The following is a 230,686-nucleotide window of genomic DNA, read 5'->3' as shown; positions in this document are numbered from 1 at the left end:
CTATTACTCCACGGGCTGACCGGCTCTTCGGGTTCGCACTACATCGTGGGCCAGCAGCGCGCACTCGCGGCGCAAGGCTGGGCCAGCGTAGCCCTGAACTGGCGCGGCTGCTCCGGCGAACCCAACTTACTGCCTCGCAGTTACCATTCCGGCGCCAGTGAAGACCTGGCCGCCGCCGTGGCTCACCTGCGGGCCCGTTACCCGCTGGCACCGCTGTATGCCGTGGGCTATTCGTTGGGGGGCAACGTGCTGCTCAAGTACCTGGGCGAAACGGGGACGGGCAGTGAGCTGCAAGGCGCCGTCGCGGTGTCGGTGCCCTTTCGCCTCGACCAGTGCGCCGACCGCATTGGCCTGGGATTTTCCAAGGTGTACCAGGCGCACTTCATGCGTGAGATGGTGGCGTACGTCAAAAACAAGCAGCGCCAGTTTGAGCACGATGCCAAACAGGAAGGTCTGGCCAGACTGGCCGAACTGGGCACGCTCAAGTCCTTGAGCAAAATGCGCACGTTCTGGGAGTTCGACGACCGCGTCACGGCCCCGCTTAACGGATATTTGAATGTCGACGATTACTACCGTCGCGCCTCCAGTCGCTATTTTCTGGGGGCCATTCAAACGCCGACACTGATTATCCAGTCCCAAGACGATCCGTTTGTGTTCAAACACAGTATTCCCGACGCCTGCGAGCTGGCGGTCGACACCGAGCTGGAGCTGCACGCCAAGGGCGGGCATGTCGGTTTCATCGAAGGCTCACTGAGGACGCCCCAGTACTATCTTGAGCGGCGCATTCCACAATGGCTGGCTTCCCTGCGCCGCGGTTCGGCGTGATGGACAGCGAGCAGGTTGAGTCCATCCGGTTTTGGCAAACGCCCCCATTGGCGGGCGTCGAGTTGCTCACCGCTCGCTACATCGAACACCGCTTTGTGCCGCATGTGCATGATGGCTTTGTGATCGGCATGATCATGGCGGGCGCCCAGCGTTATCGCTATCGCGGTGCAGAGCATCTGGCGGCCACGGGCACGCTGGTGTTGATCAACCCCGACGAGGTGCATAACGGTCACAAGGGACATGACGCAGGCTGGCGTTATCGCGCGTTCTACCCGGATAACGCGCAAATGCACCGCTTGCTGGACGAACTGGAACTGCCCGGCGCACACCTGCCCCTGTTCAAGGACACCTTGCTGCAAGACCCTGAACTGTTCAGCGGGTTGTGCCAGTTACATCAATTGCTCGAAGGCCCGGAATCAGCGCTGCAACAACAAACGGTGTGGCGCCAGAGGATGTTTGCCTTGCTCCATCGCCACGCACGATTACCCACGCCCGCCAAACCCGGTGTCGAACACCGCGCGGTGAATCAAGCCAAAGAGTTGTTGCAGACGCGGTTGGCACAGCCGCCGTCGCTGGAAGAACTGGCTGCGGCAGTCAATCTGTCGCCGTTTCACTTTGCGCGAGTGTTTCAACGGGCCACTGGCATGCCGCCGCACACCTGGCTGATGCAACAACGCATCGCTCATGCCAGAGCGTTATTGCAACAAGGGTGTTTGCCCGTGCAGGTCGCCGCCCAGTTGGGTTTTGCCGATCAAAGCCACTTGAGCCGGCAATTCAAGAAGGTCTATGGCGTTGGCCCGGGGGCCTATCGCGCAGCGCGTAACAACGCTCATTTGACGTAGCGATCGCAACGGGCACCCCGCGGCGCCATGCTTAATCGCCCGTAGCAACGCCTCGTTGCGCATCGTTGATCCATTCGCTCCACGACCCCGCGTACAGCTTGCCCAGTGGATAACCCGCCAACGCCAGCGCGAACAGGTTATGGCACGCCGTTACCCCGGAACCGCAATATGCCACCAGTGCATCTGGCGAACGCCCCGCCAGTTTTTCAGCAAAGCGTTGTTTAAGTTGCTCAGCCGGTAGAAAACGCCCCGTGCTGTCGAGGTTTTCGCCAAACGCTGCACACTGCGCGCCCGGAATATGCCCTGAAACAGGATCTATCGGCTCAACGTCACCGCGAAAACGCGGCAGCGCGCGCGCATCGATCAAGGTCAATTGCGGATCACCCAGGCGCGTTTGCAGCTGCTCGGCACTCAGTACCAAGTGTTTATCCGGCGCACCCTCGAAGGTGCCGCGCGGCGTCGTCACGGCATCCAGGCTCAACGAGAAACCGGCCGCATGCCACGCTTTCAAACCGCCATCGAGCATAAACACACCGTCGCGCTTGCCCAGCCAGGCAAGCAACCACCATGCGCGTGCGGCAAACGCACCTGGTCCGTCGTCATACACCACCACGTCGCTGTCTGCATTGACGCCCCACGCCTGCAAGCGCTCAACCCATGCCCGCGCATCGGGCAACGGATGACGGCCCGTCACGCCTTTGACCACCGGGCCGCTCAGGTCCCGTTCCAGGTCTGCATACTGCGCGCCTTCGATATGCCCTTCGCCATAGCTGCAACGGCCATAGTCGGGGTCTTCCAGGGCAAAGCGGCAGTCCAGAATAATCAGGCCGGGTTGCGCCTGACGTTCTTTCAGGGCGTGAGGGCTGATCAGTTGCGCAACGGGCATAGTGAACTCCTGTGAAGGGGTGAAACGCAGTTAGTGATCGTCTAGCGCAAAGTCCAGCGGCACATAATATTCCTGAATCAACTCATCAATGGCATCACGCGCCTGATCGGTCACAAAACCGGCTTCAAGGACCAGCAGTTGATAAACACCCCGTTTGATCGCTTGCTCACTGAGCTGATCACTCGTCTCACGGGTGGTGCACAAAAAGCCGATCCACGAGGTAAGAATGATCCAGGCATTGAGGGTCACCGATTCGATTTGCAGTGGCGTCATGTTGAGAATGCCAGCGTCGACAAACCCTGAATAAATCGCCTGCGCCTGCTTCAAGCATTGCTGTGAAAAATGCCGATATCGGGTGGCCAGCTCGCTGTCGCTGTGCAGCAAATGCTCGATATCGCGGTACAGAAAACGGTAACGCCACATGGCATCGAGCAATTGCTGCAAATAAAAATGCTTATCCGCAACGGTGGGTAAACGCCCTTCGGGAAGGCGCAGAAAACTCAGCACCAGCGCTTCATACTCGTTGAACAACACCGAGATGATCGCCTGCTTGTTGGGGAAGTGGTAATACAGATTGCCCGGAGATATCTCCATATGGGCGGCAATGTGGTTGGTGCTGACAGCGCGCTCGCCCAGCTGGTTAAACAACTCCAGGCTGTTGTTGACTATGCGCTGGCTGGTTTTTATTCGCGTGGCCATAGGCTTGGGCTTTAATTTGAGAACGGACGGCATCTTACGGCCTAACCTCAGTTCGATAAACATCGCGGCGGGCAGGCCCCCTGATTGACAACTTAGAGCATAGGCTCTAGAAACGTCCTTGCTCTCTTAAAAATTACACCTATAAAAATCAGCTCGGAGCGACCCATGTCTGTCGACAGTGCCTACCCCAAAGACGCCTCAGACTTACTGAGTGATCTGCATCTTCTGCTCGACAAACAACGGCAGGCTTACGCTGCACATCCTTACCCACCCCTTGAGCAACGTCAGCAATGGCTAAAAAGCCTGCGCCAGCTGTTAAGTGATGAGCGTGAAGTCTTAATCGACGCCATCAGCCAGGACTTTAGCCATCGCAGCGCCGATGAGACCTTATTTGCCGAACTGATGCCCAGCCTGCATGGCATCGACTACACCCTCAAACACCTCAAACGCTGGATGAAACCCTCTGCCCGCAGCGTAGACCTCATGTTTCAACCTGCCAGCGCCCACGTCATGTATCAACCCTTGGGGGTGATCGGCATCATCGTGCCGTGGAACTACCCACTTTATCTGGCAATGGGCCCATTGATCGGTGCGTTGGCGGCCGGCAATCGGGTGATGCTCAAACTCAGCGAGTTCACCCCGGCCACCGGGCGTCTGCTCAAAGATTTACTGGGGCGCATCTTTCCTGAAGACAGTGTGGCGGTGGTGCTGGGCGAAGCCGATGTCGCCGTTGCGTTCTCCGGGCTGGCGTTTGATCACTTGCTGTTCACCGGCTCCACCCAGGTCGGCAAATTGGTCATGCGTGCCGCCGCTGAACACCTAACCCCAGTGACCCTGGAGCTGGGCGGTAAATCTGCGGCCATCGTGTCGGCCGATGTACCGCTCAAAGACGCAGCACAGCGCATTGCCTGGGGCAAAAGCCTGAACGCCGGGCAGACTTGCATCGCCCCGGACTACGTATTGGTGCCAGAAAACCGCGTTCAAGGGTTTGTCGACGCTTACCGCCAAGTGATGCACAGCTTCTACCCGACGCTGATCGATAACCCGGACTACACCGCCATCATCAACGAGCGCCAACTGGCCCGGCTTGAACATCTCAAAACAGACGCCGTCGCCAAAGGTGCACGCCTGATCCCTCTTTATGAACAGGATCAGGGCCGACGCATGGCCCACTGCCTGGTACTGGATGTCAACGACGACATGCAGGTGATGCAGGAGGAAATTTTTGGCCCCTTGCTGCCCGTCGTGGCATACCGCGACTTGGCGCAGGCGCTGGCCTACATCACTGAGAGGCCGCGACCGCTAGCGCTCTACTATTTTGGTTACAACAAAGCCGAGCAACAGCGCGTGCTGCAAAACTCCCACTCAGGTGGCGTGTGCATCAATGAAACCTTGCTGCATGTGGCCGTTGACGACCTGCCGTTTGGTGGTGTCGGGCCTTCCGGTATGGGCCGTTACCACGGCCATGAAGGGTTTCTGACCTTCAGCCATGCCAAGGGCGTACTGGCCAAGCAGCGCGTGAACAGCTCACTGGCCATTTATCCGCCTTATGGACGAAAGCTGGGGCGTTTGGTTCAGAAGCTGTTCATTCGTTAACGAGGCCCGACCATGCCCGAACCCCGTGTTGAAAACGCGCTGCTCTCACGTCGAGGCGCCCTTAAAGTGGGGCTGTGTGCCAGCGCGCTACTGGCGACAGCCGGGTTGAGCGCCAGCCTCACAGGCTGCTCCGCCCGTGACAACGCCCGCGGCTTTGCGGTACTGCGCAGCAGCGATCTGGCTTTTTTGCGCACGCTGATCCCGGTGATGCTGGCCGCCAGCACTGCCGCGCCGCTCATGCCCAGCGCTGCCGATGCCACGTTGCACACGCTGGACGACAACCTCAACCGCCTGTCACCCGCCTTGCTCACACTCACCCGGCAATTATTCGACGTCGTAGCCATGCCCGTTACGCGCGGTCCGTTGACTGGCGTCTGGGGCCGCTGGGAAACCGCCAGCCCTGAGCAGGTTCGCCACTTTCTTGAGCGCTGGCAAAACAGCAGCCTGAGCCTGCTGCGCATGGGCCACGCCTCCTTGGTGCAACTGGTGATGATGAGTTGGTACGAGCGGCCAGAGTCCTGGGCCCATTGCGGGTATCCGGGACCGCCCACAGTCTGAATACCCCCATAAGAACACGTTCGCGCCTACCGATTTTCAGTGAGCAGACAACCTGCCACTCATAAAAATAAAAAGACAAGGAACACCTTAATGCCCGTACCGGATCTGTTTCGCGAAGGCTTGGCCCGAGGCTGGAAAACCTACAACGGCTCACAACTGGACAGCGACCTGACGCTGCACGCTGATGTGGCCATCATCGGCAGCGGTGCGGGAGGCGGCACCACGGCTGAAATCCTCAGCGCGGCGGGCTTCAAAGTGTTACTCATCGAAGAAGGCCCGCTCAAAACCAGCAGCGACTTCAAAATGCTCGAAGGCGAGGCGTACACCAGCCTGTATCAGGAAGGCGTAGGCCGCATGACCCGGGACGGCGCCATCAGCATCCTGCAAGGCCGGGCCGTGGGTGGCACAACGCTGGTCAACTGGACGTCCAGCTTTCGCACTCCCGCACAAACCCTTGAACACTGGGCACGCGAACATCACGTAGTCGGCCACAGCAGCGAACAAATGGCACCGTGGTTCGAGCAGATGGAACAGCGTTTAGGCGTAGCGCCGTGGCTGATCCCCCCGAATGCCAACAATCAAGTCATCCGCACCGGCTGCGAAAAGCTCGGCTATAGCTGGCATGTAATCGCGCGAAACGTTCGCGGCTGCTGGAACCTGGGCTATTGCGGCATGGGCTGCCCGACCAATGCCAAGCAATCCATGCTGGTGACCACTATCCCTGCGACCCTCGAAAAAGGCGGCGAGCTGCTGTATCTGGCCCGCGCCCAGCGCCTGTTAATCAAGGGCGATCAGGTCACCGGTCTTGAGTGCCAAGGCATGGACCCGCGTTGCGTGACACCCAGTGGCCGCACCATCACCGTCCAGGCGCGGCATTACGTGCTCGCGGGCGGAGGCATCAACACCCCCGGCTTACTCATGCGCTCAGATGCTCCAGACCCGCATAAAACACTGGGCAAACGCACCTTCCTGCATGTGGTCAACTTCTCTGCGGCAACCTTTCCCACGGCTATCAATGCGTTTGAAGGCGCACCGCAGTCGATTTACTCCGATCATTTTCAGTGGAAAGACGGTACCACCGGCTCAATGGGCTACAAACTCGAAGTACCGCCGATCCACCCCGCACTGGCTGCCACGTTGTTCGCCCGCTACGGCGAGAGCAGCGCCGAACACATGGCCCAACTGCCCAATACGCACATGATGTTGGCGCTGATGCGCGACGGTTTTCATCCAGACAGTCGCGGCGGCAACGTCCAATTGCGCAATGACAGCACCCCGGTGCTGGATTACAGCCTCACGCCGTATGTCTGGGAGGGGTTGAAACGCGCTTTCCACAGCATGGCCGAGATTCAGTTTGCGGCGGGTGCCAGCGCCGTCATGCCGCTGCACAGCGATGCGCGCTACGTGAACAACTTGAGTGAAACGCGTGAACTGATAGACAGTTTGAGCCTGGAGTTGTATCGGACACGTCTGGCCAGTGCCCACGTCATGGGTGGTTGCGCTATGGGAGAAAATCCCCACATGGCGGTCACCGACAGCCTTGGGCGTCATCATCAATTGCGCAACGTATCGGTCCACGACGGCTCGCTATTCCCCACCAGCATTGGCGCAAACCCACAATTATCGGTGTACGGGCTGACTGCAAAACTGGCCACGCAGTTGGGCAAGCGTCTTGAAAATCCGTGAAAAAGGACAAATTCGGCGGCGTCTATAGTGCTTTCTTCTGCCAATGGCGACTTGGCCGACCGGGAATGCTGCGATACCATCCGACTCCCCAACGGATTCCCGCCAGGACGACGCGATGAACCGAGTGTTGTACCCAGGTACATTCGACCCTATTACCAAGGGCCATGGCGACCTGGTTGAACGTGCCTCGCGCTTGTTCGACCACGTCATCATTGCTGTTGCGGCCAGCACCAAGAAAAACCCGTTGTTCCCTCTGGAACAGCGCGTTGAGCTGGCACGTGAAGTCACCAAACACCTGCCCAATGTCGAAGTGGTGGGGTTTTCGACCCTGCTTGCGCACTTTGCCAAAGAGCAGAACGCCAATGTGTTTCTGCGTGGCCTGCGTGCGGTGTCTGACTTCGAATACGAGTTCCAGCTGGCGAACATGAATCGCCAACTGGCACCAGACGTCGAGAGCCTGTTTCTCACGCCGTCAGAGCGCTATTCGTTTATATCGTCGACATTGGTCCGTGAAATTGCGGCATTGGGCGGCGATATCAGCAAATTCGTGCACCCGGTGGTCGCAGACGCATTGACCGAACGCTTTCGCAAGAAATGACCGCTGAAGCGGCGCCCGCGTGCACTGCGGGCGCCAATGCGGCACAATTGCCCGCATTCGATTTCAGTTGCCCGGGCCGACCGCCCCGGCAGGAGTACCCATGTCCCTGATCATCACCGACGATTGCATCAATTGCGACGTCTGCGAACCCGAGTGTCCGAACGCCGCCATTTCCCAGGGCGAAGAGATCTACGTCATTGATCCGAACCTGTGCACCCAGTGCGTCGGCCATTACGACGAGCCGCAATGCCAGCAAGTGTGCCCGGTCGACTGCATCCCGCTGGACGAAGCCCACCCGGAAACCGAAGCCCAATTGATGGAAAAATACCGGGCGATAACCGGCAAAGCGTAAGTCGGAAGCCGTTGCCGAAGGAACGAGGCTACGCCAGAGCCGCGTGCCACTTCGGCAACGTCCTTGCGGCCTGATACTTGCGGTTTGCCTGACGCAGGGTCGAACCTGATTTCACGACGGTTTTTTCGTCATTGCGTCTACGACTGGCAGCGCGGGCAAAATACGCTGGAGCGCTGGCCCAGTTTGACCTCGCGCAACTCGCTGCCGCATACCTTGCACTGCTCGTAGGCCCGCCCGTACACGAACAGTTCTTGCTGAAAATAACCGGGCTGACCATCGCCACCGATAAAGTCGCGCAAGGTAGTGCCTCCGCGCTCAATGGCGGCGGCCAAAATCCGTTTGATTTCAATCGCCAGCTTCAAATAGCGCGCCCGCGAGATGCTTTTGGCTTCCCGGCGCGGGTCTATGCCGGCGGCAAACAGCGCTTCGGTGGCGTAGATATTGCCCACACCCACTACCACCGCGTTGTCCATGATGAACGGCTTGACCGCCATCGAACGTTTGCGCGACAGCTGAAACAGCCGGTCGCCATCAAACAGGTCAGTCAGCGGCTCCGGCCCCAATTTGATCAGCAGTTCGTGATTAAGCGCATCGTGGGTCCAAAGCATCGCGCCAAACCGGCGCGGGTCGGTGTAGCGCAAGGCCAGCCCGGACTCCAGTTCGATATCCACATGCTCATGCTTGGCCGCCAGCGACCCGGCCTCAACCAGACGCAAATTGCCCGACATGCCCAAATGGCTGATCAGCGTACCCACTTCGGCGTTGATCAATAAATACTTGGCGCGCCGCTCGACCAATACGATTTTCTGCCCCGACAAACGTACATCCAGGTCTTCGGGGATGGGCCAACGCAGGCGCCGTTCACGCACAATTACCCGGCTGACCCGCTGCCCTTCCAGGTGAGGGGCAATACCGCGGCGGGTGGTTTCAACTTCAGGTAATTCAGGCATGCAAGGCTCCTGCGGGGAAAAACCTAGTGAGCACCCAGCTCGCGGATGCTCTCTTTGAGGTTTTCAAAGTCGTATTCGGACAAACCGATGTAATCGAGCACCAAGTGGCTGATGCTGTTCCACTCGTGGTCTTCGCGCTGATTGCCCAACACCTTGTGCGAGGCGCAAATGTGCTCGGCCATCTTGAGGATCGCCAGCAGGTTTTTCAGTTGGCTGTTGCGCGACGAGTCATCGCTGAAAATTGCCAGCGCATTGTGGTGATTGGCAATGGCGTGGGTCAGGTGTTCCGGCAAGCGCCAGGACTTGGCCGTGTAATAACCGACCACCGCGTGGTTGGTGTTGAAATGGCGGTTTTCGGTGTCAACCACACGGCTGGCCGGGCTGGCATTGGCGTAGGCTTGCTCCAGCACGGCCATGTAGTCAGGGAAGCGCTTGAGCATCAGCGGGATGCCGCAATCGTGAAACAACCCCAGCGCGTAGGCTTCATCGACCGCCTGAGAGCCGGTGCGCTTGGCCAGCGTCATGCTGGTCATGGCCACGTCCTGCGCGGTGTCCCAAAAGCGGTTGAGGGTCACGATGGTTTCATCGCACATCTCGCCCTTGATCGACTGCGCGTTGATCAGGTTGATCACGGTACGGCTGCCCAGCAACGTGACGGCACGCTGAATCGAGGCAATTTTATTGCTCAGACCGTAATGCGGCGAGTTGACGATCTTCATCAAGGCGCCCGATAAACCGGGGTCTTGGGCAATCAGACGGGCGATCACTTCCAGGTCCGGATCGGGCATGTACTGCTCCATCTGCAAATCCACCATGATTTGCGGTTGAGGCGGCACACTGATGCCTTGCAGCGTTTGGCTGATCTGTTCGGATGAAAGCTCTGGGGGCATGACGACACACTCTGGAATAGCCCGCGATTCTAACGGAATTTTCGGCCGGGTTGGGTACGTAATCCGACGCAATGCGGTGAATCAACCAAGCCCCGCGGTTGCGTCTAAGGCTATAATCGCGCCCTTTTCAATACCCGGAGCGACGTCATGTCCCTGCCAAGCCTGCGCCTTAAAGCCAATGCCGATCGACGCCTGCGCGCCGGCCACTTGTGGGTCTACAGCAACGAAATCGATGTAGCCACCACTCCGTTGCACGGTTTTAAGGCTGGCGACCAAGCGGTGCTGGAGACTGCTGGCGGCAAATCGCTGGGCATCGTTGCCATGAGCCCTAACAACCTGATCTGCGCGCGCCTGCTGTCGCGCGACGTGAAAGTGCCCTTAGACAAATCGTTTTTGGTTCACCGCCTGAACGTGGCCTTGTCCTTGCGTGATCGCCTGTTCGACAAGCCTTACTACCGCTTGGTGTTCGGCGATTCCGATCTGCTGCCAGGCCTGGTGGTTGATCGTTTCGGCGACATCCTGGTGGTGCAACTGGCCTCTGCAACCATGGAAATGCACAAAGCTGACGTGATTGCAGCCTTGGTCCAAGTGGTCAAGCCAAGCGGCATTCTGTTCAAGAACGACTCGGCTGCCCGTGATGCCGAAGGCCTTGAGCGTTACGTCGAAACCGTCTTCGGCCTGGTGCCGGAGTGGGTCGCGCTGGAAGAAAACGGCGTCAAGTTCGAAGCACCGGTCATTGCCGGCCAGAAAACCGGCTGGTTCTACGACCACCGCATGAACCGTGCCCGCCTGGCACCGTACGCCAAGGGCAAACGTGTTCTGGACTTGTACAGCTACATCGGCGGCTGGGGCATTCAAGCAGCGGCCTTTGGCGCCAGCGAAGTGATGTGTGTTGACGCGTCCTCGTTCGCGCTGGACGGTGTTGAGCGTAACGCGGCACTGAACGGTTTTGCCGAGCGTGTGACCTGCATGGAAGGCGACGTGTTTGAAGCGCTCAAAGAGCTCAAAGCCAACGAAGAACGTTTCGACGTGATCGTGGCCGACCCTCCGGCGTTCATCAAACGCAAAAAAGACCTGAAAAACGGCGAAGGCGCGTATCGCCGCCTCAACGAGCAAGCCATGCGCCTGCTCACCAAAGACGGCATCCTGTTCAGCGCATCGTGCTCCATGCACCTGCCCGAAGACGACCTGCAAAACATCTTGCTGACCAGCGCCCGCCACTTGGACCGCAACATCCAGTTGCTGGAACGCGGCAGCCAAGGCCCGGATCACCCGGTACACCCGGCGATCCCAGAAACTCGCTACATCAAAAGCATCACCTGCCGTTTGCTGCCCAACAGCTAAGCAGTAGCGTCAACCCGTAGCCGCCAGCGGCTACGGGTTGCGCTTCATGGCTGGGGTTCGCGGTCCAGTTTGGGGTTCAACTCAACCTCGCCAATCTGCAATGACTGGTAGCGCGGCTTCACCACCTTCACCTTCCCTGCCCGAATCTGATCAATCATTTGAAGTGGGTTTTCGCCACCTTCATAGGTGCCCGCACGCTTCCATTCGCCTTGCGCATCGCGCGTAAAAAAGTACAGCCCGTCAGACCAACCTTGCTTGGGCAGTTGCAGTACTTCCACCTGCCCGTCGTTGTCCAGATCCACGGCCCACAGTGCGCAACCCGGCGCCCAGCACGGCTGCCCGCCGACGCCCGGCAGATCAAATTGCTCACTGCCTTCAACCTTGGGGCCGATCCACTCCAGCACCCGCGCATTCGGCGCTCGAACACCACCGCCGGTGTCTGCATCCTTCAGACGTTTGAGCAGCACTTGGCGCTCAGGCTCCGTCAATACCTGCCCTTGCTCCACTTGCGCCAGCAACGCGTCATAGGCCTGTTTGCCGGGAAGTCCCAAGCGATAGCGCAAGGCATCGGCATCAAAGGTTTCGACCGATGACTGGCCACTCAAGACCCGGTTTATCTGGTTTTTGGCGCTGAACTGCAACGGGCTGAACCACGGGGTGTGAATCGCCAATAACACCACCACGCTCAGCAGTGCAATCACCGGGTTGCTGACCCGCAAGCGCCACAACCACTGACGCTGCGGCACCACGGCGGCCCAAGCGGCGGCCACGCTGTGCACCAGCATCACGACCACCAGCAACATCGCCAGTAAACGGGTTGGCGTCAGGCCGTACTGCTCAATTCTTAACCAGCTCGAATACCCGGCCAGCACCACCAGTACCGGCAGGCACAACAGGCACAGGTCGACCATGCGCAGCAGCCACTTCGGATAGCCGCTTTCGTGCTCACCGCCTTGCACCACGCCGTTGAGCAAAAACAGATTGACCGCCACCAGGCACAACATGATCGGCGTCGAATACCCCGTGTCCCAGATCGGGCCTAACCCGGTAAAGGCCAGGGCGAAGGTGAACACGAGGGCAATCAATGCCCCCAGAGGCAGCAAGAAGCGGCATAACGTGAGCAGAATGCCGCGCAACAGGCCAATGACCCGATCGTTGTCGCGGCCCATCTTCACGCCCAGCGCAAACACTACGGCTGAACTGATGTAGATGAACCCGTCCGTGGAGAACAATTGGTTAAGCGCCACAATCCCGAGCATCTTGAACAGGCTGCCCCACAGCAGAATCAAGGCCCAGAACACGCCGTTAAGCAGCAATCCCAGCAACACGATGAACACCGTGTCCCACGCGTGACGGAACAAGTCTTCGTAGCGCGGACAGCGCCCTTCGCGGGTTGGCCAGCTCAAGATGAAGGCCGTACAAATGTAGGCAATCACCACGGCAAAACACGTCCAACTGCCGGTCAGCCAACTGCTGGAGCGCCACTGCTCACCGCCGTCCCAAAACACCCAGGCGCTGATGGCCGACATCACCACCGTCAACGCCATTACCAGCCACAGGGTGCCGCGCTGACGCAGGGCATCGCCCAGTAGCAGCGCATTGATGCCCCCCACCAAAACCGCCGTGACCAGCGCAAACTTGATGCCATGTTCGCTGATACCGCTGGCCAACCAGAGCAGCAGCCCCTGCACCAGGCCAATGCCCAGGCAGGCCTTGATAGAGCGTGTAATGACCATTGTTCAAAATCCCTGTTGTTAAAACACACCGATACTCTAAGCGCTAAGTTGCAGATCGCCTATACGGCCATTTTTGTAAGCGTGCCGGGGGCGCCTCCTACAGCCATCATCTTTAGCAGGATTATTCCTACGAAAAAGCGGGTAATAACTTACATGATTCAACGTTGTCATTTTTTATTGAGCAGCTAGCTTTATCAAAGTCACTTTAAGAATGACACAGCATGAAGTGACTGAACTTAATATCTGAAGTGTCCTATCCCAATGTAAGGAGCATCAAGATGAAAACAATCACTCTGGAAGCTAATAAAATCGCCAACCTGGCTTGTCTCGCTGTGATTCAGCGCTAAAGCCACACGGACGATAATGAAACCGGGGAATGTCGGCACCCCGGTTTCATTACCCTCTCACTTCAGAGTTGTTCATCCATGCATATAAATCCTTACTTGTTTATATTGGCCCGAACACCCCACCACATCGTCTGGAACTTCTTTAACCACACACAATACGAACTCGACGCTCATTACAGTGAACGCTTGACCCAACTTATTTCTTGCCCTGAACTGTTCAATAAACACAATCCGATCGACCAGGCCTTTCTGACAGCCTCGATCATGACTCACGAACCTATCCCCAGCCCTGAATGGGGGTGGGACGACTTGTCGAAGATTTTTCATATCGGCACGAAAAACCTGCCACAAGAGCACGTACCCGAAGATGCCAATGAATGGGCCACACAGTACCTTGCCCACTGTTCGGACGTGCTGAGTACTCCCGCGCCGCCCCCTCATCGGATTGACCCTCATAACGGTCATATGGTTGCCTTGCCCGCGTGTGCCCCTGCCAAGGTCTTGAAAGGCTCTTTGGCCACTGCCCTGCTCAGCCGAAAGACCTCTCGCTCATTCACCGGGCAAAGCCTGTCCCTCAGCCAGCTCAGTACCTTGCTTTACCTTTCACTGGGGTATCTTAACGAGCGCAAGGGCGATACCCATCTGTCCATCCCGCGTGGCATGGAAGCACGCCGCAGCAGCCCTTCAGGGGGTGGACTGAACGCCTGCGAAGGCTACGTTTATGTGCGCAATGTGAAGGGGCTCAAACCCGGCGTTTATGCCTACTCAAGCGAACTGCATGCCCTGAGCCTGGTCAATACGCTGCCCGAGGAACCGCTGGGGCAGCTGCTATGCGGGCAACACTTCATCAACCCGTTACCCGTAGGCCTGTTCATCACCTCGCGCTTCGACAAACTGTGGTGGAAATACGAACACTCACGCGCCTATCGAATGGCCTACGTTGAAGTCGGGCATATTTCTCAAACCTTTCAGCTCGTAGCGACACAACTGGGCCTCGATACCTGGCTGACCGGCGCATTAACCGATGATCGTGTTGAAGCCCTGCTGGGTCTGAAAGACAGCCCGGAGCAACCCTTGTTCTTTGTCGGCTGTGGCCAGGGCGATGGTCAGGTTCAGTGCCCGGAGCTGATGGCACTGATCAAGCACAAGGAAGTCGTCGTGTGAAAGAACATTGCCCCCCCGAGCCTTTTGCCCTGTACCCGCCCTGTACCCTGCCAGACTGGGATACCAAGGCCAGCGTACGCACGGATCGCTCACCCTACACATTGCCTGCCGACCTGGAGCACCAACTGGGCGAGCGCCACTGGTTCGTACCCGACTTCATGCCCTATCTCGACCACCCTGACATCGTATTGGCCGGGCCTTCTGTGGTGCGACGCCTTGAAGCTAATCAACTGGTGTACTTTCTCGACTACACCACGGTTCTGGAACACAAACTGGTTAACCGCTCGGTCGAAACACTGATCCATGACGAACTGGGTGTACCTGTGCCTTGCGCTGTGAAAACTGCCGCCTTGCAGCTGTACACAGACGAGGGTTATCACGCGCTGTTTTCCAATCAAATCGCCGAACAGGTGGCCGAGTTATATGGCATCGACAACCGCTCACGCCCGGCCCGTCGCATCCGCCGCCTGCTGGAGCGGATACAGGCATGCAGCCCGGCTGACGAGGCGATGGTCTGGTTTTTGATCGGTTTTGTATCCGAAACGATCATTGCCAAAGAATTATTGAGCGCGGTTCGCCTGCCCCTGGTTTCTACCGTGCTGCGCATGTTCAAGAGCCACCTGGCCGACGAAGCCCGACACAGCCGTTATTTTTGCGACGTGTTCAGCCATCTGTGGCCATTGTTTGATGACTGTCAGCGCACCCTCGCCGCCACGCAGCTGCTCGCCATCCTCGAGATCTTTTTCGAGAGCGACACTGACTGGCTAAAAGAAAGCCTGGCCAGTGTCGGCCTGCACCCCGACACCCTCGAATACATCACCACACGCTTGCAGCAACCGCACGCACATCAACAGCGTGTACGTTCTGGCGCCAAAGTCACCCTGCAGGCGTTATTCAACGCCGGTTTTTTCAACATCGCGCACAACCGACACCTTTTTCAAAACGCGGGTTATATCGATGCCTGAAGCCCCGGCCAACCGACGCGGCATGGCCATTTTCTTGTTGCTGAGCATGGTGGTGCTGGGAGTATTCCCGCTGGATGTGGTGTTGCCCTCATTCCCGGCTCTGGCTGAGTACTACCAACGCACACCCAGCGATATCGCGTTATCCGTCAGCCTTTTCGCCATCGGCATTTCCATATCGCAACTGCTGATTGGCCCCCTTTCTGACAAATTAGGACGCAAGTCCCTGTTGCTGACTGGCATGGCCATGTCGATTGTCGGAGCAGCGGGCTGCGTGCTCTCTACGCACTACCTGGGATTTTTACTGTTCAGGTGTGTGCAGGCAGTCGGGTGTGGATGTTTTGTGTTGTCTCAAGCCTTGGTTCAAGACCTGTTCACCGGTAAAAAACGGGACTCGTTGCGAATCCTGATGGTCACCGCCAGCGGGCTGGCGATTTCACTGTCACCGTTGGCTGGCACCCTGTTGCAGGAAACATTTGACTGGCCCGGGAGCTTTTGGCTGTTTATTGCACTGGCCTCAGGGGTATGGATCATTGCCTGGCACCAGCTAACCGAGCACCCTGCCCCTGCACAGCCCTCCCAAAGCCTGCTGGGAGCCTACGCCATTGTGTGCCGCAGTCCGATGTTCATCAGCTACTGGCTGATTGCAGCCCTTGCCTTTGCCTGTCACTTCTCATTCATCGTCGTTTCGCCATTGCTGTTTCTTGAGCAACTGCAACTGACCAGCTACCGATACTCGCTGATTTTGCTGCTGTATGGCGCAGCCTATGTGAGCGGCGGGTTAATGGCTCACCTGCTGGCCCGGCGCATCAGTGCAAACAGCCAGATCATCGTAGGCCTGCTGTTAATCCTTGTGGCAGGGGCACTCATGTTGCTCCTGTACCGACTCATGGGCTTAAGCGTGCCAAGTGTGTTGCTGCCCATGATCGTCTGCACTGCAGGCATCACCATTGCCCGACCCATTGCCACTTCGCGGGCGATGGACGTGTTCCCTGAGTGGGCAGGCACTGCATCGTCCGTCGGCAGCGCGCTCATATTCATTTTCGCAGGCACGGTCAGCGCCTTGGTCAATCTGATCCCCGGCAGCCTGCAAATCACGCTGGCAACGGGCTTTGTGTCAATGAGCGTGATTGCATTGGGCTTGATCGCATGCATTTGCCAGCACCAGCGTATACAACCTGCTGCCTGAGTCTTTTACGATTCAGCCCCCTACGTTGGCCCATTCCCTCCGCACGCCAGCCGTGTAGAATCGACGCATTCATCGCCAATCATCCCCGGCGGGTTTATGAGCTCAGGCCCAGGCACGCGGCGATCCCGCAGCGCTCACGGCAGCTTTCGGACACGTAGTCATTTTCTGTGTGGTCCCTCAGTTATTAGAAGCTCACTTCCCTGTTTGTTACCTGATTAGCCGCCCGGAGTTGTTCCATGCCTGACTATCGTTCAAAAACCTCCACCCACGGCCGCAATATGGCCGGTGCCCGCGCTTTGTGGCGCGCCACGGGGATGAAAGATGCCGACTTCAAGAAGCCGATCATCGCCATTGCCAACTCCTTTACCCAGTTCGTACCCGGCCACGTCCACCTCAAAGACATGGGTCAACTGGTTGCCCGCGAGATCGAACGCGCTGGCGGCGTTGCCAAAGAATTCAACACCATCGCCGTCGACGACGGCATCGCCATGGGCCACGACGGCATGCTGTACTCGCTGCCGAGCCGCGAGATCATCGCCGACTCCGTTGAGTACATGGTCAACGCGCACTGCGCCGACGCCATCGTGTGTATTTCCAACTGCGACAAAATCACCCCCGGCATGCTGATGGCTTCGTTGCGCCTCAACATCCCGGTGATTTTCGTCTCGGGCGGGCCAATGGAAGCGGGCAAAACCAAGCTCGCCAGCCACGGCCTCGACCTGGTAGACGCCATGGTCATCGCCGCCGACTCCAGCGCTTCTGACGAGAAGGTTGCCGAGTACGAGCGCAGCGCATGCCCAACCTGCGGTTCGTGCTCCGGCATGTTCACCGCCAACTCGATGAACTGCCTGACCGAAGCCCTGGGCCTCGCCTTGCCGGGCAATGGCTCGGCACTGGCCACCCACAGCGACCGCGAGCAATTGTTCCTGCAAGCGGGGCGCACCATTGTCGACCTGTGCCGTCAGTACTACGTCGAAAACGACGAGTCGGTACTGCCGCGCAACATCGCCAACTTCAAGGCGTTCGAAAACGCCATGACGCTGGACATCGCTATGGGTGGCTCGACCAACACCATCCTGCACTTGCTGGCCGCCGCCCAGGAGGCCGAGATCGATTTCGACCTCAAAGACATCGACCGCCTGTCGCGCCAGGTGCCGCAGCTGTGCAAAGTGGCGCCAAACATCCAGAATTACCACATGGAAGACGTGCACCGCGCAGGCGGCATTTTCTCCATTCTCGGCTCGCTGGCCCGTGGTGGCTTGTTGCACACCGACCTGCCGACCGTACACAGCAAGACAATGGCCGAGGGCATTGCCAAGTGGGACATCACCCAGACTGACGACGAAGCCGTCCACACCTTCTTCCGCGCAGGCCCGGCCGGTATCCCGACACAAACCGCGTTTAGCCAGTCAACCCGTTGGGACACGCTGGACGACGACCGTGAAAACGGCTGCATCCGCAGTGTCGAACATGCGTATTCGCAAGAGGGAGGCCTGGCCGTGCTCTACGGCAACATCGCGCTGGACGGCTGCGTGGTTAAAACCGCTGGCGTTGACGAGTCGATTCATGTGTTTGAGGGCAATGCCAAAATCTTCGAAAGCCAGGACAGCGCCGTGCGCGGCATTTTGGCAGACGAGGTAAAAGCCGGCGATATCGTGATCATTCGTTACGAAGGGCCTAAAGGCGGCCCCGGCATGCAAGAGATGCTCTACCCCACTTCGTACCTCAAATCCAAAGGGCTGGGCAAAGCCTGCGCGCTGCTGACCGATGGCCGTTTCTCGGGCGGTACTTCGGGCCTGTCCATTGGCCACGCTTCGCCAGAAGCGGCCGCCGGTGGCGCGATTGGTTTGGTGCAGGACGGCGACAAAGTGCTGATCGACATTCCCAACCGCTCGATCAACCTGTTGATCAGCGATGAAGAAATGGCCACTCGTCGTGCCGAGCAAGACAAAAAGGGCTGGAAGCCGGTGGAAGTACGCCCGCGCAAAGTCACTACAGCATTGAAGGCGTATGCCTTGCTGGCCACCAGTGCCGACAAAGGCGCGGTGCGTGACAAAGCCTTGCTAGACAAGCTGGTGCCATAAGCCAGGCGGCTCCATTCAAAAATCCCGGCCACGTGCCGGGATTTTTGTATCGCGCAGGTGGATGAGGCTTATACCCAAAACATAGGTAGTCATTCCAGAACGGTATATTTCTAGCTATATCAACCTGTTAGCATTTCCGGTTCGAAATTGTTACAACCCAAGACTGGTACAAGTCGCCCCCGGAGCTTTCATGAATTACCCGCTGATCCTCAATCTGCTGGTGTTCCTCGCGTTGCTGTTCGGCTTGTCGCTGACCCGCCACACCGCGTGGAGCCTGGCGAAAAAAGTCCTGCTGGCGCTGGTTGTCGGTGTGATGTTTGGTCTTGGTTTGCACCTGATCTACGGTGCCGAAAGCCCAACCCTGAAAACCTCTATCGGCTGGTTCGATCTGGTCGGCAGCGGCTATGTGCAACTGCTGCAAATGATCGTGATTCCGCTGGTCTTTGCTTCGATCCTCAGCGCGGTCGCGCGCCTGCACAACGCATCATCGTTGGGCAAGATCAGCTTTCTGACCATCGGCACTCTGCTGTTCACCACCATGATTGCAGCACTGGTCGGCATCGGCCTGACCAACCTGTTCGGCCTCACGGCTGACGGCCTGGTGGCGGGCGCGGCTGAAATGAGCCGCCTGCAAATCATCCAGAGCGACTACGCCGGTAAAGTGGCCGACCTGAATGTGCCGCAGTTGCTGCTGTCATTCATCCCGCAAAACCCGTTTGCTGACTTGGCGCGCGCCAAGCCGACGTCGATCATCAGCGTGGTGATCTTTGCCGCGTTCCTGGGGGTTGCTGCGCTGCAACTGTTCAAGGACGAGCCTGAAAAAGGCAGCAAAGTGCTTAACGCCATCGACACCCTGCAAGCTTGGGTGATGCGTCTGGTGCGTCTGGTGATGAAGCTCACCCCGTACGGCGTGCTGGCCTTGATGACCAAAGTGGTCGCCATGTCCAACCTGCAAGACATCATCAAACTCGGCAGTTTTGTGGTGGTGTCCTACATCGGCCTGGCGCTGATGTTCGTGATTCACGGCGTGATTGTGTCGCTTTCCGGGGTTAACCCGCTGCGTTTCTTCCGCAAAGTATGGCCAGTGCTGACGTTCGCGTTTACTAGCCGTTCGAGCGCCGCCAGCATCCCGTTGAGCATTGAAGCGCAAACCCGTCGCCTGGGGATTCCGTCGTCCATCGCCAGCTTCGCGGCCTCGTTTGGCGCGACCATCGGGCAAAACGGCTGTGCCGGTCTGTACCCGGCGATGCTGGCGGTGATGGTTGCCCCCACCGTGGGCATCAACCCGCTGGACCCGCTGTGGATTGCCACGCTGGTAGCGATTGTGACCCTGAGTTCGGCCGGTGTGGCGGGCGTGGGCGGTGGTGCAACCTTCGCCGCGCTGATCGTCTTGCCAGCGATGGGCTTGCCCGTGTCGCTGGTGGCGTTGCTGATCTCGGTCGAGCCACTGATCGACATGGGCCGCACAGCCTTGAACGTGAGTGGCGCAATGGTTGCCGGTACGGTAACCAGCCAGATCATGAATGAAACCGATAAAGCCATTTTGGCTGAAGACGATCATGGTGAGCTGGCGCACGCGTAAATTCGCGTAGCCCCTTTGGAATGGAACTGCCGCAGGCTGCGAGCTTCAAGATCAAAAGATCGCAGCCTTCGGTAACGCCTACGCAACTGCGCGTAAAGCGTCTACAAAATGTTAGACCCTTTCCCACACCTCAAAGCTGAAACCCGGCTTGCCCTCTTCAGCCGCATGCGGCTCATTCGACACCCGCGTCCATTGCGCCTGATCAAACTCAGGGAACCACGCATCGCCTTGCGGGCTAAGCCCCACACGCGTCAGGTACAACCGGTCGGCATCTGCCAGCCCCTGGGTGTACAACTGCGCGCCGCCAATCAACATCACTTCGCTCACGCCCTGCTCTTTGGCCCACGCCTGTGCGCGCTCCACGGCCGCATCGAGCGAGGCAAACACCTCGGCACCTTCAAGCTGCAAGTCGGTCTGACGACTGACCACCAGGTTCAAGCGCCCCGGTAAAGGGCGGCCCAGCGAATCCCAGGTTTTGCGACCCATAATGATCGGCTTGCCCAGGGTGGTGGCTTTGAAATATTTGAAATCCGCCGGCAAATGCCACGGCATGCTGTTATCGACGCCGATCACGCGGTTTTCACCGAGCGCTGCGATCAGGCTGAGGGGGAGAGTTTTTTTCATGTTGGCGAGGATACCAGAGCGACCCGCGCCCGCAGTACCCCGTGCGACGTAACAGCGGTTATGCTCTTGGCTCACTTGAATGGATTGGCCTGTGACTCAACTTTCCCCTTTGCAACGCCTGTGGCTGACTGAAACCGTGCGCCTGCGCGAAGAACACGCGGGCCCGCTGGATGACCAGGAAGCCAATCGTCGCGCCCGCAGCAGCGGCGGCGACCTGACCCACCGCCTTGAGCATCGGGCCTTGTGGCTGGCTGAACGCGATGGTTTGCTCAGCGCCCTGCACCACTGGCTGCAAGGCGCACGGCTGTCGGTGCTGGTGCTGGCGGTGTTGGCCGTGATCAGTGGCGCAGGGCTGGCCTTTGCCGCGCTGGGCAACGGCCAAACCCCGGTTAATGTGTTCTGGGCGCTGGGCAGCCTGCTGGGCCTCAACTCGATTTTATTGCTCAGTTGGGTGCTTGGCCTGCTGTTGGCCGGTGAGCACGGCGCCAGCCTTGGCCGCGTATGGCTGTGGCTCAGCGACAAGCTCGCCCGCGATGCCAAGGCCGCCCAACTGGCCCCCGCCCTCCTGTTGTTGCTGCAACGGCGCAAGCTCAATCGCTGGGCGCTCGGCGCATTGGTCAACGGGCTGTGGCTGCTGGCAATGCTCAGCGCATTGGTGATGATGCTGCTGCTCATGGCCACCCGCCGCTACGGGTTTATCTGGGAAACCACCCTTCTGGGGGCCGATGCGTTTGTCGCCGCCACACGGGCACTGGGCGCTCTGCCGAACTGGCTGGGGTTCAGCGTGCCCACGGTGGAAATGATCCTCGTCAGCACTGACAGCAGCCTCTACAACAACGAACTGGTACGTCAGTCGTGGGCGATCTGGCTTGTCGGCGCGGTCCTTATTTATGGCGTGATCCCGCGCTTGCTGCTTTACCTTTTCTGCCGCTGGCGCTGGAAGAGCGGGCGCAATGCGCTGCAACTGGACCTCAACTTGCCCGGCTACAGTCAACTGCGCGAAACCTTGATGCCGAGCAGCGAACGCCTTGGCGTCAACGACATCGCGCCCCAGCAACTGCACACGGTACAGGCTGGGAACACAGATCTGCACACCGATGGCGCACTGATCGTGGCCATCGAACTCGACGACCAACACCCGTGGCCGCCCACATTGCCCCCGACGGTGAAAGACGCAGGCATCCTCGACAGCCGCGAATCACGCCAAACCCTGCTGGAGCAAATGACCCGCTTCCCGCCTGCGCGGCTGGCGATTGCCTGTGACCCCAGGCGCTCACCGGATCGCGGCAGCCTGGCGTTAATCGGCGAACTGGCCCGCAGCGCTGCTCAAACACGGGTCTGGCTGCTGCAAGCCCCGCCCGGCCAGGCGCTAGACGCCGACCGCCTGAGCGACTGGCACACCGCGCTCAAGCAACTGGGCCTGCCGTTCGCCACCAGCGCCCCCTTGAACTGGCTGGAGACAGGTCATGACTAAGCCACTGACGCTGGCCGTGGTCGGCCACACCAATGTTGGCAAAACGTCGCTATTGCGCACCCTGACGCGGGATGTGGGTTTCGGTGAAGTGTCCCATCGCCCCAGCACCACGCGGCATGTCGAAGGGGCGCGGCTGTCGGTGGACGGCGAGCCGTTACTGGAGTTGTACGACACGCCGGGGCTGGAAGATGCCATTGCGCTGCTCGACTACCTTGAGCGCCTCGACCGCCCCGGCGAACGCCTGGACGGCCCGGCCCGCGTCGCGCGTTTTCTTGAAGGCAGCGAGGCCCGCCAGCGCTTTGAGCAAGAAGCCAAAGTGTTGCGCCAATTGCTGGCCTCGGACGCGGGGCTGTACGTGATCGATGCCCGCGAACCGGTGCTGGCCAAGTACCGCGACGAACTCAGTGTGCTGGCCAGTTGCGGCAAACCGTTACTGCCAGTCTTGAATTTCGTCAGCAACCCGCAGCAACGCGAACCCGAATGGCGCGACGCACTGGCGCGTCTGGGCTTGCATGCGCTGGTGCGCTTCGACAGCGTGGCCCCGCCCGAAGACGGCGAGCGCCGTTTGTATGAAAGCCTTGCGCTGCTGCTGGAACACTCACGGGACGCGTTGCAGCGCCTGATCACTGACCAGCAGGCTCAACGCGTGGCGCGCAAGCACAGCGCATTGCGCCTGATCGCCGAATTGCTGATTGATTGCGCCGCGTGTCGGCGCAGCGTAGTCAGCGAAAAAAGTGCCGAGCAAGACGCCATCAACCAACTGCGACAGGCCATTCGCCAACGTGAACAACGTTGCGTCGAAGCCTTGCTCAAGCTTTATGGCTTTCGCGCCAGCGACGCAGCGGCCAGCGATTTGCCGCTGCTGGACGGGCGCTGGGGCGATGACCTGTTCAACCCTGAAACCCTCAAGCAACTGGGCGTGCGGGTGGGCGGCGGTATTGCCGCAGGCGCCGCGGCGGGGGCGGGAGTGGACTTGATGGTCGGCGGCCTGACCTTGGGCGCGGCGGCGTTGGCCGGTGCCATTGCCGGTGGCGCCCTGCAAACCGCGCGCAGTTACGGCAGCCGCCTGCTGGGCAAGATCAAAGGCCAACGTGAGCTGACCGTGGACGACAGCGTGTTGCGCTTGCTGGCCTTGCGCCAACGCCAACTGCTGCATGCGCTGAGTGCGCGGGGGCACGCGGCGGTGGACAGTATCAAGGTGGCAACACCGCAAGAGAAAACCTGGCGCGAAGGCAAACTGCCTGAGGCGCTGAACAAAGCCCGCGCACATCCGCAGTGGTCGTCCCTCAACCCGCACCCGAAACTGAGCCAGGCCGAGCGCCAAGCGCAAATCGAAGCGCTGACCGAGCAGATTTGATGCCCTGCGGCCGCTGCTACGCGCTTAGCAGCTTTAACGCTTTGCCCTTGAGCAGACCCATGTCGATCAGCGGCACGTTCATGGCCTTGGCCCGTTCGTCCCACGCCCGCATGCGAAGGCTCAGGGCGCACAGCGGGTCTTGCTCGAACGCGTCAGCCTCAGCGTCACTCATGACCCCGCCCTGATAACCCAGGGTTCGCAAGCTAGCCTCACTCAACAGGGCGTAATAGCCCGGCTGACGCAGTGCGAGGTAGCGCTTGGCCTGTACGTGGTACTCCACCAGTTTGGCGATGCGCTCACTGAAGCCCTTATCGCGCAGATAATTGGCGCCCTGCAACTCGTGACTGATCACGCCGTAACCGCCCATGTTGTCCGCGGTTTCGGCGCAAATATGCCCGATATCGTGAAAGAACGCCGCCAGCACCACTTCATCGTCATACCCTTGCGCCAACGCCAGCTGTGCGGCCTGGGACATGTGCTCGATCTGCGACACCGGTTCGCCGATGTAATCGTCAGCACCATATTGCTGATACAGGCCAAAGACCTCTTCAACCACCAGCTGCGCGTTCCTCATCACAGCTCCTCCAGCATCCGGGCGATGTTGGCCTCGGCCATGGCGGGGCCAACGCTCATCCCCACGCCTGTATGCATCAGCGCTGCATTCAGGCCAGGCGCGACGCTTAACCACGTAAAGGGTTTGGCACCTTTAGCGCCATAGACACCTTGCCAGCGCTCGACCACCTGCACGCGACAACCCAGTGTGTCTTCGCACAGTTGCAGCATCCAGTTGTCGACCTGTTCGCCGTTAAAGGGTGATGGATCGTCGGCGTAATCGTGAGAATCGCCGACGATCAAATCCCCGTACGGCGTAGGGCTGATCAGCAGGTGAATGCCGTGTTCATCCAGATGCGGGCTGTCACGCAGAATTTGTGCGTGCACCGCTGCGGCTTCTGGCAGGTCGGCGAACGCACCGTAATGCACGCAGCTCAAACCCGTGAGCAAGGCGTGTTGCAGGTTTAAATCCACCTCAGGGCGTACGCGCAGCATTTGCAGGCGACAGATTTTCGGGTCGAGCGCCGCTAAGGGTTCGGCCAACAAGGTCTGGTAGTCGTGGCCTGAACAGACAATGACGTGAGCGCCGGTGAAAGTGCCAGCCGTGGTGTGTACCACGCCCGGTTCGACCTCGCGCACCAGCGTCGAGAAATGAAACTCGACGCCCAGCTCGCGGTGCAGAAACTCGATCAATGCCGGGATGGCTTCGCGTGAGTAGACCTGTTGATCGTCCAGCCCGTGCAATGCGGCGCGGTGGTGTTTGAACTGGCCGCCGTACAGATCGCGCAGATCCCCTGCGCGCAGTAACTCGGCGCGATAGCCATAGGCCGGGGCACGATTTTGGCAGAAGGCATCGAGCAGGAGCTCTTCGGCTTCGGTGCGCGCGAACAGGTAAGAGCCGTTGCGCTTGAGTTCGAAGCCCGCCTGTTGTGACCAGTTGGCCCAAATGTCGCGGCTGGCGCGGGCCAGGTCCAGCATTACACCGGGGGGCTGGCCGGTGACCAGCGCCTGGCCAAAGTTGCGCACCGAGGCGCCCAGTGGCGTGGCGGTGCGTTCGAACACCCGGACCTTAAGCCCGCGCCTGGCAGCGGCGTAAGCGTGGGACAGGCCCAAAATACCGGCGCCGACGATGAGAACTGAGTGGGGTGGGGCCATTGCGGATTCCTTGTCTGACATAACCCTTAGGGACTTTACGGCGCCGCTTTCTCAGACTTGCCGTCATAGCGCTTACGCCATTCGGTCAAAATTTGATCGCGGTTCTGCGAAGCCCACACAAAGTCGTTTTTAATCAGCCGCTGCTCGTAATCAGCGGGCAACTCCGTCTGCGGCTTGGCAATCCCCGGCTGGGCCAACACCGCAAAGTTTTCTTTATAAAGCTCCATCGCCTGCGGACTCGCCGAAAAATCCGCCAGTTTTTGCGCTGCTTCTGCATGCGGCGTGCCTTTGATCAGCGCCGTGGCTTCGATCTCCCAGCCCAACCCCTCTTTGGGCAAGATGATGTCCAGTGGCGCACCCTGGCGCTTGAGCTGCACCGCCGGGTATTCAAACGAGATCCCTATCGGGAACTCACCCGCCGCCGCCAATTTGCACGGCTTGGAACCGGAGTGAACGTATTGACCGATGTTCTGGTGCAAGTCGTCCATGAACTGCCAGCCCTGCTTTTCGCCAAAGGTTTGAAGCCACGCACTCACGTCCAGAAACCCCGTGCCGGACGACGCCGGGTTGGGCATTACGATCTTGCCTTTGTACTCAGGCTTGGTCAGGTCTTGCCAGCTTACAGGCTTGGTCAGGCCCTGCTTCTGGGCTTCGATGGTGTTGAAACACAGGGTCGCGGCCCACACGTCCATGCCCACCCACGCCGGGGGGTTGGCGGCATCGCGGTAGTTCGGGCCGATTTTGCTCAAGTCTTTGGGTGCATAGGGCTGCAACATGCCTTGTTGATCAAGGATCGCCAGGCTTGACGCCGCCAGGCCCCACACGGCATCCGCTTGCGGACGGGCTTTTTCGGCCAGCAGTTTGGCGGTGATGATGCCCGTGGAGTCACGCACCCATCTGATTTCGACGTCCGGGTTGGCTTTCTCGAAGGCTTGTTTGTAGGTCTTGAGCTGCTCGGCTTCGAGGGCGGTGTACACCGTCAACTCGGTTTTGGCCGCAAACGCATTGACGCTAAACGCAGTGAGGACAGCAGCAACAAGAGCAAGAGGCTTGAACATGGTGCGTTTCCTTTTGGTTTTAGGGGCACGAATCATGGCGCAGGTGCGTCCTGACGCCAGGCTTGGGAGCGACGCAGCACGCCGCGCGACGCCCAGGCCAACAACAGGGAGACACCCGCCGAGGTGAACAGAATCAAGGTCGACATCGCGGCCGCGCCGCCTACGTTGCCCGCGTCATCCATGTTCAACACTGCCACCGCCGCAAGGAGGGTGTCGGGGCTGTAGAGGAAGATCGCAGCCGACACCGTGGTCATGGCCGACACGAACAGGTAGCGCACGATGTCCAGCAACGCCGGCAGGCAAATCGGCACCGTGACCCGCAGGTAGTGGCGGTACAGCGGCGCCTTGAGCGACAGCGCGGCGGCTTCGAACTCGCTATCGAGCTGGCGCAGGGCCGTGGTGGCGGTCATGTGTGCGGTACTCAAATAATGAGCAATGGTGCACACCACCAGCAGGATCATGCTGCCGTACAGCACATGCAGCGGATTGCCGGGCACATTGAAAAAGAACACGTAGCCCAGCCCCAACACCAGGCCCGGCACAGCCATCGGCACAAAACTGAGCATGCGCAGCGCCAGATTCAGGCCTTTTTGGCCTTTGGTTTTCTCCATCAGATAGGCACCCGTGAAGATCACCGCGCTGCCGATCACCGCCGTGTACAACGCCATCGTCAGGCTATTGCGATAGGCCAGCCAACCGCCGCCCGCCGTATCGTTGAACTGATAGTGATGCAACGACAACGACAGGTTGTATGGCCAGAACTTCACCAGTGAGGCGTACACCGCCATCCCGAATACGAGTAACAGAGCGGCGCATATCAGCATCACGATGGCCAAGTAGCAGCGGTCGCGCCCTTTGCCAGGCACTGGCTTGAACACTTGAGCACGACCGCTCATTGAGTCGCCCTGCTGACGGCGCAGCCACGCATCCACGCCGAAGCTCAACAGCGCAGGCAGCAACAAGACCATGCCAATCAAGGCCCCGCGCCCAAATTGCTGCTGGCCAACCACGGCCTTGTAAGCCTCCAGCGCCAGCACTTGGTAATCGCCGCCTACCACGACGGGCACGCCGAAGTCGGTAATGGTCAGGGTAAACACCAGGCAGAACGCTGCGAACACAGCTTGTTTTGTGCCCGGCCAGGTAATGCTGCGAAAGGCTTTGAACGACCCGGCACCCATGCTCGATGCCGCGTCAAACAGGCGCGCATCGGCCAGCGACAACGCCGACAGCAAAATCATCAGCGCATGCGGAAAGGTGTAGATCGCTTCGCCCAGCACGATGCCCCAGAAGCCATAAATGTTGTCTGACACCAGACCGCGCAACAGGCCCTGATTGCCGAACAGGTACACCAGCGCAATGCCCGGCAGCATCGACGGTGCCATCAGCGGCAACAGCGATAGCCCGCGCCACACGCGCTTGCCGGGAATCATCGTGCGTTGCAGGGCGTAGGCAAACAGGTAAGCCAGCGGGACGACAATGACCGCCACGCTCAGCGACACCTTGAGGCTGTTGCCCAGCAACCAATGGAAGTTGTCACTGCTGACCAGCTCCCGCGCGGCGATCCAACCCCCACCCTGGCCGTCTGCTGCACTGAACCCGCGCCAAAAAATCGCCAGCAACGGCATCAACACCGCGACGCCCAATAGCAACAGCAGCAGCCATTTGCCGCCGACCACGAAAATCTTGTCAGCGCGCTCGGCTCGCGACGTGAGGCCGGTCATTTTGCCGGTGTGTGGCAGCGTCATGTCAGCGGCCATCTCAGGCAAACACCTGCAAGCAGCTCGGCGGCAGGGCGACCACGATGTCCTGATTGCCCAGGCGCGGCAGGTCGTGGCTGCCCACTTCGGCCGTCAAGGCGTGGCCCGGCAGGTGGTTGAGTTCAAAACGCATGCGGCAGCGATTGCCGAGAAACGTGATGTCGCGCACCCGCGCCGGGAACAGGTTTTCCTGATGCTGCAGCGGATTCACGGTGATGGCTTCGGGGCGGCAAAACAGTCGGCCAGACGCCACACCGCTGGCGTCGTCGGCCAAACGCATGTTCAGGCCGCCGACCTGCGCGTGGCTGTCGCTGCTGCGCTGGAACGGCAGCCAATTGCCCTGCCCGACAAACTCGGCCACAAACGGCGTGGCGGGTTTGTTGTAGATGGCCTGCGGGGTTGCGTACTGCTCGACCTTGCCGTGGTTCATCACCGCGATGCGGTCAGCCATGAGCATGGCTTCGTCCTGGTTGTGCGTGACCATCAGCGTGGTGATACCGAGCTGGCGTTGCAGTTGGCGCAACTCCGTACACAAATGCTCGCGAACCCTGGCGTCGAGGGCCGACATCGGCTCATCCAGCAACAACAACGAAGGCGCTGGCGCCAAGGCGCGGGCCAGGGCCACACGTTGCTGTTGGCCGCCCGACAGCTGGCCGGGGAATTTCTTTTCGCTGCCGTTCAGGCCCACCAGTTCGAGCATCTCGCTCACGCGCTTGCGCACCACGTCGCGGTTGCTGCCCGCCAACCCGTAGGCGATGTTGGCTTCGACACTGAGGTTGGGGAATAACGCGTAGGACTGAAACAAAATGCCGTAATCGCGCGCTTGCGGGGCGAGGTCGGACACATCGCGACTGCCCAGATACAACACGCCACTGTCCTGACGCTCAAGGCCTGCGATGCAACGCAGCAGGGTGGTCTTGCCGCAGCCGGACGGCCCGAGCAGACACACCAGTTCACCGGCGGCGACTTCCAGCGACACATCATCCAGCGCGGTGAAAGCGCCGAAGCGTTTGCTCACATTGCGCACCTTCATCGGCACGCCCGGTTGGGACACAGCGGTTGCGTTCGAGCGGTTCATGGATGCACCTCATCAAGCAGATGAGGGTCATCCTAGAGAGGCAATGCGTACACGATGTGGCAGCGAGGCAAAAGTTGCCGATAGTGGTATTGGCGGATTTGGGTGTGATGCACGATCAAAAGCCCCTCGCCCTCGGGAGAGGGGCAAGAAGCAGATTCCCTTAACACCGCAAATCGGCCCCCTCTCCCTCGGGAGAGGGCTGGGGTGAGGGGCAATGTGGCCCCGGTCTTACTTCTGCGTCCCGTCATCATGTTGCAAGTTGGCCTGGGTCAGGTTGCACCCAGCCGGTACGCTGCGGGTCAGCCACACATTGCCGCCGATGGTCGAACCCTGACCAATGGTGATGCGCCCCAAAATCGTCGCCCCGGCATAAATCACTACGTCGTCCTCAACAATCGGATGGCGTGGGTGGCCTTTTTGCAATTGCCCCGACTCGTCCGCCGGGAAGCGTTTGGCGCCCAGGGTCACGGCCTGGTAAATCCTCACGCGCTCGCCAATGATGGCGGTTTCACCAATCACGACGCCCGTCCCGTGGTCGATGAAGAAGCTGCGGCCAATCTGCGCGCCGGGGTGGATGTCGATGCCGGTGGCCGAGTGGGCAATTTCGGCACTGATGCGCGCCAGTAAAGGCAGACCCGCACGGTACAAGTGGTGCGCCAAACGGTGATGAATCACCGCCAGAATCCCCGGATAGCACAGCAGCACTTCGTCCACACTGCGCGCTGCCGGATCGCCGTGATAGGCCGCCAGCACGTCGGTGTCGAGCACGCTGCGCAAGCTCGGCAGGGCCAGGGCAAAATCCTGAATCAATAAAGTGGCCGTGGCATCCACACCGTCATCGAGCTGGCCACTTTGGCGCGCCGCGTAACGCAATTCCAGACGTGCTTGTGCCAGCAGGGCGTTGAGCGCCACGTCCAGCGTGTGGCCGACATAAAAGTCTTCGCTTTCTTCGCGCAGGTCCACCGGGCCAAGACGCATGGGGAACAATGCTCCGCACAGCGCTTCCAGAATATCGGCCATCGCTGCACGCGAGGGCAGTTCACGCCCGCCCAGCTCGCCACTGACACGCCCGTTCTGCGTGCGCCATTGATTACGCGCCGTGCGCAACTGGCTGACGATGGTTTGCAATTGCCAAGGATTGGAACGCTCGCTCACGATGAATACTCCGCACGCTGGCGGCCGGATTAACCGGCCGCGAAATGGCAATGATTTTACGGTATCAAAGGATGTCGGACTCGGACAATTACGCGATCACTGATGACGATGACGCCAAACACGCCAACCCAGCCCGATCAACACCAGCAGCACCAGCGCCGCCAGAATCACCCCGCTCAAGCCGTTATAGCTGAACAGCGGCTTTTCGATGCGCACGTAACCCGGCTCTGCAAACAACTGGCGCAACGCATGATTGGCCTCCTCCAGGCTCACAGCCTGCAAGCGCTTGGCCGGATCGGCAAAGCGGCTTTGGTCGTAGTCACCCAGCGCGCTCCAGTAATAATCGGCCAGCGCACTGTTGCCCTGCACCGCCCACGCCTGCCGCGCAATGGCCGCTTGCTTGAGGCGGGCGAAGCGCTGCGGGTCGAGGCCGTCTTTGAGCAGTTGAGCCTTGAGTTGGGACATGACCTGCTGGGCCTTGGCCACATCGTCGCGTTCAAGGTCGGCATTGAGGCTCAAGAATCCTACCCCGCCAAACACCTCGCGCTCTGACCACGGCCCGTACGACAACCCGTGCTTGAGCCGCAGTTCGCTGTACAGCGCCCACTCCAGGTAGTCGCGCAGCAAGTCCCAGGTTTCGTCGCTTTGGCCCGCAATCACCGGTTCCGGCAACAGCCAGTGCAGCTTGGCCGTGTCACCGACGACGCCGCGCAGCAACACGCGCTCTGCGTCGGCGCGGGCGTCAATGTCGGCCAACGGTTTGTGATCGCTGGGATCGACCGGCTCCAGCGCCCCATAGGTACGCTCCAGATAGGCCGGCAACACGCGGTCGAGTTCGCCGACGATAATCAGCGTCATGTTATTGGGCGCGTACCACGCCTTGCGCACGGTTTCGAGCTGTGCACGGGTGAGGCCCTGAACCTGCGCGCGCTCGGCGCATTTGAGGCCCAGCTCAACCGCCAGTTGATTACTGGCGCTGTGGCCCACGTCCTGCCGATCGAGCCAACGTTGCAAGTGCGAGTAATGGCCGCCGTCTTCGCGCTCAACCACTTGCTTGGCCTCTGCAATGCGTTGTTCGGTGAGCTGGGTTTGCGTCAATAAACTGAGTAACAGGTCGAGCACCTTGCGCTGGTTCTTTGCCGGGGCCTCGATCACAAACGTGGTGTCTGCGTGGCTGGTAAAGGCGTTCCACTCGCCGCCCAGCGCCTGCATGCGCTCTTCAAGCCCGCCCTCGCCTGTATCGTCGGTGCCGCTGAACAACAAATGCTCCAGCAAGTGCGGCAGTTGTTGGTCGGCACAGCTGAAATCGTCCAGCCCGACGCCCACCACCAAACGAATCGACACATGGCCGCTATCACGGGTGGGCTTGAGGATCAGTTGCAGGCCGTTGGGCAGTTGATAGCCCTCAACACTGGAGCGATCAAGGGCAAAACTCTGGGCTGCGCCAAGCAGCAGACAGATGAACAGCAGGCAACGCATAAAAAATCCCTGAATCCCTGTTGGGTGATGAAGCAGTCAGCGCAGGTTAGTCGCTGCTTAAAGACTGACAACAGTGAATCGCGCAACGTTCAAGGCGAGTGTGTGGTGTCGGTGATCTCATCGAGCAGCAATGCGCCGGTTTCAGAGGTTTCGAGCACCACGTAGGCGCTGGCGCAAAACAGCGAGTTGAGGCGTTGCATGTCGGCGATCAGTTCCAGGTGCATGGAGCTGGTTTCAATGCTTTGGGTGATTTTGCGCTGTAAACGGCTGACGTGTGCGTGGGCCAAGCGCCGTTCCTGCGCACGAAAACGGCGTTTTTCACGCAGTAATTGCCGGGCACTTTGCGGGTCACCGGTGAGGAAGACCGTCAGCCCGAGTCGCAGGTTGTCGATCAACTGGCGCTGCAAACCGGTCAATTCTTCAAGCCCGTCTTCAGAGAAGGAGCGGCGTTTGGAGGTCTTCTGTTGCTGCACTTTGCGCAGCATGCGTTCGATAAGGTCACTGGCCAGCTTGAGGTTGATCGCCAGTTCGATGATTTCAGCCCAGCGCCGACTGTCTTGCTCGCCCAAATCTTCGCGGGGCATTTGTGCCAGATACAGTTTGACCGCGCTGTAGAGCACTTCGACGTCATCGGCCAGGGTGCGCATCTCTTGGGTGACGGCGGTTTGCTTACCGCGCAGCACGTCGAGCATGTTCACCAGCATGTTGTCGATCAAGTCGCCAATGCGCAGGGTTTCACGTACCGCGTTGGCCAACGCCAGGCTTGGGGTTTCCAGTGCTGTAAGGTCCAGATGGCGGGGTTTGACTGCGCCGTTGGCCTGCTCGCGCTCGGGCAATAACCAGGCGCACGCCCGCGCCATCAGGCCGACGGTGGGCAGCATCAAGAAACACCGCGCGGTGTTGTAGAGCAGATGAAAGCCAATCACCAGCTCTTGGGCGCTGTAACTGAGGGTGTCCATCCACGCCACCAGCGGGTCAAGCACCGGGATGATCAACAGCAACCCAAACAACTTGTACAGCAGACTGCCCAATGCGACTTGGCGCCCGGCGGCGTTTTGCATGCTGGTGCTGAGAAACGCCAGCACGCCACTGCCGATATTGGCCCCAATTACCAGGCCAATGGCCACCGGCAAGCTGATCACTCCTGCGCCCGCCAGCGTGGCCGTGAGCAGCACGGCGGCCAGGCTGGAGTAGGAAATCATGGCGAACAGGGCGCCGATCAACGCATAGAGCAAGATGTCGCCCGTCAACGAGGCGAAAATCACTTTGACGCCTTGGGCCTGAGTGATGGGGGCGGCGGCTTCGACGATCAGTTGCAGCGCCAGAATGATCAGGCCCAAGCCGATGCCCACCCGGCCCAACTGGCCCGCGCGGGTTTGCTTGCGCGACAGGAAAAAAATCACCCCGAGAAAAATCAGCAGCGGCGACAGCCACGACAGGTCAAAGGTCAGCACCCGCGCCATCAGCGCCGTGCCGACATCCGCCCCGAGCATCGTGGCCAAGGCTGGCGTCAATGCCATCAAGCCCTGGCCAACAAACGAGGTGACCAGCATCGCGGTGGCGTTGCTGCTCTGCACCATGGCCGTGACCACGATCCCGGCGACAAACGCCAGCATGCGTTTGGACACGTTTTGCCCAATCACATGGCGCAGGTTTGAACCGTAGACCCGCAGAATGCCGGTCCGGACAATGTGCGTGCCCCAAATCAGCAAGGTCACGGCGGAAAGCAGATTAAGCAGGGTCAGCATGCAGGCTCCCTGTGCGATGGATGCCCTGGTGGGCTGGATCAAAGGGTTGCGGCCATTTCCTACAGTCGTTTCTTAAGCTGTAGTCGGCAAATAAGCAGAACGCCAGCATCGCATAGCTGGCGCAGCGTTGAAACATTTCTGAAACACTTACCGAAGGTTGCCCCCATTGCGCAGGAGCCGCCGCAAGCTGCGATCGTTGAACCGCTCGCAGCCTTCGGCAATCTCCTACGAATAGTGCGGGTTAGAGCGTGCTGTAGAGCGGGAAGGTGCCCAGCAGTAAGGCTGCCACCAAAATGCACAGGCACACTAAAACGGCCCACTTGAGCGTGAAGCGCTGGTGATCGCCAAACTCGATACCCGCCAAGGCCACCAGCAAGTAGGTCGACGGCACCAACGGGCTGAGCAAATGCACGGGCTGACCGACAATCGAGGCGCGGGCCATTTCGACGGCGGTGATGCCGTAATGGCTGGCAGCTTCGGCCAATACCGGCAACACGCCGTAGTAAAACGCGTCGTTGGACATGAAGAAGGTGAACGGCAAGCTGACCAAGGCGGTGATCACGGCCAGGTACGGCCCCATCGCTGGCGGAATCACGGCCAGGAGGCTTTTGGACATGGCATCAACCATGCCTGTACCCGAGAGGATGCCGGTGAAAATACCCGCGGCGAAAATCAACCCGACCACGGATAACACGCTGCCAGCATGGGCGGCCACGCGGTCTTTTTGCTGTTGCAGGCACGGGTAGTTGACGATCATCGCAATGCTGAACGCGACCATGAACAACACCGGCAAAGGCAGCAGACCAGCGATCAGGGTGATCATCAACGCCAGGGTCAATGCACCGTTGAACCAGATCAGTTTGGGACGGCGGGCATCCGGGAACTGCGAGACGCTGATTTCGCTGTGGTCCACTTCGTCGCCATGCAGGTGCAGTTCACCCAGGCGCGCACGCTCACGCAAGCCATAGCACCAGGCGATGACCAAAATCGCCGCACAGCCTGCGAGCATGGCCGGGATCATCGGTACAAAAATGTCAGAAGGGTCGACATGCAGCGCACTCGCTGCCCGCGCCGTCGGGCCGCCCCACGGCGTCATGTTCATCACGCCACCGGCCAGGATAATCAGCCCCGCCATGATCCGCGGGCTCATGCCGATGCGCTTGTACAGCGGCAGCATCGCGGCCACGCAAATCATGTAGGTGGTAGCGCCATCACCGTCCAGCGACACCACCAGCGCCAGCACAGCGGTGCCGACGCTGATTCTCAACGGGTCGCCTTTTACCAGCTTGAGGATTTTGCGCACCGCCGGGTCGAACAGGCCGGAGTCGATCATCAGCGCGAAATAGAGGATGGCAAACATCAGCATCACCCCGGTCGGGGCCAGCTTGGTAATGCCTTCAAGCATCATCGGCCCGATTTTGGGCGCAAAACCGCCGAAGACGGCGAACAGGATCGGTACCAGGATTAACGCGATCAGCGCAGACAGGCGCTTGGTCATGATCAAGTACATAAACGTAATGACCATGGCAAAGCCAAGGAAGGTCAGCATAAACAATCACCATTCTTATTGTTGTCGAGTGGGCGCTGGCAACGGCTTACACCGCGGCTCTGGCCAGCCGGTCTAATGCCGGGGGTGACGGGATGCTAGTGATGATTCCTTTCATCCCGCTTTCACGAGTAAGTTTTCTGAGCGGTGGCGCTGAAATACCTGAGCGAACGGGCCTAAAGAAAAGAGTCTGACCACTGGTAGCGGATTATTCCTACGCGCTGGCATATGTTTAATCACAGGCTGATTGCAATGCGCCAGCCCTGGTGTGAAGGACTTGCCTGTGAAGGGTTTCAGCTCCATGCGCGAATCACCGCAGCGGCATTCGGCCAAGGCATTGATGTGGCTAGCGGGTGGGGGTTTGCTGCTCACACTCACGGCGCCAGCGGCCTGTGCATTCAGTACACCGCCCGACCCCCATGCTGCGCGGGCCTGCAATGAACGCCCGGCCAAACCCGTCAAACGTCGCGCCTGGGTGCCGGACAACCCCGCGCTGGGGTATGTGCCGGGGCAGAGCCTGATCCGCAACCGCCCGCGCCTGTCGGCACCCATCGTGCCGTGGGTGGCGCAGGGCGAGCGTTATCCCTTCCCGTGGCGAGGTGGACCGTTCCGTCTGACCCAAGGCCCCGGCGGGTCTTACAGCCATCAGGACGTGCGCAGCCGATACGCGATGGACATCGCCATGCCCGAGGGCACGCCCATCATCGCGGCGCGCGCGGGCCGGGTGCTGGATCTGGAGAACAGCCAGAGCGGCGCGTGGCCCAGCCCATCAGGCAATTTTGTGCGGGTGCTGCACAGCGACGCCAGCACCGGGGTGTACCTGCATCTGAGCCGTGGATCGGTGCGGGTGCAGGTGGGGCAACAGGTGAAGCTGGGGAGTGTATTGGGTCTGTCTGGCAACACCGGCCACAGCAACGGGCCGCATCTGCACTTTGTGGTGCAACGCAACTCGGGGCTGGGCTGGGTGTCAATCCCGTTTCAGTTCAACCAACCGCTGCAGGGCCTGCCGAACTTTGCGCTCGGCAGGTAATACCCCCTGACCGGTTACGCGTGGGGGTTAGTCCAGCTTGAGGACTTTGGCCAAGACGATTTTCGGGCCTTTCATCTTTTTGATGATGATGCGCAGACCTTCGACTTCCAGCAGCTCTTCTTCTTCGGGCACCCGTTTGAGGGTGTCGTAGATCAAGCCTGCGACGGTTTCGGCTTCGACGTGGTCCAGGTCAACGCCGAGCAAGCGCTCGATCTTGAACAACGGCGTGTCGCCCCGCACCAGCAGCTTGCCCGGCTGGTACGACAGAATGCCGCGCTCGGCCTTGCGGTGTTCGTCCTGAATGTCGCCCACCAGCACTTCGAGCACGTCTTCCATCGTCAGGTAGCCCACGACCTTGCCGTCAGCTTCTTCGACCAGCGCAAAGTGCGCGCCGCCCTTGCGAAACTGTTCGAGCAACTGCGACAGCGGCATATGGCGCGACACGCGCTCCAGTGGCCGGGTCAACTCTTCGAGGTTGAAGGTTTCGGGCAGGTGATCAAGATCAGCCAGCTCCAGCAACAGGTCCTTGATGTGCAACAGCCCGACGAAGGTGTTGTTTTCGGCATCGTAGACCGGGTAGCGGCTGAACTTGTGGCGGCGGAACAACGCCAGGATTTCTTTGAGTGGCGCCTTGGAATCAAGGGTCACCAGGTCTTCGCGCGAATTGGCCCAGTCGACCACCTCCAGCTCACCCATTTCGACCGCCGACGCCAGCACTCGCATACCTTGATCGCTGGGGTCCTGACCACGGCTGGAGTGCAGGATCAGTTTGAGCTCTTCGCGGCTGTAGGCGTGGTCGTGATGGGCGCCCGGCTCACCTTGGCCGGCAATCCGCAGAATCGCGTTGGCACTGGCGTTGAGCAAATAAATGGCCGGGTACATGGCCCAATAGAAGAGGTACAGCGGCACGGCCGTCCACAGCGACAGGGCCTCGGGTTTACGAATGGCCCAAGACTTGGGCGCCAGCTCGCCGACGACGATGTGCAGGTACGAAATGATGAAGAAGGCGGTAAAGAACGACACGCCCTTGACCACTTCGGCCGATTCAACGCCCAAGGCGCTGAGCAGCGGCTCCAGCAAGTGCGCGAACGCCGGCTCGCCGACCCAGCCCAGGCCCAGCGATGCCAGGGTGATACCCAGTTGGCACGCCGAGAGGTAAGCATCGAGTTGGTTGTGCACGGTGCGCAGGATACGTCCGCGCCAGCCGTTCTGGTCAGCAATGGCCTCGACCCGGGTGGAGCGCAGTTTGACCATGGCAAATTCGGCCGCAACGAAGAAGCCGTTGAGCAAAACCAGGATCAGTGCAAAAAGAATCATGCCGAAATCGGCGAACAGTGTGGCGAGGGTCAAGCCAGGGGAAGGGTCCATGATGGAGTTTTAATGGTTCCGTTGTTTCAAATAGGGAGGGTCAGGTGCCTGAACGACAGGCACATGGCAAGCAATGTAACGACTGACGTGGCCCTTGCCTAGTGGGCTAACGCCGCATGGCTCAGTCGATCGGGTCCACGCTAAGGTTTTTTGTCACCTGAACCGGAGCGAAATGGCAGGTAAACGTACTGCCGTGGCCCAACACGCTGCTGATCTCAAGGCGCGCACGATGGCGCAGCAGCACATGTTTGACGATGGCCAGGCCCAGGCCGGTGCCACCGGTGCTGGCATGGCGGCTGGAGTCAACGCGGTAGAAACGTTCGGTCAGGCGTGGCAAGTGCTTGCTGTCGATTCCGACCCCGGAATCCTGCACGCTCAGGTGCGCACCCAAGGCGTCGGCCCACCAGCGGATCCGAATACTCCCACCGTCCGGGGTGTATTTGACCGCGTTAAACACCAGATTCGAAAACGCACTGCGCAGCTCAGACTCACTGCCTTTTAGCGCTACATCGGCCTGCGCCTCCAGCGTGATGGTCTGGTTGCGCTGACCGGACAACGCCTGTGCGTCGCTTTTGACTGTGCGTAATAAACGCTCGACCTGCACCGGCTGGTTGTCTGACGGGTAATCGGTGGCTTCCAGCTTGGCCAGTAGCAGCAGGTCGTTGAGCAACGTTTGCATGCGCTCGCCCTGTTGCTGCATTTGCGACAGCGGGCGCTTCCAGCGCGGGTTCACGTCGTCGACGTTATCGAGCAGGGTTTCCAGATAGCCACAGATCACTGTCAACGGCGTGCGCAATTCGTGGGAGACGTTGGCGATGAAATCTTTGCGCATTTGTTCGAGCTGATGAATGCGCGTGACATCGCGTACCAGCATCAAGTGCTCATTGTTGCCGTAGCGGGTGATGTAGAGCTGGATACGCAGGTGATCGTTGACCGGCGAAGGGATGTCCAGCGGCTCAGCGTAGCTGTTCTGTTCGAAATATTCCTTGAAGCGCGGGTGACGCACCAGGTTGGTCACGGGCTGTCCGCTGTCCTGTGGCGTCTTGAGGCCCAGCAAGGTCTCTGCGGCGCGGTTCCACCATTCGAGGTTGCCGTCGCTGTCGAGCATCACCACTGCGTCTTTGAGCGCTGCGGTGGACTCTTGCACGCGGTCGATCACAGCTTGCAAGCGCCCGCGTACCCGCTGGTCGCGCCGTTGCAGGTGATAAATGCTGTCGAACACTTCGCCCCACAGGCCATAGCCATCAGGGGGGGCTTCGTCGGGTTGGTGATTGCGTAACCAGTCGTGCAGACGTAACAGCTGTTTGAGCGTCCAGCCCAAGTACAGCGTCACACCTGCTGCCAGGCTCCAGCCGTAATAACCGCTGACCAGGCCGATCAACAGGCAGGCGGTGACCAACAGCAACAAATGACGAATCAGCGTGCTATGCCAGTTTTGATTCACGTCGCGCGGGTCCTTGCTTGGCGTTGAGTCTGAAAGTGCAAATCAGGCTTTGGTCGAAAAACGATAGCCCGTGCCGCGCACGGTTTGTACCAGATTCTCGTACGCCTCGCCGAGCGCTTTGCGTAAACGGCGAATGTGCACATCCACGGTGCGCTCTTCGACATAAACGTTGCCGCCCCATACTTGGTCGAGCAACTGGCCACGGGTGTAAGCGCGTTCCTGGTGGGTCATGAAAAATTGCAGCAGGCGGTATTCAGTGGGGCCCATTTCGGCGGGCGTGCCGTCGATGGTGACGCGATGGCTGATGGGATCGAGCAGCAAGCCGCCGATTTCAATCGGCGACTCGCCATCGGCCGGGCCAGCGCGACGCAACACGGCCTTAAGGCGTGCTACCAGCTCGCGTGGGGAAAACGGCTTGGTGATGTAATCGTCAGCGCCGACTTCCAGGCCCTGGATCTTGTTGTCCTCCTCACCTTTGGCCGTGAGCATGATGATCGGAATATCGCCGGTCATTTCTTCACGCTTGAGGCGTCGGGCCAACTCAATGCCGGAGGTGCCGCCGGGCAGCATCCAGTCGAGCAGGATCAAATCAGGTTTGCGGTCGACGATGATCGCGTGGGCCTGCTGAGCATTCTCTGCTTCGAGGCAGTCGTAGCCCGCCATTTCCAGGGCGACTGCGATCATTTCGCGGATCGGTGCCTCGTCATCAACAATCAGAATGCTCCTGCCAACCATGCCGTAATCCCCATGTCATTTAACTGTCTTGTGGCGCATTAGATAACGGAATTATTGCAGTCGTGTGACAACTTTGGGCAAGCGCCACGTTCGAAGGGCGAGTGAACTACGCTTGTAGGTTCAAATCGTACAACCACCTAGAGGACGATTCCGATGACTCACCGCTCGCTTTCCCTGAAGTCACTGTTTTTAGGCGCTGTATTGGCGCTGCCTGGCCTGGCCTTTGCCGCAGAACCGGCGATGACCCAAAACGGTGTGCTGGTAGATCACCGCGGCATGACGCTTTACACCTTTGCCAAAGATGAGCAAGGCAAATCGAAGTGCAATGACGAATGCGCCAAAAATTGGCCGCCGCTCAAAGCTGAAAGCACGGACAAAGGCGAGGGTCAATGGACCACCCTTATTCGTGATGACCAACAGATGCAGTGGGCCTATAACGGCAAGCCGCTGTACACCTTTGTCATGGACAAGAAAGCCGGGGACAAGACCGGGGACGGCAAAATGGATGGCGCGTGGAAAGTGGCCAAACCCTAACGGACGCAACCCTGTAGCCACTGACCCGTCATGCGAGGCTGCGTCCTGCTGCGCCGCCGTCGTAAAACCATCCAGCCTGGTATTGCAGACACACTGCCTCGTGGAATTTTACGACCGCTTCGCGATTGATCGCAGCCTCGTTCCTCGACAGCGACTACAACGGTGCAAGCCCATCGTTATAGTGGGTTGAGCACGGAAAGCAAAAACGCTAGCCCCGCCCAACGGCCATACATAACTACTGCCTCTGGTGAAACTCTCTCTTTTAATCTGATTGGATCATTGTGCCAATCAGGTCACACGTATGGCTTCCTTACATCATCACACCCCCTCCCTCGCCGCCCTCAACCCCAGAGGGGCCTGCGTGCGTAAGGTGGCTTACCACCGCGTGCGCGCCGAGGAGGCACCGGTTGCCCGAGTCACACGCAGCGTGTTCGGCCACACCGGGTTCTTGCAGGAGCAGTGGGACCCGCGCCTGCACACCTTGCACGCCACGGATGCCGGTATAAAACCCAATTTCAGCCAGCGCTTGAGCCTGTCCGGGCAGGTGCTGCGCAACGACAGTGTCGATGCCGGATGGCGCGTTTCACTGCTGGGCACTGCCGGTCAGCCGGTCAAAAGCTGGGACGCTCGCGGCGGGCTGCAACGCCATGAATACGACCGCATGCTCAGGCAGGTGGCGGTGTTTGAGCAAGCGCAGGATGACCCCTTCGAAGCCTGTATTGAGCACTTGACGTATGCGGGCGCAACCCCCGAATACGCGGCGCTTAACTGTAGCGGCCGACTGTTGCGCCACGATGATCCGGCAGGCAGCGTGCGTTACGAACACTACGGGCTCAATGGCGCCGTCACGCAGCAGTCTCGCCGTTTTGTCAAGGCACACACCGCGCTCAACTGGCCCGCACTCATAACAGCACGCGAGCAGTTGCTGGCGCCGGAGTCGTTCACCAGTTCCTGGCACTACAGCGCGCTGAATGCAGTGCGAGAACAGGTCGACGCCAAAGGCAACCGGCGGTTTTCCGAATACGGTATCGACGGTGAACTGAGCCGGATCACGCTGCAGTTCAGCAGCGGAAAACGCAAGGTGCTGGTGGACAGCAGGGTGTATAACGCGCAGGGCCAAGTGATCTCTGAACGCGCCGGAAACGGTGCTATCACCATGGCCAGCCACCATGAGGCAGACGGCCGTTTACAGCAGATGAAGGTCTATCAGTCGCACAATAGGGGCCGTGTGCTGCAAGACCTGACCTACTCTTATGACCGCACTGGCAATGTGATCAGCATTCAGGACGCCGCCCAACCGACAGCCTGGTTCAGTAACGCCAAAATCGATGCCGTGAGTCAGTATGAGTACGACACGCTGTATCAACTGACCAAGGCCACCGGCCGCGAAAACGTTCAGAACAACCGTAAGGCAACCTTGCCGGGGCTGGTCTTGTTCGGCGCCACGCAAAATACGCCTTGGGGTAATTACACCCGTCATTATCACTACGACGCGGCTGGCAATCTGTTGCAGATGCAGCATGTGCCCTCCACCGGCCAAGGTTATACCCAGCGTATGAACGTGGCAGCTCATAGTAATCACAGCCTGCTGGAGACACCGAACGCGAACCCGGGGCTGGGCCGTGGCTTCGATCAGGGCGGCAATCAGCACACCCTGGCACGAGGCCAAGTGATGAGTTGGAGCTTGCGCAACCAACTGTCGCAAGTAACACAGGTGTTGCGCGAGGACGGTGAGTGCGATGAAGAAACCTACACCTACGATGGCGCCGGTCAACGCGTGCTCAAACGACGGTTGAGCAAGGCCAAAAGCCTGACCCACACCCGCGAAGTCATGTACTTGCCGGGGCTTGAACTGCGTCGCGACCATGCCAGCGAACAGTGGCTCAGCGTGCTCTGCATCGAGACCGGGCGTACCACCGTCAGAGCCCTGCAATGGGAGCAACATCGGCCTGCGCAAACAGCCGACGAACAAGTGCGTTTCAGCCTGTCGGACTTGAGCGGCAGTTGCACCTTGGAACTCGACGAGCAAGCCGCGCTGCTCAACCACGAGGGCTATTACCCCTATGGCGCCACGGCCTGGTGGGCGGCCAAAAGTGCGATTGAGGCCACCTACAATACCCATCGTTACTCGGGTAAGGAACGTGATGCCACGGGCTTGTATTACTACGGTTACCGCTACTACGCGCCGTGGCTAAGGCGCTGGCTGAACCCTGACCCTGGGGGCACTGTTGATGGGCTCAATGGGTATGGGTTTGTGGGCAATGACCCGATTGGTCATGTCGATACGGATGGGCAGATCAAACGGCGAGCGGACGGGAGCCTGATTCCCGAAGCGGCTGGGTCTGAATCTCTGCAACCTACCAATGTGGGTGGGTCAAGGCCGTCATCACCTGCTCGGTCTCTGAGTGATTTTGATACCAGTCTATTCTCTCCCGCTCCTTCTCCCCCCCCCTCGCCAGCGCCGTCTCTGAGCGATTTTGATGAGACGTTGCTACCGACACTCAGTTTGCAAGAACAATACGCAGCAATCGTTGAAACATTAGCTCCCGTTGCTGCAAAACCACAGCCTGGTACGTCCACGCAGGGCACATTCAAAGTGCCTGCTGCGCCAAAAGAGAAGCGCTTTAAGTGCAGTACCCCTGACTGCAATAAAAGCTTTTTCAGCAACCACAACCTGATAATCCACACCCGCGTTCATACGGGGGAGGCCCCTTACGCGTGCGCTGAGCCTGGCTGCACCAAAACCTTTAAGCAGGCAGGTAATCTAAAGAGGCACCAGCGAACTCATACAGGCGAAAAACCTTACGCATGTTCAGAGCCTGGATGCGCAAAAAGCTTTGCGCTGAAGGAACATCTAAGACTGCACCAGCGGACTCATACAGGTGAGAAACCTTACTCATGCCCTGAACCTGGCTGCACAAAAAGCTTTACAGATGGGAGCAACCTAAAGAAGCATCAAAGTATTCATACACAAGCACCACGTTTCTGGTGCAACACTGCGGGTTGTCACAGGACGTTCACCTTGAAGGGCAGTCTGACCCAGCACAAGCGCAAGAGCGGGCATTAGTCAATGAAAGCACTGTGCCCCAGAACAGACCCAGCGCCCATAAAAAACCTCGCCTCCCTGTTACAGGAGGCGAGGTTTTTTATAGCGCGGCCTTAAACGGCGTTAGGCGACTTGGGACGGCGTACATCAGGCTGCTTCCACGACTCTGCCGCCGATTCGTCAATGGCTTGCTGAATAGCCTTTTTACGATGCTCCTCCGCACGACGGCTGAAGAACCACACCATAAAGGTCACCAGCGACACCGCCAGCAAAATCAAGCTGGCCACGGCGTTGATCTCGGGCTTAACCCCCAGACGTACCGCCGAGAACACTTCCATCGGCAAGGTCGTGGAACCCGGCCCGGACACGAAGCTGGCCAGGACCAGGTCATCCAGTGACAAGGCAAACGACATCATGGCGCCCGCCGCCAGCGACGGCGCAATCATGGGGATGGTGATCAGAAAGAACACTTTCCACGGTTTGGCACCCAGATCCATCGCGGCTTCTTCGATCGACAAATCCAGCTCACGCAGGCGCGATGACACCACCACGGCCACATAGGCCGAGCAGAACGTGGTGTGAGCGATCCAGATGGTGACAATGCCCCGCTCTTGCGGCCAACCAATCATTTGCGCCATCGCGACAAACAGCAGCAGCAATGACAGACCGGTGATCACTTCAGGCATGACCAGCGGCGCGGTCACCAGACCGCCAAACAGGGTGCGGCCCTTGAAGTGGCTGATACGCGTCAGCACGAAGGCGGCCAACGTGCCCAGCGCGACCGCTGCAATCGCCGTGTACAAGGCGATTTCCAGCGAGCGCATCACCGAACCCATCAACTGCGTGTTGTCCAGCAAGCCGGTGTACCACTTCAGCGACCAGCCGCCCCATACCGTCACCAGTTTGGAGGCGTTGAACGAGTAGATCACCAGAATCAACATCGGCAGGTAGATGAACAGCAACCCGACGACCAACATGAAGCTCGAAAAACGGACGCGATTCATATCTTGCCCTCCAGCTCTTTAGCCTGGCTGCGGTTGAACAGGATGATGGGCACGATCAGGATCGCCAGCATGACCACGGCAAGCGCAGACGCTACCGGCCAGTCACGGTTGTTGAAGAACTCTTGCCACAACACTTTACCGATCATCAGGGTTTCGGGGCCGCCCAGCAGTTCCGGGATCACGAACTCACCCACCACCGGGATAAACACCAGCATGCAGCCCGCGATAATGCCGTTTTTGGACAGCGGAACGGTGATCTTCCAGAAGCTGTTGATAGTGCTTGAACCCAGGTCAGACGCGGCCTCCAGCAAGCTGTGGTCGTGCTTCACCAGGTTGGCGTACAACGGCAGGATCATGAACGGCAGGTACGAATAGACGATGCCGATGTAGACCGCAATGTTTGTGTTGAGGATCTGCAACGGTTCGCTGATCCAGCCCATCGACATCAAAAAGCCGTTGAGCAGCCCATTGTTGCTGAGGATGCCCATCCACGCGTACACGCGGATCAGGATCGCCGTCCAGGTCGGCATCATGATCAGCAGCACCAGCACGGTCTGCATCTCTTTGCGCGCATTGGCAATGGCGTAGGCCATTGGATAGCCGATCAGCAGGCATAACGCCGTGCTGAAAAAGGCCATCTTCAACGAGCCAAGGTAGGCCGCGATATACAGCTCATCGTCGCCCAACATGGCGTAGTTGCCCAGGTTCAGCAGGATTTGGATCTTTTGGTCGATGTAGCTGTAGATCTCGGTGTACGGCGGGATCGCGACGTCGGCTTCAGCAAAGCTGATTTTCAGGACGATGAAAAACGGCAACATGAAGAACAAAAACAGCCACAGGAATGGAATCCCGATCACCGCATGGCGGCCCTTGGGGGTTATTCGTTGCAGACGGCGTTTAAGTTTTCGCATGTTCATGAGCGCAGTACCACGCCGCTGTCGTCTTCCCACCACACGTAGACTTCGTCGTCCCAGGTAGGACGCGCGCCACGGCGTTCGGCGTTGGCCACAAACGATTGCACCAGTTTGCCGCTCGGCAGCTCGACGTAGAACACCGAGTGGCCGCCCAGGTAGGCGATGTCATGCACCTTGCCGCGCGACCAGTTGTATTCGCAGGTCGGCTTCTCGGTGGTGACGAGCATTTTTTCCGGGCGAATCGCGTACGTGGTGTGCTTGTCTTCAACCGAGGTGCTGACGCCGTGACCGACATAAATGTCGTTCTCCAGCTCCGGGCAGTTGATGCGCGCATAGCCTTCCGCGTCGTCGACCACTTCACCCTCGAACAGGTTGACGTTACCGATGAACTCGCACACCAACCGGCTGACCGGGGTTTCGTAAATATCGATCGGGCTGCCGATTTGCGCGATCCAGCCCAAATGCATGATCGCAATGCGCTGGGCCATGGTCATGGCCTCTTCCTGGTCGTGAGTCACCATGACGCAGGTCACGCCCACGCGCTCGATGATTTCAACCAGTTCGAGCTGCATTTGCGAACGCAGCTTTTTATCCAGCGCGCCCATCGGCTCGTCGAGCAGCAGCAGTTTCGGGCGTTTGGCCAACGAACGGGCCAGGGCCACACGCTGACGTTGACCACCGGACAATTGATGCGGCTTGCGCTTGGCGTACTGGCTCATGTGCACCAGCTTGAGCATTTCGTTCACGCGCGCATCAATCTCGGCGCCGGACATTTTGTCCTGCTTGAGGCCGAACGCGATGTTCTGCGCCACGGTCATGTGCGGAAACAAGGCGTAGGACTGGAACATCATGTTGATCGGCCGTTCGTACGGCGGCATATCAGTGATGTCTACACCGTCGAGGAAAATACGGCCCTCTGTTGGGCGCTCGAAACCGGCGAGCATGCGCAGCAAGGTGGATTTGCCCGATCCCGATCCGCCGAGCAAGGCGAAGATTTCGCCTTTGTTGATTTCCAGGGACACGTCGTCCACCGCAATCGTCTCGTCGAATTTTTTCGTGACCCGGTCGATTTTGACCAGCACCTGTTTAGGTGTCTGGTCGCCCTCGAGGGCTTTCTTATAGGCGCCGGAGGCAACAGCCATTACGAAACTCCCAACAAATTTAGCAGCCCGACTTCAATAGCCAGGCCTTGGATAGGCGGTCGCGGGGGTTATTTACCCGTTTTGACCTTGGTCCACGTGCGCGTCATCAGACGCTGCACTTTCGGGGGTAGTTCGGTGGAAACGTACGTTTTGTCCAGCACCGCCTGGGTTGGGTAAACCGCTTCGTCGGCACGAATGGACGCATCCATCACCTTGTCGGCGGCCGGGTTAGGGTTGGCATAGCCGACATAGTCACTGACCTGAGCGATCACTTCAGGCTTGAGCAAGTAGTTGATGAAGGTGTGAGCTTCTTTGACGTTGCCGGAATCTTTGGGGATCGCCAGCATGTCAAACCACAGGGCGCCGCCTTCCTTGGGCACGATGTAGGCGATGTTGACGCCTTTTTTGGCTTCTTCGGCACGCGCTTTTGCCTGGAACACATCGCCGGAGAAACCAATGGCGACACAGATGTTGCCGTTGGCCAGGTCGGAAATGTACTTGGAGGAATGGAAGTAGGTGACGTATGGACGCACCGACATCAGCACTTCTTCAGCTTTCTTGTAATCCTTGGGGTTGGTGCTGTTGGCATCCAGCCCCAGGTAGTTGAGTACGGTGGGCAGCATTTCATCTGCCGAGTCCAGAAAAGCCACGCCGCAGCTTTGCAGCTTCTTCATGTTTTCGGGCTTGAACACCACGTCCCAGGAGTCGATGGTGTCGACGCCCAGCACTTCTTTGACCTTGTCCACGTTGTAACCAATGCCATTGGTGCCCCACAGGTACGGCACGGCATATTGGTTGCCCGGATCGTTGGCCTGAAGGCGCTTGAGCAGGGCCGGGTCAAGGTTGGAATAATTGGGCAGTTGCGCCAGATCGAGTTTCTGGAACGCGCCCGCTTTGATCTGCTTGCCCAGGAAGTGGTTAGACGGCACAACCACGTCATAACCGGTACGCCCGGCCAGCAGTTTACCTTCCAGCGTTTCGTTGGAATCGAAGACGTCATACACCGGTTTGATGCCCGTGGCCTTTTCAAAATCCACCAGCGTGGTCGGCGCGATGTAGTCCGACCAGTTGTAAATGTGCACGGTAGGTGCTGCTTGTACGCTGACGGCAAGCGTCAAACCAGCGCCGACCAGCAAGGTCCTGCGAAACAAAGATGTAGACACGTGATGGTCCTCAAAATAGTTGGGCCTGAGTTGCCCGCGTCACACGGCAGTAGAACCGCCAAAGACAAAACCGGCGCGCAACTTACCCTCGATAAACGTGCACAGCAAAGTTTTCTGCGATTTATTGCTGTAATGCCCTGATTTAGCGCTGATTTCACCCTAAACCGCAGGCTGCGATCTGTTGAACGTTTATAAAGATCGCAGCCTGTGACCGCTCCTACAGGGTGTCGAGTTACTTACCGGACTTGATTTTGGTCCAGCTACGCGTCAGCAGGCGCAAGGTGGTAGGCGGCAAGTCACTGATCGCATACAGCTTGGCTTTCACTTCGTCGGACGGGTAGATGCTCGGGTCGCCCGAGATGTCTTTATTCACCAGCGGCGTTGCAGCCTTGTTACCGTTGGGGAAGCGCACGCTGTTGGTGATTTCGGCCATCACCTCAGGCTGCATCAGGAAGTTCATGTAGGCGTAGGCGGCCTCAACGTTTTCGGCGTCTTTAGGGATGGCGACCATGTCATAGAAGCTGCCAGCACCTTCTTTCGGGATCACGTACTTGAGCTTGACCTTGTCGCCGGCTTCTTTAGCGCGGGAAATCGACTGTTCCAGGTCGCCCGAGTAGCCCACGGCGACGCAGATGTTGCCGTTGGCCAGGTCGGAGATGTACTTGGAGGAGTGGAAGTAACCCACCGAAGGACGGATTTTCAGGAACAGGTCCTCCGCTGCTTTCAAGTCATCCTTGTTGGTCGAGTTGGTGGGCTTGCCCAAGTAATGCAAGGCAGCCGGGATCATTTCGGTCGGCGAGTCCAGGAAGCTGATGCCACAGCTTTTCAGCTTGGCCGCGTTCTCGGGCTTGAACAGCACGTCCCATGAATCAATGGTGTCGACGCCCAGGGCCGCTTTGACCTTTTCAGGGTTGTAGCCGATGCCAATGGTGCCCCACATGTACGGGAACGCGTGTTTGTTATCCGGATCGCTGGCATCGCCAACGGCCTTGAGCAACGCAGGGTCGAGGTTTTTCCAGAGGGGCAGCTTGGACTTGTCCAGCTCCTGGTAAACCCCGGCCTTGATCTGCTTGGCCAGAAAGTTGTTGGACGGCACGACGATGTCGTAGCCGGACTTGCCCGCCAGCAGCTTGGCCTCGAGGGTCTCGTTGCTGTCGAACACGTCGTACACCACTTTGATACCGGTCTGGTCTTCAAACTTTTTCACGGTATCGGGTGCGATGTAGTCGGACCAGTTGTAGATGTGCAGCACTTTGTCGGCTGCCTGCGCTGCCCCCGCCATCACACCCATCAAAGACAGGGCGAGAAGGGTCTTGCCAGCTTTTTTAAAACCTGATGCCTTCATCTGTAATGCTCCACTTATTCTTTTAAACCACCGATTCAGCGTCCTGAGATCAGGGTGACTAAAGCCGGCGGCTAGTCTGGCAAGTTCCGGGGCAGGCTTTCAAGGGAAGAGCCTTTATTCTTAAGGCTTAGAGCGTAATTACCTACGTAAAAGCGGTAGTTGTCTTACGCTCGGAGCCTTGCAGTTAACCTTGAAGCACTTCCAAGGTCAGATCCAGGCACTTGCGAGCCTTGGTTACCAGCTCATCGATCTCGTCTTTGCTGATCACCAACGGGGGCGAAATGATCATGGTGTCGCCCACGGCGCGCATGATCAGGCCGTTATCAAAGCAGAACTGGCGGCAGATCATGCCAACCCCACGGCCTTCATAACGTTTGCGCGTGGCTTTGTCCTGTACCAGTTCAATGGCACCCAACATGCCAACGCCGCGCACTTCGCCCACCAACGGGTGATCGTTCAGTTCGCGTAAACGCTTTTGCAAATACGGTGCCGTTTCGGCCTGCACTTTTTCGATAATTTTTTCGTCGCGCAGGATGCGGATGTTTTCCAGCGCAACGGCTGCCGCTACGGGGTGACCGGAGTAGGTAAAGCCGTGGTTGAAATCGCCGCCTTCGTTCAGTACCGCCACCACTTCGTCGCGCACGATCAGACCACCCATCGGGATGTAGCCCGAGGTCAGGCCCTTGGCGATGGTCATCATGTCGGGCTTGAGGCCGTAGAAATCGCTACCAAACCACTCACCTGTGCGGCCAAAACCGCAAATCACTTCATCGGCCACGAACAGAATGTCGTACTTGGCCAGAATCTCTTTGATGCGCGGCCAGTAGGTATCAGGTGGCACGATCACGCCGCCTGCGCCCTGAATCGGCTCGGCAATAAAGGCACCGACGTTATCGACGCCGATTTCGAGAATTTTTTCTTCCAGTTGATTGGCCGCCCAGATGCCGAACTCTTCCGGGGACATGTCACCGCCTTCACCGAACCAGTAAGGCTGCGGGATGTGCGTGATGCCCGGGATCGGCAAGTCGCCCTGTTCGTGCATATAGGTCATGCCGCCCAGGCTGGCACCGGCCACGGTCGAACCGTGATAGCCGTTTTTGCGGCTGATGATGGTTTTTTTGTTCGGTTGGCCTTTGATCGCCCAGTAGTGGCGGACCATGCGCAACATGGTGTCGTTGCCTTCGGAGCCGGAGCCGGTAAAGAACACGTGGTTCATGCCTTCAGGCGCAATCTGGGCAATGACTTTTGACAGCTCAAGCACCGGGGGGTGAGCGGTCATGAAAAACAGGTTGTAGTACGGCAATTCGCGCATTTGCTGACTGGCAGCGTCTGCCAGTTCATCGCGCCCGTAACCGATTGCTACACACCACAGGCCGGCCATGCCGTCGAGAATCTTGTGACCTTCGCTGTCCCACAAATACACGCCCTTGGCGTGAGTGATGATGCGCGGGCCAACTTCCTTCAATTGTTTGAAGTCACTGAACGGCGCCAGGTGGTGATCATTACTGAGGTTTTGCCATTCGCGGGTTTGCGGGTTCTTGTTAGTCATACGGCTTCTCCTTTATTCAGTGGGGAGCCGCGCTTCCCAAGCGCGGCTCCGGCGTGTCAGACGGCGAACAGCAGGAATTCCCGCTCCCACGAACTGATGACGCGCTTGAAGTTTTCGTGCTCGGCACGTTTCACCGCGACGTAGCCGGTGATGAACTTGGTGCCCAGGTACTTCTCGACGGTCTTGCTGTTTTCCATACGCTCCAGGGCATCTTCGATGGTCAGCGGCAAGCGCAGGTTGCGGCGTTCGTACCCGCGCCCCACCACCGGTGCACTCGGGTTGATGCCTTCAACCATGCCGATGTAGCCACACAGCAAGCTGGCCGCAATCGCCAGGTACGGGTTGGCGTCGGCGCCCGGCAAGCGGTTCTCGACGCGGCGGTTTTGTGGGCCGGCATCCGGCACACGCAAACCTACCGTACGGTTCTCTTCGCCCCACTCCACGTTTACCGGTGCCGAGGTATCAGGCAAGAAACGACGGAAGGAGTTCACGTTCGGTGCAAACAGCGGCAACAGCTCTGGAATGAACTTCTGCAAGCCGCCGATGTGATTGAGGAACAGCTGGCTCATACTGCCGTCTTCATTAGAAAAGACGTTTTTGCCGGTTTCGATGTCGATGATGCTCTGGTGCAAGTGCATGGCACTGCCAGGCTCGCCGGTCATGGGCTTGGCCATGAAGGTGGCGGCCACGTCGTGCTTGAGTGCGGCTTCGCGCATGGTGCGCTTGAACACCAGAATCTGGTCGGCCAGCGACAGCGCATCGCCGTGACGGAAGTTGATTTCCATCTGCGCGGTGCCGTCTTCGTGGATCAGTGTGTCCAGATCCAGCTCTTGCAGCTCGCACCAGTCGTAGACGTCTTCGAACAGCGGGTCGAATTCGTTGGCAGCTTCTATAGAGAAGGACTGGCGGCCAGTTTCGGGGCGACCGGAACGACCGACAGGCGGCTGCAACGGGTAGTCCGGGTCGTCGCTGCGCTTGGTCAGGTAGAACTCCATCTCTGGCGCCACGATCGGCTGCCAACCGTGGTCGGCATAGAGCTTGAGGACCTTTTTCAGCACGTTGCGCGGCGACAACTCAATCGGGTTGCCCTGTTTGTCGTACGTGTCGTGAATCACCTGAGCCGTAGGCTCAATCGCCCAAGGCACGAGAAATACGGCGTTCTGATCGGGACGGCAGACCATGTCAATGTCGGCCGGATCGAGGAGTTCGTAATAGATGTCGTCTTCGACATAGTCGCCCGTTACGGTTTGCAGCAATACGCTCTCGGGCAGGCGCATGCCTTTTTCGGCAATGAACTTGTTGGTCGGCGAAATCTTCCCGCGAGTAATCCCGGTAAGGTCGGCGATCATGCATTCGACTTCTGTGATCTTGTGGTCTTTCAACCAATCGGTGAGCTGGTCGAGGTTGTTACTCATAAATGCCTCTGGGCTGAGTGTCCTGACTTGAATTAGTCAGGCGTTTACTGACGCATCGGCGTCGCGTTGGGTTGCGCGCCTTCTACAGGCATCGCCAAATGCCTGAAAGATGGCGAGGTAAATCGGGTTAGAGCTTACCTGCCATTCGGGGTGCCACTGAACAGCTAAAGCAAAAGCCTTGCCGCCCTCGACCGAGACGGCCTCTACCAGGCCATCGGGTGCTGTAGCTTCCACCCGTAAACCGGGGGCCAAGCGATCAAGGCCCTGGGTATGGATGGAGTTGACGTCGAACTCGGCAGGCAAGCCCAAGCCCGCCAATACGCCGCCGGGTTGAACGTGCATGGCGTGGCTGGGGGCGTACTGCACATCGACTGGCGCGCTCGGGTCTTCACGGTGCTCGATAAAGCCTTCGACTTCATGCAGTTTCTGGTGAAGCGAGCCGCCGAGGGCTACATTCAACTCCTGAAAGCCACGGCAAATGCCGAGCACGGGAACGCCGGCAGCCAGTGCCGCGCGAATCAGGGGGAGTGTGGTGCGATCACGGTCAGCATCGTGCAGCGTGCCGGCCGCGCTGGCAGGACCGTTATACAAATGAGGTTCGATATTGGAAGGTGACCCGGTAAATAGCAGGCCGTCCAGACCGTCAAGAATATCGGTCGGATCAATCAGCTCCGCTAAAGACGGAACGATCAGAGGCAAGCCTTGGGCTGCCACCGCAACTGCTCGCACGTACTTGTCACCGGTGATGTGATAAGGATGCAAACCGATCTGCTTGGTGCAGGCGGTGACGCCGATTAACGGCAGGCGTGACATGTAACACCCCGGTATTATTGCTGTTATGGGTTTGAATCGAGCTTAGCCTTGTTCATTTTTTTACACAACACTCCCGTAAAAAATACAATACGGCCCGCTCAAGCCTGCGGGCGGCACGCTTTTTTTTTAGGCATCAGACGCTCTAAAAAGCGTCAAAAATGCCCTTTAAGCGCTTTTTTAGGGCAAAAAATAGGCTGCTTGACTTCGGTATGCCGTTCGGGTTGACTGAAACCCGTAGCGCTCAATGATTGATATTTTTAACAACAAAGGTGTTGCATCATGTCGGTACCCCCGCGTGCCGTTCAGCTGAATGAAGCGAACGCGTTCCTTAAGGAACATCCTGAGGTTCTGTACGTTGACCTTCTAATTGCGGATATGAATGGTGTAGTGCGCGGTAAGCGCATTGAACGCACCAGCCTCCACAAGGTTTACGAGAAAGGCATCAACCTGCCAGCCTCTCTATTTGCTCTGGATATCAATGGCTCAACGGTGGAAAGCACCGGTCTGGGTCTGGACATCGGCGACGCAGACCGAATCTGTTATCCAATCCCTGACACCCTGTGCAACGAGCCGTGGCAAAAGCGCCCTACCGCGCAATTGCTGATGACCATGCACGAACTTGAAGGTGAACCTTTCTTCGCCGACCCGCGCGAAGTGCTGCGTCAAGTTGTTACTAAATTTGACGAGCTTGGCCTGACCATCTGCGCCGCTTTCGAACTTGAGTTCTACCTGATCGACCAAGAGAACGTGAACGGTCGCCCGCAACCTCCGCGCTCGCCGATCTCCGGCAAACGCCCGCACTCGACTCAGGTGTACCTGATCGACGACCTCGACGAATACGTCGATTGCCTCCAGGACATTCTGGAAGGTGCGAAAGAGCAAGGCATCCCGGCTGACGCTATCGTTAAAGAAAGTGCCCCGGCGCAGTTCGAAGTGAACCTGCACCACGTTGCCGACCCGATCAAGGCCTGCGACTACGCGGTACTGCTCAAACGCCTGATTAAAAACATCGCCTACGACCATGAGATGGATACCACGTTCATGGCCAAGCCTTACCCAGGCCAGGCGGGCAACGGACTACACGTACATATCTCGATTCTGGACAAAGAAGGCAAAAACATTTTTGCCAGCGAGGATCCCGAGCAGAACGCCGCATTGCGTCACGCGATCGGCGGTGTGCTGGAGACCCTACCGGCGCAGATGGCGTTCCTATGCCCTAACGTCAACTCGTACCGTCGTTTCGGTGCTCAGTTTTATGTGCCGAACTCGCCATGCTGGGGCCTGGATAACCGTACGGTGGCTATCCGCGTACCGACCGGTTCGTCTGATGCTGTGCGCATCGAACATCGGGTAGCCGGTGCCGATGCCAACCCGTATCTGTTGATGGCGTCTGTGTTGGCCGGTATTCACCACGGGCTGACCAACAAGATCGAGCCGGGTGCTCCGGTCGAAGGCAACAGCTACGAGCAGAACGAGCAAAGCCTGCCAAACAACCTGCGCGATGCACTGCGTGAGCTGGATGACAGCGAAGTCATGGCCAAATACATCGACCCTAAATACATCGATATCTTTGTGGCCTGTAAAGAGAGCGAGCTGGAAGAGTTTGAACACTCCATCTCCGACCTCGAATACAACTGGTACTTGCATACCGTGTAAACGATTGCTGCTCTAAAAAAACGCCGCTGGCCTTAAAGCCAGCGGCGTTTTTTTGTGGCTTTTTTCTTTCCTCTTTTACGTCGCTGTCCACAAGAACTCAGGAAAAAACCTACATATAAAAGTACTCCGAGCTCCCAAGATGATCGGCTTATTGAGCCACACGCAGGGTGCTCAGCCATCTTTACCGGACCGCACTTACATGCCTATCGCTAAAAAGCTCCCCTACACAAAACACCATCGCCTCGCGGCGGTCATTTTGTTGATTGGCATGTTTGTTTATCACAGCGCACTGTCTGAGGAGCAACCTTGGCACTTTACGACGCCTGCCAAGGCCGACGATTGCTCGCAGCAGTCCCCCGAAGAGGCGCCGTGCGGGTGTGGAGAGTTGCAGTCACCTATCAACATCAAGCATTCACTGCGCGCTCATCTGCCCGAACTGGTCACGCGATACAGTCCAGGGCCAGCAACGGTTAAGCACATTGGCCACACCCTGGAAGTCAGGACTGAAATGAAGGGACACCTCACATTGGGGGCCAAGTCCTACGATTTTGTGCAGTTGCATTTTCATCTGCCTGGAGTTGACCTCATAAAGGGTCGCAGCTACCCGCTGGTCGCGCATCTGGTGCATAGAAGTTCAACCGGCGAAGTGGCTGTGGTCGCCATCGTCTTCAAAAGAGGCCGGGAAAACGCCAATCTTGCACAGTTACTCGCCGTAATGCCGCGTCATAAGGGCGATGCATTTGTTTTGGGGAAATTCGATATCGCTCAACTGCTTCCACAACAGCGTAAGTACTACGCCTATAAAGAATCAATGTCCGCGCAGCCCGGCATTGAAGGCATTAACTGGCATATTCTCAAGACCCCGATGGAAGTATCGGATGCGCAACTGCACGCCTTCCAATTGATACTCCCTGCGCACAGGCGGCCGGCGCACCCTGCGCGCAACCGCTCGGTTCGGGTCGGTGGCTAACCGACTATCCGGCTCGTACAATGCCTGCTGCCCGCAGGAGACACCCATGACGGCCCCCGTGACTTCACGCGCTACACCTCGCAAGGCCCGCGCACGCAGCCAGGCTCGAATCGACACCATATTGAACGCCGCCCGCACACTGCTGGCGACAGAAGGCGTGGCCAGTCTTTCGATTTACAGCGTGGCTGAGCGCGCAAAAATCCCACCCTCTTCGGTGTATCACTTCTTCAACAGTGTGCCCGCCTTGCTTGAGGCGCTGACCGCAGACATACACGCCGCCTTCCGCGCTTGCCTGCAAGCACCTGTGGCACATCAGCACCTCAACAGCTGGCGAGACCTGGCGCGTCAGGCTGAGCAACGCATGCTAAGGATTTACAACGAGGATGGAGCTGCCAGGCAGCTGATTCTGGCCCAGCACGGCCTGACGGAAGTGACCCAGGCTGACCGTCAACACGATCTGGAGCTGGGCCAGCAATTGCAGGCATTGTTTTCACGCCACTTTGAACTGCCTGCCTTGCCCGATGACGTGGATGTTTTTGCGCTGGCAATGGAGCTGGGCGACCGGGTCTATGCGCGCTCCATTCAGCTTCACGCCAGCATTACCCCACGCATGGCCGAAGAAGGCATGCGGGTTTTCGAGGCTTATCTGGCCCTCTACTTACCGCCCTATTTACCTAAACGAGAAGTGCCTGTGCCGTGCGATCACTGATCGGGCGCGGGCTTTTTGAACACATAAAACAGATTCGGCTCACTGACCACGTAGACCGTGCCTTCATCGTCCATCGCAATGCCTTCGGCTTGCGGGACTGACTTCTTTAAGCCATGCCGACCTTTCTTCAACGACAAAGTACTGATCGGGCGCCCTTCGACGTCCAGTTCAATCAGCAACTTGGACTCATCCGACAACGCCAGTAAATGACCGCTGCGCTCATCGAACTGCAAACTCGACAAGTCACGTACGAATAATCGCGAATCACGCCGTGGATTATTCACCACGTGAGTCGCATACGGCTGTTGCGGGTTAGCTTGAGGAAAGCCGCGTACTTCATAAATCAGCATGGGATCACGTTCCTTGGCGACAAACAGCCGTTTGCCCGCCGAGTCATACGCCAGCCCTTCAAAGCCCTTGTTGCCCGACAGATTGATACCAAGGATCAATTGCTCTGCATCAGCGGCATCCAGGGAATGCGTAGCGTCATCTACATGCACCTTGATCAGTCGCTGCTGGCGCTCGTCGGTGATGACGTAGGTGTCGGGGCCAATGAACTCCACGGCCTCTGCATCACCAAACCCGATCAACGGGATACGGCGCAAAACCTTGCCGTCCAAGGAGAGTTCAATCAGCTCGGCTTTCTGGTTGGTGACTGTAAACAGGGTTTTTCGTAACGGATCGTAGGTGAGAGCAGACACATCATCCTCAAGCCCTTCGATTTTCTGGCCTTGCAGCACAGCACGATACTCACCCAGGTTGATCGCGTTGGGGTCCATAGGCTCCCAGAGTTGGCGGGCATTGAACCAGGTGCGCTCGAACAAGCGGTAATGTTGTGCAGCAAACCCGCCTGCTACAAAAACCACGAGCAGCAGGCTAATGAAAAACACGGTCGAACGGCTGGCACGGCGCATGGGGGCATGACTCACAATCAGATCAGGCCGTGTAGATACCACGGCTGTATGAATTAAACCTTAATCCACAACACCCCCTCTGCGCCTTTAAGAACATTCCTACATTAGCCCAAGCTTATTTGGGTGCCTTCTCGAATCGATAAAACAGGTTCGGCTCACTCACCATGTACAACGTGCCGTGCTCATCAATGGCCACGCCTTCGGCACGAGGAATGGTGTTTTTAAGGCCATTGAAACCGCCCAGCAACGTCATAAAGCTGACTTGTTCGCCCAGTTCATCCAGTTCGAGCAACAGGTGCGAGTCTGCTGAGAGCACCAGGGTGTGGCCGGTGCGAGGATCAATGCTCAATGCCGAGAGGTTGCGCAGATCAAGCTCATCACTGGGCACTTTTTGTTTGTTACCCGTGAGAACCTGACTGCCATCACTCTTCCAGACAAACATGGCAGGTGGACGCTCTTCACCGAGTAATAATTGTTGGCGACGCGGGTCCCAGGCAATGGCTTCGAATGCTTTGTTCTGATCCTTGGAAACACCCAGGTTGTACTTGGGGAAATCGGCAATGTTCAAGCTTTTGGTGTTGGCATCGACCTTCACAATCGTCAATAAATGTTCACGTTCATCAACGATGGCCAACAGCCCGTTCTCCATGACTGTCAGACCTTCCGGGTTACTCCAGCCCACCAGAGGAATTTTGCGTAACACATCACCCTCAAGTGTCAGCTCGACCAGGAAAGGGTTTTTGCCCATGACCGAAAACAATGTTTTGCTGAGTGGGGAATACGCCAGATCGGAGGCTTCGTCCTTCTCCATGCCGGGCAAAGGCTTGGCATCGATGACCGCCGTGTAATCGGGCAGCCAGACGCTTTCGCTCTGCTCGCCGCTGCTTTCAAACCGCTCCAATACCCACAATGCACCCCGATCATCCCAGTGCATGACGGCCGCCACGCCGTAAAGCAATGCTGCCAACAATAAAAGCCAGTAATACCAGCGCAACGAGAAGCGAGAAGGTTGGCGGACAGATGGGGTCAGCAGAGGATCGGTGGCCATTGATGTGCTCTTCCAGAAAATTTTTGCTACGTCTGAGTAACACAAACAGGTTACGCAGGCTGCTCAGGCAAGAGGCATTATGCAGACTGAATGTGAAATTAATGGCAAAAGCGCCACGCGCAGCCCGCAAGACTAGAGGAAACCCGAAAAAAGCCAAATAATGGCACTGAGCCATGTGCCGCCAGCGTATTAAAGATGACAACCAGAACGCTATGCACCGAAAAATATAAATTTAACGTAGGAAACTTTTCCCCTCTACGCGACAACTTCTCTACGCTTACGCCGCCAGAAACTAGGCCACTCTAAATATATTGCACTTTGCACATCGACTTGCACCGCCCACCTATTTAATTATGTGCAGGCATTGAGATAACAAATGTCGACCGGGATAATTATTTTCCGGTTCCACCGCCCGCCCGGTAGGATCTTTCTGAATAATAAGACGACATGCGTATTCACCAACTTCAAACTTGACACTCCTCCATCCAGCCTCTTATCTAATAAAACAGATCGGCCTACGCTCGAACTTACCGGAGCTGCACAAGCACCTGTATTGAGCGGACGGCATCGATCACGCGCACTCAGAGACGAAGGCGCCTAGCTCCTGACTTCCACTAGAGAACCGCCCGCTCTGGTGTGCGCGGCCATTTATTAAATTAATGATTTCGGAGTTCATATGCCTTTCACCTCGCACGCCAATAAACTCGCACCCCCCGCTCTTTATCAAACTAATAAGCCGCTGATTTGTGCCCGGGCCGCCGAGCAGCTATTTATTACCGTACCGCCCTACTTAGATATGGAAGAAGGTGACCTGATCGAATTGTTCTGGGACGGCTGCTATGTAACTTCACGGCAACTTGTGAAGTCTGATATCGGCCAACCCTGCCAGCTAAGAGTGCCCGAAAGTTTTATTCAAAATGGCTCGGCGCGACTCTATTACCGCGTGATGCATATCGGCAGCAGTCCTGCTCTTTCAGCCCAACTCAAGGTGTTGGTTAAACTTGATTGCCCCGGCGGCAAAGCCATCGGCGAAGAAAATCAAGGGCTTGCACCGGTGGGGATTCCAGGCCCCATCCAGCGGTATGGGGTCAATGCCAGCCAAATGAAACGCGGTGTGCCCCTGATCATTGAGCCCTACCCCAACATGGCAATCGACGATGCCATTACCTTGATGTGGGGGGATATACGCATGGACGTGCCCAAATTGCGCCGAGAGGACATCGGCAAGGCCGTCAACGTGTTCGTGCCGCCCGACATCATTCTGGAAGCCGGGGAAGACGCCAAACTGGAAGTCACCTACTGCGTCATTGACCGCGTCGGTAACAACTCACGTTGGGCGCCAGCACGCACGCTCAAGGTGGGTGCTAACAGGCGCTACGTAAACCCGTCGTCCAACGCGTTACTGCGCGTCGCTGAACCCAGGCCCAATTGGCGAGACTAGCCGTAACGGGCTGAAAGAAAGGTCTATTCATATTCCTAAAAGTTAGTTCTTTAAATTTTTATACTCGATTAGGGTATATAGACCGGACCACCGGACTCTCTAGCGTTTATTCGCGCCGCTTACACGGCGCTTCCCTGAGATGCGAGGTAGGTATGGTCAGTAACACAATCACCCTTGTGCGTAACGCCAGGGCATTGAGTGCAGCCAAGGAGCGGTACTGATGTCTAACTTGGCTAATGCACATTTGCAAAGCGACCACGATGTCGCGCCCTTGTTGTTATCAGCGCATGTCCTGCGCAACGACAACGAAGCCCTTCAAGCCGCGCATGCCCTGGCTGCAGTGGCCCGCGAACACGCGGCCAAGCGCGATCAGCAACGCAAGTTGCCCTGGTCACAGCTTGAGGCGTTCACGCAAAGCGGGCTGGGCAGTATTTCTATCCCCCGTGAATTCGGTGGGCCTCAGGTGTCTTACGTCACCTTGGCCGAAGTCTTCGCCATCATTTCGGCCGCTGATCCGGCGTTGGGGCAAATCCCGCAAAACCAGGTGGGCATTCTTAACCTGATCCAGAGCACGGCCACCCACGCCCAAAAAGAGCAATTGTTCAGCAGCGTGCTGCAAGGCTGGCGCATCGGTAATGCCGGGCCTGAGCGCGGCAGTAAAAACACCCTCGACCTCAAAGCCCGCATCACCACGGATGGCGACGAGTTCGTCATTAACGGCCAGAAGTTTTACTCAACCGGTGCACTTTTCGCCCACTGGATTGCCGTCAAAGCGCTGAACGAAGACGGCAAACAAGTGATTGCCTTTGTACGACGCGGCACGCCGGGCTTGCGCGTAGTGGATGACTGGTCAGGTTTTGGCCAACGCACGACCGCCAGCGGCACCGTGTTGCTCAATGATGTGCGCGTAGACGCCGACCTGGTCGTCGACAACTGGCGCATCAACGAAAGCCCCAACATTCAGGGCGCAGTCTCGCAATTGATCCAGGCAGCCATCGACTTGGGTATCGCCCGCGAGGCCATTGCCGACACCCTCAGTTTTGTACGCGAACGCTCACGTCCCTGGATTGATGCCAAGGTGGAGCGCAACAGCGATGACCCTTATGTGATTGCCGACATCGGCAAGCTAAGCATTGAACTGCACGCCGCCCATGCGCTGCTGCGCAAAGCGGGCCGTGTGCTGGATGAAGTCAGCGCAAAGCCGATAGACGCCCAAGCGGCGGCACGCGCTTCGATTGCGGTGGCCGAGGCCAAGGTGCTGAGCACTGAACTGTCGCTATTGGCCAGTGAAAAGCTCTTCGAACTGGCCGGTAGCCGCGCCAGCCTCGCCGAATTCAACCTTGACCGGCACTGGCGCAACGCCCGCGTGCATACCTTGCACGACCCGGTGCGCTGGAAATACCACGCCATCGGTGCGTATCGCCTTAACGGCACCTTGCCTGCCCGGCATTCCTGGATCTGACGCTGGAGAACACCATGTCACTGACATCCAAACAGGTCCCGGTGCTGCACAGCGACGCCGAGGCCCTGAAGGTCGCCCATGAGCTGGCCGCCGTGTTGAAGCGCGACAGCGCACTGCGCGACCGTGAACGGCGCTTGCCGCACGATGAACTCGAACTGTTTTCCCACACCGGACTGTGGGGCATTTCCGTGCCCAAGGCTTACGGTGGCGCCGGGGTTTCCAGCACCACGCTGGCCCAAGTCATTGCGTTGATTTCGGCCGCCGACAGTTCGCTGGGGCAAATCCCGCAAAACCACTTTTATGCCCTCGAAGTGCTGCGGGTAAATGGTCGCCCGCAACAAAAGCAACGCCTGTATGCCCAGGTGCTGGCGGGCGAGCGCTTCGGTAATGCACTGGCTGAACTGGGCACTAAAAATGCTCATGAACGCACCACCCATCTGGCCAAGGCCGAACACGGCTTTCGCATTACCGGTCGCAAGTTCTACGCCACGGGTGCGCTGTATGCGCAACGCATCCCCACGCTGGTGGTGGACGACGACGGCGTGCAGCACTTGGCGTTCGTACCCCGCGACAGCGAGGGCCTGAGCATCATTGATGACTGGAGCGGCTTTGGCCAGCGCACCACAGGTAGCGGTTCAGTGGTGCTGGACAACGTTTTTGTGGCCGCCGAAGACGTGGTGCCTTTCCAGAGTGCATTCGAACGTCCCACCACGGTCGGGCCGCTGGCGCAAATCCTTCATGCCGCCATCGACACCGGTATCGCCCGTGCCGCCTTTGAAGATGCGTTGCACTTTGTGCGCACCAAAACCCGGCCCTGGATCGACGCCACCACCGACATCGCCAGCGAAGACCCCTTGACCCTAAAAAGCTTCGGCCATTTGAGCGTACGCCTGAGCGCCGCCGAAGCCTTGCTGGAACGCGCCGGGGAGTTTCTCGACATTGCCCAGGCCGACCCGAACGCTAGCACCGTCGCGGCAGCCTCCATTGCCGTGGCCGAAGCGCGCGCCATCAGCACTGAAATCTCCCTGGCAGCGGGCAGCACGCTGTTTGAACTGGCGGGCAGTCAGGCCACGCTGGCCGAACATGGCCTGGATCGTCACTGGCGTAACGCCCGGGTGCACACCTTGCATGACCCGGTGCGCTGGAAGTACCACGCGATAGGTAACTACTACCTCAACGATGAAAACCCGCCACTGCGGGGGACCATCTGATGGCCAAAAAGAAAATCCTGCTCAATGCCTTCAACATGAATTGCATTGGCCATATCAACCACGGGTTGTGGACACACCCGCGCGACAACTCCACACAATTCAACACCCTCGAATACTGGACCGAGCTTGCGCAGTTACTGGAGCGCGGGCTGTTTGACGGGCTGTTTATCGCCGACATAGTGGGCGTCTACGACGTGTACCAGAACTCGGTGCAGGTGCCGCTCAAAGAGTCGATCCAACTGCCGGTCAACGACCCGTTGCTGTTGGTTTCAGCCATGGCTGCCGTCACTAAAAACCTCGGTTTTGGCCTGACCGCGAATCTGACTTACGAGCCGCCGTATTTGTTCGCACGCCGCATGTCGACGCTGGACCACCTGAGCCGTGGACGCGTGGGCTGGAACATTGTCACCGGCTACCTCGACAGCGCCGCCAAGGCCATGGGCCTCAAAGAGCAAGTCGAGCACGACCGCCGTTATGACCAGGCCGACGAATACCTGGAGGTGCTCTACAAACTGTGGGAAGGCAGTTGGGAGAACGGCGCCGTGCTTAACGACCCGGCACAACGTATCTACGCCCAGCCCGACAAAGTGCACAAAGTTCAACACGACGGCGAGTTCTATCAGGTGCAGGGCTATCACCTGTGCGAGCCGTCACCGCAGCGCACTCCGGTGCTGTTTCAGGCGGGCAGCTCCGAGCGCGGGCTGGCGTTTGCCGGGCGCCATGCCGAATGCGTGTTTATCAGCGGCCAAACCAAGGCTGCGACCAAAACCCAGGTCGACAAAGTGCGCGCCAGCGCGGTGGCGGCCGGACGCAACCCTGACGACATCAAATTGTTCATGGGCCTTAACGTGATCGTCGCCCCCACCCCCGCTCAGGCGCAGGCCAAACGCGAGGAATACCTGAGCTACGCCAGCGCCGAAGCGGGCGTGGCGCACTTTGCCAGCTCCACCGGCATCGATTTTGCGGACTACGAATTGGACGAACCAATCCAGTACGTGAAAAGCAACGCCATCCAGTCAGCCACCCAAGTGCTGCAAAACAACGACTGGACGCGCCGAAAATTACTCGACCAACACGCACTGGGCGGGCGCTACATGACGGTGGTGGGCTCGCCGGAGCAGGTCGCCGATGAACTGGAGTCATGGATTGAAGAAACCGGGCTGGACGGCTTCAACCTGACTCGCATCGTCACCCCTGAAAGCTACGTCGATTTCATCGACCTGGTGATCCCTGAACTGCAACGCCGGGGTGCGTACAAAACGGCCTATGACAGTGGCAGCTTGCGCCAAAAACTGTTTAGCGAAGGTGAGGCGCATCTGCCTGCACGGCATACCGGCGCCCACTACCGCCATAACGCTTAACCCCCCAGCCGCTGGCGCAGGCTGCGTCAGCGGCTGCGGGTTTTGAATTCTTTGAACGGATAACGGCCATGAACAAAAAATACGCACTGGTACTTGCCCTGGGACTGCTCGGCAGCCTCGCGCATGCAGCCGATAAACCGCTCAAAGTCGGCACCACCGCCGCCTTCGCCATCCCGCTGGAAACGGCGGTGGCCGAGGCCGGGAAACAAGGGCTAAACGTTGAACTGGTGGAGTTCACCGACTGGATCGCACCCAACACCACGCTGGCGGCCGGTGATATCGACGTCAATTACTTCCAGCACATCCCCTTTCTGGAAAATGCCAATGCGGCCGCGGGCAGCGATCTGGTGCCGTTCAAACCGGGAATCATCAATAACATCGGGCTGTACGCCAAAAAATATAAAAGCCTGGATGAGTTGCCGGTCGGCGCCACGGTGGCCATCGCCAATGACCCGATCAACAGCGGACGTGGCCTGCAATTACTGGCCAAGGCCGGTTTGATCACCCTCAAGCCCGGGGTCGGGTACAAGGCCACCGAAGACGACATCATCGCCAACCCGAAAAAAATCAAGATTCTGCAAGTCGAAGCGGTGCAACTGGTTCGGGCCTACGACGATGCCGATCTGGTGCAGGGTTACCCGGCTTACATCCGCTTGGCCAAAACGTTTGATGCAGGCTCTGCGTTGCTGTTCGACGGGCTCGATCACCCCGAATACGTGATTCAATTTGTGATCAAGCCGGACAACAAAGACGACCCGCGCATCGCCAAATTCGTCGACATTTATCAGCACTCGCCGGTCGTCAAAGCGTCGCTGGATAAAACCTACGGCACCTTGTACCAACCGGGTTGGGGAGGCTGATATGAGCGTGGCCATTGCTCGCGTGCAGCTCAACGAGCCGCCCAACGCGACCCAGACCGAGCTGCACCCTGAACTGAGCCGTGCCCATGTGCGTTTCATCGGCGTAGGCAAAACCTATGACGGTCGCCAAGGCCCCGTGGCGGCGCTCAAAGGCATCGACCTGGCGATTCAACATGGCGAAATATTCGGCATTATTGGCCGCAGCGGCGCGGGCAAATCGTCGCTGATCCGCACCATCAACCGTCTGGAGCAACCCAGCAGCGGGCGGGTGCTGATCGACCAGACTGACATCAGCAGCTTCGATGAAAACGCGTTGGTGGGGCTGCGTCGTCAGATCGGCATGATCTTCCAGCACTTCAACCTGATGTCGGCCAAAACCGTGTGGCAAAACGTTGAGCTGCCGCTCAAGGTCGCAGGCGTGCCGAAGCTGCAACGTGAGCAAAAGGTCCGGGAGTTACTGGAGCTGGTCGGTCTGCATGGCAAGCACGGCGCTTACCCGGCGCAGTTGTCAGGCGGGCAGAAACAACGCGTCGGTATCGCCCGCGCGCTGGTGCACAACCCCGCCATATTGCTGTGCGACGAAGCCACGTCTGCGCTCGATCCAGAGACCACGCAATCGATCCTCAGCTTGCTGCGCGAAATCAATCAGCGCCTGGGCCTGACCATCATCCTGATTACCCACGAAATGGCTGTGATTCGCGACCTCTGCCACCGCGTGGTGGTGCTGGAACAAGGGCACATTGTCGAGCAAGGCCCGGTGTGGCAGGTGTTCGGCGACCCGCAGCACGAAGTGAGTAAAACCCTGCTCGCGCCCTTGCAGGACACCGTGCCCCCCGCACTGCAAAGCCGCATCACGGCGCAGCCGCTGTCGGCGCAATCGAGCGTGATTCTGCGCCTGCGCTTCACCGGCCAGCACGCACAAGCGCCAGACCTGGGCGCGTTGTTCAGCGCCCTGGGCGGGCAGGTGCACCTGCTGCACGGCGGGGTCGAACACATACAAGGCCATGCCCTGGGGCAACTGCTGGTCAGCGTAAGCAACAGCTCACTGGGCGCCGAAGCGTTACGCAAACGTGCACAACCGTGGGCACAACAGGTCGAGGTGGTGGGCTATGGGATTTGATCGTTTATGGCAGGGGGTCATCGACACCTTCTTGATGGTCGGCGTGTCATCGTTCATCGCACTGGTACTGGGCATTCCACTGGCCGTGATTTTGGTCACCAGCGACAAGGGCGGCATCTATCAGGCGCCAGCGCTGAACAAAGCACTGGGCGCGTTCGTGAACCTGTTTCGCTCGATCCCGTTTCTGATTTTGATGGTGGCACTCATCCCGTTTACCCGACTGATTGTCGGCACCACTTACGGCGTGTGGGCCGCGGTCGTGCCGCTGACCCTGGCCGCCACACCGTTCTTTGCACGCATCGCCGAAGTCAGCTTGCGCGAAGTGGACCACGGCCTGATCGAGGCGGCCCAGGCGATGGGCTGCAAACGCCATCACATCATCTGGCACGTTCTACTGCCCGAAGCGCTGCCGGGCATCGTGGGCGGTTTTACCATCACCCTGGTGACCATGATCAACTCTTCCGCGATGGCAGGTGCCATCGGCGCGGGCGGATTGGGCGACATCGCCTATCGCTACGGCTACCAGCGCTTCGACACGCAAGTCATGCTCACCGTGATTGTGTTGCTGGTGGTGCTGGTGGCCGTCATCCAGCTGGGCGGTGATCGTTTGGCGCGGGTGCTGAACAAGCGTTGATAGGGCCAAGGCTGCGGTGTCTTTTTAAGTGCGCGAAGGTCAACACCTTCGCCCTCAATGCCCGTGGCTTCGACCTACATGACTCGGCTCACCTTCGGGGGCACTCACCGAGCCGCTGACTTCCAAACGTTGCAAAATCGCACAATGCTCACCTTCAGGCCCTGCACCGCACCGTTGGCGCAAGTCCAGCAGTTGCGTCTGTAACGCCAACAAGCCGTCGATACGCGCCTTGACGTGCTGGATGTGCTCATCAATCAATGCGTTCACGCTTTCGCACTGGTCCTGCGGGCTGTCACGCAGGTTGAGCAGGCTGCGGATTTCTTCGAGGGTCATGTCCAAGCTGCGGCAGTTGCGGATGAATGTCAGCCGTTCCACATGCGCCTGCGTGTACAAACGGTAATTGCCCTCACTGCGCGCCGGCTCTGGCAGCAGCCCTTCACGCTCGTAATAACGGATGGTTTCGACCTGACAGTCGGTCAATTTCGCCAGTTCACCGATTTTCATCGCGCATCTCTCCAAAAGGTCGCTTGACCCTATAGTGGCTACAGGGTCTTTACTTGGCAACAAGCACCTTTTTGGACGCACCCTAATGAGCGATTCCATTCACACCCCGCACACACCCGGCGCTGATCACGATCACGATCATGATCACGGCGCACAGCATGAGCATGCTGCGCATGCCCACAGTTGCTGCTCGGCCGCTCAAGCCCCGAGCGTGATCACACTTGACGTAACCCCTACCGCGGGCGCCCGGTTGAGCCGCTTTCGGATCGAAGCGATGGACTGCCCAACCGAGCAAACCCTGATCCAGAACAAACTGGGCAAGCTGGCGGGCGTGCAGCAGCTGGAATTCAACCTGATCAACCGCGTACTCGGCGTGACCCACGATTTGGCGTCTACCGACCCGATAGTCGCGGCTATCAAGTCCCTTGGCATGCAGGCCGAGCCGTTGGAGTCGGGCAGCGAGACCGCGCCTGCGCCCACCGTGCAAAAGCATTGGTGGCCATTGGCTGTATCCGGTGTGGCCGCGTTGGCGGCCGAAGTGCTGCACTTCACCGATGCCGCGCCGACCTGGGTGATTGCTCTGGTGGCGCTGGTGTCGATTTTCAGTGGCGGCCTTGGCACCTACAAAAAGGGCTGGATCGCCCTGAAAAACCGCAACCTGAACATCAACGCCCTGATGAGCATCGCTGTGACGGGCGCCATCCTCATCGGTCAATGGCCCGAGGCCGCGATGGTGATGTTCCTGTTCACCGTGGCCGAGTTGATCGAAGCCAAATCCCTGGACCGTGCGCGCAACGCCATCGGCGGCCTGATGCAAATGGCCCCGGACAAAGCCACCGTGCAACAGGCGGACGGCAGTTGGCGGGAGCAGGACGTCAAAGACATCGCGCTTGAGGCCATCGTGCGCGTGCGGCCCGGCGAACGCATCGGGCTGGACGGTGAGGTGATCTCGGGCAGTTCAACCATCGATCAGGCGCCGATCACTGGCGAAAGCCTGCCGATTGAAAAAACCGTGGGCGATAAGGTGTTTGCCGGCACCATCAATCAGGCGGGGTCTTTGGAGTATCGCGTCACCGCGGCGGCGAATAACTCGACGCTGGCGCGCATCATCCATGCTGTGGAGCAGGCCCAGGGCGCCCGTGCGCCGACCCAACGGTTCGTCGACAGCTTCGCCAAAATCTACACCCCGGTGGTGTTTGTGCTGGCGTTGGCCGTGGCCGTCATCCCGCCGCTGTTCATGGGCGAGCTGTGGTTTGACTGGATCTACCGCGCCTTGGTGCTGCTGGTCGTGGCGTGCCCGTGTGCGCTGGTGATTTCGACCCCGGTGACGATCGTCAGCGGGCTGGCGGCAGCGGCGCGCAAAGGCATTTTGGTCAAAGGCGGGGTCTACCTCGAAAGCGGCCATAAACTCGATTACCTGGCACTGGATAAAACCGGGACCATTACCCACGGCAAACCGGTGCAAACCGATTACCTGCCGCTCGACCCCCAGCTTGCTGACAGCGCCGCACTGCTGGCGGCCAGCCTGGCTTCGCGCTCCGATCACCCGGTGTCACTGGCGGTGGCCAATGCGGCTGTGGATAAAAAGCGGGTCTTGAGCGCTGTGGATAACTTCACCGCACTGGCCGGTCGCGGCGTGCGCGGTGAAATCGACGGCACGCTCTACCACTTGGGTAACCACCGCCTGGTTGAGGAGCTGGGCCTGTGTTCACCTGAACTGGAAGCCAAACTCTTCGCGCTCGAAGAGCAGGGCAAAAGCGTGATCCTGCTGTGCAACGACGCCCGGCCAATGGCGCTGTTTGCCGTGGCCGACACCGTTAAAGCCTCAAGCCGCGAAGCCATTGCCGAGTTGCATGCGCTGGGGATCAAAACCCTGATGCTGACCGGCGATAACCCGCACACCGCCAAGGCCATCGCGGCCCAAGTGGGTATCGACGAAGCGCAGGGCAACTTGCTGCCTGAGGACAAACTCAAGGCGATAGAAGCGCTCTACGCCCAAGGCCATCATGTCGGCATGGTGGGCGACGGCATTAATGATGCGCCTGCGCTGGCGCGTGCCGAGATCGGGTTTGCAATGGCCGCAGCGGGCACCGATACCGCGATTGAAACCGCCGATGTCGCACTGATGGACGATGATCTGCGCAAAATTCCGGCATTCATCCGCCTGTCACGTCAGACCTCCAGCATCCTCAAACAGAACATTGCCTTGGCATTGGTCATCAAAGGCATCTTCCTTGCGGTAACCTTCCTCGGTTTGGCCACCATGTGGATGGCCGTGTTTGCCGACATGGGCGTGAGCCTGTTGGTGGTGTTCAACGGGTTACGCCTGTTGCGCAAATAGATCAAGAGAGGCCGTTGTGCTGAGTGCCGAGCTGAAAGCGTTTTACCGGGTGGCCCAATTGGGCAGCATTACTCAGGCTGCGAAAAAGCTCGGGCTTAGCCAGCCGACCGTGACCACGCAGGTGCGCCAGCTTGAAAGCCAATACGCGGTGGAGTTGTTCTACCGCGGCGGGCGGCGGTTAACCCTGACCGACGACGGTGTGCGCTTGATGCCGATGGTCAAGGCGCTGTTGCAGCAAGAAGCCGACATCGAGTTCTTTTTGCGTAACAGCGGCCAGGGTGCGGGCGCATTGCGTATCGCGGCCACCGCGCCGTATTACATCCTCGACCTGGTCAAAGCTTTTCGCGAGCGTTTGCCGAACATCGACGTGTCGGTGGACATTGGCAACTCGCAGCAAGTGCTGGAGGCGCTGGAGGAATACCGCGTCGACATCGCAGCGTCCTCACAATTACTTGAAGACCCGCGCCTGATTCGCCGGGTGCTGGGCAGTGATCCGCTGGTGCTGGCCGTGCACCGCAATCACCCGCTGGCCACACTCGATCATGTGCCGCTTACGGCGCTGGCCGGGCATTGCCTGTTGATGCGTGAAGAAGGCTCGACCACCCGCCGACTGACGGAACAATTGCTCGCCACGGCCGGTATTGGATTTGGCCCGCTGCTGGAAATCGGCAGCCGCGAGTCGATTCGTGAGGCCGTGCTGCGCAACATTGGCATCAGCATCATTGCGCGTCAGGAAGTGCCGCACGATCCGCAGTTGCGGGTACTGACGCTGGAGAATGCGCCGGTAATCCACGAGTATCTGTACTGCCTCAAGGAGCGAAAAACGGCACGTTTGCCGGCGGCGTTTCTGGGGCTGGCGCAGGAAATGGCGGGGTGCTGAAAAGCCCCTCAGCCTGACCCTCGCCCAAAGGGAGAGGGTTACGGTGAGAGGCTTTTGATCTAGCGAGCCGTGCGTATACCTTCAGCCAATGCCGCGCACAGACTCAACACCCCGTCCAGGGCCTGTTCAGGCGTCGCTGCATTTTCGATTTTGTCGATCAGGGCCGAACCCACCACCACGCCATCGGCCAAGCGCGCAATGGCTGCGGCCTGTTCCGGGGTGCGAATGCCGAACCCTACGCTGATGGGCAGGTCCGTATGGCGACGCAGACGCTCAATGGCTTCGCGCACTTGATCGGTGGTGGCCGACCCCGCGCCCGTCACACCCGCGACCGACACGTAATACACAAAACCCGAGCTGCCCGTCAGCACTTTGGGCAAGCGTGCATCGTCGGTGGTCGGGGTGGTCAGGCGAATGAAGTCCAGCCCCGCGGCTTGTGCCGGGTCGCACAGCTCGCTGTTGTGCTCGGGCGGCATGTCGACCACGATCATGCCGTCGACACCTGACGCTTTGGCCTCGGCAATGAATTTGGCCACGCCGTAATGGTGGATCGGGTTGAAATAGCCCATTAGCACCAGCGGTGTGTCGCTGTTGCCTTCACGGAACTCGCGCACCATTTGCAGGGTTTTGGCCAGGTTTTGTTTGCCTCCCAGCGCGCGAATGTTGGCCAGCTGGATTGCCGGGCCATCCGCCATCGGGTCAGTGAACGGCATGCCCAGCTCGATCACATCGGCACCCGCTGCGGGCAGGCCCTTGAGGATGGCCAGGGAGGTGGCGTAATCCGGGTCGCCCGCCGTGACAAAGGTCACCAACGCAGCACGGTTTTGTTCTTTGAGTTCAGCAAAGCGGGTGTGCAGGCGGCTCATCAGTGTTTCTCCTGCTGGGACTGTTCGACGTGATGCATCACGGTTTGCATATCTTTGTCGCCTCGGCCCGACAGGTTGACCACCATCAAGTGATCCGCTGGCAGGGTCGGCGCGCGCTTGAACACTTCGGCCAGTGCGTGGGCGCTTTCGAGCGCCGGGATAATGCCTTCAAGACGGCAGCATTTGTGGAAGGCATCGAGTGCTTCGTTGTCGGTCACCGAGGTGTATTCGACGCGGCCGATGTCGTGCAACCACGCGTGTTCAGGGCCAATGCCGGGGTAATCGAGGCCCGCAGAAATCGAATGCGCGTCGATGATCTGACCGTCGTCGTCCTGCAACAGGAAGGTGCGGTTGCCGTGCAGCACGCCCGGTTCGCCGCCATTGAGGCTGGCCGCGTGCTTGCCGGTCTCGATGCCGTAACCGGCCGCTTCGACGCCGATGATTTCAACGCCGGTGTCATCCAGGAACGGGTGGAACAGGCCCATCGCATTGGAACCGCCACCGATGCACGCCACCAGGCTGTCCGGCAGGCGGCCTTCCTGGGCTTGCATCTGCTCGCGGGTTTCCTTGCCGATCACGGCCTGGAAATCACGCACCATCGCAGGATACGGGTGCGGGCCTGCCACTGTACCGATCAGGTAGAAGGTGTTGTCGACGTTGGTCACCCAATCTCGCAGCGCTTCATTCATCGCGTCCTTGAGCGTGCCGGTGCCGGCCACGACCGGGATCACTTCAGCGCCCAGCAGCTTCATGCGGAACACGTTGGCTTGCTGGCGCTCGATGTCCGTGGTGCCCATGTAGATCACGCATTGCAGGCCGAAACGCGCGGCAACGGTGGCGGTGGCTACACCGTGCATGCCCGCGCCAGTCTCGGCGATGATGCGCTTTTTGCCCATGCGCCGCGCCAGCAGGATCTGCCCGATGCAGTTGTTGATTTTGTGCGCGCCGGTATGGTTCAGCTCTTCGCGCTTGAGGTAGATTTTTGCACCGCCGCAGAACTCGGTCAGGCGCTCGGCAAAGTACAGCGGGCTTGGGCGGCCCACGTAGTCGCGCTGAAAGTACGCCAGCTCTTTGATGAATTGGGGGTCGGTTTTGGCCAGCTCGTATTCGCGATCCAGATCGAGGATCAACGGCATCAGGGTTTCGGCCACGTAACGGCCGCCGAATGAGCCGAACAGGCCATTGGCATCCGGGCCGTTACGCAGGTTGGATTGAGTCATGGGACGCTCCAGCTGAAAAGGTACGAAGGTCGATGGACCTGACTTTACCCGCGACAGCCCCGGATGAAAACCGATAAGATCGCCGCAACCTGTCAGGAAAACTCACATATCCCATGAGCCGCGATCTCCCCCCCTTGAACGCCTTGCGCGCCTTTGAGGCCGCTGCCCGCCTGAGCAGCGTCAGCCAGGCGGCCGAGCAATTGAGCGTCACCCACGGCGCCGTCAGTCGGCAGCTAAAAGTCCTTGAAGAGCATCTGGGCGTGAGCTTGTTCGTCAAAGAAGGCCGCGGCCTGAAGCTCACAGAGGCGGGTGTGCGCTTGCGCGATGCCAGCAGCGAAGCGTTTGATCGTTTGCGCAACGTATGCACTGAACTCACGCAAAGCCATATCGACGCGCCGTTTGTTCTGGGGTGCTCAGGGAGTTTGCTGGCACGCTGGTTTATCCCGCGCCTGGGCCGTTTGAATGCAGACCTGCCGGATCTGCGCCTGCACTTGTCGGCGGGCGAAGGTGATCTTGACCCGCGTAAACCCGGGCTGGATGCGTTGCTGGTGTTTGCCGAGCCACCGTGGCCAGCCGATATGCACGTGTACGCGTTGGGCAGCGAACGTATCGGGCCGGTGCTTAGCCCACGCTTGGGCCGTTATCAACAGTTGTGTCACGCCCCGGCCAGCGCCCTGCTGGGCGAGCTTTTATTGCACACCACGTCACGGCCACAGGCATGGCCAAGCTGGGCGCAGCAGCATGGGCTCGACGCGAAAGCGTTGAACTATGGGCAGGGGTTTGAGCACTTGTACTACTTGCTAGAAGCGGCGGTGGCGGGATTGGGTGTGGCGATCGCCCCTGAACCGTTGGTGGCCGAAGACCTCAAGGCAGGGCGCCTAGTTGCGCCGTGGGGCTTTAAGCAAACCCCGGCGCAACTGGCGTTATGGCTGCCCAAGCGCGCCGCAGATGGGCGTGCCCGACAACTGGCGCAGTGGCTCAAGGCTGAGCTTGCGCGTGACGCGGATTAATTACCGCGTTTGCACATCAAAAACGCGGCCAACAGGCCCAGTGCACCGATGGCAACACCGGCAGTGGCATACGGATGCTCTTGAGCGTATTCGCGGGTGGCTATGGCCGTTTCGCGGGTTTTGTCCTTCACTTCCTCGAAGGTTTCGCTGAGCAGGTGACGCGAATGTTTCAGCGCGTTTTCGGCATTGCCTTTCAGGGCCTTGAGGGTCTTTTTAGACTCGTCCGAGGCGTCGTCCTTGAGGCTTTCCAGAGACTTAAGCAGGCTCTCGATCTCAGCTTCCATGCTTTGCAATGAGGCTTTACGTAAAGAATTGCTAGCCATTAGGGCTCTCCTGCATTGATGAGTGACTGTGTGTGTTAAGTCCGACTGCGCCGTTTTCAGAAAGTGCAGTAAACCTGAACTTTTCCTTTCACGGCGCTTCCCAAGTATTGAGCAGATTCGCTGCTAGGCTTTGACCTACGACAAAAGGAGAACGTTATGTCTGACCATCACACCTACAAGAAAATCGAACTGGTAGGCTCGTCCCCGAGCAGCATAGAAGACGCCATCAGTAATGCACTGGCCGAGGCCAACAAAAGCATCAAGCACCTGGAATGGTTCGAAGTGCTCGATACGCGCGGGCATATCAAGGACGGCAAAGTGGCGCACTATCAAGTGACCCTCAAGGTGGGATTCCGGATCGCCAGCAGCTGAGTCACGCCATCCTTTTGAACTTAAAGGCTGGCCGTTTGCCATAAACTCCGCTACACCGTCTGGGTGCGACGCTGTGCAAGCGCGGCGCACCCTATTTGTTTTGAACAGGGGATGTGACGGATGAAGAAGATTTTAGTGGCTGTCAGCTTGATGACGCTGGCAAGTACAGCCTTTGCCGCGAAAGACTGTGGCGAGCTGAAAAACGAAATCGCTGCCGAGCTTGACGCCAAAGGCGTTGCACACTATTCGCTGGAGATCGTCGACAAAGGCGCATCGGCCGACGGCAAAGTGGTCGGCACCTGCGGTGGCAACACCAAAGAGATCGTTTACAAGCGCGGTTAACCCAACGCGTACAAAAAAGCCGACGCTGAGCGTCGGCTTTTTTACACCTGTGAATTTACTTCGACAGGGTTTTAACGCCTTCTGGCGTGCCCAGCAGCAGTAAATCGGCAGGTCGCGCGGCGAACAAGCCGTTGGTGACCACACCGACGATGGCGTTGATTTGACGCTCCAGCTCCACCGGGTTGGTGATTTGCATGTTGAACACATCAATGATGATGTTGCCGTTGTCGGTGATCACACCTTCGCGGTACACCGGATCGCCGCCCAGCTTGACCAGCTCGCGGGCCACGTGACTGCGGGCCATCGGGATCACTTCGACTGGCAGCGGGAAGGCGCCCAGCACCGGCACCAGCTTGCTGGCGTCGGCGATGCAGATAAAGGTTTTGGCGACTGCGGCCACGATTTTCTCGCGGGTCAAGGCTGCACCACCGCCCTTGATCAGGTTGAGGTTTTCGTCGCTTTCGTCGGCGCCGTCTACATAGAACTCCAGGTCGCTGACGGTGTTGAGCTCATACACAGGAATGCCGTGACCCTTGAGGCGGGCGGCGGTGGCTTCGGAACTGGCAACGGCGCCGTCAAACGCGCCCTTGTGCTGGGCCAGTGCGTCGATGAAGCAGTTGGCCGTGGAGCCGGTGCCAACCCCCACGATGCTCTTGTCATCCAGCTTGGGAAGGATGAAATCGACCGCCGCTTGGGCGACGGCCTGTTTGAGTTGATCCTGGGTCATTGCGGGCTCCGGGGCGGGAAGGAAAACAGAAGGCCGGCATTATACGGGCAAGTGCCCGGCTGTGTGGTGCAACCCTTTGCCCTCACCCCAACCCTCTCCCTTTGGGAGAGGGGGCTTTTATAAACCTTCCATTTCGTATGGTCGCCCGTGTAAACGCTGGGGTAGACTCCCGGGTCCCTGCCAACTCGCACAGTGACGCTTTCCGATGCTCGAACAGTACGTTAAGAAGATCCTCACCTCGCGCGTTTATGACGTTGCCGTTGAAACGCCCCTGCAAGCTGCTAACCAGTTGACCGAGCGGTTGGGCAATCAGATTTTGCTGAAACGTGAAGATCTGCAACCGGTGTACTCGTTCAAGATTCGTGGCGCTTACAACAAACTCATGCACCTGACAGATGCCGAGCGCGCCTGTGGCGTGGTCACGGCATCGGCCGGTAACCATGCGCAAGGCCTGGCGCTGGCCGCCAAGGTGTTGGGGGTCAAAGCCGTCATCGTCATGCCTAAAACCACACCCGAGATCAAAATCGAAGGCGTGCGCTCGCGTGGCGGCATTGTGGTGCTGCACGGTGATTCTTTCCCTGAAGCGCTGGCGTATTCGCTGCAACTGGTTGAGCAAAAAGGCTACGTCTACGTTCACCCCTACGATGACCCGCACACCATTGCCGGGCAGGGCACCGTGGCAATGGAAATTCTGCGTCAGCACCCGGCACCACTGGACGCGATTTTTGTGCCCGTCGGGGGTGGCGGACTGATCGCAGGTATTGCGGCGTATGTGAAATACCTGCGCCCGGACATCAAAATCATTGGTGTCGAGCCAGATGACTCCAACTGCCTGCAAGCCGCGATGGCCGCAGGAGAGCGTGTCGTGCTGCCAACCGTGGGGATTTTTGCGGACGGCGTGGCCGTTGGGCAGATCGGCCAGCACACGTTCGACATCTGCAAAGACTACGTCGACGAAGTGATCACCGTCAGCACTGACGAGATCTGCGCAGCGATCAAGGACATCTTCGACGATACCCGCTCAATCACCGAACCTGCTGGGGCGTTGGGCGTGGCGGGGATCAAAAAATACGTCGAACAGCGCGGTGTTCGCGGCCAGACTCTGGTAGCCATCGACTCGGGCGCCAACGTCAACTTCGACCGTTTGCGCCATGTAGCCGAGCGGGCTGAGTTGGGTGAAGGTCGCGAAGCCATCATCGCCGTGACCATTCCTGAAGAAGCGGGCAGCTTCAAAGCGTTCTGCCAGGCGATCGGCAAGCGCCAGATCACCGAATTTAACTACCGCTACCACACCGGCAGCGAAGCGCACATTTTTGTCGGTGTGCAAACGCACCCGGTCAACGATCCGCGCAGTGCCTTGCTGGCGAGCCTTAAAGAGCAAGGCTTCCCGGTGGTCGACCTGACCGACAACGAGCTGGCCAAGTTGCACATTCGGCACATGGTGGGCGGGCACGCGGCCAAGGTCAGTGATGAGTTGTTGTTCCGTTTCGAATTCCCGGAGCGTCCGGGGGCGCTGTTCAACTTCCTCAACAAACTGGGCGGGCGCTGGAACATCTCGATGTTTCATTACCGCAACCACGGCGCTGCCGACGGCCGGGTGATGGCCGGGCTGCAAGTGCCTGCCGATGAGCGTCATTTGGTGCCTGCGGCGTTGGCCGATATCGGTTACCCCTACTGGGATGAAAGTGATAATCCGGCCTATCAGCTGTTTCTTGGCTAAGAGCCGCTACGCTGATTGAACTGCTCAAGGAATCAATGACATGGAAACCTTCACCGCGTTGAAGTTGCTGCATGGCGTGTCGACACTGCTGTTGTTTGTCAGCGCCATCGCTTTGTTGGTGGTGGTGATACGCCGCTGGCGTGCCGGGGACAAAGACCTGTCGGGTGGCGCCGTGCGTCGCCCGTGGGGGTTTGTCTGGGCGCTGATGGGACTTTGCCTGCTGGCCTTGCCGGTGAGTGGCTGGTGGTTGGTGCACCTGGCGGGCTGGCCGCTGAGTCAACTGTGGTTGTTGGCGGGCAGTTGCCTGTATGGGCTGGGCGCGTTGAGCTGGTTATGGCTGGTGGTACGGCTTAACCGCTTGCGCTTGGGCCGGGTGGCCAAACATCCACGCTTTACGCTGGGGCTGGCGATTTTTTGTGCCGTTTGCTTTATCGCCATTGCGGGGTTGATGGGCGCCAAGCCGGTTTAAGGCTTGCCCTCACCCCAGCCCTCTCCCGCAGGAGAGGGCGTTTGATCTGTGGCGTTACGCACATCTGCTTTTGCTTTTAGTCCCCTCTCCCGAAGGGAGAGGGCTAGGGTGAGGGGCTTTTGCTTTTAGGCGCGTAACGAGATGACCGGCCAGCCGCGCTTGAGGGCTTCAGCCCGCAGGTTCTCATCGGGGTCAACCGCCACTGGATGCGTGACTTGCTCCAGCAACGGCAGGTCATTCATCGAGTCACTGTAGAAGTAGCTGTCTTGCAGGCTATAGCCGTTTTCTTGCATCCAGCGATTCAACCGTGTGACTTTGCCTTCGCGAAAGCACGGCACGTCGGTGCTGCGCCCGGTATAGCGGCCGTCGACGATTTCGCATTCGGTGGCGATCAAATGTTCCACGCCCAGTTTTTGTGCAATCGGGGCCGTGACCACGCGGTTGGTGGCGGTGATGATCACCAGCGTGTCGCCAGCTTTGCGGTGTTGGGCCAGCAGGGCCAAGGCCTTCGGCAGCATCAATGGCTCAATGCAGTCGCGCATGAATTCGCGGTGCCATTGATCCAGTTGCGCCATGTCATGGCGGCCAAAAATTTCCATGCTGAAATTCAGGTAGGCGGCATTGTCGAGCTTGCCCGCCAGGTAATCCTGATAGAACGCGTCGTTACGCGCCTTGTACGCGTCGCCGTCCAGAATGCCGCGCTGGCACAGGTAGTCGCCCCACGCGTGGTCACTGTCGCCGCCTAAAAGGGTGTTGTCCAAGTCAAATAAAGCCAGACGCATTGCAATTACCCGCTGAGCTGTCGTTGAAGGCCCACCACAATACGGTCTTTTAATAAGAGTGCACATAAGGCAGGAAGGCGCGTTGCTGCTTTCACAACCTTTGTGGAACAATGCGGCGACATGCGTTTGCGAGGTTGTTGCCGTGATCGACCCCGATGGTTTCCGTCCTAATGTCGGGATTATTCTGACAAATGATGCTGGTCAGGTACTTTGGGCTCGCCGAATCAATCAAGACGCGTGGCAGTTTCCCCAGGGCGGTATCAACCCTGATGAGACGCCGGAAGACGCCTTGTACCGTGAGCTGAACGAAGAAGTTGGCCTTGAACGCGAAGATGTAGAAATTCTTGCCTGTACGCGAGGCTGGTTGCGTTATCGTTTGCCGCAACGTTTGGTCCGTACCCACAGCCAGCCGCTGTGCATCGGCCAAAAACAGAAGTGGTTTTTGCTGCGCCTGATCTCTAACGAGCAGCGGGTGCGGATGGATTTGACCGGTAAACCGGAGTTCGATGGCTGGCGTTGGGTCAGTTATTGGTACCCGTTGGGCCAGGTGGTGACATTCAAGCGCGAGGTCTACCGTCGCGCTCTCAAAGAGCTTGCCCCGCGCCTTTTAACGCGCGCCTGACACGGAGTTCGACCCCGAGCCATGCTCAATACGCTGCGCAAGATCGTCCAGGAAGTTAACTCCGCCAAGGATCTCAAGGCGGCGTTGGGGATTATTGTGTTGCGCGTCAAAGAGGCCATGGGCAGTCAGGTCTGCTCGGTCTATTTGCTTGATCCAGAGACCAACCGTTTCGTGCTGATGGCCACCGAGGGCTTGAACAAGCGCTCGATCGGCAAGGTCAGCATGGCGCCCAACGAAGGCCTGGTCGGCCTGGTGGGCACCCGTGAAGAACCTCTGAACCTCGAAAACGCCGCCGATCACCCGCGCTATCGCTACTTCGCCGAAACCGGGGAAGAACGTTATGCCTCCTTCCTCGGCGCGCCGATCATCCACCACCGCCGTGTGGTGGGTGTACTGGTGATCCAGCAAAAGGAACGCCGCCAGTTCGATGAAGGCGAAGAAGCCTTTCTGGTGACGATGAGCGCGCAACTGGCGGGCGTTATTGCCCACGCCGAAGCCACCGGGTCGATTCGTGGCCTTGGGCGCCAGGGCAAGGGCATTCAGGAAGCCAAGTTTGTCGGGGTTCCGGGGTCGCCCGGTGCTGCGGTCGGCACAGCGGTGGTCATGTTGCCTCCAGCTGACCTCGATGTGGTGCCCGACAAAACCATTACCGACATTCCTGCTGAAATCGCCCTGTTCAAGACCGCCCTTGAAGGCGTGCGCAATGACATGCGCGCCGTGTCGAAAAAACTTGCCACGCAACTGCGCCCGGAAGAACAGGCGCTGTTTGACGTGTACCTGATGATGCTCGATGACGCATCGCTGGGCAGCGAAGTCAAAAATGTGATCAAGACCGGCCAATGGGCACAGGGCGCTCTGCGCCAGGTGGTGACGGATCACGTCAACCGTTTTGAATTGATGGACGACGACTACCTGCGCGAGCGGGCGTCGGATGTGCGTGATCTGGGGCGGCGCCTGCTGGCCTATTTGCAGCATGATCGCAAGCAAACCATGGTCTACCCCGACCACACGATTCTGGTCAGCGAAGAACTGACCGCGACCATGCTCGGCGAAGTGCCTGAGGGCAAGTTGGCCGGTCTGGTCTCGGTATTGGGCTCGGGTAACTCCCACGTAGCGATTCTGGCCCGGGCGATGGGCATCCCGACGGTCATGGGCCTGGTCGACCTGCCGTACTCGAAGGTTGACGGCATTCAGATGATCGTCGACGGCTATCACGGCGAGGTGTACACCAACCCCAGTGATCTGCTGCGCAAGCAATACGCCGAAGTCGTTGAAGAAGAGCGCCAGCTGTCTCAGGGCCTCGACGCCCTGCGCGAGCTGCCGTGCATCACCCCCGACGGGCATCGCATGCCGCTGTGGGTCAACACCGGCTTGCTCGCGGATGTGGCGCGCGCGCAACAGCGCGGCGCAGAAGGCGTGGGTCTGTACCGCACCGAAGTGCCGTTCATGATCAACCAGCGCTTTCCGAGCGAAAAGGAGCAGCTGGCGATTTATCGCGAGCAACTCGCCGCCTTCCATCCGCAACCGGTGACCATGCGCAGCCTGGACATTGGCGGCGACAAGTCACTGTCGTATTTCCCGATCAAAGAAGACAACCCGTTCCTGGGCTGGCGCGGGATTCGCGTCACCCTCGACCACCCCGAAATCTTTCTGGTTCAGGCCCGGGCCATGCTCAAGGCCAGCGAAGGCCTGAACAACCTGCGTATTTTGCTGCCGATGATCTCCGGCACCCACGAACTCGAAGAAGCCCTGCACCTGCTGCACCGTGCCTGGGGCGAAGTGCGCGATGAAGGCACGGACGTACCGATGCCGCCGATTGGCGTGATGATCGAGATTCCGGCAGCGGTGTATCAAACCAAAGAGCTGGCGCGTCAGGTCGACTTCCTGTCCGTAGGTTCCAACGACTTGACCCAGTATTTGCTGGCGGTGGACCGCAACAACCCGCGCGTTGCCGATTTGTACGACTACTTGCACCCCGCCGTACTGCAAGCATTGCAGTCAGTGGTCCGCGACGCCCATGCCGAAGGCAAACCTGCGAGTATCTGCGGCGAAATGGCGGGCGATCCGGCGGCGGCGATCCTGTTGATGGCCATGGGTTTTGACAGCCTGTCGATGAACGCCACCAACCTGCCGAAAGTGAAATGGATGCTGCGTCAGGTCAGCCTGAGCCGCGCCAAGGAACTGCTGGCAGAAGTGATGACCATCGACAACCCGCAGGTCATCCGCAGCACCGTGCAATTGGCGCTGAAAAACATGGGGCTGACCCGCATGATGAACCCGGCGGCGATCAAACCGTATTAAAAGCCCCTCACCCTCACCCTCGGGGAGAGGGTGAGGGTGAGGGTGAGGGCTGATCCAGGCAAACCTCGCCCAAACGCCCACCACCAGGCCCAAAGCTGCGCTCCACCATGACCCTTGAACCGTCAGCTTTGACGATCAATGCCGTGCTGGCGCGCGTTCCATACGTGGCGCTGGCAATAAACACACTCGACAACAAATGCTCTGTGGCCAACCCCACGCCGGTATCAGGCAGCTCACTGACCTGCGCAGTGTCCCGATTCTCAAGCAATTTGAGTAAGGCGTAGGGCTGCGGGTCACTCAACACCTGATGCAGCTCGGCTTTGGCTTTAATCAACTTCGGCCAGGGACTATCAAGGCCTGCGTTAGATAAGCCGTAGACCCCGGCGCTCAAAGGTACTGGCGCCGTTTCATGGGAGTTGAAATGCCACAGTTCATCACGCGTGCCTAACAACAAGTTAAAGCCTGCATAATCCAGCGAACGTTGCCCAACGTCTTTAAAGTAGTCGCCCAATGTTTGGCTTCCGCTCAAAAAAAACTCCACCAATTCGCCCCGCGAACGGCGCGAAGCAGGCTTGTGCGGCTCCCGAATATTGGTCAGCGCCGCAAAACGGCCATCAGCGCCAATCCCCAGCCACGTACCACCCGCCTCGAGATCGCGCCCGGCATACACCTGCGGCGCTTCGGCCCACTGGGCCAGCGGTTGGGTGGGGCGTGCATAAAACTCATCACGGTTGGCCGCTACCACCAGCGGCTGTGCATGGCCGGGGCGCCAGGCAAACACAATCAAGCACATGGGCAGTCCTTAATGTTTTTTTAACCCCACTACTTATAGATTGCCCCGGCGCCTCGCGCCATGTGTGGAGCCTAAGCCGTTGCTCCGTTACCATGCGGATCAAATTGGGGGGGGGCGTCATGGAATTTCTGCTCTATCTGGTGCTGGGAGGCTTCGCAGGGGTTTTGGCCGGGCTGTTTGGGGTCGGTGGCGGGATTATCATCGTCCCGGTGCTGGTGTTCAGTTTCACCTTGCAGGGGTTCAACCCGCAGGTGCTGACTCACCTGGCCGTGGGCACGTCCCTGGCGACGATCATCTTTACCTCGATCAACTCGATCCGTGAACACAACCGCAAAGGCGCGGTGCGCTGGCCGCTGTTTGTGTGGATGGCGCTGGGTATTTTGATCGGCGCGGGCATTGGTGCACTCACAGCCGAAGCAATCGCCGGGCCCCATTTGCAAAAGATCATTGGCGTGTTTGCCTTGGTCATTGCCGCGCAAATGGCCCTGGAGCTTAAACCCAAGGCCAGCCGAACGGTCCCGGGCAAAGTCGGTCTGACCCTGGCCGGTACGGTGATTGGCTGGGCCTCGGCGATTTTCGGGGTGGGCGGTGGCTCCTTGACCGTGCCGTTCCTGAGCTGGCGCAGTGTGCCGATGCAGCAAGCGGTCGCCACTTCGGCGGCGTGCGGGTTGCCGATTGCGTTGGTGGGTGCATTAAGTTTCATGATCATTGGCTGGCACAACCCCGACCTGCCCGCGCATAGTCTGGGGTTTGTGTACTTGCCGGCGTTGCTGGGGGGTTGCCCTGACCAGCATGTTTTTCGCCCGTTTCGGTGCGCGTTTGGCCCATAAGCTTTCGCCGCGTCTGCTGAAACGGCTGTTTGCCGCACTGTTGTTCTGTGTCGGTGTGAGTTTCCTGATCTAACAAGGAGTCGCAATGCTGCCTTACCCGCAGATTGACCCGGTGGCATTGGCCATCGGCCCGCTGAAAATCCATTGGTACGGCTTGATGTACCTGATCGGCATTGGCGCCGCCTGGCTGATCCTGTCGCGCCGCCTCAACCGCTTCGACCCGACCTGGACCAAAGAGAAACTCTCTGACCTGGTGTTTTGGGTGGCGATGGGCGTGATTGTCGGCGGTCGCTTGGGCTACGTGCTGTTCTACGACCTGAGCGCTTACATCGCCAACCCGCTGCTGATTTTTGAAGTATGGAAAGGCGGCATGGCGTTCCACGGCGGGCTGATTGGCGTGATGCTGGCCACCTGGTGGTTTGGCAAGCGCAACAACAAATCGTTCTTCCAGATCATGGACTTCATTGCCCCGGTGGTGCCGATTGGTCTGGGGGCCGGGCGCATCGGTAACTTCATCAATGCCGAGTTGTGGGGCAAGGCCAGCGACGTGCCGTGGGCGATGATTTTCCCCACCGACCCGCAGCAACTGGCGCGTCATCCGTCGCAGCTTTACCAGTTTGCCCTCGAAGGTGTGGCACTCTTCCTGATTCTTTGGCTGTACTCGCGCAAACCGCGCCCGACCATGGCCGTTTCCGGCATGTTCGCCCTGTTCTACGGCATCTTCCGGTTCATCGTTGAGTTCGTCCGCGTGCCGGATGCTCAGCTAGGCTATCTGGCGTTCGGCTGGGTGACGATGGGGCAAATCCTATGCATCCCGATGATTGTCGGGGGTTTGCTGTTGATCTGGTGGGCTTACCACCGCGACTCGGCGACCCAGAAAACAGCGCAATAAATTCGAATCGCAGGGCTGCCCGGCCCTGCATTCAAACGGTAGGAAAACCATGAAGCAATATCTCGACCTCGTTGCCAACGTCATTAAAAACGGCACCCTGCAAGCCAACCGTACCGGCGTGAAGACCATCAGTCTGCCCGGCGCCATGTTGCGCTACGACCTCAAAGAAGGCTTTCCGGCCATCACCACCCGGCGCATGGCGTTCAAATCAGCGATTGGCGAAATGTGCGGGTTCTTGCGTCCGGTCAACAGTGCCGCCGACTTCCGCGCGCTGGGCTGCAAAGTGTGGGACCAGAACGCCAACGAAAACGTCCAATGGCTGGCCAACCCGTTCCGCCAGGGTGAAGACGACCTCGGTGAAATCTACGGCGTGCAATGGCGCAAATGGCCCGCCTACAAACAAGTGGCGCGCAGCAATCAGGACGCCATCGCGTTGTGCCTGAGCCAGGGCTACCGCCAGATCGCAGAAGGCGAGGAAGACGGCCAGGCTTACGTGGTGCTGTACAAGGCCATCGACCAAGTGCGCCAGTGCGTGGACACCATCATCAACGACCCGGGCAGCCGCCGCATTTTGTTCCACGGCTGGAACTGCGCCCAACTCGACGAAATGGCCCTGCCGCCGTGCCACCTGCTGTATCAGTTCCACCCCAATGTCGAGACCAAGGAAATTTCCCTGACCCTCTACATTCGCTCCAACGATCTGGGCCTGGGCACGCCGTTTAACCTGACCGAAGGCGCGGCGCTGCTAAGCCTGATCGGCCGTCTGACCGGTTACACGCCGCGCTGGTTCACCTACTTCATCGGCGACGCCCATGTGTATGAGAACCACCTGGACATGCTCAACGAGCAACTGACCCGCGAGCCGTTCCCGATGCCCAAACTGGTGATCTCGGACCGTGTGCCTGAGTTTGCCAAGACCGGCGTTTATCAGCCCGAATGGCTGGGCTTGATCGAGCCGAGTGACTTCAGCCTCGAAGGGTATGAACACCATGCGCCCATGACGGCGCCAATGGCGGTCTGACTCCCCCCCTGCTACAGCTTTCGCCCCTCCCACACGTAAAAAACCCCGAAAGGCTTACGCCGTTCGGGGTTGTGGATAACCCACGCTTACAACTTGGCGATCGACACCTCGGTGGACTTCACAAACGCGATGACTTCGCTGCCCACCACCAGCTCCAGCTCTTTGACCGAGCGGGTGGTGATGACGGAGGTGACGATACCCGAAGCCGTTTGTACGTCGATTTCAGACAGCACGTCGCCCAGCACGATTTCCTTGATGTGGCCTTTGAACTGGTTACGCACGTTGATGGCTTTAATGGTCATGGTGTCGATTCCTGTCTTGGGAGAGAAAACTGAGGTTATTGCGCCCAACGCAATTGCGTAGGCAACGGTGCAACGGGTTCTGGCTCAGGCGGCAAGCCAGGTAAAGCAAGCACTCGGTTAAGGACTTCGGTTTCCAGCGCCGCCAGCCGATGCGAGCCACGCGCGCGCGGTCTGGGCAGTTCGACGAGGAGGTCCAGCCCCACTTCGCCGTCTTCAATCAGGATCACCCGATCAGCAATGGCCACCGCTTCGCTGACGTCGTGGGTCACCAGCAACACCGTGAAACCATGCTGGCGCCACAAGCGTTCGATCAGTTGCTGCATCTCGATGCGGGTCAGTGCGTCAAGCGCACCCAGCGGCTCGTCCAGCAACAGCAAACGCGGTTGATGAATGAGCGCGCGGGCCAAGGCCACACGCTGTTTTTGCCCGCCCGATAACGCAGCGGGCCACTCGTGGGCGCGCTCGGCCAGGCCGACCTCTTCCAGCGCCTTGAGCGCTTTGCCACGCCAATCGCCTTTAAGCCCCAGGCCCACGTTGTCGATGACTTTTTTCCACGGCAGTAAACGCGCTTCCTGAAACATCAAACGGGTGTCGTCGTGCGCGTCTTGCAGCGGCGCGCTGCCTGCCAGCAATTGACCTGCCGTGGGCTGATCCAGCCCGGCCAGCAGGCGCATCAAGGTGCTTTTGCCACAACCGCTGCGCCCCACGACAGCCACAAATTGACCTGCCGGGATGTGCACGTTGATGTCGCGCAGTACGCGGCGCTCGCCAAAGGACTTTTGCAGGCCGTTGATCGCCAGCGGTATACCCTGACGCAAGCGCGGGGGTTGTTGAGCCGTCATGCTGCACCGCCTTTAACCACTTGATAGGCCGGGTGCCAACGCAACCACACGCGTTCCAGACCCCGGGCCGCGCTGTCGGCCAATTTGCCAAGCACCGCGTACAAAACAATCGCCAGCACCACCACATCGGTCTGCAAAAACTCCCGGGCGTTCATCGCCAGATAGCCAATGCCGGAACTGGCAGAGATGGTTTCAGCCACGATCAACGTCAGCCACATAAAGCCCAGCGCGAACCGCACACCCACCAGAATCGAAGGCAATGCGCCCGGCAAAATCACCTGACGAAACAGACTGAAACCGGACAAGCCATAGCTGCGCGCCATCTCCACCAGCGCCGGATCAACGTTGCGGATGCCGTGATAGGTGTTGAGGTAAATGGGGAACAACGTGCCCAGCGCGACCAAAAAAATCTTCGCCGACTCATCAATCCCGAACCACAGGATCACCAGCGGAATCAGCGCCAGGTGCGGCACGTTGCGGATCATTTGCACCGAGCTGTCTAGCAGGCGTTCGCCCCACTTTGACAGGCCGGTGATAAAGCCCAAGGCCAGGCCAATACTGCCGCCAATGACAAAGCCCAACCCGGCGCGCCAGCCGCTGATGGCGAGGTGCTTCCAGATCTCGCCACTGCGCACCAGCTCAACGCCTGCCGCAATCACGGCACTGGGCGCCGGCAGAATGCGCGTCGACAACCAACCGGCCGACACCGAAAGCTGCCACACCGCCAACAGCAACACGGGCAAGGTCCAGGGCGCCAACGTGTGAGCGAGGTTATTAAGGCGCGAAGCCTTCGTTGTGATCATGGCCGCCTCAGCTCTGCGACGCGGCTTTAGGGAGGATGTCGTTGGCCACCATTTCGCCAAAGGGGCTCACATATCCGGCACTTTTCGGCAGTTCCGGGCGCTCGATATCCAGGTGCGGGAACAACAGCTCCGCCACGCGATAAGACTCTTCCAGGTGCGGGTAGCCGGAGAAGATGAACGTGTCGATGCCCAGGTCGGCATATTCCTGAACCCGTGCCGCGACCGTTGGGCCGTCACCGACCAGCGCCGTGCCCGCGCCGCCGCGCACCAGCCCCACGCCCGCCCATAGGTTGGGGCTGACTTCGAGGTTGTCGCGGCTGCCGCCGTGCAGCGCAGCCATGCGTTGTTGGCCCACCGAATCAAAGCGCGCCAAAGAGGCTTGAGCACGAGCGATGGTGTCATCGTCCAGATGCGATATCAGCTTGTCTGCGGCTTTCCATGCCTCTTCATTGGTCTCGCGCACGATGACGTGCAAACGAATGCCGAAGCGCACCGTGCGCCCGAGCTTGGCGGCTTTGGCGCGCACTTGTTCAATCTTTTCAGCGACCGCGGCCGGTGGCTCGCCCCACGTCAGCACCATTTCAACTTGTTCGGCGGCCAGATCCTGCGCCGCTTGCGACGAACCACCAAAGTACAGCGGCGGACGCGGTTGCTGGATCGGCGGGTACAACAACTTGGCGCCTTTGACGCTGATGTGCTGGCCATCGTAGTCCACGGTTTCGCCTTCGAGTACACGGCGCCAGATGCGGGTGAATTCCACCGACGCCTGGTAACGCTCTTCATGGCTGAGGAACAGACCGTCACCGGCCAACTCTTCCGGGTCACCCCCCGTCACCAGATTGAACAGCGCCCGTCCGCCCGACAAACGATCAAGCGTCGCCGCCTGCCGCGCGGCCACGGTGGGCGAAACGATGCCAGGACGCAAAGCCACCAGAAATTTCAGACGCTGAGTCACCGGAATCAGTGCGGCGGCTACCAGCCAGGAGTCTTCGCAGGAACGGCCGGTGGGGATCAACACCCCGCCAAAGCCCAGCCGATCCGCCGCTTGCGCCACTTGTTGCAGGTAACCGTAATCGACAGCGCGGGCGCCTTCGCTGGTGCCAAGGTAATGGCCATCACCGTGGGTAGGCAGGAACCAGAAAATATTGAGGCTCATGGAGTGGTCTCCTAAATGGGTACGGCAAGCGTTAGAGGGCTTTGGCCACGGCGGCCGGGGGCGTCCAGATCACGTCTTTGACCACCAGTGGCTTGGGGATCAACTTGAGCTGGTAAAAACTGTCAGCGATTTTTTGCTGTGCGTTGATCACCTCCGGGGTCAAGAACTGTGCGCCGTAACCCTGGCGTTTGACGGCTGTAAGGGTGATCTCGGGCGACAACCCCAACAGCGGCGCCACTTGTTGGGTCACCTCTTGAGGGTTGGCTTTGGCCCATTCGCCAATGTTGCGCACTTCATCGACCAAGGTTTCGATCACCTTGGGGTGCTGCTGCGCATACGGCTTGGTCGCCAGATAGAACTGATGGTTGTCTGCAATACCGCTGGCATCACGCAGGGTGCGCGCTTGCAACTGTTGCTCGGCGGCGGCCTGGTACGGGTCCCAAATCACCCACGCATCCACACTGCCGCGTTCGAACGCCGCACGCGCATCCGCGGGAGGCAGAAAGACTGTCTGGATATCGGTGTACTTCAGGCCCGCGTCTTCCAGCGCACGCACCAGCAGGTAATGCACATTGGAGCCTTTGTTCAGTACGACTTTTTTGCCCTTGAGGTCTTTCACCGAGGTGATCGGCGAGTCCTTGGGCACCAGAATCGCTTCGCTGGTGGGCGCCGGTGGCTCGTAGGCAACGTAAAGCAAATCAGCGCCCGCAGCCTGGGCGAACACCGGTGGTGTTTCACCGGTAACGCCGAAGTCGATCGAGCCGACGTTCAAGCCTTCCAGCAGTTGTGGGCCGCCGGGGAACTCAGTCCACTGCACATCGACGCCCTGCTCGGCCAGACGCTTTTCAAGCGTGCCTTTGGCTTTGAGCAGCATCAGCGTGCCGTATTTTTGATAACCGATGCGCAGGGCATCTGCTTGAGCTTCTAACACGACGCCGAAGGACACAGCCGCAGCTAACAGTGCGACCAGACCTCGACGCAAAATGACAGGGCGCATGGCGCTCTCCTTTTGTTGTTCGAGATTCGGGTTGCACCTGCCGAGCCGTTAGCGGGTCAGTAAGGTGGGGAAAGCGTTAAATCAGATACTCCAGCGAGCCGCGACCAGGCGCTCGTTGAGAAGGTTGGGGTCCAGCGGCTTGGGGCGACGGGCCAGCGCGCTGTAAAACTGCTCCAGCGACTCGTTCAAGCGCTGTTCCAAAACCTGCGCCAACTGTGCTTGAGCGCTGCCTTCGCCATAAGCAATCTGGCTGTCATCGGCAAAGATGCCGTGCAGCATTTCTTGGGCCTTGAGCGCCGACAATACGGGTTTAAGTGCGTAATCCACCGCCAGCATGTGGGCGATGCTGCCGCCCGTGGCAATGGGCAACACCACCTTGTGGCTCAGGGCGCGTTCAGGCAGTAAATCGAGGACGGTTTTCAGGGCGCCGCTAAAAGATGCCTTGTACACCGGCGTCGCAATCACCAACCCGTCGGCGTTTTCGATCTGTTGCAGCAGGTCGATGATTTTCGGGCTGTCGAACCGCGCATGCAGCAAATCCTCAGCCGGGAAATCGCGCACCTGGTAACTCACCACTTCGACGCCTTGGCGGTTGAGCCAACCTTTGGCGCGGTCCAGCAACACCCCGCAGCGGGATCGTTGGCTTGGGCTTCCTCCGAGAGTCACAACCAGCATCTAGGCATTTCCTTGCATGAATGTGTGCAAACCGCTGTCAGCGTTTTCGCTTGAGTGGAGAGACCATAACAGGGGATTTTTATATCTATAAATCATATTTATTCATTTATTTATTCCTTAAACGAATAAGAAGGAGTCCGCTTCAATCAGCTCGCTGCGCCTGGATTCGATACCTCATTGAAACAGCGCCGTACCGGCGGTTTACGGGCGCATGTCAGATGCCCATGCACGCAAACAAATAACAGTTATGTACCGCCCAGCTGCGCGTCACGCGACATAGGGTGCAGGTCATTACTCACAAGGAATGCGACATGAGCGAGAAACCAGCGAGCACTTTTTATTCACCTCTCTCTATAAAAGAGCGTTTTCTGACCCATGCGCGTGAGGCGCTTGATCAAGGCATTATCACGTTGGCTGAAAAAGCATGGGTTGAAGCTTGCATAACACCCCGCGAAGACCTGCCCGCTCAGGGTGAGACAAGGGGGTATGCGCACCATATCGGTTTCCGGCATCCCACTACGCCCTCTATTACCTTTAAAGGCGTTTGCCTGCTCTGTGCTGAACCAGAAGACTCAAACCGTTACTACCTCTACTCGCTGGTAGATGGCTTTAGAAAATTTAACCTCTGGGCTGAGGCGGTCGCAGATATTCGCCAACGACTGACTAATGCAGACCCGGCGCTGATGTATTCAACGCCTTTCTCTATGCGGCATCGTTTAACGCAATACATCGACACGCCTCTGGAAAAGAAAGGTATTACAAGCGATGTGTTTGAAAGTATGAGTGAGCTGTTTAACGCACAGATCGACGCCGACCGATTCCTGACGGTGACGCTGTTCTCCCAACTGCCCTCTGCGCGCTCTGCCCTGTTTAAACAACTTCAAGCAGCCGTCCGCACAACCAGGCCATCGACGGATTCACTGGAAACAACCTGCGCAATGACCCCGCTCGTTGCTGAGCACCCGATAGTGAATTGGATATTTGAGTACTACTTGAAAGGCACTATGGTCGACAGTGAAATTGTTGAATACAGGTCCTCGACAACCTGTAACCTGCAAGTCATCAAAAGTCGCAGTGAAATTGAACTCGAACTGATAAGCATGATTGCAAGTACCGCCCGTCATCTGGACGCCGAACTTGCCGCAGAACTCCTTGCGTCCTGGACCACTCTTCAACTGCCCTTTCCCACGTTGCAAACCACACTGGTCTACGAGTTGAGTGACCGGTTTTTGAGCGAGTTGCTTGAGGCGCGACATTCCAACCGCGTGAGTTCAAACATGTTCAACCACCTGTTTGGGGGGCTCTATCTAAACAACGGGGCGCCCATACAGTGTGTCTTACTGCACATTAATCAAACGCTCTTTTCACCCATCGCCTGGGAGGGGTGGTATGGCATCTATATAGGCGACACAAACGGTCAATTCATTGTCATGACGGATAGGGGGCTCGAGTTTTTTGACTCGTGGACGCATTTCGTGCTCACCGTTTTGCCTCGCGTGAAGGCATTACTGTCCCCGCAAAGAGCCTATGGCCCCGACGGCATGGAGCCTTTCTTGGCGCGTTATATGGCTCGCATTGATCGTGCAGCTTTAACGCTAGAGCCGCCGCTTGGGTTCGGCCATACCTTGATTCATGGCAACGTGTTTGCAACCGTCGAAGAACGGCTTTTGCAAAAAATAATCTCTGATGTGAACTTCTTATCCGCCTGGATAAAAAATCTGGACTTTCTACAGAGTTCTTATACCGCCAGAGACTATGCCAGCCTGGTATCCGCGGTGCTGGAGGATGCACTGGATATTCGCGCCTTGGTGAATCCGGCGCTGATACCACGGTTTAATCAGCAGCGCTGGTGCACTCATTTCAGCGTGGGGCAAACCACCACCGTCATCGACGGTGAACTATTAAATTCTCTGAAATCCTCTGTTCAGGAAATTAAAAAAGATTTGCAGGCACTTGATAGACAACTCGACAGTTTCCTGGCCGCCTCGCCCAGTATCGCCTCCTTCATTAAAAAACGGTTCGCTCAACACTGGTCGAGCACCAACAAACGCCCTCTGGATATTGAAAACATCGAGGTGTATGACACCGCGCCGCACACCCCCTCTGCAACACCGTTGACCCTGATTGACAGCCTGTTAGAGCATGTGACGGGACATGCGCCGTTACCGGCCAAGAACGCCCGTGTGCAATATCAAATAAAAAACGAAGCCGGCACGCCTGCCACCCTGCTCGACGACAACGAAAGTGCAGCGATTCATCGGATTTTATTCTCGATGGCGGATGGCTTTAGTGGCGCACTGATCGATTACTTCGCCGAGACGCTGTTGCACGAACAAAACAACCTGCGGCCTGCTCTGCCTGAACAACCCAAGACCGGCATTAAAAAACTGGTCGATTTACGCCTGGAAAACCTATGGGCTGGAGGGCTGTATTTTTATCAATATGAACCCACGCTCTCACCGCACGACGCAAGCTGCATAGAAATGTTCAACTTAGGTCTGCAACTGGATCAGCGCAGGTCGTTTTACCACTTTGTGTCCGATGTGTTTAGCGTCACGCTTTATTCGTCCCAGGCTGGCATCAGCGCCACCCTTGAAGAATGTTTTCTGATTACAGAGCGCGGGGGGATGGACGCGTCGTGTTGCGGGCGCGTTTATTTTTGGTCACCGGCCAAGAAGTTCGAAGTTTTCGCCAGTCTCGCAGACTGCCAGGCAGCCTTGCGCAAACGGCTTTTTGATGACGTAGAGGGCGAAGCATTAATGTCGACCCTGGGCCGTGCTCAACGGGCGACAGTGCTTGCCAAAAGGGCGATGCTGCTGGCCGATAGCAATGGCCTTTTTAGTTTTGAAGTTATCCAGGACAACTTTTTAGAATCCTTATCGCGCAGCAGCACCCAACAACATATACAAGACCTGTCGGCGGTGGTGGACCAAGCCATCGAAATCAATATGCCAAGTGCTGTGTTTCAAGACAGCGTTCTTAATTACAAAGAGCGCATCCGCCACAGTTTCAATATCACGTCCCTCATTCAATACACTGACACGCTACTGTTTGAGGCGGCCCTGCCAAAAGCGTTAAAAGAAGCCCCCTTACAGGACCAGCTTGAATACGCAACGTTGTTGGAGCGTTACCGGGATGTGGTCAAGGACAACAACGATTATTTGCACGATATTCCCGATATCAACGACTTCGCCTACAAGGCACTCAAAACACAACTGAGCGCGGATTACCCGCACGCTGAACTTGACCCTCATGACATTGAGGTGACCATTACCGTCACCACATCACCCGCCTGGACGGCACAAATTGCATCCTTGGGCGGGGCCGTGTCCAGATCGGTGCAACCGCTGTCAGCGTATGCGCTTCGCGGATTTGGACAACTGACAGGACATCTTTCACTCCGCTCGTTAAGCGCGAAACCATTACCGCCTGAACTCGATGCGTCGGCAGTGAAAGACCTGGTCCGACAATTAAACATCGGTACTCAGTACCGAACCTTACTGGCTGAGAAATTACCCCGTGGCAAACCGGACTATGCGGCACGGTTCGGCATGTTCTGCAATCACCTGCCTCTCCAAGTGCTAGAAGCCGCATTCAACAGTAAATTGGCAGGCCAGCTCACAGACGCTGCCTACCGCTGTATTGAACAGGTCATGAATATGCCCGATGGCGGAGCACGGGAATCTGTGAAGGGTCAGCGCATCCAGTTGCGGCGCTTACAGCTGTGCACATCCAGCGACGCGACCCCTGACCCGGTAAAAGGGGTGTATGTGATCAGCCCCCAAGCCCCTGGTGAAGGTCCTTTTGTGGTGTGGGCCACTTACAACCAGGATTTTTCGTTCAAGGAGTATCCCGATGAACAGCACTTTATTTTGGACCTGTGTTCGCGGGCGACACTGCAATCGCTAATTCTGAGCAGGCTCACACCCTACATCCGCAAAAAATATGATAACGGCGGTTTTAAAGAGCCGCACGTCACCTACATCTCTCAAGACTTCTTCAGCTTTGATGTGTATTCAACACCTGCTCCGGTCACGCTCTCAGGCGAGGCCATTGAAGGCAATGCATTTTTGACGTTGTACGACGACAACACTGCTTTGTTGCTGGATATGGCCAAACAGCAGTCCGTCACCACCTCAGAAGCCGACTGGACCTCGTTCAAAACCCTGCTTTCCTTGATCGCTGAAACAGCCCTCATGTTTTTGCCCGGCAAGCTCAGCCTACCCATCACCGTTTGGCAGACACAAGACACATTGAAATCGTCGGTACTCGCGGCTGCCGAAGGGCACTGGGGCGAAGCGCTAACCCGTTTTGTAGCCTCCATGATGATGCTGATAACCGTGCGAAGCGCGCCCGCCCAAAAGCCGCGTGAACATCCAGTAGGAGTGCCCCTTGAACCCCCGGTTGCCCATCAGCCTGTTGGTCACGCTAGCGAGGCTTCATTTCTCAAGACCCGGCAACTGAATGCGCTACAACCCTATATTGATCACCTCGTCTCCCTTCATGAAATGACCCTCAATGAAGAAACCGGCATTTATAGCAACGCGGCCAACGAGACGAGCTACATCGTATTGAGCGGCAATATTTATAAGGTTAAAAAAGACCTTCAACGCTGGCGCATTGATATCGGTGAAGGCCGCACAGGCCCGGCGTTAAAACGTGATAGCCAGAAGCGCTGGGAGTTAGATCCACGTGAGCCTTTATTAGGTGGCGGGCCAATACTGTCCAGGCATGCATCTCCCGCAAGAAACTTTCCTAACGTGGTGACTGAAGCAGAAGGCATGCCACAGATCCGTAGGCTTTATCCTGCCAAAGCCGCTGCGATTGAGGCGGCTCACCAGCAGGCGATTGAATACTTGATCGAGGCAAAAAGAGTACTCAAGCGCCTGTATGAGCCGGGTTCCCCATTCGAGCAGCACCGTCAGTGGCTTGAAGATTTTTTCGGCAGCCCTAGCCTTACACCCCAGCAAATCAAAAAAATTAAAGCCGCCATTGACTCCATTTTAGGCCGCTTGCTAAAGCCCTCAATGAACCCCCTTACCTCCGAGCGCTATGTCGTACTTCGCCACGTACCCGCTAATAACGCTGAGTTGGCCTTCATACTGGCCGACGACACGCGTAAGTACATCTACATTTACGAAGGGTTCTTTCAGACTGTGCAGGATCCTTTCAACACAGGGATCATGCTGGGGTTAAAACGCACCAACCCGCCGTTCGACTTCAATCTGCACTTTCGTGCGACCACGCTTATTCATGAGGTGTCTCATCAAACGGCAAAGACCGTGGACATTGCCTACATGAACGCTAGTTCCCCTTACATCGAATTACTCGAAAACAGCGCTGCGCCATTTCATGACATCCTTGATCAGATTTCGAGTATGCAAGCCACGGCATTGTCCAGGTCGACAACCATTAGTGATCTGTTCATAAGCCATACCTCAACCAACACGCCACCTGCCAGTCTGTCTGCCCGTATCCAAGACCGTATTCTAGCGGAGACGGGCGCCTCGACACTGGATCAGGCGCGCCTGATTTTTTTAGCCGACCCGCAGAGTCGTTTCAATGTCATTCTTAGTAACGCGGATTCCCTCACGCTATTGATCAGTCGATTGGGCGGCAATATTGAGCGCTATCAACCTGTCGTACATCCCTGAACATAGGTTTCACCGGGCAAACACGGTCCCCGTGATTGAACTGGATGCTTACTTCAGTCGATCAATCGCGGTGGCCAGGCACTACTTGTTCGGTTGCGGCGTCAGGCGCAAATAGGGCTTCACGGTGCGATAGCCTTTGGGAAAACGCTGCTTGATCTCGTCTTCGTCTTTGATAGACGGCACGATCACCACATCGTCACCGTCTTGCCAGTTAGCCGGGGTGGCGACCTTGTGGCTGTCGGTCAGTTGCAGCGAATCGATCACGCGCAAAATTTCGTTAAAGTTGCGGCCCGTACTGGCCGGGTAAGTGATGGTCAGGCGAACTTTTTTGTTCGGATCAATCACGAACAATGAGCGCACGGTGAGGGTATCACTGGCGTTGGGGTGGATTAGGTCGTAGAGGTCGCTGACTTTGCGATCGGCATCGGCCAGGATCGGGAAGTTGACCACGGTGTGCTGGGTTTCGTTGATGTCGTCGATCCACTTGTGGTGCGAGTCCACCGGGTCAACGGAGAGTGCGATGGCTTTGACGCCGCGCTTGGCGAATTCATCTTTGAGTTTGGCGGTGAAGCCCAACTCTGTGGTGCACACCGGGGTGAAGTCCGCCGGGTGCGAAAACAACACGCCCCAACTGTCGCCCAGCCACTCATGAAAATGGATATTGCCAGCGCTGGAATCCTGTTCGAAATCGGGGGCGATATCGCCGAGTCTAAGGCTCATGGTGCAGTTCCTTTTTATAAGAGATGGCGAGGCAGTGAGCGTTCACTCTGCCTGCGGCATGACTTAATTAAAAAGAATAAATGACGATTTATTTAGATCTGAAACGAATATTAAAAACTGTTTCATTGGACGCACCAAAGCACCGGGTCCACTCTGGACTCAGGTTTAGGCAAGGGGAGCGGCAGGGAGCTGCGACTATTAATGTGTTGCGAATTGATCGTTCTGGTCTTCGGTAAACACCCTGCCCGGCATTGCGCCGGGCAGGATTTTTCTTACCTTTGCACTACGCCCGCATTACAGCAACGGGATCGAGTAGCTGACGATCAGACGGTTTTCGTCCTGATCGCGCTGGCCGGCAATGTCGTTGCGCCACATGGCGTTTTTCCACATTACACCCAGATTTTTCAACGGACCTTCTTGCACCACGTAGGCCACCGTGATGTCACGTTCCCACTCGGAGGCGCCATTGCTGGTCTGGCCACTTTTGCCAAAGGTGTCGATGTTATCGCCACGCAGGTACACCGCACCGGCCGTCAGGCCCGGTACGCCAACCTTGGCAAAGTCATACGAGTAGCGAGCTTGCCAAGTACGTTCGCCGGCACGGCCGAACTTCTGGATTTGCATGTCAGTGATGGTGTAGTTCGACGAGCCGTCGCCCTGGTTCAACCAAGGGAAGTCGCTGCTGCCGTTGCTCACCTGGTAACCACCACCAAAGGTGTGACCTTCAACGGTGTACAGGAACAAGCCGCTGTACAGGTTGTTATCAACTTTACCTTTACCGTTTTTCAGCACGCTGTTGCTGTAATCGCCGTTGCTGAAGTACGAGGAGTCATAACCGTTTTTGCCGTCATCACGGCTGTTGAAATAACGCAGATCCGTTTTCAACACGCCAGGGCCGATCGACCAGTTGTGTACCAGGCCCAGGAAGTTCTGTTTGTAGAACTTGTCCAGGTTGCCGTAGTAGTACTGAAGCAACAGGTCTTTGGTGACCTTGTAGTCGCCACCGGCGTAGATGAACTTGTTGCTGTTGGCGGTGCGAGCGTTCGCACCCCCAATCGACATCTGTTCGTTGTTGCTGGAGTTACGGCCTTTAACGTGTTCGATCTGACCACCGATCAGGGTCAGGTCCTTGAACTCATTGGAGGTGATTTGGCCACCTTCAAAGGTCTGAGGCAGCAGACGACCATCGTTATAGGAGATAACCGGCAGTTTGGGCATCAGGGTGCCGTAACGCAGTTCGGTCTGGGAAATCTTGGCTTTGGCTGTCAGGCCCAGGCTGGAATATTCATTTACCGCGTCGCCGTTGGACTTGCTCGGGAAAACCGTGCCGCCGTACGAACCAACACCATTAGTACCGCCACCCGAATCCAGACGCACGCCCAACAGCGCGATGGCATCCACACCGAAACCGACCGTGCCTTGGGTGAAGCCCGAGGTGTAGTCCAGTTGGAAGCCCTGGCCCCATTCTTCCTGCTTGTTCTGAGCGCCAGCCGCTTTGGTACCCGAGTCGCGGTTATCGGTGTTGATGTAGAAGTTGCGTAGCTTCAGGGTTGCCTTGCTGTCTTCGATGAAGCCGGCAGCGCCTGCTTGTTGCGCCAACAAACCTACGGCCACAGCCACGGCCAAGGTGGACTTGTTCATTGTCTTGCTCCTTTGCTTTTCTAATTTTTGTAGTTCTTTAACCCGAAATCTGACGTTTCGGTGCTAGAGATGCGCGATTAGCGCCAGACCGTGACTGACAAGTCAATCGTAACCATTCATGTCTACGACCTTTGTCTAGTCATCCGTCATTTGTGCGTAGGGTAATGGCTTTTGGTTAAGCCCAAAAAGGTTTATTTATAAACTTTTCAGACCGAATAGCTATATACAAAGAAACTTCCTACGCTCGGGTGAAGGGATGCTATCGGCCTTTGGTCTAATTTCTAAACAGAATTTTATGAAATTTTTAAGTCCCTAAAGGTATAACGCTGCGCGGAAGATCAGCTGTAGAAAAAAAGCCCGCATCAGTCGTGTTACGCGCGCGGGATTGAGGGATGCAGAACCTCATAAGCTAATGCTTAAAAGTTATTTATTTAGCCTTTCTTAGATCATTTAACCTCGCACTCTGCCGATCTCCGGCCGCCTGTCGAGGAGCTTCATCGTGAAACTGCATTCTCCCCTTCGCCTTCTGGCGGCTTTGTCTCTGGCGATGACCAGCTTCTTCGCACAGGCTGCCAGCGACGTCACCGTGGCTTACCAAACCACCGTAGACCCGGCCAAAGTTGCCCAGGCCGACGGTGCTTATGAGCAGGCCACTCAAGCTGACATTAAATGGAGAAAATTTGATAACGGCGCCGACATCATTGCCGCCATTGCGTCGGGTGACGTGCAAATCGGCTACCTGGGTTCAAGCCCGCTGACCGCGGCCATCACCCGTAAGGTGCCGGTTGAAACCTTTTTGATCGCGACCCAGATCGGCGGCGCTGAAGCCCTGGTCGCCCGCAATGGTTCGGGTATCAACAGCCCACAGGATCTGGTCGGTAAGAAAATCGCCGTACCCTTTGTCTCCACGGGGCACTACAGCCTGCTGGCCGCGCTCAAGCACTGGAACATTGACCCCTCAACCGTGACGATTCTGAACCTGGCACCGCCGGCGATTGTTGCCGCCTGGAAGCGCGGCGATATTGACGCGACGTACGTGTGGGACCCGGCATTGGGTACCGCCAAAGAAAACGGCAAGGTCCTGATCACCTCGGGCGAGCTGAGCAAATTAGGCGCACCGACCTTCGATGCCTGGATCGTGCGCAAAGACTTCGCGGCCAAACACCCGGACATCGTCAAGGCGTTTGCCAAGGTGACCCTGGATGCCTACGCCGACTACCACAAAGACCCGAAAGCCTGGCTGGCCAATCAGAGCAACGTCGACAAACTGGTGAAGCTCTCAGGTGCCAAAGCCGCTGACATCCCTTTATTGCTGCAAGGCAACGTGTACCCGCTGGCCACCGACCAAGCGGTGTTGCTCGGCGCACCCACCACCAAAGCCTTGGCTGATACTGCGGCCTTCCTCAAAGAGCAAGGCAAGGTTGACGCCGTTCTGCCCGATTACGCGCCTTCAGTAAACGCCCGCTTCATTGCCCAATAACTCACGCTGATTCAGGAGTCGCCCGTCATGGCCTTGTTATCACTGGAGCGCATCAGCGCACAGTACCCGGGCGCTGCTGAGCCGGTACTGTCGGATATTTCCGTCAACCTCGGCCCTCAGCAACTGCTGGTTGCACTCGGCCCGTCGGGCAGCGGCAAAACCTCGTTATTGAATTTGATCGCAGGTTTTGTCGAACCCAGTGGTGGACGCATCACCCTTGACGGGGCTGCGGTTCACGGCCCAAGCGCCGAACGTGGCGTGGTGTTTCAGGATGATGTTTTGTTGCCTTGGCAAGATGTGCTGGCCAACGTCGCATTCGGCCTGGAGCTGGCAGGCGTTGCACGCGACCCACGAGAGACACGTGCTCGCGACATGCTGGCCCTGGTGGATTTGTCCGGTTTTGAAAAACGCCGCGTCTGGGAACTGTCGGGCGGGCAAAAACAACGCGTAGGTCTGGCCCGCGCCTTGGCCGCCGACCCTCGGGTATTGCTGATGGACGAGCCTTTTGGCGCGCTCGACGCCTTTACCCGCGAGCAAATGCAAGAGCTGCTCCTGCAAGTGTGCAAGCGCACTGCCAAACCGGTATTTCTGATCACGCATGACATCGAGGAGGCGGTGTTTTTGGCCACCGACCTGATTCTGCTGGCCCCCAACCCCGGCCGTATTGTGGAGCGCCTGACGCTGGATTTCGGCCAGCGTTATAACGCGGGAGAATCGGCACGTTCGATCAAGTCAGACCCACGCTTTATTGAAACCCGCGAGCACGTGCTTGAACGCGTGTTTTCGCAACGCGGCGCCGCTCAGCGGCAGGAGCACGCATGAGCAGTTATGAATTGACAAGCAACCAGGCTCCGGTCGCCGTGCCCCATGCGCCACGCCCGATCAAGCGCAGCCTGAGCACCCGCGGGATCAGTGTGCTGACCCTGATCACTTTGATCACCCTGTGGTGGGCCGTCACCGCCGCGGGTTTGATCGAGCCGCTGTTTTTACCGCCACCTTCGGCCGTGCTGGAAAAAGGCTGGTTGTTGGCGACAAAAGGCTACATGGACTCAACCTTGTGGCAGCACTTGGGTGCGAGCCTGAGCCGCATCGGGCTGGGCCTGGGCTTTGCGATTCTGACGGCCATCCCGGTGGGCATCGCGATTGGCCATAACCGTATTGCCCGGGGCATTTTCGACCCGCTGATCGAGTTCTATCGGCCAATCCCGCCGCTGGCCTATTTGCCATTGATCGTGATCTGGTGCGGCATTGGTGAGCTGTCAAAAGTGCTGCTGATTTACCTGGCGATTTTCGCCCCGATAGCCATTGCCACCGCCACCGGCGTACGCACCGTCGACCCGGCCAAAGTACGCGCTGCGCAATCATTGGGCGCCAGCCGTTGGCAGTTGATTCGCCATGTGATCTTGCCCAGCGCCTTGCCTGACATTTTGACCGGCGTACGCATTGGTTTGGGCGTGGGCTGGTCGACCCTGGTGGCGGCCGAGCTGATCGCTGCGACCAGTGGCTTGGGCTTTATGGTGCAGTCCGCCGCGCAGTTTTTGGTCACCGATGTGGTGGTGCTGGGGATTTTGGTGATAGCCATCATCGCCTTCGCCATGGAAATGGGACTGCGCGCCCTGCAACGCAAGCTGGTGCCGTGGCACGGCCAGGCTCACTAAATTTTTCGAATAAAACACGACGCTGATCAATCGGCGCGCTGATGAAGAGAATAACCATGAGCCTGACCCTTACCCCACTTAGCTCTGCCCTTGGCGCCCAAATAGAAGGCGTTGACCTGACTCAGCCGTTGAGCCTCGAACAGCGTGATGCCATCGAACAAGCGCTGCTCACTCACCAGGTGATCTTCTTCAAGAACCAGTCCATCACCCCGCAACAGCAAGCACGCTTTGCAGCCAATTTCGGCGATTTGCACATTCACCCGATTTACCCCAACGTGCCCGAACAGCCAGAAGTGCTGGTGCTGGACACCGCCGTGACCGATGTACGCGACAACGCGGTCTGGCACACCGACGTTACATTTTTGCCAACGCCAGCCATGGGTGCCGTGCTGAGCGCCAAACAACTGCCTGCGTTCGGCGGTGACACATTGTGGGCCAGTGGCATTGCTGCATTCGAAGGGTTATCAAAACCGCTGCAACGGCTGCTGGATGGGCTGACGGCCACACATGATTTCACCAAATCGTTCCCGCTGGAGCGCTTTGGCTCCACCCCCGAAGACTTCGCCCGTTGGGATCAAACCCGTAAAAACAACCCGCCGCTATCACACCCGGTGATTCGCACGCATCCGGTCAGCGGTCGTAAATCCCTGTTCGTCAACGAAGGTTTTACCACGCGGATCAACGAGCTTTCAGAGGCCGAGAGCGAAGCAATCCTCAAGCTGCTGTTTGCCCACGCCACCCGCCCCGAATACACCATTCGCTGGCGCTGGCAGCAAAACGATGTGGCCTTTTGGGACAACCGCGTCACCCAGCATTACGCTGTGGATGACTACCGTCCGAACCGACGCGTGATGCATCGCGCCACTATTTTGGGCGATGCGCCGTTTTGATCAATAACACCTCAGCATGACTGGCCGTGGTGATGTCGCTCAATGCCAGCTTCTCCCCCGTGGATCGGTTAAAAAGGCCAAATTTTTTCGCTGAGCCTTGGGGACCATCACCTCCTGCAAAATAAAGTGCGTCGCGCTCGGGACATACGCCTGAGTCATCATTTCGGAAAAGCCCGCCGGGTGGAGGGTGAACGTTGATTGCAACGGGTACACCCCTTCAGCTTCATTGACCGGTGATGCCAGCTTCATCGCGCGCGCGCCCTTAATCGTCAGCATCACGGGGTGCAGAGGGCCTGGGCGCCTGTCGTAAGTGCCCATGGCAAATGATTTGGCCACACTCAGCGAGTCACTGACTGACAAGAACTGTTCAGTGCGCAGGGTCTTTCCTTCTCGGGCCTGGGCCGCCAATGCGTTAAGCCCGACATCACTCACTCTGCGCCCACTGTAAGTGGTGGCCTGCCCTGCGGGATTGCCCTTGATCAGTTTATTGAACAGCGTGACCGCTTCTTTTCGGCTGATACTCAATGCATCGCTCATACCCGTTTCCTGAGCATCAAACATGCCCCAGTCCGCCGGTCGCATGCTCTCGTAGGTCGACACGATATTGGGTCCACCCCATACACCCGGGTCAGGGTTAATCACCGGGTTGGTCATCCACCTGGCTGTTTCGTTAAAGTAACTGGAGGACGCCACATACACTTCGGTCAGCCCCGCCATGATATTGGCCGGCCTGGTGGCTTTAATACTCACAGAGGTGTTGTAAACATCTATTTCATCAAAGCTATACCCGGCAGTGCGTACGGCATTGATGATGCTGGCATGCGGGCCTTGAGAGAGGCTGTATCTGTATGCAAAGGTGTCCAGACTTTGGGGGTAGACACCCGGAAAGTGCTCGCGCAAGAAACGGTCAAGCGCCTGAACACGCTCTGGCCTGGTATCAACAGAGGCCCCGTGCAAACCAAAGCTGTCCGTTTGTGAGACCGGGTTATTGGAGACCATCGCGTACTGGTTAAACCCCTCTACATTGCCAATGGGATCCGGACTGATCCAACGCTGCAACCAAGGGGCGTAGTAGCGGAACCCGTAGTAGTACAACCCGCTGGCATCGCGCTCTTTGCCCGCATAACGAATGGTTTTGTAAGAAGCCTCAACCTCACTCCTGGCAGCCCACCACGCGGTCGCACCAAAGGGGTAATAGCTTTCTTGACTGAGTATCTGCGCCTGGTCATTCAACTCCAGCGTACTGCTACCCACAAGATCACAGAGACTGAAGCGTTGCTGCGTATCGCACGAGGCTTGCGCTCGGCAATGTTCCCACTGCAACACCCTCACCTCACAACGCCCGGCCTGAGCGGTGATGACGTTTAATTGTTCGCCGCTGGCAGTATCGTGGCGTATCTCAAGACCCGGCAGATACAGGACCTGTTGGGTGTGGGTCCGATGAGCGGCCAATGTAGTGCGCACTTTTCGCACACGTTGGCCCAAAGCGTCATACCCATACACCTCGTCGTCGTCACGAGCGTTATCTCGGTGTACCAAGGTAACTTTGGCCAGTTGATTGGCAACATTCCAATGCATCGTTTGCCCGGCCTGCAACGCTTGCTGGTTGCCATTCAAATCAAACCCGCTGCCCAGCCCCGGATTAACCGGCATCTGTGCCGGAGCGAGGTTAAGCAACCCATGATTACTGCCTTTGGCCAATTCCAGGGTGCGGCTATAGCCTTGCCCCGAACTCACTTGATGCTGCAAGTGAATCAAGTTGGCGCCCTCGTCATAGCGGTAGTTTTGCGTGTAACGACGCCACACGCTGTCATCCGTTGCGCCAAAGCCCACATATTCAGGTAGCGCGGGACCCGCCCCGTTATGCGCATTTTCTCGGCCCGTGGCACGGATCAGTTGATACAGCGAGTCATACACATACGTGCTATCCGCGCTGATTTGCGTGTTGCTCGACCACTGCACGGGCTGGGCAGTATCCCGGATGCGCGTGACATTACCGACGTGATCGTATTCATAATCCAGCGATTGCAACGGCGCATGCGACTGGCCCGAGCGGTATGCGACCAAACGCTCCAGACGCTCATCGAACGCAGAATAGTGTGTAACCGTCATCACGTTATTGCCCGCGCGCTCCGACTGAACCCGGCCGCTGGCGTTACACACGCGTTGATCGAGCAACACTTGGCGCACGCCGTCTTTGAGGGTCAGAGCACTCTCACGCAACAACCCGTCAATGCCGTAAACGGTGTGCTGGCAATGGCCCTTGGCATCGATTTGCGCCACCACGCCACCCAACGCATCGTATTGCCACGTCGTGGTAAAGCCCTGCGGGTGCAGCGCCTCATCGCGCTCAAGCACTGAGAGCGGCCAGTCCACAGGGTCAAGGCCGCGACGAAATTTGCGCTGCTCGCTCAACAGCGACCCCGTGAGCGCATAGTGTTCGTAGTGCAATGTGCCGCACGCATCATCGTGACGGATCAACCGGCCACAACGGTTAGCAGCCAGATCTTGCGCAGTACTGCCTGCGTAAGCCAACGCCTCGACTTGACGTTCCCGCGCGTCATTGGCGCCTTGCTCAAAGGACGACGTCAGCCTTAACGCTTGATCGAACTCATAACGTTGCCGCCCGCCACGCGAGTCCCAACGGGTGAGCACGTGACCTGCGGCCCCGCGCAAAATCCAGCGGCTACCGGCATCAACACTGCGGGTGAGCAGCGGGTGCCCGGACAGACTGAAATGGCTGCCTTGATTTGAGCGGGTTTGCGGTTCGCGCTGACGTAAGCCGTGTAAGCGCGGGTCCCACTGCTCAAGCAAAAAACCGCTGGCCCCATGCACCTGACAACTCACACGCGCCTGAGCCGGCACTTCAGATGACGTTCGGTGATACGCCACACTGCGAACATTCAAGCCGCGAGGGTCAAAGGCTGTTAAAACCGGCGTGTGATGGTGCAAAGAAGAAGGCATGCTCATGACCTGAGGGGAACAAGGTCAGGCCAGCCTGACGTCCCCGAAGGGTCGTCAGGTGGTAAATAGTTATTGCTTGAAGGGAGAGCTGTAAAAAACCTGCCGCGCTTAACCCTGCTTCATGACCTGCGCCAGCAACTCATAAGAATGAATGCGGTCGGCGTGCTCATAGAGGTCAGAGGTAAAAATCAGTTCATCCGCGCCCGTCTGCTCAACCAGGACGGCCAGTTTGGCCCGGATTTTTTCAGGGCTGCCGACCATCGCCAAGCCGAGGAAGCTCATCACCGCGTCTTTCTCATGGGGCAGCCAGAGGCCGTCCATCGTATCGACAGGCGCACGCTGCACCAGGCTTTGCCCACGCATCAACGCCAGAATGCGCTGATACACAGACGTCGCCAGATACTCTGCCTGCTCATCCGTGTCGGCAGCCACTAACGGTACGCCTAGCATCACGTAGGGTTTATCGAGCACGGCTGAAGGTTTGAAGTGATTGCGGTAAACGCGGATCGCTTCGTGCATCAGGCGTGGAGCGAAATGTGAAGCGAACGCGTAAGGCAAGCCGCGCTCACCCGCCAGTTGCGCACTGAACAGGCTGGAACCAAGCAACCAGACCGGGACATTGGTGCCAGTGCCCGGCATGGCAATCACGCGCTGATCCGGGGCGCGTGGGCCTAGATAACGCATCAGCTCAGCCACATCTTCGGGGAAGTCATCGGCGCTTCCCGACCGTTCCCGACGCAGTGCGCGCGCCGTCATTTGGTCGGAGCCAGGGGCACGCCCCAGCCCAAGGTCAATTCTTCCCGGATAGAGGCTTTCAAGGGTGCCGAATTGTTCAGCAATGACCAACGGCGCATGGTTGGGCAGCATGACACCGCCCGAACCCACACGAATGGTCGAAGTACCTCCCGCCAAATAACCAATCAGCACCGACGTGGCCGAGCTGGCGATACCGTCCATGTTGTGGTGTTCAGCCACCCAAAAACGGTTGTAGCCGAACTGTTCAACGTGCTGCGCCAGATCCAGCGAATTGCGCAGCGCTTGCGCGGGGCTGCCACCTTCACGCACAGGCACCAGGTCAAGGGTCGAGAATTTGATGTCGGACAGGGTTTTCATCAACCAGCTACTCCTAGTGGGACGCAGGCCAAGACGCTCGCCAAAACCTGCCAGTGTTCTTTGCAATATGGGCATATACCCGAGTTTCAATAGCTACCTATGAAATGAGTTACCTAAAAAGACGATTGGTCTGACAGGATGAACTTTGTGCCGCCGACTACCCTCACAACTCTACACAAGGCGTGAAACCTTCACGCCGCTCTTCAGGAGGCACGCATGAGTATTAAAAAGACAGCATCGGCTCATTGGGCAGGCGATCTTAAAACCGGCATCGGCTCCATCTCCACTGAAACCGGCGTATTGCGTGACGCGCCCTATGGCTTCAAGGCCCGATTTGAAGGCGGCAAAGGCACCAACCCGGAGGAACTGATCGGCGCCGCCCATGCCGGCTGTTTCTCGATGGCTTTATCAATGATTCTTGGCGATGCCGGACTCAAAGCCGACACCATCGACACCACGGCCGAAGTCACGCTGGATCAAGTCGATGGGGGGTTTGCCATCACTGCCGTGCACTTGGTGCTCAAAGCCAAAGTGCCGGGTGCCACCCAAGAAAAATTCACCGAATTGACCACCAAGGCTAAAGAAGGCTGCCCGGTATCGAAGGTCCTCAACGCAAAAATCACCCTCGACGCGACCTTGCTGAGCTGATTGGACATGGCGCCATCGGCCCGCCTGCTAGGGTACGGGCCGATGACGACATGGCTTGCGATGCCTTGGATCAGTCATAAATGTTGCCAAATGTGATCGAATGAGCCGCATTGGCGTCAACCTATGACGTTGCATTTTGCTATCAAGGGAGTCTCACCATGAAACGTATTGCTCTGGCTGTCATCTGTAGCGCCTTGGCCACTTCAGTATGGGCAGCACCCAAGCCTTGCGAAGAATTGAAAGCGGAGATCGAGGCCAAGATCCAAGCCAACAATGTGCCCTCTTACACGCTTGAAATCGTGAGCAATGAAGAGGTCCACGATCAGAACATGGTGGTCGGGACATGCGAAAACGGCACCAAAAAAATCATCTACCAAAAGAACGACAATTGATCGCTACGGCAAGCAGTTGACCTGCCGCTCTTGTGCCAACACCTTGCCCTCGGCGCTGTAGAGCCGGGCGTAGGCGTTGAACCCCAAAGAGCGCGCTTGCAAACGGTAGCGCTGGCCAGGCTGGAAATCGGCGTAATTGAGCGTGATGTAGCACAGCCGTTCTTGTGGGTTACTGAACTGGCTCATGCCCCCGATAAACACCTCGTAATCAAAGCGCACCATCAGCTCATGGCTACCCGGTGAAACCTGAAAATAGCGGCCGTCGGTCATGCGTTGATGATCCAGGCGTTCAGCCATCACCAGCTTGCCGGTTTGCGTTTCGAGGTCAACCCACGCCAGGTTCGGGTCCGGCTTGGGCAGTGGCGTACTGACACACGCACTCAGCAGGCAAGCCATCCCCAGCAACAAATACGTGCGCATAGTCATTTTCCATGAGGGATTGAAGTGCCAGCATAGCGCCGATCCGCAATGCTGTGGCGTGCAGCCCTGCTCAGGCGCTAGGCTTGCGGCAGTCTTCTTCTGGATTGTTGTATGACACCACTTGCTCGCCGTGTGCTGACCCTCGTTGCACTGGCCTTACTCAATGGCTGCTCCAGCCTGGGCTACTACTCGCAACTGGCCAGCGGCCAACTGCACGTTTTGCAGGCCCGCGAACCGGCGGCCGCGGTGATCGCCGACCCTCAACGCCCTGCGGCCCTGCGTCAACAACTGGTCAAAGCCCAGGCAGCACGCACCTTTGCCAGTCAACACTTGCACCTGCCAGACAACCCGAGCTATCGCGTGTACGCCGACCTCAAGCGGCCCTATGTGGTGTGGAACGTGTTCGCCACGCCCCCGTTTTCACTCAACCCTGTGACCCATTGCTTCCCGATTGCCGGGTGCGTGGCCTACCGTGGTTATTACTCAGTGGGCGGCGCGCGGGGAGAAGCCGCCCTGCAAAGCCAACAAGGCATGGACGTATTTGTGGGGGGCGTTGAAGCGTACTCAACGCTGGGCTGGTTTGATGACCCCATCCTCAACACCATGCTCAATTGGGGCGATGAGCGCCTTGCCAGCGTGATCTTTCACGAACTGGCGCACCAGCGTTTCTATGTCAAAGACGACACTGAATTCAATGAGTCCTTCGCCACCTTCGTCGAGCAGGAGGGCACCCGCCAATGGCGTGCCCGGCAAGGCTTGCCTTCGCCAGATATGCGCGCAGTGCAGCAACGTGATCAATTCATTGGCCTGGTGCTGCAAACCCGACAACGTTTGCAGCAGCTTTACGAACAGCCATTAACAGCCCCGCAAATGCGCCAACGTAAAGCTGAAGAGTTTGAGCGAATGCGCGAAGCCTACCGTCAGTTACGTGATCAGCAGTGGAGTGGTAACACACGCTTTGACGCGTGGGTCTATGCCCCCATGAATAACGCCAAGTTGCTGCCTTTTGGCCTCTACGATCAATGGGTCCCTGCTTTTGCAGCACTATTCAAAAAAAGCACGAGCGACTGGCCAACGTTCTATACCGAGGTAGAACACCTCGCAAAGCTGCCCGCTGAGCGGCGCAAGGCGGCATTACGCCAGTTATCTAACACCCCCTGAAAAGCCTGCTCACACACTGCGTTCAGATTAAACACACGCCCCTACAAAGCAGGTCGTGATCACGAGCGTATGTGCTTTATCCGCTGACATCTTTGTAACTCGCAAAACGACGCCATTTCAGACACAACCTGTCGGCGGCCGCTTCGCCCCCCGTTTTTTAGCTGTGCCGTACCCCCAAAACCCAGTCGATTCGCGGTAGCACTGTATGACATGTTGCTGAATCTGACTTTTAGTCTGTGCCTCACGGATGGTGGCTATCTCGCCACGCTCAACACAGACAGGAAGTTTGCACGTGAATGACAGCAACCCGCTTTTACAACCCCATAATCTCGTCAACTATGCACACATTAGGCTTGAGCACCTCAAGCCTGCCATCACGCGGATCCTTGACGAAAATCGCAGCGCTGTAGAACTCATCATTTCAAGTCAGGCACAGACGCCTACGTGGAGCGGCTTGGTACTGGCTATGGACGCACTGAGCGCTCGCGTGGATGACGCCTCAAATGTGCTGGTCACCTTGGCCCTAATCCCCCAAACGGATGACTGGCAGGCCATCGCCAGCGAGTGCTGGACCCTCATCAGCGACTGGCACGTTGAAGTGACCCAAAGCCTGGGGCTATTCAAGGCTTACCAGACATTAGCCGCGCAGCGATTATCGCCTGCCGCAAAGACACTACTGGCGAAAAAGATCAACGCGTTTAACGCCGCAGGCCTAAACCTTGCGGACGACCAAAAAACAGCCTTGATAACCCTCAACGAACACATCCAGTCACTTGAACACACGTTCTTCACCAACGTGCAGGTGGCCAGCAGAGCCTGGAGCAAACTGATCTCTGACGAGTCCCTGTTAGCCGGGCTGAGCCAGCCTCTCAAAAATAAACTCGCACTCAAAGCCATAGCGACCGGGCGCGAAGGCTGGTTACTGACGCTGGACGAAGAGGCGATTTACAACGATGTCATGGCGCAGTGTGAAAACCGGGCGCTGCGTCAGGAACTGTTAACGGCTTATAGCTGCCGCGCTTCGGATCATGGCCCCATGGCAGGTCACAACGACAATGGGCCTATCCTTGAGCAACTCTTGGAGCGGCGTCATCACAAAGCTCACCTGTTGGGCTACGACAATTACGCCCAGTTGAGCTTGCAAACAAAGATCGCCACGTCGACTGAACAGGTTATGGGCTTTTTAAAATCAAACAATGCACATAAAAAGCCGCAACTCGCTGCACAGATGCCGTCGCTGAAGGCATTAGCCAGTTCGTTGGGGTATTCGACGCTCCAGGCGTGGGACTACCCTTATGTGGCTCATCGACTAAGCGCGCAACTGTCCGGCATGTCTGACGCCGAACTGCAGGCTTATTTTCCTTTCAACCATGTGCTTGACGGCTTGATCCTGATCGTCCAGCGACTGTTTGACATTCAATTGGTCGCGCAACTCAGCTTCAGTACTTGGCATCACGATGTGATGCTGTTCGAAGTCCGGGATAAACACACCCTGCTTGGGCACATTTATATCGATCCCTTCTTTCGCGAACCCAAGGCAGATGGCTGCTGGACCCAAGCAGCGCGTGACCGCCGTATCGATGCACAGGGCAACGTCATATTGCCCGTGGCCATTTTCCATGGAAACTTCTCGCCTGCCAGTGACACCACACCGTGCTTGTTAAGCCCCTTGCAGCTGCGCATGTTGTTTCATGAATTTGGCCATTGCCTGCAACAGGTTCTGACGCTCAGCGATGTGCGCGAACTGTCGAGCATCCTGCACATGGGTAAAGATGCCAGCGAGTTCGCAGGAAAGATGCTGGAGCAATGGTGCTTGTCACCTGCTTGTCTGCTGTGGATTTCACGTCACTATCAAACAGCCAAAGCCCTTAGCAGTGAGCAGGTTGGACGGCTGCTGGATGCGAGAAAAGTAACCGCGGCCCTGGAGACCGCCACCGAACTGCTCCGCTCGCAGTTTGATTTTGAGGTGCACCTAAGCGTTGGCGACGGACGTACCGTGCAGCAAGTGTTACGCCATGCAAGGACTGAAGCCCTGCCCTTGGGCTGGCCAGAAAACGATCAATTCGCCAATACATTCGATTACATGGTCACAGGCTATGAAGCGGGCTATTACACCTATGAGTGGGCTGAAAGCCTGGCACAGAAAGTGTTCGCCAAGTTCGAGAACGACGGTATTTTCAACCAAAACACAGGGCAAGCCTTCAGAGATGCATTTTTCTCTCCGGGGGACGAGCGCTCGCTCCTTGAGTCCTTTGAGCACTTCATGGGAGCACCCGCCAAGGGGTTCTGATGCAATGTGTCTCCTTGTCAGAAAGCAGGTATTACGCCTTGGTGGGCTTCAACGCGTTCAAAACCACGCACAAAGCAAACGGGCGAGTGCTGCAAGCACCACTGCTCAAAGCAGAACGCAGTTTAGGAATGTCGGCATTCATCATGTAGTTGGCCCCGTCCTTGTAATGCGAGTTGTCACCAAAGCCGCCTTGCGTCATCTCTTTCAGGGCGTCTTCCTTGCTCCAGTCCTGCACCACCACGCGATACATCGCAGACATCAAGCCCGTGCGGTCAGCGCCATGCTTACAGTGCATTAGCACTGGGCCTTGCGCCTGAGCAGTCTGAATAGCGCGCAGGGCCGACAACACATCTTCGTCGTCCACATGGTTCGTGCGATACGGCAACTGCACTTGGTTGACGCCGGGCGTTTTCAACCAGGTGCTATCAGCCTCGGGCAAAAAATTGATCACGGTCGCAATGTGCAGCGTTTCCAGCAGGGGCTGGGCAGTGCTGTCGGGCAATGCGCTGCGGTACAGCGTGGGAGACATTTGATACAGGTTGTACTGCGTGGCAACGGGTTGCGCCCATTGTTGCGGCCGTAGCATCGGACGTTCATCCGCCTGGGCCTGTGGCTGTGCTCCAAGCATCAGGCAGGTCAGGCACAACGCAGGGAAAATCCGTTTTTTCGCCATATCAGTTCGACCGCTTTTATAGGGATCAGGGAAAGTACGACGAGCGTGCGTTAAACCGGATAAAAACTCCGTGAGCCATTTGTCAAAAATTCGTCATGGTGCAAACACTTAAAATCAATTGGCCATGGGTGCGGCAAAATTACGCACGAAACGGTTCATCAAGGCGAATGGCCTGTTAGAATTTGTAACCAATTTTTGCCTGCGTGTTTTTTTTAGGTTGTTTTCGACCCCGTACCGCCTGCCAAAACGAGAAGCTGCCCATGAGCAGCTGTAATCCGTGACTGCCTGATGAGGTGCCTCATGTCTGAGCAAGACAACCCGCGGCGTGAGTTTCTGCGCAAAACCCTGACCCTGATTCCTGTTGTAACGGTGGCCAGCACCAGCCTTGGCGGCTCTGTGCTCATGACCACCTCCAACGCTGACGCACAGACCGCTTCGTCGGCTGAGGGCCGCACGCCGGCGCCCGGCAAAGCCTATGAACCGACATATTTCACCGCTGAAGAATGGGCGTTTGTGAATGCTGCCGTGGCGCGTTTGATCCCGGCCGACGAACAAGGCCCCGGTGCTCTGGAAGCAGGCGTGCCGGAATACATCGACCGCCAAATGAACACACCTTATGCCAGCGGCGCGCTGTGGTTCATGCAAGGCCCGTTCAATGCTGACGCCCCTGCCGAGATGGGCTGGCAGAGCAAACTGGTGCCCAACCAGATTTATCGCCTGGGCATTGCCGCTACGGATGAGCACTGCAAAAAGGTACATGGTTCAGTATTTGCTGGCCTAGACAGCGCTACCCGAGACGAAGTACTCAAACAGCTGGAAGCAGGCGCCCCGCAATTTGAGAGTGTCCCGGCCAAGATGTTCTTTAGCTTTTTGCTGCAAAACACCAAAGAAGGCTTTTTCTGCGACCCGATTCACGGGGGCAACAAAGGCATGGTCGGCTGGACCTTGATCGGCTTTCCCGGCGCGCGCGCTGATTTCATGGACTGGGTTGAACGCAACGAACCATACCCCTTCCCGGCAGTCTCCATTCGCGGCGAGAGGGCTTGAGCATGACCACCGTAATGAAAAAAGTTGATGCAGTTATCGTCGGTTTCGGCTGGACCGGCGCGATCATGGCCAAAGAGCTCACCGAAGCAGGACTGAACGTTGTCGCCCTTGAACGCGGCCCGATGCAGGACACTTACCCGGATGGCAACTACCCGCAAGTAATCGACGAACTCACTTACAGCGTTCGAAAAAAACTCTTTCAAGACGTATCGAAAGAAACTGTCACCATCCGCCACAGCGTGAATGACGTCGCTTTGCCTAATCGCCAGTTGGGTGCCTTCCTCCCCGGCAACGGTGTGGGCGGGGCGGGTTTGCATTGGTCGGGGGTGCACTTTCGTGTTGACCCTATTGAGTTGCGCATGCGCAGCCATTACGAAGAGCGTTACGGCAAACACTTTATCCCCAAGGACATGACCATCCAGGACTTCGGCGTGAGCTATGAAGAGCTGGAGCCGTTCTTCGATTACGCCGAAAAAGTGTTCGGCACCTCGGGTCAGGCATGGACGGTAAACGGTCAATTGGTCGGCGAAGGCAAAGGCGGCAACCCGTATGCGCCGGATCGCTCGCATCATTTCCCGCTGGAGTCGCAGAAAAACACCGTTTCTGCACAGCTGTTTCAGAAGGCCGCCAACGAGGTGGGCTACAAGCCCTACAACCTGCCTTCAGCCAATACTTCCGGGCCGTACACCAACCCCTACGGCGCGCAGATGGGGCCGTGCAACTTCTGCGGTTTTTGCAGTGGCTACGTCTGCTACATGTATTCCAAAGCATCGCCCAACGTAAACATCCTGCCTGCGCTCAAGCAGGTGCCTAATTTCGAACTGCGCCCCAACGCCCACGTGATTCGCGTGAACCTGGACAACACCAAGACCAAAGCCACGGGCGTGACGTACATCGACGCATTGGGCCGCGAAATCGAGCAGCCTGCCGACTTGGTGATTTTGGGTGCGTTCCAGTTCCACAACGTGCGTTTAATGCTGCTCTCCGGGATCGGTAAACCCTACGACCCGATTACCAATGAAGGGGTGGTGGGACGTAACTTTGCCTACCAGAACATGGGCACGATCAAGGCGTACTTCGACAAAGACGTGCACACCAACAACTTCATCGGCGCTGGCGGTAATGGCGTGGCCATCGATGACTTCAACGCCGATAACTTCGATCACGGCCCCCACGGTTTTGTGGGCGGTTCGCCGATGTGGGTCAACCAGGCAGGCAGTCGCCCGATTGCCGGTACGTCCAACCCGCCCGGCACCCCGGCGTGGGGCAGCGCCTGGAAAAAGGCCACAGCCGATTACTACACGCATCAGGTCTCAATGGACGCTCACGGTGCGCATCAGTCTTACCGCGGTAACTACCTTGATCTCGATCCGGTTTACCGCGACGCCTACGGCCAGCCACTGCTGCGCATGACGTTCGACTGGCAAGAAAACGACATCAAAATGAACCGTTTCATGATGGAAAAGATGGGCAAGATCGCCGAAGCGATGAACCCGAAAGCCATCGCCTTGATCGGTAAAAAAGTCGGTGACCATTTCAACACCGCGTCCTACCAGACCACTCACCTCAACGGTGGCGCAATCATGGGCACCGACCCCAAAACCAGTGCCCTGAACCGCTACTTGCAGAGTTGGGATGTGCATAACGTGTTTGTGCCAGGCGCCTCGGCGTTCCCACAAGGTTTGGGCTACAACCCAACAGGCTTGGTGGCTGCGTTGACGTACTGGTCAGCCCGGGCGATTCGTGAGCAGTACCTGAAAAACCCCGGCCCACTGGTTCAGGCATAAGGAGCGATGACCATGAAAACATTTGTTATCGCCATCTTGGCCCTGTTGGGCAGCACTGCGGCAATGGCCGTCCAAGACAGCGCGCATGCACTGATCCAGCAAGGTGAATACCTGGCGCGCGCCGGTGACTGCGTGGCCTGCCACACCGCAAAGGGGGGCAAACCATTCGCCGGAGGCCTGGCGATGGAAACCCCGATTGGCCTTATTTACTCGACTAACATCACACCCGATAAAAGCGGTATCGGCGATTACAGCTTTGAAGACTTCGACAAAGCCGTGCGTCATGGCATCGCTAAAAACGGCAGCACGTTGTACCCGGCGATGCCTTATCCGTCCTACGCGCGGGTCAATCAGGCTGACATGCAAGCGCTGTATGCCTACTTCATGAGCGGTGTTAAACCCGTCGCGCAAGAGAATCAGGCCGTGGATATTCCGTGGCCGATGAGCATGCGCTGGCCGCTGGCCATGTGGCGCTGGATGTTTGCGCCTGCGGTTGAAGATTTCACACCCGTGGCCCAACAAGACCCTGTGGTCAGCCGCGGTGCGTATCTGGTGGAGGGCCTTGGCCACTGCGGCGCATGCCACACGCCACGCGCACTGACTATGCAGGAAAAAGCCCTGAGCGCTACCGATGGCAGCACCTTCCTGTCAGGCAGTGCGCCCCTGGAAGGCTGGATCGCGAAGAACCTGCGCGGCGATCATAAAGATGGGCTGGGCAGTTGGAACGAAGCGCAACTGGTGCAGTTCCTGAAAACCGGTCGCAGTGATCGCAGTGCAGTTTTCGGTGGCATGAGTGACGTGATCGTGCACAGCATGCAGTACATGTCTGAAGCTGACTTGACCGCTATCGCACGCTACTTGAAGTCATTGCCTGCTGTTGACTCGGCTGACAAGCCGCATCAGTACGATCCGGCCGTGGCAGATGCCTTGTGGAACGGTGACGACAGCAAACGCGGCGCAGCGGTGTATATCGATAACTGTGCGGCGTGCCATCGCACTGACGGCAACGGCTACACCCGTGTATTCCCGGCCTTGGCCGGCAATCCTGTGTTGCAGTCTGATGACCCGACCTCCTTGATTCATATCGTGCTCAAGGGCGGAACATTACCGGCAACGCACACGGCGCCTTCGACCTTCACCATGCCGGCTTTTGACTGGCGTTTGTCAGATCAGGAAGTGGCGGATGTGGTGAATTTCATTCGCACCAGTTGGGGCAACCAGGCGGGTGAAGTCAAGGCAACGGATGTGAAGGGTTTACGTTCGGACAAGTGAGGCGCAAACCCTGACCCCTTCGCTACCCGCTGACTGCTTAGACCAACCCTCCATTCGCTCGCAGCACTTGCCCGTTGACCCAGTCAGCGGCAGTGCTGACCAGAAATGAGACGATGCGGGCGATGTCTTGCGGCTGGCCCAAACGCTCCAGCGGCGGCATTTTAGCGAATGCCTGGATTTGCTCCTCGGTCTTGCCCTGCAAGAACAGCTGCGTGGCCACTGGTCCCGGTGCTATGGCGTTGACCGTGATCTGCCGTCCGCGCAGCTCTTTGGCAAACACCTGGGTCAGTGATTCGACGGCGGCCTTGCTCGCGATGTACACCGCATAACCCGGCAGGTTCATACCCACGGTGCTGCTCGAAAAATTCACAATGCGTCCCCCGCTGTTCAGCCGCGTAGCCGCCTCACGCAGGGTATTAAACGTGCCTTTGGTGTTGATATTGAAAGTCTGGTCGTACAGCTCGTCGCTGTGTTGTGCCAACGGCATCACGGTGAGCATGCCCGCGTTGTTGATCAGCACATCCACCTTGCCCAGTTGCTGCTCGGTTTCAGTGAACAGGCGCGCCACGTCAGCGGCGTTGGCGACGTCTGCCTGCACGGCCATCGCTTTATGCCCGGCCTGGCGCAATTCAACCACCAGCGCAGAAGCTTCGCGGGCGCTGCTGACGTAGTTGATGGCGACGGCAAACCCTTCGCTGGCCAGTTGCCTGGCAATGACGGCACCGATGCCGCGCGAGGCGCCGGTGATGATGGCAACGCGCGTGGGTGTAGTGGTCATGGCAACACTCAGAGTGGAAAAGGTGTGCTGCTAGATTCACAGATCGGTCAGCGCGGATAAAGCCTCATAAATTGATACCAGTATTCTGAAATTCTAAACAATCCAGCGGTGTAGCCGTGCTTGCTCGCGACAAATCCTCGCAAGCAAGCAGGCGCGGGCACAGATTATTTAGCCACCGGGCTTGGCTCCTTCGATTCTTTGATTTTGTACCAGGCCACATACAGCGCAGGCAGGAACAGCAACGTCAGCAAGGTTGCCGATATGATGCCGCCGATCATGGCGTAGGCCATCGGCCCCCAAAATACTTCGCGAGCGATAGGGATCATGCCCAGACTGGCAGCGGCTGCCGTGAGCAAGATCGGCCTGCGACGGTGCTCGGTGGCCTGTACCACGGCATGCCAAGGGTCGTAGCCATCGCGTTCGAACTGATCGATTTGGGTGACTAGGATCACCGAGTTACGAATGATGATGCCCACCAGCGCCAGGATTCCCAGGATGGCCACAAAGCCCATCGGCGTGCCGGTTGGCACCAGCGCCAACACCACGCCGATCAGGCCCAGCGGCGCCACACTGGCCACCAAAAACATCTTCTGCACGCTCTGCAACTGAATCATCAAGAAGGTCGCCATCAAAAACAGCATCAACGGCACCACTCTGGCGATCGGGCCTTGCGCCTTGGCGCTTTCCTCAACCGTGCCGCCGGTTTGCAGCGTATATCCGTGCGGCAAGTTGGCCGCGAACTTCTCGATCTCGGGTTTGAGATCCGCGACCAGATCGGTGGGTTGCAGGCTGCCGCGCACCGAAGCCTTGAGTGTCAGGGTCGGAATGCGGTCACGGCTCCAGATCAACGGTTGCTCCAGTTCGTAGCGTACGGACGCAAAAGCCAACAACGGGATGGATGTCCCGCTCGGGGTGGTGATTTGCAGGTTGAGCAAGGTTTCAGGGCTGCCGCGTTCGCTGCCCACCGCCCGGCCCACGATGTTGATCAGGTAGATGTTGTCTTTGACCTGGCTGACGGCTGCCCCCGTGACAATGCTGTTCATCACATGAGCCACATCTTCGGACGACAAACCGTATTGGCGTGCTTTGTCTTGCGCGATATCGATGCGCAACACTTTGCCCGGTTCGTTCCAGTTGAAGTTTATTTCACCGACATTTGGATTGGCGTCCAGCACCGTGGCCAGATCAATCGCCTGCTTGCGCACTTGGTCAATGTTGGGGCCGCTGACGCGGTATTGCAGCGGCTGCCCCACCGGAGGCCCCAGCTCAAGGGTATGCACGAATGTGCCCACACCGACAAAGTCATCACGCAGGCGTTTGTTCAAGCGCTCCATCAAGGCATCGCGATTTTCCAGGCCGGTGCTGACGATGACCAACTGTGCAAAGAACGGGTTTTGCAGTTGTTGGTCCAGCGGCAAGTAAAAGCGAATGGCCCCTTCGCCGATGTAACTGCTCCAACGCACGATGTCCGGGTCGCCCTTGAGGGTTTGCTCGAACCGTTGGGTGACTTTTAAGGTCTCCTCGATGGATGCGTTTTGTGGCAGGTTCAAATCCACCAGAATTTCGGGGCGATCCGAGGACGGAAAAAACTGGTTTTGCACCAGTCCCAAGCCAAACACCGAGAGCACGAACATCAGTACCGTGGCACCAATGGTCATCCAGCGATGACGCATGCACCACAGTAAACCGGTGTCGAAGGCATGGGCCAGTCGCCCCGGTTTTTCTGGTTTGGGTTTGACCTTGGTGCTCAGGATATGCACGCCCAGCACCGGCGCAAACAGCACGGCCACCACCCACGACACCAGCATCGCCACGGCAATCACTGCGAACAGGGTGAAGGTGTACTCCCCCGCCGAGCTGTTGTTGAGGCCGATGGGCACGAAGCCTGCAACGGTCACCAGGGTGCCGGTGAGCATGGGGAAGGCCGTGGAATGATAAGCAAATGTCGCTGCCTCCTCTTTGCTTTCGCCCATTTCAAGTCGTGTGATCATGACCTCCACCGTGATCATGGCGTCATCCACCAATAACCCGAGCGCGATGATCAGCGCACCCAGCGACACGCGCTGCATGGCGATGCCAGCAAACTCCATGAACACAAACACCAGCGCCAGCACCAGCGGGATCGAGATGGCGACGACCAGTCCCGCACGCAAGCCGAGGCTGATAAAGCTCACCCCCAGCACGATGATGACCGCTTCAAACAGTGCGCTGGTGAAGCCGCCCACGGCCACTTCAACCACCTGAGCCTGATCGGACACCATGTGCACATCCACGCCCACCGGCAGCTCGGCGGTGAGTTCGTCGATGCGTTGATGCAGTTGTTTGCCGAAGGCTTGAATGTTGCCGCCATCGTTCATGGCAATCGCCAGGCCGATAGCCGGTTTACCGTTGTAATGGAACATGGGTGAGGCAGGGTCGACGTAGCCGCGAGTAATTTCGGCAACATCTGCCAGTCGATAAAAACGGTCATTGACCCGCAGGTTGACGGCCTCAAGGTCTTCGGTGGTTTGGAACTGGCCCGAGGTGCGCACCGACATGCGCTCCGGCCCCGCTTCGATCACCCCCGCCGGGGTGACGGCGTTTTGCGCTTGCAGGCTTTCGAGCACGTGTTGCTGGTCAAGGCCCAAGGCGGCCAGTTTGCGGGTGGAGAAATTCAGATAGAACGTTTCGTCCTGCTCACCAATGGTCGTCACCTTGCCGCGATTGGGCACGTCACGAACGCCGGTGCGCACGTGTTCCACGTAATCGCGCAATTGGCGCATGGTAAAGCCGTCGCCGGTGAAGGCATAGATTGTGCCGTACACGTCTCCGAATTCATCGTCGAATCCCGGGCCTTGAATGCCCTGAGGGAAATCGCCACGAATGTCATCGATCTTCTTGCGAACCTGATACCAGATCTGCGGGATGGCCTTGGCGTTTGTGGTGTCCTTGAGGAACACGAACACCGTGGACTCGCCTGGGCGGGTGTAGCTTTGCACGTAGTCGAGCGAGTCGAGCTCTTCGAGTTTTTTCTCGATGCGGTCGGTGACCTGAAGCCGGGTTTCATCGACCGTGGCACCCGGCCAACGCGTCTGGATCACCATGGTTTTGATCGCGAAACTCGGGTCTTCGGCACGCCCCAGGTTCATGTACGAAAAAATCCCGGCGAGCACAGACACAAACATCAAATACCAGACAAACGACTGATGCTTCAGGGCCCACTCAGACAGGTTGAACTTCCCATTCATTGCGAGCTTTCCTTATCGAGTCTGACTTTCTGCCCGGGGGTGAGGCTGTTCACGCCGGCAATGACGACTTTGTCGCCTGGTTTGAGACCACCGGTCAGCAGTGCATTCTGGGTATCGCGACTGAGCACGGTCACATCCTGCGGGCTGACGCTTTGCGTCTGCGTGTCAATGACCCACACGCGGGTTTTGCCATCGACGTCCTGTAACGCGGTGACGGGCAACTCGAAGTGCTCGACAATCGGGGTGCTCACGGTCACGCTCACGGAGCTGCCCAAACGAAACGCGGGAGGGGTTTGGTCCAGTGTCAGCCGTGTACGACGGGTACGGGTGGCACTGTCGGCTTGCGGGGCGATTTCACGCACGTGAGCAGTGGTTTTGACATTGGGATCAAGCTGCCCCGCGACCTGAAATTCAATGCCTTTGGGCAGCGCCTCGGCCAAAGGACCGGGAAGATCGATCACCGCTTCCTTGATTTCGGGCCGCGCCAGAGTCACCACCTCTTCGCCGATGCTGACCACTTGGCCTGCTTCGGCTTTCCAGTCGGTAATGACCGCGTCATGGTCGGCGCGCAGGTTGCAGTAACTGAGTTGGTCTTGCGCCTGATTCACCGCAGCGACGGCCTGCTGCATCGAGGCAGCAGTGGTTTTGAGGTCAGCCTGAGCGGTGTCCAGTTGTGCTTGCGCGCCGACACCCCGGTCGAACAGTTCTTGCTGGCGGCGGGCGTTAGCCTGTGCGTTGATCAACTGTGCCTGCACTTTGGCCAAGTCGCCTTGGGCTGCGCGCAATTGGTTTTGCTGATCGGTCGGGTCCAGATTAGCCAGGATGTCCCCCTGTTTAACCACTGCGCCCACGTCGTAGAAGCGGCGCACGATGCGCCCCGGTACGCGGAAGCCCAAGGTGCTCTCGTAGCGGGCTTCGATATTGCCGGCAAAACGCCCAAGGTGCTCTGACCGTTCGGGCTGCACTACAACGTATAAGGCGGGGCGTACCGCTTGGGGGGGGAGATCTTCAGAGCAGCCGACCAGCAGTGCGGCAGCGAACGGCACTATCCACAAACACTTCATAGTTGGGCGCCCCCCTCAGGCGTGGGGGCAATTTCGACCCGCATGCCGGGGTTTAGCAGTTGCCCGCCTGCGACCACCACGTTCTCTCCGTCCTTGAGGCCTTCACTGATGATCACGCTACCGGTCAGATAACGCCCGACCTTGACCCGCTTCAGGTGCACGCTGTTTTTGTCGTCAACCAGCCAGACGGCAGGCTCACTGACGTCTTTGGTCAGTGCCGACCAGGGCAGTTCGATGCTGCGGCTGGCGGCCGGTGTGAGGTTAACGCTCACGATAGCGCCCAGATCCATGCCCTTGGGCAGCGCCTCCAGTTGCACTTTGATTTGCAGTGTGCCGCTTTGCGCTGCCACCGTTGGGGTGATTTCGCGGATCTTGCCGTTGACCTTGATGTGCGGATCACTCAGCAGCGTGACCTGCACCGTCGGGTCTTTGGGGGGGTCGATAAACAATGACTCGTAGACGTTAAACACCGCATCTCGAGCACCGTCGCGGGCCAAGGTAAAAATCGGCATGGTGGCCTGCACCACTTGCCCGACTTCGGCCTGGCGTGCAGTGATAACGCCCGACGCTTCGGCTTCAAGGTTGCTGTAACTCAGTTGTTCACGGGCATTGGCCAATTGCGCTTGCGCGGCCGCTAACGCGCTGTGTGCGCTACGCTGCGCAGCATTGGCCGCGTCGTATTCGCTTTGGCTGGTATAGCCTTTAGGCAGTAACTTTTGCTGGCGAATAAACGCGGCACGGGTTTGTACAACTTGCGCCTGCTGGGCATTGACGCTGGCCTGAGCGGTAGCAACCTGGATTTTCAAGTCTTTGGGGTCCAGACGCGCCAACACTTGATTGGCTTGAATGTGATCACCCACATCCACCGAGCGCTCGATGATTTTGCCGCCGACGCGAAATGAAAGTTGGGTTTCGACCCGCGCCTGAATGTCTCCGCTGAGCTGAATAGGCGGAGCAAACTCGCGTGTGCTGACTTGCTGCACATACACCCGTGGCGACAAAGGCTCTTGGGGGGCCTCTTTGCCGCACGCGGTGAGTAGCACCAACAGGCTCATGCCCAATACAACCTGACTTCGTGGACCAGCCATGCAGGCTCCTTTGCGTGATGCTGATTTAGCTGACGATACGACTGACAGCGTAGAACAGGGTTCAGTGTCTGTCGGGCTCTGCATACGAAACATCTGTAGTGATTGCCGAAGGCTGCGATATAAACACACAGCAGCCTGAGGCTGCGACTGGGTGCATAATTTCCGCATGTTTCCAAGAGGTCACAGATGCTAACAACCCTGGCGGTGGCCAACTACCGCTCCATTAAGCAGTTGGTAGTGCCTTTGGCCAGACTGAACCTGATCACCGGCCCCAATGGCAGTGGCAAATCCAATCTTTATCGTGCCCTGCGCTTGTTGGCCGAAACCGCCCAGGGCGGTGTGGTCAATGCCCTGGCCCGTGAAGGCGGCCTTACGTCGACATTCTGGGCAGGCCCCGAGGTGACCTCTCGGCGCATGAAGCAAGGCGAAGTGCACATCGAGGGCAACGTACGCAAGGAAACCTTTCGCCTGCGTCTGGGGTTTTCAGCCGTTGACTTCAGCTACGCGATCGTTATGGGCCTGCCGATCCCTGAGGGTTCAGCATTCACCCTAGACCCTCAAATCAAGCATGAAAGCATTTGGGCAGGTCCTTGTTACCGTCTCGCCAGCGAGCTGGTTGAGCGTAAAGGGCCCATGATCCGTGCTCGCGACGGTCGCAACTGGCAGGTACTGGCGCAACACACGCCGATGTTCGACAGTCTGTTCGATCAGGTTGGCAATTTGCACGCATCGCCCGAAGTCTTGCAATTGCGCGAGTCTATTCGGGGCTGGCGTTTTTACGATCACTTTCGCACCGACCCCGACGCGCCCGTGCGTCAACCGCAACTGGGCACACGCACACCGGTACTGCATCACGATGGCCGTGACCTGGCGGCAGCGCTGCAAACCATCCTTGAAATCGGCAAGGCCGAGGCCCTGCATGCGGCTATCAGCGACGCCTTTCCCGGCGCCAAACTGGCAATAGACAGCGAGTTTGGCGGGCATTTTTATATCGAGTTTTATCAGGAAGGGCTGCTGCGCCCGTTGTCAGCCGCCGAGCTGTCAGACGGCACCTTGCGCTATCTGTTACTCGTGGCTGCCCTGCTCACCCCGCGTCCGCCGACCATGATGGTGCTCAACGAACCCGAAACCAGCCTGCACCCTGACCTGCTGCCCGCGCTGGCGCGGCTGATTATCAATGCTTCGCAGCACACTCAGGTATGGGTTGTGTCCCATGCCCGCCGCCTGATCGCAGCGTTGCAGCAAGACCCGGAATGCAATTGCATCGTGCTGGAAAAAAACCTCGGCCAGACCGAAGTCGTCGGCCAACGCCTGCTGGATCAACCCGCGTGGTATTGGCCAGACAAATAAAAACGCCGACGCAGTGCAAGCCGTCGGCGTTTTCAGTGAAGCTGCGCGGGTTTAGAACGCTGGCAGCACAGCACCTTTGTATTTTTGAGCAATGAACGCTTTCACTTCAGGGCTGGTCAGGGCTTTGGCCAGTTTCTGGATGGCGTCGCTGTCTTTGTTGTCTGGGCGTGCAACCAGGAAGTTCACGTAGGGCGAGTCAGCGCCTTCAATGATCAACGCGTCGGTGGCCGGGTTCAGGCCCGCCTCCAGCGCGTAGTTGGTGTTGATCATGTCCAAATCAACCTGATCCAGAACACGAGGCAGCATGGCGGACTCAAGCTCCTTGAATTTGAAGTTGTGCGGGTTTTTAGCGATGTCCTTGGGTGTGGCGACAGCGTTTTTCGGGTCTTTCAACTCGATCAGGCCGGCCTTTTGCAGCAGGATCAACGCACGGCCGCTGTTGCTGCCCTCGTTCGGGATCGCAATGGTGGCGCCGTCTTTGAGTTCGCTCAAAGATTTAACTTTCTTCGAATAACCACCGAACGGTTCAACATGAACGCCGACCACGGTCACCAGATCAGTGCCTTTACCTTCATTGAAGCTTTTGAGGTACGGCAGGGTCTGGAAGTAGTTGGCGTCCAGGCGCTTTTGATCGACTTGCACGTTGGGCTGCACGTAGTCAGTGAAGACCTTGATTTCCAGATCCACGCCTTCTTTGGCGAGGGTCGGTTTGATCAGTTCAAGGATTTCAGCGTGGGGAACCGGGGTCGCGGCGACCACCAGTTTCTCGTTAGCCTGTGCCAGGCCTGCCGTCAAAGCAGCCGCCAGTGCGGTAAACAACAGAACCTTTTTCATGCAATGCCCCTAGTGCGAGTGACCGTTCGGATGACGGTTTTTATGGGAAGACGCTGCGGACAATACCGAGATTCTTTATTCCCGAACAATAATATTTATTCAGCTTCTTATTCCATTTTGTTCACTTGCAAGTCGCCACTCTTCAAAGCAGGTCTTTAAGCGCTGCCAGTTCCTGCGCCGTCGCCCCTTTGATAAACAAGGCGATCTGGCTCAGTGCATCCGGCAGATTCAAGTGCTCGGGTTCAATCTCCTCCCCCGTACTCACCAACAACGCAAAATGGATCACGTTCTCCAGCTCGCGGGTGTTGCCCGGCCAGCTGTGGCGCTCCAGTACCCGTTGGGCGCGCTCGCTGATAAACGGCACGGCGAGGTTCAGTCGCTGGCTGTAGATGCCCAAAAAGTATTCAGCCAACGACAAAATATCCCCCGGCCGCTCGCGCAACGCGGGCAAGTCCAGTCGCCCTTCGCTTAAATAGTGATACAGCCGTTCGTGGAACTTGCCCGCTGCCACAGCCTGCGCCAGATCGATGCTGGTGGCCGCGACTAAGCGCACATCCACCGGACTCGGTTGATGCGCGCCCACGCGGGTAACTTCATGGGTTTCCAGCGCGGCCAATAACTTGGTCTGAATGGCCAGTGGCAAGTCCCCGATTTCATCCAGGTACAAGGTGCCGCCATTGGCCGATCCGAACCACCCGGCGCGGCTGCTGGCCGAGCTGCTGTGGGCGCCGGCAGCGTATCCAAACAACTCGGCGTCGGCATACGTCGGGCTGATCGCCCCGCAGTTGACCGATACAAACAAGCCGGTGCGGTCGCTGGCGCGGTGAATGTGACGGGCGAGCAACTCTTTGCCGCTGCCGGTTTCGCCACGGATCAGCACGGGCAGCGCACGCGGCGCCAACAGCTCCAGATCGTTACGCAGTTGGCGTGAACGCGGGTCGACAAACACCAGCGCCTTGGCGCGAATGCTGAGCGGGCTTTTTTCAGCGTCGGGAAAGGTCAGCAGCGGCTGACCAAAGGTTTCATTCAGGCTCATGGCAGGCTCCCGCCCGCCGCCGAAGGGTGGGCGCGGGCGTTACAAATAATTCACGCGCGTCGCAGGGCGTCGTGCTCGATGCGGGTTTGCAGGCGATACAGGAAGGCGAAGCCTTGCTCCCAGCGCTGATGCCCGGACTTGACGTTGATGTGGCCAGCACCGCTGATAATTCCGACTTCGGCGCCCCAGTTGCGAGCAAATTCCAACGCCCGCGGGGCGCTGACAGCGGCGTCGTTGTCGGAACTGACAATCTGGCTCGGGAACGGCAAAACGCTCGTCGGGATGGGTGCAAAGTTGCGCAGGGCAGGCGCGCAGGCAGGCCGTTCGACATCGGCCGGGGCCACCAAAAGCGCGCCGCGTACCTGGCTTAACAGGCTGGCGGGCGCGCGTTCGGCCCAATGAGCCACGGTGATGCACCCCAGGCTGTGTGCGATCACAATCACCGGCGTGCTGTCGGCCGCAATGGCTTCGGCCAGCGCCGCAATCCAGTCTTCGCGCCGTGGCGTCAACCAGTTGGCCTGCTCCACACGGGCACCGTTGGGCAGGCTGTTCTGCCAGTGGGTTTGCCAATGATCGTCGGCAGAACCTTGCCAGCCCGGCACTATCAAATAGCGAATCGACTCGTTGCCCATGGGTGTGCGCCTCCTGCTTTGTGTGCGTTACCGGGCCAGTATAGGGAGGGTTTTTAGATTCGCTAAGGAATAAGAAGCTATTTATTAATAACCAAAAAGTCAGTAAAGCCCGCCTCTGCTGGAACGGACCCCACCTGATGTCGGGGATTGGGATAAAAATCTGCGGGCGACATTACAGCCCGCAGCACCTGTGTAACTTCAAGCGGCGTAGCGCAATTTACAGCGCAAATGGCAACTGGATGCTGACCTTTTGGTGAGCGGCCAACCGTTGTTCAAACTCGCCAGGGTCATGAATCAGCACGTCTTGGCCGGCAAAGGCGTGTGCGGCGATCAAGCGCGATAGCCAGAAGCGCACACAGGCGACGCGCAACAAGGTGGGCCACAGCTCGGCCTCGCTGGCCGTAAATGGGCGCAAGGCCGCATAAGCACCCAGCAAGGCGCGGGCACGTGGGGCGTCGATGTTGCCTGCGTCGTCCGCGCACCAATCATTCAGGGCAATGGCCACGTCGTACAGCATCGGGCCTGAGCAGGCGTTGTAAAAGTCGATCAGCCCGGTCAGGTGTGTCCCTTCAAACATGGCGTTATCGCGAAACAGATCACCGTGCAAATTAGCCCGTGGCAGCGCCAAAATGTGCGCTTTGCGCGCGGTCATTTCGTCGAGCGCTTTTTGCAGCAGGTCGGCGGATTCGGGGGCCAGGTCCGCTTTCAGCGCAGGGCCTTCGGCCAGCATCCAGTCCAGTCCACGGTCGGTTCGGCGCTCCAGCACTTTGTCACGGGTCGCTAAATGCAGATGCCCGAGCAATTCACCCACTTGCGTGCAGTGCTGAGCGTTGGCGAGGCGAATGTGCTTGCCCGCCAGACGTGGTTGCAGCAGCGCGGGCTTGCCTTTCAATTCGCGCAGGGCCTGCCCGTCTTGGGTGCGCAGCGCATAGGGCACGGGTAAATCCGCGTCGTGCAGCACATCCAGCAGTTCAATAAAGAACGGCATTTCATTGATAGGGCCACGTTCAACCAGAGTCAGGACGTATTCGCCCTTCTCCAGGCTAATGAAATAGTTGGTGTTTTCGCTACCCGCGGCGATCCCCTGAAAATCCAGCAGACGGCCAAGCCCATAAGGTGCAAGAAAGGTTTCCAGCTCGGGACGAGCCAGTTGCGTGAAAACAGACATGGTTTAAAACTGCCAGTACGGGCGCCGCAGGCGTGCGGCGCCGATTAAAGTTAAGACGCTACTTCCATTCGAAGATTTTCCACGAAGGAATCAGCATATCCGGCTGGTCGGAGCGGATGAAATTGGCATCAGTACCATCAGCACGCACTAAAAAGTACGGCGGCGCTCCTTTTGGGGTGACCTTGATGGCATATAGGAAACCGTTTTGACGGTACTCCTGAATGGTTTTATCGCCTTCCGTGCGAATGGTGACCTCTGGCTCCGCGCCGGGTGCGTCATCGGCCGCAAAGGTTACCAGCGGAATGGCTGCAATCAAGCCGGTGAGCAACAGGCGATTAAGTGTGCGCATGATAACCTTGTCCCTTTGTCGTCATTGGTCCGGACATTCTAGCGCCGGACTCGCCGAAAAGGTTGATCCTGCTCATGAGCCAAGCCCCCCTCGTCCTGGTGGACGGTTCTTCATATCTGTATCGCGCTTTCCACGCGCTGCCACCGCTGACCACGTCCAAGGGCCTGCCGACAGGTGCCGTGAAGGGCGTGCTGAATATGCTGAAAAGCCTGCGCAAGCAGTATCCGGACAGCCCCTTTGCGGTCGTTTTCGATGCCAAGGGCGGTACATTTCGTGATGACATGTACGCCGAATACAAAGCTAATCGTCCCAGCATGCCCGATGACATGCGCGTGCAGATCGAGCCTTTGCATGCCAGCGTGATCGCGCTGGGCTTCCCGTTGCTGTGCGTTGAGGGGGTTGAGGCCGACGATGTGATCGGTACGCTGGCGCGCAGCAGCGCCGCAGCCGACCGCCCGGTGGTGATCTCGACCGGCGACAAGGACATGGCGCAACTGGTCGATGGCCACATCACGCTGGTTAACACCATGACTGGCAGTGTGCTGGACATTGAAGGCGTCAAAGAGAAGTTCGGCGTTTCGCCGGAGCAGATCATTGATTACCTCGCACTGATGGGCGACTCGTCCGACAACATCCCTGGCGTGCCGGGCATTGGGCCGAAGACAGCATCTGGCTTGCTGGTAGGTGTAGGCGGCGGCCTGGTGGACTTGTACGAGAAGCTCGATATCGTGCCGACGTTACCGATTCGCGGCGCTAAAAATTTGCCGGCCAAACTCGAAGAACACCGAGAAATGGCATTTTTGTCGTATCAATTGGCCACGATCAAAATTGATGTGCCACTGGATATCGGCCTTGACGACCTGCACCTCAAGGCCCCGGATTGTGAAAAGCTGATTGAGCTGTACACCGAACTGGAATTCAAAAGCTGGATTGCCGACGTCGAGCGTGAAGCCAAGCGTGCCGGGCAGGTGATTACGCAAGAAGCGCCGGTGGTGGTGGCTGAAGCTCAATCACAGTACGAAACCCTCCTCGATCAGGCCCGTTTCGATGTGTGGCTGAAGAAGTTGCAGGCCGCCAAGCTGATCGCCTTTGACACCGAGACCACCGGGCTGGACGCTCAGCAAGCACAACTGGTAGGCATATCGTTCGCAGTCAAACCGGGCGAGGCAGCCTACATTCCGCTGACGCATTCCTACATGGGCGTGCCCGAGCAGTTGGACCGGGACACGGTGTTGCTCGCGCTCAAGCCCCTGCTTGAAGACCCAAACAAAGCCAAAGTCGGCCAGCACGCCAAATTCGATATCAACATCCTGGCCAACTGCGCCATCGGTGGCGATCAGGCGTGCGGGATCATGGTGCAAGGCGTTGCCTTCGACACGATGCTTGAATCCTACGTACTCGATTCCACCGCCACGCGCCATGATATGGACAGCTTGGCGCTCAAGTACTTGGGTCACACCACCACCAGTTTTCAGGACATCGCGGGTAAAGGTGCCAAACAACTGACCTTCGACCAGATTTCGTTGGAGCAGGCTGGCCCCTACGCAGCCGAAGACGCGGACGTGACGCTGCGCTTGCACAACACGCTGCACGAAAAACTGGCCGCCATCCCCACGTTGAACAGCGTACTGACGGACATTGAAATGCCGCTGGTGCCTGTGTTGGCGCGCATTGAGCGCCAAGGCGCGCTGGTCGACGCCAAGCTGCTGGGCGTGCAGAGCGTTGAACTGGGCGACAAAATGGTCGCGCTTGAGCGTGAGGCATTTGAGATTGCAGGCGAAGAATTCAACCTCAGCTCGCCTAAGCAATTGGGCGTGATCCTGTACGAAAAGCTGGGTTTGCCGATTATCAGCAAAACCGCAAAAGGTCAGCCGTCCACCGCCGAGGCCGTGCTCGCGGAGCTGGCCGAGCAAGACTTCCCGCTGCCTAAAGTGCTGATGCAGTACCGCTCGATGAGCAAGCTGAAAAGCACCTACACCGATCGCCTGCCAGAGCAAATCAACCCGCGCACAGGCCGGATTCACACGTCCTATCACCAAGCAGTCACGGCGACCGGGCGCTTGTCGTCCAGCGATCCTAACCTGCAAAACATCCCGATTCGCACGGCGGAAGGGCGTCGGATTCGTCAGGCGTTCGTGGCCCCTAAAGGCTACAAGCTGTTAGCAGCGGACTATTCGCAAATTGAACTGCGGATCATGGCCCACCTGGCCAAGGACGAAGGTTTACTGCATGCCTTCCGTAATAACCTTGACGTGCACAGCGCCACGGCTGCCGAAGTCTTCGGTGTTGAATTGGCTGACGTCACGACCGATCAGCGGCGCAGTGCCAAGGCGATCAACTTCGGCCTGATTTACGGCATGAGCGCGTTTGGCTTGGCCAAGCAGATTGGTGTCGACCGCAAACAGTCGCAGGCGTACATCGACCGCTATTTCGCACGTTATCCCGGCGTATTGGACTACATGGAGCGCACGCGGACTCAAGCGGCCGAGCAAGGTTACGTCGAGACCATTTTTGGTCGTCGCCTGTACTTGCCAGAAATCAACGCGAAAAACCCTGCGCTGCGCAAAGGTGCTGAACGCACAGCGATCAACGCGCCGATGCAAGGCACGGCAGCAGACATCATCAAGAAAGCCATGGTGTCTGTGGATAACTGGTTGAGCGCCTCTGATCTCGATGCACGCGTCATCTTGCAGGTACACGATGAATTGGTGCTGGAGGTGCGCGAAGACCTGGTGGACCAGGTACGCGACGAAGTGCGCAAGCACATGAGCGAAGCGGCCCAGCTCGACGTGCCACTGGTGGTTGAAGTGGGCGTGGGCAACAACTGGGATCAAGCGCACTAACAGTGCGAAAAGCCTGCGACCAATAGTCGCAGGCAATATGCCATTAGTTGTAAAGGGTATGGGCTTAGATCAAATCGTTTTTAGGCGTTTTGAACTAAATCTGCCTTCACCACTCAGATCTACTGAATGGGTGGTGAAGCCCTTCAATGCTCCTAATGTTGTGTTAAGTGTTGGCAGAATTCTGAACCCCGCCCTAGCGGTTCAGTACTTGAACCCCGAACTTCCCCCTCCCCATACGAAGTCCGGGGTTTTTTTTGCCTGCGATTTGTTATTCGCCGGTCTCTTCTTCGCCTTTATTAGGCAATTCCATCCATTTGGCGAGCACGGTGTACGCCTCTTCCAGGCCCATGCGCTTAGGGGTGGAGAACAACTGGATGGTGACGCTGTCGCCCCACTTCTTGCGAATTTCTGCCTGAATTTTGAGCAGGGTATTTTTCGCAGCGCCGTACGTCAGTTTGTCGGCTTTGGTCATCAAAATATGCATCGGCATGCCGCTGGAGACGGTCCAGTCGAGCATCAACTTGTCAAAATCGGTCAATGGATGACGAATATCCATCATCAAAATGACGCCTTTGAGGCTTTCCCGGCTGCCGAAATACGCTTCAAGGTGACGCTGCCAGTGCATTTTTAGCGGGATAGGCACTTTGGCGTAGCCGTAACCCGGCAAGTCGACCAGACGACGATCTTCATCGAGCTGGAAGAAGTTGAGCAGTTGAGTACGGCCCGGCGTTTTTGAGGTTCGCGCCAGGCTGGCGTGGGTCAACGTGTTCAGGGCGCTGGATTTACCGGCGTTGGAACGCCCGGCAAAGGCGACTTCAAAGCCCTCGTCGTCAGGGCATTGATCGACTTTGGCAGCGCTGAGCATGAAGGTAGCCTGTTGGCACAGGCCGAGGATGGGGTTCTTGAGTTGCATGGGATTTCCGATGTGAGCGGCGTCAGGAATGGACGCGGCGAGCGTGTCGTTTCCGTTTCAGTGGCGCCAGTATATAATGCCGCAGATTTTGTGTGCGCTTTGTCCCAGCGTAGGATGAAGTACACGGGAGCGATAGACCTAGGTTGCGCATTAGAACGCAGCAAGCTCCCAACCCTGAAAAGGTCGTTTTATGACGAAATGGCTGCTAGCTGCCGGTATCTTGATGCCGTGAATAGCGCTCAGGCTACACAGGATCCGGAAGCCGTGTACAACCGCGTTTGTATTGCCTGCCATACTGGCCAGTTGCCAACCGAGCCGAAACCGGTCGTCGCAAAGCCTGGAGCCAGCTAGAGAGCAGGGTATGGAAGCGCTGGTGCGACACGTGCCCCAGGGTTTCAAGGCGATGCCGCCGCGTGGTGTGTGCATGGACTGCAGTGTCGAGGTTTACCGATTGATCATCGTGCGATGAATGAGTAAACCCGGCCCATAACTCTTTAACCCTTAGCCGTAGTTGGATTAGCTGATGAACAAATTACTCGTGAGTCTGCTGTTGACCTTGGGCGTCACCGGTGTTGCCCAGGCCGCAGGCACTGCTCTTGTGGGCGATGCTGCTGCCGGTCAGGCAAAAACCGTTGTGTGTGGCGCTTGTCACGGTCCAGACGGCAATAGCATGGCGCCAAACTTCCCAAAACTGGCCGGGCAAGGTGATAAATACCTGCTCAAGCAGTTGCACGAAATCAAAGACGGCAAGCGTCAGGTCCTGGAAATGACCGGCCTGCTGACCAACCTGAGCGATCAGGATCTGGCTGACATCGCGGCCTACTACTCCAGCCAGAAAAACAGCGTGGGTGCAGCTGACCCGGCACTGGTCGAGCGCGGCCAGGCGTTGTTCCGTGGTGGGGACGTCGAGAAAGGTCTGCCTTCTTGCACCGGCTGCCATTCGCCCGATGGTCAAGGCAATGCACCTGCCGGTTTCCCGCATCTGGGTGGCCAGCACGCCAGCTACATCGAGAAACAACTGACAGACTTCCGCGAAGGCGACCGTACCAACGACGGCGACGCGATGACCATGCGCACCATCGCGGCCAAGCTGAGCAACAAGGACATCAAAGCACTGGCCCAATACATCCAAGGCCTGCACTAAGGCAAAAACGGTCGGTACCGCCAGGGCTTGACGCTTTTGGCAACGTTAACGATCGTTTAATCCTTGCATGTGATGTTAAAAGGGCAGCTTTGGCTGCCCTTTTTTATGGCATCTGCCGTTACACTACCGAACTCAAGCCAGCACGGACCTGTCTGAATACAGGTCACGTGACTGCGACCTTATTTGCCCAGGAGTAAAGCATGCGTAATCTGATCCTCAGCGCCGCTCTCGTCAGTGCCAGCCTGTTTGGCATGTCAGCTCAAGCCGCCGATGTGCCGCTTGTAGCAGGTGAAACGTACGTTGAGTTGAGCAACCCCGTTCCGGTTGCCGAGCCTGGCAAAATCGAAGTCGTTGAGCTGTTTTGGTATGGCTGCCCGCACTGCTATTCGTTTGAGCCGGTGATCAATCCGTGGGCGGAAAAACTCCCTGCTGACGTGCATTTCGTGCGCATTCCGGCCATGTTCGGTGGTCCGTGGGACGCTCACGGTCAGATGTTCCTGACCCTTGAAGCGATGGGCGTTGAGAACAAGGTTCACTCAGCTGTGTTCAACGCCATCCAGAAGGATCGCAAGCCGCTGACAAAACCTGAAGAGATGGCTGAGTTCCTCGCCACTCAAGGCGTGGACAAAGACAAATTCTTGGCAACTTTTGACTCATTCGCCATCAAGGGCCAAATCGTAAAAGCTAAAGAGCTTGCCAAGAAATACGAAGTTTCTGGCGTTCCAACCATGATCGTCGACGGCAAATATCGCTTCGACCTCGGCACTGCCGGTAGCCCGGAGCAAGCCTTGAACGTGGCCGACCAGTTGATCGCCAAAGAGCGTGCAGCCAAGGCGGCGAAGTAAGCGGCGCCCTCCCCCGTGCGGCGCTGGAAAAGCGAGCGAATTGTTGGCCTGCATGAACCGCAGGTTAACGAAGATCATCTGGCGGCAAGCGGGCTGTCGGATGATCGACGTTTGCGTTTGCTCAGCTTCAATATCCAGGTCGGTAACAGCACCCAGAGTTACCGCCACTACCTGACCCGCAGCTGGCAGCACGTGCTGCCACACAAAGGGCGGACCGGTAATCTGGACAAAATTGGCGACTTGTTGAGCGACTTCGATCTGGTCGCTCTGCAAGAAGCAGACGGTGGCAGCCACCGATCCGGCTACATCAACCAGGTTAAATACCTGGCCCAACAGGGCGAATTCCCTTACTGGTATCAGCAACTCAATCGCAATCTGGGTCGCCTGGCCCAGCACAGCAATGGTGTGCTCAGCCGTTTTCGGCCTACCGCGATTGAGGATCATCCCCTGCCCGGCCCCGCTGGTCGTGGCGCTATTCTGGTACGTTTTGGCGAAGGTGCCGACGCGCTGGTCGTGGTCATGATGCATCTGGCGTTGGGTGCCAAGACCCGAACCCTGCAACTGGCCTACGTACGCGAGCTGATTGGTGGTTATCAGCACCAAGTATTGATGGGCGACATGAACACCCATGCCAGTGATCTGTTACAAACATCCCCTTTGCGGGATTTGGGTTTGCTGGCGCCACAAATGCAAGCCACCTTCCCCAGTTGGCGCCCGCAACGTTGCCTTGATCATATTTTGCTCAGCCCCAGCCTTACCCTTGAACGGGTGCAAGTGCTGGATCAGCCCATTTCAGACCATTTGCCGGTCGCGGTTGAAATCCGTTTGCCGGGCTCTATTGGTGGAGATTCACTGCCAGTGTTGAGTCCTTCCGCCAGTGAGCCCCTTGCATGACCGCCGACGACGCAAAACGCTGGAAAGAGAAGTACCTCAAAAGTATCGAGCAACAAGAAAAACTAGAGCGTCGCTGGAATGCCCGCCTCGACTTACTGCGTCGCGGCCTGGTGCGCAGCACCTTGGCGGCCGAGGGCTCTGACCGCACAGTCGACCAATGCATGAAAGAAATGCGCGAGGCCGTGCGCACAGACGAAATGGACGCGGCATTGGCGGCATTGATGCCGCGCCTGGAAAAAGCCGTGCTCGACTCCGAACAGCGCCGCGAAACCCGGGTTGAGCAAGTCAGTACCGCGCTCAGTACCTTGGTGACTCAGCTGCAAGCGCTACCGTTACCGCGTGAAGTCAGCAAACCGCTTAAGACATTCGCCAAGCAGCTCGACAGTCGCGTCACCCAGGCGCGTGAAATACCGCTGCTACTGGGCGAACTGAGCCAATTACAGGGCCAGGCACTAGCACCGCAACTGCACAACGCAGAACCCGCCAAACCGGGCTTGTTGCAGCGTCTGTTTGGCAGCGGCGAAGCCGATAAAGCCGTTCCAGAGCCTGTCACAGTGCAAACCCCGCAAGCTGCGGCAGCCGTCGTCGTGCCAGTGGCGAACCACGAGCCTGTCGATGAGGCGACTCCGGCTCAAGCCGCTGCTATTGAGGTTGCTCAAGACACGGCCCCTCAACCGGTGGTGACGCCGCCTGTTGTTGAAGTGCAAGTGCCACACAACCTCCCCTTGTCGCACGTTGACGACGACATCAAATCGCCCCCACCCCTGGAACCACCCTCACCGGTGCAGCCAGTTGAAGTGCAGGAGGTGGTGGATGCTGTTGACGAGGGGGCGGGAGGCGCGCTGGAGTCAGTGGTCGCGTTGGCGCAAGCGCATATCAGCCAAACTCAAGCACCAGAAGACAGCCGTGCTGACCTTGATCAGCTTGAGCCACTTGAGCCCCTTGAAGAAGACCCGATTTACGCGCTGCCAAGCACGCCAGAGCCATCCTACAGCTCGGTAGCGACCCACATCGAATCCACATTGCTGGGGCTGTTGAACGACCTTTCGTTGCCCGAACACCATCGACCGCAAGTCGAAGCCATGCGCAGCCGTCTTGAAAAAGGGCTTAACTGGTACGAATTGCTACCTATCCTCGATGATCTTGCCGTGCTGATGCTGGCCATCACTGACAGCGGCCAACATGAGTTCGAGGCTTACCTCAAGCAACTCAACGAGCGCCTGGAGTCGTTCCAGGGCAACCTCCAGGCCGCCAGTGAAGGCCATGCAGAAGGCCGAACGGCGGCCGATGACTTGCACACCCAAATGCGCGAGCACGTCGACGACCTGCAAAGCAGTGTGCAAGAAGCCTGCGACCTCAGCAGCCTCAAGCACATCCTTGAAAGCCGTCTGGAAGGCCTGTTGGGCACAATGGACCAGCACCAGCAACAACGCGATGCACGCGAGCAAGAAGTCGCGGCGCACCTGCAAGGGCTGGCCGAGCGTGTGGCGCACATGGAGCAGGAGGCCCAGGGCTACCGTGAACACCTTGAAGAGCAGCGCCAAAAAGCCCTGATCGACCCGCTTACCGGCTTGCCCAATCGTGCGGCCTGGGGCGAGCGTTTGGCCCATGAGGTTGAACAGTGGCAACTTCACGGCAACCTGCTGCTGGTGGCCATGCTCGACCTGGATCACTTCAAGCGCATCAATGATGGCTATGGCCATTTAGCAGGCGATAAAGTGTTGAAGATCATCGCCACGCAACTGCGCAAACGCCTGCGTCCCACCGACTTTATTGCTCGCTTTGGCGGTGAAGAGTTTGTCTTGCTGATACCCAATACCTCGATGGCCGTAGGCTTGCAGTTGGTCGAGAAACTGCGCGCGGCGATTCAAGCGTGCCCATTCCACTTCAAAGGTGAGCCGGTCACCGTTACGGTGTCTATCGGTCTGGCAGCGTTCAAGCCGGGTGATCGCAGTGATCAAGTGCTAAAACGCGCGGATGAAGCGCTTTATCGTGCCAAAGCCGCCGGACGTAACACCATTCAACAGGGCTAAAACCTAGCCGTGCGTTATGCTGTGCCCTGTCTGCCCTCACGCCACTGTCTAAACTATGAAATTATTTGCTTTGATGTTGTCTGCACTGCTCCTGGCCGGTTGCGCCAGCGGACCGCGCATGGACACCCGCCATCCTTCGGTCAACCATGACAGCCGTGTGCAATTTATTGTGCTGCATTACACCTCGACGTCTCTTGAGCACTCACTTGAGCTGCTGACCCACGGTCCCGTCAGCAGCCATTACCTGATTGGTGACACGCCGCCGACGCTGTACAAACTGGTGGATGAAAACCAGCGCGCCTGGCATGCGGGCGAAAGCCAATGGAAGGGCCGTACCTGGTTGAACTCAAGCTCCATCGGGATCGAAATCGTCAACAAGGGTTTCCGTGATACGCCCCAGGGTCGGGTTTGGTATCCGTACACCGAAGGTCAAATTCAAGCCTTGATCGTCTTGCTCAAAGACATCTCCACGCGCTACAAAATTGACCCGCATAACATCATTGGTCACAGCGATATTGCTCCGCTGCGCAAACTTGATCCGGGACCGCTGTTCCCGTGGCAACGACTGGCACAAGCCGGTTTTGGCGTTTGGCCAAATGCGCAAGCCGTCGCCCGCGAGCAAGCGCTGTATGCCAATCAATTGCCGAGCATCACCTGGTTTCAACAACAGTTAGCGTTACTGGGTTACGAAACCCCGCAAACCGGTGAGCTTGACGTCGCTACACGGCACGTACTGGCTGCGTTTCAAATGCATTTTCGCCCCACCCGTTTCGACGGCACCCCGGATGCCGAAAGTGCAGCTATTTTGAAGGTGTTAAACACCGCCAAATAACAGCAGTGAAAGCCCCAGCCACCGTCAGCACGTTATCAGGAGCAAGGATTGGTGCCAGGACGCAGAACGCCGCGCACATTTATCAAGCGTATACGTAACCGGCTGTATCGCCCTTGGTCGCTGGCGATTGTCGCTACGTTACTCAGCGCCAGCGTTTTACTGGCGCTGAGCGTCCCCGTCGTCATGCATCAAGTGCACCAGCGTGAACGCGAACGGATGAGCGTGGAGGGCGAGCGTTTGCTTGAACGGCTCGAACAGTTGTTCACCCAGCTTCGCAGAGGGCTGGACGACTTGAACAAGCAGCCGCTGCGCGAATGCAGCCCGTTGATGACCTCGCAGCTGCAAAAGACCAGCTTCAAGTACCGCTTCATTTATGAAGCCATCTTCTATGACGGCACCCAGGTCTGCTCCAACTGGCCTGCGAACCTCAGCCTGACGCCTTCGCCGGGCCGTGAGCCCGATATCAAGGGGCCGGTCTATCGCTATTGGCTGAACACCGCTGAACAACCCGACGACAACCTGGCCGGTTTGATGCTGGGCCGTGGCGACTTCGAGGTGACGACATCTCGCGGGCACTTGAGCGATGCGGTCGATCTGCCGCCCGGCGGGAGCTTGCTGGTGGTGGTCGATGATGACCAGCGGGCGCTGCCGGTATTGGGGCAGGCACAGGATTGGCCGCCCAGCCCCGGTTGGCCGCCGAGCGATGGAGAGGTGGTCGTCACTGACTATCGCGTGCTCTATCGCTTGCCCACCGACAATTCAGATTACCAATTGGTGTTGAGCATGCCGCGTGCCGACACCTCGCAGTACCTGTCGCAGCTGGGGTGGATGTTGCCAGGCATTCTATTGATTGCCCTGTGCCTGGGCGCGCTGGCCTTGCATGTGGCACGACAGCGTCAATCCTTGGGTGGGGAGTTGCAGGGCGCTCTGCGCCGGGGCGAATTCACGGTGCATTATCAGCCCATTGTTGACCTCAACACGCGCCAGTGCGTGGGCGCAGAAGCGCTGATTCGCTGGCGGCATGCGGATGGCACGATGACCAGCCCCGAGCTGTTTATTCCCGTGGCCGAAAGCACCGGGCAGATCCGACAGCTGACTGATTTCGTCCTGCAACGCACACTGGAACAACTCGGCCCGCTGTTAAGGGCCAACCCGCACTTGTATGTGTCCATCAACCTGTCAGCGTGCGACGTGATGGTCCCGCGCATCGGCAAGGTGGTGGCGCGCTTGCTGGCCCTGCATGACGTGGCACCCCGACAGATCGCGTTTGAAGTCACTGAGCGCGGCATGGTTGATGTAGAAATCGCAAAGCTCAAGCTTCAGGCCCTGCGAGACGAAGGGCACCGGATTCTCATTGATGACTTTGGCACCGGTTACAGCAGCCTGGCTTACCTGCAAACCTTGCCGGTGGACTGCCTGAAAATCGACAAGGCGTTTATTGATGCGCTGGGTTATGACGCCGCCAGCAGCGGGGTGGCGCCGCACATTATCCGCATGGCGCATGCGCTGAACCTGACGGTGATTGCCGAAGGGATTGAGCACGAGTACCAGGCAGAACTGCTGCGCAGTGAAGGCGTGAGTTATGGCCAAGGCTGGCTGTTCGACAAACCGTTGAACGCTCACCAATTTCGCGAGCGCATCACCGGCGGGCGCCGACAAGGCCCGCGCCGCGCAGAAGACCAGGTGTGAACCTCGCCTATAACGGCAGCGCCATATAAAACTGCGTCCCCTGAGCAGGGCGCGAGTACACGCCGATGCGTCCGCCGTGCAACTGCACAATTTCCTTGCACAAGGCCAGACCAAGCCCTGCGCCGCCCTTTTTGCGTCCTACTTGCACGAAGGGTTCGAAGATTCGCCCTTGCTGGCTGTACGCGATGCCTTCGCCATTGTCCTCGACACTGATGATCACGCGTTCGCCATGACGCCGGGCCTGCAAGCGAATTTGCCCACCAATGGCAGTGTGTCGCAGGGCGTTATCCATCAAGTTATCCAGAACGCGTTCAAGCTGGCCCTGATCGGCATTCAAGCGCGGTAATGGCGGTTGCAGGTCAATCAGGATCTCGACATCTTTTGCCACCGCCCGATCAGCGAAGCGTGCGCGCGCCTGTTCGAGCATTTCTTGCAGGTCGCAAGGTGCCAACGTCAGTTTTTGCATGCCGTTCTGGTAGCGAGAGAAATTCAGCAGGTCGTTGATCAACTGCATCAGCCGCTGCATCTCTTCGTTGACCGTGTTGAGCAAGTCGGTCTCGCGCGATTGAGGGTCAAAGCGCGCCCGCTCCATAAATAGCCCGAATGCCATGTGCATACCGGTGACCGGCGTACGCAGCTCGTGAGAGGCGCGCAACACAAACTCACTGCGCACGCGCTCAAATGCGCGCTGTTCGGTCACGTCATGCAGCACCATGACCGCACCCAGAATCGGCCCCTTGGGCTGACTCACCGGGGTCAGGCTGTACGTCAGCAAGCGCGTTTCGCCTTCGATATCAACGCTCAGGTCCTCGGGCAAACGCTCCAGACTCCCACCGCACAATACAGTCAGCAATTGTTGATCGAGTTCGGGCCGTTGCAAGGCCTCACCCAATGACTGCCCCAAACGCGCTTCGTCCCAGCCCAACTGGCGCTGTGCCACCGGGTTCAAGTGTTCGAGGCGACCTTGTTGATCAATCATCAGCAAGCCGTCATCAATACTGTCGAGCACGGCCTGCAAGCGTTGCTGACCCGCGAGCAACTCGTCCACGTTGGTTGCCTGATGCTGGCGCAACGCTTCGGCCATAATGCCGAAACGCCGCGTCAGCAGGTTCATTTCGGTGGCCGAGGAGAGCGGCAACACCACTTCAAAGTTACCTTTGCCAATGTTGTCCGCCGCTTTGGCCAGCGCCTCGATGGGGGCGCCAAAACGTCGGGCAATACCATGTGCCGTGATAAAGCCAATGATCAATACCGCGACACCCACCAGGCCCAATACCGTCGCAATCAACATTGCCCGGTCGCGCGCCTGGGCTTGTGCGTGGTTGATGCTTTCCAGCGCTTTACGATGCTCGTCAATCAGCCCGTTACGCAACGCATTGAAACGTGTGGTGAGGTCGTCGTCGTTGCTGAGGTTGATGCCCTCGTGATGCGACTGGTTAAACGCCTCTAAAAAGCTCAGGTAGTCGGCCCGCGCCCGAACAAAACCGCTGGGCAAATGGTTTTTTTGTTCATGCGCAATGCCTTCATCGAGCAACTTCATGTACTGCTCTGACGAGGCTTTGAGCGCCACCGTATCAGGCTCGTTGTGCAGCATCAGAATCAGTTGGTCACCCAACGTCTGGCGCAGTTTCAAACCCAGATCAAGGGTGATGAAGTTGTTGCGGATCAAGGCTTCCTGGGTTTTAGCCATTTGCAGCACGCCGAATACGCCGAGCACCAATCCCATGAGCGCGACCGTGATCAGCGCTGAGATGCTCAGAAACAGGCGTGTTCGCAGCTTGATAGCGAGTTTCATCGCGGCCTGCTCACAAGTTGTACTGCTTGCGTTTGCGATACAGCGTGGACGCATCAATGCCCAAGGTTTTGGCCGCTTGGTCGAGGGTTTCACTGGTGGCCAACACGGCGCCGATGTGTGCCTTCTCCAACTGGTCGAGACTTAACGCTGCACCAATGCGCGGGGCGTTCGGAATGGTTTGCTCGGCCATGCCCAAGTGGCTCACCTCAACCACTTCTTGCGGGCAAATAATGCTCGCGCGCTCCACCACGTTGCGCAGTTCACGAATGTTGCCCGGCCAACGGTAGTTCGCCAGCGCCAAGCGGGCTTCTTCGCTGAAGCCGCGGGCAGGGCGTGCATACTCTTTTACGAAACGTGCAAGAAAGCGGTCCGCCAGCGTGAGGATGTCTTCGCTGCGCTCACGCAACGGTGGCAAGTGCAAAGTGATGACGTTCAGGCGGTAGAGCAAGTCTTCACGGAAGCGGCCATCGCGCACCATGTCTTCAAGGTTGAGGTTGGTGGCCGCCAGAATGCGCACATCGGCGCGGCGCGTCACGGGGTCGCCAACGCGTTCGTATTCTTTATCCTGAATAAATCGCAGCAGCTTTGGCTGCAAAGCCAGCGGGAAATCACCGATTTCGTCGAGGAACAACGTACCGCCATCGGCCTGGTTGACCCGGCCCAGGGTACTTTCACTGGCCCCGGTGAACGCACCTTTGGTGTGACCGAACAGCTCGCTTTCCATCAGCTCGGCGGTTAAAGACGGGCAGTTAATCGTCACACAGGACTTTTTCGCCCGTTTGCTCCAACCATGAATTGCCCGGGCGAGCTCACCCTTACCGGTGCCGGATTCACCCAGAATCAGGATGTTGGCATCCGTGCCAGCCACTTGGCGGGCTGTTTCCAGTACCACCATCATCGCCGGACTATGAGAATCAAGGCCGTCCTTGGGCTTACGCACTTCGCCCTCAAGGGCCTCGAGGCGAGCGGACAGTTGGCGCACTTCCAGTTGCTTGGCCGTGGCCAGTCGCAGTTGATCCGGGCTGCACGGTTTGACCAGATAATCGGCGGCGCCTGCCTGAATCGCGTCCACTGCCGTGTCGACCGCAGAGTGGGCGGTCACAATCACCACACGCATCCACGGCGCTTGAATACGCATTTGGGCCAACACATCCAGGCCGTTGTCTTCGCCCAGGCGCAGGTCCAAAAAGCACACATCGAATACTTGGCGCTGCAACAGGGCATCGGCTTGAGCGGCACTGTTAGCGGTGGCGACGGTGTAACCCTCGTCTTCGAGGCAATAGCGGAATGTACGCAGGATGGCGGACTCATCGTCGACCAGCAGAATGCGGCCTTGGTGCTCTTTGGCAGACTCCATTTCCTACGTTCCTTAATGAGTGATGTTGGTTAGTGTCGGAATAATCGGGCAAGTTGCATGATTTTTCACGATTCATTAAGAGGCTAGCAGGGTAGCCACTTGCCTGCATGCTGTAACTGTCTGATTTAACACTATTTAGAGCCGATTTGACTCGACGTTTGCCGGACAAAACAGTTCTGTTTTTTGCCCCCTCTATAAAAGAACGGATAGGGTCCTTGGCCAATCGTGCAGAACGCCCGACGCTTGAAGAGTCCATCGTGCAGGATGCGTGCACAGCTGCACTCACATTTACTACAAGTGTTTGATTTATATAACTTTTATTAAGACTCAAGACTTGGCATGCCGCCTGCAATAACTCATGCAACCCAGTCATTCAGCGCTACCGGGCTGAAGGCAAATCCAACATTGACCACCGAGTGGCAGGAGTCTGAGCATGAATCGTCAAGGTTTCCCCCGCATTCGCCTTACTTCGCTGCACCTTCAACAAGGTCTGTTCGCCAGCCTCGCGTTGTTGGTGACATTGATCGGTGGTCAGCAACTTGTGCGTTTTGAACAGGCACCGCAGCCGGTTCAGGCCGTATTGCATCAAGCCGCCCCGCAAACACACTTCAGTGCGATCAGCTCAAACCATCAGGCGACCAACGGCTATGCGCTAGCGGCTGCCGATGACACGCAAATCGCATCTTCAGACGTGCCGCAGGAACGTTGGGTGTTTTAAGTGTTCACAACCTTGAGGCCCTTGCAGGGCGTTAAGACGCAGCAGCGGCATCACCACGCTTTCCCACAGTAATAAGGAGAATCACCATGTTGAGTTGGGCAATTACCTTCCTGATTATCGCCATCATCGCAGCCGTTCTGGGCTTTGGTGGTATCGCGGGCACCGCCACCGGTATCGCCAAGATTCTCTTTGTCGTCTTCCTGGTGATGTTCGTCGTGTCGTTCATCTTTGGCCGCCGTGGTCGAGGGTAACCATGTTTAGCCGATCCTTTAAGGCAATGACTGCTGCCCTGTTGATGGGCGGCAGTGCTATGGCGCTGGCCGCCAATGATGGCCAGTCGCGTGCCAACGAACTGTTAAACGATGCTGCTTATCGTGATACCTGGCAAAAAGTGGTCAAAAAAGAAGATCGCTTGCCTGAATGGGTGATGAACCTGTCGGGCAGTGCCGAACAGATGAACGCAGTCAACGAAGACGGCGATCAGTATTTAGTCGGGCCTTTGTGCGAAACCGCTCAGACCTGTTTGAACAAACGCCTGATCGTTGCCGTCAGTCTGGACAAGAAGCACGCCTATGCCATGTTGGTCGAAGTCCCGGCAGGTTTGCCGGCCGACAAGTCACCAACACGTCATGCCGATTACCGATTCTTGGGCCAACCTGATGTCGGGATACAAGCGCTGCTTAAAGAACAATTGAAGAAAGACCCTAACTGGTACTGATCATTTGGGCAGTTTCTTCAGCTGTTAAACACCAAAAAACCAAGGCATTGCCTTGGTTTTTTTGGGTCTAAAAAAATGTTTTTTTAGTCGTAAAACCTTATCACTGCTCATTTTTTTAAAAACAAATGTGGCTCGGATGGCCCTTGAGAACGTCGACCATCTATCGACTAATAGCAAAATGATTTCTTCTCTCTATTCGATTTATGTTGTCGGATATTTCTGAGTGCTGGGCGTGATTTACGCCGTCCCGCCTGCGGCAAAAAGACCTTGAAACAGCCGGTCTGCGGCGCTTATGTCGTCTATTCTGTGACTTTGATACCCCGTGAATTTGAGCTCTTGTCGGACAATATCCATGCCGATTCGGCATAGGGTAGGCGTTTACGGCATTAGACGGCTTCCTCTTGCATGGGAATAGTTGCGCCTTTTTTCGCCTGCCAAAGAGCCTCTCTGGCTCGATTTGGGCGACCTTCTACGGGGGCAGAGGTTGTAGAATTCAGCGCTTCAAAGCGCTCTAGTCTGAGCCTCTTCCCGAGTCCACTTGAAGTAAGGGTAATGACATGAAGAAGGCAAAACTTAGCCTCGCCTGGCAGATCCTAATCGGTCTGGTCCTGGGTATTGCAATCGGCGCGCTGCTTAACCATTTCAGTGCTGAAAAGGCCTGGTGGATCAGTAACGTCTTGCAACCCGCTGGCGATATCTTTATCCGTCTGATCAAGATGATCGTAATCCCAATCGTGATTTCCTCACTGGTTGTCGGGATTGCAGGCGTGGGAGATGCGAAGAAACTCGGTCGCATCGGTCTTAAAACCATCATTTACTTCGAGGTGGTGACCACCATCGCGATCCTGGTCGGCCTGGTGCTGGCCAACGTGTTCCATCCCGGCGCCGGGATCGACATGAGCACGCTGGGCACGGTTGATATTTCCAAATATCAGGCCACTGCCGCAGAAGTTCAGCATGAACATGCGTTCATCGAAACCATCCTCAACCTGATTCCATCCAACATCTTCGCAGCCATGGCTCGCGGTGAGATGCTGCCGATCATCTTCTTCTCGGTACTGTTTGGCCTCGGCTTGTCGAGCCTGAACGCCGAACTGCGCGACCCGCTGGTGAAAACCTTCCAGGGCGTGTCCGAGTCGATGTTCAAAGTGACTCACATGATCATGAACTACGCGCCAATCGGTGTGTTTGCGCTGATCGCCGTGACCGTCGCCAACTTCGGTTTTGCTTCGCTCGTGCCGTTGGCCAAGCTGGTGATACTGGTTTACGCCGCCATCTTGTTCTTCGCCTTTGCGGTACTGGGCCTGATCGCCAAGCTGTTTGGCTTCTCCGTGATCAAGCTGATGCGCATCTTCAAGGATGAGTTGGTACTGGCTTACTCCACCGCCAGCTCCGAAACCGTGCTGCCGCGCGTGATCGAGAAGATGGAAGCGTACGGCGCGCCAAAAGCTATTTGCAGCTTCGTGGTGCCGACCGGTTACTCGTTCAACCTTGATGGCTCGACCCTGTACCAGAGCATCGCGGCGATCTTTATTGCCCAGCTGTATGGCATCGACTTGTCGATCAGCCAGCAACTGCTGCTGGTATTGACCCTGATGGTCACCTCCAAAGGCATCGCCGGCGTACCGGGCGTGTCCTTCGTGGTACTGCTGGCCACCCTGGGCAGCGTAGGTATCCCGCTGGAAGGCTTGGCCTTTATCGCAGGTGTTGACCGTGTGATGGATATGGCACGTACCGCGCTGAACGTCATTGGTAACGCCTTGGCGGTACTGGTGATTTCGCGTTGGGAAGGCATGTACGACGACGCCAAAGGCGAGCGCTACTGGAACTCGCTGCCGAACTGGCGCAGCAAGGAAGCCCTGCCAAAAGGCGAATAATCGCCCCGCGCACGCTTCGCCCCACAAACCCCGGACTTGTCCGGGGTTTGTTGTTTCTGGGGGTTGGCCGCTATCATTCGCGGCATCTTTAAGGAGTTCTTTCGATGCTTAACGGCCTATGGCTCAGCTTTTTCGTGGTCGCGGCCGTGTCGGCGCTTGCCCAATGGCTGGTGGGGGGCAACGCCGGGATCTTTGCGGCGATTGTGGAAAGCATCTTTGCCATGGCCAAGCTGTCGGTTGAGGTGATGATTCTGCTGTTCGGCACGCTGACCTTATGGCTGGGTTTTTTGCGCATCGCCGAAAAAGCCGGGATCGTGGATTGGCTGGGCAAGGCGCTGGGCCCGCTGTTTAAACGCTTGATGCCTGAAGTGCCGCCCGGTCATCCGGCATTGGGGTTTATCACCCTCAACTTTGCCGCCAACGGTCTGGGCCTGGATAACGCCGCCACCCCCATTGGCCTTAAGGCGATGCGGGCACTGCAAGAACTCAACCCCAACCCGACCAGCGCCAGTAACGCGCAAATCCTGTTTCTGGTGCTCAATGCCTCCTCGTTGACCCTGTTACCCGTCACCATCTTCATGTACCGCGCTCAGCAGGGCGCTGCTGACCCGACGCTGGTCTTCCTGCCGATCTTGCTGGCGACCAGTGCTTCAACGCTCGTAGGGCTGCTCTCAGTGGCCTTCATGCAGCGTTTGCGGCTATGGGACCCGGTGGTCTTGGCGTACTTGGTGCCCGGCGCGCTGATACTGGGCGGCTTTATGGCCTTGCTGGCGGGTTTGTCAGCGACGGCATTGGCCAGTTTGTCGTCGATCCTCGGCAATTTGACCCTGTTCGGGCTGATCATGCTGTTCCTGGTGATCGGCGCGCTGCGTAAGGTCAAGGTCTACGAAGCGTTTGTCGAAGGCGCAAAAGAAGGCTTCGACGTGGCCAAAACCTTGCTGCCTTATCTGGTGGCGATGTTGTGCGCGGTGGGCGTGCTACGGGCGTCGGGGGCTTTGGATTTTGGCCTGGACGGCATTCGCCATGCGGTCGAATGGTTGGGCTGGGACACGCGCTTTGTCGACGCCTTGCCGACGGCGATGGTCAAACCGTTCTCAGGCAGTGCCGCACGGGCCTTGCTGATCGAAACCATGCAAAACCAGGGTGTGGACAGCTTCCCGGCGTTAGTGGCGGCAACCGTGCAGGGCAGCACTGAGACGACGTTCTATGTGCTGGCGGTGTACTTTGGCGCCGTGGGCATCCAACGCGCCCGACACGCAGTAGGTTGCGCGTTATTAGCGGAGTTCTCAGGCGTAGTCGCTGCCATTGCCGTGTGTTACTGGTTCTTCGGTTAACAAACCCGTACCTCGCAGCCTTTGGCAGCGCCTACCACGCGGGGTTAGCGCTGTGCCTGGCCTTGATGCAGCACCCATTGCACAACTTGCGGCATCAGCACGTCGCTCGCCTGGCCAAAACCTGCCACAACCCCCGGTACCAGCGGGTTGTTGAGCGGCTGACGCACGTCAAAGCGTTTGGAGGCAATCACCCGCTGGTCGCTGGTGCGCACCAGCCGCGCGTTGTACTGCACCAACACCTGCGGGCTTTTGCCGTTGTAGTGGGTCTGAAACGCCAACAATTCCCCGCCCAGTTCGTAATCGGCCTGCAGGTTGCTGTCGTCTGTACTCAGGCCCTGAATGCGGCCGTCCTGCAAGAACGCATCCAGCAAGCGATTGCGCAGCAAGACCGGTGCCGGGTCGCTCCAACGCGCCCCTTTGTAGTTGCTGATCAAGTTGCCTTCGGGCACCACGGCAATGTTCTGGCTGTTCAGCGCATTGCTCGCCATCGGCTTGTCGAGGCGCAGCGACCAGTTCACTGGCGCGCTTTGGCTCGCAGCAATCGGGGTTTGCGCATACGGCAACCAATACACATCCACCTGCTCGGGCTTGGGCAGGATCGAGCAGGCGCTGAGCAGGCTCAGGCTCGCCGCCAATACGATTGAACCGGCCAGGCGATAAGTACGACTCATGGCGTGAATTCCTTGTTCTGTTCGCGGCCCAGCAAGTAACCGCTTGGATTGGCTTCCAGACGCCGCGATATCGAGCGCAGCGTGCTCAGGGTTTCACGCAGCTCATTGACCGCCGGGCCGAGCTGATTGAGCCCCTGCATGCCATTGTTCAACGATTCCTGATTATTGTTGAGCAAGGTGTTGATGGTGGCCGCGCTGTGTTCCAGCGACTGCATCGCTTGCTCGGCGCTGCCGAACATCTGTTTGCCCTGGGTACTCAACAGGCCATTGGCGTTACGCATCAACGCCGTGGTTTGTTCGAGCGTGATACTGGCTTGTTTGCCCACTTGAGCCAGTTGCTTAAGGGTCTGGGAAATATCCCCGCGCTGACTGGCAATGGCCGTCGTGGTTTGCTCAAGGTTGTCGAGGGTCTTGCCCACGCGGTCGACGTTATCCGGGGAGAACAGGCGATTGGCGTTGTGCAGCAGCATGTTGACGTTGGCCATCACGTCAGAGCCGTCTGTCAGCAGGCGGGCAATCGGGGAGGGCGAGGCCACGATTTCGGGCAGTTTGCCGTCTTTACCCTTGAGCGGCGGGCTGTTGGGGTCGCCGCCGCTGAGCTGAATGATCGAGGTGCCGGTCACGCCGGTCAGAGCCAGCTTGGCCTTGGTGTCGACCTTGACCGGTGTGTTGGCCGCCAGACGGATGCGCGCCAGTACCCGGCGCGGGTCTTTGTCGTCGAGCCGCAGTTCGATCACGTCACCGACCTTGATGCCGTTGTACTGCACCGAACTGCCCTTGGACAAACCACTGACGGCTTCGTTGAACACCACTTCGTAATCCTTGAAAGTGCTGTCCATGCTGGCTTTGGCCAGCCACAGGCCAAACAACATGGCCCCCACGATAACCAACACGCTGAATAAGCCAATCAATACATGATGGGCGCGGGTTTCCATGTCATTGCTCCTTACGCTGGGTTGCCGCTTCATACGCGGCGCGGCCACGGGGGCCATGGAAATACTCATGAATCCACGGGTCGTCGTAATCTTCGACCTGCTTGATCGGTTCGGCCACCAACACGCGTTTTTGCGACAACACCGCCACGCGGTCAGTGATGGTGTACAGCGTGTCGAGGTCGTGGGTGACCAAAAACACGCTCAATCCCAGCGCATCGCGCAAGGTCAAAATCAGTTGATCGAACGCGGCGGCGCCAATCGGGTCAAGCCCCGCGGTGGGTTCGTCCAGAAACAGAATGTCCGGGTCCAGTGCCAATGCGCGGGCCAGCGCTGCGCGCTTGACCATGCCGCCCGACAGCGAAGAGGGGTATTTGTCGGCCGAAGACAGCGGCAAACCGGCCAGGGCCAGCTTGACCAGCGCCAGGTGTTCGGCGTCCGGGCGGCTCAGGCCCGCGTGCTCAATCAGGGGCAGGGCGATGTTCTCAGTCACCGTCAGTGACGAAAACAGCGCACCTTTCTGGAACAACACGCCAAAACGTCTCTCGATCAGCGAGCGCTTTTCTTCAGGCAAGCTCAGCAGGTCCTGACCGAAAACCCGGACCTCGCCTTCGGTGGGTCGACGCAAGCCAACAATACTGCGCAACAGCACGGATTTACCTGTCCCGGAGCCGCCCACCACGCCCAGAATTTCGCCTTTGTACACATCCAGGTCGAGGTTTTCGTGCACGGTCTGGCTGCCAAAGCGATTGCACAGGCCGCGCACTTCAATCACCGCCTCGCGGTTTTTTTGCACAGACGCACTCACCAGCCCATCTCCATGAAGAACAACGCCGCCACCGCATCAAGCACGATGACGATAAAGATCGATTGCACCACGCTGGACGTGGTGTGCGCGCCCACGGACTCTGCACTGCCAGTGACTTTGAAGCCCTCAAGGCAACCGACCGCAGCGATCAGAAAGGCGAAAAACGGCGCTTTGACCATGCCCACCAAGAAGTGCTGCACGCCGATGTCCGAGTGCAGCAGCGAAATGAACATGTCCGGTGAAATGCCCAGCGAAACAATGCACACCATCGCGCCACCCAAAATGCCCGCCATCATGGCCAGGAAGGTCAACAGCGGCAGGGCGATCAGCAGCGCGAGCACCCGTGGCAACACCAGCAAGTCCATTGGATCAAGGCCAAGGGTGCGAATGGCGTCGATTTCTTCGTTGGCTTTCATCGATCCGATCTGTGCGGTAAATGCACTGGCGGTACGGCCTGCGAGCAGGATGGCAGTCAGCAACACGCCAAATTCACGCAGGAAGGAAAAGGCCACCAGATCGACGGTGAAAATCCCCGCGCCGAAGTTGGCCAGCACCGTAGCCCCGAGAAACGCCACCACCGCGCCGACCATGAACGTCAGCAGCACCACAATCGGGGCAGCGTTCAACCCGATTTGCTCGATGTGCGCCACCACCGGAGTGATGCGCCATTGCTTGGGCCGAAAAAAGTTGCGCGTCAGGGTTTGCAGGATCAAACCAATGAAACCCAGCAGTTGCAGGCAGTCTTGCCACAGCTTGTCGACGGCGCAACCAATACGGCTGAGTACCTGAATGCCGGTGTTTTGCTCGGGTTCTTTGACCGGCACACAGAAATCGCGCATCGAGGAATAAACCGTTTGCAGCAAGGCGCGGTCGGCGGCAGGCAGCTTGGGCGTGGTCTCGGCCAACTGGCTGACACGTTCCGAGCCTAGCAACTCCACCAGCAGCGAAGCACCGGCCGTATCAAGGCGGGTGACATCATTGAGATCAACCTGGGTGCTGTCGTCGTATTGACCCGCCAACTGGTCGGTCAGTTGTTTGAGGCGCGCATAATTGGCCAGCGTCCATTCGCCACTGATGTGCAGCTTGGCCGCAGTGCTTGAAGTGTCTAATTGGGCATCGCCAGCCTTAGCAGTAATGATCGTCAGCTCCAAGCTCGGTTCGCGAATACGCAGACCATAGGTAATAGCACAATTGCGTCAGTTTGCCTGACTCGATGCTGAAGAGGATTGATCTGCGTCGGTTACCCGAAAGCGCAACACGCCAATCATTTGCCCGTCTTCGGTCAGCACCCGCACTTGCCAGCGGCCCACCGGGTTGGGCGGGAAGTTCTGTTTATGGGTCCAGGCGCGGTAACCCTCTTTGCGACCGCCCTTGATGTCCAGCGCGATGCGGTCCACTTCCTGGCCATTGAGTTGCCACACGTGATAGATCCGCTCGTTCAGACCGCGCGGGGCATTGATCGAGGTGTAGGCATACAAGCCACGCGCGCGCAGTTCATTGACGCTGATGTGCTTGATGCTCTCACCGGGCGTGCGGTCTTGCAGTTGTGGGGTAACCGCCACCTCGGTCATCCACAGCGTGGCGGGCGGCACCCATGAACGCAGCCACCAGCCGGTGCCGCCGAGTGCGAGTACGATCATCGGCAATATCAGCCAGCCACGCAGGGTTTTGAGCGGCAAGCTCACGGCCAGGCTAGGAATGGACAAGAGTACGGCGGTGCCCAACGCCAGTTTGTAGCTCTGGGACGTGGTGAGGTTGAGGATGATCGGCAGCGCGGTCAGCAGCGCCGCAAACAGCGCAAGGGTGTGCAGCGCCAGATACAGCCAGCGCTTGGGCGCCAGCCACTTGTAATACAGCGGGTCGGTAATCGTCACCAGTGCCGTGGCGCCGAGCAACCCGGTAAACACCAATTGGCCGCTGTTCCAGGTGGTGGTAATGAAGAAAAACGGCAACACGAAAAACAGACTTTCCTGATGAATCATCTGCGTGGCGTAACGCAGCAGGGGCGGCGGGATTTCGCGTTTGAACACCCGCGTAAACAGCTGGGTGAAGGTGTTTTCCAGCATCAGCCAGACCCAACTGACCAACAGGATGACCGCGATCCAGCGGGCCATGCCTTGCTGGCGGTCCACCAGAATGAAACTGGCCACACCCGAGCAGAAACCAAACAGCGCGATCAGCCCTGGATAGCGCTTCATCAACTCAAGGATGCGCTGTACGTAGTGGTTCCAGTTTGGCATTCGGCGGTTCACATTCTGTGTAGGAAAAAACCTCAGCAGAATAGCGTTTTAAGGCTGTCGCGTCCGCGACTACTGATATCTGACAGGCGAATCTCCGGGTAGGCACTGGCGCAGGCTGCGACAGTGCCTACGCGGCTTAGTCAGATTAGCGAACGCGGCTTTCGAAACGGCTCACGCCCGGCAACTCCAGCACTAGTTCATCCCCGATATTCAGCGGGCCAACGCCCACCGGGGTGCCGGTCATGATCACGTCGCCGGCTTGCAGCGAAAAGCAGGCCGCCATGTGCTGAATCATCGGCACAATCTTGTTGAGCATCAGGGCGCTGTTGCCGTCCTGACGCACTTCACCGTTGATGGTCAGGCGGATGCCGATGTCTTCCAGATCAGGAAAGGTGCAGCTCGGTACAAACGGCGCCAGCACGCAGGCGCCGTCGAACGACTTGGCGATTTCCCACGGCAGGCCTTTGCTTTTCAGCTCGGCTTGCTTGTCGCGCAGGGTCAGATCCAGGCCCGGCGCGAAACCGGAGAGGGCGTCCAGTACTTCTTCGGCGCTTGGGTTGTTGGACAACGGCTTGCCGATCAGCACCGAAATTTCGGCTTCGTAATGCACCGAACCGCGCTCGGCCGGGATGGCGAAACCGCCTTCAAGCGCCACCACACAACTGCCGGGCTTGATAAACAACAAAGGTTCAGTCGGGATCGGGTTATCCAGCTCTTTGGCGTGCTCGGCGTAGTTACGTCCGATGCACACCACTTTGCCGATAGGAAAGTGAATCCGGGTACCGTCGAGATACTGGTGCTGATAGCTCATTGACCGACTCCGCTGTTGGATGCTGCTTCTTTAGTCGCTGGCGCAGGTTGCGATGGGGGTTGCCAGGCCATCGCAGCCTGCGCCAGCGACTACACCTTCATGGCTTAAATCGCAAAAATCTTGCCGGGGTTCATGATGCCGTTCGGGTCGAACGCGGCCTTGATCGCCTTCATGTACTCGATCTCCACCGGCGAGCGGCTGTACGTCAGGTAATCGCGCTTGGTCATGCCCACGCCGTGTTCGGCCGAGATCGAACCGTTGTATTTCTCAACCGTCTCAAATACCCACTTGTTCACCGTCGCGCACTTGGCAAAAAACTCGTCCTTGCTCAGGTTTTCAGGCTTGAGGATGTTCAAGTGCAGGTTGCCGTCGCCGATGTGACCGAACCAGACGATTTCGAAGTCGGGGTAGTGTTCACCGACAATCGCGTCAATTTCTTTCAAAAAGGCCGGGACTTTCGACACAGTGACCGAAATGTCGTTTTTATACGGCGTCCAGTGGGAAATGGTTTCGGAGATGTACTCGCGCAGTTTCCACAGGTTGTGCAGCTGGGTTTCGCTCTGGCTCATCACACCGTCCAGCACCCAGCCTTGTTCCATGCAGTGCTCGAAGGTTTCCAGCGCCGCGTTGGCCACCTCTTCAGTGCTCGCTTCAAACTCCAGCAACGCGTAGAACGGGCAGTCGGTTTCGAACGCGGCAGGCACATCGCCACGCGCCATGACTTTGGCCAACGCTTTGTCAGAGAAAAACTCGAACGCGGTCAGGTCCAGCTTGTTTTGGAAGGCATGCAGCACCGGCATGATCGAGTCAAAGTCGGCCGTGCCGAGCACCATCGCCGTCAGGTTTTTCGGCGCACGGTCCAGACGCATGGTGGCTTCGACCACAAAGCCCAACGTCCCTTCAGCCCCGATAAACAGCTGACGCATGTCGTAGCCGGTGGCGTTTTTGATCAGGTCTTTGTTCAGCTCCAGCACGTCGCCCTTGCCCGTGACGACTTTCATGCCCGCCACCCAGTTACGGGTCATGCCGTAGCGAATCACCTTGATCCCGCCAGCATTGGTGCCGATGTTGCCGCCAATTTGGCTGGAACCCGCCGACGCGAAATCCACCGGGTAGTACAGGCCATGTTCTTGCGCGAGGTTTTGCAGGTGTTGAGTCACAACCCCCGGCTGGCAGACCACGGTGCGGTCGGTCAGGTTGATGTCCAGCACCTGGTTCATGTAGTCGAATGACACCACCACTTCGCCATTGGCCGCCACGGCGGCTGCCGACAAACCGGTGCGCCCGCCTGAAGGCACCAATGCCACGTTGTGCGCGTTGGCCCACAGCACAATGGCCTGCACTTGCTCAGTGGTTTTGGGGAACACAATGGCCACGGGGGCCGGGGCGAAATGCTTGGTCCAGTCCTTGCCATAAGCATTGAGGGAATCGGCGTCGGTCAGAACCTTTCCAGGCTCTACCAGGGTCTTTAGCTCATCAATTACGGCAGGATGGGTCATCAACAGAACTCTCGAACAATTCATGGTCATCCTGAGAACGCTTCACGTCGCAGGAATGGGTGTTTAGCGGGGCGCTTATGCTAGCATACGGCCCCCCCGTAGAATCGAGACGTAGGACGATTCTCGGTGCCGGTCTTCACGCCGGCCAGGTCAGCTCAGGCTGTCCACTTCCCTGCCATTTTTCTCTGGGACACAGGTTTACGCAGATGAGCAAGACTTCTCTCGATAAGAGCAAGATCAAGTTCCTTCTTCTTGAAGGCGTCCACCAATCCGCTGTTGATGTTCTCAAGTCCGCCGGGTACACCAGCATTGAGTACATCACCAGTTCCTTGCCTGAAGCCCAGCTGAAGGAAAAGATCGCCGATGCCCACTTTATCGGCATCCGTTCCCGTACTCAGCTGACCGAAGAAGTGTTCGATTGCGCCAAGAAGTTGGTGGCTGTTGGCTGTTTCTGCATCGGTACCAACCAGGTCGACCTCAACGCTGCTCGCGAACGCGGTATCGCTGTTTTCAACGCCCCTTACTCCAACACCCGTTCGGTGGCCGAGTTGGTGCTGGCAGAAGCGATCCTGTTGCTGCGCGGTATTCCTGAGAAAAACGCTTCCTGCCACCGCGGTGGCTGGATCAAAAGCGCAGCCAACTCCTTCGAAATCCGGGGCAAAAAGCTGGGTATCGTCGGCTATGGCTCGATTGGTACACAGCTGTCGGTCTTGGCTGAAGGCTTGGGCATGCAGGTGTTCTTCTACGACACCGTGACCAAACTACCGTTGGGTAACGCCACGCAAGTGGGCAACCTGCACGAGCTGTTGGGCATGTCGGACATCGTGACCCTGCACGTTCCAGAAACCGCCGCCACCCAGTGGATGATCGGTGAGAAAGAAATCCGTGCCATCAAAAAGGGCGGCATTTTGATCAACGCTGCCCGTGGCACCGTGGTTGAACTGGACGCCCTGGCCGACGCGATCAAGGACAAGCACCTGATCGGCGCCGCCATCGACGTGTTCCCGGTTGAGCCGCGCTCCAACGACGACGTGTTCGAAAGCCCGCTGCGCGGCCTGGACAACGTGATCCTGACCCCGCACATCGGCGGTTCCACCGCTGAAGCGCAAGCCAACATCGGTCTGGAAGTGGCAGAGAAGCTGGTCAAGTACAGCGACAACGGTACGTCGGTATCGTCGGTCAACTTCCCGGAAGTGGCCCTGCCGGCTCACCCTGGCAAGCACCGTCTGCTGCACATCCACCAGAACATTCCGGGTGTGATGAGCGAGATCAACAAGGTCTTTGCCGAAAACGGCATCAACATCTCCGGCCAGTTCCTGCAAACCAACGAGAAAGTTGGCTACGTGGTCATCGACGTCGACGCCGAGTCCTCGGACCTGGCGCAAGAGAAGCTGCAAAGCATCACCGGCACCATCCGTTGCCGCGTGCTGTTCTAAGCAGCAAAGCGCTGTACGAAAAAGGGAGACCCTCGGGTCTCCCTTTTTTATGCGCGGGCGTTATTACTTCACGTTGACCGTGATTTTTTTCGACACGATCACCGGCTCGAAGGCCATGTGGTTTTTATCAGCCAGCTCCAGCTGCAACGTGTGCTTGCCGGGGGCCAGGGTCACTTCGGTTTCGGTCTGCGCTTTGCCGAAGTGCACGTGGTTGGCATCTGCCGGGATCACCTGGCCCGCCGCAATCGGCTGGTCGACGTCGATCAACAGGTGATGATGGCCTGTGTGGGGGGTCTGGTCGCCAGCGGGTGCCAGCTTGATGCCTTCAACACCGAATTTGACGGTGAAGGTTTTGTCCACGGTGGCGCCGTCAGCCGGGGAAAGGATGGAAACTTTTGCGCCTTCAGGGGCCACAGTCGCAGCCATGGCCATGACCGAAGCGCCCATCAACATGGAAGCCAGTGCAACGCGAGACAGTAGATTGTTCATTTATTTCTCCGTTTTTCACAAAATTCATAGGGTTAAGACAACTTCGCGTCGCTACGCTGTCCAACCCGCAGTTGACCAACATAAAGCAAAGTGAGCGCCTATTGCGAATCGCTTGCATCCGTTCAAAGGAGTGACCATGCGCCTTTTGCCTGGCCTGATGCTGTTATTGCCGCTGGTAAGCCCTTTGGCTCAAGCCGAATTAATCGATGACGTTAACGATCGGGGCGAGCTGCGCATTGCCCTTGAAGCTGACGTGCCGCCCTACAGCTTCAAACAGGACGGGCACTTGACCGGCTTTGAAGTGGAATTGGGCGAGCTGCTGGCGCAGGAGCTGGACGTGAATGCCTCCCTGCTGGTGACCGACAGCAACGACCTGCTGCAAGGGGTTGAGAGCGGTAAATACGATGTCGCGCTCAACCACATGGCTTTGACTCCGGACCTTGAGAATCGGTTCGATTTCAGTGAGCCTTACGGTTACACCCACGCGCGCGCAATCAATCGAGCTGCGCAACCACCAACGCCCACTGCCCCTGAAACCTTTCAGGGTCAGCTCATAGGCGTAGTTCAGGGCAGCCCGTTTGTCGAACATCCGCCACGAGTAACCGTCGAGGACACACGCCCGGTTGAAGATCAGAGGGTGACGTTGGCGATCCCGTTTCAGAAAGGCAACCCGGCATTCCACAACAGCCTGGACAAAGCGCTCCAGCGGATAAAGGCCGATGGCCGGCTAGCGGCCCTGTCGCAGAAATGGCTGGGGGCGCAAACGCCTCAGCCGTAGGCGTGGCCCACTCCCCCCCTCGCCATCAGGCAAATGCCCTGAAAGCGGGGGGCTGATGGGTAACCTGGTGAGCTTGCGTCTACACGCCTTACAGGCTTTCCAGACAACTCGCCAAGTCGTTACCCAGTTTTTCCAGCAACTGCTCGTAGCCTTGGGCCGTCGCAGGGGTAAAGCCACCCAAAGCATCCAGCTCTGCCAGTTTGACCGGCATCCCGGCCGTCAGGGTTTCAGCCAAACGCGGACGCAAGGGCGGTTCACTGAACACGCACGTCTTGCCCACTTCCTCCAGACGTTTACGCATGGCCGCCACGTGCTGTGCACCCGGCTGTACTTCGGACGCCACACTGAACACGCCCGCATGTTTGAGGCCGTAAGTGCTTTCGAAGTAGTCATACCCTTCGTGGAAGACGAAGAACGGCTTGTCGGCGATCCCGGCCAGACGCGCTTTGAGGCGGGCATCCAATGCGTCAAGGCGCTCATTGAACGCTTTCAGATTGCGCTGGTATCTGGCCGCGTTCGGCGCGTCTATCGCGCTGAGGTCCGCGGCCATTTTTGCAGCGATGACCCGGGCGTTGTCTGGCGCCAGCCACAGGTGGGCATCCAGGGTGCCGGGGCGATGATCGTGATCATGCTCGGCCGCATCCTCATCATGCGAATGACTGTCTTCAGCAAAATGGCGCAGTTTGAGACCCGGCAAGGTCTGAACAGACACCGAAGGCGCGGCACGCCCCGTCAGCACCCGCGGCAAGAACCCTTCCATGTCCGGGCCAATCCAGTACAGCAGGTCCGCGGACTGCACCCGCCGTACGTCGGAGGGGCGCAGCGCAAAGCTGTGGGGCGATGCATTGGGCGGCAGCAGCACTTCGGGCTGGCCCACACCGTCCTGTACAGCCGCGGCAATCAATTGCAGGGGCTTGATGCTGGTCAGCACGTTAACGTCCGCTTGAACCGGGCCAATCACCAGAAAACTGGCACTGAAAGCAAGAAAAATCGAAAAAAGACGGGACACGATGAGCACTCAGAGTGGTTGAAACGGGTAACATAATAACGTCTCTCTCAAAGATCGTCGCCGCCCATGCCTATTACGCCGCTTGCCAGCCGTCCTCACGACCATTCCCATTGCGTTCACAGCGCCCTCAGCGAGGCCGATACCTTGTGCGCGCAAAAGGGCCTGCGCCTGACCGCGCTGCGCAAGCGTGTCCTGGAACTGGTGTGGCAGAGCCACAAACCGCTGGGCGCCTATGACATTCTGGCCGTGCTCAGCGAACAGGACGGGCGCCGCGCCGCGCCGCCGACCGTTTATCGGGCACTGGACTTCCTGCTGGAAAACGGCCTGGTGCATCGCATTTCGTCACTCAATGCGTTTGTGGGGTGCAGCCATCCTGAGCACCCGCATCAGGGTCAATTCCTGATTTGCCGCACCTGCCACGCGGCCATTGAACTTGAACAAAAGTCCATCAGTGACGCCATCGTCAACAGCGCACGCGATGTCGGCTTTACTGTCGAAGGCCAGACCGTCGAAGTGGTCGGGCTTTGTTCGGGTTGCCGGGAGGCCTGATGAGCACTGCGTTGATTCGTCTTGAACACGTCACCGTGACGTACTCCGGGCAAAACGTGCTGGACAATATCGAGCTAACGGTTGAGCCGGGCCAGATCGTGACTCTGATTGGCCCCAACGGCGCCGGTAAGACCACATTGGTCAAGGCGGTGCTCGGGTTGCTGAAACCGACGAGCGGTAGCGTATGGCGCAAACCCAAACTGCGCGTGGGTTACATGCCGCAAAAGCTGCACGTTGACCCGACGCTGCCCTTGTCGGTGCTGCGTTTTTTGCGACTGGTGCCAGGCGTTGATCGCGATCAAGCCTTGGACGCACTCAAAGAAGTGGGTGCCGAGAAGGTCATCGATAGCCCGGTGCAAAGTGTCTCGGGTGGCGAGATGCAGCGTGTCCTGCTGGCCCGCGCCTTGTTGCGCAAACCCGAACTGCTGGTGCTCGACGAACCGGTGCAAGGCGTCGACGTAGCAGGCCAGTCCGAGCTGTACGCGCTCATCACCCGCCTGCGTGATCGTCATGGCTGCGGCGTGTTAATGGTGTCTCACGACCTGCATCTGGTCATGAGCACCACCGACCAGGTGGTGTGCCTCAACCGCCATGTCTGCTGCTCGGGCCACCCGGAACAGGTCAGCGGCGACCCTGCATTCGTTGAGCTATTCGGCAAAAACGCACAAAGCCTGGCGATTTATCACCACCATCACGACCACGCCCATGACTTGCATGGCTCGGTGGTCAACGAAGGTGCCACACCGGCACCGGCACACGTTCATGGAGAAGGCTGCAAGCATGGCTGATTTTCTGTTTTACGCCCTGCTGGCAGGTTTGGCGTTGGCGGTGGTCGCAGGCCCACTGGGCTCATTCGTGGTGTGGCGCCGCATGGCCTACTTCGGCGACACGTTGTCCCATGCCGCCCTGCTGGGCGTCGCCCTGGGCTTTTTGCTGGACATCAGCCCCACCATTGCCGTGACCGTCGGTTGCCTGCTGTTGGCCATCTTGCTGGTCACGTTGCAGCAACGTCAGCCACTGGCTTCCGACACGCTGCTCGGAATTCTCGCACCCAGCACCTTGTCCCTCGGGCTGGTCGTACTAAGCTTCATGCATGAAGTGCGGATCGACCTCATGGCCTACCTGTTTGGCGACCTGCTGGCGATCAGCCCCACAGACCTGATGTGGATCATCGGCGGCAGCGCCGCCGTACTGGCGCTATTGGTCGCATTGTGGCGACCGCTGCTGGCCATTACAGTGCACGAGGAGCTGGCCACCGTTGAAGGCTTGCCGGTTGCCGCATTGCGCATGACCCTGATGCTGTTGATTGCCGTCGTGATTGCGGTCGCGATGAAAATCGTCGGGGTGCTGTTGATTACCTCGCTGCTGATTATCCCGGCGGCCGCTGCGCAACGTCACGCCCGTTCACCTGAACAGATGGCGTTGGGCGCCAGTTTGCTGGGGATAGTGGCCGTGTGTGGTGGCCTGGCGTTGTCATGGTTCAAAGACACGCCCGCCGGGCCGTCAATTGTGGTGTGTGCCGCTGCACTGTTTCTGCTGAGTTTTGTTCTGCCCCGTCGAGGGGTGTAGACTTGCTCGTTTTTTGCGCACTTAGAGAGCCGCAGGAATGAAGCTGTTCAACTATCGATATAGGCTCCTGGCCGCATTTTGTGTGCTGCTGGGTGCTTGCCAAAGCACACCGACTGCCGACCAGATCGCGCAGCAACAACGTGCTGCGGCCATCGCTCAGCTGGAGCAAAACCTGGCCAGCAGCGAACTTGCCACCGCCGAAGACGAATTGGCGACCTTGCAAGCCCAAACCCCGGACGACCCGCAGTGGGTGCAGTACCAGCGCCAATTGGCTGAAGCCTACTTGCAACGCAGCCAGATCTTCCTGCAAAAGGGCGATGTGAATGCAGCCGCCACGGCGCTCAGCCGTGCCCGCACCTTGATGCCCAAGGCGCCTGCACTGACCAGCGGCGTCAACAGTGCCATTGCCCATGCACGCAAGGCCGAACTGGACAAAGCCGAAGCCGCCCTGAAGGCTGCCGAAGCGCGCCCACCGGCCAAAGTCATCGATCCCGCCGCCGAAAGCACCACGGTGGCGTTGAACATCGCCGATATTAAGAAACTTCGCCATCAACTGGACTTGATCGCGCAAGATATCGTCAATTACCAATGTGGCGTCACCTTGCAGGTGCCGCGCACGGCTGACTACCCTTGGCTGGCCACGCTGATCAGCAAACGCGTTAAAAAGCTCAACCCGGATTTCGACCTCAAGCTTGAACGCCAGATCGTGCGCCACGTACCGGCGCAAATGGTGCTGATCCCCAGCAAACCCTAAATCCGCGCGCCCCGTCAGGTCCTGCGGGTGGCCGCAGGTTGCGATCTTTTGATCGATCGCAGCCTGCCCCCTCCGTTAAACAGTGCTACATCACGCCGGAATCGCCTTAGCCTTCGGCTCCCGCGCCCATACCCGATGCTGGCCAATGGCGGCAAAGAACGCTTTAACGTCCTTGGCGTCCTTGAGCACCAACAACCCTTCATCCGCCTGCACATGCAGCACGTCCAGGAGCTGGCTGGCTTCGCCGTGCAAGGCAATCGCCTTCAAGTGTTTGTAGGCTTCCAGCAAATAATGCAAAGCCACCCCGTCGCCGCTGAGCGCCTTGATTGAGGCCGCACCGCCCGGCACATACACCGCGTCAAACGCCACCGAAGGCAAACCTTCCATCGACGCATCCACAGGCAACAACTTGCCTTCGGCCGTTTTCACTGGCGCCGAAGTCGGCCCCAGTAATTTGGCGTGCGCGCCCTCTGCCGCCAGCGCCTGTTTGATGGCCTCAATCGCCGCACCATCAACACCGTTGGCCGCCAGAATCGCCACTTTTCGGGTTTTGATATTGCCCGGCAACAAGTTGACCTGGCTCAACGCGGGCGACTGACTGAGGCTGGTTTTGCGTGCGGCTACCGTGCCCGCCTTGGGTGCAGGCAGCCCGAGGTTGTCGGCCACACGCTTGGCCAACTCAAGATCCATGTTGGCCAGAATCTCATTCACTTGGCGTGCCCGAATGTGCTCACGCTCGACCTTGCCCAACTCAAAGCTGTACGCCGAGATGATGTGCTCTTGTTCATGCTTGCTCATGCTGTGGAAAAAAAGCCGCGCTTGCGAAAAATGATCGCTGAACGAGTCGCTGCGCTGGCGAATTTTGTTCGCATCAATGCGTTCCGGGTAGCTTTCAAACCCCCCATCGCGTGCAGCCGGCGGTGTTTCTTTCGGCCAGCCACCATCAATGGAGTTCGGCTCGTAAGATGCCCGACCGGTATGAATCGTGCTGCGATGTTGCGCATCGCGCTGGTTGTTATGGAAGGGCGCTACCGGGCGATTAATGGGTATCTCATGAAAGTTGGGCCCGCCCAGACGGCTGATCTGCGTATCGGTGTAGGAAAACAGTCGACCTTGCAGCAACGGGTCGTTGGAAAAGTCGATCCCCGGCACGATATGACCGGGGCAGAAGGCGACCTGCTCGGTCTCGGCAAAGTAATTGTCGGGGTTGCGGTTGAGCACCATCTTGCCCAGCGGGGTGATCGGCACCAACTCTTCGGGGATCAACTTGGTAGGGTCAAGGATGTCGAACTCGAACTTATGCTCGTCCGCCTCGCTAATGATCTGTACCCCCAACTCCCATTCCGGGTAATCGCCGACTTCAATCGAGTCCCATAGGTCGCGGCGATGGAAGTCGGTGTCCTTGCCTGCGAGTTTTTGCGCTTCATCCCACACCAGCGAACAGGTGCCCGCGCTGGGGCGCCAATGGAATTTGACGAAATTGGACGTACCCTCAGCATTGATCAGCCGAAAGGTATGGACGCCGAAGCCCTGCATGCTGCGCAGGCTTTTGGGAATGGCCCGGTCAGACATCGCCCAAATCACCATGTGCGCAGACTCTGGCACCAGCGACACAAAGTCCCAGAAGGTGTCATGCGCCGAACCGCCTGTAGGAATCTCGTTATGCGGCTCAGGCTTTACGGCATGTACAAAGTCAGGAAACTTGATCGCATCCTGAATGAAGAACACCGGCATATTGTTGCCGACCAGGTCGAAGTTGCCTTCGTCGGTGAAAAACTTCACAGCAAACCCGCGGACATCGCGCACGGTATCGCCGGAGCCGCGCGGCCCCTGCACGGTCGAAAAACGCACAAATACAGGCGTCTTTTTGCTCGGATCTTGCAGGAATCCTGCTTTGGTCAACGCCGAATGCGCTTCGTAGGTCTGAAAGTAGCCATGTGCGCCGGTGCCACGGGCATGCACGATGCGCTCAGGAATGCGCTCATGGTCAAAATGCGTGATCTTCTCGCGCATGATGAAGTCTTCCAGCAACGAAGGGCCTCTGGCGCCCACTTTGAGGGTGTTTTGGTTGTCTGCAATCTTCACCCCCTGGTTGGTGCGCAGCGCTTGATCGGTCGCGTCGTCACGAAAAGGTTGGAGGCTGTCGAGTTTGACGTTCGTGTTGCCACGATCCAAGGTGTCGGTTCCGGCCATCTGGCTCTTGTTCGAAGACGGTTTTTTGCTGCTCATCAGACTAAACTCCTTGTTGGCAAAAGCCCCATTGGCCGGGCTTTGTAGACAAATGTCCCGAGACGGGAAGTGAGTTGCTCCACTAGTGACTGGCGGCCCTTGGCAGCGTTCCTTTTTTCTGACCTTTGATCGTCTTATTGCCAAATCAAAGGTTCGCGCACAAATAAATGCTAAGAACCTCTATACGGACAGGCTAAAATGCGCGCCCGGCTTACCGCTGATCTTCTTTTTACGCGCCCCACAAGGTTCGCTACGTGATTGAGTTTCATAACGTTCATAAAACTTACCGGGTCGCCGGTAAGGACATTCCCGCGCTGCACTCCACCAGTTTGCGTGTCGAGAGCGGCCAGGTGTTTGGCCTGATTGGCCACTCCGGCGCGGGCAAAAGTACATTGCTGCGCCTGATCAACCGCCTCGAAACACCGAGCGGTGGCCAGATCATCGTCGACAACGAAGACGTCACTGCGATGGACGCCAACGGCCTGCGCCGTTTCCGTCAGCAGGTGGGCATGATCTTCCAGCACTTCAACCTGCTGGCCTCCAAGACGGTGGCTGACAACGTGGCGCTGCCGCTGACGCTGGCTGGCGAACTGTCGCGCAGTGAGATCGAGCAGCGCGTCGCTGAACTGCTGGCCCGTGTCGGCCTGGCTGACCACGCCAAAAAGTACCCGGCGCAACTCTCGGGCGGCCAAAAACAACGGGTGGGGATTGCCCGCGCCCTGGCCACCAAGCCCAAAGTGCTGCTGTGTGACGAAGCCACCAGCGCCCTCGACCCGCAAACCACGGCCTCGGTGCTGCAATTGCTGGCCGAAATCAACCGCGAGTTGAAGTTGACCATCGTCCTGATCACCCACGAGATGGACGTGATTCGTCGCGTGTGTGATGTGGTCGCGGTCATGGATGCGGGCAAGATCGTGGAGCAAGGCCCGGTGGCCGATGTGTTCTTGCACCCCAAGCACCCGACCACCCGGCGTTTTGTGCAGGAAGACGAGCAAGTCGACGAAAGCGAACAGCGCGACGACTTCGCTCACGTGCCTGGCCGCATCGTGCGCCTGACCTTCCAGGGCGAAGCCACCTACGCACCTTTGCTGGGCACCATCGCCCGTGAAACCGGTGTGGACTACAGCATCCTAGCTGGCCGCATCGACCGCATCAAAGACACCCCTTATGGGCAACTGACCCTCGCCATCACCGGTGGCGACATGGACGCTGCTTTCGCGCGCTTCACCGCCGCCGACGTCCATATGGAGGTGCTGCGCTAATGGAAACCCTCTTGAGCTTCTTCTCTAATATCGACTGGTACGAAATCTGGTTGGCCACTGGCGACACCATGATCATGCTCGGCGGCTCGCTGCTGTTCACGGTGCTGCTCGGTTTGCCGCTGGGCATCCTGTTGTTCCTGTGCAGCCCGCGCCAGTTGCTCGAACAAAAGACCCTGTATGCAGGCCTGTCGTTTGTGGTGAACATTCTGCGCTCGCTGCCGTTCATCATTTTGCTGGTGGTCATGATCCCGTTCACCGTGCTGATTACCGGCACCTCACTGGGTGTGGCAGGCGCGATTCCGCCACTGGTGGTGGGCGCCACGCCGTTCTTTGCGCGGCTGGTTGAAACGGCCTTTCGTGAAGTGGACCGTGGCATCATCGAAGCCACTCAGGCAATGGGCGCCAACACGCGTCAGATCATTACCAATGCGTTGTTGCCCGAAGCACGCCCCGGCATCTTTGCTGCGATTACGGTGACCGCCATTACGCTGGTGGGCTACACCGCGATGGCAGGCGTTGTTGGCGCAGGTGGCTTGGGCGACTTGGCCATCCGCTTCGGCTACCAGCGCTTTCAACCTGACGTGATGATTGTCACGGTGGTGCTGTTGCTGATTCTGGTGCAAATTCTGCAAACCGTTGGCGATCGGCTGGTGGTGCACTTTTCGCGCAAGTAAGCGCGACCTCTCGTTAATAAACGTAACCGCCAGCTTCGCGGCTGGCAGGCACCTGAAGTCAGGTGTTCACAAGGAGTTGCTGAATGAAGAAGTTATTTGCTGCTGTGGCCGCTGTAGCGGCGTTTTCGGCACAAGCCGACACGTTGACCGTGGCGGCTTCGCCCGTGCCGCACGCCGAGATTCTGGAGTTTGTGAAACCCGCGCTGGCCAAAGAAGGCGTGGACTTGAAGGTTAAGGTGTTCACTGACTACATCCAGCCAAACGTACAAGTGGCCGAAAAGCGCCTGGACGCCAACTTCTTTCAGCATCAGCCGTACCTGGATGAATTCAACAAGGCCAAAGGCACGCAACTGGTCAGCGTGGCCAGTGTTCACCTTGAGCCACTGGGTGCTTACTCCGCCAAACACAAGAAGCTGGACGAGCTGCCAAGCGGCGCTAACGTGGTGATCCCCAACGATGCCACCAACGGCGGCCGTGCGCTGTTGCTGCTGGACAAGGCGGGCCTGATCAAGCTCAAAGACTCGACCAACATTCTGTCCACCCTCAAAGACATCACCGAAAACCCGAAAAACCTGAAGTTCCGCGAACTGGAAGCCGCCACCATCCCGCGCGTGCTGACCCAGGTTGACTTGGCGCTGATCAACACCAACTACGCGCTGGAAGCCAAGCTGAACCCGGAAAAAGACGCGCTGGTGATCGAAGGCAGCGACTCGCCTTACGTGAACATTTTGGTGGCTCGCCCGGACGACAAAGACTCGGCAGACATGAAAAAGCTGGTTGCCGCACTGCACACGCCTGAAGTGAAAGCCTTCATTCTTGAGAAATACAAAGGCGCCATCGTCCCGGCGTTCTAAGCACTGCCCCTAGAAGCGGGTGCAGGTTGCGAGCAGTTGATTTTAAAAGCTCGCAGCCTGCGCCAGCGCCTACAGACACTTTTACCCCCACTTACTTCCTCTCAACCAACCCCGGCAACTGGGCAACCATCTTTTGGTTGTTGAACGGTGCGCGGATGAAACCTCGCTGGGTGCCGTCCGGACCAATCAGCGCCAAATTGCCGCTGTGATCGACCGTGTAGTTCGGCTTGCTGGTGTCCGCCGGAATAAACGGGATGCTCACCGCGTTGGCCAACGTTTGCAGCGCCTCAATGGAGCCGGGCGTCAGGCCCACAAACTGCGGGTCGAAGTAGCCCAGGTACTGCTTGAGCTGCTGCGGCGTATCGCGATTGGGGTCGACGCTGACCAGCACGATTTGCAGTTTGTCCTGCACCTCTTTAGGTAATTCACTTTTGATCTGACGCAGCTGGGCCAGGGTGGTCGGGCAGATGTCCGGGCAGAAGGTGTAGCCAAAGAACAGCAGGCTCCACTTGTCTTTCAGCTCATTCATCACCACCGGCTGGCCGTCCTGGTTGGTCATTTTCACGTCCGGCAGTTGGCGACTCTGAGGCAGCAAGATGATCCCCGCATCGATCAGCGTGGTGTTGTCGGCCTGACCTTTGCCCGACATGATTTTGTTAAACGTCAGGCCCATGACCAATGCCACCAGCGCAACGAGGATATAGACGGTTTTTTGAGTTTTAGTCATAGGTTCAACACTAAGTAGTGGTCGACAAGCAGCGCGATGAACAACGCAAACAGGTAGCAAATAGAGTACTTGAAGGTGTTGATCGCGGCGTGCGGCAGGGTGCCACGGTACAGCACCCACGCCCAATGCAGAAAGCGTGCGCCCAACCCGAGTGCACAGGCCAGATAGAGCACGCCGCTCATGTGAATCACAAACGGCAGCAAGCTCACGGCCAGCAGCATGCAGGTGTACAGCAGGATGTGGACTTTGGTGTAGTGCTCGCCGTGGGTCACGGGCAGCATCGGGATGTCGGCCTTGGCGTATTCAGCCTTGCGGTGAATGGCCAACGCCCAAAAGTGCGGCGGGGTCCAGGCAAAGATGATCAGCACCAGCAGCAGCGGTTCGGCACTGATATGCCCGGTCACGGCAACCCAACCCAACAGCGGTGGCGCAGCCCCGGCCAGCCCGCCAATCACAATGTTCTGCGGCGTGGCGCGCTTGAGAAAGCCGGTGTAGATCACCGCATAGCCCAGCAAAGACGCCAGCGTCAGCCAAGCCGCCAGTGCGTTGGTGAACACCAGTAACAACGCCAGCCCACAGACTGCCAGCAACAGGGCAAACGCCAACGCCGACGCAGCAGACACGCGCCCCTGCGCCAGCGGGCGCTGCTGAGTGCGCGCCATCAGCGCATCAATGCGCCGGTCCACCACATGGTTAACGGCCGCTGCGCCGCCCGCGCACAAGCCGATGCCCAGGTTGCCGAACACCAGCACCGTCCACGGCACACCTGCGCGCGTGGCGAGAAACATGCCCACCAGCGAGGTGATGAGCATCAACACCACCACCTTGGGCTTGGTCAGTTCCAGATAATCACGCCACAACGCCTGACGCGGCCGTTCGCCAAGCAAGGTCGTCATGGCAGTTCTCCTTTGAGCAGGATCGGGCTGGGGGCCGGACGCCGGGGGCTGAAACGCCAACGGGCCAGACGTGGGGCTTTAACCCTGACCAGCGCCGTGCGCGCGTGGTAATTAACCAGCACCAGCGTCAGCAGCAACGCTGCGCCACCCGCGTTATGTGCCACTGCGACGGCCAGCGGCAAACCGAACAGCACATTACTCAGGCCCAGGCAGATTTGGAGCGCCAGCGCTGACAGCAGCAACCCCGCCAGACGCGTCATGCCCACGCGGCGTAATTGCCAGGCCAGCCCCAGCAGTACCAGCGTCAGTAACAGTGCGCCCAGGCGATGGGTGAGATGAATCGCGGTACGGGCATCGCTGTCCAACTGGCCGCCCAAGTAATTGGGACCAATGTGTTGGGTAAGATGAAAACCGTTTGCAAAGTCGGCGTCTGGCCACCACTGACCGTGGCAGGTCGGCAAATCGACGCAGGCCACCGCCGCGTAATTGGAACTGACCCAACCGCCCAGTGCGATTTGCACAATGGCCAACACCAGCCCGGCCGTTGCCCAGCGCTGTAAGCGCCGAGGCACGGCGAGGGCGGGCAACACGCCGGACAAACGCAACGTCAGTAAAAACAGCAGGCTCAGGGTCGCAAAACCGCCGAGTAAATGCCCCGTCACCACCTGCGGCCACAGCTTGAGCGTGACCGTCCACATGCCAAACGCAGCCTGTGCCAGCACCACCCATAGAATGAACACCGGTAACTTGAGTGGCTGGTCGGCCACATGCCGTTGGCGCCAGGCACGCGCCGCCAGCAGGGCAATCACTAACGCCAAGGTGCCCGCAAAATAGCGATGCACCATCTCACTCCAGCCTTTTTCGACGTGCACGGGGGTGTCTGGAAAGTGCAGCTCGGCATGGGCCAACTGCGCGTCCGTGTTGGGCACGCTGATAAAGCCATAGCATCCGGGCCAGTCCGGGCAACCCAGGCCTGCGTGGGTCAGGCGGGTATAAGCACCGAGCAATACCACCACCAGCGCCAGCAGGGTGGCAAACAACGCGAGGCGAAATCCGGCTTTGGCCATGGCGGTATTCCTATCCGATGTTGGACAGTTTCAACAGGTGGCGCAGGTCGTTGAGCACGTCCTTGCCTTTCACCCGTGGGTCGTAGCGCAGCACTAAATTGCCGTGAGGGTCGATGATCCACAGTTGCGCGGCGCCATTGCCTTGCGCGCCCTGTGTATAACTCGGCAGGTCCAGCGGGTAGCGCTGAAGTTGCGGGTATTCACGTTGCAGCAGAGCCGCGTAGTCATCCGCCAGCGGTTGGGCCATTGCCAACGCATGGGTCGCGCGTGAGGCATCGCGCCCCAGCCCCACTTGAATCTGTCGCGCCAGGTACACCAGTTGCTGGCAGTCCACGGCGCACGTGCGCGGCGCCGTCACCAGCAATTGCCAGCGTGACTCCTGTGTTTGCACACCCAGCGCGGCGCGGCCCTGACCATTGCCAATCATTTCACCGTGATAGCTGCGGCTGTCGGGCACCCAGAACTTGAGCTTGTACATACCCGTGGCCAATACCATCGGGCCAAGGGTCAGCAACAGGATAAGGAGCAGTTGCAATCGCCCGCGCCGCCGTGAAGCAGATGCCTGAGTGCGAGCCGTATCAGGCGGATTGATGGCCGTTCCCATGGCGTTTCTCCTGCGCGTTATGCCAACCGAGGTACAGATAAAGACCGCAAAGGGCCAACGCCATAGCGAACCATTGCACGGCATAGGCAGTGTGTTTTTCCGGGCCCATGCCCGTGGCAATCACCGACCAGTCGGCTTGATACGCCACAGGCCCTGGCTGAATACGAATTTCCTCTGCACTACCTGATCGTCCCAATTCGGCCCACAACCTGGCCGGGAATACGGCGGTTATCAGGCGCGGCCAGTGGGCGTGCGTCGGATCGGCGTGCAATTGGAACGGCGCACCGGGTGACGCATACACCCAGCCTTCAAGTTCCAGCAGTTGATCGGGGGTGCTGAACACAGGCGGTGTACGCCGACTCGGCCACTCGATCCAGCCACGATTGAGCAACAGCCATTGACCGCTGGCCAGGTCCTGAAACGGTTGCAACAGCTCTACACCGACCTTGCCGTCCCGTATGCGGTTGTCCAGCAACAGGCTGTGTTGCGCATCCAGATGACCGCGCAAGTGCACCCGTCGAAACGCCGGCTCAGGGCTGTTCAGCAATTGCTCCACGCTGAGCGGTGCAGCGTTGCGGTGTTGGGCATAGGTGTCGAGCAACTGGCGCTTTTGCTCTGCGCGCTGGAGTTGCCAAAACCCCAGCAACACCAACATGGGCAACAGCATAGCCACCACCAACGTGGGCACCAGACCTGGGCGAAAGGCCGTCATGACCGGCCGCTTACAACACGTAAACAAACAGGAACAACGCCACCCACACTGCATCTACAAAGTGCCAGTACCAGCTCGCCGCCTGGAATCCGAACTGGTGCTCGGCATTAAAATGCCCGCGCACAATGCGAATCAGCATCACCAGCAAAATCAGGGTGCCGATGGTCACGTGAGCGCCGTGAAAACCCGTGAGCATAAAGAACGTCGCGCCATATACACCCGAACCCAGCGTCAGCCCCAGCTCTTGATAGGCGTGGATATATTCCTCGGCCTGAAAGCCCAAAAACGCGACCCCCAACAGCACCGTCAGACCCAGCCACACTTTCAATGCCCCGCGCTGGCCTTTGTTCAACGCGTGATGAGCGAGGGTCAGGGTCACGCTGGAACTGACCAGCAGCACCGTATTGAGCAGCGGCAAGCCCCACGGGTTGATGATGTCTTTGGGCGCGGGGTAGAGGACCGGATCGGGGCTGTGCAACAGCGGCCAGGCAAACTGGAAATTGGGCCACAGCATATGCGCCACCGCCTTGCTGCCTTCGCCGCCCAACCAGGGACCCGAAAAGTGACGCACATAAAACAGCGCGCCAAAGAAGGCGGCAAAAAACATCACTTCCGAAAAAATAAACCAGGTCATGCCCCAGCGAAACGAGCGGTCCAGTTGTGGGCTGTACAGCCCGGCGCGGCTTTCTTTGATCACCGCCCCGAACCAGCCAACCATCATGTAAGCCACCAGCAGACTGCCGACAAAGAAAATCAACGGGCCATGGGACTCGGGACGCGTGGCCTTGAGGTCGTTGAACCATGTGGCCAGGCCGCAGACCGTCACCAACAGGCCGATGGTGGCAATGATCGGCCACTTGCTTTGAGCCGGGACGTAGTAGTGATCAGGGGTTGCCATGGAGCGTTCTCCTTATCGGGCTGGCCGGGCGACGTCATTGCCAGCAGCAGCGACGGGCGGTTGGCGCGCGGTGATATCGAACAGCGTGTAGGCCAGCGTCAGGTGTTTCACGTCCTTGGGCAGGTCGCGGTCGACGATAAAGCGCATCGGCATTTCAATGCGCTGCCCCGGTTGCAGCACTTGTTGGGTGAAGCAAAAACACTCGGTCTTGTGAAAATACTGCGCCGCTTGCGCCGGTGAGATGCTCGGCACCGCTTGCGCTGACATCGGATGGTCGGAGGGGTTGGACGCCACAAACACCATCTCGTAAACGCCGCCGGGGTTGACCACCAACTGTTCGCCCTTGGGGTAAAACTCCCACACCATGCCCAGATTATTGGTGGCCAAAAACTGCACCCGCACCTGACGGCGGGTGTCGACCACTTGCTCGCCTTCGTACTGCCCGGCGGTTTTACCGTTGATGCCAAATGCACGGCACATCACGTCGTAGATCGGCACCAGGGCAAATCCGAAAGCGAACATCACCACCACCATCAATGACAGGCGGATGACGAGGCGCTTAATGGATGTAGAGTCGGCCATAGACGCTCCTGTTGCCGATAAAACCCTCACCCCAACCCTCTCCCAAAGGGAGAGGGGACTGACCGCGTGCGGTCTCAAAACCTCCCCAGTCAGCTCCCTCTCCCTGCGGGAGAGGGTTGGGGTGAGGGCCAGCGATTCACTTGATTTCGGGCGGTGTCGTAAAGGTGTGATACGGCGCGGGCGAAGGCACGCTCCACTCCAGGCCTTCGGCCCCGTCCCACGGCTTGGCCGGCGCTTTAGGCCCGCCGCGTATGCATTTGATGACAATGAACAGAAACAACAGCTGCGTCGTGCCGAACATAAACCCACCGATCGACGACACCATGTTGAAGTCCGCGAATTGCAGGTTGTAGTCAGGAATCCGTCTCGGCATTCCAGCCAATCCCACAAAGTGCATCGGAAAGAAGGTCAGGTTCATGCCCACAAACGACAACCAGAAATGCAGCTTGCCGAGGGTTTCGTCGTACATGTGGCCGGTCCATTTCGGCAGCCAGTAATAGGTCGAAGCGAAGATGCCGAAGATCGCACCTGGCACCAGTACGTAGTGGAAATGCGCCACTACAAAGTAGGTGTCGTGGTACTGGAAGTCAGCGGGCGCAATGGCCAGCATCAACCCGGAAAACCCGCCGATGGTGAACAGGATCACAAACGCCACTGCGAACAGCATCGGCGTCTCAAACGTCAGCGAGCCTTGCCACATGGTGCTGGCCCAGTTGAACACCTTGACCCCGGTCGGCACCGCGATCAGCAACGTGGCGTACATAAAGAACAGCTCGCCCACCAGTGGAATACCGACCACGAACATGTGGTGCGCCCACACGATAAAGGACAAGAAAGCGATGCTTGCCGTGGCGTAGACCATTGAGGTGTAGCCAAACAGAGGCTTGCGCGAAAAGGTCGGGATGATCGCACTGACAGCGCCGAAGGCCGGCAGGATCATGATGTACACCTCGGGGTGCCCGAAGAACCAGAACACATGCTGGAACAGCACCGGGTCACCGCCCCCCGCAGCGCTGAAAAAACTGGTACCAAAGTGGATGTCCATCAGCATCATCGTCACCACACCGGCCAGCACGGGCATCACGGCGATCAGCAAGAACGCGGTGATCAGCCAGGTCCAGACGAACAGCGGCATTTTCATCAGGGTCATGCCGGGCGCACGCAGGTTGAGGATGGTGGCAATGACGTTGATCGCACCCATGATGGAACTAATACCCATCAAATGGATGGCAAAAATGAAATACGTCACGCTCTCGGGTGCATACGTGGTGGACAACGGAGCGTAGAAGGTCCACCCGAAGTTCGGCCCGCCACCGGCCATGAACAAGGTCGAGACCAGCAGCAAAAACGCGGCGGGCAGCAACCAGAAACTGAAGTTGTTCATGCGCGGCAGCGCCATGTCCGGCGCACCGATCATCAGCGGAATCATCCAGTTGGCCAGCCCGACAAAGGCAGGCATCACGGCGCCAAACACCATGATCAGCCCGTGCATGGTGGTCATCTGGTTGAAAAAGGCCGGTTCGACGATCTGTAATCCCGGTTGAAACAGCTCAGCACGAATGACCATCGCGAACGAGCCACCGAGTAAAAACATGCAGAAGCTGAACCACAGGTACAACGTGCCGATGTCTTTGTGGTTGGTGGTCAACACCCAGCGCATCAGGCCTTTGGCGGGGCCATGAGCGTGGTCGTCGTGTGCAGGCCCGTGGTCATCAATCACAGCACTCATGTTCTGACTCCTTGCGCGCACATCAATGAACCGCTCATTTGCCTTGCGCCTGTTTCAGCGCGAGCACGTCTTTAGGGGTGACCATGTCGCCTTTGTTGTTACCCCACGCGTTGCGCTCGTAGGTCACGACCGCCGCCATGTCGACTTCTGACAGTTGCTTGCCGAACGCGGCCATTGCGGTGCCGGGCTTGCCGAAAAACACACGGTGCAAGTGGTCTTCAATAGGGCCGGTGGCAATCGGCGAGCCTTTAAGCGCCGGGAACATCGGCGGCAAGCCCTGGCCTTCAGCCTGGTGACACGCCACGCAGGCGGTGTGATAGACCTTGTCGCCACGGGCGATCAGCTCCTCGCGGGTCCAGTCTTTACTGGTCAATTCCTTGAGTTGCGCAGCCTGGGCCTTGCGCTCCGCGAGCCAGGCGTCGTAATCGGGTCGGGTTTTAACGTCGACCACAATCGGCATGAAACCGTGGTCCTTGCCGCACAACTCGGCGCACTGGCCACGGTAGACGCCGGGTTTCTCGACGCGGGTCCAGGCCTCGTTGATAAAACCCGGTATGGCGTCACGCTTGACCGCGAAGGCCGGCACCCACCAGGAGTGGATAACATCGGCCGAGGTCACCAGAAAGCGCACCTTGGCGCCAATCGGCAGCACCAGCGGCTCATCCACTTCGAGCAGGTAATGCTCATCCTTGGGCGCTTTGTTGTGGATTTGATCGGCGGGGGTGGCCAGATTGCTGAAGAATTCGACGTCTTGGCCCAGGTATTTGTAATGCCACTTCCACTGGTAGCCCGTGATCTGGATGTCGACATCCGATTCACTGCTGTCGTAGATGTTGATCAGGGTTTTGGTGGCCGGCACCGCCATTGCGACCAGGATGAGCAAAGGCACGACCGTCCAAAGGATTTCAACCGTGGTGCTCTCATGGAACTTGGCCGGTTCCTGCCCCGTGGAGCGACGATGAACAATCATCGACCAAAACATGGCACCGAAGACCAAAATGCCGATGACCACACAGATCCAGAAAATGGTCATGTGCAGGTTGAACACCGCATGGCTGACTTCGGTCGCACCGGGCGTCATGTTCACGGTCCAGGCGGCATGCGCCTGATTGAAAACAGACCACAACAACAGGCCCATCCATAGATGTGGATGTCGCTTCATTGCGGGTTCCCCTTTATTTTTCTTGTTATTGCGCCGGTGTGTACCTGCGTTACAAGGGGGCGGTTTTCAAACCAGTGAACCTTGACCGCCGAGCCTCGCCTGCTCAGGCAGTCGGGCATCATCAGAAAACGTTTACAGAATCGAGTATAGCCAGCGCCTTAAACCCCGCAATGTGAGGGGGCAAAACAGCGAAAAACTGACTCCAACGACAAATGGCACTCACTGCCGGGTCACAAAATGAATAACAATACGCGCCCTCTGAAAAAGGCCCTGGGTTTCACATGGGCTATTTTTAACGATATTCCCTGTCTAGCGTTCCCCTGGAGTGCCCATGAATACCGCTGCCCTGCGCGAGCAGATCTTGCGTGCCCAACAGCATGAGGCCGATACAGGCCTGCTCGCCCGCCAATTGGAAGCCACACTGCCACACCTTCACACAGCCATTCATCTGCCTGAACTCGACAAAAATGCGGTCATGACCCGGTTTGTCAGTGCCTACATCGCTCAGGTGCCTGACTTGCTGGACGCGGCCTACGAAGTCGCCCGCGAGGCGGGTATCGAATCGCAAATCAAGCCGGTGCTGAAGATAGCCGAGCAGTTTTTTCTTCAGCCACCTGCACTGATGGCCGGGCACGTCGGGCTGGAAATTTTGCTGGATGAAGCGTACCTGGCGCACCGCCTGGTGGAAGAGGTCAACGACCTGTACATCAAGCACTTCAAACAGCCGCTGATCCCGCTGGACACCACCGTGGCCAACCTGATCGCGCACCAATTGATCGGCGAAACGTTCGCCAACCAATTGGACGAGGTGGTGCACCACGCCGTTGACGAGATGCTCAACGACGAAAGCTTTGCCCTGGAGTCGGTCGAAGCCTACCGCGAGAAGCTGATCAGCCCTGAAACCGGTGCTGCCTGGAAACGCTGGCCGTGCCTGTCCAAGCAGTTGGGCGTCGGGCTGACGTTGTAACCTGACAGGCGGTGGTTAAAACCGCGCCTTGGGTGTCGCACTCGGGATCGGGCTGGTGCCATCAAGTGGCAGAAAGGCGCCTTTGTCCGCGTCATACGCTTTAATGGCGCTGGTTTCGATGTCGTACACCCAGCCGTGAATGAACAGATGCCCGCTGGCCATGCGCGATGCAACTGAGGGGTGCGTGCGCAAATGCTGCAACTGGGCAATCACGTTTTCTTCGGTCAATACGTGCATGCTTTCGGCTTCGTTGGCGCAGTTACAGTTGTCCTGCACCATGGTTTTGGCCACTTCCACGTGGTGCAACCAGGCTTTAACGGTCGGCATTTTTTTCAAGCTGGCGGGGTTGAGCACAGCCCGCATCGCGCCGCAATCCGAATGCCCACAAATGATGATGTGCTGCACGCCCAAGGCCAGCACGGCGTACTCGATAGCGGTTGAAACACCGCCGTTCATTTGACCGTACGGCGGCACAACGTTGCCCACGTTACGGGTCACGAACAGATCACCCGGCGCACTTTGAGTAATCAGCTCAGGCACGATGCGCGAATCTGCGCAGGCGATAAACATGGCGCGCGGGCTTTGTGCGGTGGCCAGTTTTTTGAAGAAGGCTTCTTGTTCGGGGAAGATTTCGTGATGGAAATGCAGAAAGCCATCAACAATGTGGTGCAAGGCTGCATCGGCGCTGTCAGCGGTAGCAGGAGCTGTGGCCGAGGCAGCAGGCTGCGGTTTTTGTTTATCACTCATCGCGTATTCCCCAAGGCAAAGTGGCACGCGATGTTACCTGAACTCAAATTTTGGCTCTACGTTCAAAAGCGGGCGGCCCACACCCGTTCCAGCACGCTGGCGGCCTCTTCCAGCTCCAGTTCACTGAACACCTGCACACCGGCCTGGGTCAGTAACGCTGCCGTCACTCCCTGGCCTTCGACTTTGATCCCGCTGAAGCTGCCGTCGTAGGTCAAGCGGTTACCGCATGAAGGGCTGTTGGCCTTGAGAATGGCAATTTTAATGCCGTGTTTTTCGACCAGCGCCAACGCCTGCTGTGCGCCGGACACAAAAGCATCGGTGACATTTTCGCCGTCCGTGGTCATGACCGGCACCTTGCCGCTGAGCACTTGTATGCCTTGGCCGCCGGGAATTTCAGCGGCGGCTCGCGGTGTGGGCAACCCACCGGCGACTTCGGGGCACAGCGCAATCACTCGGCCTTCGGCCTGCCATTTCGTCAGCTGTGGATAAGGCCCGCTGGCCCCGCCGTCATAGCGCACGCGATGGCCCAACAGGCAGCGGCTGACCAACACTTTTTGGCTCATAACAGCACCTGCGCGGCACGCCGCCGAAACCAGCCCGTCAACGACAGGCGGTCGCGGGTCGCGGGCATCACTTCGTGCGGGACTTCGCCCGACAAAAACACCACCAGACACCCGCCGGTCGGCAACACGTCGTACTCACCCCGATCGTCGAGGTACATACGCAAATGCCCGCCGTGCTCAGGCAGCCAGGCGTCATTGAGGTACACCACCGCCGATACCATGCGTCGGTCATCGTCACGAAAACGGTCTAGATGCTTGAGGTAAAACGCGCCGGGCGGGTACATCGCAAAGTGACTTTCGAAGTCCTCCAGGCCCAAAAAAAGCCTGCGATTCATGGCGATTCGCAGGCTTTCCATTAAGCCGAGATAACTGTCACAAGCCAGTGCTTCACCAGGCTCCAGCCATTGGATATGGTCACCGCGTATACCTTCGCGGACCTCCTGATTGGGCCCACGCCCGACCGCTGCCGGGGACAGCTCACCCTGCACCGAACGCTTATGGCACTCGGCCGCCAGCTCCTGGGTCAAACCCTGGGGCAGAAAGATGTTTTGCTGCGACCATCCCTGTGCATACAGGTCGTCGACAATGCGCAGCAGCAGCGGATGATCAGAAGGTATTTGCATGGCGCGCATAGTATCCATACGCCTCAAAATCTGACAGAGCCGCAGAGCGGTGTTCTGAAATAAATACCGCTCGCACATTTAAAGCGGGTTGGGAGAGACGATATCTCGACAAGTCCTACGCCACACCCGGACAATAGCGACCTGCTGACAGGAGTCCTTCATGCGCCGCTTGTTTTTATCGTTACTTATTTTTTGTTCATTACCCGCATGGGCTGACAACCTGGATGACTTGTTCAAGGTGGCTGGCTGGTCAGACCAACGTGCGCATTTCAATGACGCCCTGAATGCCGCCCAAGAGCGCTATCGCAGCAACTTGCCGCCTGCTGTTTATCAAGCGTTAGTGACCAACAGCAGCCAGCGTTTCAACCCGCAAGCAATGGACAAGCGGGCCAAAGATCAAATGCGCAAGAACTTGCCTGATCCGGCCCCGGCGCTGGCCTTTTTTCAGTCCCCGCTGGGAAGCAAGATCGTGGCCGCCGAACTGCTGGCCACACGTCGCGACCAGTTGGCCAAGCATGCACAGGGCTTGCCGCGTATCGAGGCCAGCGCCACTCGCCAGCTGTTGATCAATCACTTGTCCAATGCGCTGCCAGCGCGTGAGGCCGGTGCAGAAGTGAGCCTGGCCATTGCCGGCGTAGCCGCAGACAGCTTGAGTTCAATGATCCCCGGTTTGCTCGGCGGCGGTCAGGCGCAAAGCATGCTCAATGGTCAGCGCCAGCGGTTGATGGAGCAAATTGGCGGCGAATTGGATAACACCTTGCTCTTCGTCTATCGCGATTTGTCTGACCCTGAACTGGAAGAGTTCGTGACCTTCGCGGAGTCCCAAGACGGCAAAGTGTATTACCAGGCAGCGCTGACGGCGGTGCGCGCAGGCCTTGCCGTCGGCCAAAGCGCGTCGAGCCTGGCCCCGTAGGCGTTTTAGGACCTAAAGATCGCAGCCTGCGGGTTAGTCGTTGAAGTGCTGATCCAGAAACGCGAAGTAGCGCGCACGTATCTCGTCTGTTTCGTTGGCCAGATGGTGGCGTGCCTCAGGCAATAACAGCACCTCGGGCTGCGTGAATTTGGCTGTCAACACCCCCAGGTTGTGCCGCCAATCCACCGTTCTATCGGCCTCGCCCTGAATGATCAGCAACGCGCGCGCACTCGGTGCAGCCTCTTCAATACGCCCAATCCAGCGCGCCAATGCGCCGACCCAGGCCGTGGGCAAACGCAGCGGCTGTAATGGATCGGCCAGCAAAAAAGGCATGAAGTCAGGGTTATTGGTGTTTTCGCTAAAGCGTCGGGCAATGCCTTTGACGAACGGGCGCAGCAGGTAATAGCTCAATTTTGACCAACGCCAGTCTTTGGGTCGTACCAGCGGTGCCATCAAGATGGCCTGCCCTTGGGCCGGACTGTGGGTGCCCTGATGCAACAGGTGATCAATCACAATCGCGCCGCCGGTGCTTTGCCCGCACAAATGCCACGGCTGCGGCAACCCAAGCGATTGCGCCTCGATGAACAACCCCTGGAGCGCTTCCTGATACTGGTTGAAATCGCCAATGCTGGCCCGTTCGCCGCTGGACAGGCCATGCCCCGGCAAATCACAGGCAATCACCACAAAACCGCGGCTCAGCCCCCATTCGATCACATGCCGATACAACCCCATGTGATCGTAAAACCCGTGGATCACAAACAACGTCGCCACTGGCGCACCCTCGGGCCACCACACTTGGCTGACCAGATCGTAACCACCGGCGCGGTAACACCCCAGTTGCCGTTGCACGGGCGCGGCGTGATGCGCGAAGTCCAACCCGTAAAACCGCTGGTACGCCAGCCCCTCGCTCGATAACGGCCGGGCTGCGGCTAAAGGCTGCAAACTGGCGCGTAAGGTGTCGGGGGAAAACGGGGCAGGCATAAGGGCTTCCAAACAGGGCGCGTGCGCGCAAAACAGGCTTTATAGACCGTCGATATTCATCTGTCAGGTCAAGCATGGCAAGCTACGCGGCCTTCGAGGATCTTTTTGCATGCGCCTGCCCACCTTCAAAACCCTGCTTGCCTGCGCGTTCACCCTTACCTGTGCGCTCAGTTTGTGGGCCGCGTATGACTGGTTTCAGGGGCGTTACATTCGTGCGTTCAGTGATCAAACCGCGCTATTTGCCGGCGATGTATTAAGCCTGCCCGCCGAACTGTCCGGGCCGGGGCCGATTCGCGTGGTGCACTTTTGGGACCCGGCCTGCCCGTGCAATGTGGGTAATCAGCAGCACCTGAGCGAACTGCTCGCGCATTACGGACCGCTGGGCGTCGCCTTCTATTCGGTGCAAAAACCCGGCACCCACGGCCAACTGCCAGCCACCTTGGGGGCGATCAAGCCGTTGACCAACCTGCCCGGCGCTGAGCACCTGAGCGCAAGCCCGGCCGTGGCGATCTGGGACCACAGTGGCCAATTGGCTTATTTCGGGCCGTACAGCGAAGGCGCCACCTGCAATGCCAGCAACAGTTTTATCGAACCCATCCTGCAAGCGCTGAGCGCAGGCCGCCCGGTAAGAGCCACTCACACTATGGCTGTGGGCTGTTATTGCCCGTGGCAGGCCGATCACGTCACCCCGTGATGGCGCCTTAAAGAACAAGGAGTTCACCCATGAAACGCAGTCTGACCATCATCGCCCTTGTCGTTGCCGCAGTGGCCGGGGGAGGGGTCTGGTACGTACAGAGCAAGTTGCCCACGCGTCAGGGCCAGGTCGAGCTGTATACGCTCAAAGAGCCTGTCACCGTGCGTTACGACGAGCGCGGCGTGCCGCATATTCGCGCCGGTAATCAGCTCGATATGTACCGCGCGCTGGGTTATGTGCAGGCGCAAGACCGGCTGTTTCAGATGGAAATCATGCGCCGCTTGGCCCGCGGTGAACTGGCCGAAATCCTCGGGCCCAAGCTGGTAGAAACTGACAAGCTGTTTCGCAGCCTGCGCATCCGCGAACGCGCAGCCACCTATGTGAACGAGCTGGATCAGCAGTCCCCCGCGTGGCAGGCGCTGCAAGCCTACCTGGACGGCATCAATCAATATCAGGCCACCCACGCCAAACCCGTGGAGTTCGACGTGCTGGGTATCCCCCCGCGGGCCTTCACCGCCGAAGACACCATCAGCATCGCCGGTTACATGGCCTACAGCTTTGCGGCGGCGTTTCGCACTGAACCCTTACTCACCTACGTACGTGATCAATTGGGCAGCGACTACCTCAAGGTTTTCGATCTGCAATGGCAACCCAAGGGCGTCTTGCCTCCGGCGCTGGCGGCCAACGATTGGAAAACCCTGGGTGCTCTGGCGCAACTCAGCGACAGTGCTTTGAGTCAGGCTGGCTTGCCGCAGTTTGAAGGCAGCAACGCGTGGGCCGTGTCCGGCAGGCGCACGCAAAACGGCAAGCCGTTGCTGGCGGGCGACCCGCACATTCGCTTTTCAGTGCCCTCGGTGTGGTACGAAGCGCAGCTGTCTGCGCCCGACTTTGAGCTGTACGGCTACCATCAGGCGCTGGTGCCGTTCGCCTTTTTGGGCAACAACCGCGAGTTCGGCTGGAGCCTGACCATGTTCCAGAACGATGACCTGGACCTGATCGCCGAAAAGACCCACCCCAAAAATCCCAATCAGGTCTGGTACCACGGCCAGTGGGTCGACATGACTCGCACCGAGCAAGAGATTGCCATCAAAGGCGAGTCGCCGGTGACGCTGGTGCTGCGTCAATCGCCACACGGGCCGATTGTTAACGATGTGCTGGGCGATATTGCAGGCAATACGCCGATTGCCATGTGGTGGGGCTTTTTGGAGACCAAAAATCCAATCCTGGAAGGCTTCTACCAACTCAACCGCGCTAACACCGTGAGCAAGGCGCGCAAGGCTGCCACGTATATTCAGGCGCCGGGGTTGAATGTGGTGTGGGCCAATGCCCACGGCAACATCGGCTGGTGGGCGGCGGCGCAACTGCCTAGGCGCCCGGCCGGGGTCAACCCGGCGTTCATTCTGGACGGCAGCACCGCGCAGGCGGACAAATTGGGCTTCTACCCTTTCAGTGCCAACCCGCAGGAGGTCAACCCGTCGCGCGGCTACATCGTGTCGGCCAATTTCCAGCCGGTATCGCCCACCGGGCTGGAGATTCCCGGTTATTACAACCTGGCCGATCGTGGTCAACAGCTCAATCGCCAACTGAGCGACGCCAGCGTGAAATGGAACCTGAAAAACAGCCAGGCGTTGCAGTTGGGCACCACCACCGGCTATGCGCAGCGCGTACTCAAGCCTCTGTTGCCGGTACTGCGCAAGGGTGTCAGCGACCCGGCCGAGCTTAAGTTGGTTGAACAATTGGCGCAGTGGAAGGGCGATTACCCGCTGGACTCAACCAGTGCCACGCTGTTCAACCAATTGCTGTTCAGCCTGGCGGATGCCGCCATGCACGACGAGTTGGGCGATGCGTTTTTTGACATCCTGCTGACCACCCGCGTGATCGATGAGGCGCTGCCGCGTCTGGTCGCCAGCCCGGACTCGCCGTGGTGGGACAATCGTCACACGTTGGCCAATGAGACTCGGGCGGACACGGTCAACGTTGCCTGGCGCAACAGCCTCGTTCAACTCAAGGCCACCTTGGGCGACGACCCCGCGCAGTGGCAATGGGGCCGGGCGCACACCCTGACCCACGAGCATCCGCTAGGTAAACAAAAACCACTGGACTGGTTGTTCAATGTCGGACCTTTCGCAGCGCCGGGTAGCCATGAAGTCCCCAACAATTTGTCCGCAAAACTCGGCCCTGCCCCTTGGGCGGTGGGTTACGGACCGTCTACGCGGCGCCTGATCGACTTTGCCGAGCCCACCCACACGCTGAGCATCAACCCGGTGGGCCAGAGCGGCGTGCCGTTCGACAAACACTACAAGGATCAGGCGCAAAGCTACATCGAGGGGCGTTACGACAAACCGTACATGGAGGACGCCGACGTGCAGCTCAATACCCGCAGCACGTTGCGATTGATGCCCAAGCTATAGAGGCGGGCAACGACTACGGGTGGCGTGGGATCACGCCAACGCGTAGTTGAGGACGATGCCGACAAAGATCGCCAAACCCGCCCAATGGTTGTGCAAGAAGGCCTTGAAGCAGCGTTGTGGATCGCGGTCGCGGGTGTACCAGAATTCCCACACGAAGCAGCCCGCTGCCACCAGCAGCCCCATATGGAACCAGCCACCCAGTTCAAACTGGGTGCCGGCCAGCCACAGACAACCCAGCGCCAACCCTTGCAGGCTGAGGTTGATCACCCGGTCTGCGTCGCCAAACAGGATAGCGGTCGACTTAACCCCGATTTTCAGATCATCCTCGCGGTCCGTCATGGCGTAGTAGGTGTCGTACGCCACCGTCCACAGCAGGTTGGCGATGTACAGCAACCACGCCGCCGCTGGCAGGCTGCCCGTCTCGGCGGTAAACGCCATCGGCATGCCCCACGAGAAGGCTGCGCCCAGCACCACTTGCGGGTAGTAGGTGTAACGCTTCATGAACGGGTAGCTGGCGGCCAACGCCAAACCGCCGAATGACAGCCAGATCGTAGGCGCATTGGTGCACAGCACCAGCAGGAAGCTGATCCCCATTAGCACGGCAAAAAACACCAACGCTTCTTTGCCGCTGATTTTTCCGCTCACCAACGGCCGTTGTTCTGTGCGTTTGACGTGGCCATCGACCTTGCGATCTGCAAAGTCATTGATCACACAGCCACCGGCGCGGGTCAGGATCACGCCGAAGACGAAGATCAGCAGGTTGCTCAGCGACGGCACACCTTTGGCCGCAACCCACAGCGCCCACAAGGTCGGCCACAACAGCAGGTAAATGCCGATGGGCTTGTCCATGCGCGTTAACTGAATAAAGTCCCATGCGCGAGGGTTCAAACGGTTGAGTGATTTAAGCAGACGCACGTACATCAGTTGTTCTCCGACCGGGCACTCACGGCGGCCCACAGTTTGGGTAAAAACACCTCAGCCACCAGCACGCTCAGCTCTCCTCGTACAAAGCGCGACCGTCGCGCCCAGAGCGTATCGACCTGATCGGCCTGGGGCAGCCACTCGCGCGGGTAATGGCACACCTGCAACGCGCCGCGCTTAAACGCCTGATCGCTGAACAGCAATTGCCCCAATGAACGCGTGCCCAGCTCGTCCATGTGCAAGCCGCCCGCTTCAAGTGCGCTTTGGCACGCTACGCTGCGCGCAAACACCCAGGGCTGCTGGTGCCCACACAAATACACTTCGCGCACCCAGCCCCGGCTGTTGCCAGGCAGGTCGAGCGCGGCGCATTCGTCCTCGCGCAAGGTCTGCCAGCCTTCAAACAAAGGCAAGACACTGAAGTTATCGTCAGAAAGGGCTGTGAGACGAAGGGTCAACGAGCCTTGATCGAACAACCAGTCTAGGGTGTGTTCGTCGGGCAACGCAGGAAGGCGGCTTTGTTCAAGCCAGACGGGGGAGATCAACGGGGAAGTCATGTGCGGCACAGTCGGTCATAATTGGCAGCCATTGAGGGCGCCGAGCTTATCACGCTGCCTCCCGAATGAGCGCTTGAGTGCCGATTGGCTGCAATCTCGCTTGCATCTACCGGTTTTGATCCGTACAAAACGCCCTGAACTCGACGAGCAACACAGCGTCACTGCAAAAGTCTGTGCCCTCGCCAAAGCCTGAACCCAAGGAAATACCCCCCATGAAAAAGTGGCAATGCATCGTATGTGGACTGATTTATAACGAAGCCGATGGCTGGCCGGATGATGGCATCGCCCCCGGCACGCTGTGGCAGGACGTGCCCGAAGACTGGCTGTGCCCGGACTGCGGCGTAGGCAAAATGGATTTCGAAATGATCGAAATCAACTGATACCTTTTTGAGTTTCGCCTTTAGGGAGATTGGAATGAACGCACCTGTCGTGATCGTTGGCACCGGGCTGGCTGGCTACAACCTGGCCCGGGAATTTCGCAAGCTGGACAGCGAAACGCCGCTGCTGTTGATCACCGCCGATGACGGGCGTTCCTACTCCAAACCCATGCTGTCCACCGGTTTCGGTAAAAACAAAGACGCCGACGGCCTGAGCATGGCCAGCCCCGGAGCGATGGCTGAGCAACTGAACGCCCAAGTGCGCACCCACACGCGCATCAGCGGGATTGATCCCGGCCACAAGCAATTGTGGATCGGTGACGAAGCCGTGCCGTATCGCGACCTGATTCTGGCGTGGGGCGCGCAAACGGTGCAGGTGACCGTGGAAGGCGATGCGCAGGACGCTATTTACCCCATCAACGACCTGGAAGATTACGCACGCTTTCGCACCGCCGCCGCAGGCAAGCGCCGCGTACTGATACTGGGGGCCGGCCTGATCGGCTGCGAGTTTGCCAATGACCTGATCGCAGGCGGCTATGACGTGGATCTGGTCGCCCCGTGCGAGCAAGTCATGCCCACGTTATTGCATCCTGCGGCAGCAGCAGCGGTGCAAACCGCTCTTGAAGGTATCGGCGCACGCTTGCATCTGGGCCCGGTACTCACGCGTCTGCAACACAGTGCGGACGGGGTTGAGGCGCATTTGTCTGATGGTAGCGTCATACGTTGTGACGTCGTGGTGTCAGCCATTGGCTTGCGCCCACGGACTGATTTGGCCGCCGCGGCCGGGATTCGGGTCAATCGCGGGATTGAAGTGGACCGCCTGCTCAAGACCTCCCACGCCAACATTTTTGCGCTGGGTGACTGCGCACAGGTTGAGGGCCTGAGTTTGCTGTATGTCATGCCGCTGATGAGCTGCGCCCGCGCACTGGCCAAAACCCTGGCTGGCAACCCGACTGCTGTCAGCTATGGCGCCATGCCCATCACGGTAAAAACCCCGGTGTGCCCGTTGGTGGTGTCGCCTGTACCCCCAGGGTATGAGGGCGTTTGGTCGGTCGAAGGCAGCGGCCCAGACATCAAGGCGGTGTGCCGCGACGCAGATGGCAAATTGCTAGGTTATGCACTGACCGGCGAGGCCGTCCGCGAAAAACTCGCCCTCAACAAAGAGCTGCCCGCACTTTTGGCGTAAACACTGGCAACTCTGTCGCATATGCCTTTGCCTTGGCTCAACAAAGGCCGGATCGAAGCTGGCGCCGGCCTTGGCCGCATGCCATTCTCACACCGGTCTGCCGCAGAGTAGAGCCTGCGGCGCCTTAGGCGTTGCTCCCTGGAGAGCAGCACGGACATAACAACAAAAAACCGTCAAAGAGGCTTCATCATGCGTAAACCCGATCTCGCCGCCGCTATCGCGGAAAAGGCTGACCTCACCAAAGAGCAAGCCAGCCGCGTGCTCAATGCCGTGCTCGAAGAAATCACCCAAGCCCTGCATCGCAAAGACAGCGTCACGCTGGTTGGCTTCGGCACTTTTGTTCAACGCCACCGCGGTGCCCGCACCGGCCAAAACCCGCAAACGGGTCAGCCAGTCACGATCAAGGCCAGCAACACCGTTGCGTTCAAGCCGGGCAAGTTCTTGAAAGACAGCGTCAACCCTTAGTGACACACCGGCCTTTAGTCACATGAGGCCTTGAAGAATGGGCAAGCTGGCGCGGCTGGCGGCCCATTCTTGATAGCGACAGAACAATCGTGCGGCCATAAGTGGCAAAACGCCCCCCATCTACGCCTATCCATGCAGATATATGGCGTTCCTTGAACAAATCGTTACACTGCGCCGGCCATTTATTTTTCTCTTGAGGCCGCGTACATGAAATTTCGTTTTCTGCTCTGGATGCTGGGCTTCATGATGAGCAGGGCCAGCCGAAAAAACCCGGCGTTTGCCCAACAACTGGTCGACAAAGACCTGGTGTTCCAGCTGCAAACCCTGGACGGCAGCGTCGCCCGTCACTTCAAAGTCAAAAACCAGCGCATCACCAGCCACTCAGGGCTATACCCCGAGCCTGCGTTTGCTATCGCCTTCAAAGATGCGGCCTACGGTTTCGCGACCATGCAGGCCAAGAACAAACAACTGGCGTTCATGACCGGGATTCAGGACAAGTCGATCCAGATCAAGGGCAACCCTGCACTGGTGATCTGGTTCCAGGGACTGACCAAGTACCTGAAACCACGTAAAAAACCAAAGGCTTAAAGCCGGACAACGACCGAGACAGCCTTTGCCAGCCTCTACGAGGAGGGGGTAGCGCTGCGCGCTGTTCTTCGGCCAACCTTGCCCCGTAGGTCAGGCCTGACCGAATTGGGCGGCCAGCTCACGCAACAACACCTCGGCCTCCAGCACTTTGCTGACGACGTCTTCGGCTTTTTCGCGAGTGACGCCCAGGCTTTCAAACAGCGCGTCAGGCAACGGGTCGTACGAGCCGTGCCCAATGCCACGGCTGCGCAGCAGCCCCACCGCCACGCACACCAGATTGGGGTACTGCGCATGTTCGCCCGCATAGTGCGGGTCATGTTGAAACCGCAGGGCCGCCGCCAGTTCGTCCGGCATGTCCCAATAGCGCATCAGCCAGGCGCCGATTTGCTCACGGGTAATACCCAGCAAATGCTGTTCAACCATGCTGTGACTGACATGCGGGTTGACTTCAAGGTGACGGCAAATCAGCGAGAAGTGCGGCGGAAACACGTGGGCCAACAGCAGATAGCCAAAATTGTGCAGCAGCCCCGCCAGGTACGTCAGACCGGTTTCAGGGCGTTCGGCCCGGGGCATGGCACGGGTCAGCCCCTCAATGACCGCCGCGGTGTAAATCGACTGCTGCCAGTAAGGCGTGCTCGATTGCGGGTGATCCTTGGGCAGGCTCAGGGTTTTACCCAGCGCCAGTCCCAGTGCCAGGTTAATCACCAGATCAAAGCCCAGTACGCGCACGATCGCGTCTTCAACTGAACGGATCTTGCCCGGCGAGGCGTAGTACGGTGACGCCGCCCAACTCATGACTTGTGCCGCCAGCGCCGGGTCCGTTTCGACAACACCGGTGATGTCGTCGATGGTGGCGTTGGGGTCTACGCGCAGGCGGATGATTTTGCGGGCAGTTTCGGCCAACGGCGGGATTTCGATTGTCGCTTCAAGACGCTGCTGAATACGGCGCGCAGTAAACGCGTGCACCGCTTGGGTGATGGCTTCACCGTCTTCATCCGGGCGGTCCAGATTGAGCTTGATGGCTTCCAGCGGCTCGGCAAAACGCCCTGCGCTGGCCTTGGTCAGCATGCTTTTGAAGTGTTCTTGAGAAATCTCCAGCAACAGCCCCGGCTCACCGGCGTTAATCAACAGCAAGGGCTGTTGCAGCAGCCGTTCTTCATACAGGCAAGGCGAACTGGTGAGAGCTGGCAAGCCTGGCAGCAGCGTCAGCTCATGCTTGCCGAGCATGCGCTCAAGGTGGACGGGGGCGACAGCCGTCATGCGCCGCCCGATCAGCTCGGCCAGACGATTGAGGTCAAGCAAGTGACTCTGCGGAAACAGCACCATGAGCGCGCCGACCGTGTCGTCGAGCAACGCGGCTTGAACTTTGCGTGCGGGGTTAAGACCGGGGTGGTCAATGACTTCCCGGTACGGGATGGCCAACTCGCCAAGCAGCTGTCGAATAACCGACGGCGTGTGCGGAACAGTTGGGGCGCTGGCAACTTCAGTCATGGTGTGTGTCCGGTTCTTACAACTCAAATGTGGTAATCAGACAGTTAATCGGCCGCTGATCTATTTACTGAACGCGCCTTTAAACCTGCCCGTATTGCTGACCGTGGCGCAGCCAGCGGTCCAGCAAAGGGCTGACGTGGGTGGGCCAGCGTTCCAGCAAGGCTTGTGCCGCGTCGCGAACAGCGGGAAGCAGGTCGGCGTCACGCATCAAATCGGCAACTTTAAACTGCAAAAGCCCGGTTTGCCGGGTGCCCAGCATTTCGCCGGGGCCGCGCAGTTCGAGGTCTTTTTCGGCGATGACGAAGCCATCGTTGGTCTCGCGCATGATGCCCAAACGCTGACGGCCAATTTGCGACAGCGGCGGGTGATACAGCAGCACGCAATGGCTCACCGCGCTGCCTCGACCGACGCGTCCGCGCAATTGGTGCAACTGCGACAAGCCCAGTCGTTCGGGGTTTTCGATGATCATCAGGCTGGCATTGGGCACGTCCACGCCGACTTCAATCACCGTAGTGGCAATCAGCAATTGCAACTCGCCGGCTTTGAACAGGGCCATGACCTCAGCCTTTTCAGCGGCTTTCATGCGCCCGTGTATCAACCCGACGCGCAATTCACCCAAGGCGCTGGAGAGGTCTTCAAAGGTGGTTTCAGCCGCCTGACAGGTCAGCTCTTCAGACTCTTCAATCAGCGTGCACACCCAGTACGCCTGACGCCCTTCGGCACAGGCCGCACGCACTCGCTCAATGACTTCGAAACGCCGCGTGTCGACCACCAACACCGTGTTAACCGGGGTTCGGCCCGGCGGCAGTTCGTCGAGGATCGAGGTGTCGAGGTCGGCGTACGCACTCATGGCCAGGGTGCGCGGGATCGGCGTCGCGGTCATGATCAATTGATGCGGGCACATGACGCCGCCCACGCCTTTATTACGCAGGGCCAGGCGCTGTTGCACACCGAAACGGTGCTGCTCGTCGATGATGACCAGCGCTAGGCGCTTGAACTGCACTTGATCCTGAAACAAGGCGTGAGTGCCCACCACCATCGGCGCGCCGTTGGCGATGTGCTCGAGTGCAGAGATACGCGCCTTACCTTTAAGCTTGCCCGCCAGCCATGCCACCTCAAGCCCCAACGGTTCCAGCCAGCGCTTGAAGCTGATGAAGTGCTGCTCGGCGAGGATTTCGGTGGGCGCCATCAGCGCCACTTGATAACCCGCCTCCAGCGCCTGCAAGGCGGCCATCGCCGCCACCACCGTTTTACCCGAACCCACATCCCCTTGAATCAGGCGCAACATAGGCTCGGGCTGACTGAGATCGTAGGCAATTTCGTTGCCGACACGCACTTGCGCCCCGGTCGGGGAAAAGCCCAAGTTGCGCAGGAACTGCTCAGGCAACGTTTGAGCTTTAGCCAGGGCGGGCGCCCGTTGAGAGCGCAAGCTTTCGCGCAAACGCTGCTGAGACAGCTGATGGGTCAGCAGTTCTTCAAATGCCAGGCGGTGCTGTGCCCAGTGATGGCCCAAGGCGAGTTCTTCCACGTCTGCATCGGCCGGTGGCTGGTGCAGATAGCGAATCGCCTCATCCAAAGGTGCCAGTTGATAGTCTTTGGCCAGCTCGCGCGGCAACCAGTCCGGCAGGCTGCGTGGCCCCAACATCGCCAGGCTTTGCAGGCTCAGTTGGCGCAAGCGCTGCTGAGTCAGACCTTCAGTGGTGGGGTAGATCGGGGTCAGCGTGGTGTCGACCGGCGGTGGTTCATCGCCCGTAATGGCACGGTACTCCGGGTGGTAGATTTCCAGCCCCGAGGCGCCGGGACGCGCTTCGCCATAGCAACGCACTTCAGTGCCGCGCTTCAGGCTTTCCTTTTGCGCATTACTGAAGTGGTAGAAACGCAGGCTCAGGCCACCCGTGCCGTCATTGATGCGCACCAGCAAGCTGCGTCGCTTGCCCATGACCACATCGGTGCCAATCACCCGCCCTTCGACCACCGCATCCTGACCGGGGCGTAACGCCCCGATCGGCACAACGCGGGTGCGGTCCTGGTAGCGCAACGGCAAATGAAACAGCACGTCTTGCACGGTTTCCAGCCCGACTTTGGCCAATTTCTCGGCCATCGCCTCTCCCACGCCCTTAAGCGCCGTGACCGGCACATTCGACAACTCGGTCATAACAGTTCTTACGTCGCCGCAGGCGGCTTGGCCACCGAGCATAGACGGATCGAGTCCGCGAGGATCTCAATCGCTTTAGGCCGAGGGAAGCTGGCGCGCCATGCAATCGCCACCGTGCGGAACGGCACTGGCGGGGTCAGCGGGCGTACGGCCAGCACACCGGGAGAATAATGGTGACTGTCGACAGCAGAGAGCGGCAGGATCGAGATGCCCAGGCCTGAAGCCACCATGTGCCGGATGGTTTCCAGTGAGCTGGATTCGACCGTGGTGTGCTTGGCGCCGTCATTGCCCTTGGTCAGGGTAGGGCAGGCCTCAAGCACCTGATCGCGGAAGCAGTGACCTTCACCCAGCAACAGCAAGCTCTTGTCGTTGAGCAGGCTGGCGTCGATGGTGTCTTTTTTGGTCCACGGGTGCTCGCTCGGCATCAGCACGTAGAACGGCTCGTCGTAGAGCGGCAGGGTCAGCACGTCAGCCTCATGGAACGGCAGGGCGATGATGATCGCATCCAGCTCACCGTTACGCAGCTTGTCGCGCAGGATGTGAGTGAAGTTTTCTTCGATGTACAACGGCATTTGCGGGGCAACCCGATGCAGTTGTGGAATCAGATGCGGGAACAGGTAAGGACCTACGGTGTAGATCGCGCCGACCTTGAGCGGTGCGGTGAGCTGGTTTTTGCCCGCCTGCGCCAATTCACGGATGCCTTGGGCTTGCTCCAGTACCTTCTGGGCCTGGGCAACAATGCCCTCACCGACAGGCGTCAGGCGCACGGCACTTTTGCTGCGTTCAAAAATCAGCACACCGAGTTCGTCTTCCAGTTTTTTCACGCCCACCGACAGGGTCGGCTGGCTGACGTGGCAACGCTCGGCCGCGTGGCCGAAGTGCTGCTCTTGGGCAAGCGTAACGATGTAGCGCAATTCTGTAAGGGTCATAGCGGGCGTCCATAAGGCTGCGGGCCGAAGCATAACGGCTGCAATCGATAGACGCACGTTATCAGACATTACCCACAGAGCTACAGTCGCTAATCACGCGTTTGCCGGTTTTTATCTATACAGCAGGTGCAAAAAAGGCACCTTACGGTGCCCTTTCTGCTGTCAGCGTCGACGTTTATCGATGGAATACACGAAGGGTGCCACGATCTCGATGCTGCCATTGGTCAGCATGTCAGCCGGAGGCTTGGGCAGAGGCTGTGCCCGACGGATCATTTCCAGGGTGGCCCGGTCCAGATCAGCATTGCCTGAGCGCCCGACCAATTCGTAGGACAGCACCTTGCCTTGCGCATCGACCACAAAGCGCAGACGGTTCAGACCTTCCTTGCCCCGCGATTGAGCCGCAGCCGGGTACTTTTTGTACTTGCCCAGGTGAGCCAGTAAAGCGCCTTCCCAACTGGCTTTGGCTGCCAGTTGTTGCGCCGAAGGGCTAAGGGCCGGTGCGGCTGACTTCTCGCTGGGCGCCTTGGTCGGCGTCGCGTCGCTCGGTTTCTCTTCTGAAGGTTTCTCTTTGACCGGGTCAGGTTTTTCCACAGGCTTGGGCGGTTGAGGCTTTTGCTTGGGTTTGACCGGCTTGGGAACAGAAATCTTCGGCTTGGGCGCTTCGGCCAGCTTGGGGATCGGCAACTCTTCTACGGGCGCCGGCGGTTGTGGTGGCGTTACCACTTTCGGCGGAGCAGGAGGAGGCGGTGCCGGCAGCGGCGCGAGATCGACCATCATCGCCTGGGGCGGAAGTTCGATTGCGCGCGGGTTAGACCATTGCAGGGCGAGAATTACCGCCACTGCATGGACACCCAACACCACGGCCAGGCTGGTTGCGTAACGCGTCATCTTTTGGCGCGCTATGGTCATTTCTTGGCTGCCGTCTCAAGTCCGACCAACCCGACCTTCAAGTAACCGGCTGCGCGCAATGCATCCATGACGCTCATCAAGTCACCGTAGTCCACACCCTTGTCGGCCTGGAAGAAGATCGTCGTGTCTTTGTTGTTATGCGTACGTGCGTCCAGAGTCGGGCCCAACGCTTCAACGGTGACGGGATCATCGCCCAGGTACAGACGCTGATCCGCCTTGACGCTAAGGAACACCGGTTTCTCGGGGCGCGGCGCCGGTTTGGCGCTGGACGCGGGCAGGTCAACCTTGATATCCACGGTGGCCAGCGGTGCGGCCACCATGAAGATGATCAGCAGTACCAGCATTACGTCGATAAAGGGGGTGACGTTAATTTCGTGGTTCTCGGCCAGATCGTCGTCTGCGCCTTCTTTTAAATGCAGGCCCATGGCCGATTACCCCACTTTCACCATGTGCGGTTGCGAGCTGCGCTCAGGCGGCAGGTGATCGAGGTCACGGCTAACCAGCAGCAACACTTCAGCCGATGCGTCCGCCACCTGAGCTTTGTAGCCGGTGATGGAGCGGGCAAAAACGTTGTAAATCACAACCGCAGGGATCGCCGCTACCAGACCCAATGCCGTGGCCAACAGCGCCTCGGCAATACCCGGCGCCACAACGGCCAGGTTAGTGGTTTGGGTTTTGGCGATGCCGATAAAGCTGTTCATGATGCCCCACACGGTGCCGAACAGACCCACGAACGGCGCTGTCGAACCAATGGTGGCTAACACGCCTGTGCCGCTGCTCATGTTGCGACCGCAAGCCGCAACCAGACGCTCAAGACGGAAGCTGACGCGCTCTTTGATGCCTTCTTTTTCACGGCTATTGGCCGACAGACGCATCTCTTCAAGGGCGTCTTGCACCAGCAGGTGAGCCAGCGTGCCCTCTTTAGTGGCCGATTCGCTGGCCTCTTTAAGGGTGCGGGCTTTTTTCAGGCTGGCGATTTCGGAGCGCAGACGACGCTTGGCGCCCAGCACTTCGAAGCCTTTGGCGATCCAGATGGTCCAAGTGATGATCGAAGCGATTGCCAAACCGATCATGACAATTTTGACGATGATGTCGGCGTTTTTGTACATGCCCCACGGCGACAGGTCATGGGCCATGCCCAGGCTGTTGTCTTCTTCTGCGACGATTTGTGGTGCGTCATCCGCAGGGGCAACCACACCCTCAGCTTGGGCTGGATCTGTAGCACCCGGCGCTGGAACAGGCGCGGAGGCATCAGCGGCAGCAGCAGTAACGGTTGCAGGAGGTACGGCAGCGTTCGCGGGCTCATCGGCAAATGCCGCAGCCGGAGCAAGCAACAGGCTGAACATCAGCGCCGCCACACCACGCCAAAGGCGTGCAGGGCTCAACAGCTGGGTTGGCGAAGCGGTGGAATGATTGCGTGTCATGCTAGCCGGACCTGAGAAGTTTTGAGGTTTTGCCCTACAACGGGTGTAAGACCAAGGACAAATGATGCGTTATTATTGCAAGTAATTCTTGTTAACAAAAGCAATAGCACCTGTTTTTTTCCCAAGTCACGACCAACGTCTGACCTTTTTTGGCCGCTTTGCAGCTTTTCATTAGGAGTTTGAGATGCCCAACGCCTCTGTCTTGATCGTCGGTTGTGGCGATGTCGGAAGTCGACTCGCCACTCAGTTACTGAAGGACGAATGGAAGGTTTACGGATTAAGGCGATCCATCGATCAACTGCCTGAAGGCGTGAATGGCGTCGCGGCCGACCTGTTTAAAGACCCGTGCCCGGCGCAATGGCCCACGGGCCCAATCGACTATGTGGTGTACAGCGTCGCCGCCACCGAACACGACGAAGCGGGTTACCAAGCCGCGTATGTCGATGCGCTCAAACGCACGCTCAGCTGGCTCAAGCAACACAATCAACAACCCAAGCACCTGCTGTTCGTTTCCAGCAGCGGTGTTTATGTGCAGCAGGCAGGTGAGTGGGTCGATGAAACCTCACCGGCCGAGGCTACCAATTACTCGGGGCGCATCATGCTGGACGCGGAGCAGATCGCCTTGAACAGCGGCATTCCCGCCAGCGTAGTGCGCTTGACCGGGATCTACGGACCTGGCCGGGAGTGGCTGCTGGGGCAGGTACGCAAAGGCTATCGCGTGGCTGTTGAACCGCCTCTTTATGGCAACCGCATCCACACCGATGACGCGGGTGGACTGCTGGCCTATCTGCTTGAGGCTCATCAACACGGCAAAACGTTGGAGGACTGCTATATCGGGGTCGACGATACTCCCGCGCCATTGTCAGAGGTTGTGAACTGGCTCCGTGAGCAATTGGGCGTGACCGAGTGGTCTGAAGAGGCAAGCGTAAGGCGGGCGGGGAGCAAGCGTTGCAGCAATGCACGCGCCAAGGCCCTGGGATGGGAGCCGCGCTACCCAAGCTATCGCGAAGGTTATGCGGCGATTTTGGCGGGGCAGCCTGGCAAAGCACACTGAGTACGCAGGAACTGGCGAAGGCTGCGCGCTTTTGACCTTAAAGGCTCGCAGCCTGCGGGGCGTTGGGCGTGATCAATGCTGCTTCTCAAGCACCCATTCGCGCTTGCCGGGGTACAACTGAGGCATTTCGTCTGGCTGAGAGGCATCCAGCGCTTCAAAAATTTCGAGCTGTTTGCCATTGCGCACAAAGATGTGAGCCGCACCGGTCTCACCTTGCTGGAGCCAAAGGCTGTCGTATTCGCCGCTCATCGACGCACAATCACCTGCCAGGCACAGGGCATAGGCGTTCATGCCCGGCAAGCCCTTGAGCTGCCCGCCAGCCAAAAAGGTCACGCTGGCGCCTTGGCCTGCACCCTCGGCAATACGCCATTGGCCACCCAAGTAAGCCGTTTTGAGGGCTTTTTCAAAGCTGGTGCCCAGCGGGTCTTGCGCCGCCACATTTACTGACGAGCGGGCAAATACCTGTTGAGGATCGGCGTCTGCCGCCGCTTGTACCAGCTCTTCGCCTGCAAGGCTCAAAGCCGTTGCCGAACTGCCATAGAAGTCGACTTGCCACACGCCCTTGTCTTCGGGTTGCAGCTTGCCCTCCACCCGCTCAAAGCCATTGGTGTAGCGGGCTTGAGCAGTTTGAGTGTCGATGTCCCACTCAAGGTTAGGGCCATACGCCAGCAACGCTTCACGCAGGTTGCCACCTTTGGCCGCCGCATCAATCGCTGCTTGGTTGATCCAGATACCACTGATATCGCGGTGGGCGGGTTCGCTGGCACAGCCACCCAGAAAAACGGTGAGCAGTGACAAGACTAGCGCTTTGCGCATAGTGGAATCCTTTTAAAACGGGGAAAAGCGAGGGTTGGCGCAGCATGAAGACGCTGCGCCGAGGGTGTTACTCGATGACCAGAATCGCGTCCATCTCAACCTGCGAACCCTTTGGCAGGGCTGCTACGCCAATGGCTGCACGCGCCGGGTACGGCTGCTCAAAGTAGGTGCCCATGATCTCGTTAACCTTGGCGAAATGGCTAAGGTCGGTCAGGAAGATGTTCAGCTTGACGATATCTTTGAACGAACCACCCGCGGCCTCAGCTACCGACTTCAGGTTTTCAAATACCTGGATGGTCTGGGCTTCAAAGCCTTCAACCAGCTCCATGGTTTTTGGGTCCAGCGGGATTTGACCGGACATGTAGACGGTATTGCCAGCTTTGATCGCTTGGGAATAAGTACCGATGGCAGCAGGTGCTTTGTCGCTGGTGATAACAGTCTTGGTCATGTGTGACTCCTTGTAATGGCCATTTGTAACGGCCTATGCACGCATCCGAGTGATGCGGATAACCCCGGTAAGGGCACGCAGTTTTTTGATCACGCGGGCCAGATGCACACGATCGTGCACGCTGACCACCAGTTGGACCACGCTGATACGACCATCGCGTTCGTCCATGCTGATCTTCTCGATGTTGCCGTCGGCGGCGTTCACGCTGCTGGCCAGCAGCGCAATCAAGCCACGCTGGTGTTCCAGCTCGACGCGCAACTCGACGTTAAATTCGCCGGTAACGTCTTTGGCCCACGAAAGCTGGATGCATTTTTCGGGGTTGTGGCGGATTTCACTGATATTGCGGCAGTTGTCCAAATGCACAACCATCCCTTTGCCCGCCGACAGGTGACCCACAATCGGATCGCCCGGAATAGGCGTGCAGCATTTGGCATAACTGAGCACCAGGCCCTCGGTACCGCGAATGGCCAACGGACCTTCGGGGCTTGGCAATTGCTCACCTTCACCCATCAAGCGGCGGGCGACCACATAGGCCATGCGGTTACCCAGGCCGATGTCTTCCAGCAGATCTTCAATGTGCTCCAGGCGGTACTCGCTGAGCATGGCCTGAACGCGTTCGGGCGCAATTTTGTCCAGCGAGCTGTTGAAGCCGTTGAGCACTTTGTTCAGCAGGCGCTCGCCCAGGTTCACGGACTCGGAACGACGCTGCAACTTGAGCGCGTGACGGATATGCGTGCGGGCTTTACCGGTGACCACAAAGTTGAGCCAGGCCGGGTTAGGGCGTGCACCCGGAGCACTGACGATCTCGACCGTGGAGCCACTTTGCAGCGGCTCGGACAACGGTGCGAGACGGCGATTGATCCGACAGGCGATACAACTGTTACCGACGTCGGTATGTACGGCGTAAGCAAAGTCGACCGCCGTGGAGCCTTTGGGCAGCTCCATGATCCGGCCCTTGGGCGTGAAGACATAGACCTCGTCCGGGAACAGGTCGATCTTCACACTTTCGATAAATTCGAGGGAGTTACCTGCGCGTTGCTGCATTTCCAGCACGCCCTTGACCCATTGCCGCGCCCGGGCATGCGTACCGGTGTGCTGCTCATCGCCACTGGATTTGTAGAGCCAGTGCGCCGCGATCCCGTTGTTGGCCATTTCTTCCATTTCACGGGTACGGATCTGAATTTCGATCGGTACGCCATGCATGCCAAACAGCGTGGTATGCAACGACTGATAGCCGTTGGCTTTGGGAATCGCGATGTAGTCTTTGAAGCGGCCCGGCAGCGGTTTGTACAAATTATGTACAGCGCCTAACACGCGGTAGCAGGTATCCACCTTGTCGACGATGATGCGGAACGCATAAACGTCCATGATCTCGTTGAAAGCCCGGCGCTTGCCGCGCATCTTTTTGTAGATGCCGTAGATATGCTTTTGACGCCCGCTGACTTCGCCCTGAATGCCATCAATGGCTAGACAGTGGCTCAGCGACTCTTCAATTTTGTTGACGATTTCTTTGCGATTGCCCCGGGCGCGTTTGACGGCCTGGTAGATGCGCGCTGAGCGCATCGGGTACATCGCCTTGAAACCGAGGTCTTCGAATTCGATGCGAATGCTGTGCATGCCCAGCCGATTGGCGATGGGCGCGTAGATTTCCAGGGTTTCCTTGGCAATCCGCCGGCGCTTTTCGCCGGAGAGCACTTCGAGGGTGCGCATGTTGTGCAGGCGGTCAGCCAACTTGACCAAAATCACGCGGATGTCCCGCGCCATGGCCATGGCCATCTTCTGGAAGTTTTCGGCTTGCGCTTCGGCTTTGGTTTCGAAGTTCATCTGGGTCAGCTTGCTGACACCATCAACCAGTTCTGCCACGGTTTCGCCAAACTGCGCAACCAGCGCTTCCTTGGCAATACCGGTGTCTTCGATCACGTCATGCAGCATGGCTGCCATCAGGCTTTGATGGTCCATATGCATATCGGCAAGGATATTTGCGACTGCCAGCGGATGCGTGACATAAGGTTCGCCGCTACGTCGGCGTTGGCCGTCGTGGGCTTGTTCTGCGTAGTAGTACGCTCGGCGGACCAGATTAACCTGGTCCGGGCCGAGGTACGCCGACAAGCGATCGGCGAGGGCGTCTATGCTCGGCAAGAGGGAGCCTCCTGCCAAAACTGTGAACCCTTCGCCGTGCTACGTCGACCGGGCATAGGCTTAGTTCGCCTCGTTGGACTCGTCCTCGAACGCTGCGAACAGCGGTTCGTCTTCGACGATTTCAGCGTTGGCGATAAACTCGTAGCTCATCAGGCCTTCAGCGATTTCACGCAGGGCAACAACGGTAGGCTTGTCGTTTTCCCACTGAACCAGAGGCTCTTTACCACCGGTGGCCAGTTGACGGGCACGCTTGGTAGACAGCATGACCAGCTCAAAGCGGTTATCCACGTGTTCTAGACAGTCTTCAACGGTTACGCGGGCCATGGTCTTCCTCGTAGCAAATGCAATATGCGCGCTGCCCGGATGGGCGAGCGGACTGAACAGTTTAAAAAATCACCAGCCATTAGGGAAGCGCTGATTTTTCAAGCCCTGCCCCAAAAGCCTCTGTAAGCGCCAATGTAAAGCCCTTGCAGGGGTTTTGGGAAGAAGCTTTTAGCCAAGTAATTCGGCCAGTAACTTGCCATAACGCTGCTGCTGACGATTGTGCTGCAAGCGATTGGCGCGAAAAATCGCCTTCAAATCCTCAAGCGCAACCGCAAAATCATCATTGATGATCAGGTAGTCATACTCGACGTAGTGGCTCATTTCACTCACAGCTTCGCGCATACGGCCATCAATGATTTCGTCGCTGTCCTGCCCGCGGTTATCCAGACGCTCACGCAATGCTTGCTGGCTAGGCGGCAGGATAAAGATCGAACGCGCCTGAGGCATCAACTTGCGAACCTGCTCAGCACCTTGCCAGTCGATTTCCAGAATCAGGTCATGGCCTTCATCCAGGGTCTGCAGCAAGTGGCTTTGCGAGGTGCCATAGAGGTTGCCGAACACCTCGGCGCGCTCCAGAAAATCACCGTGCTCGATCATTTTCACGAACTCTTCGCGCTCGACGAAGTGATAGTTCACGCCGTTCACTTCACCGGGGCGCATGGCCCGGGTGGTGTGCGAAACCGAAACGCGAATTTGCTTGTCAAGATCGGTAAGCGCATTGACCAGGCTGGTCTTGCCTGCGCCCGAAGGGGCAGAAACGATGTAAAGGGTGCCAGTGCTGTGGGTCATGTCAGGGGGAGCCTTACTCAATATTCTGTACTTGTTCGCGCATCTGCTCGATCAACACTTTGAGGTTGACCGCCGCTTGAGTGCTGCGTGGATCGAAAGCTTTGGAGCCCAAGGTGTTGGCTTCGCGGTTGAGCTCTTGCATCAGGAAATCGAGGCGACGCCCCGCCGCCCCACCAGACTTGAGCACACGTCGCACTTCAAGGATATGGGTGCTCAGCCGGTCGAGCTCTTCGGCCACATCGCTTTTCTGCGCCAGCATCACCATCTCTTGCTCAAGACGCTGCGGGTCTAGCTCAGCCTTCATGTCGTTGAAGCGGTCGAGCACCTTTTGACGCTGAGTCGCAAGCATTTGCGGCACCAGCTCACGCAAAGTATCGACATCACTTTCGATGGAGGTCAGACGCTCACTGATCAAGCGAGCCAGCTCTGCACCTTCGCGCTCGCGGCCGTCTTTCAACTCTTGCAGACCTTGCTTGAACAAGGCCAGCGCCTGCGTATTGAGGGCTTGTGGGTCGCTCGCATCCGCCACCAGGACGCCAGGCCAGGCCAGCACTTCCAGCGGGTTGAGTGCGGCAGGCTGCTTGATCAGGCTGGCAATCGATTCGGCGGCTGCCACCAGTTGCGCAGCGCGCTCGCGATCGACTTGCAGCGGCTTGCCGGTGGTTTCTTCGGTAAAGCGCAACGTGCATTCCAGCTTGCCCCGCGAAATACCCTGGCGCAGCGCTTCACGCACCGCACCCTCAAGGTCGCGAAATGACTCGGGCAAACGCAGGTGCGGCTCCAGGTAGCGGCTGTTGACCGAACGCAGCTCCCAGCTAAGGGTGCCTTGAGTGCCAGCGCTTTCAACGCGGGCAAAGGCGGTCATGCTATGCACCATGGAGGTACCTCGCGATCTGATGAGTTAAGCCAAACGGCTACTAAGGCGGCGGATTGTAGCGCAGTGCAGCGAACGTCCCAAATGACGTCTGTCGTAATCACGCGCAATGTTAAGCCCCCGCGGCAGCGGCGACAGGCTTCGTTATCAGCTTGCTCCTACAAAACACAACGCAGTTTTAGGTGTGCCCCTGACGGTCTATGGCCTTTATAATGCTCGACAGTTTTCCGTCCCGTACAGGTATCCCACATGAAACGTCCAAGTGGTCGCGTTGCCGATCAGCTACGCCCGATCCGCATCACCCGCAACTACACCAAACACGCAGAGGGTTCTGTACTGGTCGAGTTCGGTGACACTAAAGTCATCTGCACCGTCAGCGTCGAGAACGGCGTGCCACGTTTCCTTAAAGGCCAGGGCCAAGGCTGGCTGACCGCCGAATACGGCATGCTGCCGCGCGCCACAGGTGACCGTAACCAGCGTGAAGCCAGCCGTGGCAAGCAAGGCGGCCGCACCCTTGAAATCCAGCGCCTGATCGGCCGCTCCCTGCGCGCCGCACTGGACATGTCCAAACTGGGTGACATCACCCTTTATGTTGACTGCGATGTGATTCAGGCCGATGGCGGCACTCGCACTGCATCGATTACGGGCGCAATGGTTGCCTTGGTCGACGCCCTGAAAGTGATCAAAAAACGTGGTGGCCTCAAAAACGGCGACCCGATCAAGCAGATGATCGCAGCCGTGTCGGTGGGCATGTATCAGGGCGTACCTGTGCTTGACCTCGACTACCCTGAAGATTCAGCAGCCGAAACCGACCTCAATGTGGTGATGACCAGCACCGGTGGTTTCATTGAAGTTCAAGGCACCGCCGAAGGCGCGCCGTTCCAGCCGGACGAGCTGAACGCCATGCTGGCACTGGCTCAAAAAGGCATGACCGACATTTTTGCACTGCAACAAACTGCGCTGGCTGACTGATTACCTGCGCTTTCGCTGACCACCTGGAGAACACCATGAGTGAGCTGGACCTTTCAAAACCCGAGCCAGGCCCGAGCCGCGAAGCTCGGCAATGGGCCATGTTCTGCCACTTCTCGGCGTTCCTGGGAATGTGGTTTCCGTTTGGCAGCCTGATCGGCCCGCTGATCCTGTGGCAAATGAAGCGCGAAAGCGACCCGTTCATTGACGACCAAGGCAAGGAAGCCATGAACTTCCAGATCACCGTGGCGATAGCTTCGGCTATTTGCTACGTACTGATGTTCGTCCTGATCGGTTTTGCCCTGATCGGACTGTTATTTATCGGTGCGGTGGTGCTGGTGGTGATTGCCGGCGTCAAGGCCAATGACGGGGTGACTTACCGTTACCCCTTCACCTGGCGCCCGATCAAGTAAGCAGCCTGTCGCTTGCAGCAAAAAAAATGCCCGTATCCTTGGATACGGGCATTTTTTTAAGGCGAACAAGACACTTAGATCGTCAGTGTCCAGTCGTAGTCCACGATCAATGGCGCATGCTGCGAGAAGCGTGGCTGGCGCGGCATACGCGCACTGCGCACAAAACGGCGCAAGCCGGGTGTGAGCAACTGGTAGTCAAAACGCCAGCCAAGGTTGAGCATTTCAGCCTGTTCGTTATCCGGCCACCAGCTGTACTGATCACCTTCACGGCTGACTTCACGCAGGGCATCGACATAGCCCATGTTGCCGACAATCTCATCCATCCAGGCCCGCTCAGGCGCCAGGAAACCAGGAGACTGCTGGCTGTCACGCCAGTTTTTAATATCGAGCTTCTGCTGCGCCACATACAGCGAACCGCAGTAGATGTACTCACGACGCTTGCGACGCTGCTTGTCCAGGTAGCGTGCGAAGTCGTCCATCAACTTGAATTTTTGATTCAAGTCTTCATCGCCGTTCTGCCCCGAAGGGAGCAGCAAGGTCGCGATGCTGACCTTATCGAAATCGGCTTGCAGGTAGCGCCCGTAGCGATCGGCGGTTTCGAAGCCGAGCCCAGTAATGACCGCTTTCGGTTGCAACCGCGAATACAAAGCCACACCGCCTTGGGCAGGGACTTCAGCTTCGCAGGCATAAAGAAAGTAGCCATCCAGCTGGTAGGCCGGATCGTCCAATTCAAAGGCGGAGGCGCGGGTGTCCTGCAGGCAAATAACGTCGGCATTCTGAGCTTGCAGCCAACTGAGCAAACCGCGCTCGACTGCCGTCTGAATGCCATTAACGTTCACACTGATGATCCGCATAAATGGCCCCAAAAATCACGTGCGTGTATGATACACGCCGTCTTACTATTTAGCTAAATCCGCGGTATCAGGGGCTTTTTTCATGCAAGCGTATCAGCGCGATTTCATCCGTTTTGCCATCGATCGCGGCGTTTTGCGCTTCGGCGAGTTCACCTTGAAGTCCGGGCGCACCAGTCCTTACTTCTTCAATGCCGGCCTGTTCAACACCGGCTCTGCGCTGGCTCAACTGGGGCGCTTTTATGCTGCCGCCATCGCAGACAGCGGTATTCCTTTCGACGTGCTGTTTGGCCCGGCTTACAAAGGTATTCCTTTGGCCGCAACAACCGCTGTAGCCCTGGCCGAACATCACGAACGTGACGTGCCGTGGTGCTTCAACCGCAAAGAAGCGAAAGCCCACGGCGAAGGTGGCAGCCTCGTAGGCTCCCCGCTCGAAGGCGACATTTTGATCATCGACGACGTGATTACTGCTGGCACCGCTATCCGCGAAGTCATGCAAATCATTGCCTCGCAAAACGCCAAAGCAGCGGGCGTGCTAATCGCACTTAACCGCCAGGAACGTGGCAATGGCGAGCTTTCAGCCATTCAGGAAGTCGAGCGCGACTTCGGCATTCCTGTTGTCAGCATCGTTTCGTTGACCCAGGTTCTGCAATTTCTGGCCGACGACGACCAGCTCAAGCAACACCTTCCTGCCGTTGAAGCGTATCGGGCGCAGTACGGGATCTAACCCGCCGCCCACAAAAAAGGCCCCGTGCGGAATCTGCGCACGGGGCCTTTTTAATACGGTTTAAACCGGCTTGCTGTTAGTAATCAGCGTGCCCACACCTGTGTCGGTGAAAATCTCCAGCAATACCGCATTCGGCACGCGACCATCCACGATATGCGCCGTGGTGACGCCGCCTTGCACCGCTTCCAATGCGCAGCGAATCTTAGGCAGCATGCCGCCATAGATAGTGCCATCGGCAATCAGCTCATCCACTTGGGTGGTGGTCAGCCCTGTCAACACGTTGCCCTGCTTGTCCATCAAACCTGCAATGTTGGTCAGCAACATCAGCTTCTCGGCCTTGAGCGCTTCAGCCACTTTACCGGCAACCAAATCCGCATTGATGTTGTAAGACTCACCATTGGCCCCCACGCCAATCGGCGCAATGACGGGGATGAAATCGCCGTTGGTCAGCATGTGCAGCAGGTCGGTGTTAATGCCCACCACTTCACCCACATGACCAATGTCGATAATTTCCGGCGAAGTCATTTCCGGCGTCTGACGCGTTACCGTAAGCTTTTTCGCACGGATCAGCTCGGCATCTTTACCGGTCAGGCCAATCGCACTACCGCCGTGACGGTTGATCAGGTTCACGATGTCTTTGTTGACCTGACCGCCCAGCACCATTTCCACCACGTCCATGGTTTGCGCGTCAGTTACGCGCATGCCATCAATGAAATGACTCTCGATGGACAAACGCTTGAGCAAATCACCGATTTGCGGCCCGCCACCGTGTACGACGACCGGGTTGATGCCCACCGCCTTCATCAGCACGATGTCACGGGCAAACCCGGTTTTCAGGTCGTCGTTCTCCATTGCGTTGCCGCCGTACTTGATCACCAGCGTCTTGCCGACGTAACGGCGAATGTAGGGCAGCGCTTCGGACAATACCTTGGCGACGTTGGAGGCGGCATCACGTTCGAGGGTCATTCAGGGCTCCGGTAGAACAAGTCGATCAAAACGGTAGAGGGAGATCAGGTGCCACACGCTTGAGTTGAGCGTGGAAAACATCCTTGATGCGTTGCAGTTCGGCCTCGGTATCGGCCTCAAATCGCAGCACCAGCACCGGCGTGGTATTGGATGCGCGAACCAGGCCCCAGCCGTGTGGGTAGTCGACCCGCACACCATCAATGGTGGTCAGCTCGGCGGCTTCACCCCATTGGGCGTCGTGCAGGGCGCTAATAATGCTGAATTTGCTCTCATCCGTCACATCGATATTGATCTCAGGGGTCGAAATATCGTTGGGGAATGCGGCAAACAGCTCTTCGGCGCGCTCTTCACGCTTGCTGAGGATCTCCAGCAGGCGTGCCGCGCTGTAAATACCGTCATCAAAACCGAACCAGCGCTCTTTGAAAAAGATGTGCCCGCTCATTTCACCGGCCAGCAACGCGCCGGTTTCTTTCATTTTCTTTTTGATTAACGAATGACCGGTCTTCCACATCAGTGGGTGGCCGCCATATTCCTTGATGAGCGGGATCAAGCGACGCGTGCATTTCACGTCGAAGATGATTTCAGCCGCCGGGTTGCGCACCAAAACGTCCTGCGCAAACAGCATGAGCAAGCGGTCCGGGAACACCATAGTGCCCGTGTTGGTCACGACACCGACACGGTCGCCATCGCCGTCAAACGCCAGGCCCAAGTCGGCGTTCACTTCCTTGACCTTGGCGATCAAGTCCACCAGGTTTTCCGGCTTGCCAGGGTCCGGGTGATGGTTGGGAAAGTTGCCATCCACCTCGCAAAACAACGGGATCACTTCGCAGTTCAGCGCTTCGATCAGTTGTGGCGCGATCACACCCGCAGCGCCGTTGCCACAATCGACCACCACCTTCAAACGCTTGGCCAACTGGATATCGCCCGTAATGTGCTTAGCATACGGCTCAAGAATCTCGACCTGGGCAATGCTGCCTTGGCCCCACGTCAGATCATGGGTTTTAAGACGTGTGTGCAGGGCCTGAATTTGCTCATTGGCCAGCGTATCGCCTGCAATCACGATCTTGAAACCGTTGTAATCCGAAGGGTTATGGCTGCCCGTAAGCATCACCCCGGACTTGCCGGCCAACACATTGGCCGCGTAATACAGCGCCGGCGTTGGCACCAGCCCCACGTCGCTGACATGGCAACCACTGTCGGCCACGCCTTGAATCAATTGCGCCACCAGCTCAGGCCCGGAAAGCCGCCCGTCACGGCCCACCGACACATTCCGCTCATTCTTGGCCAGGCTCTCAGCGCCGATGGCACGCCCGATCCAGTAGGCGGTTTCTGCGGTCAGCGTCTTCGGCACTACGCCTCTGATGTCGTATGCGCGAAAAATGCTGTCAGGAAATGCAGGTGCGACCGCAGATGGGCTAGTCATTACAAGAGGTACTCCACTTTCAGGGAATTTGGGGCATGCGCTGAAATGCTCAGCCATACAAAAGTCGACCGCGCTACACGGCGTAAAAACGCCCCTGCGATACACGGGGTCGAACACAAACTGAAGGTTTGGACGGTGTTTTGTCGCGAGAGTTCGAGAGGCCAATTGGCATCACGGGCCGCATGGCAGAGGGCCGCCATGGGTGCAGGCAATGAAAACGGAGACAACAAGGGCGCGAGCTTCATCCTGAATTACCACGCGATCAGTTCAGGTCGGGCAGGGCGCCCGACCTGATGCAGCATAGTTAGAGGCTGCCGGAATGGCCAAAACCACCTGCGCCGCGCTGACTTTCGTCAAATTCCTCAACCAATTCAAAGTGCGCTTGCACCACCGGCACGAGCACCAACTGAGCAATACGCTCGCCCACTGCGATATTGAAAGCCGTCTGGCCACGGTTCCAGCACGACACCATCAACTCACCTTGATAGTCCGAGTCGATCAGGCCCACCAGGTTGCCCAGCACAATACCGTGCTTATGGCCCAGGCCCGAGCGCGGCAAAATCAGCGCCGCCAGGCCAGGGTCGCCGATGTAGACAGACAGACCGGTGGGGATCAACAGGGTTTGGCCCGGCTCCAGAACGGTGTCTTGTTCAAGCATGGCGCGCAGGTCCAGACCGGCCGAGCCGGGCGTGGCGTATTGCGGCAGCGGGAATTCGTTTCCAATGCGTGGATCAAGGATTTTGGCTTGCAAAGCGTGCATACGAGTTAAACCTGGTTCAGACGTTCGGCGATAAAAGTAACCAACTGACGGGCAATTTTGCCCTTGCTGGTCTGAGCAAATACGGTGGCGTGTAGCTGGCGATCAATCACGCTGCACGCATTTTCCTCGCTGTTGAAACCAATGCTGGGGTTAGCCACATCGTTGGCCACAATCAGGTCGAGGTTTTTGTCTTTCAGCTTGCGTGCCGCGTAATCAAGCAAGTGCTCGGTTTCGGCAGCGAAGCCGACACTAAAAGGGCGATCAGGACGTGAAGCAATGGTGGCCAGAATGTCTGGATTGCGCACCATTTGCAGCAACAGGCCGTCACCACTCGTAGGGTCTTTCTTGAGTTTTTGCGGGGCTACTACTTCCGGGCGGTAATCCGCGACGGCTGCGGACGCGATAAACACGTCGCACGGGATCGCGGCTTCACACGCTGCCAGCATGTCGCGCGCACTGACGACATCAATACGGGTGACGCGGTCCGGCGTAGGCAAATGTACCGGGCCAGTAATCAACGTGACGCGAGCACCCGCTTCTACGGCAGCTTCGGCCAGAGCAAAGCCCATTTTCCCCGAGCTGTGGTTGGTTATGTAACGCACCGGGTCGATGTTTTCCTGCGTCGGCCCCGCCGTAATCAGCACATGCTTGCCGGTCAGAATCTGACGCTGGAAGCACTCAGCCGCACAACTGACCAGATCGCCAGCTTCAAGCATGCGACCAAAACCCACGTCGCCACAGGCCTGGCTGCCAGAGGCTGGCCCGAAGACCTTCACCCCACGGCTCTGGAGCAACTGTGTGTTGGCTTGGGTAGCCTGATCACGCCACATGGCCTGGTTCATCGCCGGTGCGATGGCCACGGTAGCGTCTGTGGCGAGCACCACGGTGGTCAGCAGGTCATTGGCAATGCCTTGAGCCAGGCGGGCGATCAAGTCGGCCGTTGCAGGCGCGATCAGCACCAGATCAGCCCATTTGGCCAGCTCGATATGCCCCATCGCGGCTTCAGCCGCAGGGTCGAGCAGGTCCAGATGAACCGGATGCCCGGACAACGCTTGCATGGTCAAAGGGGTGATGAACTCGCTGCCGCCTTGGGTCATCACCACCCGCACTTCAGCGCCTTGATCCAGTAAGCGGCGAACCAGCTCTGCACTCTTGTAGGCAGCAATGCCGCCGCCGACGCCCAAAACGATGCGTTTTCGATACAGCCGCTGCATAGGCCTGCCTTTTAGTTCGATGAGGACTGCGCGGAAAATGGCCAAATGCCACGCAAAAATGATGGGCTAAGATAACACAGCGCCTGCTATGGAACAGCGGCGCTCACAGAACATGGAGTGGTTATGAGCATTAAAGACTGGCCCGCAGCGGAGCGTCCGCGGGAGAAACTTTTAGCGCTGGGATCATCCAGTCTTTCAGACGCAGAACTGCTGGCAATCTTCCTGCGCACCGGTGTTTCGGGCAAAAGTGCCGTGGATTTAGCCCGCCATTTGCTGGCTGAGTTCGGCAGCCTGCGCGCATTGCTTGAAGCCGACCTGGGGTCGTTCAGTCGCCAACTTGGACTGGGGCCCGCCAAGTTCAGCCAGTTGCAGGCAGTGCTGGAAATGGGTCGCCGACACCTGGCAGAACGGCTGCGTCGCGACTCAGCACTTGAGAGCCCGCAAGCGGTGCGCGACTACCTCAAAGCACTGCTGCGCCACGAACCCCACGAAGTCTTTGGCTGCCTGTTTATGGACTCAAAACATCGCATGCTGGCCTTTGAGGTGCTGTTTCGAGGCTCTATCGACAGCGCCAGCGTGTACCCCCGCCAAGTGGTCAAGCGCGCCCTGGTGCACAACGCAGCAGCGGTGATTTTTTGTCACAACCACCCCTCGGGTATCACAGACCCCAGCGAGGCCGACCGCACCCTGACCCAACGCCTCACAGAGGCGCTGGATCTGATCGAGGTGCGGGTGCTCGACCATTTCATTGTCGGTGACGGCGAGCCGCTCTCAATGGTCGAGCACGGCTGGATGTGAGGCTTAAGGCTTAACACTCACTGTCGAAAAGTCCTGGCGACCAAACGGACTCACCTGATAACCCTGTACGTCTTTACGGGTAAGTGCGTAGGCCGTTGGATGCGCCAGCGGCAACCACACCGCTTGCTGCTGAATCAGTCCCTGAGCCTTCTGATACAGCGCACTGCGCTTGTCCTGGTCGCTCAGGGTTTTGCCCTCGCTGATCAGGCTGTCCAGCGTCTTGTCGCAATAGCGCGCAAAATTGGTCCCGGATTTCACCGCTGCACACGAGAACTGCGGCGTCAAAAAGTTATCCGGGTCACCGTTGTCACCCGCCCAGCCCATAAACAGCAAATCGTGTTCGCCCGCTTTGGCCCGGCGAATCAATTCGCCCCATTCGATCACGCGAATATCTGCCTTGATCCCGACCTTGGCCAAGTCCGCCTGCAACAACTGTGCGCCCAGGCTCGGGTTAGGGTTCAGCACACTGCCCGTGGGTCGGGTCCAAATGGTGGTACTGAAACCGTCCTTAAGACCTGCTTTAGCCAGCAAATCGCGGGCCTTTTGCGGATCATGGGTATAGCCCGGCAACTGTTTGGCATACCCCCACGTGGTCGCCGGGTAAATACCGTTGGCCGCTTGCGCGCTGTTTTCAAAGACCGCCTTGAGGTAAGTGTCGCGATCAAACGCCAAGTTAATGGCCTGACGCACCTCAGGCTTGTCCAACGGCGGGTGCTGGCTGTTTATGGCCACAAAAGCGGTCATAAACGCGGGGGTTTGAGCAACTTTCAAGGCCGGGTCTTTCGTCGCCGCGTCCACATCCAGTGGCTTGGGCGACAGTGCAATCTGGCACTCATTACGCCGCAGCTTTTGCAGCCTCACGTTGGCATCCGGGGTAATCGCGTAAATCAGCCCGTCCACTGCAGGCTTGCCCGCAAAGTAGTCCGGGTTGGCCTTATAACGCACCACGGCATCTTTTTGGAAACGCGTGAACACAAACGGCCCCGTACCAATCGGCTGACTGTTCATCAACTCGGGCGTGCCGGCCTTGAGCAACTTGTCGGCGTACTCCGCTGAATAAATCGAGGCAAAGCCCATGCTCAGCGCAGGCAGAAACGTGGAGTCCGGGTGCGCAAGCGTAAAGCGAACAGTTTGCGCGTCCGGGGTTTCGATTTTTTTGATCAGTTGGGGCAACTGCAAGGACTGCGCATGCGGGAAGCCACTTTGCGCAATTTTGTGCCACGCATTGGCCGGGTCGAGCATGCGCTCAAAGCTGAAACGCACATCCTCGGCGCTCAACTCACGCGTCGGGGTGAAATACGCGGTGGTGTGAAATTTAACCCCAGGGCGCAACTTGAAGGTGTACTCAAGGCCGTCAGGGGACACTGACCAGCTTTGCGCCAGGCTGGGCACTAACTTCCCGGCCTGGGCGTCAAAGTCCACCAAGCGGTTCATCAGCACGTCTGCCGACGCATTAGTGGTGCTGAGCGAGTTGTACTGCACCACATCAAACCCTTCAGGGCTTGCCTCGGTGCACACGCTCAATGTGGCAGCGTGCGCCAACGGCGCCAAACAAAAAGTGAGCAATAACGGGGCGGCAGCGAGGCGCATAGTCGGTTTCCTTTGCAAGTCGTTGGCCCATCTGCGTATGCAGTCTGGAAAAGGGCCTACCCTAGTGTTCTGGTGACCAAATGACTACTTTTAAGCGTAGCCCGTTCCCTTTAATCACTTCGAAAACACCCTTTCAGGGCCGCGCAACCCTCCTTTTCTGCTCGCTCAAGGATGACCCTGGCATCCACCGGCGAGGCCTCTGAGCCAATTGCACGGGTATCCGCCCCCTGAAACCTTTCATCTTGCGACGAGCGGCAAGACCCAGTCTGGCATAGGCATCAGGGCGGATTGCCGTTAGAATGCCGCCTTTATTTATCGATGCAAATCACACTGCATGTTGTTGCTCTTTAGTCTTTCTGGTATAAAGCAGCGCTCTTTTCTAAGGGCCCGGTTCCTTCGTTTGTAGGCGTAACCGGTAAGACCCTTAAAGAAACGCGGCGCCTAGCGCCAAATGACTGAGAGATTAAGCGGCCAACCCATGCCGGGTTGGGCATGTGGTTTTAGAGGGCTGAGGCATGTCGAGAGTCTGTCAAGTTACCGGTAAGGGTCCGGTGACTGGGAATAACATTTCCCACGCAAATAACAAAACCCGTCGTCGTTTCCTGCCGAACCTGCAGCATCACCGCTTCTGGGTTGAAGAAGAGAAACGTTTCGTGCGTCTGCGCGTATCTGCCAAAGGCATGCGTATCATCGACAAGCGTGGCATTACTGTCGTGCTGGCCGAAATCCGCCGTGCTGGCAAGATCTAAAGGAGCTAATCATGCGTGAATTGATCCGTTTGGTGTCGAGCGCTGGTACAGGCCATTTCTACACCACTGATAAGAACAAGCGCACCACTCCGGACAAAATCGAAATCAAAAAATTCGATCCGCGGGTTCGCAAGCACGTGATCTACAAAGAAGCCAAAATCAAGTAATTGGTTTTTCTTCTTTACGAAAAAGGCCCGTATCTCACGATACGGGCCTTTTTTGTATCTATCTGCCAAGGCTTTGAAGCTCGGTAACAGGTGCCGATGATTCAGGGGAACAGATACCCCTGCCCAACCTGAACCACTTTTATCATCAAGATGCCGTCCTCACCCGAGCTGCTTTCACTCAGATACGGGAAGCCCTTTTCGTACAACCGCTTCATCGCACGCCCCCTGAGGCTGCGCAAGATTATGCTGTTGAGCCAATCCGCTTGGGCTAAATGTGTGGGCTTACCAGCCATCGTTGGCTTTAAAGATCGTTGAGTCATCCAGACCCGCACCGATCCGATGCTTGAACATCCGGGTGTCGCGCCAGTAAAGCTATGCCCTGGAGCTGTAACCCTGCGTGTACTCCATATCCATATGGAACTTCCCGCTCAGCATTGGGCTTACCGATCAATGCGCAGCGTTATCCTCAGCCGCACAGGTATCGCACCAAGATATTGTTTTTATCTACGATCACGCGCAGGCGGTTCGGGTTCACCTCCTGGGTGAATATGTCACCCGGCTTCTCGACCCGTGCCAATGTTGCGCCGGACTCCTTGCGCAGCATTTCCAGCAGCGCTGGCGTGACCTCAGGGGCAACTAAAAAGTTAACGGTGAACGCTTTGCACTGGCCTGCCTGGGCAGCCATTGCAGGCATGGAGCAAGCGCCCAGAACAAGACTGGTCGCCAAAACTAAACGAGTAACTGCGTTGAAATTGAACATATAAAGCTTCCTTGTTTAAACACTTCAGAGATTTGGGTTCACGCTCGGGCCGTACGTTCCATTCACACCCTGCGCACCTCAAAGACTGGCCCAGATCAACGCTGACGGTGTTGCCGACGTATGTCTAAATTTGTACCGATACACGTAAATGACGAACACAAAAAAAGCCCCGTAATCAATCGATACCGGGGCTTTAAATAGCTCTAAATCAATGAGTTCAGGCTTTTGGTTCAAACACTACGTAAATTTTCCGACATGGCTCCAGCACTTCCCACGTCCCTTTGAATCCAGCTGGGATGACAAAGCGATCACCCGCTCTCAGTGTCTTAGCGTTACCTTCCTTGTCACGCAGAACAGAAACGCCCTGCAAGATTTCGCAATATTCATGTTCGGTGTAATTGACTGTCCACTGCCCCACAGCTCCTTCCCACACCCCGGCATTCATTTGCCCACAAGGGCTGTCGTAATGGTTGTGGATAACGTGTTCGGGATCTCCTTTGAGCACCTTTTCAGGTGCCGGACGAAAACGTTCGGCCTCTGTGTTGGTCGTGCTGAAATCGACGATGTTTTCGATGCTCATGGTGTTTGTCCCCCCGAAATTGCGGCATGTGTGATCAGAAAGACCAAAGTCTATGTTTATTAAAACGAACAAGCCATGCCGTTTACGGCACCTGTGTCAAATATATTGAAAGTCCCACAGCCACTGGTTTAGGGTGGCGCATGTCTTGTGCCGATCACATTGGTGGATCGGACAGCATTCCTGACGTGCCACGTGAAAGCCGTGGTGCTTTTTTATTAATAAGAGGAGGACACTCGAATGACCACCCTGACGCGTGCTGACTGGGAACAACGTGCCCAACAGCTGAAAATCGAAGGTCGCGCTTACATCAACGGTGAATACACCGCCGCGGTCTCCAATGAAACATTCGAGTGCCTCAGCCCGGTCGATGGCCGTTTGCTGGGCAAGGTTGCCAGCTGCGATAGCGCAGATGCGCAACGCGCCGTCGAAAATGCGCGCAAAACATTCGATTCCGGCGTTTGGTCGCGCCTGGCACCCGCCAAACGCAAGGCCACCATGATCCGCTTTGCAGGTCTGCTCAAGCAAAACGCTGAAGAGCTGGCGCTGCTTGAAACCCTGGACATGGGCAAACCGATTTCTGACTCACTGGGCATCGACGTCCCGGGCGCCGCCAATGCGCTGAGCTGGAGCGGCGAAGCCATCGACAAGATTTACGACGAAGTGGCCGCGACCCCGCACAATCAACTGGGCTTGGTGACTCGCGAACCCGTGGGTGTTGTTGCGGCTATCGTGCCGTGGAACTTCCCTCTGATGATGGCCTGCTGGAAGCTTGGTCCGGCGCTGTCCACCGGTAACTCGGTGATCCTCAAACCGTCCGAAAAATCGCCTTTGACTGCAATCCGCATCGCCGCACTGGCCGTCGAAGCCGGTATTCCGGCTGGCGTGCTCAACGTCCTTCCGGGCTATGGCCACACGGTGGGTAAAGCACTGGCGCTGCACATGGACGTCGACACACTGGTGTTCACCGGCTCGACCAAAATTGCCAAGCAGTTGATGGTGTACTCCGGCGAATCCAACATGAAACGCGTGTGGCTCGAAGCGGGCGGTAAAAGCCCGAACATCGTGTTCTCCGATGCCCCGGACCTACAAGCCGCCGCCGAGTCAGCCGCCAGCGCTATCGCCTTCAACCAGGGCGAGGTTTGCACCGCCGGTTCGCGCCTGCTGGTCGAGCGTTCGATCAAGGACACTTTCCTGGCACGGGTGATCGAAGCCCTGAAAGGCTGGAAACCGGGCAACCCGCTGGACCCCGCCACTAACGTGGGTGCGCTGGTCGACACGCAGCAAATGAACACCGTGCTGTCGTACATCAAGTCGGGCCACTCCGAGGGCGCCAAGCTGGTGGCGGGCGGTAACCAAATCCTGAAAGAAACAGGCGGCACTTACGTCGAACCGACCATTTTTGACGGTGTGAGCAACGCGATGAAAATCGCCCAGGAAGAAATCTTTGGCCCCGTGCTGTCGGTGATTACCTTCGACACGGCTGAGGAAGCTGTACAGATCGCCAACGACACGCCATACGGCCTGGCGGCAGCGGTCTGGACTGCCGACATCTCCAAGGCTCACCTGACCGCCAAAGCCCTGCGCGCTGGTAGCGTGTGGGTTAACCAATACGATGGCGGCGACATGACGGCACCGTTTGGCGGTTTCAAGCAATCGGGCAATGGTCGTGACAAATCGCTGCACGCGTTCGACAAATACACCGAGCTGAAATCCACCTGGATCAAGCTGTAACACGCAAGCACCGTGGCCGTTGCCCGCTTTGAGCAACGGCTGCGCCCAGTAAAACGCCTGTGGGAGCGAGCTGGCTGGCGATGAACGTACCGAAAGGTATGTAAATCGTTAGCCAGCTCGCTCCCACAGCTGTTTCGCACCCTTGAGTTCACGTTATCCACAGGAGCACACCCATGCGTTGGGCGACTTATTTCGCCGTACTCGCCTCAGTCCTGAGCGTCGGGTTGGCGCTGGGCGTCAGCATGCCGCTGGTGTCGTTGCGGCTTGAAAGCTGGGGCTACGGCGGCTTTGCCATCGGTGTGATGGCCGCCATGCCCGCCATTGGCGTATTGGTCGGTGCCAGCATCGCCAGCAAACTGGCAGCACGCTTTGGCACGCCGGGCCTGATGCGTCTCTGCCTGTGGTGTGGCGCGCTGTCCATCGGTTTGTTGGGGTTGCTGCCCAGCTATCCGGTCTGGCTGGTGCTCAGATTGCTGATCGGCGTAGTGCTTACGGTGATTTTTATTCTCGGCGAGAGCTGGATCAATCAACTGGTGGTCGAGCAATGGCGAGGCCGTTTGGTGGCGTTGTATGGCTGTGCGTACGCCCTGAGCCAGCTGTCCGGGCCGCTACTTTTGGGTCTGGTGGGTTCGCAAAACGACTACGGTTTCTGGATCGGCGTAGGTTTGCTTACGCTTGCGCCCTTGCTGCTGATGGGGCGTGATGGCGCACCCACAACCGAGTCATGCAGCGTCACCTTCAAGGATCTGCTGGTTTTCTGCCGCGGGTTACCCGCTATCGCCTGGGCCGTCGCGCTGTTCGCCGCGTTTGAAGCGATGATTCTGACCCTGCTACCCATCTACTGTCTGCGCCAGGGGTTTACGGCCGATATCGCGCTGGCGATGGTCAGCACCGTGGTTGTGGGCGATGCCTTGCTGCAACTGCCCATTGGTGCACTCGCCGACAAACTCTCACGCCGTACACTGTTCACCGGCTGCGCGGTGCTGTTGATGCTATCGAGCCTTGCGGTGCCGTTGCTGCTCAATACCTTGCTGATATGGCCGCTGTGGGTGATTTTCGGCGCCAGTGCGGGAGGCTTGTTCACGCTGTCGCTGATCCTGATCGGTGAACGCTACCGCGACGACGCGCTGGTTCGTGCCAACGCGCACGTGGCCCAGTTGTGGGGCATTGGCTGTCTGATCGGGCCGCTGGCGGCAGGGGCGGGCAGCCAGTGGATCAGTGGGCATGCGCTGCCGTTGTTCATGGCCGTCGGCGCATTGGGCTTGGTGATATTGGTGCTGCGCCAAGGCGCGTTTGGCGCCGAACAATCACCCGCCTGACCCCGTCGCTAGAGCATTTTTTCCAAACCCACGCGCGTGCTGAACCACGCATTGAGCCGGCGCCACCCACTGCCCGGCTCATGGGTCAAGGTGTGCAATTGCCCGTTGTCTTCGGTTTGCCACACAATCGAGCCTTCGCGCAGCACCGGTTGATAACTCAATGCCGGGGACATGCCTTGCAGCGCAAGCTCTCGGGCCTGCGCAGCCAGTGCGGGACTGTCCACCAGCACCCCGACTTCGGTGTTCCACAAGCCCGAGCGCGGGTCGAAATTGAATGATCCGATAAAGGATTTTCGCTGATCAAAAATCATCGCCTTGCTGTGCAGGCTCGAATCCGAACTCAGGCTGGTCTTGAACAAGTGCGGGCCACTGCCGCCGGTGCTGCCCGGTTGGCGACGCAGCTCAAACAGCTTGACCCCATGCTCAAGCAACGCCTTACGGTACGGCGCATAGCCACCGTGCACCACGGGCACGTCCGTGGCTTCCAGCGAGTTGGTCAATAAACGCACATCAACCCCGGCGTCGGCTCTGCCGGTCAGGTAAACCAACCCGGTTTCACCCGGCACAAAGTAGGCCGACACCAAAATCAACTCTTTGCTCACACCGGCAAGGTCCGGGGCCAGTTGAGTGGTCAGCAGCAAATGCGGATCTGGCTCATCCTTGGCCAGCACCTTGCTCGGAGCGTCCCACAACGCCTGATTCCAGGCCCAGATCAGCTCGTTGCGCCATACCTCCATTTGCGGGCGGGTCTCATACGCAGCCAACTCCTGATACAAGCCGGGGTTGCGTCGCTGCGCCTTTTGCAAAGACGCCTCCAGCTCTTTGCGCGCCTTGGACAGTTCGCGCCTGGACAACCGCGACGAGACAAAATCGCCAATCGGCTGGCTCAATGCGCTGTTCCAATACTGGTCGAAACTGTGCCCCAATTGCTCAGCCACCGGGCCAACGCTCAATAAGTCGATATCCGTAAAGTTCAGGTCGGGCTGAGCATCGAAATACTCATCGCCCAAATTACGCCCACCGACAATTGCGACGCTGTTATCCGCCAACCAAAGCTTGTTATGCATGCGCCGGTGTTGACGCGACAAATTGAACAGCCGCCCCATTGCCCGCGTTACGCCAGTACCTCGACCTAACTGCAAAGGGTTGAACAGACGGATCTGCACATTGGGGTGCGCGGCCAAGGTGGCCAGTAATTCGTCCAGCCCGTCACTGGCGGTATCATCGAGCAACAGCCGCACGCGCACCCCGCGATCAGCCGCTTTGAGCAGCTCGTCCACCAGCATGCGCGTGCTCAAGCCGTCGTGGACAATGTAGTACTGCAAGTCGAGGCTGGTTTGCGCGTTGCGAATCAGCTCGGCCCGCGCGCGAAACGCCTCGCCGCTGTTGGGTAACAGACGAAACCCCGAGCGCCCCTGATACGGCGCTGCCTGCGCCTGGATCGAGCGACCAAAGGACGAATTCGCAGCTGGCATGGCCTGGCTCGGTTCGCGAGGGACGTCCATGCTGGCGCAGCCTCCCAGCACAACACTCATGATTAATACACACAGTGATTTCAACGGGGAGCGCCTCGGACCAAACGTTGCAAAGAAGTTAAAGGGCGCCGGCCAACAGCTTAGTGGCCGCCAGCCCGACCTTGCGCACGGCGTCCTCGATCTGGTACGCAGGCTTGGCCGCGTAGTTCATGCGCAAGCAATTACGGTACTTGCCCGACGCCGAAAAGATACTGCCCACCGCGATCTGCACGCCTTGCTCTAACAGCGCGCGATTGAGTCGCAAACTGTCAAAACCCTCTGGCAACTCAAGCCACAGCATGAAACTGCCTTGGGGCCGACTGGCCCGCGTGCCGGCTGGAAAGTAGCGACTTACCCAACCCAGCATCAAATCGCGATTACGCTGATATTGGGTGCGCATTTTCCGCAAATGTGGCTCGAAATGCCCATTCTTCAAAAAGTCGGCAATGGCCAGTTGTGGCTGCGGCGCGGTGGAACCGGTGCAGATGTATTTCATGTGCAGCACCCGCTCCAAATAACGCCCCGGTGCGACCCAGCCAATGCGCAAACCCGGCGCCAGGGTCTTGGAAAACGAGCTGCACAGCAACACCCGGCCATCGTCGTCGAACGACTTGATCGTGCGCGGGCGAGGGTAGGTGTAGGCCAGCTCGCCATACACATCGTCTTCAATGATGGCCACATCAAAGCGCTGCGCTAATGCGACCAAAGCCTGCTTACGCGCCTCGGGCATGATGTAGCCCAACGGATTGTTGCAACTGGGGGTGAGCTGGATTGCCTTGATCGGCCACTGCTCAAGCGCCAGTTCGAGCGCCTCAAGGCTGATGCCGGTGAGCGGGTCTGTAGGAATTTCCAGCGCCTTCATGCCTAACCCCTTGAGGGTTTGCATGGCGCCATGAAAACTCGGCGAATCGACCGCCACAATGTCGCCCGGCTCACACACGGCGCGGATGCTGCAAGACAGCGCCTCGTGGCAGCCGGTGGTAATCACCAGCTCGTCAGGGCCTAACTGGCAACCCGAGTCGAGCAGCAACCGCGCCAGTTGCTCGCGCAGGGCAAGCACGCCGTGAATATTGTCGTAATACAGGCCGGGCAGGTCCTGACGACGACTGATTTGCGCCAGGCTGCGCAACAGCGGCTTGAGGGTGGGCGTGGTGACGTCCGGCATACCGCGCCCCAGCTGGATCACATCTTTGTGCGGCACCGACCGCACCAACTCCAGCACTTGTTCCCACTGCGAAATTTCCACCGGGCGTTGAGCCGGCTTGCCCATCCCCGGCAAGGCGGGAAGCTCACGTTCCATAGGCACAAAGTAGCCAGACTTGGGCCGCGGCGAAGCCAATCCGTTGTCTTCCAGCAGCCGATACGCCTGCTGAACGGTGCTCAAACTCACCCCGTGCTCGGCACTTAAGGCACGCACGGAAGGCAGACGGTCACCGGGGCGATAAAAACCCTGCTCGATACGCGTGCCAAGTAAGTCAGCGAGGTTGACGTAAAGGGTCATGGCAGCACTCTGGGCAAGGTAGCGAACAAAAACCATGACAGATGGGGCGCAAAACGGGGATTCAGCCCCCGAAAAGCATCATCTGTATGCACGTAAAAACAGTTTGCTGAATCTGTCATGGTTTTCACGACAAGGCCATCATTTTGCTCTGAGCCAACGAGTCAACAAGGAGCCTGGTCATGAATGGTTTAAGCGATGTACGCCTGACGCTGCACGCCCCGCAATTGCAGGATGAGCAGCACGTGTTTCAGGTGATTAAAGCCCCGGCGGGCCTGAGTGGCTGGAGCCTGATGTGGCACCGCTCTCGTACGCGTCGCGCACTGCTCGCACTGGACGAGCAACAATTGCGCGACGTGGGGTTGAGCCGGGCGATGGCCCTGCGTGAAGGCTGCAAACCGTTCTGGCGCTCTTGAACACACGTCGTGTAGTCGCTGCCTACGGCCGCGACTACACCCTATTTAGCGCAGCTCTTTGAGCCGATGCCACAGCATGCCGAGCGCCAGCAGGGGCGAGCGCAGGTACTTGCCGCCAGGGAAGGTGATGTGCGGGACGTTGGCAAACAGGTCGAAGCCGTCGCTGTGCTGGCCACTGATGGCCTCGGCCAATAGCTTGCCCGCCAAATGCGTGGCATTCACCCCATGCCCGGAATAAGCCTGAGCGAAGTACACGTTCGGCTGATCGGGCAAACGGCCAATCTGCGGTAAGCGGTTGGCACCAATACCGATCATGCCGCCCCATTGATAGTCGATTTTCACGTCTTTTAGATGAGGGAATACTTCGAGCATTTTCGGCCGCATGTAAGCCGCAATGTCCTGTGGGTCACGTCCTGAATAATGGCAAGCACCACCGAACAACAAGCGCCGATCGGCCGAAAGGCGGTAGTAGTCCAAGGCCACGCGCTGATCGCACACCGCCATGTTTTGCGGCAACAGGGCGTGGGCCTGCGCTTCGCTCAACGGTTCGGTGGCGATGATGTAACTGCCAGCCGGCAGCACTTTGCCACTCAATTGAGGGTTGAGGTCTTTAAGGTAGGCGTTACAGCCCAGCACCACGCTGTTGGCGCGCACAGAACCTTGAGCGGTGTGCACGCGCACTTGCGGGCCGTAATCAATGCGCGTCACTGCGCTGTGTTCGAACAGCTTGACGCCCAACTGTGCCGCTGCACCCGCTTCCCCCAACGCCAGATTGAGCGGGTGAAGGTGCCCCGAGCCCATGTCGACAAACCCGCCCACATAACGATCAGACCCCACCACACTGCGCACTTCGTTGGCCTGCAATAATCGCGTCTCATGGCGATAACCCAAACTGCGCAATTCGTCTGCTTCTTCGGCAAAGCCTTCAAGGTCGCGAGGCTTGTTGGCCAAATCGCAATATCCCCAGGTCAGGTCACAGGCGATATTGAAGCGTTCAACACGCTGGCGCACGATTTCCACGGCTTGCAGCCCCATCAGCTTCATCTGACGCACACCGTCCTTGCCGATGATGCCTTCAAACTGCTCAAGGCCATGCCCCACGCCACGTATCAGTTGCCCGCCGTTACGCCCACTGGCACCCCAGCCGATCTTGTGCGCTTCAAGCAAGATCACGCTCATACCGCGCTCGGCCAGTTCCAGCGCCGTGTTCAACCCGGTAAAGCCCCCGCCCACTACGCACACATCGGCCACATGTTCGCCTTGCAGCACCGGATGATCGGGCTGCGGCAAGCTGCTGGCGGCGTAATAAGAGGCGGTGTGCTGGCTGCGCTGAACAGGGGCGTTCATGTGCGTGATCCTGATTATTTGTGTTTGGAAAATTTGACGGAGCATAAGCCGTGCCATTCACATGGGGCAAGAACAGCTGGACGGCGCTGTCTAGGGCAGGGGTTTTCAGGCAGACTCTGCGGCCTTTTAAAAAATCGGTACGCCCTGGATGAGCTGCAACAGCCATAAAATCCGCTTTCTGCGCCAGCAAATACCATCGTTTGAGTGCGTACCGGGTTGCCATGACTGCTGCGGACCGGTGACCACCTCGTCTGAAGAAATGGCGCGCTTGCCGCGCAAGACCGCCGCCGAGCAGGAAGCGGCCATGGACGAGCTGAACTGCGTGCATTTGGGCCCCAACGGCTGCACGGTGTACGAAGAACGCCCGCTGATTTGCCGCCTGTTCGGCACCACACCAACCTTGCCTTGCCCCAACGGGCGCAGACCGGTGGAGTTGATCCACCCCAGCGCTGAAAAATTGGTGCATGAATACATCGCCAGTACGCGGCAGGTATTGGTCTGAAACCCCCAAAGCCCCTCACCCTGACCCTCTCCCGGAGGGAGAGGGGACTAAAAGCAAAAGCAGCTCAGCTCAGCTCCCCCCCCATCCGCTTCCCATCCCGCAGGGAGAGGGCGGGGGTGAGGGCCGCTGTTAATCCGCAATCGGCAAATTCAGGCTCTCTTTCACTTCTTCCATCACGATGTAGCTTTTGGACTCGCGCACATGGGGCAATTTCAACAAGATATCGCCCAACAGTTTGCGATAGGACGCCATTTCGCTAATGCGCGCCTTCACCAGATAGTCAAAGTCCCCCGACACCAAATGGCACTCCAATACATGGGGAAGCTTCAACACGGCCCGTCGGAACTCATCAAATGTATCGCCAGATTTGTAATCAAGGCTGATCTCGACGAACACCAGCAAGCTGCCCTGCAAATGCTGCGGATTGAGCCGGGCGTTGTAGCCCATGATGATCCCTTCGCGTTCCAGCCTGCGCACCCGCTCGGTACAGGGCGTGGTAGACAGCCCGACCTTCTCTCCCAGCTCGGTAAACGAGATCCGGCCATCGGCCTGCAAGATGCGCAAAATGTTGCGATCAATCTTGTCCAGCTCACGCTTTGTTTGATGATTTGTACGCATAGGAGAATCTCCTTTGTCAAAAGCGTTTTGGCCGAGAATTGTCGCCAAATATAGCCGTTTATACAGTGAATTCCACTAGCCAATGGTTCCTATACTGCGCCCATCTTCGCTTTGAACAATAAACGTCTGCGGCTGGCCGCGATGAGGGATATAAATATGCGAGTTATGGTATTGGGTGGCGGCGTTATTGGTACTGCCAGCGCCTATTATCTGGCCCGAGCCGGTTTTGAAGTGGTCGTGGTCGACCGTCAGCCAGCCGTAGCAATGGAAACCAGTTTTGCCAACGCAGGCCAGGTCTCGCCAGGCTATGCCTCGCCGTGGGCCGCACCGGGCGTGCCGCTCAAGGCCATCAAATGGTTGCTGGAGCGCCACGCGCCTTTGGCGATCAAGGCCACCGCCAATATCGACCAATACCTGTGGATGGCGCAGATGCTGCGCAACTGCACCGCGAGCCGTTATGCCGTGAACAAAGAGCGCATGGTGCGCCTGTCTGAATACAGCCGTGACTGCCTCGACGAACTGCGCGCCGAAACCGGCATTGCCTACGAGGCCCGTAACCTGGGTACGACTCAACTGTTCCGCACCCAAGCGCAATTGGATGGCGCAGCCAAAGACATCGCCGTACTCAAAGAGTCTGGCGTGCCCTACGAACTGCTCGACCGCGCTGGCATTGCCCGCGTTGAGCCGGCGCTAGCCAATGTGACCGACATTCTGGCGGGTGCCCTGCGCCTGCCGAACGATCAAACCGGCGATTGCCAGATGTTCACCACTCGCCTGGCCGAAATGGCAAAAAACCTTGGCGTCGAATTCCGCTTCGGTCAGGACATTCAGCGCCTGGACTACGCAGGCGACCGTATCAACGGCGTAATGATCGACGGCAAGCTCGAAACCGCAGACCGCTATGTGCTGGCACTGGGCAGCTACTCTCCACAGTTGCTCAAGCCGCTGGGCATCAAGGCGCCGGTCTACCCGCTCAAAGGGTACTCGCTGACCATTCCGATCACTGACCCGAACATGGCGCCGACGTCGACGATTCTCGATGAGACCTACAAGGTCGCGATCACCCGCTTCGATAACCGCATCCGCGTCGGTGGCATGGCTGAAATCGCCGGTTTTGACCTGTCGCTTAACCCGCGTCGGCGCGAAACCCTGGAGATGATCGTCAACGACCTTTATCCTTTGGGCGGCGATTTGAGCCAGGCCAGCTTCTGGACCGGCCTGCGTCCAACCACCCCCGATGGCACCCCGATTGTGGGCGCGACCCCGTTCAAGAACCTGTTCCTGAACACCGGTCACGGCACACTCGGTTGGACGATGGCGTGTGGTTCCGGCCGCTACCTGGCGGACGTCATGGCGAAGAAAACGCCGCAAATCAGCACCGAAGGCCTCGATATTTCCCGTTACGGCAACCCACAGGAGACTGCAAAACATGGCAATCCAGCGCCAGCTCACCAATGAACGCATGAGCCAAATCGTTGCCCATAACGGGACGGTTTACCTCTCAGGGCAAGTGGGTGACGACATGAATGCGGGCGTAGAGCAGCAAACCCGCGAAACCCTGAAAAATATTGAGCATTTGCTGGATATCGCGGGCACCGACAAAAACCACATTTTGTCAGTCACCATTTACCTCAAAGACATTGATGCCGACTTTGCGGGCATGAACAGTGAATGGGACAAATGGCTGCCAAAAGGCGTGCAGCCCGCTCGTGCCACGGTTGAGGCCAAGCTGTGCGAACCCGAAATTCTGGTCGAGCTGTCGGTGATTGCAGCGCTGCCGTAGGTTTTTTGCTCCTGTAACAGTCCCTCTTCCGGTGCAGCACGCAGTGAACGCTGCGGGTGAGCGCCGGTTTTTTATTCAACAGCCGTTAGAAGCCCGCCATGCGCCCAGCCCGTGCCCTGATCGACCTTCAAGCCCTGCGTCACAACTACCAACTGGCCCGCGAAGTGACGGGCGCCAAAGCCCTTGCCGTGATCAAGGCCGACGCTTATGGCCACGGTGCCGTGCGTTGCGCCCAAGCGCTTGAAGCGCAGGCCGACGGGTTCGCCGTCGCGTGCATTGAAGAAGCGCTGGAGCTGCGTGCGGCTGGTATTGGCGCCCCGATCCTGCTACTTGAGGGGTTTTTCACTGCCGATGAACTGCCGCTGATCGTTGAACACGATTTGTGGTGTGTGGTGCATTCGTTGTGGCAACTGGACGACATCGAGCAGGCCCGCCTCGCCAAACCGATCAACGTGTGGCTCAAACTCGACTCCGGCATGCACCGCGTGGGTCTGCATCCCTCGGACTACAAGGCCGCTTATCAGCGCCTGCAAGCCTGTGCCAACGTCGCAAAAATCGTCCTGATGAGCCACTTTTCGCGGGCCGATGAGCTGGGCTGCGGCCGCAGTGATGAACAGCTGGCGGTGTTTCAGGCCGCCCGCGCCGAGTTGTCGGCTGAAGTCAGCTTGCGTAACTCCCCCGCCGTGCTCGGCTGGCCCCAGGTCCCGAGCGATTGGGTACGCCCTGGATTGATGCTTTACGGCAGCACGCCGTTTGAAGAGTCGCAGGTGCTTGCCGAGCGCTTGCAGGCGGTCATGACGCTGGAATCCAAAGTGATTTGCGTGCGCGAACTACCCGTAGGCGAACCCGTGGGCTACGGCGCCAAATTCGTCACCGACCGTCCCATGCGTATCGGCGTTGTGGCCATGGGTTATGCCGACGGTTATCCGCGTCAGGCACCTACGGGCACCCCCGTGTGGGTGGCCGGTCAACGTAGCCGGTTGCTGGGCCGCGTGTCGATGGACATGTTGTGCATCGACCTCACCGATGTACCACACGCAGGGCTGGGTTCGAACGTTGAACTGTGGGGTAAAAACATCCTCGCCAGTGAAGTGGCGGCCCACGCTGAAACCATTCCTTACCAGATCTTTTGTAACTTAAAACGCGTGCCACGCCTCTATTCCGGGAGCTGATGGGCTACGTGCAAGGTGCGGGGCCAAACGGGCGCACAGGATTGAAGTCGAAGTGTTGTAAATACTGAACGCTATCGCCATGATGGCGCCAATTCGACCTGAATCTGAACCCTAGGAGGCTCCCGCATTGGACGTCGGTGAACGACTGCAATCCATCCGCAAACTGAAAGGGCTATCTCAGCGTGAACTCGCCAAACGGGCGGGCGTCACCAATAGCACCATTTCAATGATCGAAAAGAACAGCGTCAGCCCCTCGATCAGTTCGCTGAGAAAAGTGCTGAGTGGCATCCCCATGTCTATGGTCGAGTTCTTTTCCGAAGAAATACTTCAAGAAAAACCCACGCAGATTGTCTACAAAGCCAATGAGCTGATCGACATTTCGGACGGTGCCGTGACCATGAAGCTGGTCGGCCGCGCCCACCCCAGTCGCGCCATTGCCTTCCTGAACGAAATTTACCCGCCGGGCGCCGACACTGGCGACGAGATGCTGACCCACGAAGGTGAAGAAACCGGCATTTTGGTGGAAGGTCGCCTTGAGTTGACCGTAGGTCTTGAGACCTTCGTGCTTGAAGCCGGTGACAGCTACTATTTCGAAAGCGCCAAGCCGCACCGTTTCCGTAATCCGTTCGACGTCGCGGCGCGACTAATCAGCGCAGCCACCCCGGCGAACTTCTAAGAACCGAGGCGCCCTGCACGCCTTGCAGAGGCCGCCCGCGTTGCATTTCGCCACTTATAAGACCCCTTCTACTTTAGGGTTGTTTCAGAGTGGCGGGCTAACCGTTATACTTTCGCCGCCCGCGAAACCGTGGTTGTGGGCGTGACTAGCCACCATTGAGGGTGAACGCGTGAACCTAATTATGAAAATGCTGGCCGTACCAGCAACAGTAGTGGCCCTATGGGCAGTCAACGCTCAGGCAACAACGAACGATGACATTGCAAAACGCCTTGAACCGGTCGGTAAGGTCTGCATTCAAGGGCAAGAATGTAAAGGGATGGAAGTGACGGCCTCTGTGGGCGGCGGCGGTGGTATGTCGGCTGATGACATCATCGCCAAGCATTGCAGCGCTTGCCACAGTACCGGGCTGCTGGGCGCACCGAAAATCGGTGACACCGCTGCCTGGAAAGAACGTGCTGATCACCAGGGCGGCCTCGACGGCATCCTGGCCAAGGCCATCACCGGTATCAACGCCATGCCGCCAAAAGGCACGTGCATGACGTGCTCCGATGAAGACCTGAAAGGCGCCATCGAGAAGATGTCTGGTTTGAAATAAACCGATCTCCTGCAAAAAAGCCGCTGATGGGCGGCTTTTTTGTGCCTGTTTTCCAGGTCGCCACTGTGCGCCTTTATTCCCGCCCCCCTCCGAACAATTGAAATGCCCGGTTACAAACCCACTTAAGCATCTCAGAATCCTCCTACATGCCCCGTACCGGCGCTTGGCTAGCATCACGACAACCTCCAGCCAGTGAATCACGCTTGTGTACGAAACCTGCGTCGCTACCCTTCACCCGCGTTGCCCATGTGCCGCGTGCCGCCAACAACACAAGGCCGCACAAACGCATACAGCCGTGGCCAAAGCACCCGTCAGGCTGACCCGGGGCTGCGTGTTCGCCAAGTCATGTGCATTGCCTGACGGGCTGATGGACTTCAACAACTACAACGACTTTGTACCCGTCGAAGCGCTGACCCAGTACGGCGCCTATGCCGTACTGGGCACCACCGTCAAGGCCAGCCATACAGACACACCCTTGCAATGGATTGGCGGCTCAACCAGCGCCAGGATCTTTGGCGCACGCCTGCAGGGAACGCTATCGGCCACGGCACTGCCACAAACCAACGTCATCGTTACCGTGTTGATGCCCAGCACCAATTCAGGCGACAGCGCCTTTTATCGCGCCGAGCAATACGCCCACCTCACCGATGGCAACACCCGCGTGCGCTTGAACGTCAAACGCCTGTCAGACGGTTCGGTGAGCGCCTACGGTTTTTATACGGGCACCCAATCCCAATGGCAGCGCGTACCGGTGATTGCCGCGCAAGCACGCGGCGATCAACGGGTAGCAGACATGGGCTGCGGCATCGAAGTCATCTGGACGCCGGCCGCAGACCCCGCGTCAGTCATGAGTATCCCGGCGCTCGAAGGCGTCACGCTGAACCCGACGGCCTGGGTATTCCCGCCAACCGAACAGGCCAACAAGATTCTGGTCAACCCAGTGCATCCACCGGACTATCAGGATGCGATTGTCTGGTTCCCTGAGCACCCGCACAGGGCACCCTTCTATTTATCAATCAACACCCGCATGCCCAAACGTGAAGACGACCCCAGCGCCTGATAAACGCGCTGTTCCTGTTCTGATCAGTGAAGGCAGGGTTACAGTGCAACCAACACCCGTCACGCTCAGTCACATCTCTACACATGGATGGTTTAGGAGGATCAGATGGTGCAGTCCTGTTCAATCGAATGCGCAGTGGATGACGTGCTGGCGCGGCTGCCCCCGCATATCCACCTGGGTTTGCCGCTGGGCCTGGGCAAGGCCAACCGTTTCGTCAACGCGCTGTATCAGCGCATCAGGCAACTGCCCGAGCGGCATTTGACGATCTACACCGCACTCAGCCTGGGTCGGCCGGCGTTGGGTGAAGGGTTGCAGCGCCAATTTCTGGAGCCCTTCATTGAACGGGTTTTCGGCGATTACATCGAACTGGATTTCCTTGGCGACTTGCACCGCAACACCTTGCCCCACAACATCCATGTCGAACAGTTCTTCATGCAACCGGGCAGCCTGCTCAACAGCCCGCCCGCCCAGCAAGATTACGTCAGCAGCAACTACAGCCATGCCGCCCGCGACATCAACGCCAGCGGCCTGAACCTGGTGGCGCAACTCATCGCCCGCGACCCGCAGGATGCCAGGCGCCTGAGCCTGAGCTGCAACCCCGACATCACCCTCGATTTACTGCCGATGATCGCCAAACGCCGCGCCGCAGGTGAAACCATTTTGCTGCTCGGCCATGTGCACGCAGACTTGCCCTTCATGCCCGGCGACTCAGAGTTACAGGCCGAGGATTTTGACCTGCTGATCGACGAAGATGAACGCACCACACTGTTTTCGACGCCCAACATGCCGGTGAGCACGCAAGACCACTTCATCGGGTTGCACGCCAGTACCCTGGTACGCGACGGCGGCACCTTACAGATCGGCATTGGCGCAATGGGCGATGCTCTGGTGGCGGCTTTGTTGGCGCGTCAGGCCGATAACGCGGGTTATCGCGCGTTGCTCGATGAGGTGGACGTCACGCCCTGGGGCACGCTCATCGAGCGCGAAGGCGGGCTCAATCCTTTCGCTCAGGGCCTGTACGGATGCAGTGAAATGTTCGTGCACGGGCTGATGGTGCTCGCGGACGCAGGCATTGTGCGGCGTAAGGTGTATGCCGATGAGGAGCGTCAGGCGCAGGCCAATGCCGGCACGCTGGACGAAAGCCTGCACACCGATGGCGTCTGCGTGCATGGCGGTTTCATCCTCGGCCCCGCCAGTTTTTACCAGCGCTTAAGAGAACTGCCCCACAGCAGACGCTGTGAATTCAACATGACGGCTATCAGTTTTATCAACGAGCTGTACGGCCAGGAAGCACTCAAGCGCCTGCAACGGCGTGATGCACGGTTTGTGAACAGCGCATTCACCATGACCCTGCTCGGCGCCGGTGTAGCCGACCAGTTACAGGACGGCCGCGTGCTCAGCGGCGTGGGCGGGCAATACAACTTCGTCGCCCAGGGCCACGCGCTGCATGACGCACGCTCGGTCATTATTCTGCGCAGTTGGCGCGAGTCGGGCGGGGAGGTGAGTTCCAACATCGTCTGGGAGTACGGCCACTGCACCATCCCGCGGCACTTGCGCGACATCGTGATCACCGAATACGGGATTGCCGATCTACGTGGCAAGACCGACCGCAAGGTCATCGAAGCCTTGCTCAACATCACCGACTCGCGTTTCCAGACCGAACTGATCGAGCAGGCACAGCAGATCGGCAAATTGCCCAAGGACTTCTGCCTTGATCCGCGCTTTGCCGACAACAGCCCAGAACGCTTGCAGGCGATAGCGGCGCGCCACCCGCACTTATTTCCCGAATACCCGCTGGGGAGTGATTTCAGCGCACAGGAACAAGACCTGCTGCGAGCCTTGAACTGGCTCAAGAGCAAATTCAAACTCACGCAAATCTACGAACTGGGCAAAGCCACCCTCGACGCACCGTCGCCGCAAGCCTTCGCGCAACACCTGGAACGCATGCAACTGGCACACCCCAGTGGCCTGCGCGAAGAGCTGTATCAGCGCTTGCTGCTGGCGGGGTTACAGGCCACGGCCAAATAGCAGACACCGCTCTTCGTAGCAGCTGGCGAAGGCGGCTGCTACGAAAGCAGGGGCAAGCGGACTTAATCGATAAAGGTCACGTGGCCGTCTGCCAGGGATTTAACCCGGGCCAGCGACTCAACGCGATAACCCTGCGCGTCCAGTTCGGCACGGCCGCCCTGAAACGACTTCTCGATCACGATGCCCAGACCTGCAACAGTCGCGCCCGCTTGTTTGATGATCGAAATCAGCGCCTGCGAGGCTTTGCCGTTCGCCAGGAAGTCGTCGATCACCAGCACGCGGTCGGTGCTTTTGAGGTGACGCGGCGAGATCGCAACGGTGCTTTCGGTCTGCTTGGTGAAGGAGTACACCGTGGCCGTCAGCAGGTTTTCAGTCAGGGTCAACGACTGGTGCTTACGGGCAAAAATGACCGGTACGCCCAGGTTCAAGCCCGTCATCACAGCCGGGGCAATGCCCGACGCTTCGATGGTGACGATCTTGGTGATGCCCGCATCCTTGAACAAACGCGCGAACTCGTCGCCGATCTCTTTCATCAGTTGCGGATCGATCTGATGGTTCAAAAAGGCGTCGACCTTCAAAACCTGATCGGAAAGCACGATGCCTTCTTCGCGAATTTTCTTGTGCAGTGCTTCCAACGTAACGTCCTCAAATAGCGCTTATGCGCTGAAGGTAGAATGAAAAAATAGTCGATTTTAGCGTTTAAGCATGGCGCGTATATCGGCCAATGCTGTATTTCCGCGAACCGCTTTAACTTCGGTAGGGGTGTCGTCGTTGCCTTCCCAGGCCAGATCGTCCGGCGGCAACTCATCCAGGAAGCGACTCGGCGCACAGTCGATGATTTCGCCGTACTGCTTACGCTTCGCTGCAAAGGTAAACGCCAGTGTCTGACGGGCGCGGGTAATACCCACGTAGGCAAGACGCCGTTCTTCTTCGATGGTGTCGGCTTCAATGCTGGAACGGTGCGGCAGGATTTCTTCTTCCATGCCCATGATGAACACGTAAGGGAATTCCAGCCCTTTGGACGCGTGCAACGTCATCATCTGCACGCCTTCGGCGCCGTCTTCCTCTTCCTGCTGGCGTTCGAGCATGTCGCGCAACACCAGCTTGCCGATGGCTTCCTCGACGGTCATGGCGCCGTCTTCGTCTTTTTCGAGGGTGTTTTTCAACGCCTCGACCAAGAACCAGACGTTGGACATGCGGTAGTCCGCCGCCTTCTCACTGGAACTGTTGGTGCGCAGCCAGTTTTCGTAGTCGATGTCCATGATCATGCTGCGCAACGCCGAGATCGGGTCTTCGCCCGAGCATTGCTGGCGCACACGGTCCATAAACCGTTTGAACCGCGCCAGGCGGTCGGTGTAGCGCGCATCGAGGTGCTCGCCCAGGCCGATTTCGTCGGTGGCTGCGTACATCGAAATTTTGCGTTCGGTCGCGTAGTTACCGAGCTTTTCCAGTGTCGTAGAACCGATCTCCCGGCGTGGGACGTTGATCACGCGCAAAAACGCGTTGTCGTCATCCGGGTTCACAATCAAACGGAAGTAGGCCATCAGGTCTTTCACTTCCTGACGTCCGAAGAAGCTGTTGCCGCCTGACAGACGATAAGGAATCTGATGGTGCTGCAACTTCAGCTCAATCAGTTTGGCCTGATAGTTACCGCGGTACAGGATCGCAAAGTCGCTGTACGGCCGGTCAGTGCGCAGGTGCAAGGTGAGGATCTCGACCGCCACCCGCTCGGCCTCGGCGTCTTCGTTGCGGCAACGAATGACCCGCACCTCATCACCGTGGCCCATTTCGCTCCACAGCTGTTTTTCAAAGGCATGCGGGTTGTTAGAAATCAGCACGTTGGCGCAACGCAAAATACGGCTGGTGGAGCGGTAGTTTTGCTCCAGCATCACCACTTTCAAGGACGGGTAATCGTCCTTGAGCAGCATCAGGTTTTCCGGGCGGGCGCCGCGCCAGGCGTAGATCGACTGATCGTCATCGCCCACCACGGTGAACTGATTGCGTGTGCCGATCAGGTACTTGACCAGCAAATACTGGCTGGCGTTGGTGTCCTGATACTCATCCACCAACAGGTAGCGCACCTTGTTCTGCCACTTTTCGAGGATGTCGGCGTGTTCTTCGAACAGCTTCACCGGCAGCAGGATCAAGTCGTCAAAGTCCACGGCGTTGTAGGCTTTGAGAGTGCGCTGGTAGTGGGTATAAACGATCGCGGCCGTTTGCTCTTTGGGGTTGCGGGCGTTTTCCAGCGCCTGAGGCGGCAGGATCAGGTCGTTTTTCCACGAGCCGATCATGTTCTTGATTTCGTCGACCCCGTCGTCGCCCGAGTATTCCTTTTGCATGATGTCAGTCATCAGCGCTTTGACGTCCGCTTCGTCAAAGATCGAAAACCCCGGTTTGTAGCCCAGCCGCGCGTGTTCCTTGCGGATGATATTGAGTCCCAGGTTGTGAAAGGTACTCACAGTCAGGCCCCGGCCTTCGCCCTTTTTGAGCAACGTGCCCACCCGCTCCTTCATCTCGCGCGCGGCCTTGTTGGTAAAGGTCATGGCGACAATGTACTGAGCGCGCACGCCACAGTTCTGGATCAGGTGCGCGATTTTGCGGGTAATCACGCTGGTTTTGCCGGAGCCTGCGCCGGCGAGCACCAAAAGAGGGCCGCCGACGTAGCTCACGGCTTCTTGCTGCCGGGGATTGAGTCGGGACATGACGGGTCAGGGGGTCGTATCTGAAAAGGGCGGGCATTTTAACAGGCTGAGCAAATATTGCTGCCACTCTGCGACAGTGTGACGTAACACTCTGTCTAAATTTTCTGCTTTTGTTACCTTCGCGCAGGATGCCGGCCAAATTGGCGGCTACCGTTCTGTTATGACTGCAAATATGTATTTGATAACCAGTGTCATTTGCCATTGGTCGGCGGCGCGTCATAATGCCCACCGCCTGAAATTATTGCAGAGTCTAGGGAGCCAGCTTGTCTACGCCTGTCGAACCCTTGCGTTTGCTGCTACTGGCCCAAGAGCCTTCTTGGGCAGCGTTATTGCGCGAGTGTCTGGCGCCAATGAAAGGCGCAGCCGTGCTGGTGTGCGCGCCCAATTGGGAAGCTGTCAGCTATCTGTTCGAAAACGACCGCCACGCGTTGTTGCTGACCACCCCCACGCTACAGCCCGCACCGGGTCGCTGCCGGTTGTCGACGATTTTGTTGCTGGACACCGAACCCGAGGCAACGCCCCAAGGGGTCAGCGACTGGTTAGTGGCCCCCCAACTGAACGCTGATTCGCTGCGCCGCAGCTTGCGCCATGTGCGCGAGCGTGGCGTGCTCGAACACACCTTGCAGCGCCTGGCCGAAGAAGACCCGCTGACCGGTATCGCCAATCGCCAGGGTTTTCAGACCTTGCTGGCGGTGCGGCTGGCCGAAAGCGAAGGGCGCGGCATCGCCCTCGGGCACCTTGATCTGGACAACTTTCGTCATGCCAACGACGCCCTTGGGCATCAAGCGGGCGACCGCCTGATCCTGCAAGTGGTGGCGCGACTCAAAAGCCAGCTAGAGGCGGGCGATCAATTGGCACGACTGGGCAGCGACGAGTTTGCGCTGTTGATCGACACTCGCCGCGCCCCCGAACGCGCTGAACTGATCGCTGAGCGCATCACCGAAGCGCTGGCCGAACCGTATTGGGTCGACGGCGAAAGCCTGCTGATTGGTTGCAGTCTGGGCATCGCCCACGCTCGGGCCAATGCCGGGGCTGACCCGCTGATGTGGCACGCACACATCGCCATGCAGCAAGCCAAAAGCACCCAGGGCTGCACGTATCACCTGTTCAATGAGCGCATCAATCGCAACGCACGCAGCCTGGCCGATCTCGAAAGCGAGCTGCGCCGGGCGTTGCGCCGTGACGAACTGGAACTGCACTACCAGCCGCGCCTGGACTTGGCCAGCGGGCAAATTGTCGGCCTCGAAGCGCTGGTGCGCTGGCGTCACAGCGAGCGCGGCTTGTTGGCCCCCAGCGAATTTGTGCCGCTGGCCGAGCAAAGCGGGCTGATCGTACCCTTGGGTTACTGGGTGATTTCGCGCGCATTGCGTGACATGCAGGCCCTGCGCGAACGCGGGCTGGCGCCGTTGCACATGGCGGTCAACCTGTCGTTTCGCCAGTTTCAGGACAGCCAGTTGCTCTCCACCCTCAGCCGCTTGATCACCGAGCGCGGGGTTGAAGCGCAATGGCTGGAATTTGAGCTGACCGAGACCGCCGTGATGCGGCGCAGCGACCTGGTCAAGCAAACGATGGATGCACTGGGACGCTTGGGCGTGCGCTTCTCGCTGGACGACTTCGGCACCGGATTTTCGTCCTTTGTGCACCTCAACAGCCTGCCGATCACCCTGCTCAAGATTGATAAAAGCTTCGTTGGCGGTATTGAAAGCCGCGAAGAAAACCGCCAGTTGGTGCCTGCCATGATCAACCTGGCGCACAACCTCAAGCTGGAAGTGGTCGCTGAGGGCGTCGAAACGCCTGAGCAATTGGCACTGCTGCGCAGTTTTGGCTGCGATCAGGTGCAAGGCTATTTGATCAGCAAGCCGTTACCACTGGCCGAATTGGTCACGTTCCTGACCCAAGACAGCGGCCGATACGCTGTTGCCGGCCACGCATCGCACCCGTAAAACCGCATAGCCGCATTACTCGGCAGTGACTACACGGTGATGGCAGCATTGCTCGCACGCTTGAGCATGCGCCGCATCTTCCATTCAAATGCCAGCGTCAGACTGATGGCGGCGCACGCCAGGCCCACCGCCAACCCCCACCACACGCCCGCAGGCCCCCAATTGAAGGTGAACGCCAACACCCAGGCCAGCGGTGCGCCAATCGCCCAATAGCAAAACAGGCCGACCAAAAAAGTGGTCTTGGCGTCTTTAA

General features: G+C 58.2%; 209 protein-coding genes and 4 pseudogenes (2 of these 213 only partly in view). 102 read left to right on the top strand and 111 right to left on the bottom strand.

Annotated features, from left to right (window positions below; translation table 11 throughout):
* On the top strand, positions 1-825 hold the 3' portion of the coding sequence (locus TU86_RS09425; protein WP_048364289.1) for a hydrolase. 165 nt of this gene lie to the left of the window's left edge; only the last 825 of its 990 coding nucleotides appear in the window; its start codon lies beyond the left edge, outside the window; it ends in the stop codon at positions 823-825.
* Positions 825-1,667, top strand: coding sequence for an AraC family transcriptional regulator (locus TU86_RS09420; protein WP_173427016.1), 843 nt, complete (start codon positions 825-827; stop codon positions 1,665-1,667). Before TU86_RS09425 ends, TU86_RS09420 begins: the two co-directional genes overlap by 1 nt.
* Positions 1,668-1,698: 31 nt before the next feature.
* Here TU86_RS09420 and TU86_RS09415 read toward each other — a convergent pair whose 3' ends face one another.
* Both TU86_RS09415 and TU86_RS09410 read right to left on the bottom strand, forming a co-directional pair.
* Positions 1,699-2,553 carry a sulfurtransferase gene (locus TU86_RS09415; protein WP_048364023.1) on the bottom strand — a complete coding sequence of 285 codons (855 nt, stop codon included), beginning with the start codon at positions 2,551-2,553 and terminating at the stop codon, positions 1,699-1,701.
* Between the two features lie 30 nt (positions 2,554-2,583).
* Positions 2,584-3,252 carry a TetR/AcrR family transcriptional regulator gene (locus TU86_RS09410; RefSeq protein WP_048364022.1) on the bottom strand — a complete coding sequence of 223 codons (669 nt, stop codon included), beginning with the start codon at positions 3,250-3,252 and terminating at the stop codon, positions 2,584-2,586.
* Positions 3,253-3,417: 165 nt separating this feature from the next.
* Between TU86_RS09410 and TU86_RS09405 the strand changes: the two genes are divergently transcribed.
* The 5 genes from TU86_RS09405 to TU86_RS09385 all read left to right on the top strand — a co-directional run bounded on the left by TU86_RS09405 (position 3,418) and on the right by TU86_RS09385 (position 8,042).
* Entirely contained in the window at positions 3,418-4,848 is a 1,431-nt protein-coding gene (locus tag TU86_RS09405) for a coniferyl aldehyde dehydrogenase (protein ID WP_048364021.1), read from the top strand.
* 12 nt (positions 4,849-4,860) lie between these two features.
* Positions 4,861-5,406, top strand: coding sequence for a hypothetical protein (locus tag TU86_RS09400; RefSeq protein ID WP_048364020.1), 546 nt, complete (start codon positions 4,861-4,863; stop codon positions 5,404-5,406).
* 90 nt (positions 5,407-5,496) lie between these two features.
* Positions 5,497-7,092, top strand: a complete 1,596-nt coding sequence (locus TU86_RS09395) for a GMC family oxidoreductase (protein ID WP_048364019.1) — start codon at positions 5,497-5,499, stop codon at positions 7,090-7,092.
* 115 nt (positions 7,093-7,207) lie between these two features.
* Positions 7,208-7,690: a pantetheine-phosphate adenylyltransferase gene (coaD, locus tag TU86_RS09390; protein WP_019409197.1), complete on the top strand. Its 483-nt coding sequence runs from the start codon at positions 7,208-7,210 to the stop codon at positions 7,688-7,690.
* Between the two features lie 100 nt (positions 7,691-7,790).
* Positions 7,791-8,042, top strand: coding sequence for a YfhL family 4Fe-4S dicluster ferredoxin (locus TU86_RS09385; protein WP_048364018.1), 252 nt, complete (start codon positions 7,791-7,793; stop codon positions 8,040-8,042).
* A gap of 137 nt (positions 8,043-8,179) precedes the next feature.
* On the opposite strand, the gene mutM is transcribed toward TU86_RS09385, so the two are convergent.
* Positions 8,180-8,992: a bifunctional DNA-formamidopyrimidine glycosylase/DNA-(apurinic or apyrimidinic site) lyase gene (mutM, locus tag TU86_RS09380; RefSeq protein ID WP_048364017.1), complete on the bottom strand. Its 813-nt coding sequence runs from the start codon at positions 8,990-8,992 to the stop codon at positions 8,180-8,182.
* Between the two features lie 23 nt (positions 8,993-9,015).
* Complete coding sequence (locus TU86_RS09375; protein ID WP_173427017.1) at positions 9,016-9,828, bottom strand: HDOD domain-containing protein; 813 nt, start codon at positions 9,826-9,828, stop codon at positions 9,016-9,018.
* Between the two features lie 201 nt (positions 9,829-10,029).
* Between TU86_RS09375 and TU86_RS09370 the strand changes: the two genes are divergently transcribed.
* Positions 10,030-11,226 carry a class I SAM-dependent rRNA methyltransferase gene (locus TU86_RS09370; protein ID WP_048364015.1) on the top strand — a complete coding sequence of 399 codons (1,197 nt, stop codon included), beginning with the start codon at positions 10,030-10,032 and terminating at the stop codon, positions 11,224-11,226.
* Between the two features lie 44 nt (positions 11,227-11,270).
* On the opposite strand, the gene TU86_RS09365 is transcribed toward TU86_RS09370, so the two are convergent.
* Entirely contained in the window at positions 11,271-12,962 is a 1,692-nt protein-coding gene (locus TU86_RS09365; RefSeq protein WP_048364014.1) for a DUF4153 domain-containing protein, read from the bottom strand.
* 425 nt (positions 12,963-13,387) lie between these two features.
* Between TU86_RS09365 and TU86_RS09360 the strand changes: the two genes are divergently transcribed.
* From TU86_RS09360 to TU86_RS09340, 5 genes are all read left to right on the top strand, one after another.
* On the top strand, positions 13,388-14,473 hold the full coding sequence (locus TU86_RS09360) for a SagB/ThcOx family dehydrogenase (RefSeq protein ID WP_048364013.1): 1,086 nt from the start codon (positions 13,388-13,390) through the stop codon (positions 14,471-14,473).
* On the top strand, positions 14,470-15,438 hold the full coding sequence (locus tag TU86_RS09355; protein ID WP_048364012.1) for a diiron oxygenase: 969 nt from the start codon (positions 14,470-14,472) through the stop codon (positions 15,436-15,438). Before TU86_RS09360 ends, TU86_RS09355 begins: the two co-directional genes overlap by 4 nt.
* Positions 15,431-16,624: an MFS transporter gene (locus TU86_RS09350; protein WP_048364011.1), complete on the top strand. Its 1,194-nt coding sequence runs from the start codon at positions 15,431-15,433 to the stop codon at positions 16,622-16,624. The genes TU86_RS09355 and TU86_RS09350 overlap by 8 nt, the downstream gene beginning before the upstream one ends.
* A 236-nt stretch (positions 16,625-16,860) precedes the next feature.
* Positions 16,861-18,708, top strand: coding sequence for a dihydroxy-acid dehydratase (ilvD, locus tag TU86_RS09345; RefSeq protein WP_048364010.1), 1,848 nt, complete (start codon positions 16,861-16,863; stop codon positions 18,706-18,708).
* Between the two features lie 190 nt (positions 18,709-18,898).
* Positions 18,899-20,290 (top strand): L-cystine transporter, encoded by a 1,392-nt coding sequence (locus TU86_RS09340; protein ID WP_048364009.1) that lies wholly within the window; start codon positions 18,899-18,901, stop codon positions 20,288-20,290.
* A gap of 111 nt (positions 20,291-20,401) precedes the next feature.
* Here the strand turns inward: TU86_RS09340 and TU86_RS09335 are convergent, their stop codons facing one another.
* Positions 20,402-20,914, bottom strand: coding sequence for a dihydrofolate reductase (locus tag TU86_RS09335; RefSeq protein WP_048364008.1), 513 nt, complete (start codon positions 20,912-20,914; stop codon positions 20,402-20,404).
* Positions 20,915-21,005: 91 nt separating this feature from the next.
* Between TU86_RS09335 and TU86_RS09330 the strand changes: the two genes are divergently transcribed.
* Both TU86_RS09330 and TU86_RS09325 read left to right on the top strand, forming a co-directional pair.
* Positions 21,006-22,388 carry a DUF2868 domain-containing protein gene (locus TU86_RS09330; protein WP_048364007.1) on the top strand — a complete coding sequence of 461 codons (1,383 nt, stop codon included), beginning with the start codon at positions 21,006-21,008 and terminating at the stop codon, positions 22,386-22,388.
* On the top strand, positions 22,381-23,745 hold the full coding sequence (locus TU86_RS09325) for a GTPase/DUF3482 domain-containing protein (protein WP_048364006.1): 1,365 nt from the start codon (positions 22,381-22,383) through the stop codon (positions 23,743-23,745). Before TU86_RS09330 ends, TU86_RS09325 begins: the two co-directional genes overlap by 8 nt.
* A 16-nt stretch (positions 23,746-23,761) precedes the next feature.
* On the opposite strand, the gene TU86_RS09320 is transcribed toward TU86_RS09325, so the two are convergent.
* The 9 genes from TU86_RS09320 to TU86_RS09280 all read right to left on the bottom strand — a co-directional run bounded on the left by TU86_RS09320 (position 23,762) and on the right by TU86_RS09280 (position 35,276).
* Positions 23,762-24,319, bottom strand: a complete 558-nt coding sequence (locus TU86_RS09320) for a phosphonate degradation HD-domain oxygenase (RefSeq protein WP_048364005.1) — start codon at positions 24,317-24,319, stop codon at positions 23,762-23,764.
* The gene (locus TU86_RS09315; protein ID WP_048364004.1) at positions 24,319-25,452 is read right to left on the bottom strand and encodes a TIGR03364 family FAD-dependent oxidoreductase; all 1,134 of its coding nucleotides are present in this window, start codon (positions 25,450-25,452) and stop codon (positions 24,319-24,321) included. The genes TU86_RS09320 and TU86_RS09315 overlap by 1 nt, the downstream gene beginning before the upstream one ends.
* 35 nt (positions 25,453-25,487) lie before the next feature.
* Positions 25,488-26,510 carry a putative 2-aminoethylphosphonate ABC transporter substrate-binding protein gene (locus TU86_RS09310; protein ID WP_048364003.1) on the bottom strand — a complete coding sequence of 341 codons (1,023 nt, stop codon included), beginning with the start codon at positions 26,508-26,510 and terminating at the stop codon, positions 25,488-25,490.
* Positions 26,511-26,542: 32 nt separating this feature from the next.
* The gene (locus TU86_RS09305; protein WP_048364002.1) at positions 26,543-28,267 is read right to left on the bottom strand and encodes a putative 2-aminoethylphosphonate ABC transporter permease subunit; all 1,725 of its coding nucleotides are present in this window, start codon (positions 28,265-28,267) and stop codon (positions 26,543-26,545) included.
* 1 nt (position 28,268) lies between these two features.
* The gene (locus TU86_RS09300; protein ID WP_048364001.1) at positions 28,269-29,345 is read right to left on the bottom strand and encodes a putative 2-aminoethylphosphonate ABC transporter ATP-binding protein; all 1,077 of its coding nucleotides are present in this window, start codon (positions 29,343-29,345) and stop codon (positions 28,269-28,271) included.
* A 228-nt stretch (positions 29,346-29,573) separates the two neighbouring features.
* Complete coding sequence (epsC, locus tag TU86_RS09295) at positions 29,574-30,500, bottom strand: serine O-acetyltransferase EpsC (protein ID WP_048364000.1); 927 nt, start codon at positions 30,498-30,500, stop codon at positions 29,574-29,576.
* Positions 30,501-30,596: 96 nt separating this feature from the next.
* Positions 30,597-31,979 carry a M16 family metallopeptidase gene (locus TU86_RS09290; RefSeq protein WP_048363999.1) on the bottom strand — a complete coding sequence of 461 codons (1,383 nt, stop codon included), beginning with the start codon at positions 31,977-31,979 and terminating at the stop codon, positions 30,597-30,599.
* Between the two features lie 89 nt (positions 31,980-32,068).
* Positions 32,069-33,727 carry a Na/Pi cotransporter family protein gene (locus TU86_RS09285; RefSeq protein WP_048363998.1) on the bottom strand — a complete coding sequence of 553 codons (1,659 nt, stop codon included), beginning with the start codon at positions 33,725-33,727 and terminating at the stop codon, positions 32,069-32,071.
* A gap of 241 nt (positions 33,728-33,968) precedes the next feature.
* Positions 33,969-35,276, bottom strand: a complete 1,308-nt coding sequence (locus TU86_RS09280) for a CitMHS family transporter (protein ID WP_048363997.1) — start codon at positions 35,274-35,276, stop codon at positions 33,969-33,971.
* Positions 35,277-35,838: 562 nt separating this feature from the next.
* Between TU86_RS09280 and TU86_RS23855 the strand changes: the two are divergent.
* A pseudogene (locus TU86_RS23855) lies at positions 35,839-36,303 on the top strand (M23 family metallopeptidase); the annotation flags it as partial.
* 27 nt (positions 36,304-36,330) lie between these two features.
* Here TU86_RS23855 and TU86_RS09270 read toward each other — a convergent pair.
* From TU86_RS09270 to phoB, 3 genes are all read right to left on the bottom strand, one after another.
* The gene (locus tag TU86_RS09270; protein WP_048363996.1) at positions 36,331-37,671 is read right to left on the bottom strand and encodes a hemolysin family protein; all 1,341 of its coding nucleotides are present in this window, start codon (positions 37,669-37,671) and stop codon (positions 36,331-36,333) included.
* Positions 37,672-37,792: 121 nt separating this feature from the next.
* The gene (gene phoR / locus TU86_RS09265; RefSeq protein WP_048363995.1) at positions 37,793-39,115 is read right to left on the bottom strand and encodes a phosphate regulon sensor histidine kinase PhoR; all 1,323 of its coding nucleotides are present in this window, start codon (positions 39,113-39,115) and stop codon (positions 37,793-37,795) included.
* A gap of 42 nt (positions 39,116-39,157) precedes the next feature.
* Positions 39,158-39,850, bottom strand: a complete 693-nt coding sequence (phoB, locus tag TU86_RS09260) for a phosphate regulon transcriptional regulator PhoB (protein WP_048363994.1) — start codon at positions 39,848-39,850, stop codon at positions 39,158-39,160.
* 153 nt (positions 39,851-40,003) lie between these two features.
* Between phoB and TU86_RS09255 the strand changes: the two genes are divergently transcribed.
* Both TU86_RS09255 and TU86_RS09250 read left to right on the top strand, forming a co-directional pair.
* On the top strand, positions 40,004-40,384 hold the full coding sequence (locus TU86_RS09255; protein WP_048363993.1) for a COG4315 family predicted lipoprotein: 381 nt from the start codon (positions 40,004-40,006) through the stop codon (positions 40,382-40,384).
* Between the two features lie 301 nt (positions 40,385-40,685).
* A complete protein-coding gene (locus TU86_RS09250; protein ID WP_157395889.1) occupies positions 40,686-43,451 on the top strand; it encodes an RHS repeat-associated core domain-containing protein in 2,766 nt (921 codons plus the stop codon).
* Positions 43,452-43,543: 92 nt separating this feature from the next.
* On the opposite strand, the gene TU86_RS09245 is transcribed toward TU86_RS09250, so the two are convergent.
* The 8 genes from TU86_RS09245 to TU86_RS09210 form a co-directional block, all read right to left on the bottom strand.
* Positions 43,544-44,434 (bottom strand): ABC transporter permease subunit, encoded by an 891-nt coding sequence (locus TU86_RS09245; RefSeq protein WP_048363992.1) that lies wholly within the window; start codon positions 44,432-44,434, stop codon positions 43,544-43,546.
* Positions 44,431-45,351, bottom strand: a complete 921-nt coding sequence (locus TU86_RS09240; RefSeq protein WP_048363991.1) for an ABC transporter permease subunit — start codon at positions 45,349-45,351, stop codon at positions 44,431-44,433. The genes TU86_RS09245 and TU86_RS09240 overlap by 4 nt, the downstream gene beginning before the upstream one ends.
* Positions 45,348-46,490: an ABC transporter ATP-binding protein gene (locus tag TU86_RS09235; protein WP_048363990.1), complete on the bottom strand. Its 1,143-nt coding sequence runs from the start codon at positions 46,488-46,490 to the stop codon at positions 45,348-45,350. Before TU86_RS09235 ends, TU86_RS09240 begins: the two co-directional genes overlap by 4 nt.
* A gap of 68 nt (positions 46,491-46,558) precedes the next feature.
* Positions 46,559-47,653 carry a polyamine ABC transporter substrate-binding protein gene (locus tag TU86_RS09230; protein WP_048363989.1) on the bottom strand — a complete coding sequence of 365 codons (1,095 nt, stop codon included), beginning with the start codon at positions 47,651-47,653 and terminating at the stop codon, positions 46,559-46,561.
* A 232-nt stretch (positions 47,654-47,885) separates the two neighbouring features.
* Entirely contained in the window at positions 47,886-48,998 is a 1,113-nt protein-coding gene (locus TU86_RS09225) for a polyamine ABC transporter substrate-binding protein (protein ID WP_048363988.1), read from the bottom strand.
* A 184-nt stretch (positions 48,999-49,182) separates the two neighbouring features.
* Positions 49,183-50,547 carry an aspartate aminotransferase family protein gene (locus tag TU86_RS09220; protein ID WP_048363987.1) on the bottom strand — a complete coding sequence of 455 codons (1,365 nt, stop codon included), beginning with the start codon at positions 50,545-50,547 and terminating at the stop codon, positions 49,183-49,185.
* 56 nt (positions 50,548-50,603) lie between these two features.
* Positions 50,604-51,962 (bottom strand): glutamine synthetase family protein, encoded by a 1,359-nt coding sequence (locus TU86_RS09215; RefSeq protein ID WP_048363986.1) that lies wholly within the window; start codon positions 51,960-51,962, stop codon positions 50,604-50,606.
* Between the two features lie 36 nt (positions 51,963-51,998).
* The gene (locus tag TU86_RS09210) at positions 51,999-52,775 is read right to left on the bottom strand and encodes a gamma-glutamyl-gamma-aminobutyrate hydrolase family protein (RefSeq protein WP_048363985.1); all 777 of its coding nucleotides are present in this window, start codon (positions 52,773-52,775) and stop codon (positions 51,999-52,001) included.
* A gap of 279 nt (positions 52,776-53,054) precedes the next feature.
* Between TU86_RS09210 and TU86_RS09205 the strand changes: the two genes are divergently transcribed.
* From TU86_RS09205 to TU86_RS09195, 3 genes are read left to right on the top strand one after another with little or no spacing between them, the layout of a single operon-like run.
* Positions 53,055-54,431: a glutamine synthetase family protein gene (locus tag TU86_RS09205; RefSeq protein WP_048363984.1), complete on the top strand. Its 1,377-nt coding sequence runs from the start codon at positions 53,055-53,057 to the stop codon at positions 54,429-54,431.
* Positions 54,432-54,483: 52 nt separating this feature from the next.
* On the top strand, positions 54,484-55,401 hold the full coding sequence (locus TU86_RS09200; protein ID WP_157395888.1) for a carbonic anhydrase family protein: 918 nt from the start codon (positions 54,484-54,486) through the stop codon (positions 55,399-55,401).
* A gap of 58 nt (positions 55,402-55,459) precedes the next feature.
* Positions 55,460-56,110, top strand: a complete 651-nt coding sequence (locus TU86_RS09195; RefSeq protein ID WP_048364285.1) for a TetR/AcrR family transcriptional regulator — start codon at positions 55,460-55,462, stop codon at positions 56,108-56,110.
* On the opposite strand, the gene TU86_RS09190 is transcribed toward TU86_RS09195, so the two are convergent.
* Positions 56,104-57,024 carry an SdiA-regulated domain-containing protein gene (locus TU86_RS09190; protein ID WP_048363983.1) on the bottom strand — a complete coding sequence of 307 codons (921 nt, stop codon included), beginning with the start codon at positions 57,022-57,024 and terminating at the stop codon, positions 56,104-56,106. The two genes, TU86_RS09195 and TU86_RS09190, sit on opposite strands and share 7 nt — an antisense overlap.
* A 115-nt stretch (positions 57,025-57,139) precedes the next feature.
* Positions 57,140-58,072 carry an SdiA-regulated domain-containing protein gene (locus TU86_RS09185; protein WP_048363982.1) on the bottom strand — a complete coding sequence of 311 codons (933 nt, stop codon included), beginning with the start codon at positions 58,070-58,072 and terminating at the stop codon, positions 57,140-57,142.
* A 676-nt stretch (positions 58,073-58,748) separates the two neighbouring features.
* Here TU86_RS09185 and TU86_RS09180 point away from each other — a divergent pair.
* The 7 genes from TU86_RS09180 to TU86_RS09150 all read left to right on the top strand — a co-directional run bounded on the left by TU86_RS09180 (position 58,749) and on the right by TU86_RS09150 (position 66,161).
* Complete coding sequence (locus tag TU86_RS09180) at positions 58,749-59,513, top strand: hypothetical protein (RefSeq protein ID WP_048363981.1); 765 nt, start codon at positions 58,749-58,751, stop codon at positions 59,511-59,513.
* Between the two features lie 220 nt (positions 59,514-59,733).
* The gene (locus TU86_RS09175) at positions 59,734-60,975 is read left to right on the top strand and encodes an SfnB family sulfur acquisition oxidoreductase (protein WP_048363980.1); all 1,242 of its coding nucleotides are present in this window, start codon (positions 59,734-59,736) and stop codon (positions 60,973-60,975) included.
* Between the two features lie 14 nt (positions 60,976-60,989).
* A complete protein-coding gene (locus TU86_RS09170) occupies positions 60,990-62,186 on the top strand; it encodes an SfnB family sulfur acquisition oxidoreductase (protein WP_048363979.1) in 1,197 nt (398 codons plus the stop codon).
* Positions 62,186-63,547, top strand: coding sequence for an LLM class flavin-dependent oxidoreductase (locus TU86_RS09165; RefSeq protein ID WP_048363978.1), 1,362 nt, complete (start codon positions 62,186-62,188; stop codon positions 63,545-63,547). The genes TU86_RS09170 and TU86_RS09165 overlap by 1 nt, the downstream gene beginning before the upstream one ends.
* Before the next feature lie 68 nt (positions 63,548-63,615).
* Complete coding sequence (locus tag TU86_RS09160) at positions 63,616-64,407, top strand: MetQ/NlpA family ABC transporter substrate-binding protein (RefSeq protein ID WP_048363977.1); 792 nt, start codon at positions 63,616-63,618, stop codon at positions 64,405-64,407.
* Between the two features lies 1 nt (position 64,408).
* Positions 64,409-65,527, top strand: a complete 1,119-nt coding sequence (locus tag TU86_RS09155) for a methionine ABC transporter ATP-binding protein (RefSeq protein ID WP_048363976.1) — start codon at positions 64,409-64,411, stop codon at positions 65,525-65,527.
* Positions 65,517-66,161 (top strand): methionine ABC transporter permease, encoded by a 645-nt coding sequence (locus tag TU86_RS09150; RefSeq protein WP_048363975.1) that lies wholly within the window; start codon positions 65,517-65,519, stop codon positions 66,159-66,161. Before TU86_RS09155 ends, TU86_RS09150 begins: the two co-directional genes overlap by 11 nt.
* A 54-nt stretch (positions 66,162-66,215) precedes the next feature.
* Here the strand turns inward: TU86_RS09150 and cadR are convergent, their stop codons facing one another.
* Complete coding sequence (gene cadR, locus TU86_RS09145; RefSeq protein WP_048363974.1) at positions 66,216-66,665, bottom strand: Cd(II)/Pb(II)-responsive transcriptional regulator; 450 nt, start codon at positions 66,663-66,665, stop codon at positions 66,216-66,218.
* Between the two features lie 85 nt (positions 66,666-66,750).
* Between cadR and TU86_RS09140 the strand changes: the two genes are divergently transcribed.
* Both TU86_RS09140 and TU86_RS09135 read left to right on the top strand, forming a co-directional pair.
* On the top strand, positions 66,751-69,006 hold the full coding sequence (locus tag TU86_RS09140; RefSeq protein WP_048363973.1) for a heavy metal translocating P-type ATPase: 2,256 nt from the start codon (positions 66,751-66,753) through the stop codon (positions 69,004-69,006).
* Positions 69,007-69,022: 16 nt separating this feature from the next.
* A complete protein-coding gene (locus TU86_RS09135) occupies positions 69,023-69,886 on the top strand; it encodes a LysR family transcriptional regulator (protein ID WP_048363972.1) in 864 nt (287 codons plus the stop codon).
* A 59-nt stretch (positions 69,887-69,945) separates the two neighbouring features.
* On the opposite strand, the gene trpA is transcribed toward TU86_RS09135, so the two are convergent.
* On the bottom strand, positions 69,946-70,752 hold the full coding sequence (gene trpA / locus TU86_RS09130) for a tryptophan synthase subunit alpha (protein ID WP_048363971.1): 807 nt from the start codon (positions 70,750-70,752) through the stop codon (positions 69,946-69,948).
* On the bottom strand, positions 70,752-71,972 hold the full coding sequence (gene trpB / locus TU86_RS09125; RefSeq protein WP_048363970.1) for a tryptophan synthase subunit beta: 1,221 nt from the start codon (positions 71,970-71,972) through the stop codon (positions 70,752-70,754). The genes trpA and trpB overlap by 1 nt, the downstream gene beginning before the upstream one ends.
* Before the next feature lie 113 nt (positions 71,973-72,085).
* Between trpB and TU86_RS09120 the strand changes: the two genes are divergently transcribed.
* The gene (locus tag TU86_RS09120) at positions 72,086-72,982 is read left to right on the top strand and encodes a LysR family transcriptional regulator (protein ID WP_048363969.1); all 897 of its coding nucleotides are present in this window, start codon (positions 72,086-72,088) and stop codon (positions 72,980-72,982) included.
* On the opposite strand, the gene TU86_RS09115 is transcribed toward TU86_RS09120, so the two are convergent.
* Positions 72,979-73,305 carry an ElaB/YgaM/YqjD family protein gene (locus TU86_RS09115; RefSeq protein WP_048363968.1) on the bottom strand — a complete coding sequence of 109 codons (327 nt, stop codon included), beginning with the start codon at positions 73,303-73,305 and terminating at the stop codon, positions 72,979-72,981. The two genes, TU86_RS09120 and TU86_RS09115, sit on opposite strands and share 4 nt — an antisense overlap.
* 156 nt (positions 73,306-73,461) lie before the next feature.
* On the opposite strand from TU86_RS09115, the gene TU86_RS09110 reads away from it, so the two are divergent.
* Both TU86_RS09110 and TU86_RS09105 read left to right on the top strand, forming a co-directional pair.
* Entirely contained in the window at positions 73,462-73,677 is a 216-nt protein-coding gene (locus tag TU86_RS09110) for a dodecin (protein WP_048363967.1), read from the top strand.
* Between the two features lie 120 nt (positions 73,678-73,797).
* The gene (locus TU86_RS09105) at positions 73,798-74,019 is read left to right on the top strand and encodes a DUF1161 domain-containing protein (RefSeq protein WP_048363966.1); all 222 of its coding nucleotides are present in this window, start codon (positions 73,798-73,800) and stop codon (positions 74,017-74,019) included.
* Between the two features lie 55 nt (positions 74,020-74,074).
* Here the strand turns inward: TU86_RS09105 and rpiA are convergent, their stop codons facing one another.
* Positions 74,075-74,746, bottom strand: a complete 672-nt coding sequence (rpiA, locus tag TU86_RS09100) for a ribose-5-phosphate isomerase RpiA (protein ID WP_048363965.1) — start codon at positions 74,744-74,746, stop codon at positions 74,075-74,077.
* 205 nt (positions 74,747-74,951) lie between these two features.
* On the opposite strand from rpiA, the gene ilvA reads away from it, so the two are divergent.
* Positions 74,952-76,466 carry a threonine ammonia-lyase, biosynthetic gene (gene ilvA / locus TU86_RS09095; RefSeq protein WP_048363964.1) on the top strand — a complete coding sequence of 505 codons (1,515 nt, stop codon included), beginning with the start codon at positions 74,952-74,954 and terminating at the stop codon, positions 76,464-76,466.
* 40 nt (positions 76,467-76,506) lie between these two features.
* Positions 76,507-76,935 carry a DUF2269 family protein gene (locus tag TU86_RS09090; protein ID WP_048363963.1) on the top strand — a complete coding sequence of 143 codons (429 nt, stop codon included), beginning with the start codon at positions 76,507-76,509 and terminating at the stop codon, positions 76,933-76,935.
* Between the two features lie 125 nt (positions 76,936-77,060).
* On the opposite strand, the gene TU86_RS09085 is transcribed toward TU86_RS09090, so the two are convergent.
* A complete protein-coding gene (locus TU86_RS09085) occupies positions 77,061-77,717 on the bottom strand; it encodes a histidinol-phosphatase (protein WP_048363962.1) in 657 nt (218 codons plus the stop codon).
* A gap of 142 nt (positions 77,718-77,859) precedes the next feature.
* Here TU86_RS09085 and TU86_RS09080 point away from each other — a divergent pair, with 142 nt between their 5' ends.
* Both TU86_RS09080 and ptsP read left to right on the top strand, forming a co-directional pair.
* Entirely contained in the window at positions 77,860-78,339 is a 480-nt protein-coding gene (locus TU86_RS09080; protein WP_047278492.1) for an RNA pyrophosphohydrolase, read from the top strand.
* 21 nt (positions 78,340-78,360) lie between these two features.
* Positions 78,361-80,640, top strand: coding sequence for a phosphoenolpyruvate--protein phosphotransferase (gene ptsP / locus TU86_RS09075; RefSeq protein ID WP_048363961.1), 2,280 nt, complete (start codon positions 78,361-78,363; stop codon positions 80,638-80,640).
* A 13-nt stretch (positions 80,641-80,653) separates the two neighbouring features.
* Here the strand turns inward: ptsP and TU86_RS09070 are convergent, their stop codons facing one another.
* Positions 80,654-81,433 (bottom strand): NRDE family protein, encoded by a 780-nt coding sequence (locus TU86_RS09070; RefSeq protein WP_048363960.1) that lies wholly within the window; start codon positions 81,431-81,433, stop codon positions 80,654-80,656.
* Positions 81,434-81,552: 119 nt separating this feature from the next.
* On the opposite strand from TU86_RS09070, the pseudogene TU86_RS09065 reads away from it, so the two are divergent.
* From TU86_RS09065 to TU86_RS09055, 3 genes and pseudogenes are all read left to right on the top strand, one after another.
* Positions 81,553-82,336: pseudogene (locus TU86_RS09065) on the top strand (sulfite exporter TauE/SafE family protein).
* A 12-nt stretch (positions 82,337-82,348) separates the two neighbouring features.
* On the top strand, positions 82,349-83,155 hold the full coding sequence (gene lgt / locus TU86_RS09060) for a prolipoprotein diacylglyceryl transferase (protein WP_048363959.1): 807 nt from the start codon (positions 82,349-82,351) through the stop codon (positions 83,153-83,155).
* 49 nt (positions 83,156-83,204) lie between these two features.
* Positions 83,205-84,176 (top strand): thymidylate synthase, encoded by a 972-nt coding sequence (locus TU86_RS09055; RefSeq protein ID WP_048363958.1) that lies wholly within the window; start codon positions 83,205-83,207, stop codon positions 84,174-84,176.
* An 86-nt stretch (positions 84,177-84,262) separates the two neighbouring features.
* Here TU86_RS09055 and TU86_RS09050 read toward each other — a convergent pair whose 3' ends face one another.
* The 6 genes from TU86_RS09050 to ssuE form a co-directional block, all read right to left on the bottom strand.
* The gene (locus TU86_RS09050; RefSeq protein ID WP_003444581.1) at positions 84,263-84,478 is read right to left on the bottom strand and encodes a TOBE domain-containing protein; all 216 of its coding nucleotides are present in this window, start codon (positions 84,476-84,478) and stop codon (positions 84,263-84,265) included.
* A 35-nt stretch (positions 84,479-84,513) separates the two neighbouring features.
* The gene (gene ssuB, locus TU86_RS09045; protein ID WP_048363957.1) at positions 84,514-85,320 is read right to left on the bottom strand and encodes an aliphatic sulfonates ABC transporter ATP-binding protein; all 807 of its coding nucleotides are present in this window, start codon (positions 85,318-85,320) and stop codon (positions 84,514-84,516) included.
* Positions 85,317-86,123 (bottom strand): aliphatic sulfonate ABC transporter permease SsuC, encoded by an 807-nt coding sequence (gene ssuC / locus TU86_RS09040; protein ID WP_048363956.1) that lies wholly within the window; start codon positions 86,121-86,123, stop codon positions 85,317-85,319. Before ssuC ends, ssuB begins: the two co-directional genes overlap by 4 nt.
* Positions 86,124-86,130: 7 nt before the next feature.
* A complete protein-coding gene (gene ssuD / locus TU86_RS09035) occupies positions 86,131-87,279 on the bottom strand; it encodes an FMNH2-dependent alkanesulfonate monooxygenase (RefSeq protein ID WP_048363955.1) in 1,149 nt (382 codons plus the stop codon).
* A gap of 31 nt (positions 87,280-87,310) precedes the next feature.
* Positions 87,311-88,276 (bottom strand): sulfonate ABC transporter substrate-binding protein, encoded by a 966-nt coding sequence (locus TU86_RS09030; RefSeq protein ID WP_048363954.1) that lies wholly within the window; start codon positions 88,274-88,276, stop codon positions 87,311-87,313.
* A gap of 81 nt (positions 88,277-88,357) precedes the next feature.
* On the bottom strand, positions 88,358-88,951 hold the full coding sequence (gene ssuE, locus TU86_RS09025) for an NADPH-dependent FMN reductase (RefSeq protein ID WP_048363953.1): 594 nt from the start codon (positions 88,949-88,951) through the stop codon (positions 88,358-88,360).
* A gap of 311 nt (positions 88,952-89,262) precedes the next feature.
* On the opposite strand from ssuE, the gene TU86_RS09020 reads away from it, so the two are divergent.
* Positions 89,263-94,605 (top strand): dermonecrotic toxin domain-containing protein, encoded by a 5,343-nt coding sequence (locus tag TU86_RS09020; protein ID WP_157395887.1) that lies wholly within the window; start codon positions 89,263-89,265, stop codon positions 94,603-94,605.
* Between the two features lie 81 nt (positions 94,606-94,686).
* Here the strand turns inward: TU86_RS09020 and TU86_RS09015 are convergent, their stop codons facing one another.
* Positions 94,687-95,325, bottom strand: coding sequence for a peroxiredoxin (locus TU86_RS09015; protein ID WP_048363951.1), 639 nt, complete (start codon positions 95,323-95,325; stop codon positions 94,687-94,689).
* A 294-nt stretch (positions 95,326-95,619) separates the two neighbouring features.
* Positions 95,620-96,966: an OprD family porin gene (locus TU86_RS09010; RefSeq protein WP_048363950.1), complete on the bottom strand. Its 1,347-nt coding sequence runs from the start codon at positions 96,964-96,966 to the stop codon at positions 95,620-95,622.
* 499 nt (positions 96,967-97,465) lie between these two features.
* Between TU86_RS09010 and tauA the strand changes: the two genes are divergently transcribed.
* From tauA to tauD, 4 genes are read left to right on the top strand one after another with little or no spacing between them, the layout of a single operon-like run.
* Positions 97,466-98,446: a taurine ABC transporter substrate-binding protein gene (tauA, locus tag TU86_RS09005; RefSeq protein ID WP_048363949.1), complete on the top strand. Its 981-nt coding sequence runs from the start codon at positions 97,466-97,468 to the stop codon at positions 98,444-98,446.
* A 27-nt stretch (positions 98,447-98,473) separates the two neighbouring features.
* Complete coding sequence (tauB, locus tag TU86_RS09000) at positions 98,474-99,268, top strand: taurine ABC transporter ATP-binding subunit (protein WP_048363948.1); 795 nt, start codon at positions 98,474-98,476, stop codon at positions 99,266-99,268.
* Positions 99,265-100,104: a taurine ABC transporter permease TauC gene (gene tauC / locus TU86_RS08995; protein WP_048363947.1), complete on the top strand. Its 840-nt coding sequence runs from the start codon at positions 99,265-99,267 to the stop codon at positions 100,102-100,104. The genes tauB and tauC overlap by 4 nt, the downstream gene beginning before the upstream one ends.
* Positions 100,105-100,160: 56 nt before the next feature.
* Positions 100,161-100,994, top strand: a complete 834-nt coding sequence (tauD, locus tag TU86_RS08990) for a taurine dioxygenase (RefSeq protein ID WP_048363946.1) — start codon at positions 100,161-100,163, stop codon at positions 100,992-100,994.
* A gap of 39 nt (positions 100,995-101,033) precedes the next feature.
* Here the strand turns inward: tauD and TU86_RS08985 are convergent, their stop codons facing one another.
* Positions 101,034-103,958 carry an RHS repeat-associated core domain-containing protein gene (locus tag TU86_RS08985; RefSeq protein WP_053075997.1) on the bottom strand — a complete coding sequence of 975 codons (2,925 nt, stop codon included), beginning with the start codon at positions 103,956-103,958 and terminating at the stop codon, positions 101,034-101,036.
* Between the two features lie 108 nt (positions 103,959-104,066).
* Positions 104,067-105,071: an LLM class flavin-dependent oxidoreductase gene (locus tag TU86_RS08980; protein ID WP_048363945.1), complete on the bottom strand. Its 1,005-nt coding sequence runs from the start codon at positions 105,069-105,071 to the stop codon at positions 104,067-104,069.
* Positions 105,072-105,287: 216 nt separating this feature from the next.
* Here TU86_RS08980 and TU86_RS08975 point away from each other — a divergent pair, with 216 nt between their 5' ends.
* Entirely contained in the window at positions 105,288-105,719 is a 432-nt protein-coding gene (locus TU86_RS08975; protein WP_048363944.1) for an OsmC family protein, read from the top strand.
* 158 nt (positions 105,720-105,877) lie between these two features.
* Positions 105,878-106,111 carry a DUF1161 domain-containing protein gene (locus tag TU86_RS08970; RefSeq protein WP_048363943.1) on the top strand — a complete coding sequence of 78 codons (234 nt, stop codon included), beginning with the start codon at positions 105,878-105,880 and terminating at the stop codon, positions 106,109-106,111.
* A gap of 3 nt (positions 106,112-106,114) precedes the next feature.
* On the opposite strand, the gene TU86_RS08965 is transcribed toward TU86_RS08970, so the two are convergent.
* Positions 106,115-106,531, bottom strand: coding sequence for a PA0061/PA0062 family lipoprotein (locus TU86_RS08965; protein ID WP_048363942.1), 417 nt, complete (start codon positions 106,529-106,531; stop codon positions 106,115-106,117).
* Between the two features lie 111 nt (positions 106,532-106,642).
* On the opposite strand from TU86_RS08965, the gene TU86_RS08960 reads away from it, so the two are divergent.
* Positions 106,643-107,692, top strand: a complete 1,050-nt coding sequence (locus tag TU86_RS08960) for an aminopeptidase (RefSeq protein ID WP_048363941.1) — start codon at positions 106,643-106,645, stop codon at positions 107,690-107,692.
* Positions 107,693-107,984: 292 nt separating this feature from the next.
* Positions 107,985-109,982: a M3 family metallopeptidase gene (locus TU86_RS08955; protein ID WP_048363940.1), complete on the top strand. Its 1,998-nt coding sequence runs from the start codon at positions 107,985-107,987 to the stop codon at positions 109,980-109,982.
* A gap of 31 nt (positions 109,983-110,013) precedes the next feature.
* On the opposite strand, the gene TU86_RS08950 is transcribed toward TU86_RS08955, so the two are convergent.
* On the bottom strand, positions 110,014-110,655 hold the full coding sequence (locus TU86_RS08950) for a dual specificity protein phosphatase family protein (protein WP_048363939.1): 642 nt from the start codon (positions 110,653-110,655) through the stop codon (positions 110,014-110,016).
* Positions 110,656-110,955: 300 nt separating this feature from the next.
* Here TU86_RS08950 and TU86_RS08945 point away from each other — a divergent pair, with 300 nt between their 5' ends.
* From TU86_RS08945 to TU86_RS08935, 3 genes are all read left to right on the top strand, one after another.
* Positions 110,956-111,702, top strand: coding sequence for a gluconate 2-dehydrogenase subunit 3 family protein (locus TU86_RS08945; RefSeq protein WP_048363938.1), 747 nt, complete (start codon positions 110,956-110,958; stop codon positions 111,700-111,702).
* Positions 111,703-111,704: 2 nt separating this feature from the next.
* Entirely contained in the window at positions 111,705-113,489 is a 1,785-nt protein-coding gene (locus TU86_RS08940; protein ID WP_048363937.1) for a GMC family oxidoreductase, read from the top strand.
* 63 nt (positions 113,490-113,552) lie between these two features.
* Positions 113,553-114,761 (top strand): c-type cytochrome, encoded by a 1,209-nt coding sequence (locus TU86_RS08935; RefSeq protein WP_420876364.1) that lies wholly within the window; start codon positions 113,553-113,555, stop codon positions 114,759-114,761.
* Positions 114,762-114,798: 37 nt separating this feature from the next.
* On the opposite strand, the gene TU86_RS08930 is transcribed toward TU86_RS08935, so the two are convergent.
* The 4 genes from TU86_RS08930 to TU86_RS08915 all read right to left on the bottom strand — a co-directional run bounded on the left by TU86_RS08930 (position 114,799) and on the right by TU86_RS08915 (position 120,918).
* Positions 114,799-115,539, bottom strand: a complete 741-nt coding sequence (locus TU86_RS08930; RefSeq protein WP_048363935.1) for an SDR family oxidoreductase — start codon at positions 115,537-115,539, stop codon at positions 114,799-114,801.
* Between the two features lie 164 nt (positions 115,540-115,703).
* On the bottom strand, positions 115,704-118,766 hold the full coding sequence (locus TU86_RS08925) for an efflux RND transporter permease subunit (RefSeq protein WP_048363934.1): 3,063 nt from the start codon (positions 118,764-118,766) through the stop codon (positions 115,704-115,706).
* Positions 118,763-119,830, bottom strand: coding sequence for an efflux RND transporter periplasmic adaptor subunit (locus tag TU86_RS08920; RefSeq protein ID WP_048363933.1), 1,068 nt, complete (start codon positions 119,828-119,830; stop codon positions 118,763-118,765). The genes TU86_RS08925 and TU86_RS08920 overlap by 4 nt, the downstream gene beginning before the upstream one ends.
* Positions 119,827-120,918, bottom strand: a complete 1,092-nt coding sequence (locus TU86_RS08915; RefSeq protein WP_048363932.1) for an efflux RND transporter periplasmic adaptor subunit — start codon at positions 120,916-120,918, stop codon at positions 119,827-119,829. The genes TU86_RS08920 and TU86_RS08915 overlap by 4 nt, the downstream gene beginning before the upstream one ends.
* Positions 120,919-121,104: 186 nt before the next feature.
* Between TU86_RS08915 and TU86_RS08910 the strand changes: the two genes are divergently transcribed.
* Positions 121,105-122,268: an AAA family ATPase gene (locus tag TU86_RS08910; protein WP_048363931.1), complete on the top strand. Its 1,164-nt coding sequence runs from the start codon at positions 121,105-121,107 to the stop codon at positions 122,266-122,268.
* Between the two features lie 51 nt (positions 122,269-122,319).
* On the opposite strand, the gene TU86_RS08905 is transcribed toward TU86_RS08910, so the two are convergent.
* The 5 genes from TU86_RS08905 to TU86_RS08885 all read right to left on the bottom strand — a co-directional run bounded on the left by TU86_RS08905 (position 122,320) and on the right by TU86_RS08885 (position 126,287).
* Complete coding sequence (locus tag TU86_RS08905) at positions 122,320-123,102, bottom strand: MetQ/NlpA family ABC transporter substrate-binding protein (protein ID WP_048363930.1); 783 nt, start codon at positions 123,100-123,102, stop codon at positions 122,320-122,322.
* A gap of 142 nt (positions 123,103-123,244) precedes the next feature.
* Positions 123,245-124,138, bottom strand: a complete 894-nt coding sequence (locus tag TU86_RS08900) for a sigma 54-interacting transcriptional regulator (RefSeq protein ID WP_048363929.1) — start codon at positions 124,136-124,138, stop codon at positions 123,245-123,247.
* A 50-nt stretch (positions 124,139-124,188) separates the two neighbouring features.
* On the bottom strand, positions 124,189-124,770 hold the full coding sequence (locus TU86_RS08895) for an alpha/beta hydrolase (protein WP_048363928.1): 582 nt from the start codon (positions 124,768-124,770) through the stop codon (positions 124,189-124,191).
* A gap of 217 nt (positions 124,771-124,987) precedes the next feature.
* Positions 124,988-125,938, bottom strand: a complete 951-nt coding sequence (locus tag TU86_RS08890) for a homoserine kinase (RefSeq protein WP_048363927.1) — start codon at positions 125,936-125,938, stop codon at positions 124,988-124,990.
* A gap of 58 nt (positions 125,939-125,996) precedes the next feature.
* Positions 125,997-126,287, bottom strand: coding sequence for a DUF2782 domain-containing protein (locus TU86_RS08885; RefSeq protein ID WP_048363926.1), 291 nt, complete (start codon positions 126,285-126,287; stop codon positions 125,997-125,999).
* 74 nt (positions 126,288-126,361) lie between these two features.
* Between TU86_RS08885 and polA the strand changes: the two genes are divergently transcribed.
* Positions 126,362-129,130: a DNA polymerase I gene (gene polA, locus TU86_RS08880; protein ID WP_048363925.1), complete on the top strand. Its 2,769-nt coding sequence runs from the start codon at positions 126,362-126,364 to the stop codon at positions 129,128-129,130.
* Between the two features lie 268 nt (positions 129,131-129,398).
* Here polA and yihA read toward each other — a convergent pair whose 3' ends face one another.
* A complete protein-coding gene (gene yihA, locus TU86_RS08875) occupies positions 129,399-130,043 on the bottom strand; it encodes a ribosome biogenesis GTP-binding protein YihA/YsxC (protein ID WP_048363924.1) in 645 nt (214 codons plus the stop codon).
* A 190-nt stretch (positions 130,044-130,233) separates the two neighbouring features.
* Here yihA and TU86_RS08870 point away from each other — a divergent pair.
* The 7 genes and pseudogenes from TU86_RS08870 (at position 130,234) to TU86_RS08840 (ending at position 137,480) form a co-directional block, all read left to right on the top strand.
* Positions 130,234-130,512 (top strand): annotated as a pseudogene (locus TU86_RS08870) (c-type cytochrome).
* A 54-nt stretch (positions 130,513-130,566) separates the two neighbouring features.
* Entirely contained in the window at positions 130,567-131,187 is a 621-nt protein-coding gene (locus TU86_RS08865) for a c-type cytochrome (protein WP_048363923.1), read from the top strand.
* A gap of 200 nt (positions 131,188-131,387) precedes the next feature.
* A complete protein-coding gene (locus TU86_RS08860) occupies positions 131,388-132,032 on the top strand; it encodes a thiol:disulfide interchange protein DsbA/DsbL (RefSeq protein ID WP_048363922.1) in 645 nt (214 codons plus the stop codon).
* Positions 132,033-132,047: 15 nt separating this feature from the next.
* On the top strand, positions 132,048-132,926 hold the full coding sequence (locus TU86_RS08855; protein WP_048363921.1) for an endonuclease/exonuclease/phosphatase family protein: 879 nt from the start codon (positions 132,048-132,050) through the stop codon (positions 132,924-132,926).
* Positions 132,923-134,959, top strand: coding sequence for a GGDEF domain-containing protein (locus TU86_RS08850; protein ID WP_048363920.1), 2,037 nt, complete (start codon positions 132,923-132,925; stop codon positions 134,957-134,959). The genes TU86_RS08855 and TU86_RS08850 overlap by 4 nt, the downstream gene beginning before the upstream one ends.
* A gap of 55 nt (positions 134,960-135,014) precedes the next feature.
* Positions 135,015-135,791 carry an N-acetylmuramoyl-L-alanine amidase gene (locus TU86_RS08845; protein WP_048363919.1) on the top strand — a complete coding sequence of 259 codons (777 nt, stop codon included), beginning with the start codon at positions 135,015-135,017 and terminating at the stop codon, positions 135,789-135,791.
* Positions 135,792-135,842: 51 nt separating this feature from the next.
* Positions 135,843-137,480, top strand: a complete 1,638-nt coding sequence (locus tag TU86_RS08840) for an EAL domain-containing protein (RefSeq protein WP_239658775.1) — start codon at positions 135,843-135,845, stop codon at positions 137,478-137,480.
* A 7-nt stretch (positions 137,481-137,487) separates the two neighbouring features.
* On the opposite strand, the gene TU86_RS08835 is transcribed toward TU86_RS08840, so the two are convergent.
* Together TU86_RS08835 and algB are read right to left on the bottom strand one after the other, a co-directional pair.
* Positions 137,488-139,275 carry a KinB sensor domain-containing domain gene (locus TU86_RS08835; protein WP_048363918.1) on the bottom strand — a complete coding sequence of 596 codons (1,788 nt, stop codon included), beginning with the start codon at positions 139,273-139,275 and terminating at the stop codon, positions 137,488-137,490.
* Positions 139,276-139,285: 10 nt separating this feature from the next.
* The gene (algB, locus tag TU86_RS08830) at positions 139,286-140,632 is read right to left on the bottom strand and encodes a sigma-54-dependent response regulator transcription factor AlgB (protein ID WP_048363917.1); all 1,347 of its coding nucleotides are present in this window, start codon (positions 140,630-140,632) and stop codon (positions 139,286-139,288) included.
* Between the two features lie 433 nt (positions 140,633-141,065).
* On the opposite strand from algB, the gene TU86_RS08825 reads away from it, so the two are divergent.
* From TU86_RS08825 to TU86_RS08805, 5 genes are all read left to right on the top strand, one after another.
* Positions 141,066-141,350, top strand: coding sequence for a hypothetical protein (locus tag TU86_RS08825; protein ID WP_048363916.1), 285 nt, complete (start codon positions 141,066-141,068; stop codon positions 141,348-141,350).
* 86 nt (positions 141,351-141,436) lie between these two features.
* Positions 141,437-141,601 carry a DUF1328 domain-containing protein gene (locus TU86_RS22395; protein WP_019828122.1) on the top strand — a complete coding sequence of 55 codons (165 nt, stop codon included), beginning with the start codon at positions 141,437-141,439 and terminating at the stop codon, positions 141,599-141,601.
* A gap of 2 nt (positions 141,602-141,603) precedes the next feature.
* Entirely contained in the window at positions 141,604-142,068 is a 465-nt protein-coding gene (locus TU86_RS08815) for an inhibitor of vertebrate lysozyme family protein (protein ID WP_048363915.1), read from the top strand.
* Between the two features lie 557 nt (positions 142,069-142,625).
* Positions 142,626-143,945: a glutamate/aspartate:proton symporter GltP gene (gltP, locus tag TU86_RS08810; protein WP_048363914.1), complete on the top strand. Its 1,320-nt coding sequence runs from the start codon at positions 142,626-142,628 to the stop codon at positions 143,943-143,945.
* A 104-nt stretch (positions 143,946-144,049) separates the two neighbouring features.
* The gene (locus tag TU86_RS08805; RefSeq protein ID WP_048363913.1) at positions 144,050-145,279 is read left to right on the top strand and encodes a nucleoside recognition domain-containing protein; all 1,230 of its coding nucleotides are present in this window, start codon (positions 144,050-144,052) and stop codon (positions 145,277-145,279) included.
* 44 nt (positions 145,280-145,323) lie between these two features.
* Here TU86_RS08805 and TU86_RS08800 read toward each other — a convergent pair whose 3' ends face one another.
* From TU86_RS08800 to TU86_RS08770, 7 genes are all read right to left on the bottom strand, one after another.
* Complete coding sequence (locus TU86_RS08800; protein ID WP_048363912.1) at positions 145,324-145,950, bottom strand: ABC-type transport auxiliary lipoprotein family protein; 627 nt, start codon at positions 145,948-145,950, stop codon at positions 145,324-145,326.
* On the bottom strand, positions 145,947-146,885 hold the full coding sequence (locus TU86_RS08795; RefSeq protein WP_048363911.1) for an MlaD family protein: 939 nt from the start codon (positions 146,883-146,885) through the stop codon (positions 145,947-145,949). Before TU86_RS08795 ends, TU86_RS08800 begins: the two co-directional genes overlap by 4 nt.
* Before the next feature lies 1 nt (position 146,886).
* A complete protein-coding gene (locus TU86_RS08790) occupies positions 146,887-147,678 on the bottom strand; it encodes an ABC transporter ATP-binding protein (RefSeq protein ID WP_162207803.1) in 792 nt (263 codons plus the stop codon).
* 8 nt (positions 147,679-147,686) lie between these two features.
* Positions 147,687-148,835: an ABC transporter permease gene (locus TU86_RS08785; RefSeq protein ID WP_048364282.1), complete on the bottom strand. Its 1,149-nt coding sequence runs from the start codon at positions 148,833-148,835 to the stop codon at positions 147,687-147,689.
* 51 nt (positions 148,836-148,886) lie between these two features.
* On the bottom strand, positions 148,887-149,930 hold the full coding sequence (locus TU86_RS08780) for a DUF5924 family protein (RefSeq protein WP_048363909.1): 1,044 nt from the start codon (positions 149,928-149,930) through the stop codon (positions 148,887-148,889).
* A gap of 145 nt (positions 149,931-150,075) precedes the next feature.
* Positions 150,076-150,741, bottom strand: a complete 666-nt coding sequence (locus tag TU86_RS08775; protein ID WP_048363908.1) for a fumarylacetoacetate hydrolase family protein — start codon at positions 150,739-150,741, stop codon at positions 150,076-150,078.
* Between the two features lie 104 nt (positions 150,742-150,845).
* Positions 150,846-152,240, bottom strand: a complete 1,395-nt coding sequence (locus TU86_RS08770) for an FAD-binding oxidoreductase (RefSeq protein ID WP_048363907.1) — start codon at positions 152,238-152,240, stop codon at positions 150,846-150,848.
* 206 nt (positions 152,241-152,446) lie between these two features.
* Between TU86_RS08770 and serA the strand changes: the two genes are divergently transcribed.
* Positions 152,447-153,676 (top strand): phosphoglycerate dehydrogenase, encoded by a 1,230-nt coding sequence (serA, locus tag TU86_RS08765; RefSeq protein ID WP_048363906.1) that lies wholly within the window; start codon positions 152,447-152,449, stop codon positions 153,674-153,676.
* 63 nt (positions 153,677-153,739) lie between these two features.
* Here serA and TU86_RS08760 read toward each other — a convergent pair whose 3' ends face one another.
* Positions 153,740-154,165, bottom strand: a complete 426-nt coding sequence (locus TU86_RS08760; RefSeq protein ID WP_048363905.1) for a DUF4399 domain-containing protein — start codon at positions 154,163-154,165, stop codon at positions 153,740-153,742.
* A gap of 136 nt (positions 154,166-154,301) precedes the next feature.
* Here TU86_RS08760 and TU86_RS08755 point away from each other — a divergent pair, with 136 nt between their 5' ends.
* Positions 154,302-154,943, top strand: coding sequence for a transporter substrate-binding domain-containing protein (locus TU86_RS08755; RefSeq protein ID WP_048363904.1), 642 nt, complete (start codon positions 154,302-154,304; stop codon positions 154,941-154,943).
* 88 nt (positions 154,944-155,031) lie between these two features.
* Here TU86_RS08755 and TU86_RS08750 read toward each other — a convergent pair whose 3' ends face one another.
* Positions 155,032-155,952 carry a zinc ABC transporter substrate-binding protein gene (locus TU86_RS08750; protein ID WP_048364281.1) on the bottom strand — a complete coding sequence of 307 codons (921 nt, stop codon included), beginning with the start codon at positions 155,950-155,952 and terminating at the stop codon, positions 155,032-155,034.
* A 66-nt stretch (positions 155,953-156,018) separates the two neighbouring features.
* Between TU86_RS08750 and TU86_RS08745 the strand changes: the two genes are divergently transcribed.
* From TU86_RS08745 to TU86_RS08730, 4 genes are read left to right on the top strand one after another with little or no spacing between them, the layout of a single operon-like run.
* Positions 156,019-156,501: a Fur family transcriptional regulator gene (locus TU86_RS08745; protein WP_048363903.1), complete on the top strand. Its 483-nt coding sequence runs from the start codon at positions 156,019-156,021 to the stop codon at positions 156,499-156,501.
* Positions 156,501-157,289: a zinc ABC transporter ATP-binding protein ZnuC gene (gene znuC, locus TU86_RS08740; protein WP_048363902.1), complete on the top strand. Its 789-nt coding sequence runs from the start codon at positions 156,501-156,503 to the stop codon at positions 157,287-157,289. The genes TU86_RS08745 and znuC overlap by 1 nt, the downstream gene beginning before the upstream one ends.
* A complete protein-coding gene (gene znuB, locus TU86_RS08735) occupies positions 157,282-158,070 on the top strand; it encodes a zinc ABC transporter permease subunit ZnuB (protein WP_048363901.1) in 789 nt (262 codons plus the stop codon). The genes znuC and znuB overlap by 8 nt, the downstream gene beginning before the upstream one ends.
* Positions 158,071-158,107: 37 nt before the next feature.
* The gene (locus TU86_RS08730) at positions 158,108-158,824 is read left to right on the top strand and encodes a PA5502 family lipoprotein (RefSeq protein WP_048363900.1); all 717 of its coding nucleotides are present in this window, start codon (positions 158,108-158,110) and stop codon (positions 158,822-158,824) included.
* A gap of 90 nt (positions 158,825-158,914) precedes the next feature.
* On the opposite strand, the gene katE is transcribed toward TU86_RS08730, so the two are convergent.
* The gene (katE, locus tag TU86_RS08725; protein ID WP_082152879.1) at positions 158,915-161,107 is read right to left on the bottom strand and encodes a catalase HPII; all 2,193 of its coding nucleotides are present in this window, start codon (positions 161,105-161,107) and stop codon (positions 158,915-158,917) included.
* Positions 161,108-161,307: 200 nt separating this feature from the next.
* On the opposite strand from katE, the gene TU86_RS08720 reads away from it, so the two are divergent.
* From TU86_RS08720 to TU86_RS08710, 3 genes are all read left to right on the top strand, one after another.
* The gene (locus tag TU86_RS08720) at positions 161,308-162,315 is read left to right on the top strand and encodes a methionine ABC transporter ATP-binding protein (RefSeq protein WP_048363898.1); all 1,008 of its coding nucleotides are present in this window, start codon (positions 161,308-161,310) and stop codon (positions 162,313-162,315) included.
* Positions 162,315-162,989 (top strand): methionine ABC transporter permease, encoded by a 675-nt coding sequence (locus TU86_RS08715; protein ID WP_048363897.1) that lies wholly within the window; start codon positions 162,315-162,317, stop codon positions 162,987-162,989. Before TU86_RS08720 ends, TU86_RS08715 begins: the two co-directional genes overlap by 1 nt.
* 83 nt (positions 162,990-163,072) lie before the next feature.
* The gene (locus TU86_RS08710) at positions 163,073-163,843 is read left to right on the top strand and encodes a MetQ/NlpA family ABC transporter substrate-binding protein (RefSeq protein WP_048363896.1); all 771 of its coding nucleotides are present in this window, start codon (positions 163,073-163,075) and stop codon (positions 163,841-163,843) included.
* Between the two features lie 91 nt (positions 163,844-163,934).
* Here TU86_RS08710 and TU86_RS08705 read toward each other — a convergent pair whose 3' ends face one another.
* The 9 genes from TU86_RS08705 to coxB form a co-directional block, all read right to left on the bottom strand.
* Positions 163,935-164,570: an SCO family protein gene (locus tag TU86_RS08705; RefSeq protein WP_048363895.1), complete on the bottom strand. Its 636-nt coding sequence runs from the start codon at positions 164,568-164,570 to the stop codon at positions 163,935-163,937.
* Positions 164,567-165,466: a heme o synthase gene (gene cyoE / locus TU86_RS08700; protein WP_048363894.1), complete on the bottom strand. Its 900-nt coding sequence runs from the start codon at positions 165,464-165,466 to the stop codon at positions 164,567-164,569. The genes TU86_RS08705 and cyoE overlap by 4 nt, the downstream gene beginning before the upstream one ends.
* The gene (locus tag TU86_RS08695; protein ID WP_048363893.1) at positions 165,463-166,533 is read right to left on the bottom strand and encodes a COX15/CtaA family protein; all 1,071 of its coding nucleotides are present in this window, start codon (positions 166,531-166,533) and stop codon (positions 165,463-165,465) included. The genes cyoE and TU86_RS08695 overlap by 4 nt, the downstream gene beginning before the upstream one ends.
* Positions 166,534-166,543: 10 nt before the next feature.
* A complete protein-coding gene (locus TU86_RS08690) occupies positions 166,544-167,137 on the bottom strand; it encodes a hypothetical protein (RefSeq protein ID WP_048363892.1) in 594 nt (197 codons plus the stop codon).
* Positions 167,112-167,849, bottom strand: coding sequence for an SURF1 family protein (locus tag TU86_RS08685; protein ID WP_048363891.1), 738 nt, complete (start codon positions 167,847-167,849; stop codon positions 167,112-167,114). The genes TU86_RS08690 and TU86_RS08685 overlap by 26 nt, the downstream gene beginning before the upstream one ends.
* A gap of 10 nt (positions 167,850-167,859) precedes the next feature.
* Complete coding sequence (locus tag TU86_RS08680; protein ID WP_048363890.1) at positions 167,860-168,747, bottom strand: cytochrome c oxidase subunit 3; 888 nt, start codon at positions 168,745-168,747, stop codon at positions 167,860-167,862.
* A 12-nt stretch (positions 168,748-168,759) separates the two neighbouring features.
* A complete protein-coding gene (locus tag TU86_RS08675) occupies positions 168,760-169,329 on the bottom strand; it encodes a cytochrome c oxidase assembly protein (protein ID WP_048363889.1) in 570 nt (189 codons plus the stop codon).
* 136 nt (positions 169,330-169,465) lie between these two features.
* The gene (gene ctaD / locus TU86_RS08670; RefSeq protein WP_048363888.1) at positions 169,466-171,058 is read right to left on the bottom strand and encodes a cytochrome c oxidase subunit I; all 1,593 of its coding nucleotides are present in this window, start codon (positions 171,056-171,058) and stop codon (positions 169,466-169,468) included.
* A 34-nt stretch (positions 171,059-171,092) separates the two neighbouring features.
* Positions 171,093-172,220: a cytochrome c oxidase subunit II gene (gene coxB / locus TU86_RS08665; protein ID WP_048363887.1), complete on the bottom strand. Its 1,128-nt coding sequence runs from the start codon at positions 172,218-172,220 to the stop codon at positions 171,093-171,095.
* 331 nt (positions 172,221-172,551) lie between these two features.
* Here coxB and TU86_RS08660 point away from each other — a divergent pair, with 331 nt between their 5' ends.
* A complete protein-coding gene (locus tag TU86_RS08660) occupies positions 172,552-173,187 on the top strand; it encodes a hypothetical protein (RefSeq protein WP_048363886.1) in 636 nt (211 codons plus the stop codon).
* Positions 173,188-173,202: 15 nt separating this feature from the next.
* Here TU86_RS08660 and TU86_RS08655 read toward each other — a convergent pair whose 3' ends face one another.
* The 3 genes from TU86_RS08655 to TU86_RS08645 form a co-directional block, all read right to left on the bottom strand.
* Entirely contained in the window at positions 173,203-173,934 is a 732-nt protein-coding gene (locus tag TU86_RS08655; protein WP_048363885.1) for a carbonic anhydrase, read from the bottom strand.
* Between the two features lie 62 nt (positions 173,935-173,996).
* Positions 173,997-174,497, bottom strand: coding sequence for a 2-thiouracil desulfurase family protein (locus tag TU86_RS08650; protein ID WP_048363884.1), 501 nt, complete (start codon positions 174,495-174,497; stop codon positions 173,997-173,999).
* Positions 174,494-175,129 carry a 2OG-Fe(II) oxygenase gene (locus TU86_RS08645; protein WP_048363883.1) on the bottom strand — a complete coding sequence of 212 codons (636 nt, stop codon included), beginning with the start codon at positions 175,127-175,129 and terminating at the stop codon, positions 174,494-174,496. The genes TU86_RS08650 and TU86_RS08645 overlap by 4 nt, the downstream gene beginning before the upstream one ends.
* A 151-nt stretch (positions 175,130-175,280) precedes the next feature.
* Here TU86_RS08645 and TU86_RS08640 point away from each other — a divergent pair, with 151 nt between their 5' ends.
* Positions 175,281-176,033, top strand: coding sequence for a DUF2059 domain-containing protein (locus TU86_RS08640; protein ID WP_048363882.1), 753 nt, complete (start codon positions 175,281-175,283; stop codon positions 176,031-176,033).
* Positions 176,034-176,066: 33 nt separating this feature from the next.
* Here the strand turns inward: TU86_RS08640 and bipL are convergent, their stop codons facing one another.
* Positions 176,067-177,014: a phospholipase BipL gene (gene bipL, locus TU86_RS08635; protein WP_048363881.1), complete on the bottom strand. Its 948-nt coding sequence runs from the start codon at positions 177,012-177,014 to the stop codon at positions 176,067-176,069.
* Between the two features lie 109 nt (positions 177,015-177,123).
* Between bipL and TU86_RS08630 the strand changes: the two genes are divergently transcribed.
* Together TU86_RS08630 and TU86_RS08625 are read left to right on the top strand one after the other, a co-directional pair.
* Positions 177,124-177,708, top strand: a complete 585-nt coding sequence (locus TU86_RS08630) for a DUF6436 domain-containing protein (protein WP_048363880.1) — start codon at positions 177,124-177,126, stop codon at positions 177,706-177,708.
* A 29-nt stretch (positions 177,709-177,737) separates the two neighbouring features.
* On the top strand, positions 177,738-180,119 hold the full coding sequence (locus TU86_RS08625) for a penicillin acylase family protein (protein WP_048363879.1): 2,382 nt from the start codon (positions 177,738-177,740) through the stop codon (positions 180,117-180,119).
* A 30-nt stretch (positions 180,120-180,149) separates the two neighbouring features.
* On the opposite strand, the gene ubiA is transcribed toward TU86_RS08625, so the two are convergent.
* Positions 180,150-181,040 carry a 4-hydroxybenzoate octaprenyltransferase gene (gene ubiA / locus TU86_RS08620; RefSeq protein WP_048363878.1) on the bottom strand — a complete coding sequence of 297 codons (891 nt, stop codon included), beginning with the start codon at positions 181,038-181,040 and terminating at the stop codon, positions 180,150-180,152.
* Positions 181,040-181,594 (bottom strand): chorismate--pyruvate lyase family protein, encoded by a 555-nt coding sequence (locus TU86_RS08615; protein WP_167337965.1) that lies wholly within the window; start codon positions 181,592-181,594, stop codon positions 181,040-181,042. The genes ubiA and TU86_RS08615 overlap by 1 nt, the downstream gene beginning before the upstream one ends.
* Before the next feature lie 212 nt (positions 181,595-181,806).
* On the opposite strand from TU86_RS08615, the gene TU86_RS08610 reads away from it, so the two are divergent.
* From TU86_RS08610 to TU86_RS08595, 4 genes are all read left to right on the top strand, one after another.
* Positions 181,807-181,974 (top strand): rubredoxin, encoded by a 168-nt coding sequence (locus tag TU86_RS08610; RefSeq protein ID WP_003437744.1) that lies wholly within the window; start codon positions 181,807-181,809, stop codon positions 181,972-181,974.
* Between the two features lie 34 nt (positions 181,975-182,008).
* Positions 182,009-183,157 (top strand): FAD-dependent oxidoreductase, encoded by a 1,149-nt coding sequence (locus tag TU86_RS08605; RefSeq protein ID WP_048363876.1) that lies wholly within the window; start codon positions 182,009-182,011, stop codon positions 183,155-183,157.
* A gap of 189 nt (positions 183,158-183,346) precedes the next feature.
* Entirely contained in the window at positions 183,347-183,622 is a 276-nt protein-coding gene (locus TU86_RS08600) for an HU family DNA-binding protein (RefSeq protein WP_048363875.1), read from the top strand.
* A gap of 207 nt (positions 183,623-183,829) precedes the next feature.
* Positions 183,830-184,210, top strand: coding sequence for a hypothetical protein (locus tag TU86_RS08595; RefSeq protein WP_048363874.1), 381 nt, complete (start codon positions 183,830-183,832; stop codon positions 184,208-184,210).
* Positions 184,211-184,300: 90 nt separating this feature from the next.
* Here the strand turns inward: TU86_RS08595 and TU86_RS08590 are convergent, their stop codons facing one another.
* From TU86_RS08590 to exbB, 6 genes are all read right to left on the bottom strand, one after another.
* On the bottom strand, positions 184,301-185,701 hold the full coding sequence (locus tag TU86_RS08590; protein ID WP_048363873.1) for an aminoacyl-tRNA deacylase and HDOD domain-containing protein: 1,401 nt from the start codon (positions 185,699-185,701) through the stop codon (positions 184,301-184,303).
* 79 nt (positions 185,702-185,780) lie between these two features.
* Entirely contained in the window at positions 185,781-187,856 is a 2,076-nt protein-coding gene (recG, locus tag TU86_RS08585; protein WP_048363872.1) for an ATP-dependent DNA helicase RecG, read from the bottom strand.
* An 8-nt stretch (positions 187,857-187,864) separates the two neighbouring features.
* Positions 187,865-188,785, bottom strand: coding sequence for a hydrogen peroxide-inducible genes activator (locus tag TU86_RS08580; RefSeq protein WP_048363871.1), 921 nt, complete (start codon positions 188,783-188,785; stop codon positions 187,865-187,867).
* 162 nt (positions 188,786-188,947) lie between these two features.
* A complete protein-coding gene (locus tag TU86_RS08575) occupies positions 188,948-189,694 on the bottom strand; it encodes a TonB family protein (RefSeq protein ID WP_048363870.1) in 747 nt (248 codons plus the stop codon).
* A complete protein-coding gene (gene exbD / locus TU86_RS08570) occupies positions 189,691-190,119 on the bottom strand; it encodes a TonB system transport protein ExbD (RefSeq protein ID WP_048363869.1) in 429 nt (142 codons plus the stop codon). Before exbD ends, TU86_RS08575 begins: the two co-directional genes overlap by 4 nt.
* Positions 190,120-190,125: 6 nt before the next feature.
* A complete protein-coding gene (gene exbB / locus TU86_RS08565) occupies positions 190,126-191,118 on the bottom strand; it encodes a tonB-system energizer ExbB (protein ID WP_048363868.1) in 993 nt (330 codons plus the stop codon).
* Positions 191,119-191,302: 184 nt separating this feature from the next.
* On the opposite strand from exbB, the gene TU86_RS08560 reads away from it, so the two are divergent.
* Positions 191,303-192,172, top strand: coding sequence for an SDR family oxidoreductase (locus tag TU86_RS08560; RefSeq protein WP_048363867.1), 870 nt, complete (start codon positions 191,303-191,305; stop codon positions 192,170-192,172).
* A gap of 72 nt (positions 192,173-192,244) precedes the next feature.
* Here the strand turns inward: TU86_RS08560 and TU86_RS08555 are convergent, their stop codons facing one another.
* The 6 genes from TU86_RS08555 to TU86_RS08530 form a co-directional block, all read right to left on the bottom strand.
* A complete protein-coding gene (locus TU86_RS08555) occupies positions 192,245-192,988 on the bottom strand; it encodes a hypothetical protein (RefSeq protein ID WP_048363866.1) in 744 nt (247 codons plus the stop codon).
* 67 nt (positions 192,989-193,055) lie between these two features.
* Positions 193,056-193,436, bottom strand: coding sequence for a RidA family protein (locus tag TU86_RS08550; protein WP_019828190.1), 381 nt, complete (start codon positions 193,434-193,436; stop codon positions 193,056-193,058).
* Between the two features lie 33 nt (positions 193,437-193,469).
* Positions 193,470-195,575 carry a bifunctional GTP diphosphokinase/guanosine-3',5'-bis pyrophosphate 3'-pyrophosphohydrolase gene (gene spoT, locus TU86_RS08545; RefSeq protein WP_048363865.1) on the bottom strand — a complete coding sequence of 702 codons (2,106 nt, stop codon included), beginning with the start codon at positions 195,573-195,575 and terminating at the stop codon, positions 193,470-193,472.
* A gap of 60 nt (positions 195,576-195,635) precedes the next feature.
* Positions 195,636-195,899: a DNA-directed RNA polymerase subunit omega gene (rpoZ, locus tag TU86_RS08540; protein ID WP_016782707.1), complete on the bottom strand. Its 264-nt coding sequence runs from the start codon at positions 195,897-195,899 to the stop codon at positions 195,636-195,638.
* Between the two features lie 168 nt (positions 195,900-196,067).
* Positions 196,068-196,688, bottom strand: coding sequence for a guanylate kinase (gene gmk, locus TU86_RS08535; protein WP_048363864.1), 621 nt, complete (start codon positions 196,686-196,688; stop codon positions 196,068-196,070).
* 13 nt (positions 196,689-196,701) lie between these two features.
* Positions 196,702-197,565, bottom strand: a complete 864-nt coding sequence (locus TU86_RS08530; protein WP_048363863.1) for a YicC/YloC family endoribonuclease — start codon at positions 197,563-197,565, stop codon at positions 196,702-196,704.
* 246 nt (positions 197,566-197,811) lie between these two features.
* Between TU86_RS08530 and rph the strand changes: the two genes are divergently transcribed.
* Together rph and TU86_RS08520 are read left to right on the top strand one after the other, a co-directional pair.
* Complete coding sequence (gene rph, locus TU86_RS08525) at positions 197,812-198,534, top strand: ribonuclease PH (protein WP_048363862.1); 723 nt, start codon at positions 197,812-197,814, stop codon at positions 198,532-198,534.
* 35 nt (positions 198,535-198,569) lie between these two features.
* On the top strand, positions 198,570-198,944 hold the full coding sequence (locus TU86_RS08520) for a DUF4870 domain-containing protein (RefSeq protein ID WP_048363861.1): 375 nt from the start codon (positions 198,570-198,572) through the stop codon (positions 198,942-198,944).
* A 74-nt stretch (positions 198,945-199,018) separates the two neighbouring features.
* Here the strand turns inward: TU86_RS08520 and TU86_RS08515 are convergent, their stop codons facing one another.
* Positions 199,019-199,798 (bottom strand): exodeoxyribonuclease III, encoded by a 780-nt coding sequence (locus TU86_RS08515; RefSeq protein WP_047278759.1) that lies wholly within the window; start codon positions 199,796-199,798, stop codon positions 199,019-199,021.
* Between the two features lie 82 nt (positions 199,799-199,880).
* On the opposite strand from TU86_RS08515, the gene pyrE reads away from it, so the two are divergent.
* Positions 199,881-200,522: an orotate phosphoribosyltransferase gene (pyrE, locus tag TU86_RS08510; protein WP_048363860.1), complete on the top strand. Its 642-nt coding sequence runs from the start codon at positions 199,881-199,883 to the stop codon at positions 200,520-200,522.
* Between the two features lie 60 nt (positions 200,523-200,582).
* On the opposite strand, the gene argB is transcribed toward pyrE, so the two are convergent.
* The 4 genes and pseudogenes from argB to coaBC all read right to left on the bottom strand — a co-directional run bounded on the left by argB (position 200,583) and on the right by coaBC (position 204,885).
* Positions 200,583-201,488: an acetylglutamate kinase gene (gene argB, locus TU86_RS08505; protein ID WP_048363859.1), complete on the bottom strand. Its 906-nt coding sequence runs from the start codon at positions 201,486-201,488 to the stop codon at positions 200,583-200,585.
* A 25-nt stretch (positions 201,489-201,513) separates the two neighbouring features.
* Positions 201,514-202,899, bottom strand: a pseudogene (locus tag TU86_RS08500) (phosphomannomutase/phosphoglucomutase); the annotation flags it as partial.
* Positions 202,900-203,215: 316 nt separating this feature from the next.
* Positions 203,216-203,671 carry a dUTP diphosphatase gene (dut, locus tag TU86_RS08495; RefSeq protein WP_048363857.1) on the bottom strand — a complete coding sequence of 152 codons (456 nt, stop codon included), beginning with the start codon at positions 203,669-203,671 and terminating at the stop codon, positions 203,216-203,218.
* A gap of 5 nt (positions 203,672-203,676) precedes the next feature.
* Positions 203,677-204,885, bottom strand: coding sequence for a bifunctional phosphopantothenoylcysteine decarboxylase/phosphopantothenate--cysteine ligase CoaBC (gene coaBC / locus TU86_RS08490; protein WP_048363856.1), 1,209 nt, complete (start codon positions 204,883-204,885; stop codon positions 203,677-203,679).
* A gap of 123 nt (positions 204,886-205,008) precedes the next feature.
* On the opposite strand from coaBC, the gene radC reads away from it, so the two are divergent.
* Positions 205,009-205,683, top strand: a complete 675-nt coding sequence (radC, locus tag TU86_RS08485; protein WP_048363855.1) for a RadC family protein — start codon at positions 205,009-205,011, stop codon at positions 205,681-205,683.
* Positions 205,684-205,686: 3 nt separating this feature from the next.
* On the opposite strand, the gene TU86_RS08480 is transcribed toward radC, so the two are convergent.
* On the bottom strand, positions 205,687-207,273 hold the full coding sequence (locus TU86_RS08480; protein ID WP_048363854.1) for an ABC transporter substrate-binding protein: 1,587 nt from the start codon (positions 207,271-207,273) through the stop codon (positions 205,687-205,689).
* A 515-nt stretch (positions 207,274-207,788) separates the two neighbouring features.
* Between TU86_RS08480 and rpmB the strand changes: the two genes are divergently transcribed.
* Together rpmB and rpmG are read left to right on the top strand one after the other, a co-directional pair.
* Entirely contained in the window at positions 207,789-208,022 is a 234-nt protein-coding gene (gene rpmB / locus TU86_RS08475; protein ID WP_019410280.1) for a 50S ribosomal protein L28, read from the top strand.
* An 11-nt stretch (positions 208,023-208,033) separates the two neighbouring features.
* On the top strand, positions 208,034-208,189 hold the full coding sequence (gene rpmG, locus TU86_RS08470; protein WP_003437824.1) for a 50S ribosomal protein L33: 156 nt from the start codon (positions 208,034-208,036) through the stop codon (positions 208,187-208,189).
* 466 nt (positions 208,190-208,655) lie between these two features.
* Here the strand turns inward: rpmG and TU86_RS08460 are convergent, their stop codons facing one another.
* Both TU86_RS08460 and TU86_RS08455 read right to left on the bottom strand, forming a co-directional pair.
* Positions 208,656-208,949: an I78 family peptidase inhibitor gene (locus TU86_RS08460; protein WP_053075996.1), complete on the bottom strand. Its 294-nt coding sequence runs from the start codon at positions 208,947-208,949 to the stop codon at positions 208,656-208,658.
* Between the two features lie 217 nt (positions 208,950-209,166).
* Positions 209,167-209,529 (bottom strand): cupin domain-containing protein, encoded by a 363-nt coding sequence (locus TU86_RS08455; protein ID WP_048363852.1) that lies wholly within the window; start codon positions 209,527-209,529, stop codon positions 209,167-209,169.
* 237 nt (positions 209,530-209,766) lie between these two features.
* On the opposite strand from TU86_RS08455, the gene TU86_RS08450 reads away from it, so the two are divergent.
* Together TU86_RS08450 and TU86_RS08445 are read left to right on the top strand one after the other, a co-directional pair.
* Entirely contained in the window at positions 209,767-211,260 is a 1,494-nt protein-coding gene (locus TU86_RS08450; RefSeq protein WP_048363851.1) for an aldehyde dehydrogenase, read from the top strand.
* A 173-nt stretch (positions 211,261-211,433) separates the two neighbouring features.
* Positions 211,434-212,579: an MFS transporter gene (locus TU86_RS08445; protein ID WP_048363850.1), complete on the top strand. Its 1,146-nt coding sequence runs from the start codon at positions 211,434-211,436 to the stop codon at positions 212,577-212,579.
* 8 nt (positions 212,580-212,587) lie between these two features.
* Here TU86_RS08445 and TU86_RS08440 read toward each other — a convergent pair whose 3' ends face one another.
* A complete protein-coding gene (locus tag TU86_RS08440; protein WP_048363849.1) occupies positions 212,588-214,114 on the bottom strand; it encodes a phospholipase D family protein in 1,527 nt (508 codons plus the stop codon).
* 58 nt (positions 214,115-214,172) lie between these two features.
* Positions 214,173-215,594, bottom strand: a complete 1,422-nt coding sequence (locus TU86_RS08435) for an aminotransferase-like domain-containing protein (protein WP_048363848.1) — start codon at positions 215,592-215,594, stop codon at positions 214,173-214,175.
* Between the two features lie 179 nt (positions 215,595-215,773).
* On the opposite strand from TU86_RS08435, the gene TU86_RS08430 reads away from it, so the two are divergent.
* Complete coding sequence (locus tag TU86_RS08430) at positions 215,774-216,007, top strand: DUF1127 domain-containing protein (protein WP_048363847.1); 234 nt, start codon at positions 215,774-215,776, stop codon at positions 216,005-216,007.
* Between the two features lie 45 nt (positions 216,008-216,052).
* Here the strand turns inward: TU86_RS08430 and TU86_RS08425 are convergent, their stop codons facing one another.
* Complete coding sequence (locus tag TU86_RS08425; RefSeq protein ID WP_048363846.1) at positions 216,053-217,354, bottom strand: NAD(P)/FAD-dependent oxidoreductase; 1,302 nt, start codon at positions 217,352-217,354, stop codon at positions 216,053-216,055.
* Positions 217,355-217,502: 148 nt separating this feature from the next.
* Here TU86_RS08425 and TU86_RS08420 point away from each other — a divergent pair, with 148 nt between their 5' ends.
* Positions 217,503-217,856: a YkgJ family cysteine cluster protein gene (locus TU86_RS08420; protein ID WP_048363845.1), complete on the top strand. Its 354-nt coding sequence runs from the start codon at positions 217,503-217,505 to the stop codon at positions 217,854-217,856.
* Positions 217,857-217,985: 129 nt separating this feature from the next.
* Here TU86_RS08420 and TU86_RS08415 read toward each other — a convergent pair whose 3' ends face one another.
* On the bottom strand, positions 217,986-218,474 hold the full coding sequence (locus tag TU86_RS08415; protein WP_019828215.1) for an Lrp/AsnC ligand binding domain-containing protein: 489 nt from the start codon (positions 218,472-218,474) through the stop codon (positions 217,986-217,988).
* Positions 218,475-218,630: 156 nt separating this feature from the next.
* Here TU86_RS08415 and dadA point away from each other — a divergent pair, with 156 nt between their 5' ends.
* From dadA to TU86_RS08380, 7 genes are all read left to right on the top strand, one after another.
* On the top strand, positions 218,631-219,932 hold the full coding sequence (dadA, locus tag TU86_RS08410) for a D-amino acid dehydrogenase (RefSeq protein ID WP_048363844.1): 1,302 nt from the start codon (positions 218,631-218,633) through the stop codon (positions 219,930-219,932).
* Positions 219,904-220,257, top strand: coding sequence for a RidA family protein (locus TU86_RS08405; RefSeq protein WP_048363843.1), 354 nt, complete (start codon positions 219,904-219,906; stop codon positions 220,255-220,257). Before dadA ends, TU86_RS08405 begins: the two co-directional genes overlap by 29 nt.
* Positions 220,258-220,355: 98 nt before the next feature.
* Complete coding sequence (alr, locus tag TU86_RS08400) at positions 220,356-221,429, top strand: alanine racemase (protein ID WP_048363842.1); 1,074 nt, start codon at positions 220,356-220,358, stop codon at positions 221,427-221,429.
* Positions 221,430-221,556: 127 nt separating this feature from the next.
* Complete coding sequence (locus TU86_RS08395) at positions 221,557-222,105, top strand: cupin domain-containing protein (protein WP_048363841.1); 549 nt, start codon at positions 221,557-221,559, stop codon at positions 222,103-222,105.
* 181 nt (positions 222,106-222,286) lie between these two features.
* Positions 222,287-222,700, top strand: coding sequence for a c-type cytochrome (locus TU86_RS08390; RefSeq protein WP_048363840.1), 414 nt, complete (start codon positions 222,287-222,289; stop codon positions 222,698-222,700).
* Between the two features lie 295 nt (positions 222,701-222,995).
* Positions 222,996-223,760, top strand: a complete 765-nt coding sequence (locus tag TU86_RS08385; RefSeq protein ID WP_239658774.1) for an S-type pyocin domain-containing protein — start codon at positions 222,996-222,998, stop codon at positions 223,758-223,760.
* A gap of 105 nt (positions 223,761-223,865) precedes the next feature.
* On the top strand, positions 223,866-225,788 hold the full coding sequence (locus tag TU86_RS08380; RefSeq protein ID WP_048363839.1) for an acetyl-CoA hydrolase/transferase C-terminal domain-containing protein: 1,923 nt from the start codon (positions 223,866-223,868) through the stop codon (positions 225,786-225,788).
* 62 nt (positions 225,789-225,850) lie between these two features.
* Here TU86_RS08380 and TU86_RS08375 read toward each other — a convergent pair whose 3' ends face one another.
* Positions 225,851-226,423, bottom strand: a complete 573-nt coding sequence (locus TU86_RS08375) for a xanthine phosphoribosyltransferase (RefSeq protein WP_048363838.1) — start codon at positions 226,421-226,423, stop codon at positions 225,851-225,853.
* A 57-nt stretch (positions 226,424-226,480) separates the two neighbouring features.
* Positions 226,481-228,490 (bottom strand): DNA helicase Rep, encoded by a 2,010-nt coding sequence (gene rep / locus TU86_RS08370; RefSeq protein WP_048363837.1) that lies wholly within the window; start codon positions 228,488-228,490, stop codon positions 226,481-226,483.
* Positions 228,491-228,753: 263 nt separating this feature from the next.
* Between rep and TU86_RS08365 the strand changes: the two genes are divergently transcribed.
* Entirely contained in the window at positions 228,754-230,433 is a 1,680-nt protein-coding gene (locus TU86_RS08365; protein ID WP_048363836.1) for a putative bifunctional diguanylate cyclase/phosphodiesterase, read from the top strand.
* Between the two features lie 29 nt (positions 230,434-230,462).
* Here TU86_RS08365 and TU86_RS08360 read toward each other — a convergent pair whose 3' ends face one another.
* On the bottom strand, positions 230,463-230,686 hold the 3' end of the coding sequence (locus TU86_RS08360) for a NorM family multidrug efflux MATE transporter (protein ID WP_048363835.1). 1,162 nt of this gene lie beyond the right edge of the window; the window shows 224 of its 1,386 coding nt (coding positions 1,163-1,386); the start codon falls outside the window, past its right edge — the gene reads right to left on this strand; its stop codon occupies positions 230,463-230,465.

It is taken from the genome of Pseudomonas weihenstephanensis (assembly GCF_001043055.1).
In the GTDB taxonomy this organism is placed as follows: Bacteria; Pseudomonadota; Gammaproteobacteria; order Pseudomonadales; family Pseudomonadaceae; genus Aquipseudomonas; species Aquipseudomonas weihenstephanensis.
This window is presented reverse-complemented; position numbering and strand designations above follow the sequence as displayed.

Bases quoted from the DNA above. Each gene is read 5' to 3' on its own strand.
- TU86_RS09155 (WP_048363976.1), top strand. From the start codon at position 64,409: ATGAGCGTGGCCATTGCTCGCGTGCAGCTCAACGAGCCGCCCAACGCG.
- TU86_RS08980 (WP_048363945.1), bottom strand. From the start codon at position 105,071: ATGAAAACCCTGTCCGACATCAAATTCTCGACCCTTGACCTGGTGCCT.
- TU86_RS08515 (WP_047278759.1), bottom strand. From the start codon at position 199,798: ATGCGGATCATCAGTGTGAACGTTAATGGCATTCAGACGGCAGTCGAG.
- TU86_RS08655 (WP_048363885.1), bottom strand. From the start codon at position 173,934: ATGAGTGATAAACAAAAACCGCAGCCTGCTGCCTCGGCCACAGCTCCT.
- TU86_RS09310 (WP_048364003.1), bottom strand. From the start codon at position 26,510: ATGTTCAAGCCTCTTGCTCTTGTTGCTGCTGTCCTCACTGCGTTTAGC.
- TU86_RS09365 (WP_048364014.1), bottom strand. From the start codon at position 12,962: ATGGTCATTACACGCTCTATCAAGGCCTGCCTGGGCATTGGCCTGGTG.
- TU86_RS08730 (WP_048363900.1), top strand. From the start codon at position 158,108: ATGAAGCTGTTCAACTATCGATATAGGCTCCTGGCCGCATTTTGTGTG.
- argB (WP_048363859.1), bottom strand. From the start codon at position 201,488: ATGACCCTCGAACGTGATGCCGCCTCCAACGTCGCCAAGGTATTGTCC.
- TU86_RS08910 (WP_048363931.1), top strand. From the start codon at position 121,105: ATGCTAACAACCCTGGCGGTGGCCAACTACCGCTCCATTAAGCAGTTG.
- TU86_RS09115 (WP_048363968.1), bottom strand. From the start codon at position 73,305: ATGGCTAGCAATTCTTTACGTAAAGCCTCATTGCAAAGCATGGAAGCT.
- TU86_RS09315 (WP_048364004.1), bottom strand. From the start codon at position 25,452: ATGGCCCCACCCCACTCAGTTCTCATCGTCGGCGCCGGTATTTTGGGC.
- TU86_RS08580 (WP_048363871.1), bottom strand. From the start codon at position 188,785: ATGACCCTTACAGAATTGCGCTACATCGTTACGCTTGCCCAAGAGCAG.
- TU86_RS08695 (WP_048363893.1), bottom strand. From the start codon at position 166,533: ATGGCCAAAGCCGGATTTCGCCTCGCGTTGTTTGCCACCCTGCTGGCG.
- TU86_RS08610 (WP_003437744.1), top strand. From the start codon at position 181,807: ATGAAAAAGTGGCAATGCATCGTATGTGGACTGATTTATAACGAAGCC.
- rpmB (WP_019410280.1), top strand. From the start codon at position 207,789: ATGTCGAGAGTCTGTCAAGTTACCGGTAAGGGTCCGGTGACTGGGAAT.
- TU86_RS08415 (WP_019828215.1), bottom strand. From the start codon at position 218,474: ATGCGTACAAATCATCAAACAAAGCGTGAGCTGGACAAGATTGATCGC.
- lgt (WP_048363959.1), top strand. From the start codon at position 82,349: ATGCTGCCTTACCCGCAGATTGACCCGGTGGCATTGGCCATCGGCCCG.
- TU86_RS08915 (WP_048363932.1), bottom strand. From the start codon at position 120,918: ATGGCTGGTCCACGAAGTCAGGTTGTATTGGGCATGAGCCTGTTGGTG.
- TU86_RS08660 (WP_048363886.1), top strand. From the start codon at position 172,552: ATGAATACCGCTGCCCTGCGCGAGCAGATCTTGCGTGCCCAACAGCAT.
- TU86_RS08760 (WP_048363905.1), bottom strand. From the start codon at position 154,165: ATGAACAATCTACTGTCTCGCGTTGCACTGGCTTCCATGTTGATGGGC.
- TU86_RS09010 (WP_048363950.1), bottom strand. From the start codon at position 96,966: ATGAACAAGTCCACCTTGGCCGTGGCTGTGGCCGTAGGTTTGTTGGCG.
- TU86_RS08960 (WP_048363941.1), top strand. From the start codon at position 106,643: ATGACACCACTTGCTCGCCGTGTGCTGACCCTCGTTGCACTGGCCTTA.
- TU86_RS09240 (WP_048363991.1), bottom strand. From the start codon at position 45,351: ATGAACATGCGAAAACTTAAACGCCGTCTGCAACGAATAACCCCCAAG.
- TU86_RS08430 (WP_048363847.1), top strand. From the start codon at position 215,774: ATGAATGGTTTAAGCGATGTACGCCTGACGCTGCACGCCCCGCAATTG.
- TU86_RS08590 (WP_048363873.1), bottom strand. From the start codon at position 185,701: ATGACTGAAGTTGCCAGCGCCCCAACTGTTCCGCACACGCCGTCGGTT.
- TU86_RS08920 (WP_048363933.1), bottom strand. From the start codon at position 119,830: ATGAAGTGTTTGTGGATAGTGCCGTTCGCTGCCGCACTGCTGGTCGGC.
- TU86_RS08905 (WP_048363930.1), bottom strand. From the start codon at position 123,102: ATGAAAAAGGTTCTGTTGTTTACCGCACTGGCGGCTGCTTTGACGGCA.
- TU86_RS09305 (WP_048364002.1), bottom strand. From the start codon at position 28,267: ATGGCCGCTGACATGACGCTGCCACACACCGGCAAAATGACCGGCCTC.
- TU86_RS08805 (WP_048363913.1), top strand. From the start codon at position 144,050: ATGCTTAACGGCCTATGGCTCAGCTTTTTCGTGGTCGCGGCCGTGTCG.
- TU86_RS08860 (WP_048363922.1), top strand. From the start codon at position 131,388: ATGCGTAATCTGATCCTCAGCGCCGCTCTCGTCAGTGCCAGCCTGTTT.
- TU86_RS08530 (WP_048363863.1), bottom strand. From the start codon at position 197,565: ATGGTGCATAGCATGACCGCCTTTGCCCGCGTTGAAAGCGCTGGCACT.
- phoB (WP_048363994.1), bottom strand. From the start codon at position 39,850: ATGGTTGGCAGGAGCATTCTGATTGTTGATGACGAGGCACCGATCCGC.
- polA (WP_048363925.1), top strand. From the start codon at position 126,362: ATGAGCCAAGCCCCCCTCGTCCTGGTGGACGGTTCTTCATATCTGTAT.
- rpiA (WP_048363965.1), bottom strand. From the start codon at position 74,746: ATGACCCAGGATCAACTCAAACAGGCCGTCGCCCAAGCGGCGGTCGAT.
- TU86_RS08380 (WP_048363839.1), top strand. From the start codon at position 223,866: ATGGTGCAGTCCTGTTCAATCGAATGCGCAGTGGATGACGTGCTGGCG.
- TU86_RS08965 (WP_048363942.1), bottom strand. From the start codon at position 106,531: ATGCGCACGTATTTGTTGCTGGGGATGGCTTGCCTGCTGAGTGCGTGT.
- TU86_RS08630 (WP_048363880.1), top strand. From the start codon at position 177,124: ATGCGCCTGCCCACCTTCAAAACCCTGCTTGCCTGCGCGTTCACCCTT.
- alr (WP_048363842.1), top strand. From the start codon at position 220,356: ATGCGCCCAGCCCGTGCCCTGATCGACCTTCAAGCCCTGCGTCACAAC.
- TU86_RS08710 (WP_048363896.1), top strand. From the start codon at position 163,073: ATGAAGAAGTTATTTGCTGCTGTGGCCGCTGTAGCGGCGTTTTCGGCA.
- TU86_RS09410 (WP_048364022.1), bottom strand. From the start codon at position 3,252: ATGGCCACGCGAATAAAAACCAGCCAGCGCATAGTCAACAACAGCCTG.
- TU86_RS08645 (WP_048363883.1), bottom strand. From the start codon at position 175,129: ATGCGCGCCATGCAAATACCTTCTGATCATCCGCTGCTGCTGCGCATT.
- ilvA (WP_048363964.1), top strand. From the start codon at position 74,952: ATGCTCGAACAGTACGTTAAGAAGATCCTCACCTCGCGCGTTTATGAC.
- TU86_RS08625 (WP_048363879.1), top strand. From the start codon at position 177,738: ATGAAACGCAGTCTGACCATCATCGCCCTTGTCGTTGCCGCAGTGGCC.
- TU86_RS08950 (WP_048363939.1), bottom strand. From the start codon at position 110,655: ATGGCGAAAAAACGGATTTTCCCTGCGTTGTGCCTGACCTGCCTGATG.
- yihA (WP_048363924.1), bottom strand. From the start codon at position 130,043: ATGCAACTCAAGAACCCCATCCTCGGCCTGTGCCAACAGGCTACCTTC.
- znuB (WP_048363901.1), top strand. From the start codon at position 157,282: ATGGCTGATTTTCTGTTTTACGCCCTGCTGGCAGGTTTGGCGTTGGCG.
- TU86_RS08435 (WP_048363848.1), bottom strand. From the start codon at position 215,594: ATGACCCTTTACGTCAACCTCGCTGACTTACTTGGCACGCGTATCGAG.
- TU86_RS08970 (WP_048363943.1), top strand. From the start codon at position 105,878: ATGAAACGTATTGCTCTGGCTGTCATCTGTAGCGCCTTGGCCACTTCA.
- TU86_RS08460 (WP_053075996.1), bottom strand. From the start codon at position 208,949: ATGTTCAATTTCAACGCAGTTACTCGTTTAGTTTTGGCGACCAGTCTT.
- TU86_RS08455 (WP_048363852.1), bottom strand. From the start codon at position 209,529: ATGAGCATCGAAAACATCGTCGATTTCAGCACGACCAACACAGAGGCC.
- TU86_RS09150 (WP_048363975.1), top strand. From the start codon at position 65,517: ATGGGATTTGATCGTTTATGGCAGGGGGTCATCGACACCTTCTTGATG.
- ssuD (WP_048363955.1), bottom strand. From the start codon at position 87,279: ATGAGCCTCAATATTTTCTGGTTCCTGCCTACCCACGGTGATGGCCAT.
- TU86_RS08940 (WP_048363937.1), top strand. From the start codon at position 111,705: ATGACCACCGTAATGAAAAAAGTTGATGCAGTTATCGTCGGTTTCGGC.
- pyrE (WP_048363860.1), top strand. From the start codon at position 199,881: ATGCAAGCGTATCAGCGCGATTTCATCCGTTTTGCCATCGATCGCGGC.
- mutM (WP_048364017.1), bottom strand. From the start codon at position 8,992: ATGCCTGAATTACCTGAAGTTGAAACCACCCGCCGCGGTATTGCCCCT.
- TU86_RS09290 (WP_048363999.1), bottom strand. From the start codon at position 31,979: ATGCGTTGCCTGCTGTTCATCTGTCTGCTGCTTGGCGCAGCCCAGAGT.
- gmk (WP_048363864.1), bottom strand. From the start codon at position 196,688: ATGACCCACAGCACTGGCACCCTTTACATCGTTTCTGCCCCTTCGGGC.
- TU86_RS08560 (WP_048363867.1), top strand. From the start codon at position 191,303: ATGCCCAACGCCTCTGTCTTGATCGTCGGTTGTGGCGATGTCGGAAGT.
- tauD (WP_048363946.1), top strand. From the start codon at position 100,161: ATGAGCCTGACCCTTACCCCACTTAGCTCTGCCCTTGGCGCCCAAATA.
- TU86_RS08780 (WP_048363909.1), bottom strand. From the start codon at position 149,930: ATGCCAAACTGGAACCACTACGTACAGCGCATCCTTGAGTTGATGAAG.
- TU86_RS08450 (WP_048363851.1), top strand. From the start codon at position 209,767: ATGACCACCCTGACGCGTGCTGACTGGGAACAACGTGCCCAACAGCTG.
- TU86_RS22395 (WP_019828122.1), top strand. From the start codon at position 141,437: ATGTTGAGTTGGGCAATTACCTTCCTGATTATCGCCATCATCGCAGCC.
- TU86_RS09245 (WP_048363992.1), bottom strand. From the start codon at position 44,434: ATGAATCGCGTCCGTTTTTCGAGCTTCATGTTGGTCGTCGGGTTGCTG.
- TU86_RS08795 (WP_048363911.1), bottom strand. From the start codon at position 146,885: ATGGAAACCCGCGCCCATCATGTATTGATTGGCTTATTCAGCGTGTTG.
- TU86_RS08675 (WP_048363889.1), bottom strand. From the start codon at position 169,329: ATGGCCGACTCTACATCCATTAAGCGCCTCGTCATCCGCCTGTCATTG.
- exbB (WP_048363868.1), bottom strand. From the start codon at position 191,118: ATGACACGCAATCATTCCACCGCTTCGCCAACCCAGCTGTTGAGCCCT.
- TU86_RS09215 (WP_048363986.1), bottom strand. From the start codon at position 51,962: ATGAGTAACAACCTCGACCAGCTCACCGATTGGTTGAAAGACCACAAG.
- ptsP (WP_048363961.1), top strand. From the start codon at position 78,361: ATGCTCAATACGCTGCGCAAGATCGTCCAGGAAGTTAACTCCGCCAAG.
- TU86_RS09030 (WP_048363954.1), bottom strand. From the start codon at position 88,276: ATGCGCCCTGTCATTTTGCGTCGAGGTCTGGTCGCACTGTTAGCTGCG.
- TU86_RS08445 (WP_048363850.1), top strand. From the start codon at position 211,434: ATGCGTTGGGCGACTTATTTCGCCGTACTCGCCTCAGTCCTGAGCGTC.
- rep (WP_048363837.1), bottom strand. From the start codon at position 228,490: ATGTCCCGACTCAATCCCCGGCAGCAAGAAGCCGTGAGCTACGTCGGC.
- tauC (WP_048363947.1), top strand. From the start codon at position 99,265: ATGAGCAGTTATGAATTGACAAGCAACCAGGCTCCGGTCGCCGTGCCC.
- ssuB (WP_048363957.1), bottom strand. From the start codon at position 85,320: ATGACGGCTCAACAACCCCCGCGCTTGCGTCAGGGTATACCGCTGGCG.
- TU86_RS09070 (WP_048363960.1), bottom strand. From the start codon at position 81,433: ATGTGCTTGATTGTGTTTGCCTGGCGCCCCGGCCATGCACAGCCGCTG.
- trpA (WP_048363971.1), bottom strand. From the start codon at position 70,752: ATGAGCCGCCTGCACACCCGCTTTGCTGAACTCAAAGAACAAAACCGT.
- TU86_RS09020 (WP_157395887.1), top strand. From the start codon at position 89,263: ATGAGCGAGAAACCAGCGAGCACTTTTTATTCACCTCTCTCTATAAAA.
- ilvD (WP_048364010.1), top strand. From the start codon at position 16,861: ATGCCTGACTATCGTTCAAAAACCTCCACCCACGGCCGCAATATGGCC.
- TU86_RS09225 (WP_048363988.1), bottom strand. From the start codon at position 48,998: ATGAAGGCATCAGGTTTTAAAAAAGCTGGCAAGACCCTTCTCGCCCTG.
- TU86_RS08930 (WP_048363935.1), bottom strand. From the start codon at position 115,539: ATGACCACTACACCCACGCGCGTTGCCATCATCACCGGCGCCTCGCGC.
- TU86_RS09255 (WP_048363993.1), top strand. From the start codon at position 40,004: ATGACTCACCGCTCGCTTTCCCTGAAGTCACTGTTTTTAGGCGCTGTA.
- TU86_RS08600 (WP_048363875.1), top strand. From the start codon at position 183,347: ATGCGTAAACCCGATCTCGCCGCCGCTATCGCGGAAAAGGCTGACCTC.
- TU86_RS08550 (WP_019828190.1), bottom strand. From the start codon at position 193,436: ATGACCAAGACTGTTATCACCAGCGACAAAGCACCTGCTGCCATCGGT.
- TU86_RS09350 (WP_048364011.1), top strand. From the start codon at position 15,431: ATGCCTGAAGCCCCGGCCAACCGACGCGGCATGGCCATTTTCTTGTTG.
- TU86_RS09050 (WP_003444581.1), bottom strand. From the start codon at position 84,478: ATGACCATTAAAGCCATCAACGTGCGTAACCAGTTCAAAGGCCACATC.
- ubiA (WP_048363878.1), bottom strand. From the start codon at position 181,040: ATGTACGTGCGTCTGCTTAAATCACTCAACCGTTTGAACCCTCGCGCA.
- TU86_RS09140 (WP_048363973.1), top strand. From the start codon at position 66,751: ATGAGCGATTCCATTCACACCCCGCACACACCCGGCGCTGATCACGAT.
- TU86_RS09285 (WP_048363998.1), bottom strand. From the start codon at position 33,727: ATGCTGACCCTGCTTAATCTGCTTTCCGCCGTGACCTTGCTGATTTGG.
- TU86_RS09205 (WP_048363984.1), top strand. From the start codon at position 53,055: ATGTCGGTACCCCCGCGTGCCGTTCAGCTGAATGAAGCGAACGCGTTC.
- TU86_RS09085 (WP_048363962.1), bottom strand. From the start codon at position 77,717: ATGCGTCTGGCTTTATTTGACTTGGACAACACCCTTTTAGGCGGCGAC.
- TU86_RS08900 (WP_048363929.1), bottom strand. From the start codon at position 124,138: ATGAGCCTGAATGAAACCTTTGGTCAGCCGCTGCTGACCTTTCCCGAC.
- TU86_RS09210 (WP_048363985.1), bottom strand. From the start codon at position 52,775: ATGTCACGCCTGCCGTTAATCGGCGTCACCGCCTGCACCAAGCAGATC.
- TU86_RS09185 (WP_048363982.1), bottom strand. From the start codon at position 58,072: ATGGCCACCGATCCTCTGCTGACCCCATCTGTCCGCCAACCTTCTCGC.
- znuC (WP_048363902.1), top strand. From the start codon at position 156,501: ATGAGCACTGCGTTGATTCGTCTTGAACACGTCACCGTGACGTACTCC.
- TU86_RS09165 (WP_048363978.1), top strand. From the start codon at position 62,186: ATGGCCAAAAAGAAAATCCTGCTCAATGCCTTCAACATGAATTGCATT.
- TU86_RS08815 (WP_048363915.1), top strand. From the start codon at position 141,604: ATGTTTAGCCGATCCTTTAAGGCAATGACTGCTGCCCTGTTGATGGGC.
- TU86_RS08770 (WP_048363907.1), bottom strand. From the start codon at position 152,240: ATGACCCATCCTGCCGTAATTGATGAGCTAAAGACCCTGGTAGAGCCT.
- coxB (WP_048363887.1), bottom strand. From the start codon at position 172,220: ATGAAGCGACATCCACATCTATGGATGGGCCTGTTGTTGTGGTCTGTT.
- trpB (WP_048363970.1), bottom strand. From the start codon at position 71,972: ATGACTCAATCCAACCTGCGTAACGGCCCGGATGCCAATGGCCTGTTC.
- TU86_RS08745 (WP_048363903.1), top strand. From the start codon at position 156,019: ATGCCTATTACGCCGCTTGCCAGCCGTCCTCACGACCATTCCCATTGC.
- TU86_RS09015 (WP_048363951.1), bottom strand. From the start codon at position 95,325: ATGAGCCTTAGACTCGGCGATATCGCCCCCGATTTCGAACAGGATTCC.
- TU86_RS08420 (WP_048363845.1), top strand. From the start codon at position 217,503: ATGAGCTGCAACAGCCATAAAATCCGCTTTCTGCGCCAGCAAATACCA.
- cadR (WP_048363974.1), bottom strand. From the start codon at position 66,665: ATGAAAATCGGTGAACTGGCGAAATTGACCGACTGTCAGGTCGAAACC.
- gltP (WP_048363914.1), top strand. From the start codon at position 142,626: ATGAAGAAGGCAAAACTTAGCCTCGCCTGGCAGATCCTAATCGGTCTG.
- TU86_RS08650 (WP_048363884.1), bottom strand. From the start codon at position 174,497: ATGAGCCAAAAAGTGTTGGTCAGCCGCTGCCTGTTGGGCCATCGCGTG.
- TU86_RS08595 (WP_048363874.1), top strand. From the start codon at position 183,830: ATGAAATTTCGTTTTCTGCTCTGGATGCTGGGCTTCATGATGAGCAGG.
- TU86_RS08440 (WP_048363849.1), bottom strand. From the start codon at position 214,114: ATGAGTGTTGTGCTGGGAGGCTGCGCCAGCATGGACGTCCCTCGCGAA.
- dadA (WP_048363844.1), top strand. From the start codon at position 218,631: ATGCGAGTTATGGTATTGGGTGGCGGCGTTATTGGTACTGCCAGCGCC.
- TU86_RS09110 (WP_048363967.1), top strand. From the start codon at position 73,462: ATGTCTGACCATCACACCTACAAGAAAATCGAACTGGTAGGCTCGTCC.
- TU86_RS08775 (WP_048363908.1), bottom strand. From the start codon at position 150,741: ATGAGCTATCAGCACCAGTATCTCGACGGTACCCGGATTCACTTTCCT.
- recG (WP_048363872.1), bottom strand. From the start codon at position 187,856: ATGACCGAGTTGTCGAATGTGCCGGTCACGGCGCTTAAGGGCGTGGGA.
- TU86_RS09415 (WP_048364023.1), bottom strand. From the start codon at position 2,553: ATGCCCGTTGCGCAACTGATCAGCCCTCACGCCCTGAAAGAACGTCAG.
- TU86_RS09400 (WP_048364020.1), top strand. From the start codon at position 4,861: ATGCCCGAACCCCGTGTTGAAAACGCGCTGCTCTCACGTCGAGGCGCC.
- TU86_RS08975 (WP_048363944.1), top strand. From the start codon at position 105,288: ATGAGTATTAAAAAGACAGCATCGGCTCATTGGGCAGGCGATCTTAAA.
- TU86_RS08890 (WP_048363927.1), bottom strand. From the start codon at position 125,938: ATGTCTGTTTTCACGCAACTGGCTCGTCCCGAGCTGGAAACCTTTCTT.
- TU86_RS09395 (WP_048364019.1), top strand. From the start codon at position 5,497: ATGCCCGTACCGGATCTGTTTCGCGAAGGCTTGGCCCGAGGCTGGAAA.
- serA (WP_048363906.1), top strand. From the start codon at position 152,447: ATGAGCAAGACTTCTCTCGATAAGAGCAAGATCAAGTTCCTTCTTCTT.
- TU86_RS08705 (WP_048363895.1), bottom strand. From the start codon at position 164,570: ATGACTAAAACTCAAAAAACCGTCTATATCCTCGTTGCGCTGGTGGCA.
- tauB (WP_048363948.1), top strand. From the start codon at position 98,474: ATGGCCTTGTTATCACTGGAGCGCATCAGCGCACAGTACCCGGGCGCT.
- TU86_RS08390 (WP_048363840.1), top strand. From the start codon at position 222,287: ATGAAAATGCTGGCCGTACCAGCAACAGTAGTGGCCCTATGGGCAGTC.
- algB (WP_048363917.1), bottom strand. From the start codon at position 140,632: ATGGAGTCTGCCAAAGAGCACCAAGGCCGCATTCTGCTGGTCGACGAT.
- TU86_RS09105 (WP_048363966.1), top strand. From the start codon at position 73,798: ATGAAGAAGATTTTAGTGGCTGTCAGCTTGATGACGCTGGCAAGTACA.
- TU86_RS08605 (WP_048363876.1), top strand. From the start codon at position 182,009: ATGAACGCACCTGTCGTGATCGTTGGCACCGGGCTGGCTGGCTACAAC.
- radC (WP_048363855.1), top strand. From the start codon at position 205,009: ATGAGCATTAAAGACTGGCCCGCAGCGGAGCGTCCGCGGGAGAAACTT.
- TU86_RS08825 (WP_048363916.1), top strand. From the start codon at position 141,066: ATGAATCGTCAAGGTTTCCCCCGCATTCGCCTTACTTCGCTGCACCTT.
- rpoZ (WP_016782707.1), bottom strand. From the start codon at position 195,899: ATGGCCCGCGTAACCGTTGAAGACTGTCTAGAACACGTGGATAACCGC.
- TU86_RS09190 (WP_048363983.1), bottom strand. From the start codon at position 57,024: ATGCGCCGTGCCAGCCGTTCGACCGTGTTTTTCATTAGCCTGCTGCTC.
- TU86_RS09420 (WP_173427016.1), top strand. From the start codon at position 825: ATGGACAGCGAGCAGGTTGAGTCCATCCGGTTTTGGCAAACGCCCCCA.
- cyoE (WP_048363894.1), bottom strand. From the start codon at position 165,466: ATGACGACCTTGCTTGGCGAACGGCCGCGTCAGGCGTTGTGGCGTGAT.
- TU86_RS09405 (WP_048364021.1), top strand. From the start codon at position 3,418: ATGTCTGTCGACAGTGCCTACCCCAAAGACGCCTCAGACTTACTGAGT.
- TU86_RS08755 (WP_048363904.1), top strand. From the start codon at position 154,302: ATGCGCCTTTTGCCTGGCCTGATGCTGTTATTGCCGCTGGTAAGCCCT.
- TU86_RS08555 (WP_048363866.1), bottom strand. From the start codon at position 192,988: ATGCGCAAAGCGCTAGTCTTGTCACTGCTCACCGTTTTTCTGGGTGGC.
- TU86_RS09385 (WP_048364018.1), top strand. From the start codon at position 7,791: ATGTCCCTGATCATCACCGACGATTGCATCAATTGCGACGTCTGCGAA.
- TU86_RS08800 (WP_048363912.1), bottom strand. From the start codon at position 145,950: ATGAGTCGTACTTATCGCCTGGCCGGTTCAATCGTATTGGCGGCGAGC.
- TU86_RS08520 (WP_048363861.1), top strand. From the start codon at position 198,570: ATGAGTGAGCTGGACCTTTCAAAACCCGAGCCAGGCCCGAGCCGCGAA.
- TU86_RS09360 (WP_048364013.1), top strand. From the start codon at position 13,388: ATGCATATAAATCCTTACTTGTTTATATTGGCCCGAACACCCCACCAC.
- TU86_RS09170 (WP_048363979.1), top strand. From the start codon at position 60,990: ATGTCACTGACATCCAAACAGGTCCCGGTGCTGCACAGCGACGCCGAG.
- TU86_RS09235 (WP_048363990.1), bottom strand. From the start codon at position 46,490: ATGGCTGTTGCCTCCGGCGCCTATAAGAAAGCCCTCGAGGGCGACCAG.
- TU86_RS09280 (WP_048363997.1), bottom strand. From the start codon at position 35,276: ATGCTGACCTTCCTTGGCTTTGCCATGGTCATTACGTTTATGTACTTG.
- TU86_RS08885 (WP_048363926.1), bottom strand. From the start codon at position 126,287: ATGCGCACACTTAATCGCCTGTTGCTCACCGGCTTGATTGCAGCCATT.
- TU86_RS08680 (WP_048363890.1), bottom strand. From the start codon at position 168,747: ATGGCAACCCCTGATCACTACTACGTCCCGGCTCAAAGCAAGTGGCCG.
- TU86_RS08615 (WP_167337965.1), bottom strand. From the start codon at position 181,594: ATGACTTCCCCGTTGATCTCCCCCGTCTGGCTTGAACAAAGCCGCCTT.
- TU86_RS09180 (WP_048363981.1), top strand. From the start codon at position 58,749: ATGCCTTTCACCTCGCACGCCAATAAACTCGCACCCCCCGCTCTTTAT.
- ctaD (WP_048363888.1), bottom strand. From the start codon at position 171,058: ATGAGTGCTGTGATTGATGACCACGGGCCTGCACACGACGACCACGCT.
- TU86_RS08480 (WP_048363854.1), bottom strand. From the start codon at position 207,273: ATGCGCCTCGCTGCCGCCCCGTTATTGCTCACTTTTTGTTTGGCGCCG.
- TU86_RS08685 (WP_048363891.1), bottom strand. From the start codon at position 167,849: ATGACGGCCTTTCGCCCAGGTCTGGTGCCCACGTTGGTGGTGGCTATG.
- TU86_RS08835 (WP_048363918.1), bottom strand. From the start codon at position 139,275: ATGAAACTCGCTATCAAGCTGCGAACACGCCTGTTTCTGAGCATCTCA.
- TU86_RS08845 (WP_048363919.1), top strand. From the start codon at position 135,015: ATGAAATTATTTGCTTTGATGTTGTCTGCACTGCTCCTGGCCGGTTGC.
- TU86_RS09340 (WP_048364009.1), top strand. From the start codon at position 18,899: ATGAATTACCCGCTGATCCTCAATCTGCTGGTGTTCCTCGCGTTGCTG.
- TU86_RS09160 (WP_048363977.1), top strand. From the start codon at position 63,616: ATGAACAAAAAATACGCACTGGTACTTGCCCTGGGACTGCTCGGCAGC.
- TU86_RS09325 (WP_048364006.1), top strand. From the start codon at position 22,381: ATGACTAAGCCACTGACGCTGGCCGTGGTCGGCCACACCAATGTTGGC.
- TU86_RS08575 (WP_048363870.1), bottom strand. From the start codon at position 189,694: ATGACCATAGCGCGCCAAAAGATGACGCGTTACGCAACCAGCCTGGCC.
- TU86_RS08405 (WP_048363843.1), top strand. From the start codon at position 219,904: ATGGCAATCCAGCGCCAGCTCACCAATGAACGCATGAGCCAAATCGTT.
- TU86_RS09055 (WP_048363958.1), top strand. From the start codon at position 83,205: ATGAAGCAATATCTCGACCTCGTTGCCAACGTCATTAAAAACGGCACC.
- rpmG (WP_003437824.1), top strand. From the start codon at position 208,034: ATGCGTGAATTGATCCGTTTGGTGTCGAGCGCTGGTACAGGCCATTTC.
- TU86_RS08985 (WP_053075997.1), bottom strand. From the start codon at position 103,958: ATGCCTTCTTCTTTGCACCATCACACGCCGGTTTTAACAGCCTTTGAC.
- TU86_RS09220 (WP_048363987.1), bottom strand. From the start codon at position 50,547: ATGACTAACAAGAACCCGCAAACCCGCGAATGGCAAAACCTCAGTAAT.
- ssuE (WP_048363953.1), bottom strand. From the start codon at position 88,951: ATGCTGGTTGTGACTCTCGGAGGAAGCCCAAGCCAACGATCCCGCTGC.
- TU86_RS09175 (WP_048363980.1), top strand. From the start codon at position 59,734: ATGTCTAACTTGGCTAATGCACATTTGCAAAGCGACCACGATGTCGCG.
- ssuC (WP_048363956.1), bottom strand. From the start codon at position 86,123: ATGATCACAACGAAGGCTTCGCGCCTTAATAACCTCGCTCACACGTTG.
- TU86_RS08945 (WP_048363938.1), top strand. From the start codon at position 110,956: ATGTCTGAGCAAGACAACCCGCGGCGTGAGTTTCTGCGCAAAACCCTG.
- TU86_RS08715 (WP_048363897.1), top strand. From the start codon at position 162,315: ATGGAAACCCTCTTGAGCTTCTTCTCTAATATCGACTGGTACGAAATC.
- TU86_RS08640 (WP_048363882.1), top strand. From the start codon at position 175,281: ATGCGCCGCTTGTTTTTATCGTTACTTATTTTTTGTTCATTACCCGCA.
- TU86_RS08865 (WP_048363923.1), top strand. From the start codon at position 130,567: ATGAACAAATTACTCGTGAGTCTGCTGTTGACCTTGGGCGTCACCGGT.
- dut (WP_048363857.1), bottom strand. From the start codon at position 203,671: ATGCACGCTTTGCAAGCCAAAATCCTTGATCCACGCATTGGAAACGAA.
- TU86_RS09120 (WP_048363969.1), top strand. From the start codon at position 72,086: ATGAGCCGCGATCTCCCCCCCTTGAACGCCTTGCGCGCCTTTGAGGCC.
- TU86_RS09300 (WP_048364001.1), bottom strand. From the start codon at position 29,345: ATGAACCGCTCGAACGCAACCGCTGTGTCCCAACCGGGCGTGCCGATG.
- TU86_RS09090 (WP_048363963.1), top strand. From the start codon at position 76,507: ATGGAAACCTTCACCGCGTTGAAGTTGCTGCATGGCGTGTCGACACTG.
- exbD (WP_048363869.1), bottom strand. From the start codon at position 190,119: ATGGGCCTGCATTTAAAAGAAGGCGCAGACGACGATCTGGCCGAGAAC.
- TU86_RS09320 (WP_048364005.1), bottom strand. From the start codon at position 24,319: ATGAGGAACGCGCAGCTGGTGGTTGAAGAGGTCTTTGGCCTGTATCAG.
- TU86_RS08895 (WP_048363928.1), bottom strand. From the start codon at position 124,770: ATGGGCAACGAGTCGATTCGCTATTTGATAGTGCCGGGCTGGCAAGGT.
- TU86_RS08925 (WP_048363934.1), bottom strand. From the start codon at position 118,766: ATGAATGGGAAGTTCAACCTGTCTGAGTGGGCCCTGAAGCATCAGTCG.
- bipL (WP_048363881.1), bottom strand. From the start codon at position 177,014: ATGCCTGCCCCGTTTTCCCCCGACACCTTACGCGCCAGTTTGCAGCCT.
- TU86_RS09250 (WP_157395889.1), top strand. From the start codon at position 40,686: ATGGCTTCCTTACATCATCACACCCCCTCCCTCGCCGCCCTCAACCCC.
- coaD (WP_019409197.1), top strand. From the start codon at position 7,208: ATGAACCGAGTGTTGTACCCAGGTACATTCGACCCTATTACCAAGGGC.
- TU86_RS08690 (WP_048363892.1), bottom strand. From the start codon at position 167,137: ATGGGAACGGCCATCAATCCGCCTGATACGGCTCGCACTCAGGCATCT.
- TU86_RS09370 (WP_048364015.1), top strand. From the start codon at position 10,030: ATGTCCCTGCCAAGCCTGCGCCTTAAAGCCAATGCCGATCGACGCCTG.
- TU86_RS08935 (WP_420876364.1), top strand. From the start codon at position 113,553: ATGGCCGTCCAAGACAGCGCGCATGCACTGATCCAGCAAGGTGAATAC.
- coaBC (WP_048363856.1), bottom strand. From the start codon at position 204,885: ATGCAGCGGCTGTATCGAAAACGCATCGTTTTGGGCGTCGGCGGCGGC.
- TU86_RS08425 (WP_048363846.1), bottom strand. From the start codon at position 217,354: ATGAACGCCCCTGTTCAGCGCAGCCAGCACACCGCCTCTTATTACGCC.
- TU86_RS09270 (WP_048363996.1), bottom strand. From the start codon at position 37,671: ATGGACCCTTCCCCTGGCTTGACCCTCGCCACACTGTTCGCCGATTTC.
- TU86_RS09335 (WP_048364008.1), bottom strand. From the start codon at position 20,914: ATGAAAAAAACTCTCCCCCTCAGCCTGATCGCAGCGCTCGGTGAAAAC.
- TU86_RS08850 (WP_048363920.1), top strand. From the start codon at position 132,923: ATGACCGCCGACGACGCAAAACGCTGGAAAGAGAAGTACCTCAAAAGT.
- rph (WP_048363862.1), top strand. From the start codon at position 197,812: ATGAAACGTCCAAGTGGTCGCGTTGCCGATCAGCTACGCCCGATCCGC.